The organism is Rufibacter sp. XAAS-G3-1 (genome assembly GCF_013623775.1).
Lineage (GTDB): Bacteria > Bacteroidota > Bacteroidia > Cytophagales > Hymenobacteraceae > Nibribacter.
In genome coordinates this window covers 1-230686 of record NZ_JABFAM010000009.1, presented here as the reverse complement: position 1 = coordinate 230686, position 230686 = coordinate 1, and the positions used below count along the sequence as shown (strand labels likewise).

The 230686-nt window shown below is 51.0% G+C and carries 190 protein-coding genes and 2 pseudogenes (1 of these 192 cut by a window edge); 85 read left to right on the top strand and 107 right to left on the bottom strand.

The features are described from left to right. The 4 genes from HHO50_RS12525 to HHO50_RS21560 form a co-directional block, all read right to left on the bottom strand. On the bottom strand, positions 1-309 hold the 5' end (the start) of the coding sequence (locus HHO50_RS12525; RefSeq protein ID WP_181306393.1) for a malate:quinone oxidoreductase. Its footprint begins 1197 nt before the window's first position; 309 of the gene's 1506 nt are visible here — the first part of the coding sequence; its start codon is at positions 307-309; its stop codon lies beyond the left edge, outside the window. Between the two features lie 127 nt (positions 310-436). Continuing rightward, the gene (locus HHO50_RS12520; protein ID WP_181306392.1) at positions 437-2476 is read right to left on the bottom strand and encodes a T9SS type A sorting domain-containing protein; all 2040 of its coding nucleotides are present in this window, start codon (positions 2474-2476) and stop codon (positions 437-439) included. Positions 2477-3385: 909 nt separating this feature from the next. Next, positions 3386-4876, bottom strand: a complete 1491-nt coding sequence (locus HHO50_RS12515) for a restriction endonuclease subunit R (RefSeq protein ID WP_181306391.1) — start codon at positions 4874-4876, stop codon at positions 3386-3388. 76 nt (positions 4877-4952) lie between these two features. Then, positions 4953-8318, bottom strand: coding sequence for a UvrD-helicase domain-containing protein (locus HHO50_RS21560; protein ID WP_181306390.1), 3366 nt, complete (start codon positions 8316-8318; stop codon positions 4953-4955). A gap of 1084 nt (positions 8319-9402) precedes the next feature. Here HHO50_RS21560 and HHO50_RS12505 point away from each other — a divergent pair. After that, positions 9403-11346 carry a DEAD/DEAH box helicase gene (locus tag HHO50_RS12505; protein WP_181306389.1) on the top strand — a complete coding sequence of 648 codons (1944 nt, stop codon included), beginning with the start codon at positions 9403-9405 and terminating at the stop codon, positions 11344-11346. Between the two features lie 668 nt (positions 11347-12014). Here the strand turns inward: HHO50_RS12505 and HHO50_RS12500 are convergent. Continuing rightward, on the bottom strand, positions 12015-13253 hold the full coding sequence (locus tag HHO50_RS12500) for an NAD(P)/FAD-dependent oxidoreductase (protein ID WP_181306388.1): 1239 nt from the start codon (positions 13251-13253) through the stop codon (positions 12015-12017). Between the two features lie 73 nt (positions 13254-13326). Continuing rightward, positions 13327-14154 (bottom strand): SDR family oxidoreductase, encoded by an 828-nt coding sequence (locus HHO50_RS12495; RefSeq protein ID WP_181306387.1) that lies wholly within the window; start codon positions 14152-14154, stop codon positions 13327-13329. 66 nt (positions 14155-14220) lie between these two features. On the opposite strand from HHO50_RS12495, the gene HHO50_RS12490 reads away from it, so the two are divergent. After that, on the top strand, positions 14221-15714 hold the full coding sequence (locus tag HHO50_RS12490) for an NAD(P)/FAD-dependent oxidoreductase (protein ID WP_181306386.1): 1494 nt from the start codon (positions 14221-14223) through the stop codon (positions 15712-15714). On the opposite strand, the gene HHO50_RS12485 is transcribed toward HHO50_RS12490, so the two are convergent. Beyond that, positions 15703-17679 carry a tetratricopeptide repeat-containing sensor histidine kinase gene (locus tag HHO50_RS12485; protein ID WP_181306385.1) on the bottom strand — a complete coding sequence of 659 codons (1977 nt, stop codon included), beginning with the start codon at positions 17677-17679 and terminating at the stop codon, positions 15703-15705. The two genes, HHO50_RS12490 and HHO50_RS12485, sit on opposite strands and share 12 nt — an antisense overlap. Positions 17680-18268: 589 nt before the next feature. On the opposite strand from HHO50_RS12485, the gene HHO50_RS12480 reads away from it, so the two are divergent. Continuing rightward, a complete protein-coding gene (locus tag HHO50_RS12480) occupies positions 18269-19159 on the top strand; it encodes an SDR family oxidoreductase (protein WP_219921533.1) in 891 nt (296 codons plus the stop codon). Between the two features lie 106 nt (positions 19160-19265). Here the strand turns inward: HHO50_RS12480 and HHO50_RS12475 are convergent, their stop codons facing one another. Both HHO50_RS12475 and HHO50_RS12470 read right to left on the bottom strand, forming a co-directional pair. Continuing rightward, positions 19266-21533 carry a S46 family peptidase gene (locus HHO50_RS12475; RefSeq protein WP_181306384.1) on the bottom strand — a complete coding sequence of 756 codons (2268 nt, stop codon included), beginning with the start codon at positions 21531-21533 and terminating at the stop codon, positions 19266-19268. 1095 nt (positions 21534-22628) lie between these two features. Then, on the bottom strand, positions 22629-23066 hold the full coding sequence (locus tag HHO50_RS12470) for a YkvA family protein (RefSeq protein ID WP_181306383.1): 438 nt from the start codon (positions 23064-23066) through the stop codon (positions 22629-22631). Between the two features lie 315 nt (positions 23067-23381). On the opposite strand from HHO50_RS12470, the gene HHO50_RS12465 reads away from it, so the two are divergent. Next, positions 23382-23906: a DinB family protein gene (locus HHO50_RS12465; RefSeq protein ID WP_255478718.1), complete on the top strand. Its 525-nt coding sequence runs from the start codon at positions 23382-23384 to the stop codon at positions 23904-23906. Between the two features lie 122 nt (positions 23907-24028). Here the strand turns inward: HHO50_RS12465 and HHO50_RS12460 are convergent, their stop codons facing one another. Next, positions 24029-25405 (bottom strand): PhoH family protein, encoded by a 1377-nt coding sequence (locus HHO50_RS12460; protein WP_181306381.1) that lies wholly within the window; start codon positions 25403-25405, stop codon positions 24029-24031. 315 nt (positions 25406-25720) lie between these two features. Here HHO50_RS12460 and HHO50_RS12455 point away from each other — a divergent pair, with 315 nt between their 5' ends. Beyond that, positions 25721-26227, top strand: coding sequence for a toxin-antitoxin system YwqK family antitoxin (locus HHO50_RS12455; protein WP_181306380.1), 507 nt, complete (start codon positions 25721-25723; stop codon positions 26225-26227). Positions 26228-26426: 199 nt separating this feature from the next. Continuing rightward, positions 26427-26912, top strand: coding sequence for a toxin-antitoxin system YwqK family antitoxin (locus HHO50_RS12450; protein WP_181306379.1), 486 nt, complete (start codon positions 26427-26429; stop codon positions 26910-26912). A 293-nt stretch (positions 26913-27205) separates the two neighbouring features. On the opposite strand, the gene HHO50_RS12445 is transcribed toward HHO50_RS12450, so the two are convergent. After that, positions 27206-28492: a citrate synthase gene (locus HHO50_RS12445; protein WP_181306378.1), complete on the bottom strand. Its 1287-nt coding sequence runs from the start codon at positions 28490-28492 to the stop codon at positions 27206-27208. Positions 28493-29038: 546 nt separating this feature from the next. Between HHO50_RS12445 and HHO50_RS12440 the strand changes: the two genes are divergently transcribed. From HHO50_RS12440 to treY, 5 genes are all read left to right on the top strand, one after another. Then, on the top strand, positions 29039-30691 hold the full coding sequence (locus tag HHO50_RS12440; RefSeq protein ID WP_181306377.1) for an NADP-dependent glyceraldehyde-3-phosphate dehydrogenase: 1653 nt from the start codon (positions 29039-29041) through the stop codon (positions 30689-30691). 718 nt (positions 30692-31409) lie between these two features. Further along, entirely contained in the window at positions 31410-33557 is a 2148-nt protein-coding gene (gene glgX, locus HHO50_RS12435) for a glycogen debranching protein GlgX (protein WP_181306376.1), read from the top strand. Next, on the top strand, positions 33550-35388 hold the full coding sequence (treZ, locus tag HHO50_RS12430; protein WP_181306375.1) for a malto-oligosyltrehalose trehalohydrolase: 1839 nt from the start codon (positions 33550-33552) through the stop codon (positions 35386-35388). The genes glgX and treZ overlap by 8 nt, the downstream gene beginning before the upstream one ends. A 174-nt stretch (positions 35389-35562) precedes the next feature. Next, complete coding sequence (locus HHO50_RS12425) at positions 35563-35931, top strand: endonuclease domain-containing protein (protein WP_181306374.1); 369 nt, start codon at positions 35563-35565, stop codon at positions 35929-35931. A gap of 242 nt (positions 35932-36173) precedes the next feature. After that, positions 36174-40406: a malto-oligosyltrehalose synthase gene (gene treY / locus HHO50_RS12420; protein WP_181306373.1), complete on the top strand. Its 4233-nt coding sequence runs from the start codon at positions 36174-36176 to the stop codon at positions 40404-40406. A gap of 73 nt (positions 40407-40479) precedes the next feature. Here the strand turns inward: treY and HHO50_RS12415 are convergent, their stop codons facing one another. From HHO50_RS12415 to HHO50_RS12400, 4 genes are all read right to left on the bottom strand, one after another. After that, the gene (locus HHO50_RS12415; RefSeq protein WP_181306372.1) at positions 40480-41268 is read right to left on the bottom strand and encodes a DUF3307 domain-containing protein; all 789 of its coding nucleotides are present in this window, start codon (positions 41266-41268) and stop codon (positions 40480-40482) included. Then, positions 41265-41981 carry a hypothetical protein gene (locus HHO50_RS12410; RefSeq protein WP_181306371.1) on the bottom strand — a complete coding sequence of 239 codons (717 nt, stop codon included), beginning with the start codon at positions 41979-41981 and terminating at the stop codon, positions 41265-41267. Before HHO50_RS12410 ends, HHO50_RS12415 begins: the two co-directional genes overlap by 4 nt. Positions 41982-42240: 259 nt before the next feature. Next, on the bottom strand, positions 42241-42588 hold the full coding sequence (locus HHO50_RS12405) for a type II toxin-antitoxin system PemK/MazF family toxin (protein WP_181306370.1): 348 nt from the start codon (positions 42586-42588) through the stop codon (positions 42241-42243). After that, entirely contained in the window at positions 42578-42808 is a 231-nt protein-coding gene (locus tag HHO50_RS12400) for a hypothetical protein (RefSeq protein WP_181306369.1), read from the bottom strand. Before HHO50_RS12400 ends, HHO50_RS12405 begins: the two co-directional genes overlap by 11 nt. Before the next feature lie 296 nt (positions 42809-43104). Between HHO50_RS12400 and HHO50_RS12395 the strand changes: the two genes are divergently transcribed. Beyond that, on the top strand, positions 43105-43641 hold the full coding sequence (locus HHO50_RS12395; RefSeq protein WP_181306368.1) for a DUF2911 domain-containing protein: 537 nt from the start codon (positions 43105-43107) through the stop codon (positions 43639-43641). Between the two features lie 238 nt (positions 43642-43879). On the opposite strand, the gene HHO50_RS12390 is transcribed toward HHO50_RS12395, so the two are convergent. Beyond that, on the bottom strand, positions 43880-44107 hold the full coding sequence (locus HHO50_RS12390; RefSeq protein ID WP_181306367.1) for a hypothetical protein: 228 nt from the start codon (positions 44105-44107) through the stop codon (positions 43880-43882). A 176-nt stretch (positions 44108-44283) separates the two neighbouring features. Here HHO50_RS12390 and thpR point away from each other — a divergent pair, with 176 nt between their 5' ends. The 5 genes from thpR to HHO50_RS12360 all read left to right on the top strand — a co-directional run bounded on the left by thpR (position 44284) and on the right by HHO50_RS12360 (position 50786). Then, positions 44284-44868 (top strand): RNA 2',3'-cyclic phosphodiesterase, encoded by a 585-nt coding sequence (gene thpR / locus HHO50_RS12385; RefSeq protein WP_181306366.1) that lies wholly within the window; start codon positions 44284-44286, stop codon positions 44866-44868. A 123-nt stretch (positions 44869-44991) separates the two neighbouring features. Continuing rightward, positions 44992-45594 carry a pseudouridine synthase gene (locus tag HHO50_RS12380; protein WP_219921532.1) on the top strand — a complete coding sequence of 201 codons (603 nt, stop codon included), beginning with the start codon at positions 44992-44994 and terminating at the stop codon, positions 45592-45594. 35 nt (positions 45595-45629) lie between these two features. Further along, entirely contained in the window at positions 45630-46331 is a 702-nt protein-coding gene (locus HHO50_RS12375; protein WP_181306365.1) for a LuxR C-terminal-related transcriptional regulator, read from the top strand. 155 nt (positions 46332-46486) lie between these two features. Beyond that, positions 46487-48394 (top strand): SDR family oxidoreductase, encoded by a 1908-nt coding sequence (locus HHO50_RS21305; RefSeq protein WP_255478717.1) that lies wholly within the window; start codon positions 46487-46489, stop codon positions 48392-48394. A gap of 568 nt (positions 48395-48962) precedes the next feature. After that, positions 48963-50786, top strand: coding sequence for a serine hydrolase (locus HHO50_RS12360; RefSeq protein ID WP_181306364.1), 1824 nt, complete (start codon positions 48963-48965; stop codon positions 50784-50786). Between the two features lie 52 nt (positions 50787-50838). On the opposite strand, the gene HHO50_RS12355 is transcribed toward HHO50_RS12360, so the two are convergent. Then, a complete protein-coding gene (locus tag HHO50_RS12355; RefSeq protein ID WP_181306363.1) occupies positions 50839-51297 on the bottom strand; it encodes a DUF1622 domain-containing protein in 459 nt (152 codons plus the stop codon). Between the two features lie 160 nt (positions 51298-51457). On the opposite strand from HHO50_RS12355, the pseudogene msrA reads away from it, so the two are divergent. Further along, positions 51458-52006, top strand: a pseudogene (gene msrA, locus HHO50_RS12350) (peptide-methionine (S)-S-oxide reductase MsrA); the annotation flags it as partial. Between the two features lie 485 nt (positions 52007-52491). Here msrA and HHO50_RS12345 read toward each other — a convergent pair. Continuing rightward, positions 52492-53367 carry an aldo/keto reductase gene (locus HHO50_RS12345; protein ID WP_181306362.1) on the bottom strand — a complete coding sequence of 292 codons (876 nt, stop codon included), beginning with the start codon at positions 53365-53367 and terminating at the stop codon, positions 52492-52494. A gap of 260 nt (positions 53368-53627) precedes the next feature. Beyond that, positions 53628-54959 (bottom strand): deoxyribodipyrimidine photo-lyase, encoded by a 1332-nt coding sequence (locus HHO50_RS12340; protein ID WP_181306361.1) that lies wholly within the window; start codon positions 54957-54959, stop codon positions 53628-53630. A 688-nt stretch (positions 54960-55647) separates the two neighbouring features. On the opposite strand from HHO50_RS12340, the gene HHO50_RS12335 reads away from it, so the two are divergent. The 3 genes from HHO50_RS12335 to HHO50_RS12325 all read left to right on the top strand — a co-directional run bounded on the left by HHO50_RS12335 (position 55648) and on the right by HHO50_RS12325 (position 61067). Further along, positions 55648-56409: a Mut7-C RNAse domain-containing protein gene (locus tag HHO50_RS12335; protein WP_181306360.1), complete on the top strand. Its 762-nt coding sequence runs from the start codon at positions 55648-55650 to the stop codon at positions 56407-56409. Between the two features lie 317 nt (positions 56410-56726). Continuing rightward, the gene (locus tag HHO50_RS12330) at positions 56727-57677 is read left to right on the top strand and encodes a UTP--glucose-1-phosphate uridylyltransferase (protein WP_181306359.1); all 951 of its coding nucleotides are present in this window, start codon (positions 56727-56729) and stop codon (positions 57675-57677) included. Between the two features lie 60 nt (positions 57678-57737). Next, positions 57738-61067: a UTP--glucose-1-phosphate uridylyltransferase gene (locus tag HHO50_RS12325; RefSeq protein WP_181306358.1), complete on the top strand. Its 3330-nt coding sequence runs from the start codon at positions 57738-57740 to the stop codon at positions 61065-61067. A gap of 249 nt (positions 61068-61316) precedes the next feature. Here the strand turns inward: HHO50_RS12325 and HHO50_RS12320 are convergent, their stop codons facing one another. Further along, positions 61317-61823, bottom strand: a complete 507-nt coding sequence (locus tag HHO50_RS12320; protein WP_181306357.1) for a 2'-5' RNA ligase family protein — start codon at positions 61821-61823, stop codon at positions 61317-61319. Between the two features lie 98 nt (positions 61824-61921). Between HHO50_RS12320 and HHO50_RS12315 the strand changes: the two genes are divergently transcribed. The 4 genes from HHO50_RS12315 (at position 61922) to HHO50_RS12300 (ending at position 65623) form a co-directional block, all read left to right on the top strand. Continuing rightward, a complete protein-coding gene (locus HHO50_RS12315) occupies positions 61922-62584 on the top strand; it encodes a hypothetical protein (RefSeq protein WP_181306356.1) in 663 nt (220 codons plus the stop codon). 250 nt (positions 62585-62834) lie between these two features. Continuing rightward, positions 62835-63728 (top strand): aldo/keto reductase, encoded by an 894-nt coding sequence (locus tag HHO50_RS12310; protein ID WP_181306355.1) that lies wholly within the window; start codon positions 62835-62837, stop codon positions 63726-63728. A gap of 172 nt (positions 63729-63900) precedes the next feature. Further along, positions 63901-64887, top strand: coding sequence for an aldo/keto reductase (locus HHO50_RS12305; protein ID WP_181306354.1), 987 nt, complete (start codon positions 63901-63903; stop codon positions 64885-64887). A gap of 274 nt (positions 64888-65161) precedes the next feature. Continuing rightward, positions 65162-65623 (top strand): DUF4268 domain-containing protein, encoded by a 462-nt coding sequence (locus tag HHO50_RS12300; protein WP_181306353.1) that lies wholly within the window; start codon positions 65162-65164, stop codon positions 65621-65623. Between the two features lie 154 nt (positions 65624-65777). Here the strand turns inward: HHO50_RS12300 and HHO50_RS12295 are convergent, their stop codons facing one another. The 20 genes from HHO50_RS12295 to HHO50_RS12200 all read right to left on the bottom strand — a co-directional run bounded on the left by HHO50_RS12295 (position 65778) and on the right by HHO50_RS12200 (position 84767). Then, positions 65778-66098: a hypothetical protein gene (locus HHO50_RS12295; RefSeq protein WP_181306352.1), complete on the bottom strand. Its 321-nt coding sequence runs from the start codon at positions 66096-66098 to the stop codon at positions 65778-65780. A gap of 154 nt (positions 66099-66252) precedes the next feature. Beyond that, complete coding sequence (gene glp, locus HHO50_RS12290; RefSeq protein WP_181306351.1) at positions 66253-67443, bottom strand: gephyrin-like molybdotransferase Glp; 1191 nt, start codon at positions 67441-67443, stop codon at positions 66253-66255. A 4-nt stretch (positions 67444-67447) separates the two neighbouring features. Then, positions 67448-68215 (bottom strand): sulfite exporter TauE/SafE family protein, encoded by a 768-nt coding sequence (locus tag HHO50_RS12285; protein ID WP_255478715.1) that lies wholly within the window; start codon positions 68213-68215, stop codon positions 67448-67450. Next, positions 68212-69297, bottom strand: coding sequence for a HesA/MoeB/ThiF family protein (moeB, locus tag HHO50_RS12280; protein WP_181306350.1), 1086 nt, complete (start codon positions 69295-69297; stop codon positions 68212-68214). The genes HHO50_RS12285 and moeB overlap by 4 nt, the downstream gene beginning before the upstream one ends. A gap of 32 nt (positions 69298-69329) precedes the next feature. Then, on the bottom strand, positions 69330-69809 hold the full coding sequence (gene moaC / locus HHO50_RS12275; protein ID WP_181306349.1) for a cyclic pyranopterin monophosphate synthase MoaC: 480 nt from the start codon (positions 69807-69809) through the stop codon (positions 69330-69332). 399 nt (positions 69810-70208) lie between these two features. Beyond that, a complete protein-coding gene (moaA, locus tag HHO50_RS12270) occupies positions 70209-71201 on the bottom strand; it encodes a GTP 3',8-cyclase MoaA (protein WP_181306348.1) in 993 nt (330 codons plus the stop codon). Between the two features lie 7 nt (positions 71202-71208). After that, on the bottom strand, positions 71209-71619 hold the full coding sequence (locus tag HHO50_RS12265) for a molybdenum cofactor biosynthesis protein MoaE (RefSeq protein WP_181306347.1): 411 nt from the start codon (positions 71617-71619) through the stop codon (positions 71209-71211). 9 nt (positions 71620-71628) lie between these two features. Next, positions 71629-71868, bottom strand: coding sequence for a molybdopterin converting factor subunit 1 (moaD, locus tag HHO50_RS12260; protein ID WP_181306346.1), 240 nt, complete (start codon positions 71866-71868; stop codon positions 71629-71631). 337 nt (positions 71869-72205) lie between these two features. Continuing rightward, positions 72206-74425: a xanthine dehydrogenase family protein molybdopterin-binding subunit gene (locus HHO50_RS12255; protein WP_181306345.1), complete on the bottom strand. Its 2220-nt coding sequence runs from the start codon at positions 74423-74425 to the stop codon at positions 72206-72208. Next, positions 74422-75414, bottom strand: a complete 993-nt coding sequence (locus HHO50_RS12250; protein ID WP_181306344.1) for a xanthine dehydrogenase family protein subunit M — start codon at positions 75412-75414, stop codon at positions 74422-74424. Before HHO50_RS12250 ends, HHO50_RS12255 begins: the two co-directional genes overlap by 4 nt. Next, complete coding sequence (locus HHO50_RS12245; RefSeq protein ID WP_181306343.1) at positions 75411-75938, bottom strand: (2Fe-2S)-binding protein; 528 nt, start codon at positions 75936-75938, stop codon at positions 75411-75413. The genes HHO50_RS12250 and HHO50_RS12245 overlap by 4 nt, the downstream gene beginning before the upstream one ends. Positions 75939-76578: 640 nt before the next feature. Then, positions 76579-77184 carry an NTP transferase domain-containing protein gene (locus HHO50_RS12240; RefSeq protein WP_181306342.1) on the bottom strand — a complete coding sequence of 202 codons (606 nt, stop codon included), beginning with the start codon at positions 77182-77184 and terminating at the stop codon, positions 76579-76581. A 3-nt stretch (positions 77185-77187) separates the two neighbouring features. After that, a complete protein-coding gene (locus HHO50_RS12235; protein WP_181306341.1) occupies positions 77188-78342 on the bottom strand; it encodes an XdhC/CoxI family protein in 1155 nt (384 codons plus the stop codon). 1086 nt (positions 78343-79428) lie between these two features. Then, positions 79429-80007 (bottom strand): hypothetical protein, encoded by a 579-nt coding sequence (locus tag HHO50_RS12230; protein ID WP_181306340.1) that lies wholly within the window; start codon positions 80005-80007, stop codon positions 79429-79431. Then, complete coding sequence (locus HHO50_RS12225; RefSeq protein WP_181306339.1) at positions 80008-81297, bottom strand: LVIVD repeat-containing protein; 1290 nt, start codon at positions 81295-81297, stop codon at positions 80008-80010. A gap of 341 nt (positions 81298-81638) precedes the next feature. Next, positions 81639-82103, bottom strand: coding sequence for a hypothetical protein (locus HHO50_RS12220; RefSeq protein WP_181306338.1), 465 nt, complete (start codon positions 82101-82103; stop codon positions 81639-81641). Positions 82104-82495: 392 nt separating this feature from the next. After that, complete coding sequence (locus HHO50_RS12215) at positions 82496-82720, bottom strand: hypothetical protein (protein ID WP_181306337.1); 225 nt, start codon at positions 82718-82720, stop codon at positions 82496-82498. A gap of 322 nt (positions 82721-83042) precedes the next feature. Then, entirely contained in the window at positions 83043-83489 is a 447-nt protein-coding gene (locus HHO50_RS12210) for a hypothetical protein (RefSeq protein ID WP_181306336.1), read from the bottom strand. A gap of 401 nt (positions 83490-83890) precedes the next feature. Then, a complete protein-coding gene (locus HHO50_RS12205; protein ID WP_181306446.1) occupies positions 83891-84082 on the bottom strand; it encodes a cold-shock protein in 192 nt (63 codons plus the stop codon). Positions 84083-84239: 157 nt separating this feature from the next. Beyond that, complete coding sequence (locus HHO50_RS12200; RefSeq protein WP_181306335.1) at positions 84240-84767, bottom strand: hypothetical protein; 528 nt, start codon at positions 84765-84767, stop codon at positions 84240-84242. Positions 84768-85573: 806 nt separating this feature from the next. On the opposite strand from HHO50_RS12200, the gene HHO50_RS12195 reads away from it, so the two are divergent. The 16 genes from HHO50_RS12195 to pncA all read left to right on the top strand — a co-directional run bounded on the left by HHO50_RS12195 (position 85574) and on the right by pncA (position 101709). Continuing rightward, the gene (locus HHO50_RS12195; RefSeq protein ID WP_181306334.1) at positions 85574-86164 is read left to right on the top strand and encodes a TetR/AcrR family transcriptional regulator; all 591 of its coding nucleotides are present in this window, start codon (positions 85574-85576) and stop codon (positions 86162-86164) included. After that, positions 86161-87237 carry a 1,2-phenylacetyl-CoA epoxidase subunit PaaE gene (gene paaE / locus HHO50_RS12190; protein ID WP_181306333.1) on the top strand — a complete coding sequence of 359 codons (1077 nt, stop codon included), beginning with the start codon at positions 86161-86163 and terminating at the stop codon, positions 87235-87237. Before HHO50_RS12195 ends, paaE begins: the two co-directional genes overlap by 4 nt. Positions 87238-87421: 184 nt before the next feature. Continuing rightward, positions 87422-88378, top strand: coding sequence for a 1,2-phenylacetyl-CoA epoxidase subunit PaaA (gene paaA, locus HHO50_RS12185; RefSeq protein WP_181306332.1), 957 nt, complete (start codon positions 87422-87424; stop codon positions 88376-88378). A gap of 42 nt (positions 88379-88420) precedes the next feature. Beyond that, a complete protein-coding gene (paaB, locus tag HHO50_RS12180) occupies positions 88421-88711 on the top strand; it encodes a 1,2-phenylacetyl-CoA epoxidase subunit PaaB (RefSeq protein ID WP_181306331.1) in 291 nt (96 codons plus the stop codon). A 3-nt stretch (positions 88712-88714) separates the two neighbouring features. Beyond that, positions 88715-89518: a 1,2-phenylacetyl-CoA epoxidase subunit PaaC gene (gene paaC, locus HHO50_RS12175; protein WP_181306330.1), complete on the top strand. Its 804-nt coding sequence runs from the start codon at positions 88715-88717 to the stop codon at positions 89516-89518. Between the two features lie 243 nt (positions 89519-89761). Then, complete coding sequence (gene paaD, locus HHO50_RS12170) at positions 89762-90268, top strand: 1,2-phenylacetyl-CoA epoxidase subunit PaaD (RefSeq protein WP_219921530.1); 507 nt, start codon at positions 89762-89764, stop codon at positions 90266-90268. A 4-nt stretch (positions 90269-90272) separates the two neighbouring features. Beyond that, positions 90273-91058, top strand: coding sequence for an enoyl-CoA hydratase-related protein (locus tag HHO50_RS12165; RefSeq protein ID WP_181306329.1), 786 nt, complete (start codon positions 90273-90275; stop codon positions 91056-91058). After that, positions 91055-92218 (top strand): 3-hydroxyacyl-CoA dehydrogenase NAD-binding domain-containing protein, encoded by a 1164-nt coding sequence (locus HHO50_RS12160; RefSeq protein ID WP_181306328.1) that lies wholly within the window; start codon positions 91055-91057, stop codon positions 92216-92218. The genes HHO50_RS12165 and HHO50_RS12160 overlap by 4 nt, the downstream gene beginning before the upstream one ends. Before the next feature lie 218 nt (positions 92219-92436). After that, complete coding sequence (pcaF, locus tag HHO50_RS12155) at positions 92437-93642, top strand: 3-oxoadipyl-CoA thiolase (protein ID WP_181306327.1); 1206 nt, start codon at positions 92437-92439, stop codon at positions 93640-93642. Next, positions 93639-94235, top strand: coding sequence for a transferase hexapeptide repeat family protein (locus HHO50_RS12150; RefSeq protein WP_181306326.1), 597 nt, complete (start codon positions 93639-93641; stop codon positions 94233-94235). Before pcaF ends, HHO50_RS12150 begins: the two co-directional genes overlap by 4 nt. Positions 94236-94376: 141 nt before the next feature. Beyond that, positions 94377-96428, top strand: a complete 2052-nt coding sequence (gene paaZ, locus HHO50_RS12145) for a phenylacetic acid degradation bifunctional protein PaaZ (protein ID WP_181306325.1) — start codon at positions 94377-94379, stop codon at positions 96426-96428. 385 nt (positions 96429-96813) lie between these two features. Continuing rightward, positions 96814-97578 (top strand): enoyl-CoA hydratase/isomerase family protein, encoded by a 765-nt coding sequence (locus HHO50_RS12140; protein ID WP_181306324.1) that lies wholly within the window; start codon positions 96814-96816, stop codon positions 97576-97578. Between the two features lie 342 nt (positions 97579-97920). After that, positions 97921-99012, top strand: a complete 1092-nt coding sequence (gene proB / locus HHO50_RS12135; RefSeq protein ID WP_181306323.1) for a glutamate 5-kinase — start codon at positions 97921-97923, stop codon at positions 99010-99012. Positions 99013-99105: 93 nt separating this feature from the next. Next, positions 99106-100353, top strand: coding sequence for a glutamate-5-semialdehyde dehydrogenase (locus HHO50_RS12130; RefSeq protein ID WP_181306322.1), 1248 nt, complete (start codon positions 99106-99108; stop codon positions 100351-100353). A 98-nt stretch (positions 100354-100451) separates the two neighbouring features. Continuing rightward, on the top strand, positions 100452-101072 hold the full coding sequence (locus HHO50_RS12125) for a peptidoglycan recognition family protein (protein WP_255478714.1): 621 nt from the start codon (positions 100452-100454) through the stop codon (positions 101070-101072). A gap of 25 nt (positions 101073-101097) precedes the next feature. After that, the gene (gene pncA, locus HHO50_RS12120; RefSeq protein ID WP_181306321.1) at positions 101098-101709 is read left to right on the top strand and encodes a bifunctional nicotinamidase/pyrazinamidase; all 612 of its coding nucleotides are present in this window, start codon (positions 101098-101100) and stop codon (positions 101707-101709) included. Positions 101710-101764: 55 nt separating this feature from the next. On the opposite strand, the gene HHO50_RS12115 is transcribed toward pncA, so the two are convergent. Further along, positions 101765-103246 (bottom strand): nicotinate phosphoribosyltransferase, encoded by a 1482-nt coding sequence (locus HHO50_RS12115; RefSeq protein ID WP_181306320.1) that lies wholly within the window; start codon positions 103244-103246, stop codon positions 101765-101767. 536 nt (positions 103247-103782) lie between these two features. Here HHO50_RS12115 and HHO50_RS12110 point away from each other — a divergent pair. After that, positions 103783-104109 (top strand): hypothetical protein, encoded by a 327-nt coding sequence (locus HHO50_RS12110; RefSeq protein WP_181306319.1) that lies wholly within the window; start codon positions 103783-103785, stop codon positions 104107-104109. A gap of 212 nt (positions 104110-104321) precedes the next feature. Here the strand turns inward: HHO50_RS12110 and HHO50_RS12105 are convergent, their stop codons facing one another. Beyond that, positions 104322-105137 carry a carbonic anhydrase gene (locus HHO50_RS12105; RefSeq protein WP_255478713.1) on the bottom strand — a complete coding sequence of 272 codons (816 nt, stop codon included), beginning with the start codon at positions 105135-105137 and terminating at the stop codon, positions 104322-104324. Positions 105138-105443: 306 nt separating this feature from the next. Here HHO50_RS12105 and HHO50_RS12100 point away from each other — a divergent pair, with 306 nt between their 5' ends. From HHO50_RS12100 to HHO50_RS12085, 4 genes are all read left to right on the top strand, one after another. Further along, positions 105444-105806, top strand: a complete 363-nt coding sequence (locus tag HHO50_RS12100) for a cupin domain-containing protein (protein ID WP_181306318.1) — start codon at positions 105444-105446, stop codon at positions 105804-105806. A gap of 26 nt (positions 105807-105832) precedes the next feature. Continuing rightward, the gene (locus tag HHO50_RS12095; protein WP_181306317.1) at positions 105833-106738 is read left to right on the top strand and encodes a LysR substrate-binding domain-containing protein; all 906 of its coding nucleotides are present in this window, start codon (positions 105833-105835) and stop codon (positions 106736-106738) included. 68 nt (positions 106739-106806) lie between these two features. After that, positions 106807-108009, top strand: coding sequence for a threonine synthase (locus HHO50_RS12090; protein ID WP_181306316.1), 1203 nt, complete (start codon positions 106807-106809; stop codon positions 108007-108009). A 552-nt stretch (positions 108010-108561) separates the two neighbouring features. After that, on the top strand, positions 108562-109761 hold the full coding sequence (locus HHO50_RS12085; RefSeq protein ID WP_181306315.1) for a dipeptidase: 1200 nt from the start codon (positions 108562-108564) through the stop codon (positions 109759-109761). Positions 109762-109832: 71 nt separating this feature from the next. Here HHO50_RS12085 and HHO50_RS12080 read toward each other — a convergent pair whose 3' ends face one another. The 4 genes from HHO50_RS12080 to HHO50_RS12065 form a co-directional block, all read right to left on the bottom strand. Further along, positions 109833-110654, bottom strand: a complete 822-nt coding sequence (locus HHO50_RS12080) for an aminotransferase class IV (protein WP_181306314.1) — start codon at positions 110652-110654, stop codon at positions 109833-109835. Between the two features lie 35 nt (positions 110655-110689). Next, a complete protein-coding gene (locus tag HHO50_RS12075) occupies positions 110690-111550 on the bottom strand; it encodes a hypothetical protein (protein ID WP_181306313.1) in 861 nt (286 codons plus the stop codon). A gap of 19 nt (positions 111551-111569) precedes the next feature. Continuing rightward, complete coding sequence (gene dprA / locus HHO50_RS12070; RefSeq protein WP_181306312.1) at positions 111570-112691, bottom strand: DNA-processing protein DprA; 1122 nt, start codon at positions 112689-112691, stop codon at positions 111570-111572. A 110-nt stretch (positions 112692-112801) separates the two neighbouring features. After that, entirely contained in the window at positions 112802-113140 is a 339-nt protein-coding gene (locus tag HHO50_RS12065; protein WP_181306311.1) for a MerR family transcriptional regulator, read from the bottom strand. A 230-nt stretch (positions 113141-113370) separates the two neighbouring features. On the opposite strand from HHO50_RS12065, the gene alaS reads away from it, so the two are divergent. The 3 genes from alaS to HHO50_RS12050 all read left to right on the top strand — a co-directional run bounded on the left by alaS (position 113371) and on the right by HHO50_RS12050 (position 118943). Beyond that, a complete protein-coding gene (gene alaS, locus HHO50_RS12060; RefSeq protein ID WP_181306310.1) occupies positions 113371-116082 on the top strand; it encodes an alanine--tRNA ligase in 2712 nt (903 codons plus the stop codon). Positions 116083-116342: 260 nt separating this feature from the next. Continuing rightward, positions 116343-117800 (top strand): Asp-tRNA(Asn)/Glu-tRNA(Gln) amidotransferase subunit GatB, encoded by a 1458-nt coding sequence (gene gatB / locus HHO50_RS12055; protein WP_181306309.1) that lies wholly within the window; start codon positions 116343-116345, stop codon positions 117798-117800. Positions 117801-117818: 18 nt separating this feature from the next. Next, complete coding sequence (locus HHO50_RS12050; RefSeq protein ID WP_181306308.1) at positions 117819-118943, top strand: TlpA disulfide reductase family protein; 1125 nt, start codon at positions 117819-117821, stop codon at positions 118941-118943. Between the two features lie 71 nt (positions 118944-119014). Here the strand turns inward: HHO50_RS12050 and HHO50_RS12045 are convergent, their stop codons facing one another. From HHO50_RS12045 to HHO50_RS12035, 3 genes are all read right to left on the bottom strand, one after another. Next, positions 119015-119653 carry a hypothetical protein gene (locus HHO50_RS12045; RefSeq protein ID WP_181306307.1) on the bottom strand — a complete coding sequence of 213 codons (639 nt, stop codon included), beginning with the start codon at positions 119651-119653 and terminating at the stop codon, positions 119015-119017. A gap of 30 nt (positions 119654-119683) precedes the next feature. Further along, entirely contained in the window at positions 119684-120205 is a 522-nt protein-coding gene (locus HHO50_RS12040; protein ID WP_181306306.1) for an acyl-CoA thioesterase, read from the bottom strand. Between the two features lie 134 nt (positions 120206-120339). Beyond that, on the bottom strand, positions 120340-120990 hold the full coding sequence (locus tag HHO50_RS12035) for a protein-L-isoaspartate(D-aspartate) O-methyltransferase (RefSeq protein ID WP_181306305.1): 651 nt from the start codon (positions 120988-120990) through the stop codon (positions 120340-120342). Positions 120991-121174: 184 nt separating this feature from the next. Here HHO50_RS12035 and HHO50_RS12030 point away from each other — a divergent pair, with 184 nt between their 5' ends. Together HHO50_RS12030 and HHO50_RS12025 are read left to right on the top strand one after the other, a co-directional pair. After that, the gene (locus tag HHO50_RS12030) at positions 121175-122575 is read left to right on the top strand and encodes a sugar transferase (protein WP_255478712.1); all 1401 of its coding nucleotides are present in this window, start codon (positions 121175-121177) and stop codon (positions 122573-122575) included. A 144-nt stretch (positions 122576-122719) separates the two neighbouring features. Further along, positions 122720-123307 carry a riboflavin synthase gene (locus tag HHO50_RS12025; protein WP_181306303.1) on the top strand — a complete coding sequence of 196 codons (588 nt, stop codon included), beginning with the start codon at positions 122720-122722 and terminating at the stop codon, positions 123305-123307. 233 nt (positions 123308-123540) lie between these two features. On the opposite strand, the gene HHO50_RS12020 is transcribed toward HHO50_RS12025, so the two are convergent. Further along, positions 123541-124113: a phosphatase PAP2 family protein gene (locus HHO50_RS12020; RefSeq protein WP_181306302.1), complete on the bottom strand. Its 573-nt coding sequence runs from the start codon at positions 124111-124113 to the stop codon at positions 123541-123543. 2 nt (positions 124114-124115) lie between these two features. Further along, positions 124116-125012, bottom strand: coding sequence for an oxygen-dependent coproporphyrinogen oxidase (gene hemF, locus HHO50_RS12015; protein WP_181306301.1), 897 nt, complete (start codon positions 125010-125012; stop codon positions 124116-124118). A gap of 129 nt (positions 125013-125141) precedes the next feature. Between hemF and HHO50_RS12010 the strand changes: the two genes are divergently transcribed. Further along, entirely contained in the window at positions 125142-127223 is a 2082-nt protein-coding gene (locus HHO50_RS12010; protein WP_181306300.1) for a thiamine pyrophosphate-dependent enzyme, read from the top strand. 177 nt (positions 127224-127400) lie between these two features. Here HHO50_RS12010 and HHO50_RS12005 read toward each other — a convergent pair whose 3' ends face one another. Further along, complete coding sequence (locus HHO50_RS12005; RefSeq protein ID WP_181306299.1) at positions 127401-129851, bottom strand: BamA/TamA family outer membrane protein; 2451 nt, start codon at positions 129849-129851, stop codon at positions 127401-127403. 13 nt (positions 129852-129864) lie between these two features. Here HHO50_RS12005 and HHO50_RS12000 point away from each other — a divergent pair, with 13 nt between their 5' ends. After that, positions 129865-130611 carry an RNA methyltransferase gene (locus HHO50_RS12000; RefSeq protein WP_181306298.1) on the top strand — a complete coding sequence of 249 codons (747 nt, stop codon included), beginning with the start codon at positions 129865-129867 and terminating at the stop codon, positions 130609-130611. A 481-nt stretch (positions 130612-131092) separates the two neighbouring features. Here HHO50_RS12000 and HHO50_RS11995 read toward each other — a convergent pair whose 3' ends face one another. The 3 genes from HHO50_RS11995 to HHO50_RS11985 are packed head-to-tail and all read right to left on the bottom strand — an operon-like array spanning position 131093 to position 133667. After that, the gene (locus tag HHO50_RS11995; protein WP_181306297.1) at positions 131093-132235 is read right to left on the bottom strand and encodes an outer membrane beta-barrel protein; all 1143 of its coding nucleotides are present in this window, start codon (positions 132233-132235) and stop codon (positions 131093-131095) included. Positions 132236-132247: 12 nt separating this feature from the next. Continuing rightward, entirely contained in the window at positions 132248-133114 is an 867-nt protein-coding gene (locus HHO50_RS11990; RefSeq protein WP_181306296.1) for a hypothetical protein, read from the bottom strand. Between the two features lie 13 nt (positions 133115-133127). Beyond that, positions 133128-133667 (bottom strand): sigma-70 family RNA polymerase sigma factor, encoded by a 540-nt coding sequence (locus HHO50_RS11985; protein WP_181306295.1) that lies wholly within the window; start codon positions 133665-133667, stop codon positions 133128-133130. Between the two features lie 392 nt (positions 133668-134059). Here HHO50_RS11985 and HHO50_RS11980 point away from each other — a divergent pair, with 392 nt between their 5' ends. After that, positions 134060-134440 (top strand): rhodanese-like domain-containing protein, encoded by a 381-nt coding sequence (locus HHO50_RS11980; RefSeq protein WP_181306294.1) that lies wholly within the window; start codon positions 134060-134062, stop codon positions 134438-134440. A 453-nt stretch (positions 134441-134893) separates the two neighbouring features. Here the strand turns inward: HHO50_RS11980 and HHO50_RS11975 are convergent, their stop codons facing one another. Next, positions 134894-135385 carry a hypothetical protein gene (locus tag HHO50_RS11975; protein ID WP_181306293.1) on the bottom strand — a complete coding sequence of 164 codons (492 nt, stop codon included), beginning with the start codon at positions 135383-135385 and terminating at the stop codon, positions 134894-134896. 128 nt (positions 135386-135513) lie between these two features. On the opposite strand from HHO50_RS11975, the gene HHO50_RS11970 reads away from it, so the two are divergent. Together HHO50_RS11970 and HHO50_RS11965 are read left to right on the top strand one after the other, a co-directional pair. Continuing rightward, on the top strand, positions 135514-135771 hold the full coding sequence (locus HHO50_RS11970) for a hypothetical protein (RefSeq protein WP_181306292.1): 258 nt from the start codon (positions 135514-135516) through the stop codon (positions 135769-135771). Continuing rightward, entirely contained in the window at positions 135717-135890 is a 174-nt protein-coding gene (locus tag HHO50_RS11965; RefSeq protein ID WP_181306291.1) for a hypothetical protein, read from the top strand. Before HHO50_RS11970 ends, HHO50_RS11965 begins: the two co-directional genes overlap by 55 nt. Positions 135891-135983: 93 nt before the next feature. On the opposite strand, the gene HHO50_RS11960 is transcribed toward HHO50_RS11965, so the two are convergent. After that, on the bottom strand, positions 135984-136466 hold the full coding sequence (locus HHO50_RS11960; protein WP_181306290.1) for a hypothetical protein: 483 nt from the start codon (positions 136464-136466) through the stop codon (positions 135984-135986). A 363-nt stretch (positions 136467-136829) separates the two neighbouring features. Here HHO50_RS11960 and ispG point away from each other — a divergent pair, with 363 nt between their 5' ends. The 3 genes from ispG to HHO50_RS11945 all read left to right on the top strand — a co-directional run bounded on the left by ispG (position 136830) and on the right by HHO50_RS11945 (position 139533). Beyond that, entirely contained in the window at positions 136830-138839 is a 2010-nt protein-coding gene (gene ispG, locus HHO50_RS11955) for a (E)-4-hydroxy-3-methylbut-2-enyl-diphosphate synthase (RefSeq protein ID WP_255478711.1), read from the top strand. A gap of 98 nt (positions 138840-138937) precedes the next feature. Beyond that, positions 138938-139108 carry a DUF6728 family protein gene (locus tag HHO50_RS11950; RefSeq protein ID WP_181306289.1) on the top strand — a complete coding sequence of 57 codons (171 nt, stop codon included), beginning with the start codon at positions 138938-138940 and terminating at the stop codon, positions 139106-139108. Between the two features lie 71 nt (positions 139109-139179). Then, positions 139180-139533: an MmcQ/YjbR family DNA-binding protein gene (locus HHO50_RS11945; RefSeq protein ID WP_181306288.1), complete on the top strand. Its 354-nt coding sequence runs from the start codon at positions 139180-139182 to the stop codon at positions 139531-139533. A 199-nt stretch (positions 139534-139732) separates the two neighbouring features. Here the strand turns inward: HHO50_RS11945 and HHO50_RS11940 are convergent, their stop codons facing one another. The 4 genes from HHO50_RS11940 to HHO50_RS11925 all read right to left on the bottom strand — a co-directional run bounded on the left by HHO50_RS11940 (position 139733) and on the right by HHO50_RS11925 (position 144926). Further along, complete coding sequence (locus HHO50_RS11940; RefSeq protein ID WP_181306287.1) at positions 139733-140029, bottom strand: hypothetical protein; 297 nt, start codon at positions 140027-140029, stop codon at positions 139733-139735. Positions 140030-140437: 408 nt separating this feature from the next. Further along, positions 140438-143209: a leucine--tRNA ligase gene (leuS, locus tag HHO50_RS11935; protein WP_181306286.1), complete on the bottom strand. Its 2772-nt coding sequence runs from the start codon at positions 143207-143209 to the stop codon at positions 140438-140440. A gap of 365 nt (positions 143210-143574) precedes the next feature. Continuing rightward, the gene (locus HHO50_RS11930) at positions 143575-144300 is read right to left on the bottom strand and encodes a spheroidene monooxygenase (protein ID WP_181306285.1); all 726 of its coding nucleotides are present in this window, start codon (positions 144298-144300) and stop codon (positions 143575-143577) included. A 122-nt stretch (positions 144301-144422) separates the two neighbouring features. Continuing rightward, positions 144423-144926 carry a pyridoxamine 5'-phosphate oxidase family protein gene (locus HHO50_RS11925; protein ID WP_181306284.1) on the bottom strand — a complete coding sequence of 168 codons (504 nt, stop codon included), beginning with the start codon at positions 144924-144926 and terminating at the stop codon, positions 144423-144425. Positions 144927-145046: 120 nt separating this feature from the next. On the opposite strand from HHO50_RS11925, the gene HHO50_RS11920 reads away from it, so the two are divergent. Next, positions 145047-145637, top strand: coding sequence for an ACP phosphodiesterase (locus HHO50_RS11920; protein WP_181306283.1), 591 nt, complete (start codon positions 145047-145049; stop codon positions 145635-145637). A gap of 302 nt (positions 145638-145939) precedes the next feature. On the opposite strand, the gene HHO50_RS11915 is transcribed toward HHO50_RS11920, so the two are convergent. The 5 genes from HHO50_RS11915 to HHO50_RS11895 form a co-directional block, all read right to left on the bottom strand. Next, a complete protein-coding gene (locus HHO50_RS11915) occupies positions 145940-146452 on the bottom strand; it encodes a peptidylprolyl isomerase (RefSeq protein WP_181306282.1) in 513 nt (170 codons plus the stop codon). A 170-nt stretch (positions 146453-146622) separates the two neighbouring features. After that, the gene (locus tag HHO50_RS11910) at positions 146623-148587 is read right to left on the bottom strand and encodes an AAA domain-containing protein (protein ID WP_181306281.1); all 1965 of its coding nucleotides are present in this window, start codon (positions 148585-148587) and stop codon (positions 146623-146625) included. 108 nt (positions 148588-148695) lie between these two features. Then, complete coding sequence (locus HHO50_RS11905; protein WP_181306280.1) at positions 148696-149061, bottom strand: hypothetical protein; 366 nt, start codon at positions 149059-149061, stop codon at positions 148696-148698. Next, positions 149058-149870 (bottom strand): hypothetical protein, encoded by an 813-nt coding sequence (locus HHO50_RS11900; RefSeq protein WP_181306279.1) that lies wholly within the window; start codon positions 149868-149870, stop codon positions 149058-149060. Before HHO50_RS11900 ends, HHO50_RS11905 begins: the two co-directional genes overlap by 4 nt. A gap of 582 nt (positions 149871-150452) precedes the next feature. Then, positions 150453-152246: a DUF885 family protein gene (locus tag HHO50_RS11895; RefSeq protein ID WP_181306278.1), complete on the bottom strand. Its 1794-nt coding sequence runs from the start codon at positions 152244-152246 to the stop codon at positions 150453-150455. Between the two features lie 289 nt (positions 152247-152535). Here HHO50_RS11895 and HHO50_RS11890 point away from each other — a divergent pair, with 289 nt between their 5' ends. Beyond that, on the top strand, positions 152536-153330 hold the full coding sequence (locus HHO50_RS11890; protein ID WP_181306277.1) for a thymidylate synthase: 795 nt from the start codon (positions 152536-152538) through the stop codon (positions 153328-153330). Between the two features lie 95 nt (positions 153331-153425). Here the strand turns inward: HHO50_RS11890 and HHO50_RS11885 are convergent, their stop codons facing one another. Then, entirely contained in the window at positions 153426-154319 is an 894-nt protein-coding gene (locus HHO50_RS11885; protein WP_181306276.1) for a hypothetical protein, read from the bottom strand. A 530-nt stretch (positions 154320-154849) separates the two neighbouring features. On the opposite strand from HHO50_RS11885, the gene HHO50_RS11880 reads away from it, so the two are divergent. From HHO50_RS11880 to HHO50_RS11860, 5 genes and pseudogenes are all read left to right on the top strand, one after another. Further along, positions 154850-155095 (top strand): AbrB/MazE/SpoVT family DNA-binding domain-containing protein, encoded by a 246-nt coding sequence (locus tag HHO50_RS11880; protein ID WP_181306275.1) that lies wholly within the window; start codon positions 154850-154852, stop codon positions 155093-155095. After that, positions 155086-155409, top strand: a complete 324-nt coding sequence (locus HHO50_RS11875) for a type II toxin-antitoxin system PemK/MazF family toxin (protein WP_181306274.1) — start codon at positions 155086-155088, stop codon at positions 155407-155409. The genes HHO50_RS11880 and HHO50_RS11875 overlap by 10 nt, the downstream gene beginning before the upstream one ends. A 79-nt stretch (positions 155410-155488) precedes the next feature. Continuing rightward, a complete protein-coding gene (locus HHO50_RS11870) occupies positions 155489-156667 on the top strand; it encodes a nitrate/nitrite transporter (RefSeq protein WP_219921529.1) in 1179 nt (392 codons plus the stop codon). 718 nt (positions 156668-157385) lie between these two features. Then, positions 157386-157721, top strand: a pseudogene (locus HHO50_RS11865) (ABC transporter permease); the annotation flags it as partial. A 230-nt stretch (positions 157722-157951) separates the two neighbouring features. After that, a complete protein-coding gene (locus HHO50_RS11860; protein ID WP_181306273.1) occupies positions 157952-158206 on the top strand; it encodes a hypothetical protein in 255 nt (84 codons plus the stop codon). A gap of 94 nt (positions 158207-158300) precedes the next feature. Here the strand turns inward: HHO50_RS11860 and HHO50_RS11855 are convergent, their stop codons facing one another. Further along, entirely contained in the window at positions 158301-158654 is a 354-nt protein-coding gene (locus HHO50_RS11855) for a hypothetical protein (protein WP_181306272.1), read from the bottom strand. Between the two features lie 975 nt (positions 158655-159629). Between HHO50_RS11855 and HHO50_RS11850 the strand changes: the two genes are divergently transcribed. Beyond that, positions 159630-162101 (top strand): outer membrane beta-barrel family protein, encoded by a 2472-nt coding sequence (locus HHO50_RS11850; protein WP_181306271.1) that lies wholly within the window; start codon positions 159630-159632, stop codon positions 162099-162101. A 690-nt stretch (positions 162102-162791) separates the two neighbouring features. Here HHO50_RS11850 and HHO50_RS11845 read toward each other — a convergent pair. The 4 genes from HHO50_RS11845 to HHO50_RS11830 all read right to left on the bottom strand — a co-directional run bounded on the left by HHO50_RS11845 (position 162792) and on the right by HHO50_RS11830 (position 168965). Beyond that, positions 162792-163532: a hypothetical protein gene (locus HHO50_RS11845; protein WP_181306270.1), complete on the bottom strand. Its 741-nt coding sequence runs from the start codon at positions 163530-163532 to the stop codon at positions 162792-162794. A 189-nt stretch (positions 163533-163721) separates the two neighbouring features. Then, complete coding sequence (locus tag HHO50_RS11840; RefSeq protein WP_181306269.1) at positions 163722-164906, bottom strand: SDR family oxidoreductase; 1185 nt, start codon at positions 164904-164906, stop codon at positions 163722-163724. 414 nt (positions 164907-165320) lie between these two features. Further along, entirely contained in the window at positions 165321-165704 is a 384-nt protein-coding gene (locus HHO50_RS11835) for a hypothetical protein (protein ID WP_181306268.1), read from the bottom strand. Between the two features lie 420 nt (positions 165705-166124). After that, positions 166125-168965: a PAS domain S-box protein gene (locus tag HHO50_RS11830; RefSeq protein ID WP_181306267.1), complete on the bottom strand. Its 2841-nt coding sequence runs from the start codon at positions 168963-168965 to the stop codon at positions 166125-166127. 462 nt (positions 168966-169427) lie between these two features. Between HHO50_RS11830 and HHO50_RS11825 the strand changes: the two genes are divergently transcribed. Beyond that, on the top strand, positions 169428-170144 hold the full coding sequence (locus HHO50_RS11825) for a pseudouridine synthase (protein ID WP_181306266.1): 717 nt from the start codon (positions 169428-169430) through the stop codon (positions 170142-170144). A gap of 206 nt (positions 170145-170350) precedes the next feature. Here the strand turns inward: HHO50_RS11825 and HHO50_RS11820 are convergent, their stop codons facing one another. Beyond that, a complete protein-coding gene (locus HHO50_RS11820; protein WP_181306265.1) occupies positions 170351-171175 on the bottom strand; it encodes a membrane or secreted protein in 825 nt (274 codons plus the stop codon). Between the two features lie 355 nt (positions 171176-171530). On the opposite strand from HHO50_RS11820, the gene HHO50_RS11815 reads away from it, so the two are divergent. Then, positions 171531-172520, top strand: a complete 990-nt coding sequence (locus tag HHO50_RS11815) for a 2-hydroxyacid dehydrogenase (RefSeq protein ID WP_181306264.1) — start codon at positions 171531-171533, stop codon at positions 172518-172520. 208 nt (positions 172521-172728) lie between these two features. Here the strand turns inward: HHO50_RS11815 and HHO50_RS11810 are convergent, their stop codons facing one another. From HHO50_RS11810 to HHO50_RS21050, 3 genes are all read right to left on the bottom strand, one after another. Beyond that, positions 172729-172920 (bottom strand): cold-shock protein, encoded by a 192-nt coding sequence (locus tag HHO50_RS11810; protein WP_181306263.1) that lies wholly within the window; start codon positions 172918-172920, stop codon positions 172729-172731. A gap of 195 nt (positions 172921-173115) precedes the next feature. Further along, a complete protein-coding gene (locus HHO50_RS11805; RefSeq protein WP_181306262.1) occupies positions 173116-174228 on the bottom strand; it encodes a glycoside hydrolase family 43 protein in 1113 nt (370 codons plus the stop codon). Between the two features lie 541 nt (positions 174229-174769). After that, complete coding sequence (locus tag HHO50_RS21050) at positions 174770-177010, bottom strand: DnaJ domain-containing protein (RefSeq protein WP_219921527.1); 2241 nt, start codon at positions 177008-177010, stop codon at positions 174770-174772. Between the two features lie 678 nt (positions 177011-177688). On the opposite strand from HHO50_RS21050, the gene HHO50_RS11795 reads away from it, so the two are divergent. Continuing rightward, the gene (locus HHO50_RS11795; protein ID WP_181306261.1) at positions 177689-178798 is read left to right on the top strand and encodes a PAS domain-containing sensor histidine kinase; all 1110 of its coding nucleotides are present in this window, start codon (positions 177689-177691) and stop codon (positions 178796-178798) included. 154 nt (positions 178799-178952) lie between these two features. Here the strand turns inward: HHO50_RS11795 and HHO50_RS11790 are convergent, their stop codons facing one another. Together HHO50_RS11790 and HHO50_RS11785 are read right to left on the bottom strand one after the other, a co-directional pair. Further along, positions 178953-179198 (bottom strand): hypothetical protein, encoded by a 246-nt coding sequence (locus tag HHO50_RS11790; RefSeq protein ID WP_181306260.1) that lies wholly within the window; start codon positions 179196-179198, stop codon positions 178953-178955. Positions 179199-179579: 381 nt separating this feature from the next. Further along, positions 179580-179816, bottom strand: coding sequence for a hypothetical protein (locus tag HHO50_RS11785; protein ID WP_181306259.1), 237 nt, complete (start codon positions 179814-179816; stop codon positions 179580-179582). A 403-nt stretch (positions 179817-180219) separates the two neighbouring features. On the opposite strand from HHO50_RS11785, the gene HHO50_RS11780 reads away from it, so the two are divergent. The 7 genes from HHO50_RS11780 (at position 180220) to HHO50_RS11750 (ending at position 188655) form a co-directional block, all read left to right on the top strand. After that, positions 180220-181242, top strand: coding sequence for a zinc-binding dehydrogenase (locus HHO50_RS11780; protein ID WP_181306258.1), 1023 nt, complete (start codon positions 180220-180222; stop codon positions 181240-181242). 223 nt (positions 181243-181465) lie between these two features. Then, positions 181466-182617, top strand: a complete 1152-nt coding sequence (locus HHO50_RS11775; protein WP_181306257.1) for a glycosyltransferase family 2 protein — start codon at positions 181466-181468, stop codon at positions 182615-182617. Between the two features lie 445 nt (positions 182618-183062). Then, positions 183063-183320: a hypothetical protein gene (locus HHO50_RS11770; protein ID WP_181306256.1), complete on the top strand. Its 258-nt coding sequence runs from the start codon at positions 183063-183065 to the stop codon at positions 183318-183320. 70 nt (positions 183321-183390) lie between these two features. Continuing rightward, complete coding sequence (gene gyrA / locus HHO50_RS11765) at positions 183391-186030, top strand: DNA gyrase subunit A (protein ID WP_181306255.1); 2640 nt, start codon at positions 183391-183393, stop codon at positions 186028-186030. A gap of 62 nt (positions 186031-186092) precedes the next feature. Beyond that, positions 186093-187244: a tetratricopeptide repeat protein gene (locus HHO50_RS11760; RefSeq protein WP_181306254.1), complete on the top strand. Its 1152-nt coding sequence runs from the start codon at positions 186093-186095 to the stop codon at positions 187242-187244. Between the two features lie 371 nt (positions 187245-187615). Next, a complete protein-coding gene (locus tag HHO50_RS11755; protein WP_181306253.1) occupies positions 187616-188017 on the top strand; it encodes a methylglyoxal synthase in 402 nt (133 codons plus the stop codon). 77 nt (positions 188018-188094) lie between these two features. Beyond that, positions 188095-188655: a DUF4136 domain-containing protein gene (locus tag HHO50_RS11750; RefSeq protein WP_181306252.1), complete on the top strand. Its 561-nt coding sequence runs from the start codon at positions 188095-188097 to the stop codon at positions 188653-188655. A gap of 143 nt (positions 188656-188798) precedes the next feature. On the opposite strand, the gene HHO50_RS11745 is transcribed toward HHO50_RS11750, so the two are convergent. Then, complete coding sequence (locus tag HHO50_RS11745) at positions 188799-189179, bottom strand: hypothetical protein (RefSeq protein ID WP_181306251.1); 381 nt, start codon at positions 189177-189179, stop codon at positions 188799-188801. A 437-nt stretch (positions 189180-189616) separates the two neighbouring features. On the opposite strand from HHO50_RS11745, the gene HHO50_RS11740 reads away from it, so the two are divergent. Further along, positions 189617-190141: a hypothetical protein gene (locus HHO50_RS11740; RefSeq protein ID WP_181306250.1), complete on the top strand. Its 525-nt coding sequence runs from the start codon at positions 189617-189619 to the stop codon at positions 190139-190141. A 109-nt stretch (positions 190142-190250) separates the two neighbouring features. Here the strand turns inward: HHO50_RS11740 and HHO50_RS11735 are convergent, their stop codons facing one another. The 3 genes from HHO50_RS11735 to HHO50_RS11725 form a co-directional block, all read right to left on the bottom strand. Next, positions 190251-191702 carry an L-lactate permease gene (locus HHO50_RS11735; RefSeq protein ID WP_181306249.1) on the bottom strand — a complete coding sequence of 484 codons (1452 nt, stop codon included), beginning with the start codon at positions 191700-191702 and terminating at the stop codon, positions 190251-190253. A gap of 123 nt (positions 191703-191825) precedes the next feature. After that, positions 191826-192692: a universal stress protein gene (locus HHO50_RS11730; protein WP_181306248.1), complete on the bottom strand. Its 867-nt coding sequence runs from the start codon at positions 192690-192692 to the stop codon at positions 191826-191828. Positions 192693-192965: 273 nt separating this feature from the next. Next, positions 192966-193166: a hypothetical protein gene (locus HHO50_RS11725; RefSeq protein WP_181306454.1), complete on the bottom strand. Its 201-nt coding sequence runs from the start codon at positions 193164-193166 to the stop codon at positions 192966-192968. Positions 193167-193318: 152 nt separating this feature from the next. Between HHO50_RS11725 and HHO50_RS11720 the strand changes: the two genes are divergently transcribed. Then, positions 193319-194362: a nucleoid-associated protein gene (locus tag HHO50_RS11720; RefSeq protein WP_181306247.1), complete on the top strand. Its 1044-nt coding sequence runs from the start codon at positions 193319-193321 to the stop codon at positions 194360-194362. 247 nt (positions 194363-194609) lie between these two features. Further along, positions 194610-195542 (top strand): D-2-hydroxyacid dehydrogenase, encoded by a 933-nt coding sequence (locus HHO50_RS11715; protein ID WP_181306246.1) that lies wholly within the window; start codon positions 194610-194612, stop codon positions 195540-195542. 826 nt (positions 195543-196368) lie between these two features. Here HHO50_RS11715 and HHO50_RS11710 read toward each other — a convergent pair. Together HHO50_RS11710 and HHO50_RS11705 are read right to left on the bottom strand one after the other, a co-directional pair. Next, entirely contained in the window at positions 196369-196761 is a 393-nt protein-coding gene (locus HHO50_RS11710; protein WP_181306245.1) for a phage holin family protein, read from the bottom strand. Between the two features lie 77 nt (positions 196762-196838). Next, on the bottom strand, positions 196839-197540 hold the full coding sequence (locus tag HHO50_RS11705) for an N-formylglutamate amidohydrolase (RefSeq protein WP_181306244.1): 702 nt from the start codon (positions 197538-197540) through the stop codon (positions 196839-196841). A gap of 811 nt (positions 197541-198351) precedes the next feature. On the opposite strand from HHO50_RS11705, the gene HHO50_RS11700 reads away from it, so the two are divergent. Then, positions 198352-199071 carry a LytTR family DNA-binding domain-containing protein gene (locus HHO50_RS11700; protein WP_181306243.1) on the top strand — a complete coding sequence of 240 codons (720 nt, stop codon included), beginning with the start codon at positions 198352-198354 and terminating at the stop codon, positions 199069-199071. Positions 199072-199194: 123 nt separating this feature from the next. Here HHO50_RS11700 and hisIE read toward each other — a convergent pair whose 3' ends face one another. The 8 genes from hisIE to hisG all read right to left on the bottom strand — a co-directional run bounded on the left by hisIE (position 199195) and on the right by hisG (position 207140). Next, positions 199195-199845, bottom strand: coding sequence for a bifunctional phosphoribosyl-AMP cyclohydrolase/phosphoribosyl-ATP diphosphatase HisIE (hisIE, locus tag HHO50_RS11695; RefSeq protein WP_181306242.1), 651 nt, complete (start codon positions 199843-199845; stop codon positions 199195-199197). Between the two features lie 95 nt (positions 199846-199940). Continuing rightward, entirely contained in the window at positions 199941-200693 is a 753-nt protein-coding gene (gene hisF, locus HHO50_RS11690; RefSeq protein ID WP_181306241.1) for an imidazole glycerol phosphate synthase subunit HisF, read from the bottom strand. A gap of 446 nt (positions 200694-201139) precedes the next feature. Continuing rightward, the gene (gene hisA, locus HHO50_RS11685) at positions 201140-201859 is read right to left on the bottom strand and encodes a 1-(5-phosphoribosyl)-5-[(5-phosphoribosylamino)methylideneamino]imidazole-4-carboxamide isomerase (RefSeq protein ID WP_181306240.1); all 720 of its coding nucleotides are present in this window, start codon (positions 201857-201859) and stop codon (positions 201140-201142) included. Positions 201860-201864: 5 nt separating this feature from the next. After that, on the bottom strand, positions 201865-202446 hold the full coding sequence (gene hisH / locus HHO50_RS11680; protein WP_181306239.1) for an imidazole glycerol phosphate synthase subunit HisH: 582 nt from the start codon (positions 202444-202446) through the stop codon (positions 201865-201867). Beyond that, a complete protein-coding gene (gene hisB / locus HHO50_RS11675) occupies positions 202446-203540 on the bottom strand; it encodes a bifunctional histidinol-phosphatase/imidazoleglycerol-phosphate dehydratase HisB (protein WP_181306238.1) in 1095 nt (364 codons plus the stop codon). The genes hisH and hisB overlap by 1 nt, the downstream gene beginning before the upstream one ends. 128 nt (positions 203541-203668) lie before the next feature. Continuing rightward, positions 203669-204736 (bottom strand): histidinol-phosphate transaminase, encoded by a 1068-nt coding sequence (hisC, locus tag HHO50_RS11670; protein WP_181306237.1) that lies wholly within the window; start codon positions 204734-204736, stop codon positions 203669-203671. A 270-nt stretch (positions 204737-205006) separates the two neighbouring features. Further along, entirely contained in the window at positions 205007-206287 is a 1281-nt protein-coding gene (gene hisD, locus HHO50_RS11665) for a histidinol dehydrogenase (protein ID WP_181306236.1), read from the bottom strand. 1 nt (position 206288) lies between these two features. Next, positions 206289-207140 carry an ATP phosphoribosyltransferase gene (hisG, locus tag HHO50_RS11660; RefSeq protein WP_181306235.1) on the bottom strand — a complete coding sequence of 284 codons (852 nt, stop codon included), beginning with the start codon at positions 207138-207140 and terminating at the stop codon, positions 206289-206291. A gap of 429 nt (positions 207141-207569) precedes the next feature. On the opposite strand from hisG, the gene HHO50_RS11655 reads away from it, so the two are divergent. After that, the gene (locus HHO50_RS11655; RefSeq protein ID WP_181306234.1) at positions 207570-208442 is read left to right on the top strand and encodes a DUF2911 domain-containing protein; all 873 of its coding nucleotides are present in this window, start codon (positions 207570-207572) and stop codon (positions 208440-208442) included. A 308-nt stretch (positions 208443-208750) separates the two neighbouring features. On the opposite strand, the gene HHO50_RS11650 is transcribed toward HHO50_RS11655, so the two are convergent. The 4 genes from HHO50_RS11650 to mnmA all read right to left on the bottom strand — a co-directional run bounded on the left by HHO50_RS11650 (position 208751) and on the right by mnmA (position 214276). Continuing rightward, positions 208751-211213 carry a TonB-dependent receptor gene (locus tag HHO50_RS11650; protein ID WP_181306233.1) on the bottom strand — a complete coding sequence of 821 codons (2463 nt, stop codon included), beginning with the start codon at positions 211211-211213 and terminating at the stop codon, positions 208751-208753. Position 211214: 1 nt separating this feature from the next. Beyond that, a complete protein-coding gene (gene rpe / locus HHO50_RS11645) occupies positions 211215-211871 on the bottom strand; it encodes a ribulose-phosphate 3-epimerase (RefSeq protein ID WP_181306232.1) in 657 nt (218 codons plus the stop codon). A 561-nt stretch (positions 211872-212432) separates the two neighbouring features. Then, a complete protein-coding gene (locus HHO50_RS11640) occupies positions 212433-213152 on the bottom strand; it encodes a hypothetical protein (protein WP_181306231.1) in 720 nt (239 codons plus the stop codon). Positions 213153-213169: 17 nt separating this feature from the next. After that, positions 213170-214276: a tRNA 2-thiouridine(34) synthase MnmA gene (mnmA, locus tag HHO50_RS11635; protein WP_181306230.1), complete on the bottom strand. Its 1107-nt coding sequence runs from the start codon at positions 214274-214276 to the stop codon at positions 213170-213172. Positions 214277-214561: 285 nt separating this feature from the next. On the opposite strand from mnmA, the gene HHO50_RS11630 reads away from it, so the two are divergent. Further along, on the top strand, positions 214562-215182 hold the full coding sequence (locus HHO50_RS11630) for a hypothetical protein (protein ID WP_181306229.1): 621 nt from the start codon (positions 214562-214564) through the stop codon (positions 215180-215182). Positions 215183-215507: 325 nt separating this feature from the next. On the opposite strand, the gene trmB is transcribed toward HHO50_RS11630, so the two are convergent. The 9 genes from trmB to holA all read right to left on the bottom strand — a co-directional run bounded on the left by trmB (position 215508) and on the right by holA (position 226613). Continuing rightward, complete coding sequence (gene trmB, locus HHO50_RS11625) at positions 215508-216161, bottom strand: tRNA (guanosine(46)-N7)-methyltransferase TrmB (protein ID WP_181306228.1); 654 nt, start codon at positions 216159-216161, stop codon at positions 215508-215510. Between the two features lie 3 nt (positions 216162-216164). Next, positions 216165-217457 (bottom strand): folylpolyglutamate synthase/dihydrofolate synthase family protein, encoded by a 1293-nt coding sequence (locus tag HHO50_RS11620; protein WP_370457582.1) that lies wholly within the window; start codon positions 217455-217457, stop codon positions 216165-216167. A gap of 11 nt (positions 217458-217468) precedes the next feature. Further along, the gene (locus tag HHO50_RS11615; protein ID WP_181306227.1) at positions 217469-218317 is read right to left on the bottom strand and encodes an energy transducer TonB; all 849 of its coding nucleotides are present in this window, start codon (positions 218315-218317) and stop codon (positions 217469-217471) included. A 4-nt stretch (positions 218318-218321) separates the two neighbouring features. After that, positions 218322-218723, bottom strand: a complete 402-nt coding sequence (locus HHO50_RS11610) for a biopolymer transporter ExbD (protein WP_181306226.1) — start codon at positions 218721-218723, stop codon at positions 218322-218324. Next, positions 218723-219430, bottom strand: a complete 708-nt coding sequence (locus HHO50_RS11605; RefSeq protein ID WP_181306225.1) for a MotA/TolQ/ExbB proton channel family protein — start codon at positions 219428-219430, stop codon at positions 218723-218725. Before HHO50_RS11605 ends, HHO50_RS11610 begins: the two co-directional genes overlap by 1 nt. Before the next feature lies 1 nt (position 219431). Next, positions 219432-220628, bottom strand: coding sequence for an SPOR domain-containing protein (locus HHO50_RS11600; RefSeq protein ID WP_181306224.1), 1197 nt, complete (start codon positions 220626-220628; stop codon positions 219432-219434). 6 nt (positions 220629-220634) lie between these two features. Next, positions 220635-222305 carry a hypothetical protein gene (locus tag HHO50_RS11595; protein ID WP_181306223.1) on the bottom strand — a complete coding sequence of 557 codons (1671 nt, stop codon included), beginning with the start codon at positions 222303-222305 and terminating at the stop codon, positions 220635-220637. Positions 222306-222309: 4 nt separating this feature from the next. After that, positions 222310-225339 (bottom strand): tetratricopeptide repeat protein, encoded by a 3030-nt coding sequence (locus HHO50_RS11590; protein WP_181306222.1) that lies wholly within the window; start codon positions 225337-225339, stop codon positions 222310-222312. 212 nt (positions 225340-225551) lie between these two features. Continuing rightward, positions 225552-226613: a DNA polymerase III subunit delta gene (gene holA / locus HHO50_RS11585; RefSeq protein WP_181306221.1), complete on the bottom strand. Its 1062-nt coding sequence runs from the start codon at positions 226611-226613 to the stop codon at positions 225552-225554. 556 nt (positions 226614-227169) lie between these two features. Here holA and tyrS point away from each other — a divergent pair. After that, positions 227170-228474 (top strand): tyrosine--tRNA ligase, encoded by a 1305-nt coding sequence (gene tyrS, locus HHO50_RS11580; protein WP_181306220.1) that lies wholly within the window; start codon positions 227170-227172, stop codon positions 228472-228474. Positions 228475-228641: 167 nt separating this feature from the next. Here tyrS and HHO50_RS11575 read toward each other — a convergent pair whose 3' ends face one another. After that, entirely contained in the window at positions 228642-228830 is a 189-nt protein-coding gene (locus HHO50_RS11575; protein ID WP_181306219.1) for a histone H1, read from the bottom strand. 112 nt (positions 228831-228942) lie between these two features. After that, positions 228943-230181: an aminotransferase class I/II-fold pyridoxal phosphate-dependent enzyme gene (locus tag HHO50_RS11570; protein ID WP_181306218.1), complete on the bottom strand. Its 1239-nt coding sequence runs from the start codon at positions 230179-230181 to the stop codon at positions 228943-228945. Between the two features lie 205 nt (positions 230182-230386). On the opposite strand from HHO50_RS11570, the gene HHO50_RS11565 reads away from it, so the two are divergent. Beyond that, entirely contained in the window at positions 230387-230617 is a 231-nt protein-coding gene (locus tag HHO50_RS11565) for a biotin carboxylase N-terminal domain-containing protein (protein WP_370457581.1), read from the top strand. The last annotated feature ends 69 nt before the right edge of the window (positions 230618-230686 follow it).

Here is a 230686-nt window from a genome sequence, read left to right as displayed (position 1 = left end):
GATGCCTTGTTCTACCAGGTGCGCCCAGAATTGGCGTGACTGCTCAAACCACTCGGCAATGACATCTGCTTTGGAGATGTCAATGGAGCCGTTCGGTTTCTCTGGGGTATAGTTTAATTCACAGAAAGCGGAGTGGCCGGTGCCGGCGTTGTTCCAGGCATCAGAACTCTCGGCGGCTACCTCGTCCAGGCGCTCGTATATTTCTATGGTCAGATCTGGTTGCAGTTGCTTCAGCATCACGCCCAAGGTGGCGCTCATGATACCGGCCCCAATCAACACTACATCTGGTTCAGTTACTATCTTGTCCATGGTTTCATCTTAATTACTTCCTAGAGTACGAAGAAACCAACAGAAAGTGTTATCCCCAAATCTACCTGCCTTCCCCTGAAAAAAGAGAGAATTTGCAAATGGCCGGTTTCTAGGCCTGTTTTTTAAACTATCTGTTTTTTACCAGTTTATGTACTTCTACCTGATCTGCCTGGTATACCCGCAGAAAGTAGATACCCGCCGGAACATTTTTGGTGAAAGCGAAAGTAACTGATTGCAAACCAGCCTGGCCGTGGACAGAGGTAGATTGGAGCGTTTTCCCGGTTACGTCTACTAAAGACAAGGTGAGTTCGCCAGCCTGTTTCAACTCTATCTCTGCGGTAAGCACATCTTCTGAAGAGAACGGGTTAGGATACACTGTATTCACGGTAAATCCTTTGACCTCTACAAGCGCTTTCACTTGTACGGCAATCACCTTTGAGTACTCAAATGCCCCGTTGTAATCTACTTGCTTTAAGCGGTAGTACACCGTACCAGCCGAGGGCTGAGCATCTGTGAAAGTGTAGTTCTGCAACATCTGGCTGTTGCCGTTGCCTTGCACCTGACCAATTTTCACGAACTCTTGTCCGTTTGCGCTTCTCTCTACAGCAAAGAAGTCGTTGTCTTTCTCTGAGGCGGTTTGCCAGGTGAGTTTCACGGCAGTTTTAGCGAAAACACCCTCAAAAGAAGTCAGTTCTACCGGAAGCGGATTGGCTAATCCACACTCGATCACGTTCACCTTAAGCTGCGCCGAAGTTGATCCACAGGAGTTGGTAGCTGTAACAGTGATTATTTTCAAACCCAAATTACTTTCATCTTCTACCAAAGCGATTAGAGAGAATTTGCCTGGGCCGACTTCTTCCACTATGAATTCATCTGATTCTAGTACCGAATAAGTAGTGCTAGTTTGCAGAGCCCCAACTGAGAGTTCAAAGGATGAAAAGTTGCAGATTGATTGAGGACTAGATTTAACTACCTTGTTTTGTGATGCCGATGTAACTGATAAGGTTACAGTTGGCCAAATAGCAGGGGCAGAGGCGCTGGCGCATCTTGTTACAGTAGTAGCTACCGTAGCTTGGTTACTGTTAGGTACGTCTAAAATTATACTTCCTTGCTTTAATGAGAAGTCATAGATACAAAGTCTTCCTTCAATTCTAGCCTGATCTGAATTGGTAGAAACGCCATAGATGTGCAATGTGCCGCTTCCGTTTAACAGGGCGTGTGAATTGTTAAGGAAATTTCCCTTCACCAAGATGAAGCCGTTGTTAGTTAATTTAGTGTTGGAATTCTCGTTCTTAAACGTTCTAGAGGAGCTGGTCTGCTCTATGTACGCACAAGGATGGTTGATGACTGCACCACCACCAATGTTATTGAAATCATTGTCACAGTAAAACTTGCCCCAGTTCTCAATAGAAGAGCTATTATTCAAATATACCCTGCCAGCATTAAAGTTACCGTGGTTTTTAACTGGGTTGTTCGGGGTGCCACTCGCAAGGTTCAATCTTCCTGCAATCTCTACATTTCCATAGTTCCAGAATTTTCCATTGTTTATTTTTAAAGCATCATCACTAGTAGAACTTATAGTAAATGAACCATTATTGATGATGGTTGAACCTACATTTATATCTACTGTACTTGTAAAGATGGTGGAAGAGTTGGTGGCAGTTTTTAAAGTTATCTTATTAAGAACAGTGGTAGGCTTTATAGTTAATGTGCCGCTATTTTGGATAGAGCCTTTGGCCAGTTCTTGCATTCCAGAGATGGTAGCTTCCCCGGTATTTACAAAGTAGGCTGAATCTTGATAGTTGTATCCAAAAGTGAAGCTATTGCTCAACATCAAGCTACCATGATTAATCAATTTAGATTTGTTGTTGGGGATGATCAATTTGCCATTCCCCTTCAATGATCCACTTATATTGATTACAAGCTCTCTCACTTCAGCTTGATTCTGACCACCTAGCCAAAATTCAACTTGATTGAAGCTGATCTCATGATTGATTTCAATGTTGTGTCTATTGTTGTTGTAATTAGGAACCACTCTTAAAGACCAAACAGATGCATCGCTGAAGTCGCCACTTTTGACGGTTCTATTCGTAGCCTGAGCCTGGGCACAAACAGATGATACAAGAAAGCAGGCTGCTAAGAAGAAAATTCTGGAAAATTGCATCATAATGAATCTAGTTTATTTATTATAAGTAAAGTTATATACATTACTAGCGACCTTTAATTTTTCGCAAGATTATATAACAATCTATGTACTTTATTTAACAATATAAAGTTATACGTATTTTACTTTATATGACATTTAGAATATATAATTTTTGATTATTTCAGATGAATCCTCAAAAACAAGGGATAAACCCTATTTTTTACAGTATGAATAAGTTTGTTTTATTGAGGCGGGACGTAGGTTTTAGCTGGCTCTGGAAAGGGAAAGGGCCGTTATAGAATAGCCTTCGGTTGGTAGAAGCTTGGAAGGCGGAACAGCTAGCTAGGGTAGACCTATCTATTATGGAGTTCTGTAAACGGCTTCTATACTCGTTTTAATCCTGTTTTCCTAAAAACAGCCCTAAAAAGGCAGTTGCCCCCAACGGCAGGATCTTTTAGAATAGCGGGAACGGAATAGGAGGTGAGCGCCGCCCTTTGCTAAACCTCACCATAAAACGTTTATGTGAGAACAGATGACCGCTATTTCTTAAGAAAGCGGAAGCGAAGCAGATAAGGTTTTGCAGATGATGAGCCCTCAGTTCGTTTATAGCCTGTTTTTATAAAAACGGCTGAGAAACAGGTTGGGGCTTTCTTTTGCCTGACTGGAAATCTAACAAGGAATTTAAATTTGGCTGAACTTAGCTTTAACCCTGTTTGGAATATTATTGCTTGTACAAGCATCTGCTTGTGTCGGCCAGCATTGGTGGGTTTATGAATGTTCTAATTTGGTCTGATTGGGCTATGCCCGATAGCACATTTGAAAAACTGTTTTCGGCCTGTTTTGGAGAAACAAGGCTGAAAACAGTTTTTATCTGAAACAGAGGCTCAGGAATATGTGCGTACACAAGCAGACGCTTCTGCCAGATGGGGCTTAGTTACTTTTCCCTATCAGCTTCTTCACTAGTGCGAAATTATCTGGTTGTTCTAATTCTCGCCAGTATTTCTTTGTGTAACTGGTTCTATCAAAACCTTCATTTTGCTTTAAGTAAATCCATATTGCTTCTTTGTCTGCAATAACTAGAATTTTGGCTGAAAGCCTTTGCCCGTAGGACCATACTTGTTTAAATGTGTCTTCCAGTTCTTTATTATTTTTTATCCAAAACTTTGCTTCTATAAGCATAGATGCTGTTTCATAACCTTTTTCTTTCTTAGTCAGAAAAGCATAGTCTGGAAAGTTGCGTTCTCCTCTTCCCATGCGAACTGATAACTGCCTAACCCAGTCATCTGGCGTGAATCCTAATTGCTGCAATAGAGGTTCAATTAATGACACTTCTACTTCTCTTTCATTTGCAAGTTCTTTATTTATTGTAAATGTGTGACTGTAGAGTTGAGGAAGCCCATCTATAGAACCTCCTTTATCAACAATCATTTGCTGAAGTCGCGAATAATCTTCAGAGGTCAATGGCCAGCCGTTTACGCCTTGAAAGTTTTTCCTCACTAAAGGATGCTTGCTAAAATAAGCATCTCCTTTTAATTCATTCAAGGTAATTGGAGAGACTTTTTCCCCTTGGCCAATGTATATGTTACTGTAATAATGAAAGAAGGGGTCTGCTATTCCGTCTGCTGTAGCTCGCCAGATTGAATGAATATAGCTCCGTGGGGCCAAACAATACATTACTATAATGTCACCCCGTTTGGTATCAATGTTTCCTTGCCAAAATGAGGTGCCATTATTTATGATGCTATCTAAAAAATTAAAATCACCTCCCTTTCCGTTTGCTCCAACCATCCAGACTTGCGTGGGTTGTGGTAAGTCTGTTTCAATGGTTCCAGATTGAGAAATATAATTTGGAGCAAAGTCATACAAGAAAGCACATAATTCGCTAGGAGTTAAATTATTATCATTTCTTAACTCTAAAAATGATTTACATAAAGTCCAATAATATCTCGTTCTTTCATTTCTATATCTCTTTAATGGAACAGGCGGAATTTCTATTCCGAAGGTGTCTGCTATTCTTGTAAGAAGTTGGGATTTGTTTTTAAAGAAGTAAGGAGTATAGTAGTCTGGATAAATACAGTATAGCCAAGTAGATAGGACAGGAATAAAACTAAGAAAGTCAAAGGTGTCAGGAGTTAATTCTTCCTTGGTGCCATCTTCAAAGGTTAAAGTAATTCCTTTTTCAATTATCGTTTCAAAAAGATATTCTGCTTGTTCAAAGGTAAGTTTTTCAGGTAAAATAGGCTTGCTAACAAATTGTATAAGCTCACTAACAAAGTCTGCCATATCTTTTGAACTAAGATGAAATTCACCAATATGTTTTATCAGAATATCGTCTAACAAACCATCTGTGAAAAGCTGAATTGTTTCCTTGCCTTTTGTTGATTCTTTGTAATTATTCCAAATGAATTTATTCAACTCCATATAAATTTTAATTTAAAGTTATTATTAAATTATCTACAATCGGCTCCATTTTTCCCAAAACAAGTCAAAAACGCCTCTACTTCACAACTTCCCCCACATACTCCCATTCCTCCACGCGTTCCTCTTCAAAATAATACACCACGCACGTAATCTTACTGAACACCAACTCCCGGAACAGCGCCGCATACGAGTTCAGGTTCTTGGCGTATTCTGGTTGGGCGGGCGGTAGTTTGTAGTCAATGAGCGTCACGTCGCCGGTTTCCCCGAACACGATGCGGTCTGGTTTGTAGCGGTTGGTGCGCACGTCCAGCACTTCGCGCTCGTTCTCCACGGTCACGGCCCGGCTGAAGTAGCGCTGCATCTGCGGGTGTTGGAGCACGTGCTGCACCATTTGGGTGAGGGTAGGCAGTTCGCGTTGCGAGATGATGCCTTGGTGCACCAGTTGGCGCAGGGCTTTGGGCGTTTCCTCGGCGTAGGTGATGCGCGCCAGGGCGTAATGCAACTTGCGGTTCCAGCGGCGGTGTTCCTGCTGGGTCTCAAAGTCGAAGACGTTGTTGGCGTGCTGCTTCAGCTTCAGGTTCTTGGCCCAGTCCGCGGAGGTGAATTTGTCCAGCACGTACACGTCCTCAGTCACCGGTTTGTGGCTTACCGCCTGTTGGGGCCCTTTGGCCAGTTGGTAGCAGTGGGTGCCTTCCTGCCAGAGTTTTTTACTTTCCAGAAACTTGTGCAGCCAGTAACTCACGTTTTTCTGCGCGCCGCCCTTGGTGAAATTCTGCCCTTTGGCAATGAGGTACAGCCGGTCCACGGGACGGGTGAGGGCCACGTAGAGCATGTTCAGGTTCTCAATAAAAGTCTTTTCCAGCTTCTGGGTGTATTGCTCACTGAGGGCGGTCTGCTCCAGTTTCTTGTTCAGCGTGACCACCGCCGTCCGCAACTTGCTGTCCCCCGCCACCGAGGCAGGCAGCGTGCCCCACAGCAGGGTAGAGGTCTGCGGCTCCAGGCTCCAATCACAGAACGGCACAATCACCACCGGGTAATCCAGGCCCTTCGCCTTGTGGATGCTGGTGATGGTAATCGCGTCGCGGTCTTTGGGCGTGTTGATGCTCAGGTTCTCCTTGTGCAGGTCCCAGTATTCCAGAAAGTTGTTGAGGTTGTTACTGTGTTTAAGCGTGTACTCCAGCACCAGATCCAGAAACCGGAACAGGTACTCGCACTCGTTGTTCTTGTCCAGCAAGTCAAACACCCGTATCAATTTCTCGGTGAGTTCATAGATAGACAGGTTCCCGGCATCGCGGTACGCCAAATCAAAGCCCTTTTCCTGTAAATAGGCAAAAAACGGGTCTACGCTGGGGTTCGTGGCCAAGGCCGCAATCTTGTTGGTGGTCACATTGTCGGGCAACTCCTGGTGCACCACTTTATAGACCAGGTACAAGGCCTGCGAACGCGCCAAACTGTTGCCCGGCTGGTTCAGAATCCTGAAGAAGGAGATGATGAGGTTGATGACCTCGGCGAACTGCAAGGAAAGGGAATCCTGCGAAATGATGTCGTATTTCTTCTGCTTCAGGAAATTTGCCACCAGCTTGCTGTTGCGGTTGGTGCGGCTCAGGACGGCAATATCGCGCGGCGCGTAGCCATCGGCCTGGGCCTGCTGCACCATCTGCAAGACCAGTTGCAGCGTGCTTTCCTGGTAGGAGAGGAGGTCGTCTTCGGCGTAGCCTTCGTAGATTTCCTCCGTGCGCGTGCATGCGTCCAGGTCGTACTTGCGCGGACTGTCCTCGTCCTGCGTAAACAAAATTTGCAGGTGTGCTTTTCCGGTTTCCTTGCCTTCCGGCGATTGCTGCTTGAAGTTTTCGTCATAGATGGCCTGCAGCAACGGAAACTGCGGATTCTCCTCACTGATATACCGGAACAGCTCGTTGTTGAACGTGATAATCTCCGGGGCGCTGCGGTAATTGGTGCTCAGCAGCTGCGGCGAAATAGTCCAGCGCAGGGTGTCATAACGGGGAGCTACGTTCTCCTCAAACCGTGAGTTCTGGTACAGGTGCTGCGTTTGGTTGCGGTGCAGGTGCAGAATCTGCTCCATCTCGCCGCCGCGCCAACCGTAAATGGCCTGCTTGGCATCGCCCACCACCATGTTAAACCCGCCGCCGCTCAACGCGTTCTCCACCAGCGGCAACAGGTTGTTCCACTGCAGCACCGAGGTGTCCTGAAACTCGTCAATCAAGATGTGCTGGTACCGCTCGCCCAGCCGTTCATAGATAAACGGGATGGGTTCCTGCAACACAATCTCCGTGATGCGCTTGTTGAACTCCGAGATGTGGACCAGGTTCTTGTCCAGCTTTATCTCCTGAATGCACCGCTCCAACTCACTCAGTACACTCAGTTTGTACAGGTGCGGCAGCATGGCCGCGATGATGATGTGGTTCTGCGTCTCGCGCTCCTTCAGTTCCTCAATGCCGCGGTAAAGCTGCGCCAGCCGGTCTTTAATCTGGTCCAGGCTTACCTTAGCCCCGGTGCTCGCCTTCGCGCTGGGCCACTTGTCATCATTCACCGTTTTGGTGGCGTTGCTGTTGGAAATGGTGATGTCAAAGGCCGCGTTCCACTTCCGGAAGTAGGAGTAGATGCCGTTCTTGCCGTAAGACATTTCCTCGGGCATAATGTGGTGCGTGTCAATCAAATTGCTTGCTTCCTGCGCCAGCAACTGAATCTGCTTTTCAATCTCCAGTTTCTGGGTGTAGAGCGAACTCCGTATTTTCTTGAAGTCCTGTAAGGTCAGCGTGCCGATGTCCAGCAGATGTTCATAGGTCTGCTCGTTGAGCAGGTGCCGTGCGAACTCCGCCAGTTCCTCGGGCAGGTTGTTCCAGCTTTTGCCTTCGTCGGCTTTCTCCAGGGCGTATTGTTGCAAGGTTTCAGCCAGCAGCTTGTTTTCATCGCGGGTATTTACTTTGTTCAGAAGCAGACTCACGGCGGTGCTCAGCAAGGTCTTCGCGTCCATGTCCACCTCAAAGTTATGGGGTAGCTTCAGCTCCGTCGTAAACGCACTCACCACCCGGTTCACGAAGGAGTCAATGGTGCTCACCGCAAACTCCGAGTAATGGAACAGCAAATGGTCGAACACCCGCGCTGCCCGTCCGCGTAGTTGTGCTTCGGTTAAGTCTGGTTGCTCATACTCGGTCTTTATCTCTTCTATTATGTTCAACAGTAAGTTGTCGCTGTTCTTCTGCTCCTTCTCCGTTTGCTGCGTCTCATTGAACCCGCGCAGCCCCCCCAAAATGCGGTTCTTCATTTCCTGGGCCGCATCATTGGTGAACGTGATGGCTAGGATGTTCTTGTAATAGGAGGGGTCCTCGCTCTGCAACGCCAGCTTCAGGTACTCTTTGGTGAGTTGGTACGTCTTGCCGGAACCGGCCGAGGAGGAGTATATTCTAAAGGTAGAAGGCACTTGGGTGAATTAAGAATTGGGAATTAAGAATTAGGAATTTCGGCAGAGCCGAGGGTAATAAGGCGTTCTGCTGTTTTTGGGCCGTTTTGACGAAAATAGGTAAAAAAGAGGAGAGAGGGGAAGGAAAAGTTCTTCTAAGGAAGAGTGGTTTGGATAGTTGTTTTTTCTGCAGTTGGCCGATGCCTTGGACTAGCGGCCTTTTGTGTGGGTTTATGCGCTGTGTTGTTTCCTTTTGTGCGGTAAGCACTCACTGCCGCGAGGCTGCGGCCGAGATCGCTAACCTTTAGGCGCTCAGGCGGAAGGCGGGAAACGGATAAACGCAGCCAGACCTCACAGGTTTTGAAAACCTGTGAGGTCTTCGTATAGAGATGCAATACCTTGCGTCTTCCATCCTAGCGGGGATTTACTTTTAAAAAACATCTTCCTGCTACTCAAGAAAGAACCACTCGCATTCACTGGCACGAGTCTCTGACTCGTACCTATGGATAATGGGTAGTCTCCAGACTACCCTCGCCGCTAAGCAGCGACAGACGCATTGCCTATCCTTCTATGGCGCGGATTTACTTCCGTGACTTTCGATAATGCATCCATAAGCCACGGAAGTAAATCAGCGCCATAGTAAGTCCAATTAAAATAACAAGAGCTCACCTGCAAGCTTCTGCTCCTTTCCCCAGTTCCAGTCTTCCCCGAGCGCTTACCGCCAAAGATGAAACAATACAGCACTTGCATCCACGCAGTAAGCGGACAAGCCGAGGGAACAGCAAACGGCAGGCACCCACCAATCCCTCCGAAGAAGCCAATTCCAAACAGAGGCCAAAGCGCAGAAATAAACCAATAGGGATATAAATGGAAATAAATCAATTCAGGCTATTTTATAAGGGTAGTTTCTCTTCTATATTAGGAACCCACTATTTTTTTGCGTACCTTTGCAGCACAATACACGCCGAGACTTCGTTGGTCTCAATTTTTGGCAATAAGGCACTTCTCAAGCAAACCTCTGTGCGGATTCCCGCAACGAAATCTTGATAAATGACGAATACCCTAGGGCAGGTGTATTGTCTTTTAATCACACTATCAAAAATTAATGGAAAGAATTAAATTCCAGGAGCTTCCGTTGTCGGAAGAAATCCAGCGCGCTATCGTGGACTTAGGCTACGAAGAGGCTTCTCCTATTCAGACTGCTGCTATTCCGCTCTTATTGGAAGGCCGCGACGTAATCGGACAAGCCCAAACCGGTACCGGCAAGACTGCCGCTTTCGCGATCCCTACTATTGAAGGCATTGACCCCAACAACCGCGAGGTACAGGCGTTGATCCTTTGCCCAACCCGTGAGTTGGCCATTCAGGTATCAGAAGAGATACTGAAACTAGTTAAATACAAAAAAGGCATCAGCGTAGTGCCTATCTATGGTGGTCAGCCCTATGACCGTCAGTTACGCGCCCTCAAGCAAGGGGTACAGATCGTGATCGGGACGCCCGGCCGCGTGATGGACCACATTGAAAGAGGAACCCTTCGCCTGGAAACCACCAAAACCATCATCCTAGATGAGGCCGACGAAATGTTGGACATGGGTTTCAGGGAAGACATTGAGTTTGTGCTGACCAAGATGCCCGAAAACCGCCAGACGGTATTCTTCTCGGCCACCATGAGCAAGCCCATCATGGAGCTCACGCGCAAGTACCAGACCAATCCCGAGATTGTGAAGGTAACGCAGCAGCAGCTCACCGTGACCAACATTGAGCAAATCTACTTTGAAGTACGCAGCGGCGGCAAGATGGAAGTAACCACGCGCCTCATTGACATGTACAATTTCAAAGTGGTGATCATCTTCTGTAACACCAAACGCATGGTAGACGAACTGGTGAGTAACCTACAGGCTCGCGGCTACTTCGCCGATGGCTTGCACGGTGACCTGAACCAGAACCAACGTTCCAACGTGATGGGCAAATTCAAGGCCGGTACCCTGGAAATCTTGGTGGCGACCGACGTTGCCGCCCGTGGTATTGACGTGGACAACGTGGAAGCGGTGATCAACTATGACTTACCGCAAGACGATGAAAGCTACGTGCACCGCATTGGCCGTACGGGCCGGGCCGGTAAATCTGGCAAGGCGTTCTCGTTCGTGGCCGGACGTGACCTGTACAAACTGCGTGACATTGAGCGTTTCACCAAAGCGAAAATCATCCGTCAGAACGTACCTACCTATGAAGATGTAGCCGAAGTACGCACTACCTTGGTTCTTGACCAAGTGAAAGAGGTAATTTCCAAAGGTGGCCTGGCCAAGCATATTCTTAAGATTGAGCGTTTGGTGGACCAGGATTTGACCACCATGGACATTGCGGCCGCGTTGCTTAAAATGGTGATGAAAGACACCAAAGCCAAAGAGAAAAGCGCCGAGGCCGGTGAAGCCAAAGGAGGCCCGAAAGAGGGCTTTGACCGTCTTTTCGTGACTTTAGGTAAAAAAGACCGTTTGCATCCTAAGGATCTGGTGGATATTCTAACCAGTAACTCCAGTATCCCCGGAAACAAAGTAGGTGACATTGACCTGTATGACCGCTTCAGCTTTATTGAAGTGCCAACTGAATATACCGCTGAAATCCTTCAGCAACTTTCCGTAACTGAAATCAACGGCATGACCGTGAAATTCCAGAAAGCCGAGAAGAAAACCATGGATCCAGCCGAAGGCGGCCGTGAACTGCAGGAGTTGGAAGACCGTCCTAGAAAGAAATTCTACGACGGGCCGTTCAACAACAACCGTGGTGGCGGTGATCGTGACAGAGGTGGCGACCGTGGCGGAAATCGCGGCGGTGGTTACGGTGGCGACCGTGACCGTGGTGGCGACAGAGGTGGCTTCGGTGGAAACCGAGGTGGCGGCTACGGCGGCGGCGACAGGGACCGGGGTGGTGATCGCGGAGGCAGAAGCTTCGGTGGTGGCGACCGTGGGGGAAGAAGCTTTGGCGGCGGCGACCGTGACCGGGGCACCAGCGGCGGTGGCGGCTTTCGGGAAAGAAAAAGAAGAGATTTCTAAAATATTTTTCCAGAACCATAACCTTAGCCAAAAGCGCCCCGTATAAATCAGGGACAGAGCTTAAAAGTTAATAAAGGGTTTAGTATCTGTTTTAAAAAAATCGCGGTCCAGAAGAGACCGCGATTTTTTTTGTGCCTACCTCAACCGTTTAGAGGCTGTTTTCCGAAAAGTAGGGCAAAAATGGGGGTGTTTGTACAGCTTCCGTAACCTTCTAAAGGTGTTATCTGATTGCTCTTTCCTGTTTTGTTGGAACCGGAGCATAGAGACACAGTGGCTTTCCAGAGCGCGGATTTTCTTCCGAGACTTTCCTAGATGGTAAATCTGCGCCTTGGAAGGATCAGCAATGCGTTTGTCGCTGCCCCGCAGCGAGGGTAGTCTAGGAGACTACCCATCGAGACTCGCGCCAGCGGGTATAGCAGGCTCACAGGTTTTCAAAACCTATGAGGTCTGGCTTCCCATCCCATACAATCCGTTTCCAGCCTTTCGCTTGAGCGCCTAGAGCTCGACCCGGTGCCGCGGAAGCGGCAGGCCTGAGGGCTAGGCGAGAGATCACAGCGCGAGGGTGGAAGGCGGGGCCTCGCGGCCGTGAGCGCTTACCAGATAAATGAAACATTAAAGCCATTTAATCTGCTAAAATCGGCAAGCCAAGACATCAGCCATAATATACCTTAAGAACCAGCCATCGCCTTCCCCGCCAAATACCCACCCGTCCAGGCCGCCTGAAAGTTAAAACCGCCGGTAATCCCGTCAATGTCCACCACCTCACCCGCAAAAAAAAGCCCCGTCACCAAGCGACTCTCCATGCGTTCCAAGTGCAACTCCTCTAACCGAATACCTCCGCAAGTCACGAATTCCTCTTTAAAGGTCGTTTTCCCTTTCACCTCAAACGGTGTCCGGAGTAAGTGTTCAATGAGTTTGTTCTGGGCCTTTCCGGCTAATTCTGACCATTTCACACTTTCGGGCACCTCAGACAGTTCGCAGAGGCGTTGCCAGAGGCGGCTGGGTAGTTGGAAGAGCGCGTTGGTGAAAACGGTTTTACGGGGAGAGATCTGCCGTTGCTGGAGGATCTGGTGGCGTACCTGTTCTTCGGTTGAATCTGGAACCCAGTTGACCAGCGCCGTTCCGGTATAGGCCAGTCCGTGCATGATTTTGGCCCCCCAGGCCGAGAAGCGCAATACCGCTGGGCCGCTGATTCCCCAGTGCGTGATGAGCAAAGGGCCTTCGGTTTCCAGTTTCTGGCCGGTTAATTTGATTTTCGCCTTCGGTACAGAAACTCCCTGCAGGTCTTTGAAAGGCGAGGAGGGAACATTCAAGGTAAACAGTGACGGAACCGGAGATTCTATGGTATGGCCCAACTGCTGCAGCCATTGGTAACTCTCCGCTTTGGAACTTCCGCCGGTGGCCACCAACACTCTGGAAGCAAGTATTTTCTCCCCAGTACTTACGTGAACCTGAAACCGCTCCTGAGCAGCGGCTTCGGGCTGTACCTGAATTTTATCTACTCCGGTGCTGGTTCTGATTGTGACACCTGCGTTCCGGGCCGCTTGCATCAGACAGTCCACAATGGTTTCTGAGGAGTTGGATTGCGGAAACATCCGGCCATCGGCTTCAGTTTTCAGTTTCACGCCGCGCTTTTCAAACCAGGCAATGGTGGCTTCGGCACTAAAGAGCGGGAGCAGTTTTTTCAGGGCTTTCTGGCCCCTGGGATAATGCTGGGAAAATGCGGTGGTCTGGAAACAGGCATGGGTTACATTGCATCGGCCGCCGCCCGATACCCGCACTTTAGAAAGCAATTTGGAGGTCTTCTCCAGTAAGATCACCCGCAGGGCAGGGTTGGCCTGGGCACAGGTAATAGCCCCGAAGAAGCCGGCCGCGCCTCCTCCAATGATAACTACGGTTTCTTGCATCTGTTTTTCGCTTTCTTTCACAAAAATAGGCAAAAAACGGCAGTCTGTCTTTTAGCACGAACCCATCGGAAAGCTAGAACCCGGGAGAGCCCAGGCATTGCAGCGGATCTGGAAACTGGAAAGTATAGGGTAGTTCCTGTTGGATAAGATCACTGTTGATGCGCTTGTATTTGTCTTCTGCCTGGGGGGCAAAGGACGGGGGGGTAAGCGAAAGTCGCCCGGCGGCGTGGGTGTAGAATTCTCTTCTGGAAGGATGCTCCGGAGCGCAGGCATTGAACGTAAAGCCCCATTTCTCCTGCTGGATGATGGCCGTGAGCAGCCCCACACAATCCGTCAGGTGAATCATGTTAACCGGGGATTCGGGTTGGGGAACCTCGGTCTTGCCCGCCAGAAATCTTCCCGGGTGGCGCGTGCCGCCCATCAGTCCGCCAAACCGCACGAGGGTGGATTTTTTATCTGGTACACGCTGCACCAGAAACTCGCTCCGCAACATGAGCGAAGAAGCGGTGGCCGTGGCAACGGCATCCGTTTCTCTGACTTCGCGGTTCAAATCTGGGTACACCGAGGTGGAAGAGACGAACAGAATGGAGGTTAGTGCTGGCGGAGCAGCTTCCAGTACCCTTTCAAGTAAAGCCTCATAAGCGTTTGTTTCATTGGAAGATCTGGAAGGTGGAATGTTGAAGACCAGTACATCAGCAGCCAGAAAATTCTCCAGGTCTGTTTTGGTGCTGTTTTCCGGAAAAGAGAGCAGAAACGGCTCAATCCCTTTGGCCCTAAGAAGGGCCATTTTGCCGGGAGTAGTGGTAGAGCCTTTTACCCGGAAGCCTAGTTTCACCAGTTCCTGGGCCAGGGGCAACCCCAGCCAGCCGCATCCCATGATACTGATCGTTTTCTGCTTCATTTTGCAAAGAAAGGCCTAAAACGAAAGCACCGCAACAAAACAAAGCCGTTTTGGTTCTTGGAGTACATGGAAACTCAACAGGTACAGGTGGCCGTCATCGGCTCTGGTTTTGGCGGACTTACGGCGGCGGCGTTGTTGGCGAAGGCGGGCTTGCAGGTGGCGGTGCTGGAACAGAACAATTATCCGGGCGGCTGTGCTTCGTCCTACAAACGGAAAGGCTATTGGTTTGAGACCGGTGCCACCACGGTGGTAGGCCTGGATGAGGACATGCCGCTTTGGTATCTGCAGAAACAGCTTGGGGTATCCTTGCCGCTCCTTAAGCTGGAAACTCCTATGCAGGTGCGCCTGGCAGATGGGACGCCCCTTACCCGTTTCCCTACCCTGGAGGAGTGGATTATGGAAGCTGAACGCGTATTCGGGAAGGAGGGACAGCGGCCGTTTTGGGAGGCTTGTTACAAAATCAGCCAGAACGTGTGGCGTACCTCTCTGCGGCAGGTAAGTTTCCCGTTCAGTTCGCTGGCAGATCTGTGGCAGGCGGCAAAGACGGTGCGGTGGGAGCAGTTGGGGTTGGTGCCGCTGGCCTTTGAGACCATGCAGGACATGCTGGCGCGCTATGGGTTGCTGGCGAATGAGCAGTTTGTCTCTTTTGTAGACCAGCAGTTGCTGATTACCGCCCAGAACTACCACCCCCAGGTGAATGCGCTTTTCGGGGCCACGGCCTTGTGTTACACCCTGTACGGCAATTACTACATTGGGGGCGGAGTGCGTCAATTAGCCGAAGCGATTGTGCAGTACCTGGAGCAACAGGGTGGGCAGATGCTGTACCGCCGGGTGGTGAAACAGATTTCTCCTTCTTCTGGTGGGTACCTCCTTGCCACAGACAAAGGGCAGGTAAAAGCGGAATTTGTGGTGTGTGGCGTGCCGCTGAACAATGTCTCTGCGCTCTTTCAAAGTGAAAAGGTGCAGGAGAAACTCAGGAGGTATTTGCTTTCGGCGGAAGAGGTCAACGGGGCCGTCACGTGGGGAATCGTTTTCGAGCGTAGCTCCAGAACCCCCAACGTGTTGCACCACCAGTTGCACGTGCCGGGCGGTGTTCCGTTTCTAAACAGCCAGAGCATCTTTGTAAGTTTAAGCCACCCCGAAGACCTGCAACGGGCCCCAGAGGGAATTGTTGTAGCCTCAGTGAGTACGCATGTGCCCAACCCGAACGCGAACTGGGTGCACCAGAAGAAAGAGCTGGAGCGGTGGGTGGTTCTTTTTTTGGTTGAGCGGGGCTTCTTTGACCAGAGCCAGGTACGGTTTGTGCAGGCCGCCACGCCCGGTGCCTGGATTGAGTGGACGGGGCGGGAGTGGGGCCAGGTGGGAGGCTACCCGCAGTACAGGCGCATCAAGCCGTGGCAAATGAAAGATGCCCGCCTAGACGGAAAGAAAGCCTACGTCTGCGGAGATACCGTGTATCCGGGCCAGGGAATACCCGGGGTGTGCCTGAGCGGGATTATTGCCGCCCATAAACTGTTACGGGACAATTTTGGGAAAACGGCCAACAAACTACACCAATGATTCCTGCTCTGAGGCAGCAGGGGAGAGGGCTTCTTCCGGGGCAAATAACTGGCAAGCAGGCACCGTGAAATGGAAGTGGGAGCCAACTCCTTCTTCGCTTTCCACCCAGATCTCGCCGCCGTTTCGCTCTATGAACTCTTTGCAGAGCATCAGCCCCAGGCCATTACCCTTCTCGTTGGCGGTGCCTTTCTCTTTGAAGTGATTCGGGCCGAAGAGTTTCAGTTGGTTTTCGGGGCTGATTCCTACGCCACAGTCTTTCACCGTGATCACCAACTGGTCTTCGTCTGACCCGTGGGCCATCACTTCCACCACGGCCCCTTCGTGGCAAAACTTGATAGAGTTAGAAAGTAGGTTTCTGAACACCAGCTTCAGGGTTTCTTCGTCTACCAGAGCCCAATGTTCCTCTGAAACGCTGTTCTGCAGGGAAATTCCTTTCTTTTGGGCCTGCGGTAAAAGCAGACGAATGTTCTGTTCCACCAAATCACGCAATTGATAGGGCTCCGGTTCCAGCCTCACCCCCTTCATCTGGATTTTAGCCCACACCAGCAGGTTGTCCAGCAGACCCAGGGTGTTTTGCTGTTGGGTTTCCAGCTCTTTCACAAACCGGTCTAGTTTCTCCTGCGGCAGTTTTCCCATAGAGATCAACTGCAACAAAGACTGCAGGGAGATGAGCGGGCTCCTTAAATCATGGGCAATAATGGAGAAGAGAAGGTTTTTCTGGTGGTTCAGTTTTTCCAGTTCTTCTTTCTGCTTGTTGATGTTCTGGTTTTTCTCCAGAATCATCTGGTTGAATTCAGATAGCTGTTGGTTCACAGATTTGGCTCTTCTGCGGCCTTTAAAGAAAATGTACGCCAAAACAAGTGCCACCAAAAGCAGAATACCGGTGGTGTACTGGATAAGCTCTCTCTGCAGCAACTTTTCTTTCTGAAGTTCGTGTACCATCCGCAGGCGGTTATTTTCGGCTTCCTTTTTCTCCAGTTCATACTTGGCGTGCATTTCGGCCTGGGCTTCGCTTTGCTCTCTGTTCTGGAGACTGTCTTTGTAAGCAGCGTGCAGGGTGAGGTACCGGTGGGCCTGGTGGAAGTTCCCCTGGGCCAGGTAGATCTCGTTCAAAAGCCAGGCTGCTTCCTTCACCCCGTCTGGGGAGGGTACCTGCTGGGAAATCTGGAGGCTTTTCTGGGCAAAGTTGACCGCCTTGGAATACGCTTGGGCCTGGAGGTAGATTTGGGCCAGCGAACGGTAGATGTAGATTTTGTTTATCTCATTGCGGATTTCTTCACTAAGAGCGAGGGAGTTATGCAGGTGAGTCAGCGCTTTGTCTTTCTCTCCCAGTTTAGAATAGATGTTACCCAGGTTCAGGTCACTTAAGGCTTGGTCAAATTGGTCACCCCCTTGCTTGATTATCTCCTGTACCTGCAAGTAATAGGTTAAGGCCATCTCGGGCTTTTGCATCAGCTCATAGGTAGCCCCAAGATTATTAAGGGTAGTACTGATGGTGTTCTCCCGGTTCATCTTCTGCCCAATGGTTAACGCCTTCTGGAAGAAATCCAGGGATGTGTCAAAGTTCTCCTGCCCGCGGTGAATATTTCCCAACGCATTGTAACTGGAAGCCATCCCAACTGAATCATGCAGTTCTTCCCTTATTTTTAACGCTTTATAGGTATAAGCTGAGGCTTGCACCAGGTTGTCCAGCCAGTAATGGCCAATGCTGATGTTGCTGAAGGCTGAGGCCAGTTGTTTCCGGTCATTGATCTGCAAGGCCAGTTCGGCCGCTTTCTGGCCGTATAATACCGATTGCTTAGGATCTACCTCACGGTAATACTCACTAATGAGGTTGAAGAGTTCTACCTTTTTCTGAGGAGATGAGGCGCGTTTGAGCTCCTGCATGAGTACCACGGGAGTGCGGCCCAGAAGTGGGAAGGCGGCCAAACTGAACCAGAAGAAAAGAAAGTACAATTTTTTCATACACGCACAGAGGGGCACTTTAACACAACCACGTTTGCCGCAGACAGTTTACTTGAACGGTAGCACTTTTAAAATACCTACAAATAGGTAATTCAAATAAGCCCTTAGGATGGAACAAAGCTCCCTGCCTACTTGCATTTATCTGTACCTAAAGGTATTATTTTTCAGGGTAATTCGTAGAGTGTGTTCAAACTTTGTCTTTCGTGCTGCAAACGGCCATGGGAGAACTGCCTGCGCGCTTTCATCGCCTTCGCAGTGCTGCTACGAGGCTCTGAAACCGCTTTCGCAAGACCTTACTCTTGCCAGTTGAGCTTACGAGCCCCAAATTTAAACATAAAACCTGTTTAGAGTTTTTCATTAATCGCCCTTTAAAGCAATTCCTCTGGTGCAATTGTCTGATTATGCCACCATTTTTGGCCTGTTTTTATGAAAACAGCCCAAAAACAAGCGGTTTATCTGTATACTGCCGCAAGCATCTGCTTGTAACCCGTTTCTAGGTTACTTTTATGAAAACAGGCATACAACTCTAAACAGCTTCATGCTCTAAAATAGCACAGAACTATTAACTTACACCCTCAGATATAAAACTATGGCTACCTACACAGAACCAATGTTGCGCGACGGAGCGCTGAACGGCAAAACCATTGTCATTACCGGGGGTGGTACGGGCCTGGGCAAATCCATGGGCCTCTACTTTCTCAAACTGGGGGCCAACCTGGTCATCACCAGCCGCAAAATGGAAGTGCTGGAGAAAGCTGCCCAGGAAATGGCCGAGCAAACGGGCGGACAGGTGCTCCCCGTGGCCTGCGATGTCCGCAAGCCGCTGGAGGTGGAAGCCATGCTCCGGGCCACGCTGGAAAGATTTGGGGCCGTGCACGGATTGTTGAACAACGCCGCCGGAAATTTCATCAGTCCCACCGAACGGTTGTCGCCCAAAGCCTTTGATGTGATTGTGGATATTGTCTTGAAAGGCAGCTACAACTGTACGCTTACCTTAGGCAAACATTGGATTGATCTGCAACAGCCCGGCACCATCCTCAACATTGTCACTACCTACGCCTGGACGGGTTCGGGCTACGTGGTACCCTCTGCTACCGCCAAAGCGGGAGTATTGGCTATGACCCGTTCGCTGGCCGCCGAATGGGCCAAATACGGCATCCGTTCCAACGCCATCGCCCCGGGGCCTTTTCCCACCGAAGGGGCCTGGAGCCGTTTGTTCCCAGAGGCACTGGCCCAAAAACTTGATCCTTTGAACCGAATTCCGGTAAAACGTTACGGCGAGCACCAGGAATTAGCCAATCTGGCGGCCTATCTCATGTCAGATTACTCAGCGTACGTGAACGGCGAAGTGGTGACCATAGACGGCGGCGAATGGCTGTACGGCGGCGGCGAGTTCAATTACCTGGATCAGGTGCCGCACGAGATGTGGGATACCATTGAGCAGATGGTGCGCGGCAAAAAGACCGACGGAAAGGAATAAAGCCTCCATCTCTGGCAGGCGTTTCCATTTTCAACCGCAAGAGCATAAAAAAAAAGCCCGGAGCGTTTCCGGGCTTTTTTGGTAAAAGGAGGGTAAAAACAAGCGCTTAATCTGCTTTGACCTGCTGCTTTTTGTTTCGCTTCAATTTTAGCGCAGGCTTGGCTTTGGAGTTTGCCGGAGCCGCATCTTGAGGGCCGTTGTTCACCAGCGTCATTTCTTTCACCAGATGGCCTGCCCCGGCGAATTTGTCTACAATGAACAGGAAGTAGCGGGCGTCCATGCTAATGTTACGTACCCGGTCTGGGTCATACATGATGTCAGACATGGTGCCTTCCCAGTTGCGGTCAAAGTTGGTGCCTATCAATTCGCCGCGGGCATTGATGACCGGTGAACCGGAGTTACCGCCGGTGGTGTGGTTGGAGGCGATGAAGCCTACGGGCATCTGTCCGTTCATTCCGTACGGGCCATAGTCCTTCTTCTGGTACAACTCTTTCAACTTGGCAGGAACCTTATAGTCAGGAATGGTAGGGTCTTCCTTCTCCATGATTCCTTCCAGGGTGGTGTAATAATCGTACGTCACGCCGTCGGCGGGTTTGTAGGAGTCTACCTGTCCGTAAGAAACCCGTAGCGTGAGGTTCGCGTCTGGGTAGAACTTTCGGTCTTTCTGCATTTCGCGCAAGCCTTGCAGGTACGTGCGGTTTAACAGCGTGTTCTGGTCATTGAGGGCGGTGTACGTAGGCAGAACCTTGCTGCGGTAAACGGTAGAGAACCCATGCATCAACTGAACCGCTGGGTCAGCCATTAACTTAGTGAGAAGCTGGGCGGGGGCAAGTTGCAGCAGGCTTTTCACCTTTTCCGCAGAGGACAGGTTTGAGTTGGCGTACACCTCATCGGCGTACGCCGTCCAGTTGCCCTTGTGCTGTTTGGAAACGGTCTGCAACACCGCCGGGTGGAACTGCGGGGCTAGGTCGTTGGCGTAGAGTTGCAACAGGGCACTGAATACTTTTTTATCGGTGGCCAGGTGGTAGTTCTTGAAGAAACCCGCCGCCGAGGTACGTAACCGGTCTACCTGCTGCTGGATTTCAGGAGAAGCGGCGGTGGCTGTACCCGCCTGTTGGATTGTGGCCGCCAGGTTTAAGTAGTTTTGGGCGTAGTTTAGCAATTCTACGCCTAAAACAGCTTCGTTGAAATAGTCACGCGCCAGGGTAATGCCCTTCGCCAAGGTGGCGTAATTCTGTTCAAACTGCGGCAAAACCTGGCTGTAGGTGGCTTTGCGGCCGGTCTCCTGCGCTACCCAGTTGGCGAACTGCCGCTCTAAGGCCTGTTTTTTGGCAATGGCATCCAGTTTTTTGAGGCCGCGCATTTCGCCAATCCACTTTTTATGGGCGTTGCTCACGCTGGCGTATTTGGCGGCATACTGGATGCGCACCTTCGGGTCAGCTTTCATGTCCTGATCCAAAATGCCTAGTTTCACCGTGCGGATTTTCACCTTGGCCGGGTCAGAGATTTCGGCAATTTCGCGCACGGCCTGGGAGGGCAGGTACTCGGTGGTTCTGCCCGGAAACCCGAAAACCATGGTGAAATCGCCCTGCTGGATACCGGCCAATGAAATGGGCAGGTGGTGCTTGGGCACGTACGGTTTGTTGTTGGGCGAGTAGGCGGCCGGTTTGTTGTCTGGCCCGGCATAGATGCGGAACAGGGAGAAATCGCCGGTGTGGCGCGGCCACATCCAGTTATCGGTGTCGCCGCCAAACTTGCCGATGCTTTCAGGCGGAGCGCCCACCAAACGGATGTCTCTAAACGTTTCGGTCACGTACATGTAGTACTCGTTCCCGTAGAAGAACGGCCGGATGATGGCGTCATAATGCGTGCCTGCCGTGGTCTGCGCCTGTACCTTTTTGATGTTGGCCTGTACCCGTTGCTCGCGTTCGGCCTCGGGCAAGCCTGCTGGCACATCGCCCAGAATCTGCTTGGTCACGTCTTCCATGCGCACTATGAACGTGGCGGTAAGCCCCGGATTTGGCTTCTCCTGATCGCGGGTCATGGCCCAGAAACCGTTGGTGAGTAGGTCGTCTTCTACCGAGCTGTGCGACTGGATCTGGCCGTAGCCGCAGTGGTGGTTGGTGAGCAGTAGGCCCTGGTTGGAGATGATCTCGCCGGTACACCCGCCGCCGAACTGCACAATGGCGTCTTTCAGGCTTGATTTGTTGATGCTGTAAATGTCTTCGGCGGAGAGGCGCATGCCTTTTTTCTGCATATCGGCTTCGTTTAGTTGCTTAAGCAACATAGGAAGCCACATCCCCTCATCGGCAGAGGCAGAAAATGAACTGATGGCCATCAACACCCAAAGACAGAGTTGTTTGCGGTTAAACATACGTTAGTCTAGGTTTGTGATCTCCAAAAATACAAAAACGAAGGGAGTAGCGGGTAACACATGGCAAGATTTAGTATTTAGGGGCGGCGGGTGGAGCAGGAGGGATTTCTCTAATGCCGCTATTGGTTCTATTTTAGCCTCTGCCTGGAAGTGGCTTCTTTGGAGCAGTTAACAGGTGTATGCCTTGCGGTTGACTTGGGTTTAGCCGATTATTCCTGTATTAGCCGGTGCACGTCTTTTGCTGATCCCATGGCTACTCTGTTCGTTTCGTGGGTGCAAGTGCTGTATTGTTCCATCTTTGGCGGTAAGCGCGCACGGCCGCGAGGCCCCGTCTTCCCCTCTCGCACTGCCCTTTCGGCCTGGGAGGTCTGTCTCCCTTAGCTGATGTTCATTCAGGGCCAAAAGCGAGGCGCGCTCGGGGAAGACTGGAACTGGGGAAAGTAGATAAAGTAGTAGCAGGCAGTTAGTATACCCAATCCCGCTCTTCCGGAGTTCCACTCCGGAAGCAACCTGCCGGGGAGTTCTACTCCCCTTCTTTTGCCCGTGGTTCCCGGCGGAGTGGAACTCCCGAACAGCAAGATAAGTAAAGGTGGTAGCGGTTATGCCAACTTGTGTTTACGTCCTTCTATTTGTTTTCTGGCGCAAGCGGACGCACGCATGGCTGATCTTTTGCATGCTTAAGGATTTGATCTGATGGGGCACTTTTCACTTTTACTCTTTGAAACGCTGTTTTCAGTGTATTTTTAAGAAAGGAGGCTGGAAACAGGTTTTTCTAAAACAAAGGTTCAGGAATGTGCGCGTACACAAGCGGATGCTTGCGCCGAAACCAATGGAAGAAGGTAAATATTAGCAGTTATTGGTTGTAATGCCTGTATTTCCCTGCAAAGGCTAATTTCCCTCCTCAGAGGGGCAGGGTGGGTTCTGGCGCTCCCATTCCCTTCCAAGTGACATACATCATTCCAAAGGTGGTCTAAAGTTAGCACACCGGCTTTGCCGAAGGCTCAAACGCAAATGTCCCGTTTTGAGGCTGTTTTTAAGGAAACAACCCCAAAACGGGACAAGAATTTGGCTGTGCAGTTCGCGGGAGACCGTAACTTACGAGTGCCCCACGGCTACGGTGCCTTCTTCCCAAACCTGGAATCTCTGTAGTTCGTCCTGAAACGCAGAGATAAACCACGCCATCAAACTAAGGTCATCGGCAAAGCCGATGATGGGAATAAAGTCAGGGACTAAGTCTATGGGCGTGACCATGTACAGCAGTACGGCTACTCCCAGCAGCATAGATTTGGTGTCTACATTGCGGTAGGTGCCCTTGTAATAGGCCTTCACCAGCCTGATGAGGCGGAACATGATGTCTCTAATCTGGGCAAACCCACTTTCTGAACTGTTGGCGTCTTTCAGTTTATCATAGGCGGTGGTGAGCAGCAAGCCCACCTTGACCGGCTTTTTCATAATCCCCGATGCTCTGGAGATCAGGAAATTGAAGAATACGTTTTTAGAAATCTGTAATCCTTTGTCTGCTAGTGAGCTCATATCGGTATGAAGTTACGTCGGTCAGTTTTGCCACTTATACGCACTCAATCTCCCGCCGGATACCAAACCCCTGTTTTTCGCCTGTTTTCCGCAAAACAGCCCTAAAACGCATCAGCAAAACTTCCTCTCCGCGGGAGAAGGGCTAGGGGGCCGCTAGAAAAGATAAAAAGAGTGAGAATATGGGTTGAAATCTACTACCATAAAACAGCGATGCCAGGGTAATTCAATAAACACCTACGGCCACTGAGCCAACCAAAGAGTTGTAATTTAGCCCAGGTCTTACGAACTTGATTTTCTACTTCAGAAACAATGCTTATGATCTCAAAACCACAACCCGGCGAATACAACGACTATTACCATAAGTACATTGAGAGCCTACCCGCGCAGGCAGACATTCTGGATTTCCTGCAAAAGCAACGGCAAGACGTGGTGCAGCTATTGGGCCGGGTAAGTGAGCCGGAGGCCGACTTCGCCTATGAGCCCGGTAAATGGTCTATCAAAGAACTGTTAGGCCACATGAACGATACCGAGCGGATTATGTCTTACCGGGCCCTCTGCATTGCCCGCGGGGAGCAGAGCGCCTTGCCCGGCTTTGACGAAAATGTATACGTCACCAACGCCTATTTTAAGGAGCGAACCCTTAGCGGGCTTTTAGCCGAACACCAGATTGTGAGAGAAGCCACCCTCGCGCTCTTTGACACGTTACCAGCCCCCGCCATCTCCCGAATAGGGAATGCCAACGGCAGTCCTGTCTCTGTGGCGGCACTTGCCTTCATCATTGCCGGTCATGAACGCCATCACCTGAATATTCTCAAAGAGCGGTATCTGGTGAAGCTTTAAAGCGTTGTTGGTTGCTGGTTGCTCATTGTTATTGATTTAAGCAGTTTTGCAGAAATTGGCCTTGATAGGCGATCTTTTTACTAAATTCTATAAACAACCAGCAACCAGCAACCAGCAACGCTTTAAAGCAACTGATTGGCTAGGTTTGCCAGTTCAGAGCGTTCGCCGCGCTGCAAGGTCACGTGGGCGTAGAGCGGGTGGTTTTTCACTTTGTCAATGAGGTAGGAGAGGCCGTTGCTTTGGCTGTCCAGGTACGGGGTGTCTATCTGGTAAATGTCGCCGGTGAAGATGATCTTGGTGTTTTCGCCGGCGCGCGAGATAATGGTTTTGATCTCGTGCGGGGTTAGGTTCTGGGCTTCGTCCACAATGAAGATGATGTTAGACAAACTCCGCCCGCGGATGTAGGCCAGCGGCGTAATCACCAGGCGGTCGTCCTCCACCATTTCCTTGATGCGGTTGCTTTCTTTGCTGTGTTCGGGGAACTGGTTCTGGATGAATTTAAGGTTGTCCCAGAGCGGTTCCATGTACGGTCCAATCTTGGAGTTCACATCACCGGGCAAGAACCCAAGGTCGCGGTTGCTGAGCGGAATGATGGGCCGGGCCAGGTAAATCTGCCGATACGTTTCCCGCTGCTCCAAAGCTCCCGCCAGCGCTAGCAACGTTTTTCCCGTTCCGGCCACGCCCTGGATAGAGACCAGTTTGATGTCTGGGTGCAGGATGGCGTGCAACGCAAAAGTCTGTTCGGCGTTGCGGGGTTTGATGCCCACCGCGTGCAGCTTGTCTACGCGCTCCAGGAGCCGATCTTGGGGGTTATAATACGCTAAGGCAGAAGACTTGGCGCTGCGCAGGATAAAGTAATGGTTGTCTAAGGGCGGGTTAGGCATGGCTTCTTCCACGGGACATTCGCCCTGCTCGTACAGCTTGGAGATGACGGAATGCGGAATATCCTCCACCAGATCATTTCCGCGGTAGAGGTTGGTCACGTTCTGGATTTTGCCGGTCTCGTAATCCTCCGCCGACAAGTTGAGGGCCCGGGCCTTCAGCCGAAGGTTGATGTCTTTGGTCACCAGCGTGACCCGGCAATCCGGCATTTCGTGCTGCAGAGACAGGGTGGCGTTCAGGATTTTGTGGTCGGCTTTGTCTTCGTTGAAAATCTTTTCGGCGTCAATGGGCGAACTGGTTCCCATCAACACCTTGAACCGCCCTTTGTTGGTGCCCTCCAACGGAATCCAGGTCTGGAGCATGTGCTCGGCCGAGAGGTTGTCTATGAACCGGATGAACTCCCGCGCCTCAAAGTTCTTGATGTCATTCCCTTTCTTGAAGTTGTCCAGCTCTTCCAGCACCGTAATAGGTATGGCGACATCATGCTCCCCGAAATGCTCCACGGCGCTGTGGTCGTAGAGAATGACGGAGGTGTCCAGGACAAAGGCTTTTTTCAGTTTAGGCGCCTCAGCTTTCGGCTTGGCGGCTCGTTTTGGGGTAGTGGTCGATTTCTGCACGCGAAGGAGATTGAGAGTGGAAAAAAGCTAGGCAAAGAAGCAGATCATTGATACCTAAGATGGGGATTATTTCGTTTCAAAATAGAAAACAGCCCTATTAAATTTCTGATACTTAAAATCAATTGAGTTAAAATGACTTAACATGTATTACAGGGCATTCCAGGCATTCTTGAGGCACGCGCCGAAAAGGGGTAGTGTTTTACCAAGACTGTACTGCTGAAATAAGAAGACTCTAGGGTGCTTATTCCATCTGTTTTCCGCTTGAACGCTCAACCGTACTTCCTTTTCTTCAGCTTATTTTACCTCAATACTTCTATGGAAAAGACTCAAAAACTCCCTCTTCTCCACATAAAAGTCGGGCTAACGCTAAGTCTGACCCTGGGGCTATTCTTTACCAGCGAAGCCGCCTCTGCCTGGCCCTGGAGCTGGAACCGCTATGACAAAGCACAACTGAAAAACGGCCGTTGGCGCACCTTCCATGACTATGAAGAAAAGGTGGTGCATTACAAAGGAAAGTACCGGCACGGGAAAGAAGTGGGCCTCTGGAAAACCTATACCCCAGACGCAAAACTTTATTTCACTGAACGCATACAGCGGCGGAAAAGGAGCTATAAAACCGTTTATTACCACCCCAACGGCAAAGTCTCCCACAAAGGCATGGCCTACCTGCGGGATGCCGAAAACGGCGGCGTCCATTTCTATTGGGACGGCGATTGGGAATATTTCGACCAGAATGGCCAGCCTTTGGGAATCAAGACGTTTGTGAAAGGCAATCCCACCACAGATCTGCCGGTCTTGAGCAGCATCAGAAAATCAAAGTAGCAGAAAGCCGAGAGCAAGTGTGCAGTCCTTTTTCTCATTAGGAGAAGGATTTGGGTAGCCACGAGGCTTTGCTTGACCTCTGATACACCTCACCACCAAGATCCTTTTCTTTTTTGAAGATTATTGCTGACTTTGTGCTACCTGTACTAAAAGCGTACGGGCAACCAAAACAATCCATCTCATTTAAGAATAGCGGCTTATGCCGAACCTCAAGAAAGCAATACTGAACAGTGCGTTATGTCTGTGTCTTTTGGTGCCGTTCAACAGCCAGGCCATTGTCTGGCCCTGGAAGTGGAACCAGGTGAACAAAGAAGGGAATAGACAGGGGAAATGGCGGGCTCATTATGACCACAAACCTGATCAACTCATGTACACCGGTAGGTTTAAGAATGGAAAGGAGCGAGGAACCTGGAAAACCTATTCTGACCTGGGAAAACTGGAAAGGCTGGAGAAGTACGAGCCCCTACACAAACGCATCAAAACCACTTTTTACCACGCTAACGGCAAAGTTTCGCATGAAGGGCTGGCCTACCTCTTTGAGGATAACAAGCTCTTGATGTACAAGTGGCACGGCGATTGGCAATACTATGACTCCACCGGTACCTGGCGCGGCTGGAAGTCCTTCCACCGGGGCAAAGCTTTATCTGCTGAGCCGATTCCCACCAAAAAGAAAGAGTCTGAATAAAACTAAACACGGAGGCCGCAGCTTAGAAAGCTGATACTTTATGCAAAAAGCGGTGATCTCAGCCCCTCTGCAAGGGAGAGAAAAACCCCACTGATGCATTTTGCGGCTGTTTTGCAGAAAACAGCCGCAAAACGCGGAAACCTGTGAGGTCTCCAGAGCGACTCACCAGGCTCGCCGTAAATCACGAGCAGGAGGGCGCAAGGTCAGTTAGAAAGCTGATAGTTCCGCCACCTAAAAAGAGAAGGTCAGGCAAATTTGCCTGACCTTCTCTTTTTAGGTGGTTGTCTTAAGGACTAGCGCTCAGAGATAGAGGTGTAGTCGCGCTCTGTGGCACCGGTGTATACCTGGCGCGGACGACCGATGGGCTCTTTCGCTTCGCGCATTTCTTTCCACTGGGCAATCCAGCCGGGCAAACGGCCCAGGGCGAACATCACCGTGAACATCTCGGTGGGGATACCAATGGCGCGGTAGATGATACCAGAGTAGAAGTCTACGTTAGGGTACAGTTTGCGCTCCACAAAGTAAGGATCAGTCAAGGCCGCTTGCTCCAGTTCCATGGCAATGTTCAGGATGGGGTCATTGATGCCCAGGGCGGTCAGTACCTCATCGGCGGTTTTCTTGATGATGGTGGCGCGCGGGTCAAAGTTCTTGTACACGCGGTGCCCGAAGCCCATCAGACGGAACGGATCGTTCTTGTCTTTCGCTTTCTCAATGTATTTCTTGGAGTCCCCGCCATCGGCTTTGATGGCTTCCAGCATCTCAATCACCGCCTGGTTTGCGCCGCCGTGCAATGGGCCCCAAAGGGCGCTGATACCGGCAGAAACCGAGGAATATAAACTGGCGTGGGCAGAACCTACCAGACGCACGGTAGAAGTAGAGCAGTTCTGCTCATGGTCGGCGTGCAGGATCAACAGTTTGTTCAGGGCGTCTACCACCACCGGGTTGATTTCGTACTCCTCTGTAGGGTACGCGAACATCATGTGCAGGAAGTTAGAGCAGTAGTCTAGTTTGTTTTTGGGGTAGTTCACCGGGTGACCCACTGAATTCTTGTAAGACCAGGCCGCAATGGTAGAGAGTTTCGCCATCAACCTGATGATGGAAAGGTCTACCTCTTCTTTGGTCTGGTTTGATTTCAGCGATTCTGGGTAGAAGGCGGTAAGCGAGCTTACCAAAGCAGAAAGAATGCCCATGGGGTGCGCCGCAGACGGGAAACCGTCCAGGATCTTCCGCATGTCTTCGTTCACCAGCGTATGTATTTTGATCTGATTTGCGAAATGATCCAGTTCTTCCTGGGAAGGCAGTTTGCCGTAGATCAGCAAATAGGCCACCTCAATGAAAGAAGATTTCTCGGCCAGCTGTTCTATCGGGTAGCCTCTGTAGCGAAGTATTCCTTGCTCACCGTCCAAAAACGTGATGGCACTTTCCGTGGCCCCCGTGTTTTTGTAACCCGAGTCAAGGGTAATGTAACCAGTTTGCGCGCGTAAAGCATTAATATCAATGGCTTTCTCGTTTTCAGTACCCGTCACAATGGGTAGTTGGTACGATTTGCCCTCAAGAGTTAGTTCAGCAAAATCAGACATATTACTTCTTTAAGTTTGTTTAGTTAGGTTGTTGCGCCTCGCGGCGAAGTTAGCCAAAAGCACCATAAAATGAAAAGCGTTATGCATTACGTGCTTTTACGCCCACCTGCTTTGTTGCACAGGAATTGTCCGTTTTGTTGCACAGTCCATTTCTAGGTCTTTAGTAAATGCAATCAATAAAGCAAGAGAAAGGGCATGAGCAGTTATATCACTTCATATAATAGTACTTTGGTGAACAGAAATTAACGGCTTCAAGATAGAGACACCGTCGGTTTTCCGCCAATAAAATTTGCTATTTTTTTAACGCATTTCCCCTAAGTAAGAACTGAAAGCCTTGCGTAAAGTTCTTGCTAATTTTCTAAAACAAACAATCGTTTGACCTTTTACTGTTGAAGAAATCCCCTTTTACCTAACAACCATTAGCAAATGTTTAATACCAAAGATTTATCAATAAAAATTTAGTAAACATTCTGAAATTATTTTGTTAATATTTCATTTATGCCTAAGATTGAAGTCTGACACAGATGTTAACCCTTTTTTTGTTATATGGAAGTAAAAGAGAATGTAGCCCAGGTGACTGTGGAAGCTTTGAAAGCGATCTTCGTCTCTGAAGGAGAAGTTCCGGCGGAATACTCGCTGCCCGGCGAACTCCACCAGAAGGAGTACTTGTCAAACGGATTCATGAAGGAGTGGGCGGGAGCCTCCCACCAGGTGTACTCGCCGGTGGCCCTCCAGGCGGCCGATGGTACGTACGCCCGCAAACTCATTGGCACCTATCCGGTGTGTACTGAGAAAGAAGCGTTGGAAGCGTTGGACGCCGCGGTAAACGCCTACGACAACGGCCGCGGTGCCTGGCCCACCATGGGCGTGGACGGGCGCATCAAGTGCGTGGAGCATTTCACCCAGCGCATGATTGCCCAGAAAGACACCGTGGTGAAACTCATCATGTGGGAGATAGGCAAGTCCTTCGCTGACTCGGTGAAGGAGTTTGACCGCACCGTGGAGTACATTTACGCCACTATTGACGCTTTAAAGAACCTAGACCGTCAGTCTTCCCGCTTTGAGATAGAGCAGGGCATCATTGCGCAGGTGCGCCGTTCGCCGTTGGGCGTGGTGCTGTGCATGGGCCCCTTCAACTACCCGCTCAACGAAACCTTCACCACGCTCATCCCGGCGCTCATCATGGGCAACACCATCCTCTTCAAACCACCCAAGCACGGAACGTTATTGTTTTACCCATTATTGGAAGCGTTCCGGGACAGTTTCCCCGAAGGTGTGGTGAACACCATTTACGGCCGGGGCCACGCCATTGTGCCCGCGCTCATGCAGAGTGGCCAGGTGAACGTGCTCACGCTCATTGGTTCCAGCAAAGTGGCCGACGAGCTGAAAAAGCTGCACCCCAAGGTGAACCGTTTACGGGCTATTTTAGGATTAGACGCCAAAAACGCCGCCATCGTGACCCAAAACGCCGACATCAAATTGTCAGTGGACGAGACGGTGTTGGGCGCTTTGTCTTTCAATGGGCAGCGTTGTACCGCCCTCAAGATCATCTTCGTGCACCGCAGCAAGGTAGATGAGTTCCTGGAGCGCCTCACCGAAGCCGTTGGCAAACTCAAGTACGGTATGCCGTGGGAGAAAGGCGTGGCGTTGACCCCGCTTCCAGAGCCGCACAAGCCTGCTTATCTGAAGGACTGCATTGATGATGCCCTGGCCCATGGAGCCAGTGTGGTGAATCCGGGGGGTGGCACGGCCTTTGAGTCTTTTGTGTACCCGGCTATTCTGTACCCAGTGAACGAGAAGATGAAGCTGTACCGCGAGGAGCAGTTCGGGCCCATCATTCCGGTGGTAGCCTACGATGACCTGGAGGAGCCGGTTCAGTACATCATTGAGTCCACCCACGGCCAGCAGGTAAGCGTCTTCAGCCAAGACGCCGCGGAGGTCGCTTCCCTCATTGACCCCCTCGTGAACCAGGTAAGCCGCGTGAACATCAACTGCCAGTGCCAGCGCGGTCCGGACGCTTTCCCTTTCACCGGCCGCAAAGACAGCGCCGAGGGCACGCTCTCCGTGGTAGACGCCCTCCGTTCGTTCTCCATCCGGTCTTTGGTAGCCACCAAGTTCAACGAGAACAACAAGCAGTTGCTGAACCAGATCGTGAGTGAAGGGCAGTCCAACTTCCTCAGCACCAAGTTTATCTTTTAGGCCTGTTTTTCTGAAAATAGCCCAAAATCCGCCGCAGGTAAGTTCTGCGGCGGATTTTTACGTCTACGGGTAGTCGGGGTTTCATAAAGGAAACTTGTGATTCCGGCAACTCCATGCAATTTCTAAACACATGGTTCAGGTTGTCCTCCCTCATAACTATGGTGCGTATTTACTTTAGCCTGATTTCATGTTTAAATAGATGTCTAACAAATATCTGTTTCCCCTACAAGAATACCTTGCTGTTTGGGAGTTCTACTCCCGAACTTGTCTGCTGCGGAGTTCCACTCCGCCGGGAAGCGGAGGCTCCTTTTGATTCTGGAGTTGTCGGCTAAAACCCGATCCATTTCACCTACTGGCACTTCTTGTTTTTCCCTACAAGATTAGCCTTGGAGGGGTAAGGGTAGGTTAGGTTCCTCTTTCTCAGACAGCTTACCAAGGTTTCAGCTTACTGTTTTCAGCCTGTTTTCGTGAAAGTAGCCCTAAAACGAGGGGGCACGTTGACCTTTTGGCCGGGGCAAACCAAAACCGCGGCGCAGTTTATACCGGTTTTAAAAGCCGAAAAGGGAGAACGGGGAGCGTACTTATATCTGAACTTATCCATTTTTGAATATTCTTCTCTTCCAGGCATATACCCAAATGCCAGAATTGCGTAGACGGTACGCGAGCAAAAATTTAATCCTACTGCTTGTCCTGCAACTGTACCAGATACAAAACAACTATGAACATAATTACCTATCCAGGGAAGCCCTTCCCTTTGGGAGCCACCTGGGATGGAGAAGGTGTGAACTTCGCCCTGTATGCCCACAATGCCTCTCACGTAGAACTCTGTCTGTTTGACTCCCCGGAGTCTGAGAAAGAAGCCGCCCGGTTTAAAATGGAGGAACGCACCTATGAGGTGTGGCATACCTATGTACCAGACCTGAAACCCGGCCAGCTTTACGGCTACCGCGTGTACGGCGAATATGAACCGGAGGAAGGCCACCGGTTCAACCCCAATAAACTCTTGATTGACCCCTACGCCAAAGCCATTGCCGGCACCATTAACTGGCATGAATCGCTGTTCGGGTATAAGTTTGGGCATGAAGACGAAGACCTGAGTTACAGTGATCTGGACAGTGCGCCCTACCTCCCGAAGTCGGTGGTGATAGACCCCAGCTTTGACTGGGAAGATGATCAGTCGCCCAAGTTGCCTTACCATAAATCCATCATCTATGAGGCGCACATCAAAGGCTTCACCAAACTGCACCCAGACATTCCGGAAGAGATAAGGGGCACCTACGCGGGCATCGGGCACCCCGCCACCATCCAGTACCTGTTGGACTTGGGTATTACCGCCATTGAATTACTGCCGGTGCACCATTTCATTACAGACTGGCACTTGCAGGAAAAAGGCCTCACCAATTACTGGGGCTACAACTCCATCGGGTTCTTCGCGCCAGACGTGCGGTATTCCAGCAGCGGCGTGCTGGGCCAGCAGGTGACTGAGTTTAAGGACATGGTCAAGGCCCTGCACAAAGCGGGCATTGAAGTCATTCTAGACGTGGTGTACAACCATACCGGCGAGGGGAACGAGAAAGGCCCCACCTTGTCGTTCAAGGGAATTGACAATGCTTCGTACTACCGCCTGGTGGAAGAAGACAAGCGCTACTACATGGACTACACCGGCACGGGCAACACGCTCAACGCCAACCTACCCAGCGTGCTCCGCCTCATCATGGACAGCTTGCGCTACTGGATCACGGAGATGCACGTAGACGGTTTCCGCTTTGATTTGGCCTCAGCGCTGGCGCGGGAACTGCACGGCGTTGACAAACTGAGTTCCTTCTTTGACATCATCCACCAAGATCCTATCATCTCCCAGGCGAAATTGATTGCCGAGCCTTGGGATGTAGGCGAGGGCGGTTACCAGGTGGGGAACTTCCCGCCGGGCTGGACGGAGTGGAACGGCATGTATCGCGACTGTATGCGTGACTTCTGGCGCGGCGAGGAAAGTATGCTGGCGGAGTTCGCCAACCGCTTCACCGGTTCCTCAGACCTGTATTATGATGATTACCGTAGGCCTACGGCCAGCATCAACTTCATTACCGCCCATGACGGTTTCACTTTGAATGACTTGGTTTCTTACAACGAGAAGCACAACGAGGCCAATGGCGAAGACAGCAAAGACGGCGATGACCACAACCGTTCCTGGAACTGCGGGGTAGAAGGCCCCACCGATGACCAATGGGTGAACGACCTCCGGAACCGCCAGAAGCGCAACTTCCTCACCACCATGTTCCTGTCCCAGGGAGTGCCCATGCTGGTGGCCGGCGATGAATTAAGCCGCACCCAAAACGGGAACAACAACGCCTACTGCCAAGATAACGAGATTTCCTGGTTGAACTGGGAAGCGGCAGATACTGGTTTGTTGGAGTTTACCAAAAAACTCATCCATTTCCGTAAAAGCCACCCGGTATTCCGCCGCCGCCGCTGGTTCCAGGGAAGATCCATCAAAGGACAAGGGGTGGAAGACATTGCGTGGTTCCTACCCAACGGGGAAGAAATGTCCTATGAACATTGGGAACAAGACCATGCCAAATCTCTGGCCATCTACCTGAACGGGCGCGGCGTGCATTCCCGCGGCCCTAAAGGCGAGGTGGTGTTAGATGATTCTTTCTACGTGATCTTCAATGCCTACCATGACTCTCTGGTGTTTCATGCGCCAAGTGAGAAATACGGCAAAGAATGGACTGTGGCGCTGGACACCTTCCGCAACCTGGTGGAACCCCAGGAGCCTACCAAATACAAAGCAGGCGAGTCATTCCTGGTGGAAGGCCGATCAGTATTAGTGTTGAAGCACCCTATCTTTCATACTCCTAATGAATAAAATAGACGTCACTAAAAGAACCCTGGGCGTCTCCTTCACCAGCAACGGCCTTGCCGAAGTGCTGGTGTGGGCGCCCAAGGCAGAGCGGGTGGAAATTACCCTTAACGAGGGCAACACCATCATTCCCTTACGCAAAGGCGAGTTCGGCTACTGGCACGAAACCACCGACCAGCTCGCGCCCGGCGATACCTACAAATACCGCCTAGACGAAGACCAGGAATACCCAGACCCAGCTTCCATCTCCCAACCCCAGAGCGTGCACGGCCCATCACAGGCCCTGGATTTACAGAAGTTCAACTGGACAGATGATGCCTGGCAGAACGTGCCCCTGGAAGACTACGTGCTCTATGAACTGCACACCGGCACCTTCTCCCAAGACGGCACCTTTGCCGGACTGGAAGAAAAGCTGGACTACCTGAAAGAACTGGGCGTAAACGCCATTGAGATCATGCCTGTGGCGCAGTTCCCCGGAAACCGCAACTGGGGCTATGACGGCGTGTTCCCTTATGCGGTACAGGATTCTTACGGCGGGCCGAAAGCCTTGCAACACCTGGTAAACACCTGCCACCGGAAAGGCTTAGCCGTGGTGCTGGACGTAGTGTACAACCACTTGGGCCCCGAGGGAAATTACCTGGGTGTCTACGGCCATTATTTCACCGACAAATACAACACCCCCTGGGGCCCGGCCCTCAATTTTGATGATGCCTGGTGCGATGGCGTACGCCGCTACTTCACCGAGAACCTCTTGATGTGGTTCCGCGACTTCCACATTGACGCCGTGCGCATGGATGCCGTGCATGCCATCAAAGACTTCAGCCCCAATCACATTCTGCGTGAAATGAAGCAGCACGTGAACGAGTTGATGGAAGCCACCGGCCGCAAACACTACATGATTGTGGAACTTGATCTCAACGACACCCGCTTCATCAATCCGCTGGAAGAGCAAGGGTTCGGGATGGATGCCCAGTGGGTGGACGAGTTTCACCACGCCCTGCGCGTGACCATAACCGGCGAGAATACCGGCTATTACTCAGATTTCAGCGGCATCGCGCACCTGGCCAAAGCCTACGAAGACGCTTATGTCTATGACGGGCAATTCTCGCCGCACCGGAACAAAACCTTCGGCATTAAAGCCGAGAACAACCCCGGCCAGCAGTTCATTGTCTTCACCCAGAACCACGACCAGGTAGGCAACCGCATGCTGGGCGAGCGCCTGGGCGAACTGGTGAGCTTTGAGATGCAGAAACTGGCCGCCGCCGCCGTCATCTTCAGTCCGTTCCTGCCCATGCTCTGGATGGGCGAGGAGTACGCAGAGCCCAACCGCTTCCAGTACTTCGTGAGCCACACCGACCCAGACCTGGCCGAGGCCGTGCGCAAAGGCCGTAAAGAAGAGTTTGCCGCGTTCCACGCCCAAGGCGAAGCCCCAGACCCTATGGCGGAGGAAACCTTCAACAACTCTAAACTGCAATGGGACTTGGTGGCCCAAGGCCAACACCAAGCCATGTTCCGCTACTACCAGACCCTCCTGCGCCTACGCCGTGAGTTATCTGCTTTAAAGCATCTGGATCGCAAAACCCTGGAAGTCTCCTGCGACGAAGCCAAGAAAACCTTGACGCTGCGCCGCTGGCACGGAAACCAGCAAGCAGTTTGCCTCATGAACTTCAACGCCTCTCCGCAAACCATGTCCCTGCCCATCGGCAGCAAGACCTGGAACGTAGTGCTAGACTCCGCTGCCCCAGAATGGAACGGCCCCCAAGCTGCGGAAAGCATCGCTACTGGTGGTTCAGAAGTGACCGTGCAGCCGGAGAGTGTATTGGTGTTCCAGGCGTAGTTTGTGAATGACTACTTGTTTATAAATATAGAATGGTGGATGTTTCTGGCCTGTTTTCTTGTAAACAGGCCAGAAACATCCAAATTAAATCTTCCCCATACATTACCGAAACTCCCCCTTTGAAGGGGGTAAGGGGGATGTTTACACCACCAGATACACGCATTCCTGACAAAGATGCCCAACCGCCTCATCCCATATCGGCAAGACTTAAAACAAAGGGCGAAAGACCTTCGGAACAACTGCACCCTAGCCGAGATTCTCCTCTGGAATGAACTCAAAGGCAAAAGCCTCGGCGTAGAATTTCACCGGCAGGTACCGCTTCTGGACTACATCGTTGACTTCTTCTGCCATGAAATGTTGCTTGCCATTGAAGTAGACGGTGACAGTCATGACCACAAAGTGGAATATGATGCACATCGGCAGAAAGCATTGGAGGCGTATGGAGTAAAGTTCCTGAGGTTTTCAGATAAAGAAGTGAAGCAGCAAATGCCATATGTGGTAGGTGAGATTTACCATTGGATTGAAGAGCATCAGCAAACGTAACCTGCTGGTGTAAACATCCCCCTTGCCCCCTTCAAAGGGGGAGTACCTACTGGAGTAGCAGAAGTTTACTAAAGAAAGCAAATGCTCCTTAGAGAATAGAAAAATATAAAACTGTTTCAAGCCTGTTTCCCGTAAAACGTGCCAAAAACAGCAACTCACAAAACCTTCTTTACGTGAGAGGTACCAGGGGGAAATTCATCTGCACATCTCCCCATTTCCACATCTTCAAATCATAAAAAAATATGCATAACCCTGTCGCGACGTACCGTTTGCAGTTTCACAAGGAGTTTACCTTCGCAGACTTTGAGCGTGTTATTCCATATCTACAGAAATTAGGGGTAAGTACCATCTACGCTTCGCCCATTTTTGAGGCTACTCCCGGCAGTACGCACGGCTATGACGGGGTGAACCCGCACCGCATCAATCCGGAAATCGGAACCGAGGAAGAACTGAAAACCCTGAGCGGGAGCCTGAAGGAGAACGGCATCAACTGGTTGCAGGACATTGTGCCCAACCACATGGCCTACCATCCCAACAACCCCTGGCTCATGGATGTGCTGGAGAAAGGCCCCTTGAGCCAATACTATAAGTTCTTCGACATCGGGTGGACTAGCTTTCTGTACAACGGGCGTGTGATGGTGCCGTTTCTGGGCTCTAAACTGGAAGAAGTGATCCAAAACGGCGAGCTGAAAGTGGCTTTTGACGAGGAGCAACAGCGTTTGGTGTTAAAGTACTATGACAGTGCTTATCCGTTGAACTTGCGGTCGTATGAAACCTTGCTGAAAGGTGCCGGAGCATCTAACCAGGCCTTAGAGCAGTTACTGACTAAGTTGAAGGAAGCACACAATGAGGAAGACCCGAAAGGCTTTTCACTAAAGTGGGACGAATTCCGGCAGCAGCTGACGGCGTTGATGAAGAATGACGTAGTGAAAGCCTCAGTGGAGACCAGTTTGGAGGCGTTCAACAAGGACAAAGACCGCCTGCTGCAACTCACCCAGGAGCAAGTGTACCAACTGTGCCACTGGCAGGAAACCGATTACCAGATCAACTTCCGCCGGTTCTTTACCGTGAATGGGCTCATCTGTCTCAACATCCAGGATCCGGAGGTGTTCACCACCTATCACCAGTACATCAAGCAACTACAGGACGAAGGCGTGTTCCAGGGCCTCCGCATTGACCACGTAGACGGCTTGTATGACCCCACCGGCTACTTACAGCAACTGCGCGAACTAGCCGGTGAAGAAACCTACATCGCCGTGGAGAAAATTCTGGAGCCCGGCGAGCCCATGCCGAAGCAGTGGCCCATTCAGGGGAACACCGGGTATGATTTCCTGGCTTACGTGAACAACCTGTTCACCTACAAACCAGGCGCGGAAGCCTTCAATGCCCTGTATCACCAACTGGTAGGCGAGGGGGCCGCCGTTCACGAACAGATTCACGAGAAGAAAGCCTACATCCTGAGGGAGAACATGGGTGGCGAGCGCGAGAACCTGTACCAGTACTTGCTGGAGCAACGCTTGGTGGACGAGGAGGTGCTGGGCACCGTGGAGCCGGAAACCTTGAAAGCCGCCATCGGCGAGTTCCTGATCCAGTGCCCCGTGTACCGTTATTATGGAAACAAGATGCCGCTGGACGGCGAGGAAGCCGAAGCAGTGCAATTGATTTTCAACCAGATTCGGGAAAGTAAGCCGGAAACGGTTGGGGCGGTGGAATTACTGGAAAGAGCCATTCTGGGCAATGCGCCCGAAGGCGAGGATGATACGTATCTGGAACGTTCGCAGCGGTTCTACCAGCGCTTGATGCAGTTCAGCGGGCCCTTGATGGCCAAAGGGGTGGAAGATACCATCATGTACACCTACAATCGCTTCATCGGGCACAATGAGGTGGGAGATGCGCCGGAGGCCTTCGGCGTAAGTCCGGAGGAATTCCACCAGATCATGCTAGACCGGCAGGCCAATTGGCCGCTGTCGCTCAACGGAACCTCCACCCATGACACCAAGCGCGGCGAAGACGTGCGGGCCCGCCTGAACGTACTCACTGAACTGGCCGAGGACTGGACGGCCGCCGTGCAGGAATGGCGCGAGCTGAACGCCGACCTGAAGCAGAACAACGCCCCCGACGTAAACGACGAATACCTCATCTACCAGACCTTGCTGGGCGCATACCCCATGCCGGGACAGGACGAGGATGACTTTGAGAACCGCATTCAGGAGTACCTGCAGAAAGCCTTGCGCGAAGCCAAAGTCAACTCCAACTGGACTACGCCCAATGAGGAATACGAGGCCGCAACCAAAGCCTTCGCGGTGAAGCTTCTGGACAGGAGCCGTCCGTTTTGGGCCAGTTTTGAGAAATTCAGGGCTAAAACCACTGACTTCGGAATTGTGAACTCGCTAAGCCAGGTGCTCCTGAAATTCACCGCACCGGGTATACCAGATGTATACCAGGGCACCGAGTTGTGGGATTTCAGCCTGGTAGACCCAGACAACCGCCGACCCGTGGACTATGAAAAGCGGCAAGCCTGGCTGGAAGAACTCAACGACTATGACCTGAACAAGCAGGAGGCCTTGTGGGAAAACCTTTGGGAGAACCGTCCTGATGCCCGCATCAAACTCTGGCTCACCCGCACGCTCTTCACCGAACGGAAAAACAACGCCGATCTTTTCGCCAAGGGCGAGTACCTGCCGCTCACCGTGGAGGGAGAACACAAAGACCACGTACTGGCCTTCGTCCGGAAGCACCTGCGCACCTGGTACGTGGTGGCCGTGCCGCTGCATTTGGCCGCCCTGGCGAAAGAGCAAGGCGTGGAAACCATTCAGGACATTGACTGGAAAGACACCAAGGTGATCATTCCGGAAGACGCGCCCAAAGACTGGCAGGACACGTTCCTTAGGAGCACGGGAAATTACGCGCACGAACTCAGCGTAGCCGATCTGTTCGGGATTTTCCCGCTGGCCATGCTCAAGTTGCAGGCCCAGAACGAGCGCGGCGCGGGTATTCTGCTGCACATCACGTCATTGCCCTCTGCCTTCGGGATTGGCGACCTGGGCCCCGAGGCGCGTAAATTCGCCGATTTCCTGCAGGCCAGCCAACAGAAATACTGGCAGTTGCTGCCGCTCAACCCCGTTGAAGCCGGACAAGGATATTCGCCGTACAGCTCCATCTCCAGCCGCGCCGGGAACCCGCTGCTCATCAGTCCGGTACTTTTGGCCAAAGAAGGCTTGCTGCCCGAAGAGGAGTTGCCCCAATACCATTTGCCGCAAACGGGTAATGTAGATTACGTGCAGGCTCAGCGCGTGAAAGACGAACTGCTGGAACGCGCCTGGCAGACGTTCCAGTCCGGCGATTTCCCTACGTTGCAACAGCAGTACGTGGACTACTGTGGTTCTGAGGCAAGCTGGCTCCATGATTTTGCCATGTATGTGTTGCTGAAAGAGCAGCATGACGGCAGTGCCTGGTTCCAGTGGCCCGATGAGTTCAAACAACGCCACCCCGAGGGGCTGGAGCGACTGGTGCGGGAAAACGCCGAGGCGCTGGAGAAAATAAAATGGGTGCAGTTCATCTTCCACAAACAATGGAAGCGCTTGCGCACGTACTGCAACAACCGCGGCATCCAGATGTTCGGCGACATGCCGTTCTACATCAGCTATGACAGCGTGGACGTGTGGAGCAACCGGGACATCTTCGCGGTAGACCTTCTTGGCAACATGACCGGCGTGGCGGGCGTACCCCCCGATGATTTCTCTGAAGACGGACAGCTCTGGGGCATGCCGGTGTTTAAGTGGGACGTGCTCAAAGAGCAGGACTACAGCTGGTGGATTGGCCGTCTGCGCAAGAACATGGAGTTGTATGACCTGGTGCGGCTAGACCACTTCAGGGCCTTCGCCGATTACTGGGAAGTACCCGCCGGGGAAACCACGGCCAAAAAAGGCGAGTGGAAACTAGGCCCCGGGGCCGATTTCTTCACCTTCGTGGAGAAGGAACTGGGCAGCCTGCCGTTCATTGCCGAGGATCTGGGCGAAATCAACGACCTGGTACTAAAACTGCGCGATGATTTCAACCTACCGGGCATGAAGATCCTGCAATTTGCCTGGGGCGATGAGATGCCGCAGAACGCCTACATGCCGCACAACTACGCCCGTAACTTCATTGCCTACACCGGTACCCACGACAACAACACCACGCTGGGTTGGTACCGCAACGAAGGCAAGGAGTTCCACCAGCAGATTGAGCATTACCTGGGCCGCGAGTTAGGCGAGCACGACATCTGGTGGGTGATGGCGCGCCTGGCCTACGCCTCGGTGGCAAAAACCGCCATCCTGCCCATGCAAGATGTACTAGGCATTGACGAGCAAGGCCGCATGAACACGCCCGGCAAAGGCGAAGGCAACTGGGGCTGGCGCTTAGTGCCCGGCCAAGTGTCTAAGCAAACCGAGGAGCAGTTGAAAGACTGGACGAGGATGTATAATAGAGATTAGAAAGAAAAGAGATAGAAAAAGGCCATAGATGAATCTATGGCCTTTTTTAGTTATTAGTAAGTATATACAAGTTTCATTTGTGCTGCAAAGCCACCTTCATCGCTAATGCTAAGAATATTGAAAGGGAGATGCTTAATAACGTTCCAAAAAGAAAATATTCTGATTTCCTTTGGTCTGATTCTTTGAATCTTATTATTGACTTTCCGGCTATCAATAATCCTATGGCTTCATATTGTTCTAGAAGTACAAATGTAATAATCAACATTCTTTCTATTATTCCTATCCATCTTCCAGCTTCCTTTAGCTCATCCCATCGTTCCTCTTCCTGTAATTGGCCTATCAAGTTTTGAGACGGTTGTTGTACTTGGTTTATTGTAGTGGATGTATTTGCTGTAGTTCGGTTATTTTCTATTCCCCATTTTGAGGTACATACTTTGATTAAGATGCTTAAAGGATAAGTTGCTATAAAATATCCTGTTACATATATCATGTATGTGTAATTAGACAAAATTACTTGATGGTTCAAAACTCCTCCTAATATATACAACCAGCTAAGCCCAATTACAATCAGGTGAAATAATTGGTCTAGCAAGAAATTTTGAATTGCCCTGCTTCTGTAAGATTTCCACACGTCAATAAAGAAATGAGAAATAGTTACTATCAGTGCTAGTTTCCAGTTCAGGGTTAGCACCAATGCTGTTAAGCCTGTCACTAGTGTATGGTAATACAAGAATTTTGACTTGTGCTTATTTATGTGCCTATCCTCTACCCAGGAAGATGGCTGCAATGCAAAATCTGAGATACAATGCGCAAGAATTAACTTTAATAGCAGAAGTATATCTATTTGAGTAAAGCCAGTCATTCGTATATTTCCTTTACTTTCTTTTCGAATAGGTTAATTGCTTTTTCTATTTCTTGCCAATGAGCAGTATTTATCCTCTGGCTCACAGATGCTTGTTTTATGTTTATCATTTCTGCTATTTCTATTTGCTTCTTTCCTTCTAATAGTTCATATACAACCTCTGCTTGTTGCAAAGACCAGTTGTTGATAAAGACATCTAAAAATGAGCAGATTACATCAATATAATCATTAAATGGTTTATTTTGAGTAGTAACAACCAATTTTTGCCCTTTACTTTTAAGGTTATCTAATGTCCTTCCTGACAATTGAAACGCTTCTCCGTCTGATGTTTTTATATTTTGACTACTGTAGCCTTTTGCTCCTATTCCTATTGAAATTCTTGCATCAACAACATTTTTTTTATAGGAGAAATGGAGAGTTGATAGATTTCTACCTTTCTTTTCGCTTGGATATGTCTCTTTGGCTTCATTGTATAAATCTTCCTTTATTAAACTCTTTCTCAACAAACACCTTATTTTTATTGCAGTTCTTAAAGCAGTACTTGGTTCGTTGATTACTATTTGGAAACTATCACCACGATAAAGCTCATAGTTTTGTTTACCAACTATTTTTGTTAAGCCTTCATTTAGCCTCTCTTCTAGCCTTGCCCTTTCAATGCTAGTTAATTTAGTTGAGTCTACTATATCACCAGTTAATACTCCTATCCATTCCATTCTCTTTTATGTTATTTTTCTAAATATAGACGTATAGACCTATAAATCTAAATTATAGGTCTATCAACCTATATTCCGACATTATAGGTTGATAGACCTATAATGTTAGTAAAAATCTTATTGAGAAGCAATACTAGGAAGGCGTTAACATGAATTAGGTATAGTAAATACAGCAAGGTAGTTAATATAGCAAGATGTTGTAGATATGTTCTAGGATTAAAACAATCAATAACATCATGAAAGACAGTGTCTTAATTAGCTACACATCCAAATCCAATACAATCTGCACATTCTCCTTCACCTTTTTCCGCAACTCCTCATCCAATTGCCCAATCTTGTGCAGGAGGCGGGAGTTGTCCAGGGCGCGGAGTTGGTCTAGCATGATGTCGCAGGCTTCTTTTACGTGGGCGGTGCCTTTGGGCAGGTGAACGCGCAGGATTTCGGCTTCGGGTTGAACGTTGGTGGTGATGGGGCAGATGATGGTGGAGGGGTGGGATTTGTTCAGTAGGTCGGTTTGGAGAATGACCACGGGGCGCACTTTGCCGGTTTCAGTGCCAATTCTGGGGTTGAGGTCGGCAATCCAGACCTCAAACTGCTTAGGCTTCATCTTCCAACGCCTCAAATTCCTTTAATACCGAAAGCGATTCATCGGCCACCAGTTTTGATTCCTTTGCCAATTGCTTCGCCAAGAGTCGGCGTTTCTGTAGTTTGTTGTAAAACTCCAGCGCCTCATTGATGTAGCGGTTCCGGTTGGTGTGGAGTTTGCCCAGGATGCTTTCAGTTTCCTGAAAAATATTGTCTTCCAGTTTTAGAGATAAGTTCTTCATTTGTTGGCTGTTTTAACAAAGGTATATTCTTGTAGTATATACTAGAACAGGCGCTAACAAGTTTTTATTTCAGTTCACTCAAACTAAACCCTCAAAATGAGGTTAGGTCTACTAAAGAAGGGATTTGTTACGTTCCATAGTAAATAACCCAGAAACGGAAAGCTGCCTGCCCGCAAGAACAAGAATCATCTGACAAGTTCTTGGGTCACCACGGGCGGTTACTCTGTTCTTCCAGAAACCTTTCTTAGAACCTGAAAATCTGTTACATTTATAAGTACAATCAATTAACCAGAACTATGAACACGCCAAAGAAAAACTTCTTGCTGTTAACAGTCCTTTTCCTGTTAACCATGACCGCATCCGTTTTTGCCCAAGATGCCCCTAAACCTAAAGCGAGTCCGGCCGCTACGGCCACCGGGAAAGTGGGTGCCGCCAACATTTCCATTGCCTACAGCAGCCCGTCGGTGAAAGGACGGAAAGTGTGGGGCGAGCTGGTGCCGTACGGCAAGGCGTGGAGAGCGGGCGCGAATGAAGCCACTACCTTCACCACAGACAAAGACATCACCGTGCAAGGCAAACCCTTGAAAGCTGGTAAATACAGCATCTTCATGGTACCCGGCGAGAGCGAGTGGCAAGTGATTTTCAACTCCCAGACCGGCCAATGGGGAACCAACCGCCAGGGTGCCAACTTTGACCCCGCCAACAACGTGTTAACCGTGAACGTGAAGCCGAAGAAAGCTGCTAAAATGAATGAGCGTTTGGCATACAACGTAACACCTAAAGGCTTCTCCTTACTATGGGAGAACCTGGAAGTGCCGGTGGCGCTTAAATAAGACCATTAGAACAGGAACAGTTCTTAGCCCAGAAGAGGCTGTTTTAGGCTTGTTTTATAGAAAGCAAGCCTAAAGCAGCCTCTTTTTAAATCAGAAGGAGCAAACTAGAAAAGAGAAATCCCACTTAGCCTAGCCCGTGGATGGTTTTCATTCCATATTGAGGAAGTAATTCCCTCAAAGCAGAAGCCATAGCATCATCTATGGCTTCTGCTTTGAGGGAACCTTTTCAGGGGAATGCCTATCTGTTCTCAGGCTCATCTGTCCGGCTTTTCAGGTCGTCCTCGTCTTGGCGGGAAAGGAACCCTTCGTGCCCGGTGTTGCCCGAGGAACCCGCGTCATACACCGAGGTAGATGCGCTGTTTCGCAGTTCCTCTGCGTCTGGGGTGTAGGTGGCGTGCGGGTTGGCTTCGCTCTGCTTTCCCGGGGTTGGGTTCGGGTCTTGTTCTGTTTTATCTTTCTCTTCCATGGTCTAGTCTTTAAATGAATAAGTACGTGTCAATCTGCTTACTTACGGATGCCGCCGTGCGTAGTTGAAGAAGAAAAAGAGAAGGCGTACGTCAGAAGAGTATTATCAGCACTTGGCAATGGGACTTCTCTTTGGCGGGTCTGCGTACGTAAACCAAAAACTCAATTCCAATCACTATGAAAGACACCATCCGCTTATTTGTAGCAGCCAGATTGCCGGAAGAGGTGATCGCATACCTGGGGCAGGCGCGGCAGGCGTATGAAGATCCCAGCATCAGGGCCGTGCCAGAGCAGAACCTGCACCTCACGCTGTACTTCCTGGGGAACGTGCCCGCTACTGAGGACACCTACATTCGGCAGACGCTGGCGCAGGTAGCGCAGCGGCACCAACCGTTCACCCTCACCCTGGAACAACTGGAACCCGGCCCCAAGCCCAGATCGCCCCGGCTGGTTTGGGCTCGTTTTCAGAAAAACACCGCTTTTTCGCAACTCAGCCAAGATTTAACGCAGGCCCTGTCGCCCGTACCGCCCAAACAGGAGAAGTTCATTCCGCACGTGACGCTGTGCCGTTTCAGGAAGGAGGGAGCCGTACCGCGTGATCTGCCCATTGTCACGCCCCCACAAGAGGTGCGGTATCCGGTCACGTCCCTCGCCCTGTGGCAGTCGCAGTTAGCCTCGCCGCATCCCATCTATACCGTGGTGGAAGAGTTTCCGCTGGGAGGGGAACGCGCAGTGCCTTCGCAAGAGCAGGAGATTTGGTGACGTCTCTGGGCTCGACGGGAAACACCAGCACTGTTTCGCCACATCAGGTTGTAACTACCTTCTATTCCTGATTTCCGTTTTTGGCCTGTTTTCCGGAAATTAGCGAGTAAATACCCCATTCATTTGAGTTATCCAGAAACCAACCATCGCCATTTTATCCTGCACAAGCCCTTCGGCTACCTCAGCCAGTTTGTGACCGATGCCAAAAAGAAAAAGCTGCTGGGAGGCTTGTATGACTTTCCAAGCGGCACCATGGCCATTGGCCGACTAGACCAGGACAGCGAAGGCTTGCTATTGCTGACCACCGATGGCAAGATGAGCGAGTACGTGCGGGGCCGTAAGGTGGAGAAAGAATACTACGCGCAGGTAGACGGTAGTATCACCCCTAAAGCCCTGGAGCAACTAAGGCAAGGCGGCATTGAGATAGCGCATGAAAAGCAACCGTATTTCACCTTGCCCTGTGCGGCTTCCCGCCTAGACCCCGCGCCTGAGTTCCCGGAACGTTCCCGGCACGTGCGCGATGACCGGCACGGCCCCACCAGTTGGGTGTCCATTACCCTTACCGAAGGCAAGAACCGCCAGGTCAGGAAGATGACGGCAGCGGTGGGGTTTCCTACGCTGCGCCTCATACGGGTAAGAATAGGAGCGATTAGGTTAGGCGAAATGCCACCGGGGCAGGTCATAGAGGTACCGGAATTTGCACTGACGGTCACGCAAAACGTATAAAATCTGAAAGATTTCCGAGGCAAAAGTATTAACGCATGAACCAAACGTTGAAGAAGGACGAAGACCTGAAAAGGCTCCAGGAACAACTCAGAGCCTTACAGGAGAAATACGCTTTTCTGGAGAGAATCATCCATGAGGTTCCGGCCAACATCTACGTGTCTGACCTGCAGGACGGGGTTACCTGGTGCAACAAAACCAACCAGGAAACCTTGGGCTATACCCTGGAAGAAATCAAACAAATGGGCACCATGGAGTACATGCGCCAGATTGTACACCCAGAAGACCTGAACATTCCCCAAGACAGCATCACGCATTACCAGGAGTTTACCGGGGCAGAGTTTGGTGGGGTTTTCCGGGCCCGCCACAGATTCCAGAAGGAGTACCGATGGTTTATTGGTTGGGCCAGGGCCTTCGCGCATGCACAGGACGGGCACGTGAAAGAGATTCTCTGCGTAGATGTGGACATGAGCCCCCGCATGAGCACCGAGAAACAGTTGATTGCCGCCCTTCGGGAAAACCTGAAGCACAAAAACGAACTCCTGGTGAAAAGTCTAAGCAAGCGCGAAACCGAGGTGCTAAGCATGGTCTGTAAAGGGAAAAGCTCCAAAGTGATTGCAGACCAACTCTGCCTGAGCGTGCACACCGTCAACACCCACCGCCGGAACATCCAGTCCCGGTTAGGAACCGCGAATGTGGCAGATTTAGTGGTATTGGCCAAAGAAGCCGGGCTAGGATAAACTACTATCAGCATAAATACTGAAATTCAGGTTTAATCTTGCCAAAAGCACAAAGGTTGCAAACGGAGCTTCCGTAGTGTCGTTAAACTACCTGTGCCCGAGGACGCTTACCCTTCAATTCCCCTCGGGCTTCCTCACTCAAAACAGGTAGTTATATGAAGGTAAAACTTAAACCTCTCTCAGAACAGGTAATTGTGATCACCGGCGCCTCTAGCGGTATTGGCTTAGTCACTGCGCGAATGGCCGCCAAAGAAGGGGCTAAAGTAGTGCTGGCCGCCCGTAACCAGGAGGCCCTGCGTGAGCTAACCAACGAAATTAACACCAGTGGCGGAAGTGCTGAGTTTGTGGTGGCCGATGTAGGGGTGGAAGAGGATGTGAAACGCATTGGCGACGCTGCTATCGCTACCTTTGGCAGGTTTGACACCTGGGTAAACAACGCAGGTATCTCCATCTTCGGGTCTTGCCTGGAGGTTTCCATCCCCGACATGAAACGGATGTTTGACACTAATTTCTGGGGAGTGGTGTATGGCTGCCGTACGGCCGTGGCTCACTTCAGGGAACGGGGCGGGGCAGGAGCCATCGTAAATGTGGGCTCTCTCTTTGGAGACCGGGCTCCTGTGGTACAGGGAACGTATTCTGCCGCCAAGCATGCCCTTCACGGCTTTAATGATGTGCTCCGCATGGAGCTGGAAGCAGCCAAAGAACCTATCTCTGTCTCCCTGGTTAAACCCGGCCGCATAGACACTCCCTACAATGAGCATGCCCGCAGCTACCAGGAAAAACAGCCTTCGCACCGGGGCATGGTCTACCCGCCAGAATCAGTAGCGGAGGCAATCTTATATTGTGCGGCCCACCCCAAACGGGACATGTACGTTGGCTTACAGTCCAAATTCTTTGTGGAGTTAGCAGGAATGGCCCCCCGTCTGGTAGACAAAGTGATGGAAGGGTATGGCTTCTATTCGCAACACGATGAGCGGCCTTCCCGTGACGTGGAAGACAATGCACTTTACCGGGCCGGGTATGGGCTCCATGAACGCGGCACCAACGCTGGCTGGAAACGTCCCAAAAGCTTATATGTGAAAGCGCAGAAGCATCCGCTCTTAACCTCTCTGGCCTTGGCCGGAATAGGCTTGGCGGTGGCCGCTCTCAGTTCAAGAAAGAATAAACCAAAAGGCTCTTCTAAGAATACTACCACCTCAAACCAGCGTAATATGGATTCTAACATGCACCAGAGTGCGGATGACAAGTTCATTCCCATGACTTCCATCTCTACGGGAAATATCCGGCAGGTACGCCCCGATGTGTATTATTACACCAACCAGATTGTCAATTTTGTGATGATAGGCACTGCCGCGCACTGGGTGCTGGTAGATGCGGGCATGCCTAAATCTACCCAGGAGATAGTACAGGTCACAGAAAGTGTTTTCGGGAAAAACGCCAAACCCGCGGCCATCGTTCTCACGCACGGCCACTTTGACCACGTAGGCGGATTGGTGGGTTTGCTGGAAGCCTGGCAAGTGCCCGTGTATGCGCATCTCTATGAGTTTCCCTTCTTAACGGGTAAGCAGGCCTATCCAGAGCCAGACGTGACCGTGGAAGGAGGGATGCTGGCTAAGATCTCGGCCATATACCCCCATGAACCCATCAACATCAGCGGAGCCAACCTCTTGCCTTTGCCCGAAGACGGAACCATACCGGGCTTGCCAGATTGGCACTGGGTGTTTGTGCCCGGCCACTCGCCCGGGCAAGTAGCCCTCTTCCGGGAAACCGACAGAACCCTCCTCTCCGCCGATGCCGTGATCACCGTCAAGCAGGATTCATTCTACAAAGTCCTGATGCAGGTAGAGGAAATACAGGGCCCGCCCCGCTACCTCACCACCGACTGGCAAGCCGCCTGGGAATCGGCGCGGAAACTTGCCGCCCTCCATCCCCAACTGATCGTTCCCGGCCACGGGAAACACATGGAAGGGGAAGCCTTAACCAAAGGGCTGCAAAAGCTGGTAGAAGACTTCGAGACCATCGCCATCCCCAAGCACGGGAAGTTTGTGGACAATAAAGAATAGGATCTCAGTTCAGTTGATGAAGCTGTTTAGAGTTTCAGGCCTGTTCTTATAAAACTAGCCTGAAAACGACGGTACAAGCATCTGCATGCGGCAGTGTACAGCTAAACCTCTTGTTTTTGGCCTGTTTTTATAAAAGTAGCTCCAAACAAGAGTTTAAACGGATGCTTGCCCCAGAGGAATTGTTTTAAATGCCGGTTAATGAAAACTCTAAACAGCTTCGATTTTAAATGAAGAAATAATCGGGATCAGAGAATCAACTTATAAATTTCTTTTGTACAAAATCATCACAGAGAGCAAGTTCTCCCCTTGTGGGGAGAACTTGCTTTAAATGCGGCAGATACACATATGCAGGATAACGGTAAAGGTAGAAGCCATCTATTTACCTATTACTCTTACACAGAGTGACCTTTCATCTCTCCCTCAGCAGGCAACCATATTTTTCTTAACTTGCCTATTTCCAGAAATAAAACAGACTAGGTAGATTTCCTTCCCCACGGGCGGAGAACCGTTCAAGGCATCGGCCTGGGCCAATCCATACCACATGTATTCAAAAGCGTTTAGAAGTTCTATGATCCAGAGTGTTCTGGTGTTGGCAATCATGACCAGTTTCTCCTGCGGCACCATGGCGCAGCGGAACGAGAACAAGAAAAGCCAGACGTGGTTGCAGCAGCACAAAGACGCCATCAGAAATACGGTGTTGCTCAACAACCAGGCAGGGCTGGTGCCCCTGAAGAACCTGGAGCAGAAGATCGCGAGTGTTTCCTTGAACGTGAAGCACGCCGCGCAATTTGACAGCTTGCTGAATAAGTACACCACCGTCACGGCTTTTCCGGCAGCGGCGTATGTCCAGAATAATTCCTTTTCCCAACTGCTCACCGCCCTCTCGGGGTTTCAGGCCGTGATTGTGCAGGTAGAGGCTTCTGCGCTGGGCAATAAAAAGAACTTAGACTTTCTGCTGCAACTGCAAAGCCAAAAGCAATTGGTGGTGGCGGTGTTTGGCAAGGCAGAGCACCTGGTGTACGCTGAATCCCTGACGGCTCCCATTATCTGGTCAGAGAAAGAATCGGCGATGACGGCCAGTTACGCGGCGCAACTTGTTTTTGGTGGGGTGGCGGCCTCGGGGACGTTGCCAAATACCACTTCCACAAAATTCAAGAAGGGAGATGGGGCTAAAACATCGGCCATCCGGCTGAAATACAGCGTTCCGGAGGAAGTAGGCCTCAAAACCTCTGAGTTGCAGCAGTCCATAGACGGTATTGTGGCCCAGGCCATTCGGGAGCAGGCTACGCCGGGGGCGGTGGTGCTGGTGGCCAAAAACGGGAAGGTCATTTTCCAGAAAGCCTACGGGTCGCACACCTATGAAAACACCCAGGCCACCCAAATCTCTGATATTTTCGACCTTGCCTCTATCACCAAGGTGTCGGCCACCACCATGGCCGTGATGAACCTGTACGACCAGCAGAAAATGGCCTTGGATTCAAGCTTCGCCTTTTATGTGCCCTCGGCCAGAAACACGAATAAAGCCGATATCAAAATCAGGGACTTGCTGCTGCACCAGTCGGGCTTGCCGGCCGGGGTGCACTTGCCGCTCCAGAAACAGGATGTGAGTCCCGTCCCTACAAACTACTACACCGTCAAAGCCTCTGACAGCGCTTACCTCCGGAAGGACTATTTCAAGGAGGTCATCTGGCCCCGCATGCTGAACGCCAAAATGGGCGAGCAAGACAAATACGTCTACGCCGATGTGAGTATGTATTACCTGAAGGAAGCCGTGGAACGGCTAGCCCAAACTTCTCTGGATACGTTTGTGGAGAAGAGTTTCTATGCGCCACTGGGCATGCAAACCGCGGGTTTTCTGCCTTTGAACCGTTTTCCCCAGAGCCGCATAGTGCCCACCGAGGTAGATGCTTCTTTCCGGAAAACGCTGCTGAGGGGCTACGTGCATGATGGCGGCGCGGCGCGCATGGGCGGCGTATCTGGCCACGCCGGTCTGTTTTCCACCGCCAATGATCTGGCTATTCTGTACCAGATGATGCTCAACGGCGGCACCTACGGCGGAAAGCAATACATTAAACCCGAGACCGTGCAACTGTTCACCTCCAAACAATCTGCCGTGAGCCGCCGGGGCCTGGGCTTTGACCGCTGGGACCCGGACACCACCCAAAAGTACCCGTCTCAACTAGCCACCCCAGAAACCTACGGCCACACCGGCTACACCGGAACCTGCGTCTGGGTTGATCCTAAGAACGAGTTGGTCTACGTGTTCCTCTCCAACCGGGTACACCCTAAAGTATCAAACAAACTTATATCTCTAAAGATAAGGCAGCGCATTCTGGATGCCATCTACCTGGCTATGGAGAAAGGCGATGATCTTTCGGCCGCTAAAAAATAGTGAGTAGGGCCACCACCAGGGATTGCCCCAACGTAATCTGCAAGGGCTGTGGTTATTCATTGGTCGGTTTTTGGGCGGGATGCACATCTGGTATCATGGTTTTATCATTGGCTGCTTCTTTTTCTGCTTGCCTTTCCTCTTTCATCTCCTGCGCCAGAAAATAGTTGAGGGCGGTTCTGATAACGGCAATGGCCCCCAGTTTACCAATTTGATCCCAGGAAGGGGCAATGGCGGTGGAGAGAATATCGGCGCCTAGTTGGAATTCCAGGGCCAGGGCCAGGTACCGCGCCAAAACCAACCGGATCTTATTGTAGCTTTCCACCTGCGGTGGAATCAAGCCTTTGATGATGTAGAAAAGGGCAATGAGCACCCCTACGCCAATGATCAGGGCACCTATGGTCTCAATGAGGAGCTTGAGCCCCTGCACGCCCTGGATGATGGTTTCCTCTATTCCACCGAAAGGAGATTCCGGAGCCGGGGCGGCAGGTTGGGGCTGTAGAAAGTAGTGCATAGCGCTGGTGGTGTAGAAGCCGTTTTCCCTTTAACGGCATTTTAGGGATTTCCGGTTTGCGTCTGTTTTTTAGAAAACGGGCTAAAAAGCGATTTTGCAACAAAAGTCAGGAGAATGAGTTTACAGTTAAAAGTCCTCTCTTGCCGTACAATAGAACATGATGGAAGACTCTACGCAAAAAGATACACAATACGAACTCGCCACGTTTGCGGGCGGTTGCTTCTGGTGCATGGTGAAGCCGTTCCACAAATACGAGGGGGTGATAAAAGTGGTCTCGGGGTATACGGGCGGACACGTTCCCAATCCTACCTACGAGCAGGTTTGTTCAGAGACCACCGGCCATTATGAGGCGGTACAGGTTACCTTTGACCCAGAGGTGATTTCCTACCCGCAGCTCCTGAACATCTTCTGGGAATCCATTGACCCCACAGATGCGGGAGGCCAGTTCGGTGACCGGGGCTCCTCTTACAGAACGGCCATTTTCTACCACTCAGAGCAACAGAAAGAGCAGGCAGAGCTTTCCAAAAAAGAACTGCAGAACAACGGCCCGTTTGAAACCCCCATTGTGACGCCCGTTCTTCCGGCGGTTCCTTTCTACCAAGCCGAAGAATACCACCAGGATTACTACAAAAAGAACCCGGGACACTATGGCCGGTATTTTGTGGGATCTGGCAGAGCAGGTTTCCTGGAAAGAAACTGGCGGAAAGACGAAGGAGCTTAAAAGCGTTTCACCATAGAAGCATCTTTTCTATTTCTGAGGTATTTTCCAGAAAACAGGCCTAAAACGGTATTGGCTTGCCTTCCGCCGGAGTGCGTAGAACCTCCCCCCATTTCCGTGGAGAGGAGAGTCTCACTGATGCGTTTGGGGGCTGTTTTCCGGAAAGTAGGCTCAAAACGCGGAAACCTGTGAGGTCTTGGAGACCTCACAGGTTTAAGTGCAACTGGCGCGAGACTCCGGTCTCGTGACATGGGAGGAAGCGAGTCCCCAGACTCGCCGGGAACCACCAGCCAGAAACCGGAACAGCAGATGACACCTACAAAGACAGCATTATCCTGTAGTCATCTTGTAAAGATCTAGTGGGCGAACGAGTATGGCTCTACTGGCGTGTTTTTCCAGCCCGCAAGATTACCTGAAAAGCAAGTCACGAAAGTAAATCTGCGCCATAGAAAGAAAAGCCCGGGAGAAACGCAGGCTTAGCTTATGAAAGTGTCAGAGCCAATTTGGTTCAGGGCTTCATAGTCATCCTCAGAGAGGGGGATGGAGGCTGCCTGAAAATTCTCTTCCAGGTGTTTCACCTTGGAGGTACCCGGAATGAGCAGAATGTTGGGCGAACGGTGCAAAAGCCAGCTTAGGGCAATCTGGTGGTTGGAGGCATTGTACTTGGCGCTTATCTGATCCAGGGTTTGCTGGGCTTTCAGGTTTCCGCCGCCCAACGGGTACCACGGAATAAAGGCCATGGCATTGTCTTCACAGTACATGAGCTCGGCCTCCCATTTACGGTTGTCAAAGCTGTACATGTTCTGCACCGACACGATCTCCACAAATTTCTGCGCCTGCTGTATCTGCTCTACGGTGACTTCAGACAAGCCTATGTGTTTGATGAGCCCCTGTTCCTGCACGTCCTGTAAAAACTCCAGGGTTTGTTCAAAGGGAATCTCCGGGTCTACCCGGTGCAGTTGGTATAGATCTATTCTGTCTAGTTTCAGGCGCTGCAAACTGCCTTCCAGGGCTTCTTTGAGGTGGCCTGGCTTGGCGTTGATGGGCCACTGGTTAGGCCCGGTGCGCAGCAGGCCGCCTTTGGTGCCAATGACCAGATCTTTGGGATAAGGGTAAAGCGCTTCGGCGATGAGTTCCTCTGAGACGTGGGGCCCGTAGGAATCGGCGGTGTCAATGAAGTTAATGCCCAGTTCCACGGTTTTCTGCAGTACCCGTAGGCATTCTTCCCGGTCTTTGGGTGGCCCCCAGATGCCATCGCCGGTGATGCGCATGGCGCCGTACCCCATGCGGTTTACCGTTACATCTGCGCCAAGGCTGAAGGTTGGGGTATATGTTTTTGGTGTCTGTGCCATAATGATGTAATTAGTGGATATCTATGGATGTACCCGTTTTCAGAGAAGAAGTTTTCACAATTCTCTTACCTGCCTTGCTTTCCTGCTGATTGATAGGTGTTCTAAGGGAACCGGAAGTGCTTCCGGTGAAAGAACCGGTAAACGCACGTTCTGTTTTATGCCTGTTTTTCAAAAATCAGCCTTAAAGCACTGAGCTGGCGGTGGCAGTAACTGACACAGGTTAACCCTGATTATTCACTTTGAAACCGATTCACTCTTCTTTAAGAAACAGGCTCCGTTCCTCTGGCTTTGTTTAGAGCTTGTTTATAGGCTTTCAGGGCTCTATCGCGGGCAAATGCGTGTTCTACCATGGGAGTAGGGTAGGCGGGAGTGCCGAGTTCGGGAACCCATTTTCTGATGTATTCCTGCTGTTTGTCGAACTTTTTGGCCTGGCTCTCGGGATTGAAGACCCTGAAATAGGGCGCGGCATCACAGCCGGTACCGGCGCACCACTGCCAGTTGCCGTTGTTCGCTGCAAGATCATAATCCAGCAGTTTTTGCGCGAAATACGCTTCGCCCCAACGGTAGTCAACGAGTAAATGCTTTACCAGAAAGCTGGCAGCTACCATTCTAACGCGGTTGTGCATGAAACCGGTGGCGTTGAGTTCCCGCATGCCGGCATCTACCAAGGGGTACCCGGTGGTTCCGGCGCACCATCGCTCAAACTGACCCTCGGGGTGCAGCCACTGCATGTGCTCATATTCCAGGTGGAAAGGCCGGTGCACCACGTGCGGAAAATGGTAGAGGATCATCATGAAGAATTCGCGCCAGATGAGTTCGCCCAGCCAGACGGCATTCAGTTGAAGGGCCTGCCTGGCCAGCATCCGCACACTCACCGTCCCGAACCGCAGGTGCAGGCCCAACCGGGACGTACCCGGCAGAGATGGCAAGTCGCGGGTTTGGTCATAGTTCCGGATGATGGATTCCTGTAGGTCTGGGGAAGGGAAAATTTTGTCAGAACTTCTGCTGAAGCCCATGGTTTCCAGGGCAGGAGTGGGAAAAGGGGCTGTCTGGTGGTAGTGCCGCTGATACCGGTGGGTGGGGTAAGAGGAAAGGTAGAAGTCTGAGAGCGTACTCATCCACTTTCTTTTGTAGGCTCCAAACACGCGGTACGGAGTTCCGTCGTCTTTCACTACCTCGCTTTTCTCAAAGAGAACCTGGTCTTTGTAGGTCTTGAAGGAAATTCCTTTGGAAGTTAAAAAAGTAGCTATCTGCTGGTCACGGGCAATGGCCGCCGGTTCGTAGTCATGGTTGGCATATACCGCTTGCAGGTGGTAATGTTCTGTAAGCTCCATTAGTACTTCCATCGGCCTGCCGTATTTTACCAACAGAGAAGAGCCCCAGGACTGTAATTGGCTGCCTAAAGCGGTGACGGTGTCATGGATAAAGTCTACCCGGCGGTCTTGGCTGCCGGAAAGCTGCCCCAGAATGTCCTGGTCAAAGATAAACAGCGGTATCACCGGATAGCCAGAGGTAAGGGCGTGGTACAGACCGGCATTATCAGAAAGACGTAAATCGCGCCGGAACCAGAAAAGGACAACAGGTACTTGCAAAGGGTTTTATAAAAGAGATAGTAGTAGAGAGGATAACCTCAGAAAAAGAAAAATGTTTTCATGGCTCCAGCTTCTTAATTGCCAGTCTACAGATGGCTTCAATGGCCCATACTCTGGTGGTTTCTTGAAAGTAAAGAATGCGCGTAAATCATGACAAGAAAAGGATGAAGCTGTTTAGAGTTTTATGCATGTTTCATAAAAATAGCCTGAAAACGGCAGTTCAAGCAGCGGCAGGCGCCAGTGTACAGATAAACTTCTTGTTTTTGGCCTGTTTCCATAAAATCAGCCTAAAAATGCATGGCACCTACAGCCGCTTGCAACAGAGGAGTTGCTTTAAAGGCCAGTTGAGAAAAACTCTAAACAGGTTCGATTTTAAATGCTCCCTTCCGCATAGGAAAGCCAACCTTTTACTTTCCTGAAAGTAGTTTATATAGGACGATACGCAAAGCTGCCGGTGGTTCCCGGCGAGTCTGGAGACTCGCTTCATCCTTTGGCGCGAGACTGGCCCCCCGGGCCAGTTGCACTCAAACCTGTGAGGTCTTGGAGAACTCACAGGTATCTGCGTTTTAAGTTCGTTTTCTGTAAAACAGCCTTAAAACGCATCAGCGGGGTTTTCCTGTTCTACGCGGGATGAACTGGGAAATTGGGCTTCTGCGAAAGGTCAGTTTATACTATAAACCGGGAAACTATGGTGAACGTAGCGCAACTTCTTTTTCACGGTTCTTTAAACGACTTTCTACCCAGCGGCGCGCGCCAGCAATGGATGCCCTATTCTTTTATGGGAGCACCGGCGGTGAAAGATGTGATAGAAGCCTGTAACGTGCCGCACCCCGAGGTAGGGAGTATCAGCGTGAATGGGAGGGAAGCTACCTTTTCAGCCCCTTTGCCGCACCAAGGGAAAGTGGAGGTTTTTCCGGTTGTGCCCGAGGGTTCAGGAAGTCCCTTGCCTTCCCTGCAGATTCCTGCTCCCGTTCCTGCGGCTTTTATCCTGGATGCACACCTGGGCAAACTGGCCCGTTACCTGCGGTTACTGGGGTTTGACGCTTTCTATGAAAACGAGTATGATGAGCTTGCCCTTGTGCACCTGGCGGTGAAGGAGCAACGCATTGTGCTGACCAGGGACGTAGGGCTGCTGAAGCACAAACCGGTGCGCTGGGGGTATTGGCTACGGTCTCAGCAGTGGGAGGAGCAACTGCGGGAGGTCATGGTTCGGTTTAACCTGGCCCCGCAACTAGCGCCTTTTACCCGCTGCTTGGTCTGTAACGGAAAGATTCAGGAGGTAGAGAAACAGGACATCCTGCACTTACTCGAGCCCAAGACCAAGCAGTACTTCCACTTGTTTTACCAATGTACCCGTTGCCAACAGGTGTACTGGAAAGGCTCTCACTTTGGCAAGATGCTGAGTTTTGTGGAGCATTTACAGGAAGATAATTTTAAAAGCACCTTTTAATTCCTGCTTACTCCTGCGGTATCTTCTAAATTGCCCTCTGTCAAAGCTGGGCTTTGTTGCCTTGCCTTTTCAGTATACAACGCATTGCTTTTCAGTTTTTTGCTTCTTTTCAGAAAATAGCCATTAAACCAAAGTAGAAGCAACGCAACATCCAAACCTACCGCCTTCCGCCTGAAGAAAGGCTTATCTCCGTTTGCCCTGGAGGCACAATCCGCTTTTTATCTTCTCTCAATGCATGCTTCTGAGGCTTATATTAGCTTATATTAGCACTTGGAATATTCTATTGATTCCCCAAAACACTGCTATCTAACATTTCTATGAAAATAAGAAAAGCTGTCATCACAGCTGCCGCCCGTGGCGAAAGGTTATATCCTGTGGCCGATACCGTACAAAAAGCCATGCTGCCCGTCATTGACATTGACGGACTAACCAAACCAGCCATCCAGATTATTGCCGAAGAGGCCTTTGCCAGCGGTATAGAAGAAATCTGCGTGATTTGCGCCCCCGGCGATGGGCCGCGGTACCAGGAAGCATTCACTTCGCTGCGGAACAACTTACTGGACTCGTTCAAGAACTCTGACTGGGCCCAGGAAGAAGCCGATAAAGTAGACCACCTGCGCACGCGTCTGCAATTCATAGAACAACAAGAACCCTTGGGTTACGGCCACGCCGTGTACAGCGCCCGTGAATTCGTGAAAGAGGAGCCTTTCCTGCTGTTATTGGGTGATCACTTGTACGTGTCTGGTTTGGCTGAACAGCGTTGTGCGGCCCAGTTGATCAGTTTGGCGGTGCAGGAAGGCTGCGCCGTTTCGGCGGTGAACCCCACCGTTGAGCACCAGATTCACCGCTACGGCACCCTTACGGGCAAGCACCAGCCTAACCAAAAAGGCGTGTACCAGATAGACAGAATCATTGAAAAACCCTCATTGAGCACCGCCGAACTGGAACTGCAAACCCCGGGTTTACGGGCGGGCTATTACCTCTGCTTCTTCGGGATGCACGTGCTCACGCCTTCGGTTTTCCCTATGCTGCAAACGCAGATTGAAAGCGGCAGCCAGAACGTGCAGTTGACCACTGCCTTGCAGGAACTGGCCTCTACCGAGAAATACCTGGCCCTGGAAGTAAAAGGAAACCGCTATGACCTGAGTAAAAAGCAAGGGTTGCTGCAGGCGCAGATTGCCCTAGGTTTGGCGGGCAAAGCCCACGATGAAACGCTCACCACCATGGTAGAGCTGCTGGCCGAAGCCAATCAACGTCAAACAAAATAGGGTTTTACAGCAAGTTAGGAGAGCATCCAATACGCACCTAATTGCTTATTCAAGAGGCAGATGAACATCTTTATACAAACCATTACATCTACTGACCCTACTGAGAGGAACCGCTCGTTTTTCCAGATGAGCCGGAGCCTTTCTACCAGAGAGCTTTTCAAGGCACTGCGGGAATTAGATGATTTCAGGAAAACCACCCCTAGTTTATACGACAAAGTACGCGCCATTCTCTTTCTGGCCGCCGGTTACCGTTTCTTCTTAATGGAGTCGGCGGAGACGCCGGCCACCGGCAAGATTCCGTACGCGGGCTTTGAGGATTTGCTGGCCCGCCGATTTGAGCACGCTATCACTACGTTCTTAAAGGAGATAGACACGCACGGCCCCAATGCCGCTTTGTTCAGCGGACTGGCCGAAAGCTACCACCACCTGTCTTTCCAAATATTGGCCAACCAGGTTCGCAAGAGCGTGCGCTCCAGCAAAGGAAACCAGTGGATGTTTAGGGTAGGGCATCAGGAAGAGCATCCTATCAAGATTCACCCAGCTTTGTTGCAGCGGCAGGAAAGCTCACTTTTCTACCCTGTGCTGGAAGAGCAGACCTCGGTGCGCATGGACTTAACCCACAGCGGGTGGTCAGATATCTTCTTTTTGGGCATGGATTATCCCGAGGGTGCCAGGGTGCTGAACATCTCCATCAACCTGGGCGTGTTCGGGCGCGACAAAGACATTCGGCCGCCGTTGCAGTCGTATGTGCGGGTGATACCGGAGCCGGTGCTGCGGGTGACCAGTATTGACTTAAATACTTCCAAAGACATAACCGAGCTGGACGACCTGTTCAACTTCGGGAACGATTACCTGAGTCTGGTGAAAGCCGGGGTGATTGCCTCGGGCTTGATTCCGCCCTCGTTTGAAGGCACCAACCAGTCGTTGCCCGATATTCTGGCCCGCATTGTGGCACCGGGCATGGGGATTGAATTGGTGACCCGCGTGAATGATATTCCGAAGGGTTCGCGCTTTGCCGTTTCCACCAACCTGTTGGGTTCCATCATCAGCTTGTTGATGCGGGCTACCGGCCAGACGAAGAACCTGGTGGGCGGACTCGATGAAAGCGAACGCCGATTAGTCGCTTCTAGAGCCATTCTAGGCGAGTGGATTGGCGGTTCCGGCGGGGGCTGGCAGGACTCTGGGGGTGTTTGGCCGGGCATCAAAGCCATTCAGGGCACGTTTGCCGAGGAAGGCGACCCGGAATTCGGCATTAGCCGCGGGACGTTGTTGCCAAGGCACCGCGTGTTGCAGGGCGAGGAGATTCACCCCGAGATGGCCGACAAACTCATGAACTCGCTGGTGCTCATGCACGGCGGGATGGCTTCCAACGTAGGGCCCATTCTGGAGATGGTAACCGAGAAATACCTGCTCCGGGGAGAGAACGAGTGGGAAGCGCGTCAACAAACCAACCTGGTATTTGACAACATTCTGGCGGCCCTCAGAGAAGGCGACATCCGGAAGTTAGCGGCGAATACTGCCCATAATTTCGAAAAGCCCATCAAAACCATTATTCCGTGGGCATCCACGCATTTCACGGAAGAGATTATCCGCAGGGCGAAAAAAGAGTTCGGGGAGAATTACCTGGGCTTCTTGATGCTGGGCGGCATGTCGGGCGGCGGCATGGGCATGTTTGTGAACCCAGACCAGTACGAAGACTACAAGGGCCGGGTGCTGGAAATTCTACGCGCCACCAAAGCAGAACTTTCTGATTCTTTGCCGTTTGCCATGGAACCGGTGGTATATAACTGGAACATCAACAACAAAGGGTCGTGGTCGTATCTGCACGTAGGCAACGAGGCGATGATGCCGGAGCAATACTATGCCATTCACGTGTCTGACCTGGTGAAGAAAGACCCGCAGAGCATTTCTTATGTGCGAAGGGCTGAGATTGATTTCTTCACCACGCATTGCGGAGAGAACAACGTGGCGTATCCTTTGCTGCGCACCATCGTGAGCAATCTGTTCAAGGTATCTGACCCGTCTAGCCAGGGCGGGCGCAGCAATGAAAACGAGAAAGCCGACCGCATCAAAAAAGAAAACGGCTTTGATTATATCCAGCACGAAGAAATCAGGGAGCAGCTACAGAAAGGCTACATCGGCTTGTCGCGCAACCGTCTGCCTAATGAGACTTCCATTGAAGACGTGCAGCCTACAGATATTGCCAAATTGGAAAGCCTCACCAACGCTACGGCTACGGGTGAAGCGGCCATTAAAGCCGGCAAAGTGGGCGTGTTGAGTTTGGCCGCCGGGGTTGGTAGCCGCTGGACAAAAGGGGCCGGGGTAATCAAAGCTTTGAATCCATTTGTGGAGGTAGAAGGCGTGCACCGCAGTTTCCTGGAAATCCATTTGGCCAAAACCAAAGCGGTCTCTGCTAAATACGGAGCCAAACTGCCGCACATTGTGGCCACCAGTTACCTCACGCATGAGCCCATCAAAAAACAGTTGGAGCTGACCCAGAAGTATGGCTACGAAGGGCCGGTGTATTTGTCTACGGGCCGTTCTATTGGTCAGCGGTATGTGCCTATGGAGCGCGATCTTAGGTTCTTATGGGAAGAAATGCCGCAGGAAACGCTGGACGAAAACAAGCAGAAAGTCCGGGAATCTGGCCGAAGGTCTATGATTGACTGGGCCAAGAGTAAGGGTGAAGGTTCTGACTACGCAGACAACATTGCCTCGCAGCGGTTCTCGCCCTTAGGGCACTGGTACGAAGTATCTAACATGCTCAGGAACGGGGTGTTGGCACAGATTCTGGAGGAGAATCCGCGGCTGGAAACCATCATGCTGCACAACATTGATACGCTGGGCGCTGATATTCATCCAGATGCTTTAGGCCATCACCTGGATTCCGGCAACGTGCTTACGTTTGAAGTGGTGGCGCGTCGCATTGAAGACCGCGGGGGCGGATTGGCCCGCGTGAACGGCAAAGTTCGTCTACTCGAGGGATTGGCCCAGCCCCGCGAGGAAGACGAACTGAACCTAAGCTACTACAACACCATGACCACTTGGATTCAGATAGATCCATTGTTGGCGCTGTTCGGGCTTACTCGGGCAGATCTTCGCGGGGACGAAGCGCGATTAGCCAAGGCGGTAAGAAGTGTGGCGCACCGCATGCCTACGTATGTCACCATCAAAGACGTGAAATACCGTTGGGGACACGGCCAGGAAGACATTTACCCGGTAGCCCAGATTGAAAAACTGTGGAGTGACATGTCGGCATTGCCGGATGTTAAGTGCGGGTACATTGCCGTGCCGCGCCAACGCGGGCAGCAGATGAAAGACCCCGCCCAGCTAGACGCTTGGGTCACCGATGGAAGCAGAGATTACATTGTTGCTTTAGGTCAATTCTAAGCAGCACCAGTGCCAGAGGAAAACAAGGGTCAAAGTGCGTGTTTATAAAGCACGCACTTTGACCCTTCTTTTTTAAAAAAGCCTCTTAATGTCCCTTAAAGGATTGTGTGGGCCATCTATAGTAACCTTGCTTTAAAGCAATTCTAGTTCACCCACAAGTTCCTTTCAGGATGACAAAGGGGAGGTTAGTGCTTCAGTTAATTTCCAATAAGGATTTCACCCATCCTGTTTTGCCGCAGTTATCGAAAATCAGCCTGAAAATGGAAACTCCTGGTAGAACTTCCAGGGGCCGCCTACATATTCCCAGAGCGCGACGCCAGTGCCGGTGATCTCAAACGGCTGGAACGTACTTCGTAAGTCGTTCTCCAGCGCTTTGGCTACCTCGGGCTTTACTTTGTTATGAACCGTGATGTGCGGGCGCAGTTTCTGTTTGTCTTGCGGCGTAAGAAAAGGCTCCCATTGTTGCTGAAGGTATCGGTGCAACTGCTGTACTTCTTCACTTACAAGTCTGAAAGCTACTCCATTACCCAAGCTCATAAGATCTGTTACCTCCAAGGACATTTGCTTTTGGTTTTGGCATACGTCTGCAAGAAGTTCGGTAATCTTTTGTTCAGCCGGAGGGAGATGGTGAAACAGGGTAAGGTGTGCTTTTAGGTAATTACGTTCAGGCGGAAAGTGCTTGTCGCGGAGATTGGAAAAGAACTCAGCCGCTTCGGGGTTCAGCGTGAGCGTTAGGATGAGGGGGTTTGTGGACATAAGTTAATTTTTCTTGGAATACTCTGGAATATTTAAAAATGAGGAATTGAGTCATCCATCCTCCTAACCAAAACCCCCTAAAACTGTTTAGGAAAAGTATGTTGCAAGATCCGGTTCACATCAATACTGCGTTAAGCCATTTTCTAATGGTAGGCAGCGGCCTTTTCTGGACCATCACCTACCTCTTGATTCTACGCCGGGGCTACAAAGACAAGCTCTACGGCATGCCCATGGTGGCGCTGTGCGCCAATGTTTCCTGGGAGTTCATCTTCGCGTTTGTGTACCCGCACCCGCAGCCGCAGTTGTACATAGATTACCTGTGGCTTTTGTTTGACGTAGGCATTCTGGTGCAGTACCTCCAATACGGCCGTCGCGAGTTTCCCCGGCAACTTCCGCCGCAGTCATTCTACGGCACGTTCCTTTTTACTTTGGTGTACTGCGCGCTCGCCATCGCGTTTATGGCGCGGGAGTTTAATGACTACATCGGTATTTACGCCGCCTTTGCGCAGAACCTCATGATGTCGGTGCTGTTTGTCAGGATGTTGCTGAAACGGGAGAGTTCGGCGGGGCAATCCATGTACATTGGCCTGAGTAAACTCATCGGGACGGTCTTCCCGTCGGTTTTGTTTTACCTGTATTTCCCTAACTCGTACCTGCTCCTCTTGCTGTACTGCGGCATCTTCGTGCTGGACGTAACGTACCTGCTGCTGCTGTCTTCCAAGATGAAAGCCGAAGGCCTTCGCCCGTGGCGAAAAGTCTAAACCCAGCTTCCCGCCGCCAAGCAGTAATCCACCAGAAGCCATCGTTTTTGCCCTGTTTTCTGGAATTCAGCCTTAAAACAGAAGCGGGACAGCCCATCATCCGCCCGAATCTTCTTACTTGTCCTTCCGTTTGTAAAGGAATGTGGGCGTTGGTGTTTCGGGGTTACTTTTAGGAAAGCAGGCCTAAAACCAGTTTCCTGTTACCTTTGGTAGCAGAGGCAGTTGTCTCATTCAAGCAGAAGAAGCGCGTATGAACTATAAAGTACTAGGAACCTCAGACTTACAGGTAAGCGAAATCAGTTTTGGGTGCATGTCTTTAACTGGGTCTGAAGAGGAGAACCTCCGTTTGCTGCACCAGGCCCAGGAGGCGGGATTCAACTTCTTTGACACCGCCGACCTGTACGAGAAAGGCCGGAACGAAGAAACGGTGGGCAAAGCGTTCAAGGGAAAACGGGATCAGGTCATCATCGCCACCAAAGTAGGCAACCAGTGGCGGCCAGACGGCAGCGGCTGGGACTGGAACCCCACCAAAGCCTACCTTCTGGAAGCCGTGGAGCAGAGCCTCCGTCGGCTCCAAACCGATTACATTGACTTGTACCAACTGCATGGCGGCACCATAGAAGACCCCATAGACGAAACCATTGAAGCCTTTGAACAACTAAAGCAACAGGGCAAAATCAGGCACTACGGCATTTCGTCCATCCGGCCCAACGTGATACGCGAGTACGTGGAGCGGTCTAACCTGGTGAGCGTCATGATGCAGTACAGCCTGCTGGATCGCCGTCCCGAGGAAGAAATGCTGGATCTCCTGCACCAACACCAGATTGGGGTGCTGGCGCGGGGCAGCCTGGCCCAGGGCCTTTTACTGGGCAAGCTCCCTAAACCGTACCTCAACCACACAGCGGTAGAAGTGACCCAAACCGCCGAAGCACTCAAGGCAATTGCAGGAGAGGAAAACGCCATCCAGGCATCGGTGAGATACGTGTTGCACCATCCGGCAGTAACCTCGGCGGTGCTGGGCATCAGAACCAAGCATCACCTGGCACAAGCCTTAACCGCCGCCAATGCACCCGCGCTTTCACCAGACACCATCCGTTCTTTGCAAAGGCAAATACCGGTAACCGTGTACGAGCAACACCGGTAAGGTAGCCTGTCGCACTTGTTTTGGGGCTGATTTCAGGAAAACAGCCTCAAAAGAGAAAATCTAAAAGATAAACTCAAAACAACTTCTCTGTCTACTGAAAAATGGGAGACGCTATCTTTTCTGGGCCTTTTTAAGTACATACAATACGTCCATTCATTAAACGCTCCAAAACATGAACTATAGAACATTAGGGAAAACCGGATTCAACGTATCAGAGATATCACTGGGCACCTGGCAGGTAGGCGGCCGCTGGGGCGAGCCTTTCCACGAGCAAACCGCCGAAACCATCATAAACTCGGCCATTGACGCAGGCGTGAATTTCATTGACACCGCCGATGTGTACTCCGACGGCCTCAGCGAGGCCGCCGTAGCCAAAGTAGTCAAAAGCCGCAGCGAAGAGGTTTTTGTCGCCACCAAATGCGGACGCCAGATCCAGCCGCATGTCCCTCAGGGGTATTCCCCTGAAAAACTGACTGGCTACGTAGAGCAGAGCCTCCGCAACATGAAGCTGGAAACCATAGACTTGATCCAGTTGCACTGCCCACCCACCGAAGTGTACACCCGCCCCGAGATCTTCGGGGTGTTTGACCGGTTGAAGGAGCAGGGCAAAATCAGGAACCTGGGCGTGAGCGTAGAATTGGTAGACGAGGCCCTCATGGCCATGCGCTACCCCAACGTGACCACCGTGCAGGTTATCTTCAACATGTTCCGGCTAAAGCCGAGTGAGCAGTTGTTCTCTACCGCCAAAGAAAACAACGTGGGCCTCATTGTGCGGGTGCCCCTCGCCAGCGGCTTGCTCACCGGTAAAATGTCGCACCAGACCACGTTCAATCCCGAGGATCACCGCGCGTTCAACCGCAACGGCGAGGCCTTTGACAAAGGCGAAACCTTCTCCGGCGTAGACTTTGACCTGGGCCTGGAGGCCGTGGAAGAACTAAAAAGACTTTTCCCGGGGCAGGAACCGTTAGCGCCCTGGGCACTGCGTTGGGTGCTCATGTTCCCCGAGGTAAGTACGGTGATTCCGGGTGCTTCCCGGCCCGAGCAAGTGAGCGCCAACCTGGCCGCCGCCGCTTTGCCTACGCTAAGCCCAGCGCAAATGGAAGGTGTCCGCAGAATCTACGACCAGTACATCAGACCCACCGTGCATCAGCAGTGGTAGAGCAGAGGCAAGGCTTTTTCAGGTATTTTCCTTTTTTAGGCTAAAAACAGCCCGCTGAAACAAGGTGGTACACCGCAGCGGCAGAAAAGCAAAAGGCGGAAAAAACAAAAAGGGGGCGTCCCCCGATGCCCCCTTTCTAACATAAGTAAAACCTGTGATGAAGCCTGTTTCTAACTCCATCTGTCTGCAAAGTACTGTTTTTAAGTAGTCATAAAAAATACTTAAAAATAGGTATTTATGTACTCCCATTTATTCCACAGAGAAGCGGAAAAACATGTACACCAGAGAACAAGCCTCGCAACTAAGACAAGCCTTTTGGACAACCTTTGGCCAGTACATTGCACCCCATCCTTCGGCGGAAGGGTTGAAAATCAACTGGTCAAACTACAAGACGGGCCTCAAGTACGTGTATTTCAGAATGCGGGCCGAAACCAGGAACGCGTCCATCGGCATTGAGTTAACGCACCCCGACCCCGACCTGCAGGAGCTTTTCTTTGAGCAGTTCCTGGAGCTGAAAACCTATCTGCACGAGACGCTAGGAGAGGAATGGGCGTGGGAATTGCACACCACCAATGAATTCGGCGAAACCGTCAGCCGCATCTACAAAGAGCTTGGCCCCGTCAACGTGTTCAACCGTGAAGACTGGCCCGCGCTCATCTCCTTCTTCAAACCCCGCATTATCGCCCTGGATCAATTCTGGAGCGATGCCCAGTACAGTTTTGAGTCATTGAAATAAAGAGTTGGCAGGAAGTGATTTGTTGGTGTTGAGTTGTGTAAAGGCTTTCAGATGATGGCGCTTCGTTTAAAGCCGCAGGTACCCACCCGCACCTCAGAGGCGAGCGAGTCTTCATTGCTTTAGAAGAACGATCAGTTCCTTAGCAGGGCTTTCTTCACCAAAGGGGCTTTTCCTCGCCGTTCTCCTGGTCTGGCTGGCGGTAAAAGCCAGAGCCGTCGTGCAGGGGAGTGCCTTTTCCTTCTAAGTGATTCTGTAGATCCTGGTGCATTTTAAGCTGATCCAGGTGCAGGAATTCTTTCCATAGAACCTGGTCATTCAGCGTGAGGCTCTCCACAATTTCCTTTAACTGTAAGCTGTTTCCCTGGGCTACCTGGTTCTGCAGGTGCGGGTCTGTCGTTAACTGGTGCTGGATTCTATCCCTGAAATAGCCATTCAGTTCGCGGTGACGCGCGGCATCATACGTTGTATTTTCCATTATTTTCTCCGGTTAGTATTGCCCTCTTTATACGGAAACAGGCCAGTAAGCAGGGGATTCTAGCACTTGTTTTTAGGCTGATTTCTCTAAAACAGGGCTAAAACAAGGTTACGTTGATTTGCCTCTGCCCAGCCCTGCAGCAGAACAGGCCCGGCTAAGAAAGCAAGGTGAGGGGAAAAGCGGTTCCTTCGGCAAACGTGTCCTGCTCCGCCGGAAAACTCAATAGGCCATCTGCGTCCAGAAGACTGGTCAAATCCCCAGATCCGGTGGTGGCGATGGGAGTCGCTTTCAACGTGCCGTTAACGTTTTGCAGCTTCACCGGCACGTGATACGTGAGGGCTGGTTTAAACGTGATCGGCTGAGTTAATTGGGCTTGGGTTTCTACCTGGGGTAGTTTCAGAGAAGCCCTCAGCCAGGGCCGGAAGAAAAGCTGGTAGCAAACGAACGTAGAGACCGGATTTCCCGGCAGGCCGAACACCACCTTCTGCTCTGGCAGCATCCCAAACAGCATGGGCTTGCCCGGTTTTTGGGCTATTTTATGGAAAACAGCCCAAAAACCCAATTCTTCCAACACCTGCGGCAGAAAATCGAACTTCCCTTTAGACACGGCCCCTGACAAAATCAAAACGTCATGGTCGGCAATGATGGAAGCCAGACGTTGCCGCATGATCTCGGGCTCATCCGGTAGGTGAAAAAGGGCTGCCTGAATGTTTTCCTGCCGCAAGGCGGCGGCCAGCATAAACGCGTTGGATCTCCTGATCTGGTGCGGGAGGGGACTTGCGTGTACTTCAACCAGTTCATCGCCGGTGGAGCAGACGGCCACTTTGGGGACTTGGTACACCTTCACTTTTCCTAGACCTACCGAAGCCAAGGTGCCTATGATAGCGGGAGTGATAACAACACCTGAAGTTAGCAACACCTCACCGGCTTTCTTGTCTGAACCTTGCCGATGGATGTTCTGCCCAGATACTACTTGTTCTAGCAGCACGCTGGCTACGTTGTTCTGTAGGTCGCAATCTTCGTACCGCACCACCGCATCTGTGTTTAGGGGGAGCATGGCCCCGGTCATCACTTCCAGGCAGTGCCCGGCTTGGGATAAGGAGGTCTGCGGAGAACCGGCGGCCTGGATCTGTGCAACGGGAAAAGACCGGGTGCCGGATGCGAAATCTTGGGTGTTGATGGCAATTCCGTCCATGGTGACCCGGTCAAAAGGGGGGAAATCCCGATCAGCGATGACTTCCTGCGCCAGCACCCGGCCCACCGATTGGAGCAAATCCACTTCTTCAATGGCCAGTTCTGCTTTGTGTTGCAACACCCGTTGTAAGGCTTCCGCTACTGATATCATGCCGCTAAAGATAACTGATGACCAGCCTCAAGCCGATGCACAAAACGAAAACACCCGTTAAGCCTTTTACTGCCTGGGGCTTGATCTTCTTCAAACTCACCCGCGTGCCCACCTGTCCGCCCAGGAAAACGGCCAGCAGCAAGGGCAGCAACAGCGAAACATCTACCTTGAAATTACCTCCGGCCACTTGCCCCAGTAAACCCGCTACCGAGTTCACCAGAATGAAAAAGGAAGCCAGAGCCGCAATGGTTCGGCCATCGGCCCACCGTAGCAGGTGCAACACCGGCGAAAGCAGAATCCCGCCGCCAATACCCACCAAGCCCGACACCAAACCGGAACTGACACCTAATGAAAAGTTGAAAAAGCGGGAGTGATGCCTATACAGAATACCTTTAGCAACGGGTTGCGTGAAAAACTGCAGGATCAGCAACGCCCCCGAAAACGCCAGCACCGCTCCCAGGCAAATAAAGAAAACCGCCTGGGAAAGGGCGAAGGTAGCTCCCAGAAAGGCGGCGGGAACACTGCAGATGGCCAAGGGTAAAAACTTCTTCGCGTCAAAAATACCTTCTTTGATGAACAGGTAAGTGCTGCCGGTGACCACCACCAAATTGCAAAGCAGGGCCGTAGATTTAATTTCCAGAAAATTGGGCAGAAACAGCGCCAGCAAAGCCAAATAGCTGGAACCGCCGCCAAACCCCACCGACGAATACAGTGTGGCGATAACGAAGAAACTGAGAATAAGTAACAGCAGGTTTACCTCCAGACCCATCATTGCACGACCAGCTTATTGGGTAATTGGCTCAACCAGGCCTCCATGCCGCCCGCTAAACTATAGACTTCGGCGCTGTTTTCCTTCTCTAACAGCATTTCGGCGGCTTTTTGGCTCCGGCTTCCTTTCTGGCAAATGGTAACAATAGGCAGGTGCTGCGGCAATTGGTCTATCTGGTTCCTGAACACCGACAAGGGCGTCAGCAGCGATTTCTGCAGGTGCCCTTTCACATACTCGTCCTGTTCCCGTACATCCAGCAACAGAAGTTTCTTTCCTTCCTTAACCCATTCATACAGTTCCTTGGCCGAAACCTCTGGTACCGTTGAGCAACTGGCCACCGCGTACGAGATTTGCAGGCTGGTGATGTTCTGGTTCTCGGGATTGGCCTTCAGCTTGATCTTGTATTGGCTTTGGTTTAGAAAATCCAGCATAAGCAGGTACCCGGAAAGAGATTTCCCAATTCCCGTTAACACTTTCACCGCTTCCAGCGCTTGTTGGCAGCCAATCAGGCCGGGCACTACGCCCAGCACACCGGCAGTATTGCAGTCCGGGATTTCCTGCGCCGAGGGCGGAGTAGGATAGAGGCATCGGTACGTGGGGCCACCTTGCCAGTTGAACACGCTCACCTGTCCTTCAAACTGGTGCAGGGCCCCGTACACAAATGGCTTACCCAACAGCACGCAGGCATCATTGATGAGGTAACGGGCTTCAAAATTATCGGTGGCATCAATCACCAAGTCATAGTTTGCCAAGATACCCAGTGCATTCTGCGGGGTGAGGTGCGTGTGATAAGGGATAAGCTGAATTTCGGGATTGAGCTGCGCCAGCTTTTGCGCCGCTACCTCCACTTTCAGCTGTCCCACCTCGGCGGTATTGTATAGCACTTGGCGGTGCAGGTTAGTCAGGCTAATCTGGTCGCCGTCTATTATGCCCAGCTTGCCTACGCCCATACCGGCCAGGTATTGCAGCACGGGAACTCCCAGGCCTCCGGCACCCACTACCAACACTTTGGCGTTTTGAAGCTTCTTTTGTGATTCGGCCCCAAAACCCGGCAGTTGCAATTGGCGGCTATAACGGTTTTCCATGGTTCAGTTTTTGGAAAGATTCACCTATTTCTTTAGTGTGCTGCAAGGATGTCTGATTTACCACCCGTCTTTTCTACCAACCGAATGTCTGATAGCACAATGTCATGGGTGAGTGCCTTGCACATATCATAGATGCACAACGCCGCCGCCGATACGCCCGTCAGAGCCTCCATCTCCACGCCCGTTTTGCCTTCGCAGCGCACCAGGCACGTTACCTTTAACGATGCGTTAGGAGCGGCTTCAATGTCAATCTTACAGGTGGACAGCGCCAGGGGGTGGCACAGCGGAATAATGTCTGCCGTTTTCTTGGCGGCCATTACCCCCGCAATAATGGCGGTCTGAAATACGGCCCCTTTTTTGGTTAGGAAGTTCTGACCTGCCAACTGCTCATAAACGGCTTCGGGGAAACGAACAATGCCTTCGGCTACGGCCGTTCTGGTCGTCACCGCTTTAAGTGACACATCTACCATGCTGGGCTGGCCCTGTTCATTAATATGTGAAAGTGAACTCATGCTTCTCTCTATGTAATACCTGTTTATGCGCTGTTTTCAGGATTTTGACTTTGAAACAGGAACTCGCATTCATTGTTATTCCCAGCTGGCGCGAGTCTCTGACTACCCTCGCTGTGCAACAGCGAAACCGGGATTGCAGCTAATCAAAGCTGCTATTCTGTTACCCGCTTTTCACCACCCGCCTTTTGGGCACTCCTCCTAAACTAGGAGGGGAGTTTTTGTCTGCCAGCGCTGTACCGCTCGCTCAAAAGACCTAGTAGCGTCTGGAAGACCTGTGAGCGTCTGTGCAAATAACTTTTCCGTTACGCCAATCAGGAGATTGGCTATCCGGCTAGTGCGTAGAGCGCTGACGCTAACTCTACGCACAGCAATAAACATATGCTTTCGGCAAACCCCAGCTTATCCCCCCAACACCGACATGGATTCATGTTTGGAAGGCGTATAACTCGCTTCAGCGGCGAAACCGTCTTTTTCCCGGTTGCTCACAGCTCCCAAGATTGCCTGTTCAACTTGCTCTGATGAGGCTCCAAGGCGTATCAAGTCGCGGAGGTTGGTAACGGGGGGGCCGTAGAGGCAGGTGCGTAGTTCACCCGTAGCCCCCAGCCTGATGCGGTTACAGGTGCCGCAGAAGGTTCTGCTGAAAGACGGAATAATGCCGAAGGAACCTTTGTAGCCCGGCACTTGGTAATTGACCGAGGTAGAGGTAGGTTCGCTCTGCAGTTTCTCCAGAACGGGGTATTGGTCTTGGATGTGCCGGTAAATCTCGCGGTGGCTCCATTGCGGGAGTTGAAACGTATCACTGCCGTTGAAGGGCATCTCTTCCAGAAACCGGACGGCCAAGGCGTGGTCTTTCGTCAGTTCCACGAAGGGGAGGATGTCCTGGATGTTTTTGTTTTCGGCCACCACGCAGTTCAGTTTGATGTCAAAACCACTATCAATCAGCTGAAAGATGCTGGCGTACACGTCCTCAAACTTGTCGCGGCGGGTGATTTTGAAGAATCGTTCCCGGTCTAAGGAGTCCAGGCTGATGTTGATTTTCCGGATGCCTATTTCCTGGAGGGCTTCAATTTGGGGTTTGGTGAGCGACCCGTTGCTGGTGACGGTGATTTCCTCCAGACCGGGCAGTTTGCTCAACTTCCGCAGAAACGGGATAATTCCGGCCCGCACGAACGGCTCGCCGCCCGTAATCCGGATCTTGTTTACGCCTAAATCGCAGAAAACAGCCGATAAACGGTACAGTTCCTCAAAGGACAGCAGCTCCTGGCGCGCGGCGAAATCCATTCCTTCCTCGGGCATGCAGTAGTAGCACCTGAAATTACACCGGTCAGTGACCGAGAGCCGCAGGTACGTTAATTGCCGGCCGTATTTATCTATCAACTGGGATTTACTCATTTGGGGCTTAGGGGTGGGCATTGACCCACACGCTGTTGTCTTCGTAAAATTCTTTTTTCCAGATGGGCACCGTCTTCTTCAGTTCATCAATGAGAAAACGGCAAGCCGAAAAAGCGGCATCGCGGTGCGCCGAGGCCACCCCGATAATCACCACCGGTTCGCCCACCAGTTTCTCGCCCACGGCGTGCAGCATGACCAGTTTCTCAAGGGGCCACTGTTGTTGGGCGGCTTCGGCAATTTTCTGCATTTCTTTGAGGGCCATGGGCGCGTAGGCTTCAAACACCAGTTTTACCACCTTTTTTCCCTTGGCATGGTCACGCACGGTACCCACAAACAAGTCAATGCCGCCCGCGCCTGGTGCCTGTAAGTACTGGTACGCTTCGTTTAGGTCAACGTCTGTAACAATCTTGATTACCATAGGTTATCTTTACCCTCCGCTTACCGGTGGAATCAGCGCCACTTCCTGGCCAGGGGCGAGGGGATGCGCGTCATCGGCGTATTCACTGTCTACGGCAATGGCCAGAGAGCTTAGTTTTTTAATAGCGGGGTAACGGTCGGCAAGCCAGTTTTTCAGTTGCCCAACCGTCTCCAGCGGCTGTTCTGGTTCTACCGTCAGGGTTGACCCTCCCACAATTTCCCGGGTTATCCCAAACAGGAGTATTTCCATCGTTCTGTTCTTTCGTTTTTATCGGCCTACCACACTGTAGGCCTGCACCATTGAACCCGTTTAGAGTTCTTTATGCACAAGCTTCATAGCAATTTCTCTGCCGCAAGCATCCGCTTGTACTCCGTTTTTAGGCTACTTTTACGAAAACAGGCCAAAAACAAGAGGTTTATTCGGCACTGCCGCAAGCATTCGCTTGCACCCCGTTTCTGGGCTACTTTTATGAAAACAGGCGTAAAACCCTAAACGGCTTCATTGTATAAATCTACTTTTCTTTTAGGCAATGACCAAAGAAGTGTTGCGTTTAAGGGCTGTTTTCGTGAAAACGGCCCCTAAACGTTTATAGTAACTTATCTAACGTAATAGGCAGTTCTCTTATGCGTTTGCCGGTGGCATGGAAGACGGCATTGACAATAGCCGGGGCGATGCTCACAATTCCAATCTCGCCCAAACCCTTCGCACCTATGGGGTTTACAATCTCGTCTTTCTCTTCCACAAAGATTACGTCTGTTTCATGGATATCGGCTGAGACGGGTACGTGGTATTTGTCCAGGTCGTGGTTCATGAAGCGGCCCAGGCGGTGATCCATTACGGTGTGTTCCTGCAAGGCGGCGCCAATTCCCCAGACGGAACCGCCTAATATCTGGCTGCGGCCTGTTTTAGGGTTGATGATGCGGCCTGCGGCTATGGCACTTACCATACGCGTAACTTTCACGGTGCCCAGGTCTTCATCTACCATCACCTCCACAAACGTAGCGGAGTGGGAGTAGCTGGAATAGTTTTTCTGATTCTTGTCCGGCTTCTGGGAGGCTTCCGCTACCAGGGGTTGTCCCTCGTTCTGCTGCACTGCCTCCAGAATGGAAATGGATTGCGCCGGAGCCTGGGTTAAAAACATTCTTCCTTCGGCAAACGAAACATCTTCAGGGTTGGCATCTTTAAACGGAGAGTTCTCCATTTTACGGGCCTGTTCCAGAAGCTGCTCCTGCAATTTTTCGCACACCAGTTTCACGGCGGAGCCTACGGAGGAAACGGTCCAGGAACCACCTTCCAGCGGAGACTTGGGCAGGGTGGAATCTCCCAGTTTGAACGTGACCTCTTCCAGCGGAAGTCCCATGGTTTCGGCGGCAATCTGGGACATGACGGTGTAGGTACCCGTCCCGATGTCGGCGGTGGCGCAGGAGACGGTGAGTTTCCCGTCCGGACTGAAGACGGCTTTGGCGGCGGCTTCCTGTTGTTTGGCTTCCCACGCGCCGTTGGCCATGCCCCAGCCAATCAGCTGGTGGCCTTCTTTCATGGAGCGGGGCTCCATCTTCCGTTTAGACCAGCCAAACCTTTCGGCCCCCTGCCGGTAACATTCCTTCAGTTCCTTGCTGGAGTAGGGCTTGCCTTTGTTCTGGTCGGTGTTGGTGTAGTTTTTGAGGCGGAACTCCAGCGGGTCTATTCCTAGTTGGTAGGCCATCTCGTCAATGGCTACTTCCAGCGCGAATGTTCCGGTAACCCCGCCGGGAGCGCGCATGTCCAGCGGCGTGAACACATCCAGGTCTACCAGTTGATGGCTTACTTTCACGTTTTCGCAGTCGTACAACACACCGGGCCAGATGACCACATCTTCGTTGTAATCTTCAAAACGCGAGGTCTCCGCGATGGCGTCATGCTTCACCGCCTCCAGTTCGCCTTCGGCCGAAGCACCCAGCGCCAGCCGCTGCACGGTGGCGGGCCGGTGCCCGAAGGAGAACATCTGCTGCCGCGTAAGTCCTACTTTCACGGCTCTTTTCAGTTCCCTTGCCGCCAGCACCGCCAGAAACAACTGGTACTGCGGGCGTAAACCCGAGCCAAAAGCACCCCCCACGAAGGGCGAAAGCACCTGCACATCTTCCTGCGGAATCCCGAAGGCGGTGGAGATATATTTCTGGCTGTTCTGTACCCCCTGGATTTTGTCATAGATGGTCATTTTGCCGTCTTCGTGCCAAATGGCAATAGAGGCGTGCATCTCCATGGGGTTGTGGTGGTGGGCCGGGTGCGCGTAGGCTTCCTCTACTTTGAAAGTGGCCTGGGCAAAAGCAGTATCCGCATCGCCGCGCGGGTCTGTGGGAGGAGGAGATTTATACTTCTTCGGGGTATAGGCTCTGGGAAGGTTGGATTCCAGGTCTGTTTCGTGCGGCTGTGCCTCATACTCCACTTTCACCAGCAGGGCCGCATACCGCGCCAGTTCAAAGCTTTCGGCCACCACCAAGGCGACAGGCTGCATGCTGAACAGAATCTGGTTGTTGTAAAATGGCCTGAACGGTGAGCCCGGCGGGGCGTCTTCATCCATGTAATGACTATCCAACCAAGTGTAGCCCGGGCGGTTCTCATGCGTGAACACCTGCACCACTCCGGCTAGCTGCAAAGCCGCGGAGGTGTCAATGCTTTTGATGGTGCCTTTCGCGATGGCGCTGTTCACCACCACGCCATGCAACAGGTTAGGAACATTGAACTCCGCGGCGTACTTCGCCTCGCCGGTTACTTTCGCCCGCCCGTCTACGCGGTTGGCCGGCTTTCCTGTATAGTTCTCTTTCATGCTATCGCCTCCATTTTAGTGGCTTGCTCCAGCGCGCGTACAATGGCGCGGTTGGCCAGTTCAATCTTGAATGTGTTGTCTTTGTAGCCTTTGGCCCCTTGCAGGTACGCTTCTGCCACTTTCCTGAAATTCTCTCTGGTGGCGGGTTGCCCTTGCAGCAAAGCTTCGGCCTCTGGTACGCGCCAGGGTTTGTGCGCCACTCCGCCCAAGGCAATGCGGGCTTCTTTGATGGAATCACCGTCCAAATCAAGCGCCGCCGCGACGGATACTAAAGCAAAGGCATAGGAGGCACGGTCTCTCAGTTTGAGGTACGTGTAATGCTGCGCGAAGCCTTTGGCCGGTAACTCAATGGCCGTGATGATTTCATCTGGCTGAAGGTTGGTGTCTAGGTGCGGGGTATCGCCGGGGAGCCGGTGAAAATCTGCGAACGGAATAGCTCTGTCGCCGTTTTTGCCGGTCACGTGCACCGTAGCTTCCAAGGCTGCCAAGGCCACCGCCATGTCAGACGGGTGCGTGGCAATGCAATGTTCGCTGGTGCCCAGAATGGCCAAATCTCGGTTATAGCCGTTAATGGCCGAACAGCCCGAGCCGGGTTCGCGTTTGTTGCAGGGCGTGTGCGTGTCATAGAAATAATAGCAGCGGGTACGTTGCAGGAGATTACCTCCATCGGTAGCCATGTTGCGCAACTGGGCGGTGGCTCCGGCCAGAATGGCGTGGGAGAGCAGCGGATAGCGGGCTTCCACCAGCGGATGGTAGGCGGTATCTGCGTTCTTGGCTAACGCTCCCAGCCGTAATCCGCCCTGCTCGGTTTCTTCAATGGTGTCCAAGGCAATCTGCGTGATGTCCACCAAATGGCTGGGGCGCATCACGTCAATTTTCATCAAATCCAGCAGATTGGTGCCTCCTGCGATGAATTTGGCTCCGTCAGAAGAGACTTCTTGCACGGCGGTGGCTATATCTGGGGCTTGGGTAAACGTAAATGGTCTCATAGGCCGGTATTCCTTTCCAGCGCTTCCTGCGCCACTTGTACAATGTTCGCGTACGCGCCGCAACGGCAGACATTGCCGCTCATCAGGTCTTTGATGTCGTCCAGCGTCTTGGCCTTTCCTTCGTTTACCAGGCCAATCACCGAGCAGATTTGCCCCGGCGTGCAATACCCGCACTGAAAGGCATCATGGTCAATGAAAGCCTGTTGCACCGGGTGCAACTCGCCATTCTTGGCTAAGCCTTCAATGGTGGTGATTTCTTTGTTTTCCTGCATTACGGCCAGGGTGAGGCAGGAATTGATGCGCTTGCCGTCCAGCAGAATAGTACAGGCCCCGCACTGACCGTGGTCGCAGCCTTTTTTGGTACCCGTTAGCTGGAGGTGTTCCCGCAAGGCATCCAGCACCGATGTCCAGGGGGCGATTTGCAATTGGTGACTGGTGCCGTTCACCCGTAAGGTGACGGTTCTGGTCTCGGGCAACGTGGGCCTTTGGGCCGCGGCGGTGCCGGGAGCGTTTTCTGGGCTCATGGAAATTCCGGTTGAACGGGTGAAACAATCTTTTTAAAGGACAAGTCTGCCTTCTCTGATGAATCCGGTTGACCTGTTATGTGGCTTCCTACACGGGCTACTGGTTCGCCTATCCAACCGCACCTGCAAGTACCTGTGCACTTGCAGTTATGGGGTTTACGGGTTCTCTCTACTTTCTGTTAGACAGAAAAGGGGTACAAATGGATACCTTAGAAACAGCAGAGCCGTTTTTGGCCTGTTTTTCCGAAAAGGCACCAATATCACTTCCATTTTCCTCTGCCGAGAGTGACTGATAATGCCCGAAATATTCTGCATGAGATTGTATTGGTAACGGATGTTCCGCCTTACTGCTGATGGCTCCCGGCGAGTCTGGAGACTCGCTTCATCCTAAGCCACGAGACTGGAGTCTCGCGCCAGCTGGTTTAAACCCATTAGCTGCTAAACCTGTGAGGTCTTGGAGACCTCACAGGTTTTCGTATTTCCAGCTTGTTTTCCGCAGTGCCGCCCGCTCCAAAGACCTTGTAGCGTACGCAGTTCCTACCAGTGTCTATGCGTATGCCGTTTACAGCCCCTTTTTCTTAGACCAGCCGCTAAACGCATCAGCGGGGCTCTGATGTAAAGAGAACTTAAAGCAGAATGTTTAGTCTATGGCGTTAGCCTTCTGTATAAGAAAGGTGTAATCTGAAGGGGTGTCTATGTCTACTACTCCTAATGGGAAGAAAAGGGGTGCGATGTCTACGGGATGTTTGGACAGTATTTTTTTGGCTCCTTCCTGGCCTTTCAACTGTAGAAGTTCAGGGAAAAAGGCTAGGTCAAAGAGGACTGGGGCCCCTAAGGTATCTGCATAGGAGCAGGCGACTATCTTTTTTTTTGTTTCCTCTTTCTTCTGAACCAGCTCGTTCAATAAAGCTGCGGTGACGAAGGGCTGGTCACAGAGCATGAACAGAACTTGGGTAATTTGAGGAGCCACCTTCTGCAGTTCCGCCAGGCCTAACCTGATAGAAGAAGCCATGCCCTCGGCCCAGCCCAGATTTTGGACGACTTGCACCTGTGAAAGCGGTAGGTGTTGGAGGAATTTTTCAGAATTAGCCCCAAGCACTACTATGACGTTTTTTATGCCGGTGTCAAGGGCCGTCTGCACCGCATGTTGCAGCAGCGTTTTTCCTTTGTAGAGAAGCTGTTGCTTTGCCTGACCTAAACGGGAGGAGGAGCCAGCCGCTAATATGATGATGCCTGTAGTAGACATGCTTTACGAATGAATAGGGTGGGGCTGGGTGGGCTGAGGATTGGCGTGGATACTTTCCTTTTTGTCGCGTAAGAAACGGCCGTCTCTTCTAGCAAAAACGGCTTTGATTTCCGCCAGCACAGACAAGGCGATTTCTTCTGCTGTTTCCGCCCCCAAGTCAAGACCGGTGGGGCCATAGACGCTTTTCAACTGGTCACTGGTGATGGTGGGGTCTTCTTCCTGTAATTCCTCTACTAATTTTTCCAGCTTCTTTTTAGGGCCTAGTACGCCAATATAAGGAACCTCCAGCGGAAGCAGGTTCCGGAGGATGGCCAGGTCATAGTTGTAGTTGTGCGTCATCAACAGAAAAGCAGTTTTTCTGTCTACCAGAACCTGTTCCAGCACGTTATCTGGTTTAGACACCAAAACGTGGTGGGCGGTAGGAAAGCGTTGTGCGGTGGCATAATTTGCCCGGCCATCTACCACGGTGGTGTGCCAACCCAGCAGATTGGCCATGTTTACCAGGGGCATCACATCATTTCCGGCACCGCAAATCACCAGGGAAAGGGCAGGGGGAAGAAACTCGATGAAGCCGGTGAGTTCTTGGGCAAAGGAGTAGGTTCTGAAGGAAGAACTGCCTTGTTGGAGGGCTTCCTTGGCATGCTGGGTGATTTGTTCCTTCCCCTCTTCCGGTTCTATGGCTCCTACCTGCAAGCCGTCTTCGGTCAGGAGCAGGCGGGTGCCGGGTTGCGGCCCCCGGCGGTTTTGTAAAGAGAAAAGGGTCACCACCACCGCGCTTCTTCTGTGGGACACCACCTGCTGCAAGAGTGCCATCGGGTTTACCGGGTCTGCCGCCTCAATCGGTTCAATGAGAACATGGATGATGCCATTGCAGCCCAGGCCCACGCCTAATTTAGAGTCGTCATCGTCCATGGTGTCATACTTGACCAGGCTGGGTGCTCTCTGTACCATGGCCATCCGGGCTTTGCGCAAGGCATCGCCCTCCAGGCAACCCCCGCTGATGGCCCCGGTGAGTTGCCCGTCTTCAGACACCAGCATCCGGGCACCGGGTCTTCGGTAAGAGGAACCTTCTACGTGCACCACCGTGGCCAGAGCGGTTTTCAGCCCTTTGCTTTGGTGCCGCTCGTAAGCCGCTACTATTTCCTGTAATTCCTTCATGCGTACTGATGGGGAGAGATAATTTTCTTCTGTAATTGAAACGAAGATAGGTTTTCTACTCCTGAGTGAGTTTATGGTTACTGGATAAAGGGGGCCATGGTTTTCAGAGATGTTCCTTGAAGCAGATTGTCTTTCCTATAGAACCTGTTCAGTGAAGCACTAGGATAGACAACCCCGCCGCCCTTGCTGCGTGTTCTCGCCAACAATCCAGACGCGGGCACCCTCGCCCTTGCTGGGGAGAACACGCAGCAAGGGCAAGGGTGTTTCACCTTGGCTTTACTAAATAAGTTCATATTCAAGAAAGCTTAAATTGTGCTCTAAGTACGGAGACAGCATTACGTTCTCCTATTTGCCCTCCTGGAAGGATCTTGTGGGCGAACTAGAATAGCTTTGATGGAGCGCTATTGCCGTTTGCCACCAAGATCCTCCCAGGAGGAAGACAAGAAAAGTAAGTCAACCTAATTTTGTCCGAATACTTAGATGAAAGTTCGAGGGTGAACATCTATAAAGTGCCCTGATAGTGTTTTTGGGCTGTCCACCTGGGTCACCTTTTCTTCCCGGGCAAGGGCCTCTACCTGTGCCAGCACGTCTAAGGTATGCCCCACGGAATGGTAGGTTAACAGCGGAGAAGCCCCCTGCTTACCCCAGCAATGACATGCTGGTGCAGATCAGGAAATGAAATTTGAGGCGTAGACCACGGGTAGAGATGAACCAAGAAATTAAAACTACTATAATGATCCCTATTTGCAAGCTCTTATTGGTCAACTCAGGTGCAAGCGTTTGTCTGTGACTGTTATGAAAGGAATGTTCTTCTCCTTTAAGCTGATTTTCTGAAAAATAAGCCAGAAACAGGAACACGGCCAGAAGAGACCGAGTATTCTATTCCGCACAGGAAAAACCTTCTATAGCCTCTCTATGGCGCCGAAGTAACTTCCGCGCCATAGAGAGGGATTGGTTCATCTCCTTTCTTAAAGAACTAATTGTTCAATAGAAGCCTGCGTTTCAGGGCTGTTTTTCATAAAACAGCCCTGAAACGCAGGCTTCTAACCGGTTCTTATCTGAGAATAAACTCCGTCATTGGGCCTGCTAAAACATAAAACCTATGCGGGCAGAGAGTCTTTTGAAGGAGTGTTCCTCAGTGATGAAAGAATTTCTGTTCCAGAGGAGGGGTTCTTTGGTGGTGGCGCGTTGTAGTTTGTAACCCAGGCTAAACGCGAAGGCCGTGTTGTTGCCCGATGCCACCCGTAGACCCAGGGCTGGATTGAACATCCAGCCGCCTTTGTTTTCTCTCTGATCAGACTCATCACTCAGGAAAGTGGTGCCGTACCCGGCGTCCAAACTGTAGAAGGGGCTCACGCGGGTATTTAGCAGTGTACCCCGCAGCCCCAGGGCTATAGGAGTCACCAACACCTGGTTGTAAAAGTCCAGCCCAAGGGTAGCGCCCAAACTAAACAGGCGGTGAAACCGGTAACCGTTGAAGACGGTCAAGGTAGGGGAGGTGTCTGCGGTAGAGGGGGCGTTGTCTTTGTTATCCTGGTACAGATAGCCTACTTCAATGCCTCCCTGGTACCTGCCCGGGAAAGTTCCTGCGGCGTTCTTTTCCTGGGCCTGCACCCGGGAAAACACCCACAGGAGCAAGAAGAGGGCGATGAGTGATTTTTTCATTTAAGGTTGGGCTGGTTTCACCGGAATTTTGCTCACTAATGTAATAGCAGACGGATTGCGGTAATCATACTGGTACAAACCATCGTCCCCAATCATGATAAGTGTGTTGCCCAGGGGAATCACGTCATACGCATGCAGGTTCTGGAAGTGCCTGAGAAGATTATCTGTCACCTTCAGCGGATTTTTGACATCAAAGACTTTCAGCCCGAACGCACCTTCGCAGAGGAACAGCAGAGATTGGTCAATTCCCAACCCGTGCGGGTGCTGCATTGGATAGGTTTTCACGAGTTGAGGGTTGCGGGGGTCTCTGATGTTGATGACATCCAGCTGGTTGGTGAACCCGGCGCAGGCATTACCGGAGCGCAACGTTACCCAGGCATAGTCGCCGTCCACCACTACCGGGTCACAGCTGTTCACGTGGGCGTAGGTAGACAAACGTACCGGCTTGGTTGGGTTGCTGTTGTCATAGATATGCATGCCCGTGGTAGAACCTATGAAAAGTTTGTCTTGGTACGGGAAAATTGTCTCAATGCCCCAGCCTAAATGAATGGTATTCCCTTTCTGCGGATGCACCTGGTCTGAAATATCAAACAACTGCAAGGAGTTAGGATTTACGGCGTACAGATGATCTTCGGTAATCGCAAACCTGGCCATGGAGCCACCTTTTCCGCCGGGCGCCGCACTGGCCGACGAGAAAGCATTCATGGGCCGTACGCCGCCGCTTCCATCGGCGAACAAGATACCGCCCTGGGGTTGGCCGTCACAGTCGCCGTGATAAGGTTCGGTCACCTTTTTTTCGTTGTATTTGGCAATGAAGCTTTCTGCCTGGGTACTGCCGAAGGAATTATTGATGTTGAACATGCTTTCCACCCGGTTCAGGAGCTTCACCGACATGGGATTGGAGATGTCCATCACCACCAGGTCAATGTAGTTGTCGGCGTACAGAATGTCACCCTTTACCGCCATGTCTACGTTTCCCGGAATGGCTACAAAACTGAGACGCTGCGGCGTGGCCGGATTGCTGTTGTCAATGATGTGAATCCCTTCCTGCTGCTCGTTCACAAAAAGGTACTGCCCGTGGGAGTAAATCTTGCCGGGTTTCTGGAGTTCCCGGGCCGGTTCTACTTTCACTGAGCTTCTTAGCTCCGTTTTGGTCATGTACACCGGTTCATAGGTGGTATAGGTGATGGTAGACTGACATTCATCTGTGCAGGAACCCAGCAGAACCCCGGACAGCAACACCCATACCAGGAATGCCAGTTGAAAGTGAAGGGTAGATTTTCTTTGCATACAAGTAACGTTAAGTTTTGTCAGATAGAAGAAGCATCCATGAAATAATAAAGCCTGTCAGGTGTAAGAGCCACATTCATTCTGAAAGGTTGCATGCTCATTTTCAAATAGATGAACCGGTGAAAGCTAAAGTAAGAAAACTCGCCCTTGCTGCGTATTTTCACCAGCAAGCGGAAAGACGCCTGCGTTGGTCTTTGGCGGTGAGAACACGAACCATGAAAGGAATGAATTTTCCCTTGATTGTTTTTAGCCTGATTTCGTGAAAACAGCCTTAAATCAGCTTGCTGAAGAAGCCCAGCAATCAAATGATGAGAAGAAGAGGGCAGTATTCAGAAGAAGTATCAGAAATCATCTTCTTCCGTATCATGGGGCTGTATGCCGGGTGGGTTGAAGAGCCCCCAGCGGTCGGTGACGTAGTTCCAGGGGTCGAAACCTTGTACCCAATCCACAAACAGGAGCCGGTATTCTTCCACGGCATCGCGCAGAAGCTGGAAGTAGTGGACTTCCTTAAAGCCGAACATTTCTAAACTGTGGCAATGGGAGAGAAGGTCTTGGGCCGCTTTCCTGATGAGGGTGGCATTTTCCATGCGCAGGTCATAGAGGTCGGCGGCTTCGGCGCCTACTACCTTTACCGTGAGAAAAGAGGCGTCAAGCAGCATGTATTCCTTCAAGGAAGAAAGGATCTCGTTCTCCTCGTCAATCAGGCTAACGATTTCTTTGGTGAGCCTGAAAATTTCCCTTCCTTTTAGATACAGCGGAAGTTGCTCAGGCACAGCGAACCCTTCATTGTCATTAGGCGGAAGCATGGCAAATGGCTTAAAGAGCTTGTTTGAATTTTGGATTCATCAATAAAAATGGCAAGAGTAAGGTTCTGCGGAAGCGGTTTCTAGGCCTTGTAGCAGCGCTACGAAGGCGATGAAACCGCTTCCGCAAGTTCTCTCTCTATGGCCGTTTGCAGCACGTGAGACAAAATTTAAACAAACTCTAACAGTAAAGCTAGCCAAGAAAAAAGAAAGCTTTACCATTTCCTTCGTAATTCTTCAGCCTTTCGTTTCCGGCTCTCTTTCCTTAAATTAAGCCTAAAACAGCCGGTGAACGTGCGCGATTTCCTATCTAAGCAAGCTGGAAAGTCAAAAAAGCCATGTGCATCAGAAAGCAGAGCTACATGCAATGGCCCCTTGTGGCTCTGCAAGCTAGCTTATTTCTGTTGCCGGCACGGTAGAGTAAGTTCTGGGCAGGGGGCATGCATGACGGAGGTAGAGGGCATGGGGTTCCAGGAGCCAGTAACGAAATCAGTGATATAGTCGGCCGTATGGCCCAAACGGCTCAGGCGCATGGCCAGCACCAAATTGGCCACAGATAACTGTTCTGTTGGCCCCGAATACTGATGCGACTTAAGGTGACTACCGTACATATTGCTCATATCATTTAGTAGTGAACTCTAAGGAGAAATTTAACGTGCCATAAGTGTCTCAGGAAAGTACTAGAAACTAAACGAAAATCCAAAGCAAATGGGTGATTTAATCTATCAATAAATTTTCTCGCAAAAATCGTAGGCAATGGTAAATATTTGGCTTTAACACGAAGAAAAATGATCTTTTAGCTAGCAAGAGCCCACCCTCTGTGCAAGGTTCCACCATTCTTATCACCCAAATGCCTTAAAATCATTGTTTTGGAATTTTTACATTTCTGCAAAAAGCCAGATTTTAATCACCCGTACTGGGTTGTAAAAATTCAATTAACACCTACAAATTTTCCAATCTTTTAGTGATCTCTTCCACTACTTCTTCAGACCAGCGTGCTGCTACTTCTTCTATTTCTTGGCCTGGCCAGGCTTGTAAGTAAGCTTTTTCAAGCCAAGGGGTATTTTTGTCTGGGCCAACTTCATAAGTGGAATACGCTAACCGGAACACCAGCTCCTTGCTTAGATCAAAGGTTTGTGCCCCCGCTCTTTGAAAGCCATTGAGTTGTAGCCTTAGCCCCACCTGTTGCACGTTCCCGTTCTCAATGCTGATTTCTTTGTCAGAAGAGGCGTTCGGGTCTTTCGTCCAGGTATCTACCATCTTTTCTAAGTTGAAATCATCAAACAGCGGGAAAACCTCCGTCAGGTTCTGGTAAATGCGTTCGGCCAACTGGGGCAGTACTTTGTTATAAAGGTGAACGATGGCTTCTTTGTCTCTGGTGTGCTGCACTACTTTTGAGTTGATAAGATGATAGATCTGATTGACCTTCCCGCTAAAAGGAGGTAAACTTAATTAGTGGAAATGAAAAGGCATTGACAGATGAATGCAGTACCTGGTCTCCCTTGCTCAACGAAGGCTTTTTTGAGGATAGTATAGGAAGGTGCCCTAATTCAGGCCCTTGAACCTAAACGCTGTTTTAGGGCTTGTTTAGATTTGAGGTTTACAAGCGAAAATGACCAGAAAAACGCTTCCGCAGGTTCTTTTTATGGCCGTTTGTAGCGCAAAGGTGCAATTTAAACATGCTCTAAGACCTGTTTTACAGAAAACAGCGGCGAAACGGCTCGCCCGTGGGCATAAAAAAAAGCCTTGCCAAGGGGCAAGGCTTTTTTCAATGTCTTTATCACTAAAGACTAAGCGAGTCTAACGTTTACTGCGTTTAGCCCTTTTTTGCCTTCTTTGAGTTCAAAGGTAACATCGTCATTTTCTCTGATTTCGTCAACCAGACCAGAAACGTGCACGAAATACTCTTGGTTTGAATTGCTGTCTTTAATGAAACCGAAGCCTTTTTCGGAGTTAAAGAATTTTACTTTACCGTTGTTCATATTGTTTTTAATTATACAGGTACTACCAAGTAAGTAAAAAAAACGTTCAAAAGTATCTTCTAAAGAAAAAATATTTTTTTTCAAGGCTTGCCTGCGCTCCTGAACACCCTTGTTACCCCCTTGGTTCATTTTTGAAATCTACCTTGAACCGGCTTCTTTAGGGAGATTGGCAGGTGCACGCCTTTTGCTGTTGCCATGGCTTGGCTGCTTTTAGTGTGGGTGCAAGTGCTGTGTTGTTCCATCTCTGGCGGTATGCGTTCGGGGAAGACTGGAACTGGGAAAGTAAGTAAGGGCAGCTGCCATGCCCCAAGTTGGTATCCGTATTCGGCACGTTTTCCAGATAAGTGACCGGAAGCAGGGTAGACAGGGCATTCAGGTTGATGGAACCCAGCACATTTTGTACCAGGTGGGTTCCCAGTGTGATGTCTTCGTGCGTGCCGTCTACGCCGCTGTCATTGACCATCACCCCCACAGCTTTGCCATAAACCGGGACACCCTTGTTCTTGGAGATGAAATTAGGGTCTGTGCGCAAGCGTTGCACTCCCGTAATATGGGTACCGTTGCTATTGATATAGGTGAGTTTCTTGTTCAGGTAAACCGATTTTACATAAGGGCTTTTAGAGAGGGCCTCTACTTGGGCGGGAGTCGCCAATACCCTGGCAATGGGGACACTTTTACAAAACATGCCCTTGGGTTAACCCTAATTTTTTCAAAAGCGGCAGGTGGGTTGGGCCAGGTGCTCCGTCTCCCGTGAAAGTAACCACCACTTGTACCGGAGTAGTGGCTCCTTGGAGTGCCTGAACAAGGTGTGAATCAAGGATAGGCTTGCCCAAAAGCCTGATGACCCAGCAGGAAGGCTATCCAGATAACGGTTAGTACTTCTTTCATAGAACCTGTTTAGAGTTTTTCATTAACCGGCATTTAAAGGAATTTCTCTGGGGCAAGTGCCCGCTTTTACCGTCGTTTTTAGGCTGTTTTTATGAAAACAGCCTAAAAACGAGAGGTTTATTTGTACACTGCCGTAAGCGTCCGTTTGTACCCCGTTTTCAGGCTACTTTTATGAAAACAGGCGCAAAACTCTAAACAGCTTCACATAATAAAGCAAAGGTGAAACATAGATGAGGTTTTGGCAAGAGGTAAAAAATTGCACTAAGAGCATGTTTAAATTTTGGGGTTGCTGGCGAAAATGGCCTATACTCTTAAAAAGAAAGGTAAACGCAGGGGTCGCTCATCGCCGTAAAAAGTGTTTCTTTTTTGTTCACCTACAAATGAGATGCGTTGATTGAAAATTGATGTGGTAGTTGAATTTTAGTCACCAGATCTGATGGTGCAGAACTGATTTTTTTAGCCACGTCTAGGAAGATGGGAGTGGTTTGCCATAAAAGCCAAACGAACATTTGACTTTTAGCGTTTATCTCTGTACACTTGCTTTATGATGTGAGGTGTGGACAAACTATGGCAAGTGCTTTTACTCGTGGATGACCCTGGTACATGATCAAAAAAAAGAAAGACCTCCGGCGGGAGAGTATCATTGAGGCCGCGGCCCTACTGTTCAAACAGAAAGGCTTTGGCGGCACGTCCATGCGTGATCTCGCAGATCAGGCCGGCATGGACGCGGCTACCATGTACCATTACATCAGTTCCAAAGACGAGATCCTGAAAACCATTTGCTTTGACATCGCCAACCGCTACGTCAGCCAACTGGAGGAAATAGAAGCCTCCCAGAGTACGTATACCCAGAAACTGAAGGCTTTGGTACGGTTGCTTATCCACCTGATGGTGAACAAGGGAGCCGAGGTCTCGGTGGCCAACAATGACTGGAAATACCTGTCGCCCGAGGCGCTGGAGGAGTTCAAACGCCTGCGCAGCCACTATGAGAAAAGGCTGGCCTCTCTGATAGAGAAAGGGGTGGAAGCGGGCGAGTTGCAGGACGTAAACCAATCGGTGGCGCTTTTCACCCTTTTATCGGCGGTACGCTGGGTAGAACTGTGGTGGAAACCCGGCCGCGGCATCTCCCTGGAAGAACTGGAAAACACCATCCTCACCGTTTTATTCCAGGGCCTGGAGAAAAAAGAAGCATGAGCAGATTCCATAAAGTCAAAATAAAAGAAGTGCAGCGCGAGACACATGACAGCGTCACGGTGACCTTAGACGTGCCCGAAGAACTGAAAGACACCTTCCGCTACACCCAGGGGCAGTACCTCACGTTCCGGCGGCACCATAACGGCGAGGAACTCAGGCGGTCTTACTCCATCTGCTCCAGTCCCTTGGAGAACGTCTGGAAAGTGGCCATCAAGAAAGTGCCCGAAGGCCGATTCTCCTCCTTCGCCAACGAGGCCCTGCAACCCGGCGAAGAACTGGAGGTCATGCCACCCATGGGCAAATTCTACACCCCGCTGCACCCAGACCGGCAGAAAAGCTACGTGCTGGTAGCGGCCGGAAGCGGCATCACGCCCATTCTGTCCATCATCAAAACCGTGTTGCTGGCAGAACCCAAAAGCCAGGTGCTGCTCCTGTACGGGAACCGGGGCCGCAACTCCATCATGTTCAAAGAGGAGATTGAAGGTCTGAAAAACAAGTTTCTGGCCCGTCTGAGCGTCTACCACATCCTAAGCCGCGAACACGGCGACACCGATCTGCTGTTCGGACGCATTGACAAACAGAAAACAGAACTGTTCCTCCAGAAGCTCATTAAAGCCGATGAGGTAGACGAATGCTTTATCTGCGGGCCAGAGGAAATGATTTTCGGGGCGAAGGAAGCCCTGGAAGAAGCAGGTGTTCCCAAAGAGCATATCCATTTCGAGCTTTTCACTTCCGGCGAGGCCGGGCAGAAAGCCGCCGAGCGCCAGGTGCGCCCCGTAGGCGAGGGAGACAAGAAAAGCCAGGTGCAGATACGCCTAGACGGAAATTACCACCATCTGGAGATGTCGTACTACGGCAACACCATTCTGGATGCCGCCGCTGAAACCGGTGCCGATGTGCCTTACTCCTGCAAAGGCGGCGTTTGCAGCACCTGTCGCGCCAAAGTGCTAGAGGGCGAAGTGGAAATGGACGTAAACTATTCGCTGGAGCCCGAGGAGGTTGCCGCCGGTTACATTCTCACCTGCCAGGCCCGGCCTTTGACGGAACGGGTAGTAGTAGATTTTGACCAATAACCTGTAGGTGCAATCCCTTGTGGTTGCCCTTTCATACACCATAACAAAAACGCACAAAGGGCAACCACAAGGGATTGCACCTACATAAACCGTTTTCGGCCTGGTTTCAGAAAAAGAGGCTTAAAACGGAAACTACCGCAAGGCGCGCAAGTAACGTAAGTATCAGTACAACTGTTAAAAGGATATGGAAACGATCATAGATAAATCACTGGAAGAACTGTTTGAGGAGAAGATCGCGAACGAAATCCGTATTGAGCCCAAAGACTGGATGCCGGAGCAGTACCGCAAAACGCTGGTGCGCCAGATCTCACAGCACGCCCATTCTGAGATTGTGGGCATGTTGCCGGAAGGCAACTGGATAACCCGGGCGCCCTCGCTCAAACGCAAAGCCATTCTCCTGTCCAAAGTGCAGGACGAGGCCGGCCACGGTTTGTACCTCTACAGCGCCGCCGAAACGCTGGGCACCTCCCGCGACCAGATGATCGCCGACCTGCACTCGGGCAAAGCCAAATACTCCAGCATCTTCAACTATCCCACCTTGTCCTGGGCCGATATTGGGGCGATTGGCTGGCTGGTAGACGGTGCGGCCATCATGAACCAGGTGCCTTTGATCAGAACCTCGTACGGGCCGTATGCCCGGGCCATGGTGCGGGTGTGCAAAGAGGAAAGCTTCCACCAACGCCAGGGCTTCGAGATCATGATGACCTTGTGCAACGGCGCGCCCGCGCAGAAGAAAATGGCGCAGGAGGCCTTCAACCGCTGGTGGTGGCCCACCCTCATGATGTTCGGGCCGAAGGACTCAGAATCCCCTAACACAGAGCAGTCCATGCGCTGGAAGATCAAGCGTTTCACCAATGATGAACTGCGCCAGCGCTTCGTGGACATGATGGTGCCGCAAGCCGAATTCCTCGGGCTGACCGTGCCCGACAAAGACCTGACCTGGAACGAAGCCAAAAACGGCTATGACTTCGGCGACGTGGACTGGGAGGAGTTCTGGAACGTGGTGAAAGGCAACGGCCCCTGCAACAAAGACCGCCTCAGCACCCGCGTGAAAGCCCACGAAGAAGGAGCCTGGGTGCGCGAAGCCGCCCTGGCCCACGCCCAGAAACGCGCCCAACGCGAAGCCGAGAAACAGGCTTAATTCTTCCTCATTCACTAATTCACTTAATCAAACATTCATTCAATGAATCAGCAGAAAGAATGGCCGCTATGGGAAGTCTTCATCAGAAGCAAACAAGGCCTAGACCATAAACACGTAGGCAGCCTGCACGCCTCTGATGCCGAGATGGCCATCCAGAACGCCCGCGATGTGTACACCCGCCGCATGGAAGGCGTGAGCATCTGGGTGGTGGAATCGAAGCACGTGCACGCATCCAACCCAGACGAGGCCGCCGCTTTCTTTGACCCCGCCACTGACAAAGTGTACCGGCACCCTACCTTCTATGAGGTGCCCGCCGAAATCAAAAACATGTAAGCCATGGATCTACAGCATACACCAACGGCTGCGCTGCAGAACTATTCACCCGAACTTAGGGTGTTGTTATTTGACTACACCCTGCAGTTGGCGGACACCAGCCTTATTCTGGGGCACCGCTTATCTGAGTGGTGTGGCCACGGCCCCATTCTGGAACAGGACTTGGCCATGGCCAACATCGCCCTGGATTTGATTGGAGAGACCCGCAGCCTGTACCAATACGCCGCCGAACTGGAAGGAAAAGGTCGGACAGAAGATGATTTGGCTTACCTGCGCGAGGCGGTGGAATACAAGAACCCGCTGCTGGTGGAACAGCCTAATGGTGATTTTGCAGATACCGTCATGCGGCAGTTTATCTTTGACGGTTTTCACTTCTTTTTGCTAAAAGACCTGCAAAACAGCCCAGACCCAGGGCTGGCGGGCATTGCCGCCAAATCCTTCAAAGAAGCCAGTTACCACCTCAAGTGGAGCTCAGAATGGATCATCCGCCTGGGCGATGGCACCGAGGAAAGCAAACGCCGCATAGAGAAAGCCCTGAGCAACCTCTGGAGGTACTCCGGCGAACTCTTCGCCATGACCCAGACTGAAAAGCAGTTGGCGCAGGCCAGCTTCATCCCCGAGTACAGCGCCTTGCAGCCGCAGTGGGAAGCCCACGTAGCCAAAGTATTTGCTGAAGCCACCTTGGAGGTACCGCAAAACGTGTTCATGCAGAAGGGCGGCAAAACCGGCCTTCATACCGAGCATTTGGGCTACCTCTTAACTGAATTGCAGTACCTGCAACGGGCGTACCCGGGTTTGGAGTGGTAAGAAAAGCCGCCGTTTAGAACCTGATTTTCTAAAAGTAAGTGAAAAACGGAGGCTGAAACACACTCTACCTCTTTGTCCTCCCCAAAGGATCTTGATCGCGAACGGCAATACCGGTTAGTCAAAGCAATTCTGGCTGGCTCACAAGATTCTTCCAAGATGACAAATGGATGGTTTAATTTTTACCGAAAGCAACTATAAAACAAGGCAGAGAAGTCTTGTGTCTTGCTACCTGATACGTGCTACTTGATACTAAATAGAGTGACAACCGAAGAGAACATCTGGCAACTTTTGGAAGAGGTATCTGACCCCGAAATTCCGGTACTGAGCATTCTGGATCTGGGGGTGCTGCGGAATGTGCGGGTGCGGGAAGACGGACATGTGCAGGTGACCATTACGCCCACGTACTCGGGTTGTCCGGCCATGAACACCATTGCCGCCGATATCAAGCTGAAACTTCTGGCCCTGGGGTTCAAAGACGTAAGCGTAAATCTACAGCTCAGCCCCGCCTGGACAACCGATTGGCTTACCCCCGATGGGAAAGTGAAGTTGGAAGCCTACGGCATCGCCCCACCGGTAGAACCGAACGGTGACATCCATGCCCTTTTCGGGCGGGACACCCTGGTGCGTTGTCCGCTTTGCAAATCAGAAAACACCAAATTGATCAGCCAGTTTGGCTCTACTTCCTGTAAGGCGCATTACCAGTGCCTTGACTGCCTGGAGCCGTTTGACTACTTCAAGTGCCTCAAATAAAACTATGACCCAAAGCAACTTCATCACTTATTCTCTGGAGAACGGCGTGGCCACCCTTAGGCTAAACCGCCCCAACGTCTACAACAGCTTCAACCGCGAGATGGCCCTGGCCCTACAGGAGCACCTGCGCGCCTGCGGCGAAAACGAGGAAGTACGGGCCATCCTGCTAACCGGCGAAGGAAAAGCCTTCTGCGCCGGACAGGACTTAGCCGAGGCCACCGGCCCAGCCAGCATGGAAATCTCCCAGATTGTGGTGCAGCAGTACAACCCCATTATCCTGCTGTTGCGGGAGTTGAACAAACCCGTGCTGGCCGCGGTGAACGGAGTGGCCGCCGGAGCCGGAGCCAACCTGGCCTTGGCTTGTGACCTGGTGGTCGCCAAGGAATCGGCTTCGTTTATTCAGGCTTTCAGCAAAATCGGCTTGATTCCAGACAGTGCGGGTACGTTCTTCCTTCCGCGCCTGATTGGTCTGCAGCGGGCTTCGGCGTTGATGATGACCGGCGACAAAGTGAGCGCACCGGACGCTGTACAGATGGGTATGATTTACAAGACGTTTCCCGACGAGGCGTTTGACACCGAAGTAATGGAACTGGCGCAAAAACTAGCCCAGATGCCTACCAAAGGCCTGGCCTACACCAAACAACTGTTGAACGTGACATTCCAGAATACCCTGGCAGAACAGCTGGAACAGGAAGCTGTCTACCAACAGAAAGCCGGACAGACCCATGATTTCAAAGAAGGGGTAGAGGCCTTCCTTCAGAAGCGTAAACCTAATTTCACCGGACAATGATCGTAGGCATCATCGGGAGCGGGGCCATGGGCTCCGGCATTGCGCAGGTCATCGCCACGGCGGGCCATAAAGTCCATCTGCTAGACAAAAACGCACAGGCATTGGAGCGCGCCGCCAAGAGCATCAAAGGCTCCTTGCGCAAGCTATCGGCAAAGGGGAAGCTGTCAGAAAATGATGCGGCTGATATTCAGGATCGGTTAAACTTCACAGAGGCGCACCAAGACTTTGGGGATTGTGATCTAGTGTTGGAGGCAGTGGTAGAAGACCTGGAGGTAAAGCAGAACTTGTTCAGGGAGGTGGAAATGATTGTGCCAGAGCATTGTATACTGGCCAGCAACACTTCTTCTTTATCCATTGCTTCCATTGCTTCGGCTTGCCAGAACCCAGAGCGCTTCATTGGAATCCACTTTTTCAACCCGGCTCCGGTAATGCCGTTGGTAGAGATTATTCCGGCGGTACAAACCCGCGAGGGATTGGCCGAAGAAATAAAGGATATGGTGCAATCCTGGGGCAAATTGCCGGTCATCGCCCAAGACACGCCCGGTTTCATCGTGAACCGCGTAGCCCGTCCGTTCTACGGCGAGGCCATCCGGATCTACGAAGAAGGCATTGCCGACATCGCCACCATTGACTGGGCCATGACAGAACTGGGCGGCTTCAAAATGGGCCCGTTCACCCTCATGGACTTCATTGGGCACGACGTGAATTACCGCGTCACCGAGTCCGTTTTTGCCTCTTTTTTCTATGATCCGCGCTATAAACCCTCGTTCACCCAAAAACGGCTGTTTGAGGCAGGCTACTTCGGCCGGAAATCTGGGAGAGGTTTTTATAATTACCAGGAAGGTGCAGTTCCTCCGGCGCCCACCAGAGACGAGCAACTGGGCCATTACATCTTGAACCGTATTCTAGCCATGCTCATCAATGAGGCGATTGATGCGTTGGCCTTACGCGTGGCCTCCAAAGAAGACCTGGAACTAGCCATGACCAAAGGCGTGAACTACCCCAAAGGGTTACTGGCCTGGGCCGATGAACTAGGTGCGCAACACGTGCTGGCAACTTTAGACGGCCTCTACAAAGAATACCACGAAGACCGTTACCGCGCCAGCCCGCTCCTCCGCAAAATGGTGCGGGAAAATCAGACGTTTTTTCCAGGGTTATAGACTGCGTTTAGTGGCTGTTTTAGTAAAAACAGCCACTAAACGCGGTTTCCTTGAGAAATAGATTAGGGTACTATGGCGCGGAAGTAAGTTCCGTGACTTATGAAGAATCACAAAGGAACGTCACGGAAGTAACTTCCGCGCCATAGTAGGCCATAAATAGTAGCATAGTAAGCTGCATAAAATTGAAGACTTTAAGCCAGCGCTTAGAAAAGACAACCATGAAGCAAGCATATCTAGTAGACGGCATTCGCACACCCATCGGGAATTTTGGCGGGTCTTTGGCCACGGTGCGGCCCGATGATTTAGGGGCGCTCGTGATCCAGGAGTTGCTGAAACGGAATCCCACGGCAGATCCGGCGGCCATTGCCGATGTGATCATGGGCTGCGCAAACCAGGCCGGGGAAGACAACCGCAACGTGGCCCGTATGTCCCTGTTGTTGGCGGGACTGCCGTTCTCGGTTCCCGGCGAAACCATCAACCGTCTTTGCGCCTCTGGCCTGTCTGCTTCGGTGGCGGCGGCACGGGCCATTCAGTGCGGTGACGGTGATTTGTTTGTAGCCGGTGGGCTGGAGAACATGACCAGAGGGCCTTGGGTGATTTCCAAAACCAGCACGCCCTTCGGCCGAGATGCCCAGATGTTCGATTCCAGCTTCGGGTGGCGTTTCGTGAACCCAAAAATCCACGAAGTGTTCGGCACCCATGGCATGGGTGAAACCGCCGAGAACCTGGCCTGCCGGGAAGGCATTACCCGCGAAGATCAGGATGCGTTTGCTCTCTGGTCACAACAGAAAGCCACCAAAGCCCAGGAAGCCGGAAGGTTTGCCGAGGAGATTGTGCCCGTAAGCATTCCGCAGAAGAAAGGCGAGCCCAACGTGTTTGCCCAGGATGAATTCATTAAACCCACCACCACGCTGGAGGTGTTGGCGAAGCTTCGGCCGGCTTTCCATAAAGAAGGAACGGTGACGGCGGGCAACGCCTCGGGCTTGAACGACGGGGCGGCGGCGCTGTTATTCGCCTCTGAGGAAGGCCTGAAGAAATACAACCTCACCCCCAAAGCCCGCTACGTTTCCATGGGCGCGGCTGGGGTAGAACCCCGGTACATGGGCATGGGGCCGGTTCCCGCCACGCAAATGGCCCTGCAAAGAGCCGGTTTGACGTTGAACGACATTGATCTGATTGAAATAAACGAAGCCTTCGCCTCCCAGGTCTTGACCTGCACCCGGGGCTTGGGAATTGACGACCATGACCCCCGCATCAACCCGAATGGCGGCGCTATTGCTTTAGGCCATCCGCTGGGAATGAGCGGGGCCAGAATCCTGAACTCAGCGGCCATAGAACTGCACAGACAAAACAAACGCTATGCCCTAATAACCATGTGCGTGGGCGTTGGGCAAGGGTACGCCGTCATTATTGAACGGGTATGACCTACGAATTCAACGGCTACGTGCCCGTGGTGCATGAAAGCGCCTTTGTGCATCCGCAGGCGACGGTTACGGGTAATGTGCTCATCGGGGAAAACGTGTACGTGGGCCCGGGAGCCGCCATCAGGGGAGATTGGGGCGAGATCATTATTGAAGACAACTGCAACGTGCAGGAAAACTGCACCATCCATATGTTTCCGGGCACCACGGTTTTGTTGAAAGAAATGGCGCACATTGGACACGGCGCCATCATTCACGGGGCCACCATTGGCCGCAACGTGATGGTAGGCATGAACGCCGTCATCATGGATAGAGTGGAGATTGGCGATGAAAGCATTGTGGGCGCCCTGTGTTTTGTGCGGGCCGATGAAAAGATTCCGCCCCGGAGCGTAGTGGTAGGCAATCCACATAAGATTGTGAAACAGGTGAGCGAGGAGATGATCGCCTGGAAAACCGAAGGCACCCAGATCTACATGCAGCTTCCCGCCGATCTCCACGCGACCCTAAAGCCCTGCGAACCCCTCCGGCAAGTCCCGGAAAACCGGACAAGGCAGGAAGGCGGATACCAGATCTGGACTGCACGAAAAGGAGAGTAGACAGCAGGAAGAACTAAAAACACCTTGTCCCGTGAAGATTGGCTGTTTCGTTTTAGACGAGTTTTTCAGAAAACAGGCCTAAAACCAAGGCAAGGAGTTTAAAGCCGAAAACTAACAACCAGCAACTAACCACTAAAAAATATGACCGCAGTATTGCAGAATTACGCCATGGGCCAGTGGACGCCCGGCTCTGGGAAAGAAAGTGAGATGGTGGACGCCGTGACCGGAGACTTGATCTGCATGGCCTATAGCGGCGGGCTTGACTTCAACGCCATGCTGGAATACGCCCGCGCCAAAGGGAACCGAGCCCTTCGGAAGATGACGTTCCAGGAACGCGGCCGCATGCTCAAAGCCCTGGCGCTGCACCTGCAAACCAAAAAAGAAGACTTTTATAAGTTAAGTTACCGCACGGGAGCCACCCGTGCCGATAGCTGGGTAGACATTGAGGGCGGCATTGGCAACCTGTTCGCCTATGCCTCTTTGCGCAAGCAGTTTCCAGACAAACCCTACTTTGTAGAGGATGAACCCATTGGTTTGTCCAAAGGCGGCACCTTCATGGGGCACCACATTCTGGTGCCCAAAGAGGGGGTGGCCGTCCACATCAATGCCTATAATTTTCCGGTGTGGGGCATGCTGGAGAAAATAGCGGTGAACCTGCTGGCGGGCATGCCGGCCATTGTGAAACCCGCTCCCATCACCGCTTTCCTTACCGAAGCCGTGGTGCGGGAAATCATTGCCTCAAACATATTGCCGGAAGGAGCTTTGCAGCTGGTGACCGGTACCGGCGAAGGCATTCTGGATCATGTGACCTACCAGGATGTGGTGACATTCACGGGTTCGGCGCATACGGGTCGGTTACTCAAGGCGCACCCACGGCTTATTCAGGAGGCAGTCCCGTTCACCATGGAGGCCGATTCGCTGAACAGCTCGGTCTTAGGCGAAGACGCGGTGCCCGGAACTCCCGAATTTGATCTGTTCATCAAGGAAATCCGGAAGGAAATCACGTCCAAGGCCGGACAGAAATGCACCGCCATCCGGAGGGCCATTGTACCGGAGAAACTGGTGGAAGATGTGCAGATTGCCTTGGGAAAAGAACTTTCCAAAACGGCCATCGGAGATCCGCAGGCCGAAGGGGTGCGCATGGGTGCACTGGTTGGCCGGGAACAGCTAAAGAAACTTAGGGAGCAGGTAAAAGAACTTGCCCGTCAAACACCCATTGTGTACGGCGACCTGAACCAGGTAAACCTCATTGGGGCCGACCAAGAGAAAGGCGCGTTCATCTCGCCCATTGTGATGCTGAACCCTGAGCCGTTCCGGTACACCAACACCCACGAGGTGGAAGCCTTCGGGCCGGTGGCTACCATTATGCCCTATAGACATTTAGACGAGGCGATTGCGTTAACCAAGCTGGGAAAAGGCTCGCTGGTCGCGTCCATCGCCACGGCAGACCCAACCATTGCCCAGGAGTTTGCCATCGGTGCCGCCACGCACCACGGCCGTATTCTGGTCTTAGACAATGCCTGCGCGAAGGAAAGCACCGGCCACGGTTCCCCCATGCCCATGCTCACCCACGGCGGGCCCGGCAGAGCAGGCGGCGGCGAGGAAATGGGCGGCGTACGCGGTGTAAAACACTTTATGCAGCGAACGGCCATCCAGGGTTCTCCTTCCATGATTACGGCCATTACAGGCGTGTACCAGCAAGGTGCCAGGCAGATAGAAAAAGATGTGCATCCGTTCCGGAAACACTTTGAGGAACTGGAGATCTCTGAAACCTGGGTCACGCACCGCCACACCGTGACCGAGGCCGACATCACCAACTTCGCCAACGTCTCCGGCGACCATTTCTACGCCCACGTAGACGCCACCTCGTTGGAAGGCACCTTGTTCACCGGGCGCGTGGCTCACGGCTATTACATCTTGTCTAAAGCCGCCGGTATGTTTGTAGACCCCAAAAAAGGCCCAGTTCTCTTAAACTACGGACTTGAAAACTGCCGCTTCACCAAACCCGTGTACCCCGGCATGACCATTGGGGTAAAACTGACGGTGAAAGAGAAAGTAGCCCAGGAGAAACGCAGCGAGGAAGACGTAGCCAAAGGCATTGTGAAATGGTTGGTGGACGTGACCGATGAAACAGGTGACACCGTTGCCATCGCCACCATCATGACCATGGTGAAGAAGCTGGAGCAAGCCTAAGTGATTTGAAGATGGGGAGATTTGAAGATGAGGAAATTTGAAGATGTGGAGATGCTTCATTTTCAGTAGTAGGCCCTGTTTTGAGCTTGTTTTCATAAAATCAGCCCTGAAACGGGTTTGCATTTTATTCTGGCGCGAGACTGAAGTCTCGTGCCATAGTAGCGACGGTGACCAAAAATTCCCCTCCTACTTTAGGAGGGGTGCCCTGAGGGCGGGATGGTGAAAAGGCAGTTGCCGGAGCCTCAAGTGTTAATTCTCTTATGCGAAATGTCGCTGCTGAGGCAGCGAGGGTAGTCAGAGACTACCCACCATCCGTAGGCACGAGCCTGGCGACTCGCGCCAGTGAAATCGTTGTAAGTTGTAAGAAGTTAGATTTAAACATAAAATGACAGAAACAGGTCACGTAACGCTTGCCATTGATGAAACCGGTATTGGTACCATTTCGTTTTTCCATCCGTCGCATAATTCCTTGCCGGGCGCCTTATTGAACCAGTTGGCCCAGACTATTCTGCGGGCTGGACAAGACGGACAAGTAAAAGTCATTGTGCTCCAGAGCGAAGGGGAACGGACTTTCTGCGCGGGGGCCAGCTTTGATGAGTTGATTTCCATCCAGAGCAAAGCGCAGGGGCTGGAGTTCTTCTCGGGTTTTGCGAAGGTGATCAACGCGTGCCGAACCTGCGGCAAGATCATAGTGGGAAGAGTACAGGGCAAGGCCATTGGCGGCGGCGTGGGCGTGGCCGCGGCTACGGACTATTGCTTGGCCACCCAACAGGCCTCGGTGAAGTTAAGTGAGATTGCCGTAGGTATTGGGCCGTTTGTGGTGGGGCCAGCGGTGGAACGGAAGATTGGTTTGTCTGCTTTCTCGCAACTGGCCTTGGATGCAACTGAGTTCAGGTCGGCGGCCTGGGCGAAGGAAAAGGGATTGTACGCCGAAGTGTATGAGTCAGTTGCGCAAATGGACGCCGCCGTTCAGGCCTTTGCCTCCAGATTAGCCTCCTATAGTCCAGAGGCCTTGGCTGCCCTTAAACAGGTTTTCTGGGAAGGAACCCAGCATTGGGATAAATTGCTAATTGAGCGCGCCGGAATCAGCGGAACGTTAGTGCTGTCTGATTTTACCCGCAACTTCATTCAAGGGTTTAAGAGCAAGTAGGCTTTTTATGGTTAGCTCTCCAGAAATGACTTCGCTCGCCTCCGGCGAGTGAAGTCATTTCTTTTAATAGCCTTACAGAATTGTACCTTGACAAAAGGTTTCATTGATCCGGCTTCGTTTTTGGCCTATTTTTGAGAAAGTAGGCCTATTTCTATTTCAAGGGATGGTATTGCAAGGTCACTCCTTTATCTGGGGTAGTACCTTTTCTGCGATGAAATACTCAGGCACTCTTTTGATTTACCCTGTGCTCAGATTCAGTTCACACACATTGTTTTCAGAAAAGAATAGGGGAATTGCGCAGAATCCTTTAAAATTACTTTTTCTCAAAGAGGAGAAGTAACCATGCCATTCAGTTATAAAAGGATCATTGTCAAGATTGGCTCCAATGTGCTCACGCAGGAAAACGGAATGCCCGATGAGGCGCGGATGCAGCATTTGGTGGAGCAGATCTCGGGGTTGAAGAAAGAAGGGAAAGAAGTCATTGTGGTGTCCTCGGGGGCGGTGGCAGCGGGGAGAAGCCTTATCCGCATCTCTGAGAAGACCGATGCCGTCAGTTCCCGGCAGTTGCTGGCGTCGGTGGGGCAGGTGAAACTGATTCATACCTACGCGAATCTCTTCAGCCAGCACCAGCTGGTCTGCGCGCAGGTGTTGGTGACCAAAGAAGATTTCCGGGATAGGGGCCATTACCTCAACATGAAAAACTGTTTCCAGGTACTGCTGCAGAACAACGTCATCCCCATTGTCAACGAAAACGACGTGATCTCCGTCACCGAGTTGATGTTCACCGACAACGACGAACTGGCCGGGCTGATCGCCTCCATGCTCAACGCTGATGCGCTCCTGATCCTAAGCAACGTGAACGGCATCTACAACGGCGACCCCAAAGATCCCGCTAGTACCGTCATCAAAGACATTGATGCTTCCACCACCGGTTTTGCCTCTTTTGTCACCACGCAGCGGTCGCAGTTTGGCCGCGGCGGCATGATCACCAAGTGCCACATGGCGCGTAAAGTAGCGCAACTAGGCATTGCGGTGCACATCGCCAACGGCAAAACCGAAAACGTACTGCAAAGGCTGCTGAACGGAGAAATTGAGAACACCCGTTTCCTGCCAGATAAATCAGCTTCGGGCAAGAAAAAGTGGATTGCCCATTCGGGCACGTTCGCCAAGGGGGTGGTGCGCATCAACGCAGGGGCCAAGACTGCCTTGTGCGGCTCACAAGTGGCCAAAAGCCTGCTGCCGGTAGGCGTAGTGCAGATTGAGGGCCATTTCCAGAAAGGCGATATTGTGAAACTGGTAGATGAGCAAAACCACCAGATCGGGTTCGGCATTGCCGAATACGGTTCTGAGAAAGCCCTTGAACGGCTGGGGCAGCAAAAGCAAAAACCGCTGGTGCACTATGATTACCTGTTCCTTTCTCAGGAGCTGGAGTAGCCTTCCCGTTTTAAGCTTTAATTCAGAAAAACACCGGTAAAACGCTTTGCAGTAATGTGCTACCTGCAGGTCTTACCTTCTATACCTTAAACAATGGAGTACGAAGATTTATTCAGAAACACCCAGTTGGCCAGCCAAGCGTTGGGGATACTTGCCCCTGGTCTGGTGAACGCCGTCATACGGGAAGTGGCCGCCGAAACCCTCGCGCAGAAAGACTTTCTTTTGATTGAAAACCAGAAAGACCTGGCCCGTATGTCTCCGGATGATCCCAAGCATGACCGCCTGCTGCTGACCGAAGCCCGCCTCCAAAGCATTGCCCTTGATCTGGAAAATGTAGCGAATCTTACTTCTCCGCTGGGCGAGGTGCTCCTGCAGAAGGAACTTGCCAACGGGCTGCAGATTTCCAAGGTGCGGGTGCCCATGGGCGTGGTGGGCATTATCTATGAAGCCCGGCCCAACGTCACGTTTGACGTGTTTGCCCTTTGTCTGAAAACCGGGAACGCCTGTCTTTTGAAGGGCGGCAGTGATGCCGAGTTCTCTAACCGGGCCATTGTCTCCGTAATCCATCGGGTGTTGGAGAAACATGGGCTAGACCCTCATCTGGCTACTTTGTTGCCCGCCAAACGCGAAGCCACCGAAGCCCTGTTGCAAGCCATTGGCTACGTAGACGTGCTCATTCCCAGAGGCAGTCAGGCCTTGATAGACTATGTGCGGCAAAGCGCCAAAGTACCCGTTATTGAAACCGGGGCCGGCATTGTCCATACCTATTTTGATGCCTCAGGAGATCTGGAGAAAGGCAAGAAGATCATCCACAACGCCAAAACCCGCCGGGTGAGTGTCTGCAACGCGCTGGACTGCCTGCTGGTGCATGAAGACCGGCTGGCCGATTTGACCGCTTTGCTGGCTCCCCTGGCTTATTACGAGGTGGAACTCTACGCAGATCTCTTTGCCTACGCCGCGCTGGGGCAATCGTATCCTCCCCAGTTACTGCACCTGGCCCAGGAAGAGCATTTCGGGACGGAGTTTCTGTCTTTGAAGATGGCCGTAAAGACGGTGCCCAGTTTGTCTGCGGCCCTGGAGCACATTGCCCGTTACAGCTCCAAACACAGCGAAGCCATCATTGCGGAAGACACCCAGGCCCTTGAGACTTTTTTGAACCGGGTAGATGCCGCCGCCGTGTACGCCAACGCCTCCACCGCCTTCACAGACGGCGCGCAGTTCGGGTTAGGGGCCGAAATAGGGATCAGTACCCAAAAGCTTCATGCCCGCGGGCCCATGGGCCTGGAAGAACTCACCAGCTATAAATGGGTAATCAAAGGAGATGGGCAGATCAGAGCCTGAGCACCATGGTTTTAGGTGCGTTTTTCCAAAAACAGCCTCAAAACAGCCCAACGTGCTATCAAAACTACAAACGAACAAACATCAGTGACTCATTGAACATGCGCTATTCTTCCCTTCCCCAATTAATGCTGCTGCTGCTGGTAACGCTTTCGGCGGCTTGCCGATCTTCCAAAGAGGTTTCTTTGCCCAAAGGAATTCCAATTGTGACCCGCGCCCAGTGGGGAGCCGTGGCCCCTCTATTGCCCATGAAAACCCAGGTGCCGCAGAAAATAACCATCCACCACACCGCCACCAATCAAAACCTGAACCGGACGCTAGAAGAAAAACTCAAAGCCCTGCAAAAGTTCTCCGTAGAGCGCAGCACCCTTTCTAGCGGACGCGTCAAAGAACCCTGGGCCGACATTCCGTACCATTTCTACATTGACGTGAAAGGCCAGATTGGCGAAGGGCGGCAACTCCAGTTTGTGGGAGACTCCAACACGCCGTATGATCCGTGGGGGCACGCGCTCATTGTGCTGGAAGGCAATTTCCAGACGGAGAAGGTAACCGAAGCCCAGCGGCAGAGCCTGGAACAGCTTACCCTGGCCCTAGCCAAACGCTGGAAGATCTCTGCCGAGAATATCTCCGGGCACAAGGACAATGCGGCCACCGCATGCCCGGGCGAGGATCTTTACCAGTTATTGCCGCAGCTACGGGAGCTGGTTTCCAGCAAGCGGTAAGGCATTAAAAACAAACACCACCACCATGAAAGCATTACTCTTAATAGATATTCAGAACGATTTTATTCCCGGCGGCGCGTTGGCGGTACCCGAGGGAGAGGCCATCCTGCCCATCGTGAATGCCCTGCAACCCCATTTTGACGTAGTGGTTGCCACCCAGGACTGGCACCCGGCCCACCACAAAAGCTTCGCATCGCAGCATACGGGAAAAGAGGTTTTTGACACCACCCAACTGAACGGACTAGAGCAAGTGCTCTGGCCAGACCACTGCCTGCAGGGTACAGCGGGGGCCGAGTTCTCGCCCCAACTGGAGATGAACAGGGTAGAGGCCATCTTCCGGAAGGGAACAGACCCCCAGATTGATTCCTACAGCGGTTTCTATGACAACGGCCACCTTAAATCCACGGCCTTGGCCGAGTACCTGAAAGGCAAAGACGTAACAGACGTATATCTGGTAGGCCTGGCGGCCGATTTCTGCGTGGCTTTTACCGCCCTGGATGCCTTGCAGGAAGGTTTTAAGACCTATTTTATTGAAGATGCCACCCGCGCCATCAACGCCCAAGGCTTTGAGAAAGCGAAAGCCCAGATCATGGCCAAAGGAGGGCAATTCATTCAAAGTACCCGCCTCTTAAGCTAATGGGCGTTTCCTGCCCGTTTTTGCGAAAACAGGCAGGAAACAGCAGAAGGGTTACTTACGCTTCGTTGCGTTGGGCGCTCTTTCTAAGGTCAATAATCAAGGCCATTTTCTTGTCGTGTAGCTGTTCTTCCAGGCCTACTTTGTACACGTGGGGGTTCAGGAAGCGGCGGTATGTTTCATGCAGGAGGCTGAGTTGCTGCTTGGTACGCTTCTGTATCTCAAGCAAATCTGGAGAGGTGTAGACCGGCTTGCCTTCCCTGAAAATAGGCACCAGGAGGTCTTCATGGGTGCATTCTCTGGGGAAGCTTTTCTGCTGGGTGGGGTCGTTGGGGTGCACCATGGTGGCCAAGGCGTTTATGCCCAGCGGCTCAGAATAAAGCATGTCGCCCACAATGGAGGAGCCTTTGTAGAAGCGGCGCACTTGCAGAATGCCCGGCGTTGAGATTTTGATGAGCTGCTCAGAGAGTTTCAGTTTGTACTCCCATTCCCCATCGGCTTGCCGGAGCGCGGCCAGTTTATAGACGCCGCCCAACGCGGGCTGATCATAGGCCGTCACCAGTTTCGTCCCTATGCCCCACGTGTCTATGCGGGCTCCCTGTAGTTTCAGGCTTTGGATCAGGTGCTCGTCCAGGTCATTGCTGGCCAGAATGGAGACATTAGGGAAACCTGCTTCATCCAGCAGGTGGCGTCCTTCAATGCTCAGGTAAGCCAAGTCACCAGAGTCCAGCCTTATCCCTTTGAGTTCGCTGCCGTTCTCGCGCATTTTCCGGGCTACCTCAATGGCTTTCCTGATGCCTTCTAGCGTGTGGTAGGTGTCCACCAGAAAAACCGAGTCGTGCGGGAAGACATCGGCGTACGCCGAAAAGGCTTCCTGCTCCTGGTCAAACGACATGACCCAACTGTGGGCGTGCGTGCCCTTCACCGGAATGTTGAATAACTGCCCCGCCAGCATGTTAGACGTGGCACCAACCCCACCTATAAAAGCCGCCCGCGCCGCCGAAATGGCCCCATCTGGCCCTTGGGCACGCCGCATCCCAAATTCAAGCACCGCGTCGCCCTGCGCGGCCTCCACCACGCGGGCCGCTTTGGTGGCGATCAGGGTCTGGAAGTTAAGAATCGTCAGCAAAGGCGTTTCCAGGAGCTGGCATTGTAGAATGGGGCCTTTGATGCGGAGCAGCGGCTCGTGCGGGAACACGACGGTGCCTTCGGGGATGGCGTCTACCTCACAGCTGAAACGCAGGTCACGCAGGTGCGCCAGAAACCCTTCTTCAAACAAAGCTTTTCCCTGGCTGCCTTTGAGGCTTCTCAGGTGGGAGAGGTCATCTTGGGTGAACCGGAAGTTCAGCAGAAGATCCAGGGCATCGGCTAGGCCGGCACAGACGGTGTAGCCGCCTTTGAACGGGTTACTCCGGAAATACAGGTGAAAAACCGCTTCCTGCTCCGCCATTCCTTTCTTCCAGTATCCCTGGGCCATGGTCAGTTGGTACATGTCGGTGAGCAGGGCAAGCGAAAGCTGGTAGCGTTGGCTGATATTCATATAGGTCAAGTTTTATTTATCTTAAGAGACTACGGTTAGGGCGCGTTTGCACCGGCCAAAATCTCAAATATTTGGGAGCAAAGCTAAGAGCATGTTTATATTTCATCTTTGCGCTGCAAACGGCCATAAAAAGAACCTGCATGCGCGGTTGCGTTGCCCCGTAGTGCTGCCACGCGGCTCCAAAAAAGCTTCCGCAGAACCTTTCTCTGGTTAGTTGAGCCTGCAAACCTCAAATGTAAACAAGCTCTAAGATCAAAAAGCCAAAGTGCTGCCCCAAGGTTTGTGTACGGGCCGGAAGATAAAAAACGGGAATGATTTGGGCGTGTTTTTCAGAAATCAGGCTTAAAACAGCCGGTTCGGGTTTATAGGAAAAAGCACAGCTACTATCCCGTAAAATTAAAATTTCTTAAAATTAATTGTAAAAAGGCAAGGTAAAATAGGAACATAGTAAAAACACTTTCGTATATTTAGGTAAGCATCTTAGAAAACATAGCATTTTTAGGTGTGAGGCATTTGGGAACCATAAACAGAAACGTATGAAAAAAGACTACTCCTCTACTTTGATTGCCGTTGGTTTCTTCGCGGGTACTTTTGTGCTGGCGTTCAGTTCCAATGACAGTGACACCGCCGCCTTACGGGTTTTGGCTTACCTGGCCATTGGCTGTGTTCTCTCCCTGATCGCCATTTTCTGGCATAAACTGGTTGTCCCAGAAAAGGAGCAGGGTTCTTCGCACCTTGACTCTGTTTTGTATGACGCAGAGAAATTCTCCCAAGAGTACGGCGATGTTTACGTTTTAGCCGATAAAATGAAAAAACAGCGCAAAAACAGAAACATAGACACCACTACCGGCGAACCCGCCTGATTCAAGGTTTACCTGCCCAGCACTTTGAACCCGTTAGTTATGGCGCTAAGCATTCCACAAGCTCTTCACATGAGGGCGGCAACGGGGAACCAGCCGTGTTTATAAAAAAACCGCCCGGAGAACTGCGTTTCCGGGCGGTTTTTTAAAAATTAGGGCAAAAATGGGTTCAGAATTGAAAAGAAAATCCTTTCCTTCCTGGCAAAAGAGGTTTGTCATAACCCTGTAATATCCGTTTTAGCGTAGCGGGTAGGCGGTAAGTTCTGCATGGTTTCTTCCAAAAACACTACTTTGCCGTTGCTTAAATCATACACGGCACCTACAATCAAGATTTCGCCTTTTTCATGCGCCCGGCTCAATACAGATTCTAACTGGCGCAGCTCCTTCACCTGGTTGATCACGTTAAGCCTTACCGCATGCTCTGCCTTGTTTTGGCCCATTTGCTCGGCGGCCAGGGCGGCGGGCTTAATGGAGTTGATCAAGGTGACAATGTGCCCGGGTGGGCTTTCGGGTCTTTTCATGGCCGCGCTTACCGCACCGCAGCCGCTATGGCCAAGTACTACCACCAGCTTGGTGCCCAGGTTAAGGTAGGCGTATTCAATGGTGGCGAACGTAGCCTCGGCCATAACTTGTCCGGCGGTGCGCGCCACAAACAGATCTCCGAAACCCTGGTCAAAGAGAATCTCACTGGACACGCGGGAATCAGAGCAACCCACAATGGTAGCAAACGGGGCCTGTCCCTCTGATAGACTTTTGATCAAAGCCGGGTCTTGGCGCGGGTGAATGCTGTGGCTCATCTCAAAGCGCATGTTGCCGCCTTTCAGCTTCTGGATGCCATAATAGGGGTTTAGGTAGGCAGAGTCGCGGTTAACAATGTGGTTTTGTTCCCGCCATTTCGCAGATTTCATGTTCTGGGACAGGGTGGTAGGCCCAATACTTTTTTGGGCAGCGCTCTTCCTTTGGGCGCAGGCCTGCTGCATGGTTACAAAAAAGAAGGCATAGGCCAAAAAAAGCAGGTTGTTTATACGCATAGCATCTGGGTTAAAGTGTACTGAATGTCTTTTGGCTAACGGTTAACGGAAGACCGGGGTTTTTAAAGGTCTTCGGCGGTAAGAAGAAACGGAGAAGGAGTAATCTTGAAACCGTAGGAAGCCGAAAACCTTAGCTCTTGTTTGAATTTCCCCCTTGGTTCTGGTAAGCGGTTCACAATGGAAATTTCCCTATGGAGCCTATTTTATGGCGTTTGGAGAGAAGTAGAAGTAAGCAACAGCCTGTGAAGAGTAGAGAATCATCTTTTCCTTTTGTACCTTCCCTGCTCAAGATCCAGCATCAGTCACATGGAGAAAGTGAATTTACAAGAGAAACTGACCTTGTTCTCAGACCATTGGAACCCCAGAATTGTGGGCGAGTTGAATGGCCAGCACGTGAAACTGGCTAAGTTCAAAGGCGAGTTCGTGTGGCATCACCATGACCACGAAGACGAGCTTTTTATGGTGGTGCAAGGGCAATTCAGAATGGAGTTCAGAGACAAAACCGTGGAACTGCGCGAAGGTGAATTTCTGATTGTACCCCGGGGAGTAGAGCATCGGCCGGTGGCCCAAGAAGAGGTAAGCGTCCTGTTGTTTGAACCGGCTGGTACCGTCAATACTGGTAACAGGGAAGACAGCAACCGCACGCGCCTGAATTTAGAGCGGTTGTAAGCACCGGGTCACTATCCTATATTCCTGTGATTTCACATAAACACAACGTCTTCTTTGAAGTGGCGCGGCAGCTCAGCTTCACCAAGGCCAGCCAGATCCTGTACATCAGCCAGTCGGCTATCAGCAAGCAGATCAAGGCCTTGGAAGACTATTACAAAACGGGTCTGTTTGAGCGGCACGGCAACACCATCAGCCTCACCCCGGCCGGCCAGTTGTTGTTTCAGAAACTGGAAGCCGTACAGCAGATCCAGAACGACCTGCACCAGGAACTTCCCTTGTTAAGTCAGGATTTTCAACCGCAGATCACGCTGGTGCTGGGGGCCAGTACCACCATTTCGCTGTACATCTTGCCGCCGGTGCTGTCTGCTTACCTCACGCAGTTTCCGCAGGTAGCACTGAGCCTCAGAAACCGGAACAGCGAGAACATTCTCAAAGCGTTGCTTGACCATGACATTGACTTGGGCATTATTGAAGGCATCAATAAAGTAAGCCAGGTCACCTACACGCCTTTCTTAACCGACGAGGTGATTGCCGTCTGCTCCCAGCGCAACCCCCTCAAAAAGCACGAACTGGAAGTAAAGGATTTGTACCAGATTCCGCTGGCCTTGCGGGAGGCCGGCTCTGGCACCTTGGCGGTGTTGGAAGAAGCCTTAGTGCAGAAAGGCATAAAATTGGCCCAATTGCCGGTGCGGGTAAGGCTGGGCGGAACAGAGGCCTTGAAAAACTTCGTGCGGGTAGACACCTGTCTGGCCTTTCTGCCAAGGCAGGCTGTAGTGAAAGAATTGGCCTCCGGCGAGTTGGTGGAAGTGAAGATCAAAGGCCTACAGGTACAAAGAACCTTCAACTTCATCCAACGCAAGGGTACCGAAAACAATGCGCCTTACAAGAACTTCATCCAGTTCATGAAACGCCAGTATTCCAAAACGGAATAGTCTATACCGAAACGCTATTTGATTTGGTCATAGCTGTTCACCTACTTGCCGGGGTAAATCCGTTCCCTATGATCCCTCAAGTAGAAACCAGTCTTAGTACCCTTGCCACGCTTACCTGCTCCAAGTGCGGCCAAAAACACGACTTTGAAATGCAGCAGCGTGTTTCTACCTGTTGCGCCATGCCGCTGCTGGCCCGGTACGATGGTTCTGCCGCGATTTCCAAAAAAGTGCTTAAAAACCGGGAAGGCACCATGTGGCGCTACCAGGAGGTCTTGCCCGTTCTGGATGAGAAATTCAAAGTCTCTTTGGGCGAAGGGTTCACGCCCATACTGGAGCTAAAAAGCCTGGCTCTTGCGTACGGCTTTGAAAACCTGCTTCTAAAAGACGAAGGGCAAAACCCCACCGGCTCGTTCAAAGCCCGGGGCTTGAGCATGGCAATTTCTAAAGCCCTGGAGTTAGGAGCGGAGGGCTGTATTATTCCCACCGCTGGTAACGCCGGCGTTGCCATGGCCGCCTATTGTGCCAAAGCCAACTTACCGGCCGTAGTGGTCATACCCCGCCACACGCCCAAAGCTTTCAAAGAAGAGTGCTACTGGTACGGCGCCCAAATCCATTTGATAGATGGGCTGATCCATGACTGCGCCGCCGAGGTGAGAAGACTGAACCAGGATGGCCATTTACTGGATGTGTCCACGCTTAAAGAACCTTACCGTTTGGAAGGCAAGAAAACCATGGGCTACGAGATTGCCGAGCAACTCAACTGGCAACTGCCAGATGTAATCTTGTACCCCGCAGGCGGCGGCACCGGTCTCATTGGCATCTGGAAGGCTTTCCAGGAAATGATTGCCTTGGGTTGGCTGAAAAAGAACGTCCGCTTACCCCGCATGGTAGCGGTGCAGGCCGAAAACTGCCGTCCGCTGGTAGATACCTATTTAGGGCTGCAGGCAAATTCCCAGCACTACAACGGCTTGCCCACCATCGCCAACGGTTTGGCGGTTCCGCGCCCACTGGGAGAACCATTGATGTTGCAGGTGCTGGAGCAATCCGGTGGTACCGCCATCTCCATCACCGATGAGGAAATGGTGGAAGGCGTACGCGAGATAAGCAAAAAAGAGGGCCTGTTTGTGGCCCCCGAAGGAGCCGCCGTCTGGGTGGCCGCCCGCAAACTGTTAACCCAAGGCTGGCTCAAACCACAGGAACAGGTTCTGCTGCTGAACACCGGTTCTGGCCAGAAGTACATGGAGAACATTGAAGGAAGGCACGGGGTGTAGTCCTGAGTTCTGAGTCCTGAGTTTGAAATTTAAAACAGCATGAACCCGGAAGCTATCTGAAACTACTGAAACAGCCCTCTATGGCGCGGAAGTTACTTCCGCGCCATAGAGGGCAATAAGAGTTTGGAACTCGTCTCTTTTATTCTTGAACCTGTTTAGAGATTTTCATTAACCGGCATTTAAAACAATCCCTATGGGGCAAGCATCCGCTTATGCCGTTGTTTTTAGGCTATTTTTATAAAAACAGGCCAAAAACAAGGGGTTTATCTGTACACTTCCGCAAGCATCCTTTTGTAACCCGTTTCAAGGCTAGTTTTATAAAAACAGGCCTAAAACTCTGAATAGCTTCCTTGTTATTCATTATTGCCATCAGGTCTGCCCCTATATCTATTCACTATCAGAATAACTCCCAGGAGGGGAGAATCGCTAGTGAGAAGAACCTTGATTTAAAACAGAACCCAAGGCTCAAGACTCAGGACTCTTCCCTTTGGGAAAGTCCTGGTTTTTGCTTAAACTGAGTGCTCAATTCAGTTTTTATCTTTTGCTGCACCCATGAAAGTTTCTTCTTCCGTCCTAGCTGTCTCGGCACTCGGGTTTCTTTTTTCCTGCAACAGTTCTTACCAGGCAGTTCATCAGAAAGCCATCTTGGTGGATACCCACAATGATGTCCTGTCACAGGTGGTCATGGAAGGGCACTCTGTGGAAAAGGATTTAACCGGAATAGCCCATACTGATTTACGCCGGATGAAGAAAGGCGGCATGGATGTGCAGGTCTTCGCTGTTTTCTGTGATGAGACGTATGGGCCGGGCCGGGCTTTCAACTTCGCCAACCAGCAGATAGACACGCTGGAAGCCATAGTCCGGCGGAACCCAGATAAGTTGCAGTTGGTCTATTCGCCCGCCCAGATGCGGGAAGCCGTGAAAGCCGGGAAAATCGCTTCCTTGACCGGGGTGGAGGGCGGCCACATGATTGAAGACAAGCTGGACAACATCAACCACCTGTACAATCGGGGCACCCGGTACCTTACCCTCACCTGGAACAACAGCACGTCCTGGGCCTCCTCGGCCGCCGATGAAACCAAGGGAACCGGCTTCCACGGCAAGAAAGGACTGAATGAGTTCGGGAAGCAAGTGGTGCGCCGCATGAATGAGCTGGGCATGATGGTTGATCTGTCACATGTGGGGGAACAGACGTTCTGGGATGTAATGGCAACCACCTCTAAGCCGGTGCTGGTATCGCATAGCTGCGCGGCCGCCCTTTGCCCGCACCCCCGCAACCTCACCGATGAGCAGATCAAAGCCGTAGGCAAAAACGGCGGCGTCATTCACTTAAATTTCTTCTCTGAGTTCCTGGACAGCGCCTACTCCAAACGGATCAGAACCTTCATGGCCAAACATGAAACCGAAATCAAGCAGTTAAGAGACAAAGGGTTAAGCGGGATGGAATTAAGGGCCGCTTTATATAAAAAGTATCCCGAGGAGTCAAAAGCCATAGAACCACCGGTTTCCCTGCTGGTAGATCATATTGACCACGTGGTGAAGGTGGCAGGCATTGACCACGTGGGCCTCGGCTCAGATTACGACGGAATCAGCTCGGCCCCTACGGGTCTGGAAGATGTCAGCACGTATCCTTTAATCACCAAAACACTTTTGGAGCGCGGTTATAAAAAGAAAGAGATTGAAAAGATCCTAGGGGGCAACTTCATCAGGGTTTGGGAAGCGAATATCCCCTCTGTCGTAGCAAAAAAGTAAAAGGTGACGTATCTCTGTTTTAGGCGTGTTTTCAGATAAACAGCCCAGAAACAGGAATCCAGCTTTTTAACTTAAATCTTCAGTTCCTGCCAAATCTGATGGAGGAGAGAGGATTGCGCGCCGGTTCTTTCACCTTCCACCGTTTCTATCATCCGCAAACCTGTCACATTTCCCGCAAACACTACAGATGCGCCTGTAAAATCAGTTCGCGTAAAAAAGCCCTCCTGAACTTGCCAATTCTTTTGCCGGGCCCATTGCAGAAGCTTTCTGCGCATAACCCCGTGCAAACAGCCGGTTTCCAAAGCAGGGGTGAAAAGCGACTGGTCTTTCACCCAGAAGAGGTTGGAATAGGTAAGTTCGGCCAGGTTTCCGGCGGGGTCAAGCAGGATCAAGTCATCCAAACCGCGGGCGGTTTTCTCTTGGCTGGCTAAAACATACACCGGCGAATTGATGCCCTTAAAAGAAGAGAAAACTGAAGGAATGGTACGCACCGTTTGGCAGATACCTACGTGTAGCGGTTCTTCTATAGGAGTTTGGGCCGATTGCACAGTCACCAGCCAATCAGTTTGGTTGGTTTGCGGCGTATAGAGACCTTCGCCCGCCCGCCAGACTTTAAATTTCACCCTCGTTATGGAGCCGCAATGATTTTTTTCGGCTAATTCTTTCACTATTTGCGGAAAACAATCGGTCAGAAGTTCTGGGGGTAATTCTAGTCTTAGCACAGAACCTGCTTCTTCCATCCGCTCCCGGTGTTCTGGCCAGAAACGAAGCATGCCCTTCTCCAGAACAAGCGTTTCAAAGAACCCGTCATTGTACTGGAAAGCCCTGTTAGACAGAGGCAAGCGCAGGTCTTCTTCTGGAAGGATTTGGCCGTTGTAGAGGAGAAGGGGCATGAAAAGTGACAGTTTTATATTCCTAGCTTGGAAAATCAATCAAAGATGGAAGGCTGAATTTTATTTTCCTTATCAAAATACACCTGAAAAATGGCCTGGTATTTCACTGGTTTTCCCATAAAAGTAGCCGGAATCCATTGCTTATACCGGTATAGTGCTTTCATAACGTCATGTTGAAGGGGCGTAGGAATAGTTGGTAGAGGAGGGAAAACAGACCAATAAATATCATAGTACCGTTTTACGGTATGTCTTACATTTTTTACAGATACTACTTTTTCTAAAGCACCAGTCTCGCTGATATGAAGGATAAAATTCTCATAATACCCTTTGCCATAAACTCCATAAGCATTTTCCTTTGAAGGAGACAATAAAGAGTCCAAATTGCCTTTGGGAATTGGTTTTTTCATCTGTGAACTGAAGTACCAGGTAGTTCTGCTGTGAAATACCACGCTATCTAATTCTACATCATTTCCGGTTTCAAGTTTGTGTAAAAGGTCTTTACGAATCGCTTGAAAAGCGGGGAAGTACTCCGTATTAGAACAACTTTCAGAGAATTGTAAACCCGTGGGTGTTTGATGGGCAAAAATGAGAAGGGAAACGTTGGGCCGATGGCTTCTTTTTGAAGCTGGAATATGCTTGAATTCGGGAATAACTTCGGTAGGAAAAGTGAACGTCAGGCTTTTTGGTTGCGTTGGGGTTCGTTTAAAATGATGGTAGACATTTACTTCTATTTTATAGAAAGAGGAATCCTTGTTGAGAGTCATTTTACCGGTAGTGCCGTAGAAAACATAGTCCGCCTGCATAAACTCAATGGCTACCGGAGGCGGATCGCATGATTCGGCTTTGCAGACAATTGAAGTTGCCCAAAGCAATAAGAAGGCAAATGTCCGTTTCATCTTGTGGTAAGTAAAAAGCCTAAAGCAAACCATACAATTTGCCAGGCAATGCTTTGATATGGCCGCTCATCTCCAAAGTAAACAGCACTGAGGATAACTGACCCATTGAAAAGTGCGTGTGCCTGCTTAGAACATCAATATGGGTGGCTCCGGCCTGTTGCAAAATCCTTAGTACCCGTTGCTCCTCTTCCGGAAAGGCAGTCAAATCCAGGGCCGGCACCGCTGTTGGTTTTGGAAGGAAAGTAGGAGCCAGGGCTTTGTCCCAGTTCAGAAGCTCCTCCAGATCCTTGGGTTTGGTGTAGGGAACGGCCTTCAGGCTTTTGATGAGTTGATTGCAGCCCTGCGAAGTCTCAGCGGTAATAGGCCCGGGCACGGCCATCACTTCCCGGTCATAGCTGTGGGCGATGTCAGCGGAGATGAGGGAGCCGCCTTTGCTCGTGGACTCCACCACAATGGTACAGTCGGCCATTCCGGCAATAATTCGGTTTCGGGCCGGAAAACGCGGGGCATCTGGTTTGGTTCCGAAGGGGAATTCAGAAAGTAATCCGCCGTGTTGCAGCATCTTTTCGGCGTCCCGCTGGTGCGCGGTGGGGTACACCGTTTCCACACTGTTGGCCATTACGCCCACGGTTGGCAAGCCCGCTTTCATGGCGGCTTTGTGCGCCAGAATATCAATCCCGAAGGCCAAACCACTCACCACCAACACGTCATGCTGCACCAAGCCCTGCACAATCTGTTCGGTAACCATTCGGCCATACTCCGTGCTTTTACGGGTGCCTACAATGCTGATGACTTTTAGCGCATTAAGATCGGCGTTACCTTTATAATAAAGGAGGAGCGGGGCATCTGGTACATTCCGCAAGCGCTCTGGATACCCCGGATGCGTGAAAGGCAGGAGCTGCACTTCCTCCTTTTCGGCCCGCAGAATCACTTCCTCGGCCTGCCGCAAAGCAGCCGTCTTGCTTTGCAGGATGCTCTTCACCAGTACCTCCCCAATGCGCGGAATCTTGACCAACCGTTCTTTAGACGCGGAGAAAACCGCCTCGGCAGAGCCGAAATACTTCACCAACGTGCGCGCCGTACCGCCTCCCACCTGGGGAATAATGGGCAAAGCCACCTGGTAAAGTAAATCCTGCGACACTGTGTGGTAGTTCTGAGTCTTGAGTTCTGAGTCCTGAGTTGCTTTATACGATATTTATGATTCTGGTTTGACTCAGGACTTTAAACTCAGAACTCAGGACTAGCTTCCCGCTAGGGAAGCTGCGCTTTGATGCTGATTAAGAATTCTTTTATTTTCTCCAGAGACTGCACCATCTCGAATTTTTCACGGGCCTGCACCCCGCGGGTTCTGAGCATTTCACGGGCACCCTGAATGGTGTAGCCGCGTTCCTTTAGCAAGTGGTACACAAAGCGCAGGTTTTCAATGTCTTTTGGCGAAAACAACCGGTTTCCTTTCTTGTTTTTCTTGGGTTTGAGAATGTCAAATTCGGTTTCCCAGAAACGAATGAGGGAGGGGGCTACTTCAAACATAGCCGCCACTTCGCCAATGCTGTAATACTGCTTTTCTATATCTCGTTCTTTGTAAGGCACTTTTTTAGAGTTCTGAGTCTTGAGTTCTGAGTCTTGAGTTCTGAGTCTGGAAGTATCTTGAACCGACTCAGGACTCAAGACGCAGAACTCAGAACTCTTTTTCGCCGCGTTTTGCTAAAAAAGCTTACTTTTGCAGACACCGCAGGACGCACTGAAAAGGCAAAAATTCGCTTTTTCTTTCGCATTTACAAGCCCTTGCGCTTAGTTTCAGAAAGCAATTATTTAGATACATGACCTCCGCCCAGATTCGTCAGAAGTTCCTGGATTTCTTCGCCTCCAAAGGCCACCAGATTGTTCCGTCTTCGCCCATTGTGGTAAAAGACGATCCTACGCTCATGTTCACCAACTCAGGGATGGCGCCTTTCAAGGATTATTTCCTGGGCAACAAACCCGCGCCCTACGCCCGCGTGGCGGACACCCAAAAGTGTCTGCGCGTGTCTGGCAAGCACAATGACTTGGAGGAAGTAGGCTATGACACCTACCACCATACCATGTTTGAGATGCTGGGCAACTGGTCGTTCGGCGATTATTTCAAGCAGGATGCCCTGAAATGGTCATGGGAGTTGCTGACGGAAGTTTACCAACTGCCCAAAGACCGGTTATACGTTTCTGTTTTCCAGGGAGACGGTTCTGAGAACCTGCCCATGGACCAGGAGGCGTTTGACATCTGGAAGACCATGATTCCCGAAGACCGAATATTGATGGGCAACAAGAAAGACAACTTCTGGGAAATGGGCGATACCGGCCCCTGCGGCCCTTGCTCAGAGATTCACGTAGACTTGCGTTCTGATGAAGAAGTGGCTAAAACACCCGGGAAAGACCTTGTGAACAACGACCACCCGCAAGTGGTGGAAATCTGGAACAACGTGTTCATGGAGTTCAACCGTTTAGCCGATGGCTCTCTGGTGAAACTTCCTGCGCAACACGTAGATACGGGCATGGGCTTCGAGCGTTTGTGCATGGCCATACAGAGCAAACAGTCCAACTATGACACCGACGTTTTCCAGCCGCTCATTCAGTTCATCGCGAAAGAGGCAGGCGTAACCTACGGCCAAGACGAGAAAACCGACATCGCCATACGCGTTATCGCTGACCACATCCGGGCTATATCCTTCACCATTGCTGATGGTCAGTTGCCGAGCAACAACAAGGCGGGGTACGTGATTAGACGGATTCTGCGCCGCGCGGTAAGATATGCCTTCACGTACCTGAACTTCAAAAAACCATTCCTGAACACCATCGTGCCGGTTCTGGCTGACCAATTGGCGAATGTGTTCCCTGAGCTGAAAGCACAGCAAGCCTTCGTGCAGCGCGTGATTGAGGAAGAGGAAAACGCGTTTCTGCGAACCTTGGAGAACGGATTGAAGCGCCTGGATGCTTTAGAAGCAAGTCGTGTTAAACAAGCAGATAGCGATAAGTTTGACGATATGCCAGAAGATGGCGTAGCTGATAATAATACCTATGCACTTTGGCATAAACGTCAAGCACGATATAGAACAATTTCAGGTGAAGATGCTTTTGAACTTTATGATACTTTCGGATTTCCTTTAGATTTGATTTCTTTAATAGCTAAGGAAAAGGGGTTTACAGTTGATGAAGAAGGCTTTACAGCCGAAATGGAGCAGCAAAAAAACCGCTCCCGCAACGCCGCACAAACGGAACAGGGCGACTGGGTAGTGCTGCAAGCAGACGTAGAGACCGAATGGGTAGCCTATGACGCAGATGCTGTTGAAGCCAAGGTAGTGCGTTACCGTCAGGTGACCGCCAAAAACAAGAAGGAATTCCACGTAGTGCTGGATCGCACACCGTTCTACGCCGAAAGCGGCGGGCAGGTGGGTGATACGGGCGTGTTGGAATCGGCCTCCGGCAACGTGAAAGTGCTGGACACCAAAAAGGAAAACGACCTCATCCTGCACATCACCGCTGAACTGCCGAAAGACCTGGAGGCTCCGCTTACCGCAAAAGTGGACAGCAAGCGCAGGGCTTTGATCAAAAAAAACCACTCGGCTACGCACTTGCTGCACGCTGCTTTGAAACAGGTGCTGGGCGACCACGTGAACCAGAAAGGCTCTTTGGTGAGCGACAAGCTGCTGCGTTTCGACTTCTCGCACTTCACCAAAGTAACTGAGGAGCAGCTGCGGGAAGTAGAGCAGATTGTGAATGCCCGCATCCGGGAGTCCATCGAGAAAGACGAGCGCCGCAACGTGCCCATTGAAGAGGCGAAACAACTGGGTGCTACCGCTCTGTTTGGGGAGAAGTACGGCGAGTTTGTGCGCGTCATTACCTTTGACCGTAACTATTCCATTGAGCTATGCGGCGGTATTCACGTGCAGAACACCGGCAACATCGGGTTCTTTAAGATTGTGAGTGAAAGCTCCGTCGCCGCCGGCGTTCGTCGGATTGAAGCGGTAACCGCCGATGTGGCGGAGCACTTCGTGGATGAGCAGATCACCCAGTTTGAGGAAGTGAAGCAAGTTTTGGGTGTGCAGAAGGAATTCGGCAAAGCCATTGAGAAATTGCAGGACGAAAACGCCGCCTTGCGCAAGCAACTGGAAGCCTTTGAACTGAAGCAGGTGACCGCCCAGAAAGAAAAGCTGGCCGCGCAGGTACGCCAGGTGAACGGCCTCAACTTCCTGGCTGCCCGCGTAGACGTAAGCTCCGCCGATTACCTCAAGAAACTGGCCTTCGACCTCCGCAGCGTGGTAGACAACCTAGTGCTGGTGCTGGCCGCCGATGTAGACGGAAAACCGCAGTTGGCCGTTATGCTGTCAGATGAAGTGGTGTCCGGCAAAGGCTTGAACGCCGTGCAAATGGTGAAAGAGCTGGCCAAGGAAATCAAAGGCGGCGGTGGCGGACAACCGTTCTACGCAACGGCCGGCGGAAAAGAAGTGGCTGGCTTAGACGCCGCTCTGGCGAAAGCTGAGGCGTTGTTGCAGTTATAAAGACCTCACCCCGGCCCCTCTCCCACGGAGAGGGGAGTTGTGTGTTCCGTTTTTTAGCTGTTTTTCAGAAAAGAAGCTAGAAACAGAACACGGTAGTTACCCTCTAAAAGATTCTTAAACTCCCCTCTCCGTGGAGAGGGGCCGGGGGTGAGGTTATACATTAGCCATTTAGCGGCTGTTTTAAAGAAAATAGACCCAAAACAGAATCGTGGGAAGAAGTACCTGCTACTTGCTACATGATACTTGATACTAAACAAAACATGAACGAAGAAATCCGTTCCCAATACCAGGCCATCATCGGGCTGGAGGTGCACGCGCAGTTGTTGACCGAGAGCAAGGCGTATTCGGCTGATTCCACAGAGTACGGCATGCTGCCGAACACGAACCTGAGCGTCATCACGTTGGGGCACCCCGGCACCTTGCCGCGCGTGAACAAGAAAGTGGTGGAAATGGCCATGAAGATGGGCCTGGCTACCGACTGCCAGATTACGCGCAACAACTTCTACGCCCGTAAAAATTACTTCTACCCAGACCTTCCAAAGGGCTACCAGATCACGCAGGACAAAACGCCCATCTGCACCAAAGGTCACTTGGACATCAAAACCAAAGAAGGAGGCGAGAAACGCATCGGGATTACCCGCATCCACATGGAAGAGGACGCCGGGAAATCCATGCACTTGGCGGGGGAGACCGAAACCTTGGTGGATTTGAACCGCGCCGGAACGCCGTTGATTGAAATTGTGTCGGAGCCGGACATTCGGGATTCGGAGGAGGCGTACGCGTATTTAACCCAGATTAAGAAATTGGTGCAGTACCTGGAAATCTGCGACGGAAACATGGAGGAAGGTTCTCTGCGCTGCGACGCCAACATCTCCGTCATGAAAAAAGGCGCTGACAAGTGGGGCACCAAGGTGGAGGTGAAGAACATGAACTCCTTCCGGAACGTGCAGCGTGCCATTGAGCACGAGATTGAGCGGCAGATTGCCATTCTGGAGAACGGCGGCACCATTGATTCCCAGACCCGGAACTTTGACGCCAATACCGGCACCACCACCGGCATGCGTTCCAAGGAGACCATGAACGACTACCGCTACTTCCCAGAGCCCGACCTTCCGCCGGTGATTATCTCTGACGAATGGCTGAACGCGGTGAAGGAAAGCATGCCCGCGCTGCCGCAGGTCTTGTACAACCGCTTCACGCAGGAATACGGCTTATCTGACTATGACGCGGGCGTTTTGACCGATGATAAAGCCATTGCCTTGTATTTCGATGCGCTTTGCCAGCAGACTAAGAACTACAAAGCCGCCGCCAACTGGATGAGCGGCCCCGTGAAGTCTTACCTGAATGAACTGACGTTATCCATAGAGGCGTTTCCGTTGAAGCCCGAGCAGATTGCCGGATTGATTGAACTGGTGGACAGCAATAAGGTGAGCCACAGCGTAGCGGCCAAGCAGATTTTCCCGTATTTATTGGAAAACCCCTCTAAAACGGCGCAGCAAGTGGCTTCTGAGCAGAACCTGGTGCAGGAATCTGATGCGGGAGCGTTGCAGGGAATCATTGACCAGGTGCTGGCAGCTAATCCGCAGAAAGTGGCGGAGTACAAAGCCGGAAAAGCCTCTTTGCTGGGCATGTTCATGGGGGATCTCATGAAGCAAACCAAAGGCAAGGCAGATCCCAAGTTAGCCAATAAGTTATTGAAAGAGAGTTTAGATAAATAAGCTCATTTCCAGAAAAGCATGAAGAAACAATTGATTCTGGCCGCCGCTTCCATCCTAGTGATGAGCGCCTGCCAAAAGAAAGGAGTAGCCACCGAAGATTCCGATAAAAGCTATCGGATCTCGGGCAAAATAAACAACATGACCACCGGCAAAGTCTTTCTGGACGAGCTGGGCGAACAGGCGTTTGTTCCATTTGACACCGCGCAGATAAACAAAGACGGCACGTTTGTGATGGAAGGCACCGTGGCCGAGCCCGCCATCTACAAACTCGGGTTTGAGAACCAGGAAGGCATCATGCTGGTGGTGGACAACAAATCCATTGAGGTGACCGCCGATTCTGGACAAGTGGCCCAAACCTATACCGTGACAGGTTCTAAAGACTCTGAATTGATTCAGGAGTTGAACAAGATCATGCAGTCTATGCAGCAAAATGCCACTGCCTTGAACCAGCAGTTCCAGGAAGCGTCAACGGCCGGAAATGAGGCTGAGGTGAAAAGATTGCAGGAGCAGTTCATGGCTTTGCAGCAGGAGAACCAAAACCAACTGAAGGCGTTTGTGAAAGCGAATCCATCTTCGGTGGTATCAGTGTATACGGCCGGTAATGTCCTGAACCTGGATGAGCACTACACTTTTGTAGACAGCATGAACACGGCCTTCAAATCGGCTTTGCCGAATTCCAAATACACCAAGTCTTTAGAGGCGCGGCTTTCCAAAATGAGAAGCACCGCCATGGGCAGCGCCGCCCCAGACATCAAACTCCCCTCTCCGGACGGCCCCGAGATTGCGCTTACTTCCTTAAGGGGAAAGTACGTGTTGATTGATTTCTGGGCCAGTTGGTGCGGGCCGTGCCGCAAGGAGAACCCGAACGTGGTGCGCATGTACAACAAGTACAAAGACAAAGGCTTCGAGATCTTCGGGGTGAGTTTAGACCAGGATAGGGCCAAATGGTTGAAAGCCATTGAAGCCGATAAACTGACCTGGCCGCACGTTTCTGACCTGAAAGGCTGGGAGAGTTCTGCCGCCACCCTTTACGGCATCACCGCCATTCCGCAAACGATACTTCTGGACAAAGAAGGCAAGATCATCGCCAAAAACCTGCGGGGCGAAGCGTTGGAAGAAAAGCTGGCTTCGCTGTTAAACTAAGGAAAACAGGCCATAAACAGAAAGGGCTGCCATTGCACAATGGCAGCCCTTTCTGTTTATGGCCTGTTTTCTCAATTCTGCTGCAAAAAGATCTTCTGCAGTACGTCCCAGAGTTTCTTCTTGAGTTCAACGCTTTTCTCAATGTCCTCTAAGGAGTCTACCAGCACAAAGCGGGATTCCTCAAACCTGTACATCCGGTAGAACTCCATGCGGGAGAGATTCGCCACCGGCAAACCCTGCCCGAACAGGATGATGTGTTTTGCTTTGTTACTGGCGGCTATCTGCTTCACGTCGTGCACCAGGCCTGGTGACATATTCCCGAATTTAACCTGATTGGTGGTTAAGCCCACCGCGGCCATGACTTTCTGCAGGAATGTGTGTTGCGGCAATTGGCTGAAAACCGCCTCCGGCACCTCAAACAGTAAATGCGTGCCGTGTACTGCTTCTCCCAGCCACCGTATTTCTTCGGCAGGAAGCTGTGGCGCAGGAATAGGAGCTGGCGCAGGGCTCGCTTCGTCCTTGGCGCTAACCGGATCTGGTGCCGGAGCCGCAGTCTCTGTTTTTTCTACCTGCGGAATAGCAGGAGCAACTTTAGCGGCACCCGAAAATGAAACGGTCTCTCCATTTGCCTGTTCTTCAGAAATGACGTAAAGCGTGTCTTGCCCATACAGTTGCTGGAGAAATAAAAGATCAGAGGCGGAAGAAGTCATACGGGAATGTACAAAAATTCTGGCTGATGATTATCCTACAATTTCAAAAAGAGCCTTCAGTTCATTGGCATCATCGGGTTTCATGCGGCCCGCCAGAATAAGGCGTAATTGGCGTCGGCGGAGGGCGCCGGCAAATTGCTCTTGCTCCTCCTCAGATTCAGGAACGGCCTCTGGCACCGCTACGGCTTTCCCGTTCTCGTCCAGCGCGACAAAGGTGAAATACGCCTCATTGGACTTCACCTTGGTACCGGACGGAATATCCTCGGCCCAGACGGTGATGTGCACCTCCATGGAGGTACTGAAGGCACGTGTTACCTGTGCCTCCAAAGTAATCACATTCCCTAACTTGATGCTTTCCCTGAACGACACGTTGTCTACCGACGCCGTGACCACAATGCGGTTGGAGTGTTTCTGGCCGGCTATGGCCGAAACAATGTCCATCCAATGCATCATTCGGCCTCCCATCAAGTTGTTGAGGGTATTGGTGTCATTGGGCAGAACCAGTTCGGTCATTCGCACATAGGAATCTTTGACAGATTTTTGCTTTCGCATAAAGTAAAAATGAAATGGAGGGCGCAAATATACGCTGTCTTATCCAAAGGGGAGGTACTTTTTTCTGAGCCTTGGCTTGGTTCCTGCTTCCTGTTTACAGCTTGTTTTTCCAAAAAGAAGCCCAAAACAGGAGTCTATTTCCAGCCTTGTTTTCCTAAAAGGGGCACAAACTTGAAGTTGCCAAACTCTTCTTTGGTGTACTCTTCTTCGCCCAGCCGGGTAATGCGCAGCATTTTCTGGTGCGCGGTATCTCCCACGGGAATAACTAACTTCCCGCCTATGGTGAGTTGCCGTAACAGCGTTTTGGGGATAATGGGAGCGCCCGCGGTAACTAAGATTTTGTCAAAGGGCGCGTGTGGGGGCAAGCCCTCAGAGCCATCGCCCAGAAACGTCTTGGGTGCCAGCCCCATGGTCTGGAACTGCCGGTTTGCTTTGTGATACAGCACTTCATTGTATTCAATGGTGTACACGTGGGGCGTGAGTTGCAACAGAATGCTGCATTGGTACCCAGAGCCGGTGCCTATCTCCAGCACTTTGTCCTGGGGCTGTACTTCCAGCAGTTCTGTCTGGTACGCTACGGTGTAGGGCTGCGAGATGGTTTGTCCTTCGCCAATAGGAAACGCTTTGTCTTGGTAGGCTTGCTCCAGAAACGCCTTTTCAAAGAAGAAATGCCTGGGAATCTGTTCCAAGGCCTGTAAAACCCGTCTGTCCTTGATTCCTTTCTCCTGTACAATACGCACCAGGCTTTTGCGCATGCCTTTGTGTTTGTAACTGTCTATGAGCATAAATGTATCAGGTAATGAGCTTGTATACGTTTAGAGGGCATATCTGAAGGAAATACGTCGCGAAATTAGCAAATAGGTAAGCAATGCCGTCAAATATAATTTTTAAGCCTGATTTAGATTTTGCGCGTAGCTTTGTGGTTGAAGGGCGCTTTTCCTGCTGCCTTTTCGTTGATCATTCATGCAGTTGAGCCGTACGCAACACATCTATAAAGTTATTATCGGGGATTTCCTGGCCGCTTTTCTGGCGTGGTCTATCTTCAATTTATCAAATAACTATTCATTTGTTGACTTATCGGAGTCCGTTGACGCCGCCTTCTTAAGCCGGGCCTTCATCATCGCCTCTTTGTGGGTGATCCTGTACAGCCTGTTAGGGTGCTACCGCAATGTGTTCCGTTTATCAAGGCTGAAGGAAGTGATTTTTCTGGCGGGGTTGTCCTTTGGGGGCGCGGTAGCCATTTACCTGGCTATTCTATGGGAAGACCCCGATTTCCACCAGTTTGAGGTGTACTCCAAACCCATTGGCGTTTACTTTCTGCTGCATTTCTTCTTTTCTGTGTTGCTTAAGCTGTTTGTCTTAGGCCACCTGAAACAAATGGTGTACAGCGGCCAGGTGTACTTTAACACGGTGGTAGTGGGCTCCAGCAGCAACGCCCGCGAGGTGTATGATGAACTGGAGAGCAATAACCGCCATCTGGGCTTTAGAATTCTGGGCTTTGTGCAGAGCGAGCCGTCCCAACCGCATTCTTTTCAGGAGCAGATTCCGTCGCTGGGTTCCTTCCATACCTTGCCTACTGTGATAGAGAAATCTGCGGTGGAAGAGGTGATCATAGCCATTGAGCCATCTGAACACCGCCTCATAGAGCAGATTCTGAGTTCGTTGCAAGGGGTGAACGTCAGGATCAGTATCCTGCCAGATGTCTACCAGATCTTGCTGGGCTCCGTGAAAGTGTCGCATTTGTTTGGCACCCCCTTGATTGAGGTAAAACGCGATTTGATGCCCGTGTGGCAACTACTCCTGAAAAGGGTGATTGACATAGGCGTGGCCATTCTGGTGCTGGTGCTACTTTCGCCGGTGTATGCCTTGCTCGCTGTTTTGGTGAAACTCACCTCGCCCGGGCCTGTCTTTTTCCGGCAGGAACGCATTGGTTTGCACGGAAACCCCTTCCATATCCTCAAGTTCCGGAGCATGTACCTGGATGCCGAAAAAATGGGCCCGGCCCTTTCCTCAGATGATGACCCCCGGGTAACCAAACTCGGGCGGTTCATGCGGAAAGTGCGGCTAGATGAACTCCCTCAGTTTTACAATGTCTTGATTGGCGAAATGAGTTTAGTAGGCCCCCGCCCCGAACGGCAGCATTTTATAGAGTTAATCACCGCGCACGCTCCCCATTACAAGCACCTGCACCGCGTAAGGCCCGGCATCACCTCCCTGGGCCAAGTAAAATTCGGCTACGCCCAAAACGTGCACGAAATGGTGCGCCGCCTGAAGTATGACATTCTCTACATAGAAAACATGTCCCTCCTCATGGATTTCAGGGTCATGCTCTACACCATCAAAATCATCGTTCAAGGAAGGGGGAAATGATTTGGAGATGAGGAGATGTGAAAATGAGGAGATGTGAAGATTCAACAATTACTCAATCTAATTTCCTCATCTTCACATCTCCAAATCTCCAAATTTCCTCATTTTCACATCTCCAAATTTCCTCATCTTCAAATCAAAGAAACCATGTTCACAGGAATTATAGAAGCGCAGGCCACGGTGGTAGCCATTAGGGATGAGCAGGCAAACCGGCATTTTACGTTCACGTGCCCGTTTACCCATGAACTGAAGATAGACCAGAGTGTGGCGCATAATGGCGTGTGCCTTACGGTGGTGGGCCTAGAAGGCAATACCTACACGGTGACCGCCATCGCGGAGACGCTTTCCAGAACCAACTTGGGCCAGTTAAGGCAGGGCGATAACGTGAACCTGGAGCGGTGCCTGCTGGCCAACAGCCGGTATGACGGGCACATTGTGCAGGGGCACGTTGACCAGATTGGCATTTGTGAAGAAGTGAAAGACCAGCAAGGCAGTTGGCTGTTCCGGTTTGCCTATAAACCGCAGGCGGCCGGGAATGTGACCGTAGAGAAAGGCTCTATCTGCATCAACGGCATCAGCCTGACGGTGGTAGAATCTGGGGCCGATTTCTTTTCGGTGGCCATTATTCCGTACACCTATGAGTTCACCAACCTGCACGCCGTGAAGCCCGGAGACCAGGTGAACCTGGAATTTGACATCATCGGGAAGTACGTGGCGCGCCTGCTGCAAAAATAATCCCCTGTTTTAGAGCTTGTTTAAATTTGAGGTTTGCTGGCGAAAATGACCAGAGAAAGGTTCTGCGGAAGCGTTTTTGGAGCAGCGTAGCAGCGCTACGGTGCGAGAAAAAGGTGAACGCAGGTTCTTTTTATGGTCGTTTGTAGCGCAAAGATGAAATTTAAACATGCTCTTAGGCCTGTTTTCCAAAAAGCAGGCCTAAAACAGGGGATTATTTTTGCAGGGAGTTTTCATTACCCGCGCCAAAAGACGAAGCGTTCTGAGGCTTTTCTGTAAAAATACATGCTTAACAGGGCCGCGCCCACGCCTATGAGTGCGCCGCCCGTAATGTCTCCGGGGTAATGTACGCCCAGGTAGACGCGGCTGTAGGAAATGGCTATTGCCCAAACGAGTAATAAAATTTTGAAAAGCCACTGTTTTCTGGGCAGCAACAGAATCACAAAAATGGCGACGGCAAAGGCATTAGCCGCGTGCGACGATACAAACCCGTATTGGCCGCCGCAGCCGTCAATGGCGTTCACAGAGGCGTTGATCAATTGGTCATGGCAAGGCCGTAAACGGGCCACGGTGGGCTTTAGAATACCAGAGGAGATAAAATCGGCTAAGCCCACGCTCGCGCCCAAAGACAGCACCATGAGCCAGCCTTTCCGCTGGTAGAAGTAGATAAACAGCCCCACCAGTACTCCGTAGAAAGGAAACCACACGTATTTGTTGGAGATCAGCACCATCACCACGTCCCAGAAGGGGGAGCGGTGGCGGTGCAGTTCCAGGAAAAGGGCTTGGTCTAAGGCTATGATTTCATCCATGTTTAGGCGAGGTTAATCCAGTCAATGTCTTTCCTGAAGCATGCCAGGGCCTCGGCTTCGGGGGTGCCGTCTTCCGGTGAATGGCTGTAGTGCCAACTGGCCAAGGGCGGAAGGCTCATCAGAATAGACTCGGTGCGGCCATTGGTTTCCAGCCCGAATTTGGTGCCCCGGTCATTTACCAGATTGAATTCCACGTAGCGCCCGCGCCGGATGAGCTGCCATTCTTTTTCCTGGGGGCTGAACGCCAGGTTTCTGTTCTGGTTTACAATGGCGGTATACGTAGGCGCAAACGTGTCTGCCACGCCCTGCACAAACGCGAACCGCTCTTCCAGAGAAATCTCCTGGGTGGGCGAAAGCCGGTCAAAGAAGATGCCGCCCACGCCGCGGGTTTCCTCGCGGTGCGGAATATAGAAATACTCATCGGCCCACTTCTTGAACTCTGGGTAATAGGTTGGGTGAAAGCGGTCGCAGGTGCTTTTGAGTTGCTGGTGGAAGAAACGTACCTGCGCTTTGTTCACGTAAATAGGGGTGAGGTCAATGCCGCCGCCAAACCAGGCCTCGCCGTTCCCGGCCTCAAAATAGCGCACGTTCATGTGCGTGATGGGCACGTGCGGGTTGCTGGGATGGATCACGACCGAAACGCCGGTGGCAAAGAAATGCGGGTCGGGCAATAACAGGGCGGCAGCGGCTTTCTCGGGCAGAATACCTTCTACCGCCGAGAAATTAACGCCTCCTTTTTCAAAAACGGCTCCGTTCTGGATCACGCGGGCCGCGCCGCCGCCGCCGCCGGGGCGCTCCCAGGCATCTTCCCGGAAACGGGCCACGCCGTCACAGGCTTCCAGATCCTGGCAGAGGCGTTCCTGGAATGACTTAAACCATTTTTGTATCGTATCTCTCATGGTATTTGCGTTTATCTGTTTTGGCGCCGTTTTGGCAAAAATAGGCGATAAATGGGAGAGGCCCACCATTTCCTGATTTTGCTTTCTACGGGATAAGCCGTACATTAGAAAACGAACAAATGTTAGCTTATGAACCAGACTTCTGTTGAAGCCGTTCCCCAAGTAGCCTTGGATCTTCTTCTAAAAGCTTACCGGCTGATGCTCACCGCCAAAGCCATGGCCGACACCTACGAAGAAAACAAAGCCATTTGCAGCAAATACGTCCATAGCACCTCGCGCGGCCATGAAGCCATTCAGTTGGCCACCGCTTTTCACCTAACGGAGAAAGATTTCCTGTCTGTTTACTACCGCGATGAGTCCATCTTGCTGGGCCTTGGGCTGTCTCCTTACGAGCTTATGCTTCAGTTGATGGCCAAGCGGGACGACCCTTTCAGCGGCGGCAGAACCTACTACGGCCACCCCTCGCTCCGGCGGGAAGGCTTTCCCGTGATCCCGCACCAAAGTTCCGCCACCGGCATGCAGGCCATTCCGGCCACCGGCATGGCGCACGCCCTTTCTTACCTGGAATCACAAGACCTGATGGATTCGGCCAAAGGCCGGGTAGTGGTTTGCTCGTTAGGCGATGGTTCGGTGACCGAAGGCGAAGTGGCCGAAGCGTTCCAGATGGCCGTCCTGAAAAAACTGCCCATTATTTACCTGGTGCAGGACAATGACTGGGGAATCTCTGCGAAAGGAACCGAGATGCGCGCCATGAATGCCTACGAGTACGCCGCCGGGTTCAAAGGTCTGGAACGACTCCAGTTGGACGGCGCTGATTTCATAGAATCTTACCTCGGCATGGCCGAAGCCTTCCGGATTGCCCGCCAGGAGCGCCGGCCGGTGCTGGTACACGCCAAATGCCCCTTGCTGGGCCACCATACCTCTGGCGTAAGGAGAGAATGGTACCGCGGCGACAATCTTACCGAACATAACCTGCTAGACCCACTGCCCAAACTAGGCACGTACCTGCTGGAGCAAGGCCTCACGGCCGATGAACTGATTTCCATTGCCCAGGAAGTAAAGCAGGAAGTTCAGGCGCACTATGAAAAAGCATTGGCCGCTCCTAATCCAGACCCAAACACGTTCCATCTCCATGAATTTGCCCCCACGCCTATAACTGAAGAGAAAGGCAACCGATCCCCAGAAAACGCGGAGAAAACCACCATGGTAGACGCCGCCCTGCATGCCGTAGATGACATTCTGAAACAATACCCCGAGGCGCTCTTTTATGGCCAGGATGTTGGCGGAGAGTTGGGTGGGGTGTTCCGGGAGGCGGCTTTGCTGGCAAAAAAGTACGGCGATGCCCGCGTGTTCAATACGCCCATCCAGGAAGCGTACATTGTGGGTTCAACGGTGGGCATGTCGGCGGTGGGAGCCAAGGCCATTGTGGAGATCCAGTTCGCGGATTATATCTGGCCCGGCATTAACCAGTTGGTAGAGGAACTCTCCAAAAGCTGTTACCTGAGCATGGGCAAGTTTCCGGTACAGGCGTTGATCAGGGTGCCTATTGGGGCGTACGGCGGCGGCGGGCCTTATCACTCCGGCAGCATTGAATCTACCTTACTGAACATACGGGGCATCAAAGTGGTGTACCCCAGCAACGCCGCCGACATGAAAGGCCTCATGAAAGCCGCCTTCCTGGATCCCAACCCGGTTGTCATGCTGGAGCACAAAGGCCTGTACTGGTCTAAAGTCCCCGGCACCGAGGACGCCAAAACCGTAGAGCCCGATGCGGATTATATCCTGCCCCTCGGGAAAGCCAACGTGGTGCAGTACGCCAGGGATGAACAGATACGCCAGGGAAACAGCCTCACGGTAATCACCTACGGCATGGGCGTTTACTGGGCCAAAACCGCCAGCAAACAGATGGATGGTTCCGTAGAGATTGTAGACCTCCGCACCTTGAATCCGCTGGACTTTGAAACCGTGCAAGCCTCCGTGGAACGGCACGGGAAAGTGCTGGTCTTGACCGAAGAACCGCTCCTGAATTCCTTTGCCGAGTCACTGGCGGGCCGCCTCAGTAAAACCTGCTTCCAACACTTAGATGCCCCGGTTTTTACTCTAGGTGCCGAGAACCTGCCCGCCGTGCCGTTGAATGTGGAACTGGAGAAAATGATGCTACCTAATGCTGAAAAGGTTCTGGCTACTTTACAGGAGTTGCTGGCGTATTAAGACCGTTCTTCTCATTTTAGCTTAAACCTGTGAGGTCTTGAAGACCTCACAGGTTTTTTGTTTTAGGCCTGTTTTCGGCAAAACAGCCTTAAAACGCTTCATCGGGACTCCCCTCTCCGTGGGAGAGGGGCTGGGGGTGAGGTCTTCTGTTTACGGCCTGCTTTTTCTAAAACAGCCTTAAAACGGATAGCCTATGCCCAGGTTAAAGGTAGTCTGCTTATTGTTCCCGAAAATTCTATCTGATCTGAATTGGCCTATGACTAACCGGTTGCCCTGTTGTACAGAAGGGTCATAGACCTTGGTGGCAATATCGAACCGGAGGATGGCGAAGGTAAAGTCCAGCCGTACCCCGAAACCGGTGCCTACCGCCAGTTCTCGGTAGAAACGGTTAAATTCAAACTGGGCACCCGGTTGGCTGATGTAGAGTTCGGGGTTGGGGTTGGTGTTGCGTTCCTTGAAAAGCCAGATGTTACCGGCATCCACGAATAAAGCTCCGTTTACATTAGTCCCGCCAAAACGGAACATCCTGAACCGGAACTCTGAGTTGAGCTCCAGCAAGATCTCGCCGGTTTGCTCAAACAGGTAATCGGTTTCACCCGTCTCTCTGTTGATGAGCGCACTGGAACCAGGCCCTAACCGGCGGGGCAGCCAGGCCCGCACGCTGGAGGAACCACCGGCAAAAAAGTATTTGTCATACGGCAGCGCCCTAGATTCGCCCAGGGGTTTGGCCACGCCGCCGTTGGCCCGGTACACAAAGGTCATGTTGTTTCCCAGGGCATGGTAGCGGCGGTAATCAACGTTCAGTTTGGCAAAGCGGTAGGTGTTCAGATCCCTAAACTGTTGGGCCACATAATTCCAGAGCAAACCGCCGGTCTCCACAAAAATGCGCACCAGTTTGGCGTCATTGGATTGGTTGTAGTTGGCGGTGTTGTAAAGGCTGGTGAAGTTGATGGAAGAGACAAAGGCGTCTCTGAAACTCTCGTTCAGCGGGTTCCCCGATTGCTGCAGCGTGTCCAGGTACTGCTGAAAAGTAGGGGCAATCCTGGGGGTACTGATCACGTTGATGTCCAGCGGCGAAAAGCTGAATTGGTGGATGTTCAGGCGCTGCCAGATATAGTCAAAAGAAAAGTCGAGGTTGGTTCTGGTGTATTCGTTTCGGTCTACGTAGGTGTAGCCGGTACTGAACCGGGTGCGGGGATTAAACCTGACCAGCAAATCATTGGTTCTGAACGGAACCAGAATCTGCGGGAACGTAACGCCCATGTCGGCCCCTACTTCTGTCCTGCGCCCCACGGTCGCCACGTTGCGCTGCAACTGCCCCTCAATGCCGGCCCGCACGCCAATGTCAAAGATTTCGGCCCCGCCGAAGATATTCCTGATCCGGAACCGCATACTGGCGTAGGGGCCTGGCACCCTTTCGGTGAAAGTACCGCCAATCTCGGTGGTTTCCTGAAAGCGGGGCAGCAGTGCGGTGTTGATCTCGGCATCCAGTAAGCCCCGGTTGGGCGCGGTGGCAAGGGAGTCTACTTTGGTGTAGCTGATGGTGGTGTACTTGAAAACATCCAGGTTACTGATAATGCGCTGGTTGTTGAGGGTTCTGGTGGCAGAATACGTCTGACCGGGGCGCACAATCACCTTCCGGAGCAGAATGCGCGGTTTAATGCGGTGTTCGTAGGCCAGAAAATTGATGTTGTTTAACTCTACCGTGTCTCTGGAGCGGCCAAAGCGGTTAAGCCCCGCATCTGAGGTGAAATTGACCTGGTTGATGGTGTATATTTTATGCTGGGTAGAATCTGTGGGGTTGGCGATGAGCGTACTCAGCCGCACGGTATACGCTTCATAACTGGTATCTGCCTCAACCGTGATAAACTGCTGCCGAAAATCAAAGAAGCCGTTGTTCTTTAAAAGCTGTTCTATGCGCGAACGCTCCTGGGTGAGCAGCGCCTCGTCAAAGTTCTGGTTTACGTTGACCAGGCTGGCTTCCTGGTTTTCATGGAGCATGCGCAGAATGGTGGTGTCTGGCACCTGGTAGGTGTGCTGCGAGATGATGTACGGTTTGTCTTCCGCTACCTGAAGCGTCACAAACACCTTCTTTTTTTTGACCTGGGTACTGGAAGAGACTTTGTTCCTGAAAAACCCTTTGGAGCTGAGATAGATGCCTACCTGTTCCTGGGTTTGCACCAGTTTCAGGGAATCAAAAATAGCGGGAGGCTCCCCAACCGTGCGCATGAGCCAGTTGCCGTTCTCTTTCTTGTTCTGGAGCTTGGTGAGTTTATTTTCCTTTTTCTCAATCAACTGGTCTATCTGCACAGAGTCATTGCCGGCTTTCTGGATGCGGCGGGCATACTCCTGCGTTTCCTCGTCAATATTGGCCTGTATGCGTTCTGGGTTATAGAAGCTTTTGCCTAAGTAATAAAGGTTCAGGTAGATAGGAACCCCTAGTACCCGACGGTTGGGTTTCTGCTGGTACAGCTCTGAAACGGCCGATTTATCGGCTTGCTCTACTCCCTCCAGTTGTATGCGCCAGAGCAAGCGCTCGTTTTCGGCAAGATGGCGGGTGGGTGAACAGCCCATAGAAAAGCCCAGCATTGTGAATACCGCGCCGAATACGTAACATCGTAGCTTCAAACGTAGAAAGGTTATGATCTCAAAGGGGCTTTTGAAGTACATTAGGTCGCTGCAAATAAAGAAATATAGGTTGCTTCACCAAGCGTTCACGGTGGAAGGTGAAAAGAGTGTGACTGAACTGCTGCAATCAGACTTTGAACTGGAAACGGTTTTCGCCACCCAAAAATTTTTACTCAAGCATACCCATCTGCTAAAGAAAGGTTATGACGTGGTAGAAGTAGGAGAGGCCGAGCTGGAAAAGGCCGGTTCCATGGAAAGCAACAATGCCGCCCTGGCTATTGCCAAGATGCGCCCCGTTCCTGCTTTCAACTGGCAAGATAACTCTTTTGTGTTGGCTTTGGATGAAGTCCGCGACCCCGGGAACCTGGGCACCATCATTAGAATTGCCGATTGGTACGGGCTCACCGCCCTTGTGCTCTCAGGCAACAGCGCCGATTTCTACAACCAGAAAGTGATTGCCGCCACCATGGGCTCCTTTACCCGCATCACACCGCACTACGTTGATTTAGCCCTGTTTTTAGAAAACCGGCCGAAAAACGTGCCGGTCTATGGGGCGGCGCTGGAAGGCGAGAACGTACACCGGCTGCAACTGCACCCGCAAGGAGTTTTGGTAATGGGCAATGAGTCACACGGCATCCGCGCCGAGATCATGCACCAGGTCACCCAGCCGCTGCACATTCCCGGCCGGGGCGGGGCCGAATCGCTGAACGTAGGCACGGCCACCGCCATTCTGCTAGACAACTTCTTCCGGAATATCTAAGCGTTTTGTTAGTAAAGATAGGTACTATCATCACCTCTTCTGCTCCTTTCCCCAGTTCCAGTATTCCCCGAGCGCGCCTCGCTTTTGGCCCTATTTTAGCAAAACTACGAGCGAATATCTTCTCCGGCCGAAAGGGCAGTGCGAGAGGGGAAGACTGAGCCCCGCGGCCGTGAGCGCTTACCGGAACAGATGAAACAATGCTGCACCTGCACCCACGCAAAAAGTAGCCAAGCCAAGGGAACAGCATATACCGTGCACCTGTTGACCTTCCCAAAGAAGCCAATTTCAGGCAGAGCCCAGAACCAATAAGAGTATCAGATTAAAACTGCTTCATAAACGAAGACTCAAGCAGATGCAGCACCAGAGGGGGCAGAAATAAATTGTGCCCTTCTTTTGAGCCCCTTTTTACCAAAACAGCCTTAAAACAGAAAGAGGAGCCATTAAAGCTCCTCTTTCTGTTTATTGAAATTTATCTAACACCTTAGAATTTCATGATTCTTAAACCCGCTGCGATGGCGTTGGCCTGAGGGCCTTTGTTTTCTTCAAACAGCTCGTTCAAGTTATACTTCACGAAGAACTCCAGGCTTCTGATTCCTACAAAGCCAGACAGACCGTATTGGAAATCGTTCAGGAAGAAATCATCTTTGGATTTGTTCTTGAAGTTCTCGCCGTCCTGGGAGTATTTCTCTTTGGAATGGCTGCTGAGCATGTAGCCAACAAAGCCGCCGCCGCCAATTTTGAAGTTCGTTTTGCCTTTTCTGTTTTTAAAATCGAAGCCAAGTTCCAGGGGCACGTTGATAGAGGTGGTCGCCAGTTTGCTTTTCTCGAAGTTGATGGAGCTAGGACTGAGGAATTCAGCTCTTTCGCCGGTGTTCCGGATGGTGATGTTGTCATCAAACATGTAGTTGTGGAAGTCTACGGTAAAACCGGTGATCAGGCGCGCCGGGCTGTTCTCGCCGCCTAAGCGGTACTGCCACTTGCTGTTCAGGCTCACATAGCGGGAGGCCAAAGGTCTTAGTTTAATGTCTTGCACCATGCTACCGGCCATTTCTTCGGTGTTCAGCCAGTTGGCAACGCCCAGGTCAACCTGAAAGTCATAGGCGGTTTTAGGGTTCCGGTTTTTGTAGCGTTTCTCGTCTCTTTCCTTCACCTTGGTAGAGTCATCATCGCCCACGCTCACTTTCACCTTGGTGGAATTGTTCTCCTCGTCATGGTCAATGTCAATGCCTACTTTGTCGGTGATCCGGATTCTGTTTTTCTCTTTGATGATCACTTCGGTACCGTTTTGCCCACCCTGGGTGATGGTGATGTTCACGTCTTCAGAAGTATTGGCTTTGGATTTGTCAATGGTCACCACCACCTCCTCGCCGTTTTTACCGGCAGCCTCAATCTGGTCGGCGTATTTCTCCACCAGCAGCAGGATGGAATCCACGCTCTGGTTTTTTAGATTTTTCATGTCTTTCACATCTTTTACCACAATCAACAGGCGGGCTTCATTTTTGAGCTTCAAAATGAGCGTATCCTGCATGGCCGCCGTGGAAGGGCTAAAGGAACTGGCGTGGGAAGGCATGGCGATTGCGGCAGCCATCATGATGGCCGAAAGCAGGGCGTACAAACGTTTCATAGTAATTGGATTTTAGAGTTCTATGGTCTTTGAGATTTTCTTGTTGCCTATTCTGGTTTCCAAGGCGTACGTGTGTTTGGTGTAACCTAATTCTGAAAGATTCACTTTCTCACCGTCTTTGAGGTTTTTCACTTGTTTCAGGAGGCCTTTCAGAACGCGTCCCGATCCAGTTGATTCCTCTTCCTGAGGTGTGTCCGTTTCTTTAGTAGATGCCTGGGCGAGGGAAGGGGTTGCCTGGGCGTTGTTTAATTTTACAATTATTTCTAAAGCGGGAGCCTCCGTGGTGTTTTTAGCAGTTTCCTGCGTTTTTACCGGGTGCGCTACAGCCATCAATTTAGGCTCCTGGGTTACGGCAGAAGAGTTAGTCTCCTCCTGTTTCACCACCGCAACCCGTTTAGAGACTTCGCTTGATTTTCCTGGCGCCGGAGCAGCTTGTGTTTGGGTTTTGGCTGAAGCCAAAGCCTGTTGCTGCTCTTTCTCCTGAGAAGCTGCCGCAGGGAAGTTGTACACTGTTTCACTTTCTGTTTCAGCCGGAGCGGAAGCTTGGGGAGGTGCCTCAGTTACAACTGGTGCCTTTTTAGCTTCCTGCACAGTGGCTACGGCACCTGAAGATTGCAGCGGGTCTATGTCACGGTTTACCCAAAGACCAACGCCCAGCAGCATGGTCACCGCAGCAGCGGCCGAGTAATACCACATTCTTACGGTACCACGTTCTTCTTTCTGTTCGGCCGCGGCCGGAACCAGGAACGGATTGGGGGTTTCCTGCTGCGCGGCCTGTTGCATGCGGGCTTGCATGCGCTCCCAAACATCATTGCTGGGGGCTACCGGTTTGTCCTTCAGCTTATCTCTAAATAATTTATCTAAATCTTCTGCGCTCATCGTCTTGGTCTGTTTAGAGGGCGATTACTACTCCTTGCTGGGCCAGCATGCGTTGCAGCATGGCCCGGGCTTTACTTAACTGCGATTTGGAAGTACCTTCACTGATGTGGAGCATGTCGGCAATCTCTTTGTGCGAGTAGCCTTCAATGGCGTACAGGTTGAAGACGGCCCGGTAACCGGCCGGTAGGTCTTGTAGCAACTCCAGCATTTCCTCGGCACTCATGTCACTGTCGGCCGTGGCGTCTTCTGAGGCCAGGTGGATATGCTCTTTGTCGATGGCCAGGTGCATGGGCTCCTGCTTGCGCAGTTGCTGCAGCGCCTCGTTCACCATGATCCGGCGAACCCAGCCTTCAAAGCTTCCTTTCTGCTCAAATTTGTCTACGTGCTGGTACACTTTCATGAACCCGTTGATCAAGACTTCCTCGGCATCCATCTCATTCTTGAGGTACCGCATACAAACCCCCATCATGGGGCCGGCGTAGCGGTCGTACAAGATTCGCTGGGCTTTGGCATCGCCTTTCTGCAGTGCTAGTACCAGTTCTGACTCATTCACGGGTGGTAGTTGTTTAAGCGATAATTTTTGCCTGTTTGTAATGATAGATGCACCGCCTCCAGATTCGGTTGCCTGAGGTTCAAAAATATTTCAAGTAAATATAATCCTTTGGGAATATGATCTAGAAGCTGTTTAGAGTTTTCAGGCTGTTTTCATAAAAACAGCCTGAAAACGAAGGTACAAGCATCTGCTTGCGGCAGTGTACAGATAAACCCTTTGTTTTTGGCCTGTTTTTATAAAAGTAGCCTAATAAGCAGATACTTGCCCCCCCTTTGTCATCTTTCCAAGATGACAAAGGGGGGGCTTGCTTCTCTAGATGCGATATTCTCCTGAACCCTTCAAACGTCAAATCAGTTGTTGCTTAGAAAGGACATTCCAGCCATCTTTGATCTATGAAAAAGTTACTCTTTGCTTTCGTCTTGTTTTGCGCGCAGCCTCTTTGGGCGCAGGAAAACCCTACCGCTGTAGTGGCTCCTTCTCAATATCAGGAACTAAGTAAAAAAGAGAAGGGAGTTCTGGTGGATGTGCGCACGCCAGAGGAATTCCAGAGCGGACATTTGAAGAATGCGAAGAACTCAGATTTTAGAGGTGGCCAGTTCAGCAAAGAATTTACTGGGTGGAATCCAAAGAAAACCTACTATCTCTACTGCGCCTCTGGTAACCGCAGCGGACAAGCCCTGAAGCAGATGAAAGAGGCAGGTTTCACCAATGTCTACAACATTGGCGCTTACAAAGACCTGAAAGCAGCCGGACTAAAAACCTCTGAAAAGTAGTATTACTATCCTAATTGGTCTCTTTTTGCGCATTAGCACCTGCCTTCCCTCTGGCTTCTTATAAGAGATTCCCCCTCCTGGGCTAATCTGTAGGGAAAAGTTCATTGCAGGCAGGTTCGGGAGTTCCACTCCGCCGGGAACCACAGGCAAAAGAAGGGGGAGTAGAACTCCCCGGCAGGTTGCTTCCAGAGTGGAACTCCCGAAGAGCGGTATTGGGAGTGGAACTCCGGAAGAGTGGTTTTAATTACTGGAATCGTTAGAAAATAAGTAGCCGCTCATCTTCCCGGTAAAATCCCCCCCTTGGAGGGGTAGGGGTGGGTTGCGGTGCATAGCTTTTCCAACAATTTATAAATCAGGAGATAAGTAGCAGGGCAAATGAAGCTATCTATTTTGGCCTTCTTTCAGGATGCCCATAGAATAGTAACTAATCCCGTACCTGTACACGTCAACTCCTTAGATAAAGAGCGGGGAATCACCGGTCGGTTTGTCGCGGGTAGGGGTGAGATTCTGCCCTAGTTTTCTGAGGCGGGCTTTGAGGTCTTCCGGCGTGGGCACCTGCTGCCGCCATTCCTGTTCCTGCCACCATGCTTGCATCTGGGGGTTTTTACGGGCCATTTCAAACACTCTTTTCAGAACGAAGGGCAAAACCAGGGTGGCAATGTTGGTGGCCAGGGCTCCTCTAATGCCTAAGTGCAGCATGAGCCTGAGCAGCAGCATGTCTTGCAGCTTGTCAAAAAGCAATTGAGGGCCTTTCTCCTGTACGTGCCCCTTCAGCACAGACAATACTTGTTTCGCATTGCCGTTCTCTAGTTCCTTCTGTAGCCATTGTTCCACCGTTTGGCGGGTAATCTGAATAGCCTGCGGAATCTGGCTGAAAGTTAAACCAGCTTTGCGCAACACCTGGGTCGCCAGAACATGGCTCTTTTGTAAAAATGGGACGGGCATGGGAAAGGGGCTAGGGTTTGTTTGTGCTACGGCGAACGGAAGGGATAGTTTAGGGTCTCTTTCTTAACTCCTTCAAAGATAGCACGTATCTGGAGAACAGACTTTACAGGCTTTAGAACGCAGCACCCATGGACTTCGATATTCCTGAATTCAAAAAACGGTTAGAAAGGGAGCGAATCACCGGCAACGCACCTGCTGAGGTCATTCAACAGGAAATTCGGCAAGCCGAAGAGGTGAAAGCAGGGATTTCAGAGGAGAATGACCATGCCAGCGAGTTTGTCTCAGAGGCTATCAACAGAATTGACACCTATACATTTTCCAGCTCCATGAAATGGCGCAAGAGTACAATCCGGCAGATTTTGATCTGGATCAGCAGACCTATTTAGATGACGAGCGCATCCATCACCGCATTGCCAACCGAATAGACCGCCTAAAGGAAAGAGGCGAGGCCAACGCCTCTACCGAAGATCCTTTACTAAGGGAAGGGGAAACAGAGCTGCAATAATGTAAAAAGCGAGCCGTTTCGTTTTCAGCCTAAAAAACGGAAGGGCGTTTTGGGCTCATTTTCCCAAAAACAGGCGATAAACAGAAAGGAGCCTTAGGCAAAGGCTCCGTTTTCTGAGGCTTGGTTTCCCGAAAGGGATTTACCAACCGTCCTGATTTTTGATTTGATGTCTTCTTTACTGGGCAGGTGCTTGCGAAGATCAAGGTTTTCCCACCACATCCTGAACATGGGGTTCTTCTGCATCAACTCTACCAATACTTTCAGAACAAAGGGCAGAATGGCGGTCGCGGTTTTGGACGCGTCTGCGTAGTTCATTTGCAGACGCATGATGTATTTGGCCACCACCATGTCTTTTAGTTCGTCAAACAAAAGCTGTGAGTCCTTCTCAAGGCTTTCGCCTTTCACCATCTGGAAAACCAGGGGCAGATTGCCCTGTTCCATTTCCTGGTGCAGCCAGGTTTCGGCAGTTTCCCGGGTAATCTGGATCGTGTTGGGGATGTGAATGTTGTCCATGCCTGCCTTCCGGAGCAAAGCAGTTACCTGTCGTTGACTTTGGGATAAAAACAGTTGAGACATAGTAGGAGTAAGTTTAGGTTATTATTGTACGCCTAACAGAAGCCCTTGTTTCCCCGGTAGGGAGAATTTAGGACTACCAGCAGCCTTCAAGCGTGCACAAAAAATTTATTCCCGTTCTGCTGTGCGTCTTGCGTTTTGGTTTACCAATTGATTTAGAGTTTATTATGTTAAATTACCTATTTAAAAGGTAATTTATAATTTTTTTTAAATTCTTTCCAAAATAACCCCGGTTTATGCCTGAAAAGAGTTCTTGAGGTTGGCAAGAGAAAAGCAGAAGCCTCAGGAGCCGCACAGCTCAAAAAAACGTCGTACTTTTACAAAAGCTGTGCTGAACAATCTGGTTTGGCGATTGGTTAAAGAAGTATGGACGCATCATTTCCCATGAACACAGAATCTCCTTCCTTAGGCGGTATTTATTGCCCCAGCCTCACCGATTATACCCGCCGCAAATCACGCGAAGTGCGCATTGGAGACCTCGCCCTGGGCGGAGATAACCCCATTAGGGTACAGTCCATGACCACGGTAGACACCATGGACACCCTGGGCTCGGTAAAGCAGGTGATCAGGATGGTGGAGGCCGGCTGCGAGTACGTGCGTATCACGGCCCCCAGCGTGAAAGAAGCCGAAAACCTGGGCCTCATCAAAAAAGAACTCCGTGCCCGCGGCTATACCGTGCCCTTGATCGCCGACATCCACTTCACCCCCAACGCCGCCGAGTCGGCCGCCCGCCTGGTAGAGAAAGTGCGCGTGAACCCCGGCAACTACGCCGATAAAAAGAAATTCCAGACCATAGAATATACAGATGTTACTTACCAAGCCGAACTTGACCGAATCAGGGAACGCTTTACGCCGCTCGTGAACATCTGCAAAGAGTACGGCACCGCCATGCGCATAGGTACGAACCACGGCTCCCTGTCTGACCGCATTCTGAGCCGTTACGGAGATACCCCGCTGGGGATGGTGGAAAGTGCCCTGGAGTTCCTGCGCATTTGCGAAGACCTGCATTATTATGACGTGGTGCTTTCCATGAAAGCGAGCAACACCCAGGTAATGGTGCAGGCCTACCGCTTGCTGGTGCAGAAGTTGGAACAGGAAGGTTTGCAGCCGTACCCGTTGCATTTAGGCGTGACCGAAGCCGGGGAAGGGGAGGACGGTCGCGTGAAATCAGCAGTAGGGATTGGGACTTTGCTGGAAGATGGCTTGGGTGATACCGTACGCGTTTCGCTCACCGAAGCCCCGGAATTTGAAGCGCCGGTGGCGAAAATGCTGATTGACCGCTACGCCACCCGCGCCGGGCACACGCCCATCAAACCCATTTGTACGTTGCCCTACAATCCGTTCCAGTACCATCGCCGCGAAACCCGCGAGGTGCTGAACCTGGGCGGCCACAACGTACCGCGCGTAGTAGCAGACCTGAGTAGGCTGGAGGAAATCACCTATGAAGACCTTCGGCCGGTAGGCCACATTTATTCTGCGGCCTTAGACAAATTCCACATGTCTGACCAAGGCACCGATTACGTGTACACCGGCAGTACGCCCATTTCCTTTATGTTGCCCAACGGCCTGAAGGAGATTGTGGACTACACCGCCTGGTTGGAAGCCGAACAGCGCGAGGAGCGTTATCCTTTGTACACCGCTGTTCAGTTTGAGACCGCCAGCAATTGGCATCCGCAGCTCAACTTTGTGCAGGTGTCTTTAGGCCAGTTAACCAATGATTTCATAGAAACGCTGCATAATCGGCCGGACGTGGTTTTGATTCTGGAAACGGAGAACGAACACGCCATGCCCGAGCAGCGCAAAGCCTTTATCCGGCTCATGAACCAGCAACAGCCGGTACCAGTCATCATCAAGCGTTCTTACGAAGACCTCACCGATGAGCAGGTGCAACTGTACGCCGCGACCGATGTGGGCGGCTTGCTCATTGACGGCTTCGGCGATGGCGTCTTGCTCAGCACCCAGGACGTAAGTTACCGCAGCAAAGAAGATTGGCTGTTCACGTTGGAAGGCCTGAACAAACTGGCCTTCGGGATTCTGCAGGCGGCCCGTACCCGCATGAGCAAAACCGAGTACATCAGTTGCCCCAGCTGCGGCCGTACCTTGTTTGACCTCCAGGAAACCACCGCCATGATCCGTAAACGCACCGATCACCTGAAAGGCGTGAAGATTGGCATCATGGGCTGCATTGTAAACGGCCCCGGTGAGATGGCCGATGCCGATTACGGGTACGTAGGCGTAGGCAAAGGCAAAATCGCGCTGTACCGCGGCCAGCAGGTCATCAAGAAGTCGGTGCCGGAAGAACGCGCGGTAGATGAATTGATTGAACTGATACGGGAAGACGGAAACTGGAATGAGCCGGTAGGAGTAGAGGTTTAAGAAATATATTGCATTATAGGTAAATCATTCCTTTCTTAAGGTTGTTCTACTTATATAGTTATATAGAAACGTATACAAATCTCAAGATTTAGCCATATATGAAAGGACTATTTGATTTCTCTGAAGTGGCCACCTACTTCTTCCGTAAGAAAGACCCCAACCGCAAAACCAACTTCAACCTGCGCACCATGCACACCATCAACAAGGTGTCTATGCTCATGTTCCTGTGCGGGTTGATTTACCTTGTCATTAAATTGATGACCCGCTAAGGGCTAGTAATTTCTAATTTTTAGAACCACTTGTTCCCCGAGCAAGTGGTTTTTTGTTTATCTTCCCTGCCATGAACATAGAAGAATTCAGAGAATATTGCCTTAGTAAACCCCACGTAGAGGAAACCTTGCCTTTTGACCAAGATACCTTGGTATTTAAAGTGGCTGGCAAGATGTTCGCTTTGTGCAGCCTATCTGATTACGCCGGAGGAGTGGCTTTAAAATGCGACCCGGAACGGGCGGTGGAACTGAGAGAGCAGTACCCGGCTATTCAGCCCGGCTACCACATGAGCAAAAAACATTGGAACACCGTCTACCCAGAGGCTTTTCTCCCCATGGGTTTATTGCCTGAGTTAATTGACCATTCTTATGATCTGGTGGTGCAAGGGTTGCCTAAGAAGTTGAGGCTGGAGCTGAGTTTGTGATTGTTGATGAGAGAAAGTGCTTTGCTTCCATTTGATTGCTTGTCGCGCCAATGTTCTCATTAACTAATCTTTATACCCTACTTCTGTCAACCTCAAACAGATTACAGGTTGTTGATGATAACACCAACAACGGCGAAAGGGAAGAGTCAACGCATTGAAGCGATAATATGGGTGGGAAGTGAGTCCATCAAATTGTTAATCAGGAAGCCCGTTTCTGAATTTGGCCTGTTTTGGCAAAACCAAGTCGTTTCCGGCTCATTAATCCGGTTAAGATGAGTCCAAGGCCCAAGGTGCTTAACCCGGCGGTGAACCCAGCTTCATAATTGTAGTGCCACTCCACTTGCCAGTCTTTCTTTGCTTCCAGGTCTTCGTACAGCGTCCGGCTTATTTCCTCACCAGTTGTGGTATGAAAATATCTGTTCTTGTTAAAGAAATAACCTGCGCCCACTGCTACTAGTAAAGCTATGCCGAGGATGATATTATACCGTTTCACCATAGGTTGAAGATAGGGAATTTTAGCAAACCAATTGTTAAGTTGGCCGCAATTTGGTGAGACCCAGAATGATTTCACTCGCTCGCGTCCCGCGAGCGAGTATTCTGATTTAGTTTGCCACTACTTTTCAAAAACTACCAGAGATTCAATACTCTTCATTACCAAAGTAAGTATGCAGACAAAATTAGTTGTCCTACTCTTTTGTCTTCCTCTTGGAAGGATCTTGGTGGCGAACGGCAATAGCGCTCCATCAAAGCTATTCTAGTTCGCCCACAAGATCCTTTCAGGAGGACAAATAGGTTAGAGTAATGCTGTCTCGGTACTTAAAAGCAAAAGCCTGCTCTTTTCAGAGACAGGCTTTTGCAAGAAGAACCGTTTTGGGACTTATTTCAGAAAAACAGCCCCAAAACGTTACATCACCACGTTCACGATTTTACCGGGCACCACTATCACTTTCTTCACCGGTTTGCCCTCCAATAGTTTCTGCACCTGCTCAGAAGCGAGTACTTCCTTCTCCACGTCTTCTTTGGACGTTTTCAGGTCGAAGGTGAGTTTGGTTTTCACCTTGCCATTGATGGAAATAGGGTAGTCAAAGGTGCTCTCGGTGAGAAATTCCTCTTTCCAGGCAGGGTAGGCGGCATACGTGATGCTTTCGGTATGGCTCAGTCGGCTCCAAAGCTCCTCCGTAATGTGCGGCGCGTAAGGGGCAAGCACGATGGTCAAGGGCTCCAGAATGGCGCGTTTCTTCGTTTTCAAGGCCGTCAGCTCGTTCACGCAGATCATGAACTGGCTCACGCTGGTTCCGAAGGAGAAACGCTCAATGTCTTCCTCCACTTTCTTAATGGTCTTGTGCAGCGACTTCAGCTCGGCCGGAGTGGATTGTTCCTCAATAACAGCAAAGTTGCCTTGCTCATCAAAGAACAGTTTCCAGAAGCGGCGCAGGAACTTGTACACGCCGTCCATGCCGTTGGTGTTCCAAGGCTTGAACTGCTCCAATGGCCCCAGGAACATTTCATACATACGCAGGGTATCGGCACCATATCTTTCAACTAAGTCATCGGGGTTCACCACGTTGTGCTTCGACTTAGACATTTTCTCAATTTCTACACCCACCACGTATTTACCCTCTTCCAAGATGAACTCTGCATCAGCGAAATCAGGACGCCAGGTTTTGAATTTGTCTAAGTCCAATACATCATTCTCCACGATGTTCACGTCCACGTGCAGCGCTGTTACTTCGTGCTCGTTTTTGAGACCGTGTGACACGAACGTGTTGGTGTCCTTGATGCGGTACACAAAGTTAGACCGACCCTGAATCATCCCCTGGTTGATGAGCTTTTTGAACGGCTCTTCCTGGTTCACCAGCCCGAGGTCAAACAGGAACTTGTTCCAGAAGCGGGAGTAAAGGAGGTGACCCGTAGCGTGCTCTGAGCCACCAATGTATAAGTCCACGTTCTGCCAATAGGCAATGGCTTCTTTGCTGGCGAAAGCGCCCTCATTCTTCGGGTCCATGTAGCGGTACCAGTACCAACTGGAACCGGCCCAACCGGGCATGGTACTCAACTCGTATTCGTATTCGCCGCGGTATTTCCAGTCTTGCGCCCGGCCCAGCGGTGGCTCGCCCGTTTCAGTGGGCAAGTAGGCATCTACCTCGGGCAACACCAACGGCAAGTCACTTTCTTCCAGCAACGCCGGAATATCATCTTTGTAATACACCGGCACGGGTTCACCCCAATACCTTTGACGGCCGAACACGGCATCGCGCATTCTGTAGTTGATGCGGGCTTTGCCTACGCCCAGTTCCTCGGCACGTTGTATACCGGCTTTAATGGCGTCTTTCACTTCCAGTCCGTTCAGGAAACCGGAGTTGATGATTTTCCCTTCCTTGGCGGCGAAGGCTTCCTTGGAAAGGTCGCCTCCGGCTACCACTTCCGGAATGGGCAGGTTGAATTTCTTCGCGAAGGCGTAGTCACGGGTATCATGGCCGGGAACGGCCATGACCGCACCGGTTCCGTAGCCTGCCAGCACGTAATCAGCAATCCAAACCGGGATCTTCTCCCCGGAAATAGGATTGATGGCGTAGGCACCCGTGAAAGTTCCGGTAACGGTTTTCACGTCAGACATGCGGTCGCGCTCTGAGCGGTTCTTGGCCCAGGTCACGTATTCTTCCACCTGGGTGCGCTGCTCGGGCGTGGTGAGTTCTGCTACGTACTCATGCTCCGGTGCTAAAACCACGAAACTAACGCCGAAGATGGTGTCAATGCGGGTGGTGAACACGGTGATGTGCTTATGCTCGTGGCCGTCCAGTTGGAAGCGCAGTTCGGCCCCAATAGATTTCCCAATCCAGTTACGTTGCATCTCTTTCACCGGCTCGGGCCAGTCAATGGTGTCCAAACCTTGCAGCAGACGCTCGGCGTAGGCCGTGATGCGCATCATCCACTGCTTCATGAGTTTGCGCTCCACCGGGTAACCGCCCCGTTCCGATACACCGTCTTTTACCTCGTCATTCGCCAATACGGTTCCCAATTGCGGGCACCAGTTCACCACGGCCTCAGACAAAAACGTGAGGCGGTATTTCAGCAACAGATCCTGCTGCTCTTTCTCAGATAATCTGGCCCAGGCATCGGCGGTTACGTGCGGCGTGTCTTCGTCACAGGCAGCGTTTACGTGGGTGTTGCCTCGCATTTTGAACTCTGCTACTAAGGTTTCTATTGGCTCAGCTTTGTCAGTGGCGTAGTTGTACCAGCTGTTGAACAGCTGCATGAAAATCCACTGCGTCCATTTGTAGTAATCTGGGTCAGAGGTACGCACTTCACGGTCCCAGTCAAAGGAGAAACCCAGGTTGTTCAGCTGCTCAATGTAGCGGGCAATGTTCTGCTTGGTGGTCACGGCCGGGTGCTGCCCGGTCTGGATGGCGTACTGCTCAGCGGGTAAGCCGAACGAGTCAAACCCCATGGGGTGCAGCACGTTAAACCCTTTCAGGCGCTTGTACCGGCTCACAATGTCAGAGGCGATGTAGCCCAGCGGGTGCCCTACGTGCAGCCCCGCGCCCGACGGATACGGGAACATGTCCAGGGAATAGAACTTGGGTTTGCTCGTGTCTATTTCGGTCTTGAAGGTTTTGTTTTCGCTCCAGAAGCGCTGCCACTTCTGCTCAATGGATCGGTAGTCGTACTCTGACATGGGTATAGGTTCAGGTATTGGGTACAAGTTCAAAAGTCCTAAGTAGGCCTATGGCAAAAGTAAGGATTTTCTTTAGCAGTTGGCATAGACACTCGTAGGAGCTACGCACCCTATAAGGTCTTTTGAGCCAGCGATAACGCTGAGGCTAAAGAATTAGCACGTGTTTTTTGTCTCTTTTTCTGAAAACAGGTTAAAAATGCTAAGGATAGTTCCTTTTCCTTGAGAGAAGGGTAGAGTTAGACGATTTTTATCAAGGGCAGTATAGTACAGTTGGAATAGAAGGGAAAACCAGGTATTAACTTGAAAATGCCTTACTCAAAGACCTCGTAGTGCGCGCAGCTCCTACGAGTGTCTATGCCTACGGCCTATAGCAACCCCGCCAGTGGATCAACGCCGTTCCAGGTACCCTCACTGGAAAGAGGCGTAAAACGGGCGAACATTTCCTCAGAATACCAACCCTGCGAACGGGTGCGTTTGATGACTTCGCGGTGCGCGGCTTGGCGGTAGGCGTAGGCTTTCATGCTGGCTTCGTCGCGCCAGAGGCTGAACGTGGCTTGTCTGACCAAAGGAGCTTCGCCCAAGCCAATGGAGCCTAGCAAGCCCTCAGCGTTGTCCAAGCTTTCGCTGGCTTTGGGTACATTTATCCAGAAATCGATGGCTTTCGTCAGCCGGATAGAGGCGCGGGTAAGCACCGCAATGGGGGCACCGGCTGGAGCTGGGTGCGTTTCCTGGGTGAATGGATTCTGGCCGCTCCACAAGCCATGCGCCTGCAAGGGCTGCAAGGTTAGCGTGTACTGCTCAAACGTATGTTGTCGGTATTCTTCTAGGAGGGGATGGCCTTCAAAAAAATCCTGGGCGGCGGAAGGGCTGTCCCAAGTAGCCATTAAGCCATAACGGTAAAAGTTGGGTTTCAGGCTAAACCCTCGGCCTTGGCCGCTGCCCAACAGTTTGAAAAACCGGAGACCCTTTACCTGCTGCAAGGGTCGCACCGAGGTTCCCATCTGGGCCAGTCCCCACCGCCAATGACCGGGTTTTACGCCAAACAGGGTGAGGGTGGTGCGCGCAGGAGAAGAAGGAGCGGAAGGTGCCAAGCCGAAGTTAGGGTAGAGGGTTTTAGACCAGTTTTCTTAAAAGTAGCCCAAAAACGGAAGTAGAGCAAACTCCCGCCCCGGCATAAAAAAAGGGAGCCGAAACTCCCTTTCTAATCTCTAACCTATAAGTTAATCTTTTTGTTTTCGCCCGGACGGGCAGGTTCTCCGGTGATGGCGGCTTTCACCACGCCGTACAAGTGCACGACCGCGCTGCTGGGCGAATCCCAGTACTCGGCCTGGTCAACGGTTACTTTCAGGATACCGATGTTGGGATCTTCTTTTCCTTCGGGGAACCAGGATTTCATGAACGGGTTCCAGAGGTCGTCAATCTGCTGCTGGTCGCGGTAGACCTGCGCCGTACCAGACACCGACACGTACAGTTGGTCGCCGGGTTTGGCGTAGCTCAGGTTCACGTGGCTGTCGTTCTTGATTTCGTCGGTTTTGCCGGAGTTGTAGCCCGTAAAGAAGTAAATGGCGCCGCTTTCGTCCACTTTCAGGTGGCGCATGGGCCGCGACCGGATGGTGCCGTCGGGCTCCACGGTGCTCAGCATGGCGGTATTGATTTCCTCAATTTTCTCTATCAAGGCTTTGACGTCGCCTCGGTTTTGGTTTTGTGCGTTTTCCATAGGTAGATTAGGTGATGTGTCACTCGGTAAGAATACGGTTAGGCGTGGCGTAGGGTTCCTTTCGCTGCCGGTTCATACCTTCCTAACCAGAATACGTACCTTTGGTTTAAACCCGAACCTTTGAATTACCTCGCCCATTTATTTCTGTCTGGTGACGATGACGACCTGCGCCTGGGTAATTTCATTGCCGATGGCGTGCGCGGCGCGCAGATTCTCAATTTCCCGCCGCGCGTGCAGCAGGGCATCAGACTGCACCGCCTCATTGACGCCTACACCGATTCGCACCCGATTGTCGCCCAGTCCAAAGCGCGGTTACGGCCCCAATTCCGGAAATACGCCGGCGTGGTCGCCGATGTCTTCTATGACCATTTCCTGGCGTCTACCTTTCACTCGTACAGTTCGCTTCCTTTACCAGAATTTGCTGCTGCCGCGTACGCTCATATTCAGCAAAAGCCGGAACTCTTGCCTGAGCGGGTGCAGCATTTTCTACCCTACATGGTGAGCCAGAACTGGCTCGTATCCTACGCCCAGATCTCCGGCATCTCCCGCGCCTTAACCGGTCTCAGCCGCCGCACCCCGTTTGAATCAGGAATGGAGAACGCGGGCGAAGAGCTGGAACGCCATTACCCTTTTTACCTGCACGAGTTCGAGCAGTTCTTTCCCGAGTTGCAGGCGTATGTAGCGGAACAGATTGCGTTAATTAAGATGTAAGGGCAATCCCTTGTGGTTGCCCTAATGCGGTTGGTAACGTAAAGGGCAACCACAAGGGATTGCCCTTACAAATGCTGTTTAGAGCCTGATTACCTTAAAACGATTCTAAAACACCACTATGGCGCGGAAGTTACTTCCGTGACTTTCTTAACGCATTCTCTAAAGTCACGGAAGTAACTTCCGCGCCATAGCCGCCATAATTGAAATGCTGTTTTACCCCTGATTCCTGTAAAACAGCCCTAAAACAGAAAAGCCAATCCTACAAAGGACTGGCTTTCTGAATTTGAAATTCTTAATAAATTCTAGTGGTGATGTCCGCCGGCGCCGTGTACGTGGCCGTGGGAGATTTCTTCCTGGGTGGCTTCGCGTACGTCAATGACGGTGCCTTCAAAGTGCATGTCCATGCCGGCCAGGGGGTGGTTGAAGTCCATGAGCACGTGGTCTGCCTCTACGCTCACAATGCGGCCTTGCATGTGGTTGCCTTCGTTGTCTGACATGGGAATGTAGTTGCCTACCTGTACCATTTCGTCGTCAATTTTGCCTTCTACCTCAAACACGTTTTTAGGCACGGGTACCACGGCAGATTCGTCTAGATCGCCGTAACCGTCTTCAGAGGCCACGGTAAATTTAAAGGAGTCACCGGCCGCTTTTCCTTCCAGTTCCTGCTCAAATTTCTCGGGCAGGCCACTCACACCAAACAAAAAGACCATCGGGTTTTCTGCGTCGGCGGTCTCTACCAGGGTGTCTTCGCCAGCTTCGTCGGTCACGCGTAGCTCGTAGGTGAGCGACACCACTTTGTTCTCTTCTATTTTCATTTGGTGATAGGTTAATGAATGATCAAGTGTAAAAATATACATTCTACGGAAAGATTGCTGCCTTTTGCCGCTTTTCACCACGCGGAAGGCCTACACTTCATTTCCGTTTAGAGGCTGTTTCTGTAAAATCGCCTCTAAAAACCTCCTACGAAGCAGACGCGCCAAAGGATTTATTCCGTTTCTGGTGAGAGCAGTTCCCAGGCGCTGCGGTACGCACCAATGTTCTCAGCGTAAGTTAAAAACTGCTGGTAGAAAGCGTGTTGCCCCAGAGTGGCGCTGTCGCCCACAATCACCATTTTCTTCTTGGCGCGGGTCATGGCCACGTTCATGCGGCGCATGTCGGCTAAGAATCCAATCTCGCCCTCAGGGTTGCTGCGCACCATGCTGATGTAGATAATGTCGCGTTCCTGCCCCTGGAAAGAATCTACCGTACCCACCGATAACAGCCGTCTGGCCTGTAAAGCCGCCAACTTAGGCTGATGCTCTACCTGGTCATTGAGGTAATTGATCTGCGCGCGGTACGGCGAAATGATGCCAATGCGCAGCGGCTTCTCAGGGAGCGGTTCGTCTTTGGGAATGGGTTCATACGGCGTGAGCAGGTTCAGCAAATGCTTGATGAGCACATCGGCCTCCTCTGGGTTGGCGGTACTGCTGCCTTCGCCAATGGTCTGGTCGTTGAACCCGCACCCGGCCGTGTCAATGAACTCCACTACTAGACCGGGTTCAAAAACCGGATGCACGTCGGGCAAGGTGGCGGTGCGCACGCTTTCGTGGGCCTGCAACTCGCCGCGGTAAAACTGCCCGTTGGAGAAGCCCATAATGTCCTGGTGCATGCGGTACTGGGTGGTCAGCATCACGGCCGTTTCGGGTTGGCGCTCCACGCACTTCTCAAACAAGGTTCGGGCCAAGCCGCCGCGTTCGGCCACAATGGATTTCACGGTAGGCGGTAACTGGTGGTGGTCACCGGCCAGTACCACGCGGTTGGCGCGGGTGATGGGAATCCAGCAGGCGGGTTCCAGGGCTTGCGCGGCCTCGTCAATAAATACGGTGTCATACTGCAAATGCCGGATGGCGCGGTTCGCCGAGCCCACCAAGGTACAGGTAATGACCTCCACATGGTCCAGCAAATCCTCGGTGATATAATCTTCTATGTCATCGGCCTGGGACAGAATACGCTTGCTTTCTTCTTTCATGATTTGGCGTTGCTGCCGCTCTTCATGCCCGAAGTTCCGCTTGTACTGCCCCGCCATGGCTTTGTATTCCTGTGCCGTTTTCCGGAGCTTTTTCAGTTGCTTGTAGTCGCGGTGGTGCATGATCTGGGAATCCAGGGTGTGCTCCAAAAGCACCTCAGACACCCTAGACGGATTCCCGATTCTGATGACGTTCACGCCGTGTTCAGCCAGTTTCTCGGTGAGTAAATCTACGGCGGTATTGCTGGGAGCGGTGACTAGCAGTTTGCGTTCGCCGACCTGCAAGGTGTGCAGAATGGCCTGTACCAAGGTGGTGGTTTTGCCGGTGCCCGGAGGCCCGTGGATAATGGCGACATCTTTGGCCTGCACCATGTTCTTGACCGCCGCATTCTGCGAATCATTGAGCGAGGCAATAGGCGTGAAGTTCTTCTCGCGGTGGAAGATGGCGGGCTCGGCACCCAAGATGATGTCGCGGAGTTGGGCCAAGCGGGTTTTCTGGGCCTCCATCACTTTCATGAGCGCGAACTCCATCTCGCGGTAGCTCACCTCGTCAAAGGTCAGCTCAACGCCCAGGCGCGAACCACCTTCAATCCAGTCAGGGAGGTCTTCTTTGGAGGTGGCCAGGCGCAGTTTGTTGCGCTTCACTTCCAGCACCACGCCGTTGAGGGTACCGCCTTCGCCGTTGGTGAACAAAGCCGCCGAGGAACCCGCCTGGAACATGTGCAGTTGGTCACGGCCCGAGATGCGCTCCAGCTCCACCACTACCTTGTTCCCGAACCCGACTTCCTGTTTGATAACGTTCACCGGGTACCAGCAGATGCCCAAACGCTTGCGCTCCGTGATGCTGGTTTGGGCGTTTTTGAGTTGATATTGCTTGCGGTCTTCTTCCTGCTCCAGCTTGAGCAGGGCCCGCACATCTAGTAATTCGTTCAGAACTTTATCCATGTACTTGGGGGATACAAAACACAAGACTAAATCAGTACTGTATCAATCCTTTTGTCTTCGTCTTGTATTTTGTGTCCTTTATCTTGTGTCTTACGTCTTGTGTCTGATTTAGGCAAAAAAGGAATGGCGGCAATCCTGGCATTGGTACACGGTGGTGCCCGCGTAGATCACCTTCTTCCACCAGGCTAAATTCCGTTCGGGCCAGACGTATACGGAGCCGCACCTGGGGCAGGTTTGGGGCTCTTCGCTGATTCTGGCCTGTTTTTGGGAAAACTCCTCCAAAACGGGCTGGGCCGTTTCAAGGTCTTTCGTCTGAAGTTGCAACTGGTAATACAACCCATCGCCGAAGGGCAGGCTGGGCGGCCCGCAGGTTTTGACCAGTGCCACCACGCCCACCTGGGTGAGGGCATGGTAAAGACCGATGGCCTCGGTATAGGTCAGGTATTTGGCGGCAGGCACCAGGCGTTCACTCATGCCTTGGCGTGTTTCTCTTCCCGGATGGTAGTCAGTTGGTTTCTGAGCCTGAAAATGTACCCCACCAGCACAAAGCACAGCATGGCGAAAAACGCGGCAATGGCATCATGCTCAAATTTGGCGTCTTTGGAGGCTTGCAGTTGCTCTTCCAGGTCTTTTACCTTCCGGTCTTTGTTTCTGAGCAGGTTCTGGGCATTGGAGAGCGAAGATTTAAGGTCATAGATATTGTCGGTGATCACCCGTTTGTCGCCCTGTACCTGACTGGTTAGTTTCTTGGTTTCCGCCTCCAGTTCAGCGGCGCGCTTCGCCAGGCTTCGGCGGGTTTCCAGGTTGGCCTGCTCTACCGCCTGAATGATCTGCTCATCTTTCTGCAAAACCTCTTTCAAGGCTTCCACCACGGCCAGCAGATCTTCTTTGGAGGCTTTGCCCCAGAAATTGCTGCCCTGCGTTTTGAGGTAGTCATACTTGAGCACCAACTGTTCCCGCTCCGTGATGAGCATATCTACCTTGGTCAGCCGTTGGGTTACGGCAGAAGGCTTCTGGCGGCTAGTGTCTGCCTGCGCCTTGGCCGTTGCCGGATTTGGTTTGACCGCCGGAGTCTGGGTGGTTTTGGCAGCCGAGGCAGCCGTACTTTGCGGCTTCTGGCTTTTTATAATCGCATTGACTTTAGAGCCTAGTTTAGGGTCTTGCTGCTTGGCAGAGGACGCCGAAGCACTGCTGGTCGGCGGCGTTGCCAACGTTTGGGCCGAAATAGACTCAGCCGTAAACAGCGAACTTAAAGCGAACAGGGCAGAGTATGCAATCTTCATAAAATATAATAGGCTACTGTAAGTACGTGTTCTTGAGATTTTTAGGCCTTCTTACGCGTGGTGTTTCAGGTTTGGGTTGGCAAAAATACGCTAAAAACAACAGATGCCTTCAAATATCCTTCCGCATCTTGTTTTCTGGTGTATTTATGTTAGCCTGTTTTGGGGATGTTTTGCAAAAAATAGGCCTAAAACAGACTTTCCAGGAAAAAGTGCACGCCTATAAACATAGCAAATTTTTCTGATTTAAAGGATTTTACCTTTGGAGGTTACAGTGTTGACCACCCCGCCCTTCGGGCACCCCTCCAAAATTAGGAGGGGAGTTGTGGTTCTCACCGTTGTAGCGATCGCTCAGAAGACCTCGTAGTGTCCGAAGGTCTTACGCGCGTCTGTGCCAATGGCGATGGAATGCGTGTGACCGGCGGGTGTAAACATCCCCTTCACCCCCTTCAAAGGGGGAGTATCTGCTGGAGAAAAGGGGGTGATTTAAAAGTTGAGCGTTAGTTCTATCACAATCAAGAAAGCCCGCAGCAACTATGCCGCGGGCTTTCTTTGTACAAAAATCTTCTCAATCAAACCGAAGCTTTACTGCGGTTTCTGCTGCTTCGCCCAGTCGTCCATTTTCTGCTCAATGATACTCAAAGGCATGTTCCCGTCCTTTAGCAGTTCATCATGGAAGGAGGCGAGTTTGAACTGGTCGCCTAGGTCTTTCTGGTATTTCTCGCGGAGTTCCTTGATTTTAAGCTGGCCGGTTTTGTAGGAGAGGGCCTGTCCGGGGATGGCCATGTAGCGCTCAATCTCGGCGATGGCACCTTCTTCGGAGATGGGCTGGTTGTCCAGCATGTACTGGATGGCTTCTTCGCGGGTCATGCCTTTGGTGTGCATGCCCACGTCTACCACCAGGCGCACGGCACGGTGCATTTCATCGCCCAGGGCACCCATGTACTGGTAGGGATCAGTGTAGAGGCCCAGTTCTTTGCCCAGGGATTCGGTGTAGAGCGCCCAGCCTTCGCCGTAGGCCCCGTACCAGCTGAAGCGGCGGAACTTAGGCAGGTGCTCGTTTTCCTGCTGCAGCGAGATTTGGTAGTGGTGGCCTGGAATGGCTTCGTGCAGGAACAGCGACTCCATGCCCGAGGTGGTGGCGAACTCCTCGGCGTTTAGGATGGGCACGTAGAAGATACCGGGGCGGGTGCCGTCTGGCGAGCCTTGGTTGTACTCGGCAGAGGCGGAGGCGGCCCGGAAGGCTTCGGTTTGTCTTATCTCAAAAGGTGTTTTAGGCGTGCGCCCGAACATCTTAGAAAGGTTAGGCTCAATCTTGGCCTGGATGCTGCGGAAGGCGTTCAGGACTTCCTCGGGCGTTTTGAACGGGGTGAACTTGGGGTTGCTGCGCAGGTAGGTGAAGAATGCGGCCATGTCTCCTTTGAAGCCCACCTGGTCTTTCACCTTCACCATTTCGGCATTGATGCGCTTCACTTCCTGCTGACCGGTTTTGTAGATGTCACCGGCAGATTTATCGGTGGTAGTCCAGTACTTGACGTAGTATTTGTAGAGGTCTCCGCCCCCCGGAATTTCACTGATGCCGGTATTGGTGCGGGCTTTGGGCAGGTATTCCTGTTGCAGGAACGTGGCTAGTTTCTGATACGTGGGTACCAGTTGGGTTGTAATGGCCTGTTGGTACGCTTGGGTCAGGCGCTGGCGGTCAGCGGCGGGAACCTCGGCAGGGAAGTTCTGGATGGGGCCGTAAAACAGGCTTTTGGTGGGGTCGGTGACGACCATGCTCTGCATCTGCGGAATCATTTTGGTCACCAGTGTTTTGGGCAACACCACCCCGGCGGCCATGCCTTGGCGGAAGTTGGCGATGGCGCTGTCGGCCCAGACGGTGAAGCCCTGCACGCGGCCCAGCCAGTTCTCGTAGTCTTTGGTGGTCTTGAACGGCTGGTTTCCGGTGCCCGAACCCAGTTGCCCCATGGTGAGCGGCAAGCCCCAGAACTGCTGAAAGGGCATCATCCAGGTATTCAGCTTGAGGCCCTCCAGCCGGGTTTGCATCTCGTACTGAAAGATGTCATAGCTGGTTTGGTCGTTCGCATTCAGGCTGGCGCGGTCAAACTGGTGCAGCTGATCCAGGTGCTGCTGGTAGAACGTCTGGAGGCTGTCGCGGAAAGATTTGGTGTTGTCATTGGGCAACAGGTGGTTGTAGCGGTTGTCGCCTTGGGCGGTGGCCTCCAGGGGGAAGAACCGGGCGTTCTGATCCCAGTATTTCTCAAACAAGGTGGCCAGTTGGGGATTGTCGGCGACGTTGGCGGCCGTGGCGGTCTCTGATTTCTTCTGGCAAGACAGGAGCGCGCCCGCCAGAAGCGTTATCAGCAAAAATGTTCTCATAGGTAAGGTTCTTTGGTTTGGTGCCTCCATATAGACAGGAAATGGGAGGTGCCGTAGCTCCTTCTCCAACGGCAGGAGCAAAAAGATGGATGCGCGTATAAGTACTTCTTTTTAAGGCTATTTTCCTGAAAGTAGCTGAAAACTACGTAATTTCAGAAGCGGCTACTACACCAACATGGGTCTACCGTTCTTTTTTGTGGGAAAGTAGTTTCTATCTTCGGCTAACCGAATGTCCACTTTTTCCTATCTTGAAGCACCCATTCCTAATTCTCAATTCCTACTTAAACATATGCAGGCTTACCTAGATTTGATGCGCCACATTCTGGACAACGGCGTGAAGAAAGAAGACCGTACCGGCACCGGTACGCTTAGTGTGTTCGGCCACCAGATGCGGTTTAACCTGCAGGAAGGTTTCCCGTTGGTGACCACCAAGAAGGTGCACCTCAAGTCGATCATCTATGAACTGCTGTGGTTTTTGCGCGGCGAAACCAACGTGCGCTGGCTGCAGGAGCGGGGCGTAAGCATCTGGAACGAGTGGGCCGATGCAAACGGCGACCTGGGGCCGGTGTACGGGTCGCAGTGGCGTTCCTGGCCCACGCCCGACGGCGGCCACATTGACCAGATCACCCAGGTCATTGACCAGATCAAACGCAACCCCGACTCGCGCCGCCTGATTGTGAGTGCCTGGAATGTGGCCGAGGTGAACAACATGAAACTGCCGCCCTGCCATGCGTTCTTCCAGTTCTACGTAGCCGACGGCAAACTAAGCTGCCAGCTCTACCAACGTAGTGCGGATGTCTTTTTGGGTGTGCCCTTCAACATTGCGTCCTACGCGCTGCTCACCATGATGGTGGCCCAAGTCTGCGACCTGGAACCCGGCGAATTCATCTGGACGGGCGGCGACACGCACCTCTACACGAACCACCTGGAGCAAACCGAGCTTCAGCTTTCCCGCGAGCCGCGCCCACTGCCCAAGATGAAACTGAACCCTGAGGTGAAAGATATTTTCGGGTTTTCTTTTGAGGATTTCACGCTGGAAGAGTATCAGCCGTGGCCGGGGATTAAGGCGCCGGTGGCGGTGTAATGGCTAACAAAACCAGCAAAACAACATGCAGCATGTTGTTTTGCTGGTTTTGTTATTAAGCGATAAAGGAATTATCAATTATAATTTTCTAATTTTTACGAATAATCATTAATGATAAAAAATTTATTTAAAGAAAATACTCCTTCGACTTCATTAGACTTACTCCTAAAAATTGCAACTCCTTCGCTAACTTCCAGCTTGCAGTTTGAAAAACTTCTTCCGCTGCCACTAATGATAAGAGTGTCGTAATCCTCGTCTTTGTTTTTTCTTATAGGGTATACTGTAAAGTTTTGAATTCCTTCCGAATCGTTTTTCTTCATGTTATTTGAATTTTTGAATAAGTCAGGACAATTTTGCTTAGAAAGATATGTGTTTATATGGCTCTTTAGTGTTAAATATGGGTAATACTGCAATTCTGGGACATTTTTCAGCCATAGTTTCTTTCCTCTTGCTAAAATGATTTTGGCATTTCTTTCGATTGCCTTTCTTACTAAATAGAAATTATAATCTTGTGAACTAAGCTTTTTTGTTGATTTAAAATTAACTGAACTATAAGGATTAAATTGAATAACGGAAATCTTCTTTAAGACTTCATCCTCCGAATTATAGTAGTCATTTAAATCCTTCAATCTATCACGCCAATATTTTTCACCTAAACCATATTCGTTTCCAAATTTTAAACTTGGGTCTAAACAAAAGAATGGGAAATCACTGTTATGCGCAAAAACCTTTAAATATTTTTCTCTAACTATTGGATGGTTTCGTTCTATTTCCACCCATTCATCTACGAATTTTGGGTTCGCTAGTAAAATTACAATTTCACTATTTTTTACATCTCCAATAAAGGGCACTGGCATCACATCCACTCTCAATTTATAGGTTGTATTTATATTATTAAGGTTATAAGCTTCGACCACTTCTTTATCTTGAGGCAAAACATAGGGTGGAAGATGTGGTAAATTCTGCCACGGGTTCTCAATTTCTTTCATAAATTATTTTTTTACATCATAACAAATTTTTAGGGTAAAAGCAAAAGATAAAAAACCTGAAAATTTGGTAAGCCATTAACATTAGGGGTTTGCCTAAAAAAGTGGAAGACTGTTCAAGAATTCTTGGAGCCTCCCACTCAGATAATTGAACCTGTTTAGAGTTTTTCATGAACCGGCATTTAAAGCAATTCCTCTGGGGCAAGCGTCAGCCAATGCCATCGTTTTTAGGCTACTTTTATGAAAACAGGCCAAAAACAAGAGGCCGTTATTGGCATACTGCCGCAAGCATCCGCTTGTACCGCCGTTTTCAGGGTGTTTTCAGGAAAACAGGCGCAAAACTCTAAACAGCTTCATTAACTAAAACTATCATTACAAAAATAAGACATGCCAGAACTTTCACTTGCCAGATTGAAGAACTTTGAAATACTACCTGTTTAGTACCGACAGCCACATACAATTGATGTTCATCAAACTATATCTTGATGCCAAACGTTTATGTAATAACTTTGTAACTACATAACAGAAGCACCATGGAAGTATCCATCATTCAAATAGGGAATTCAAAAGGGCTCCGGTTGGCGAAGTCTATTTTGGAGAGGTACAACATCAAAGACAAAGTGGAGCTTATTCTGGAAGAAGGGCAGATTGTGCTGAAACCGGTGGAGGCACCACGGAAAGGGTGGGGCCAGGCCTTCCAGAAAATGCACGAGAAGGGAGAAGACCAACTCTTGCTAGATGATGTGTTCGGGGAAGAAAGCTTCGAGGAATGGACATAAACCAATATGAGATCGTGTTGGTGAACCTAGACCCTACCATGGGCAGCGAAATCCAGAAAACAAGGCCCTGCGTAGTGGTGTCGCCCGATGAATTGAACCACCACCTGAGAACCGTCGTGGTGGCGCCCATGACCACCAAAAGCCGCCTTTATCCTACCCGCGTGCAGGTGAAACACAACAAACAGACGGGGTGGGTAGTCATTGACCAAATCAGAACCATTGATAAAGTCAGGATCATAAAAGTGCTGGAAAAACTGAATGCAACGGAGATAGCTGCTTGCAAAGCGGTGATCAAAGAAACCTTCGTAGATTGAAGTACAAGTACGGCTACTCAGTTCAGCCTCAGAGTAGCCTATATCTATTATTTCGCTTTCGAGACAATCATCTAATCTTTTGAAGAGCAGCCAAAGCATCCCCAAACACATTCTCCCCACCATCGTCCTGGCGCAATTTGCCTGCACCTCGCTGTGGTTTGCGGGCAATGCGGTGCTGCCTGAGTTGATTCCGCAGTTTCAGTTGGAGGCCAGTTCGCTCAGCCATTTGACCTCGGCGGTGCAGTTGGGCTTTATTCTGGGTACGTTGGTGTTTGCCGTGTTCACCATTGCAGACCGGTTCTCGCCGTCTACCGTGTTTCTGGTGTGCGCGGTGGTGGGTGCGGGATTTAACGTGAGTTTGCTGGGGGCCGAGGGGCTTTCCACGTTGCTGCTGTCCCGGTTTCTTACGGGTTTTTGCCTGGCCGGTATTTACCCGGTGGGCATGAAAATAGCCGCAGATTACCACCAGAAAGGATTGGGCAAGGCGCTGGGGTTCTTAGTGGGTGCCTTGGTGTTGGGCACGGCGTTTCCGCACCTGCTCAAAAGCCTCACCCAGGGGCTGCCATGGCGGTATGTCATTTGGGCCACCTCGGGCTTGGCCGTGCTGGGCGGACTGGGTTTGTTTCTGCTGGTGCCAGATGGCCCGTTCAGGAGCCGAAGCAGCCAGCCAGATTTCACGGCCTTTTTCCATATTTTCAAGCAAAAAGACTTCAGGGCGGCCGCGTTCGGGTACTTCGGGCACATGTGGGAACTGTATACGTTCTGGGCTTTTGTACCCGTTATCCTGGCCTTGTACGCCGAGGAGCATCCAGAAACCCCGCTCAACAATCCTTTGCTGTCTTTTACCATCATTGCGATAGGGGCCGTGGCGTGCGTGGCGGGCGGTTATCTTTCCGGCCGTATCGGGAGCGGCAGAACTGCGTTCGGAGCTTTGGCCATTTCTATGGGGTGCTGTCTGCTTTCGCCGTGGCTCCTGCAGTTGAACTTGTCTCTCTTTCTAAGCTTGCTGTTGGTGTGGGGCTTGGCCGTGGTCATGGACTCGCCGCAATTCTCCACGTTGGTGGCGCAGAACGCCCCCGCCCAGGCCAAAGGAACCGCGCTCACCATTGTCAATTCCCTCGGCTTTGCCATTACCATTGTTAGCATCCAGTTCCTGCGCAGCTTGCAGGGGAAGGTGGCACCTACCTACTGGTTTCTGTTTCTGGCCCTCGGGCCGCTGTTTGGGTTGCTGGCTATGTGGCGGTTACTGAGAGATTGAAGGATTGAGAGAATGGGAAGAAGGTGGTTTTAGGGCTGATTTTGTGAAAAGAGGTTGAAAACGAATCGTTATTGCTAATTGCCTGTAAAAAGTGGCGTTAAGAGGAATTTACTTTTGCAGATAAGTACAGACAGGTCGCGACCTGTCCTATGCGCTGGCCATTACCAAATCCTTTACCATGAAAAAAGAAAGGGAATATCTCCTCCAAACGTTATGACCAGGAATGCGTGAGGACAGGTCGCGACCTGTCCGTACTTATCTGCAGTGCAAGTTCTCCTTTGTAAACACCCCTCTTTATGAGCTTCGCTCACTGCCTCATCGCTCGTTTGGGCAATCCTCCAGGGGGAATTTCCTTGATTAGGCGGCAATATGTCTTTTGAATTTACCAGTTCCAGAATGCGTTGCTGGTGTTGGGTTTCTTTTTCCTTGTTGATGGTCAGGAACGTGCTGTTGATCTGGTTGAATCCTTTCCGGAGCGACTGCAGTTGCGAAGGTAAGGACGATAGGTGAGCAGTAACAGAACAATCCGGAGAATGAGTTTTCCTTCAAAGTTCTTAAAGCTCATATTTGCCCAAGAACGTCCCCAGGGGGTAAGTATGCTGATGGTGGATCTCAATTACCTGAACACCCTTGATGTAAAGGTATTGGCCGGGCGGCCTTTCTCTAAAGAGTATGAGACCGATGCTGACTCACGGGCATCGCCATCTTTGTCTGAAGTCTGGGACTGTTTGGGTTGGCGGCCTACGCGGCCGAGCGCCGGAAAAAAGAAATCGGTATCCGGAAAATCCTGGGCGCGGAGACTTCTTCCATTGTAACCTTACTGTCCAGAGACTTCCTCAAACTGGTTCTTTTTGCCGCCCTAATTGCGATGCCACTTGCCTGGTACGCCATGCGGAAGTGGCTGGAAGATTTTGCTTACCGCATTGATATTCCGTACTGGTTTTTTGCGGCCGCGGTGCTCCTGGCCGGTTTGGCCGCCTTCCTGACGGTGAGCTTCCAAGCGCTTAAAGCAGCCACGCTCAACCCAGTAAACAACCTGCGGATGGATGGATAGGAGGGCATTCTCTTACCTATATGTCATCTTGGAAAGATCCTGTGAGTGAGCAGTAGTAGCGTTTATTAAAAGCCTTTCCAGTACGCCCACAAGATCCTTTCAGGGTGACCATAGGGGAGTGTCCAGCTTGAATTATAATCCTCCTTGTCCGGCATCCGTACATGCAGGGGAGGAGGGGGCAGGTCTCCTCCAGGATTCATTTTGAAACCACTTGTTTAAAACGGAAGAATATGGCCAAAGAGAGCAGAATTTTGAAAGCAATGTATGCGGTAGTGCAAGACCAGGAAAATAAAATAAATTGGCCCATTGATGCCGCGGCAATCTCTGAGAAGACGCCGGGGCTTTCCCTGGGTGAGATTGAGCAGGAAATGAGAGACCTTAGTGTCAAGAAACTGGTGGAGTTAGACCAGTCCCCAGAGATGTCTTTGTTCTGCCGTTTGACCCCGGAAGGCTTACAGCGGGCCGTAGTAGCAGCGAAACAGTAATCCCTGAAAAGTAGATAAGGGTACTTCTTCTTCTCCGTTTTGGGTTTGTTTTTGAAAGAAACAGCCCAAAACGGGAATTTAAGACGAGATAGGACTATAAGCTATGAAATTTCTCCAGCGGAAGGGGTAGTTCTTCGCCGGTCATCACAAAAAAGAAGTTCTGAAGCTGGTGTACGTATTCAACGGGGGCGCTGGTGGCAATGTAGCCGCCGTTGAACACAATCTCTTTGTACTCGGGGTCAAGCGCCCATTGGCTCAGTTCGGGAAACGTGAACTCATGCTCCAGTTCATTATACGTAGCGCCAGCCAGCCATTCCACCGTGAGGGGCATGGGTGTAAAAGCCGCCCCTCCGCCACTCAGGATAGAAATTAATTTGGGCACGTCAAGAACCACCGGTTTCCCCGCTTCCAAAACAATATTGCCCAGCCGTAATTCATTCGCAAACATTTCGCAATATAAGATTAATACCGCCCCATATAAAATTTACCTGGTACCCCTATTAAATGATTTCTGCGCCATAGCTGAAGATGGCGCAGAGTAGAACCCACCCCTCACAAGCTAATCTTGTAGGGAAAAAGGAAATCCTTTCCTTGGCTTGTCCCCTGACAAGCCAAGCTGCCAAGCTGCCAAGCTGTTCGGGAGTTCTACTCCCGAACCTGCCTGCTGCGGAGTTCTACTCCGCCGGGAACCACGGGCCAAAGAAGGGGAATCAAAGAGGGGGAATGGAACTCCCGGCAGGCAGCTTGCTTCCGGAGTGGAACTCCGAAAGAGCGGTCTGATTCTTGGTGATTCTCAAGAAATAAGTTGTCGCCCATTTTTCCCTGCAAGATGAGCCCAGGAGGAGAAGATGCCTTTGCAGGGGAATACAGGTAATGCAACAAGTAACACTCCAACAGACAGGGGAGCCCCGCCGATGCGTTTTGGGGCTGTTTTGCGGAAAACGGACCCAAAACACGGAAACCTGTGAGGTCTCTAAGACCTCACAGGTTTAGAGTAAACTGGCGCGAGACTCCAGTCTCGTGACATGGGATGAAGCAAGTCTCCAGACTCGCCGGGAACCATACTTTGTTGTGCGTAGAGTTAGCGTCAGCGCTCTACGCACTTTCGGACAGCCAATCTCCTGATTGGCGAGCTATCGCACCAGACGTTCGCAGGTCTAAAGACGCTAAGAGGTCTTTGGAGCAGGCGGCATCGCGGAAGCAGCTAATTATCAGCTTTAAATCATAAAAGTAGTTTTTGCCTCATTTTTAGGAAAACAGGTCAAAAACGCTAAAAAGAGTGCTTCTCCTATTTCCAGAAAGTGGTGTTTTTGATCTTACTTCGGCGCATCGTGCAACGGTTTCCTTTTTCTTGTGTCTTTTTAAGTGTAGTGTATCACCAGAATCCAACCTAACAACACACGCTTCTAACCACGTCCCTACTATGAAAAAAAGAGCCCTCTTTTGGCTGGGCCTGCTATGCCTTTGCCTTTCCTTCCCGAAAGTGAGTTGGGGACAAACCGTGGCTCCGGCAGTAAATGCACCTAAACCTACCGGCATCATCTCCGGAACCCTAACCGACTCGCTCACCGGAAAACCCTTTGAATACGCCACCGTGGCCTTGCTGCTGAAGGGAACCAATGCGTCGGCCGGAGGCACCCTCACCAATGCCCAGGGCCACTACTCTTTCCAGAATGTGCCTTACGGGGAGTATGTCTTATCCTTCCGTTTCCTTGGGTATCAAACCAAAACCAGCCCGGTCATCACGCTGTCTGAGGGTTCGCCGGAGGTGCGGGTGGGGCTTGTAAAACTGGCGCAAGCTACCACCAACCTGAAGGAAGTGACGGTGACCGGTTTACGGCCGCTTATCACGCAGGAAGCCGATAAACTGGTGGTCAGTATTGAGGGAACGGCCCTGGCGGCGGGCAGAACCGCCTTTGATGTGCTCACCAAAGCACCGGGCGTTTTCGTGGATCAGGACGGCAACATTCAACTCAACGGCCGGGGTGGCGTAACCGTGATGCTGGATGGCAAACTGACGTACCTTTCGGCCAATGACTTGCGCAATCTCTTGCAGAGCATGGCCGCCGAGAACATCAAGAACATTGAAATTATCACCAATCCATCGGCTAAGTATGACGCCGAAGGAGCCTCGGGAATCCTGAACATCAACCTGAAGAAGAATGATTTGCGGGGAGTGAACGGAAGTGTGTTTGTCACCTCTACCTACAACTTCAAGCAACTGGCGGCTACCGTGGGCGGCAACATGAATTACAAAGCAGGCAAGTGGAATTCCTTTCTGAGCCTGGAATACCAGCGCCGGGCGTATAACCGCGATGGCACCTTTACCCGCGTGTTTTACACCGATGAAGAAACCACGTATTTCAACCAGGAGGCCTACGGAAAAAGCAGGAACCTGGGCCCGCCGGTGGTTCGTATGGGAACCGACTATGCCATTAATGACAAACACAGCATTGGCGGCATGGTCAACTTCAACCGAAACACCAGATGGGAAGACTTCAATACGGCTACGTTTATCGGAAACAACCCCAATCAGCCCGAAGAATACATTACCGCCAATAATTATGTGACCAACACCTTTACCAATGTCACTTCCAACCTGCACTACGTGGCAAAACTGGATACCGTGGGCTCCAGCTTTTCGGCCGACCTTGATTTTGTGAAGATCTCCAACTTGGGGTATTCCAATTTCTACAACTACTTTGGGCAGGTGCACGCCGAGCAGCCCACCAAGCAGGATTTCCTGTATGCCAACTCAGACAACGGGTTTGACATCTACTCGGGCAAAGTGGATTACACTAGAAAGCTGCGCAAGCTGGGAAAACTGGAATTAGGGGCGAAAGCCAGCCGGGTAGTGTCTGACAACGACTCCAAGTTTTACTTTAACAATGCCGGCCTGGTGCTAGACCCCAACCGCACCAACCACTTTTTGTACAGCGAGAATATTTTTGCCGCCTACGTGAACTGGAACCATAAACTAGGGGAGCGCTACACGGTGCAGATAGGATTACGGGCCGAAAAAACCCAGTCTAAAGGAGAGCAACTGACCACGGGCCAGGTCACCGACCGCGATTACCTGAACCTGTTCCCCAGCGTGTTTGTGCAGCAGAAGGTAAACGAGAATTACCAGGTTAGTTACAGCTATAGCCGCCGCATCCAGCGCCCCAATTACGGTAACCTCAATCCGTTCGTGATATACCGAGACCCCTACACTTACTGGACTGGAAATCCGTACCTACGCCCACAATACACCCATGCCATCGGTATTACGCAAACGTTCAGGAAGGACTACAACCTGGTGTTCAACTACCAGCAACTACAAGATGTAATGGCTGAATTGCCTATTCTGGACGTAGAGAATGCCACCACTATCTACACCATCGGCAACGTAGATGATGCCAAGAACTTCAGTTTGGCCGCCATTGCCCCCGTTAAAATCATGAAGAAATGGGATACCAACAACACGGTTACGGTGTCCTACAATGAGGTCAGGATGATGGTAGGCAATGTACAAGAGGTGAATAAAAACGTGTTGTATGTACTGCAGACAAACCATAATATTCTGCTGCCCTATGGTGTTCAGTTGGAGCTCAACGGGGTGGCCCGAAGCGCCGGTGTCTCTGGGTTGTACAGGATTCATCCTATGTGGTGGGTGCATGCCGGGCTCAGAAAGAGCTTTCTGGACAAGAAACTAGACCTTAGTGTGAACGTGAATGATATCTTCAGAACCTACCGCATCAGGTTTGATGCCCGCCTGGGCCGCCACATCAATGATTTTGACCAGTACTTCTACAACCGCAGTGCGGGTGTCACCTTGCGCTACAACTTTAGCCGAGGCCAGAAATTTGACCCCAAACGCAGAACCAACAGCCTGGATGAACTGAACCGTACCTAAGAGAAACAGTACAGAAGCTGTTTAAGGCTACACTCGCTCGCCTCTGGCGAGTGTGAGTTACCCCGGCGTCCCGCCGCTTTAAATAGTTCCTTTCTGCACTTTGGCCAATGTCTGGAACTGGCTTCTTTAGGGAGATTGGTGGGGGCACGCCTTATGTTGTTGCCTTGGATTGTCTGCTCTTGCTTGAATATTAGCAGGTGCACGGAATATGCTGTTCCCTTGGCTTGGCTGCTTTTCTCGTGGGTGCAGGTGCTGTGTTGTTTCATCTCTAGCGGTATGCGCTCACGGCCGCGAGGCCCCGCCTTCCCCTCTCGCACTGCCCTTTCGGCCTGTACTGCTTATCTCTTTTAGTTTTGCTTATCTATGGCCAAAAGCGAGGCGCGCTCGGGGAAGACTGGAACTGGGGAAAGTAGCAGAAGCGGTGATGATGGAACCCGTAGAGACCAGGCATGCCTTATCTCTTACAAGTATTCCCATCTCCAGCAAAAACCACCCCTACCCCTCCTCAGAGGGGTAGGGGTGGTTTTTAGCGTTCCACCATCTCCTTCTAAGGTGCACCAATCATTCAAACTCTGTCTCTGTACTTACACCAGAAAGCGGCCAGAGGCCCAGGTAGCCCACACTCGCGGGACGCGAGCGGGTGTTCTGTTTTAGTTTATCATCAATCTTTCTGTACTACCCAAAATTCACCTATTCCGGCTCTTCCATATCATCCATTTCTTCTGGTTCAAATTCGTCTTCTTCCTCTGGTTCTTCGTTCAGGTTTTCGGGGAGCAGTTGCGTGATGAGGGGTTGGTGAATGGGTTCGTACAGCAATTCGCCGCGCTGCAAAAACCGGTTCGTGTTCATCATGACCTCGTAGATGGGGGTGTGCACGTGTTTTGGGATTTTGAAGAGGCGCTCGTCGCGTTTGTGAAAGGGCGTGGCAGTTTTAGAGTCATACAGGTAGGGGAGCAGGGTTTTGGAACAGCTCAACGCGATGCGGTGAATCTCATGCCGCTCAAAATACTCCTGTAACCGGCCGTTGATGTTCTCGAAGAACTCCGCTGTTTCGCCCAGCCGCACCCGGGAACCCGCCCGGGACTTGCCTTTGGTTTTCAGGTACTTGATCTGGCTTTTGCCCTGTTTTTTGCGCACCATGTACGACCGGAATACCTTGTGGTTCAGGTTTACGCCATCCTCAAAATACCCCATGGCGCAGTTGCCCGCCTGAATGAGCAGAATGACATACTGAACCAATTGAGCCTGGGGTAAAGAAAGGTTTTGAAGGGGAGGAGTTGTGAGCGGAAGCCGGAAAGACACCTGTTCGTTTTCCTGTTCGTCCAGCAAGATGAGGCGGTGTTTCTCATAGTCATAGTGCGTTGGTAACCCCAAGTCCAGAATCTGCTGGAGAAGCTGTTCGGCGGTGGCACGCGAGATCATACGGTTCATACAAGCAGAGAACGGAGGGAATGGGGAGTAAGGTTGTCCAAAGATACGCAAAGCGTTAAAGCAAAAGAGGCAGCGTTCCGGCTGCCTCTTTTGCTTTAACGGGTACTACAAGCTACAAAGGGATTGCCAGGAGATCAGGTTATAGCGGGAATGACCAACGCTTAAAGTTTCCCTTCTGAAGCGCACGCCTTATTTGTTCTTGTTTTGCTTGCGTCTTCTGTTTTCCTCGTGCATGCGCTGGCGCACGCCATCGTCCACGCCTCTGCCCGTCTGCATGGGCTCAAAGGCGGCACCAGACGTGTTTGGCCCCGGAGCGGCGTTCCGCATCTGCGATTTATGGATGACATTGCCCGAAAGCCACTCCGTGAAACGGGGGAAATACCGGTGCGACACCCAGGCTCCCTTCGCTTTCCAGCCCACCGGTTTTTCGTGCCTTCCGCGCAGCGATGCCCGTATGGTGGCGTTTACCACTTTGCTGGGCGGGTCCATGATGGCCATGCGGGCGGTTTTGCCGGTGTAATTGGCGGCATGGCCCCAAAACGGCGTGTCAACCGCCCAAGGCTCTACCGTAACTACCCGTATGTTTTTCTTCAGCCCGCTGAGTCTGAGTTCCTGGTTGATGGCTTGCCCCAGGTTGAGGATTCCGCCTTTGGTGGCGGCATAAGAGGCATGGTACGCCAGCGGATTCACACTTTCTATGGAACCCATGTTGATGAGCGTGCCGTAGCCCTGCGCCTTAAATTGCCGAATAGCGGCGTGGCTTCCGTAAATGAATCCTTTTAGGTTGATGTCCACAATGCGGCCCTGGTCTTCAATGGGAATCTCCCAGAAACGCCCAATCGCGCCCACACCCGCCATGTTTATCCAGACGTCAATTTTGCCGTATTGCTGCAAGGTAGCCTGGGTTAACCGCTGCACATCCTCGGGTTTGCTGATGTCCATGGGCACCACCAAGGCCGTACCGCCCGCCGCCCTGATCTTGGTAGCTATTTCCTCCAGCAGTTCGCCCCGGCGGGCCGCCAACACCACGTTGGCTTTGTAAGCGCCCAATTGTTCGGCCACGCCGCGCCCGAATCCGCTGGAAGCGCCCACAATCACAAAGGTTTTGCCCGCTACTTTCTTCTGACCGCTGGAACCCAACTCAGACGTAGCGCAGCCGCCCAGCCAGAAGGCACACAGCACCACCAGGAAGCTATAAAGTTTATGAATCGCCCAAGCTTTCCTTGGCCGTTTGCCCGAAGTGATGGGGGCAAGGGAACGAACGGGCAGCGTTGTTTTTACCGGCTTGGCAGTCTCTTTCACCTGCGGCGTTTCGGGCCTGTTTTTGAAAAACTGAGGCAAATCTAAAGCAGTAAATTGTGGTAGAATTCTCATTTGCATAGGGTAGTAAAATTGGGTGGCAAGGCCACGCGGGCCTCCCGATATATTCTTTCCATTCACGAAAAAAAGCATAAGAAGTTTTACTAACTGATGTTACGCCAACCTGTTGGTGGTGCCCGGCGAGTCTGCAGACTCGCTTCATCCTTTGTCACCAGACTGGAGTCTCGCGCCAGTTGGTCTTAAACCTGTGAGGTCTTGGAGACCTCACAGGTTTCCGGGTTTTAGGCCTATTTTCTGTAAAACTGCTCCAAAACGCATCAGCAGAGGGTGAAATCCATGCTTTGTGCGGAAGTTCAGCTACATGTTCTGTGCCGTTTAGATCCAGACACACCGCTTCAAGGTCTTATCTACAGAGCGTTTCAGGGCTATTTTCCAGAAAACAGGCTTGAAACAGATTCCCCCACAGACCTACAGGGCATCTGGTTTGCTTTCTTTCCGCTCGTTTGCTTTATAGTCGGTGAGCAGGTAGTTGGCCAGGGCTACCGCGAAGAAGGAGAAGAAGAAGCGGCGGGCGTTGCGTTGTTTCAATGCACCGGTAAGCCAGGGCAATACTACCAGGGCGGGTACAAACGGGGTCTCCAGTTGGCCGTGCACCCGCAAAGGAATAAACGGTTTCAGCCCCAGCGGATGATCAGTGAAGGTATTGATGAGGCCCTGGGTACCGGCGAAGGCGTAGCACAGGGTTCTGGCCGAACCTTTCAGATGAAACAAGGTAGGGGCGAGGGCCTGCAGCGTGACAAAGCCGTAATCAATGGCTCCGTGGGTGGTGGGCCCTATTGGTTTCGTGTTCATGGAATGTTGCGTTTAGTGACTTTCTCAAAAACGGAACCGAAAACCAAGGGTTGTTTCTGCTGACTAAGAGCATGTTTAAATTTCATCTTTGCGCTACAAACGACCATAAAAAGAACCTGCGTTCACCTTTTTCTCGCACCGTAGCGCTGCTACGCTGCTCCAAAAACGCTTCCGCAGAACCTTTCTCTGGTTAGTTGAGCCAGCAAACCTCAAATGTAAACAAGCTCTAAAAAAACGCCGCCGTTTACCGCCTGTTTTCCCTAAAAGAAGCTAAAAACGGGCGGGGCTTGCTTTTCCTTTTAAGGCTGTTTTCTGGGAAATAGAGCTAAAACAGAAAGTCATATCACCACGTTGTGGGTAGAGGCCTGGCCGGCAGAAGAAGGTGCTTTTAAGGTATGAAGCGGCCTCAACCTCACTTTGTTATCCTGTGATAGTCGCTGACAGGGCCACCAGTTTTCCCTCCAGTTCTTCGGCCGCCAAGGCGCAGACGGTTTCTATTTTGGAGAACAAAGTGTACAGCATGGCCATGGTTTCTTCGCTGGTTCCTTGCCCGTCTTCAGTGGAAAGTTGGTTCGCCGCCAAGGCCTGGATGGCTTTCGCGATGTCCTCAAATTCTGGGTTGATGCCCATGGTGGCGAAGGTGGGGATGATGGAGTGGGTTGCATGCTTCAGGGTGCCCCAGTCTTTTTCGGCCATGGCCTTTTTCATGGTCTGCACCAAAGCCGGGATTTCCTGCAGGTAGAGGCGGATCATCTCGGCCATGCGGGTGTCGTTTTTGGTGATTCTTTTAAGGTAATCGAAGTTTACGCAGGTCAAGGGCTTGGTTTGCAGGTCTTCTATTTTCTGCACCGCGGCTTTTTTGTCATACCCCGCATCCTTCAAAAACCTGATGATTTTGCTGTAGAGCAGTTTGTCGTCAATGGGTTTGGAGATATAGTCGTTCATGCCCACGGCCTTGCATTTCTCCACGTCTACGGTGGTCACGTCGGCGGTGAGGGCAATGATGGGCACCTGCAACTTCAGTTCATTCCGGATGTAGGAGGTGGCCTCAAACCCGTTCATCTCGGGCATCTGCAAGTCCATCAAGATAATGTCATACGAGGTGTCCTTCAGCATTTCCAGGGCGATTTTTCCGTTGTCGGCTACGTCCATGGCAAAGCCGAAGTCCTCCAGCAGGGTTTTCATCAGGAGTTGGTTCAAGGCGATGTCTTCCACCACCAGAATCTTCACGTCTTTGAAACCGGTTTCCAACTCAATGTCCAAACCCAGGTCTGAATCTACTTTCTCCAGCGTTTTGTTGAAGCTGAGGATAAAACTGAAAGTGGAGCCTTCGCCCAACTTGCTTTTCACGGAGATGGTGCCGCCCTGGGGCTCCACCAGATTTTTGACAATGGCCAGGCCCAACCCGGTGCCCCCGTACAGACGGGAGGTGCCGCTGGTGGCCTGTTGGAAATCATCAAAGATGGAGCCTAGCTTGGCGGCCGCAATCCCGATGCCGGTATCGGTGACGGAGAACTCCAGAATCACTTTCTCCGCGTCCTGCACCAGCATGCGTACGCCTACGGTGATTTTCCCTTCAGTGGTGAATTTGACGGCGTTACTCACCAGGTTGAGAATAATCTGGTGCAGCCGCACTGGGTCACCCACCAGTACTTCCGGAATCTTGGGATCATATTCCATGACCAATTCCAGGTTGCGTTCCTGGATTTTGGTTTCAAACAGATGCACCATGGCAAAAATGGAGGCCGAGAGCTTGAAAGGAATCTGCTCAAACGTCATCTTGCCCGCGTCTACCTTCGCCAAATCCAGGATGTCATTGATGAGCACGATGAGGGCATCGCCGCTGAGTTTGATGGCGGTGAGGTACTCGCGCTGCTTTTCGGTGATTTCCGTTTTCAAGACCACCTTCGTAAACCCGATGATGGCGTTCATGGGCGTGCGGATCTCGTGGCTCATGTTGCTCAGGAACTGCTGTTTCGCCTTCACGGCGTCTTCGGCAATCTGGGTGGCGCTTTCGGCTTTGGCCTGGGCTTCCTCGGCCAGCTCGGTGGCGAGTTCGGCGGCTATCTTGGCTTCGTTCAGTTCGGTGGCAATCCGTTTCTGGTCGGTTACGTCGCGGGCCACAATCACCACGCCCAACACTTCGCCCTGGTCGTTCTTGTACACCGACCCGTTGAAGAGCACATCGGTCAGTTTGCCGTCTTTGTGCCGCAGGGTGAGCGGCGAATCTGCCACGGCTCCTTTGGCGAACACTTCCTGGTACACCTCGCGCGCCATCTGGGGCTCCGTGAAATAGGTAAAGAAATCAGAATCGAGCAGCTGCTCCCGAGACATGCCCGTAATTTTCACGGTGGCCTGGTTCATGTCGGTGATTTTCCCTTCGGGACTGATGGTGACCAACGGGTCGCGGCTGGCTTCAATGAGCCCGCGGGCATAATTGGCGATCCGGAGTTCGGCGGCCCGTTTCACTTTCTCATCGTTCTGGAAAGCGAGTTCTTTGTTCGCGATCACCAGTTCGGCGGCGCGTTTCTCCTTCTCGTCATTCTGGAAAGCCAGTTCAATGTTGGCAATGCTCAGTTCCTGCGCGCGTTTTTCCTTTTCGTTGTTCTGGAACGCTAATTCTTTGTTGGCGACACTCAGTTCCTGGGCTCTTTTCTCTTTTTCGTCGTTTTGGAAAGCCAATTCCTGGTTGGCGACACTTAACTCCTGGGCCCGCTTTTCTTTTTCATCGTTCTGGAACGCCAATTCCTCATTGGCGACACTCAACTCCTGGGCCCGCTTTTCCTTCTCGTGGTTTTGGAACGCCAGCTCTTCATTGGCGATGCTCAGTTCATTGGCGCGCTTTTCTTTCTCGTGGTGCTGGAAGGCGAGTTCTTTGTTGGCGAGACCTAATTCTGTCGCCCACTTTTTCTCGGCTATTTCGCGGGCCACTATGACAGCGCCCAAAGAGGTGCCGAGGTCGTCTTTATAGACATAGCCATCAAACAGCACGTCTGTGTGGGTGCCGTTGGTATGGAGGAGGGTAAACGGGACGTTGGTCACCGATTCATGCGCCAGTACCTCCTCAAATACTTCCCGCACCAGATCCGGCTCGGTGAAATAGACGAAGAAGTCTGACCCCGTCAAGGTTTCGCGGTCTACACCCGTAAATTTCACCGCCGCCTCATTGGTATCTATGATGTTGCCCTGCAGGTTCACGGTCACCAGCAAATCATGGCTGGCTTCAATCAATCTCCGGTATCTTTTTTCGCTTTCCTTCATGGGTGTTGCTGTTCCTAAGCATTATTCACTTTCAGGAATAATGCTTGTTTCTGTGAAGCCGGTAAACAGTGTAAAGTAAACGTAGCCCTTATATCGCTTCTTAATGCCAGGGGCAGATGATATAGCAGGGTTTTAGGGGCTGATTTATAGCGCACCTTACAGGCAACCTTGTAAGATACTGTTTTTTACGTCATCAAAAAAATTCAATTTCAGCGACAGGATTGTCCTTGGAGCGGTTGGTTTATACCTCTGGCAGGAATGCGCAGAGAAACAGCTTACGCACAAAGACAGGAAGAACAAGGTCATCTTTACACTGCAAACCTCAAATTTAAACAGGCTCATAGGCCTTTTATACGAAGACGTAAGTGGTTGCCTTAACAGATAGCAGACTTCTCGGCCGCATCTGGTACCTTTGTGGTCTGTTCAAACTGCTCTTCCCATCAACCACCATCTCCTTTCCAAATGAAATCCCTCACTTCTTCCCTGCAGTATTTTGTGGTTCAGAAAGGGAGGATGTCAAACAAAGAAGCGGTACAGGCTATTCTGGCGGGCAGGGTGCTGGTGAACGGAAAGAGGGGGCGGTTACACCAGGTGCTTCGGCCCGAAGATGAGGTGCGGGTAGATGAACTGGTGCTGAAAACACCGCGTCCGTTTACGTATCTGGCTTACTACAAACCGCGTGGCGTTGAGTCTACGCTCAATCCCCAGATTGAGAACAACCTGGCGCAGGCCATAAAGGTTGGGCAGCGGGTTTTCCCGGTGGGGCGGCTGGACAAAGAATCTGAGGGGTTGATGTTGCTCACCGATGACGGCCACCTTTACAACCGCATCAGCCACGCCGGGAACCACCAGGAAAAAGAATACGCGGTGACCGTAGACAAGCCCCTCACCCCGGAAGCACTCACGCAATGGGCGACCGGCGTGGTGATCATGGGCCAAAAGACCCGGCCCGCCCAGGTACAGCAGATAGGAGAGCAGGCGTTTACCATCATCTTAACCCAGGGCCGCAACCGCCAGATCAGGCGTATGTGTTATAAACTGGGGTATGAAGTAGAACAGCTTGTTCGTACCCGTATGGTGAACATTGGCCTGGGAGATCTCGCCCCCGGCAAATGGCGTTCTATTCCCCAACCAGCCCTACAAGAGTTGTTCCAAACGCTTGACCGTTCCCCTTGCTAAGACCATGATTTGATGTTTTGTGCACTTAAAGGGAGAACGGAACTGTTCTTAAGGAAGGATAAGGCATTTTTCTCCATACATGCTCTTCCGGTTCTTTCGGGTTGATGAATCCTGAAAAGTGCCATCCGCAAAAGTTTTCCTACCATGTACACTGCCTTGAAAAGGCGCCGTTGGTGTCACGAAAGTTCACGTGAAGCGATAGAAGCTTATTGATTAATAGACCGGCGCGTCCAGATTTCGTTTACTTTTCCGCCGGTGCTGCTGAGGCCGGTGTGGTGCCAGTTACCGTCTTTTACCTCATAGTTGAAGGTGAGTTGCATGCCTACCCGGTTGTTGTCACGGGAGAAGAACTCAATGTGCTCGGTGTATTTACCGTTCTGGGCCGTGTACGTGCCACCACCGGTGCCGGAGAAAGCGGCGGTTTCTGAGTTGAAGGCAATCCACTGAAAACGGTCGCCCGATAGGATTTTGATGGTTTTGCGGGGGCCGGGCACCATCTGGTTCATCTGTCCATTCTGCCCTTCGCGGCCGCTGATGCGCCAGGCACCGGCCAACGGAGAAGCCGGGTTTTTCTCTGGGACTTTCTCCCAGGTTTGCGGCGCATTGTTCACACCGCTGACGGTCTGGAGTTGCCATTTGCCGTTCTTCCGGATCAAGGTGCCCGTCACCGCAGAACCTACCCTGGTGCTGTCAAAGGTGTTGAATTCGTACTTGGCCGTGAGTTTCCCGTTGGTGAGGGTATAGGTACCGCCATACGTACCCATAAACCTTTTCCCCGCCTTGTCAAAGTGCGCGACCGAGAAAAAGCCATCGGCTAAGGTCTGGACAACGGAGGCTTGGCCTTCCTGCCGGGCTTTACTCACCAGTTGCCAGGCCCCTTCCAGTTCTGCCGCTTTAGGGTTGGCTTGAACAGACGTTAGCTGGTGGTTTTGGGTGATAGTTGTTTCTGGGGAGAAAATGGAAAAACTGCCCCAAAACAAGAGGCCAATCCCCAGCAGTGCCTTGAAAGAGAAGATGGATAGTGTTGCCATAAGAGAGAGAAAGTCTAACCATATTTAATGCATTAAGATACGGAAAATGGAATATTGAAGCCATTATTGGCCTGTTTTCCAGAAAAAACACCCAAACCAGAGACAGGCTAAGCCGCCGAGGAACTATCCAAAGTACGGACAGGTCGCGACCTGTCCTCCCACGCATTCCTGATCCCCACTCGCGCCGCCATTCCTTGCCTATGAACACCAATACTACACAACCTCACCCAAAGAATAAAGGAAGAAGCACCGTATTACTCATTAAACATTATCCTACCAGAAAGCAAAAGTCATTTTTCTCATTTGGCTTCAATTTCTATCTTGCCACCTGTAGCAGAACTTGAACCTGAGAACTATGAAAATCACCTTCTTCAACAGCAAAGTCTATGACAAGCAGTTCTTCACGGAAGCCAACCAGGCGCACGGACAAGAACTGGAGTTTCTGGAGGTTCCCCTCAACGAAAGCACCTGCGTGCTGGCCAAAGGAGCCACGGCGGTGTGCGTGTTTGTCAATGACACCGTAAGTGCCCCCGTGTTGCGCCAACTGGCCGAGGCCGGGGTGCAATTGATAGCTTTACGGTGCGCGGGGTACAACAACGTGGATTTGCCCGTGGCGGCACAACTGGGGCTAAAGGTGGTGCGGGTGCCTGCCTACTCGCCTTATGCGGTGGCGGAACATACGCTGGCTTTGATTTTAACCCTTAACCGCAACACCCACCGGGCTTACAACCGGGTGCGGGAAGGTAATTTCGCCCTGAACGGCTTGATGGGCTTCGACCTGCGCGGCAAAACGGTGGGGCTGATTGGCCTAGGGAACATCGGGCTGATTACCGCCCGTATTCTCAAAGGATTCGGGTGCCGGGTGCTGGGCTATGATGTGCAGGACTGCGCCGAGGCCGCCGAGATAGGAGTGGAGTTCACGTCGTTAGATGATTTGTACGCCCAGTCAGACATTGTATCATTGCACTGTCCGCTTACGCCCCAGACCCACCACCTGATCAATGCCGCTTCCATTGCCCAAATGAAAGACGGCGTCATGCTGATTAACACTAGCCGGGGCGGCCTCATTGACACCCAGGCGGTGATCACGGCCCTTAAATCAGAAAAGATCAAGTACCTGGGCATTGACGTGTACGAAGAGGAGGGAAACCTTTTCTTTGAAGACCTGTCGGGCAAAGTCATTCAGGACGATGTGTTCATGCGGCTTCTGTCCTTCAACAACGTGTTAATCACCGGTCACCAAGCTTTCTTCACTGCCGAAGCCCTGCACAGCATCGCCCAGATCACCCTCCAGAACATCACAGACTTTGAGCAGAAGAAGCCTTTGGTAAATGAGGTGAGGTGAGGGAGTCCTGAGTCCTAAGTTCTGAGTCTTGAGTTAAGGTGGGAATAGGTGTACGTGGTGAGGAACCTGTTATATGTTTTCTCAACAGAGCTTGTGCCGGCAGTTGAATGATTTGATTGTATGTTTTGAGGGAGTTTTTACAAAAAAGCACAAAAAAAGCCCCTCCGTTTGGAGGGGCTTTTAAATAATTTGTCTTTATAGCGAAAGACTAAGCCAGTTTTACGTTGGTGGCGTTTAGTCCTTTTCTTCCTTCTTGAAGATCATAAACTACCTCGTCATTTTCTCTGATTTCGTCAACTAAACCAGATACGTGCACGAAGTACTCCTGATTTGAATTTGTGTCTTTGATGAAGCCGAAGCCTTTGTCATCATTGAAGAATTTTACTGTTCCTTGATTCATAATAGTGATTAATATACCTTAATGACACTCCTATACGGGCAATCGTTCATTATGGCTGTAAGATAAACCAAATACTTTCAGAAACCGGGTTTAAAGCCAGCCACGGCCTATTATCAGTGAAATAATTTTTTCGGGCGCAACCGAAACAGGCAAGAAGGCGGCCTTTTGCCTGCGGTCTCAGGAAGAAACATTCGGCTACTTTTTGCTTAACGGCATGGGTTTAGGGGTGGTGCTGGGGCCTTCCACTACCAGGCGTCCGTCCTTCCGGATGCTCATGCGGTCAATGAACACTACCCGCTCTTCACCCGAGGCTTTGGTGCGGCCGTGGTACACGCAGAACATCTGCTTTCCGTCAGGCGAGTACGCAATGCTGTTGTGGCCTGTGCCGGTGACCTCGCCCCCTTGGTCGGTGTTTTTCTGTAATACCGGGTTGTTGTCGGCTTTCTTGTAGGGGCCCAGCGGGTGTTTGGCGGTAGCGTACCCCACCGCGTAGTTCTTACCCCCGAAGTAATTGGCCGAATACATCATGTAGTAGGTGTCACCGTGTTTGAAGGTGTAAGAGCCCTCCGTCCAGCGGCGGTTCACTTCTTTGGAGGTCACAGAGCGGCTTTCCCACTCGGCCTGGGCATCGTTCATTGTAAGGGGTGGCCTGAGCAAAAGCACCGGTTCGCCAATCACCCCGCTGAAGTCGGGTTTGAGTTCAACGCCGTACACCCAGCTTTCCTCAATCTCTTGGAACAAGCCAGATTTCTTTGCCCAGTCGGCCACCTCGCTTTGTACGGGGTGCTTGTAGGCGCAGCGCGAATAGTAGAGGTACATCTTGCCGTTGGGGTCAAAGTACACATTGGCGTCAATGATGGGGTACCCGGGGTCAAAGATGGGCTTGTCGCTGAGGTGTTTGAAAGGGCCGGTAGGTTTATCGGCCACGGCCACGCCAATTCTAAAATTCTCTTCCTCGTTGTTGGGGTTCACGCGCCAGTCGGCAGAGTAGAAGAGGTAGTACTTGTCTTTCACTTTGTACACCTCGGGTGCCCAGAAATTCTTCACGTCCCAGGAGCCGTTGGTATTGCCCCTGAACACCTGTCCCTCGCTTTTCCAGTTTACCAGGTCTTTTGACGAATACGTGCCGAAACCGTCTTTGGCCCCGCCACCGGTGCCGTACATGTAATACAGCTTACTGGGCGCGTCATACAACACGTACGGGTCTCCGAACTCCACCGGCAGCGGATTCTTGTACATGCCGGTTTTCACCGTTGGGGCGGGTGCTTTGGTCGGCACTTGTGCCGCAAGTTCTGGACTGGTGAACATAAGACCTAACGAGATCGCGATCAAACTCTTTCTTAAATACATAGGCAGTGGGAACATTGGATCTTCTTGACTCTTAAAGATAAGCAAAAGAAAGCAGGCCAGGAACACCCCTAAACCTCAGGAAAGATAAGAAAGCCGTTCAGATTTTATCATTTTGCTTTTGGCGTAAGCGTACATTGCAAATCAGAAATGCCTGCGGACGCTTGCACCAGGGAGAATCAGGAAAGCTTCTTTCATCAACGCCTCAACGCTGACGTTACGTAACCAGAACGCAGCCCCGCAGATGCGTTTAGGGGCTGTTTTTCAGAAAACAGCCCCTAAACGCAGAAGCCTGTGAGGTCTCCAAGACCTCACAGGCTTAGAAGAAACTGGCGCGAGACTCCCGTCTGGTGCCAAAGGATGAAGCGAGTCTCCAGACTCGCCGGGAACCACCAGCAGAATGGCGTAGGCAAACGGCAATAGCGTTTATTGACCGCTTTCCCGGTACGCCCACCAGATCCTTTCAGGAGGACAAAAACGATAGCTTCATTTGCCCTGCTACTTAAAAGAAACTCTTGATTTTAGACATGACCATGGTTTTCTCCTTCACCAGGAAATTGGCTTTCGCCAGTTGGCGGCCGGTCTCGTCATAGATCTCTACTTTGTGGTCACCGGCCACAAAGGTGGTGTCGCGGTCGCTTCCCCAGCCAGACAGGTACAGGTACTCTTCCTGCGGACTGTAGTGGAGGGTGGCCGCAAAGGAGTAGCCGCTGGGGGAGGACTTCGGGTTGAAATACAGTTGGCCGTTTGGTTTCATGTACTTCACCAGCACGTTCAGTTGGCCGGGTTTATCAGCGAGTACCGCAATTTTAAGGCGGCTGAAGATGTATTTGATAGCGGCGCGGTCAAACGAGGTGCCGTACACATTCGGCGTAGCCGAGTTGAAAAAGTCCATGTGTTCCACCAGAAACGGCTGAAGGCGCGCTACGTGGGCGTATTGGCTTTTTACCGTTACCAGCTCTTTCTGTAGTTCGTGGACGTTCAGCTGCTGGGCGGCTTTCTCTTTTTCCAGTTCCTGTAGTTTGCTCTGGGCCGTGCGCTTTTGGGTTGTCTCTAGTTCGAGTTCGCGGGTTTTACGCTGCACTTCCTGCTGCGAGGCGGCCGCCGTTTTCTTTTGTTCTTCCAGTTGCTGTTGCAGCGCCTGTTTCTGGGCATGGCTGGTTTCCAGCGCCTGGGCTTTGGCCCGAAGCTCGGTTTGGTCTTTGGCCGCCTGCTGCTCTAATTGCTGGAGCGTGGCGTGCAGTTTTGTTTCTTCCTGCGTGAGAACCTTGAGTTTGTCTTGCAAAGCCTGCAACTGGAGAGAAGCCTGGGCCCGTTCGTTTTCCTTGGTTTCCAGAAGAGTCTGGAGACGGGCGGTTTCCTGCTCAGAACGGGCGGACTTTGCCTGGAGCTCTTTTACGTTTAAGGCTAGTTGGGCCAGTTCGCTTTCCTTGGTTTTTAACAAGGCCGTATAGCGGGAGGCTTCCTGCTCCAGGTGCTGGATTCTGGCCTGTAGGGTTTGCTTGGCTTTTGTTTCTGCGTGCAGCTCCTTGGTTTTCTGCTCCAGAAGCTGCTGCTGCCGGGCTGCTTCGGATATTGAATCCTGAATTTTGGTGAGCAGTTCCTGCTTTTGCTCTTTTTGCTGTTGCAGGGCTTCGGTTTCCTGCTGCAAGGCATTGGTCTTGTCCTGCAATGCCTGCTTGAATTGCGCGAGGGAGAGTTCCAGGTCGTGTACCTGGTTCTGGAGCGCCTGTTTTTGGGTGTTGGCTTCCTGCAGTTGGCTTTGCTGCTGCCGGTTTTTCTCTGCTTTAGAGGCAGAGGCCACCGGAGGCTGTTGTTGGCGTTGCTCCAACTCCTGCAATTGCCCTTGCAGGGTTTTCCGTTGCTGCAAGGCTAGTTCCAGTTCTTTGGTCTTGCCCTGTAGTTCACTTTTGATGTGCCCGGCTTGGGATTCCAGTTCCGCGATGCGGGCTTTCTGCCGATCAGCTTCCTGCGTTAAGGTTTGTTGCTGCTTTTTCTGGTGCTGCTGCTGGTTTACCGCTAGCATCAACTCCTGCACCCGTTTCTCCAGCGTCTGTTTGAGCTGCGCCTCTTGCTTCTGTTCCTTTGTCTTGCCGGTTAATTTCTGGTTTGCTTCCCGCAGCTCCTGCTCCAGGACGTTAATCCTTTGGGCTGCCTGCTGCAACTCGGGTTTCAGCAGATGCGCTTTTTGGGAGGATTTCTGCAATTCCAGCTCCAGGGCCTGGATTCTTCGCTGTAGTTCCTGCTGCTGAATGCTGTCGGTTGCCTTTTCGGCTGTATGCTGGTTTTTCCGAAGCGAAGCGGTTTCCTGCTCCAGTTCCTTTATTTTTTTCTCAAGGGTACTTCTTTCGTTTTTGACCTCAAACAGGGCTTTCACAAAGTGCTCCAGCTCCTGGTTCAAGGATTGCTTTTCTTCCAGGAGAGCGTTCATTTGCTCGGTCTGGTCGCGCAGCTTCAGTTCTAGCCGCGCCACCTGGTACTCCATGTTCCTGATGTTGCTGGGGATGACGGGCGCGCTGGCCACCGCGGGCCTGAACCGCCGGCTGTCATAGCTCCGCTTTTTCTCCAGGTCAGATAAAACTTCGTACGCCTCTTTTACTTCTTTGAAATATTCCTCGAAAAACGGTTCGCCCTGGTTTAAATCTGGGTGTATTTTTTTTGATAGTTTGCGGTAAGCGTCTTTGATTTCCGGTTGAGAAGCTGTTTCCTTTATTCCAAGAAGTTGATAGTAATTCTTATTCATGCTAAATTTTACCTGTTGCAGCAGTATAGCTTAGTTTTCACCCCCATGTCCCGTTAAAGTCAGGGGCCGAAGCTGCGCTTTTATTGGATTTATCTATACAAACCACCAATATAGCTATATTTATACTCGTTCAGACTATCTTTTCATTATATCTGGTTATTATTACTTTTCAGGACATCAGCACCTCTGGGCATCCTCTTCATTACAGCAAAATTCCAGCTGAACTCAGCCGGTCCTTAAAGCTTCGCGTTTTTTGTATTATTTCTAAAAAGAAGCCTAAATACCAGTTAAGATGGCAGGAGCGAGCCCCACCTCTCTTTATGTAGAGCTGATCGTTTTGGGCCTGTTTTGCAGAAAACAGGCCCAAAACGAAGAAACCTGTGAGGTCTCCAAGACCTCACAGGTTTAAAACCAACTGGCGTGAGACCCCAGTCTCGTGCCACGGGATGAAGCAAGTCTCCAGAATCGCCGGGAGCCACCGGCCAGAGGGCGGAACGTCCAGTAACCATATCTATAAGAAGTTCATGTTGGAGTAAGCCTGTTTTGCCTCTCTGGTTTAGAGTTGGCTCCTGTTCGTAAGGGCAGAAGAACAACGGGTCTTTATCTTCGCAAGCTTTTCTGCATAGATTTTGGTAAATTGGCCCAAATATGAGTTCAGGTAACCCCACTCCCTACGCTATGCCTTCCCAGAATGCCATGCCCGACTTGTACCTTGCGCTAATTGAACAAACCGGCCAAGCTTTTTTTGCCTATGACCTAGGCTCAGCTACGTGTACGTATAGGAGCCCGGCATTTAAGACGTCCTTAAAGATACCGGCAGAAAAGATGCAGCCTGCGGCCTTGCTGGCCCTGGTGCACCCAGAAGACCAGCCATTTGTACAGGAACGGCTCACGGGCTTGCTGGCCAAGGGTACTGTTTCTATCCTTGAGTTCCGGATCCAGTTTCCTGGTGAGCAGGAGCAATGGCTGTGCCTGACACCGGCTCTTCTGGATACACCCGAGGGAAAACTTTTGATAGGCCATGTCACGGAGGTTTCGGCCCAACGGCAGTACAACGACCATCTCAAGAAATTCTCCAACAAAAAGAATTCCGTCCTGAACATTCTTGCCCATGATCTGGCGGGCCCCTTAGGAATGATCCAGAACCTCTCTGAGCTACTCACCGACCAGCTGAAGGCAACAGATGACCCGGAGACCCTGGAAATCCTGCACCTGATTGAACGGATAAGCAAACAAGGGACTGATATGTTACGGGAGTTCATGGCCCAGGAATTCCTGGAATCATCCCATACCGAAGTGATTAGCAGACGGGTGAATCTGGTGGAGAAGATGGGGGAGGCCCTCAATGTGTACCAGATTATTGGGCACGAATTGTTGCCGAAGGAAGTGACGTTCCTTCCCAGCAGCGAAGAGATCTACGTGGAGTTGGACGACCTCAAATTCATGCAGGTCATCACCAACCTCATCTCCAACGCCCTCAAATTCACGCCCGACGGGGGAATTATCACGGTAACCCTGGAAGAGGAAGACACCAGTATTTTAATCAAAGTAGCCGACAACGGCGTAGGAATCCCACAGAAGTACCATGACACCCTCTTTGATAAGTTCACGAACGCCAGAAGACCAGGGTTGAAAGGGGAAAGATCAGTAGGGCTGGGGATGTCCGTTGTGAAAACCATTGTGGAGTGGCACCACGGAAAAATCTGGTTTGAAAGTGAAGAGGAAAAAGGCACCACCTTCTACATTCGGTTACCCAAGAATAGACCAACTACAGACGAAGCAAAGTAATCTCTTTACTTCCTGACGGCTTGGGGTTTGAGCATAGGAACCTCCCCCCAACCCCTCTCCCGCGGAGAGGGGAGCCCCGCTGATCCGTTTAGAGGCTATTTTGCGGAAAGCGGGCCGGAAACGGCATTGGTGCAGACACTCTTCAAACATGCTCTCAAATAGATTGCCTGCGCGCACGTGCCACACCAGATTTGGTCAGGTAGAGAAGGGGAGGTTCATTGATGTGGCTTATGGCTAATAAGCCCTCTTCTGCCAATTCGTTGGAAAGAGACAGCACGTGACCCAACGGAAGATTAACCTCTTTTGCAATTTCATGCGAAGCCGTGGGGTGGTCATGTGGCTCTGGATGCCTCCTGACTTTCATAAATAAAGCAGAGAGGATTGAATCCTTTTTTTCCATGGTCACTCTTAAAAATAAAAGGTCTTTCCCTGTCCCATAAAGTTAAACACAGAGGCACTTGGGTGTAGATGGCATGTTCTTGCTTTTGAGAGCATGTTTAAATTTTGGATTCGTAAGCGCAAACGGCAAGCGTAAGGTTCTGCGGAAGTGGTTTTTGAGCCTCGTAGCAGCGCTACGAAGGCAAAGAAAGCGCAAACGCAGGTTCTTGCTATGGCCGTTTGCAGCACGAAAGACAAATTTTTAACCTGCTCTGAGGCGTTTATGTGAAAATAGGCATCTAACGTGTTTCAAAAGAAATATACTGCAAGGGTAGAAACCTGCCTTTGAGCCAGAGGCCCTTCGTTGGATTTTAGTGGTGCGGAGCGTTTGCAGCCTGAAGCTTTACCGGGTAACATCAGATGCCTGGCACGCCAGGATGTAATAGGAATCAACATCATCTTCCCGTAGGGAGAAGGCGACTGTGTTAAAATCGTCTCCTCCTCTGTCTTCCAGAGGAAAATAATAGGTTATAGTTATCCCAAACAGGTTAAAGGCCTGTGAGGTGAGTTTAGGGGTGTAGTGATCCAGAATAATTTCTAGTACTTCCTTTGAAACCTGTTCCTTCGCAAATCTTTCCATGCACATTGTACTACAAAAGGCGTGCTAATTTTTTAAGCGCGGCAAGATTGTATTTTATAAAGTATAAAGCAAAGAAAAGTGAACGTAACAGGATAAATTTCTGTTTGAAGAAGCTATATTAAATTTACCCTATATAGCTCTTTGCCAAGTGGTTCCTCAAAGTAAGCCCGAGCTTAATAAAGCTACAAAGGGAGTAGAGGAAATGTAGTATTTGGCACCTGTGTGGAGTTTTTTCTAAAAGCCTATTTCAACGCATAAAAACGATTTGCATGCCAGAGTAAGGAATGGACTCAACTACTCATTACAACAAGTAAAGCCCACCCACCATAGCAAGAACCTATCTTGTGCATCCACGTTGGTCTACAGATAGAGTAGAACCCTCAAATCAAAAATAACCACGTCTATGGTTGAACGCCTGGTCTATAGGATGCCGAAGGCTGGCTCCATCAAAAATCTGAGCCTCCTCAAAGAAACCCTGGAGAAGCCCGCAGCCATGGAAGTGTGCGTGCAGGTAAAGTCCATCGGGCTGAACTTTGCCGATATCTTTGCCATGCAGGGGCTGTACAGTGCCACGCCCGAGGGTTCTTTTATCCCCGGCCTGGAATTCTCTGGGGTGATTATAGCGGTGGGGGAAGAGGTGACCGCATGGAACGTGGGCGACAAAGTAATGGGCGTTACCAGGTTTGGCGGCTATGTCTCGCACCTCAACTTGCATCATAGATATGTGATCTCACTTCCGCCAACCTGGAGTTTTGAAGAAGGGGCGGGGTTTCTGGTGCAGGGACTAACGGCCTATTACGCCCTTACCCAGCTAGGCAATCTGCAGCAGGGCATGACCGTGCTGATTCATAGCGCGGCAGGCGGGGTTGGTATTCTGGCCAACCGCATCTGTAAAAAGTTTGGGGCCTTTACTATTGGGAGCGTAGGGCAACAGAACAAAGTGAAATTTCTGCTGGAGGAAGAAAGGTACGATGACGTTATTCTTAGAGACAATGATTTTCCGGCGAAACTGGAAAAAGCCCTCCAGAACCGCCCTCTCCAATTGATTCTGGAGTGCGTGGGCGGTAAGATCCTGGAGCAGGGCTGGCAAGCATTGGCGCCCATGGGCAGAATGGTGGTGTACGGCAATGCCAGTTTCTCTAGTCACGGTTCCAAACCCAACTACCCAAAACTCATCTGGAAATTCCTCCGGCGGCCCAGAATTGACCCTTTGCGCCTACCCACCGAAAACAAATCTTTGATGGGGTTCAACCTGATCTATCTCTATGAACAGACCGACCTGATGCTGGGCTTACTGAGCCAACTGCAGGCCTTGGACTTAAAGCCCCAGCACATTGGGCACGTCTACAAACTTGAGGAAATGCACACCGCCATCCGCCTGTTCCAACAAGGCAAAACGGTAGGCAAGGTGGTGGTGGTGGTGTAAAGGCTCCTGTTTCTAGACTGTCTTTTTCTGGAGAAACGGTGTAGGGTTTTCAATGCAAATCGCCAAGCGGCTGCACAGGCGCAGGCGTTCGCTGGAGGTTCTGTTTTCAGGCTCTCTTCTGAAAAACAGCCCGAAAACAGAAACTTCCGCCCCTAAGGGCGCAAACAGACGCATGTGCCAGTAACAAATTCACTCTCACTACAGAGCTTTAAGCCATACCTACATGAACGGCATTTTACTGACAGGTTATTCGGTCATCATTACCCTTGCCTGGGTCTGCGGAAGTATTTACCTACTCGTCAATGGCCGGAAGGTGAACTATCTAAAGGCGCTCTCGCCCCAGCCTCTTTTCCCTGAACCGCAGGTCGCCATCATTATCGCCGTGAAAGACGAGGAAGCTGATTTGGAACAAGCCCTCTCCAGCATCTGCCAACTTGATTACAGGAACGCCAGCATCATCGTCATCAATGATCGTTCTACAGACCGTACGCCGGAAATACTGCAGAAGATGGCGCGGGAAAACCCCGGCCTTACCGTCATCACCATCAAAGAACTTCCCGAAGGCTGGTTAGGGAAAAACCATGCCTTGTACCAGGGGTATCTTGCTTCTTCAGAAGAATGGATGCTTTTCACCGACGCCGATGTCATCTTCCGCCGGCAGGCCTTAAAGAAAGCCATGCAGTATGTGGCGGCGAACCGGTTAGATCATTTGGCAGTGCTGCCGGAGATCACCTCCCGCTCCCGGCTGTTCCAAAGCATGATGAACACGTTCGCCATTATGCTGGAGATGCGGCAACGTCCCTGGGCTGTCAGCAATCCTTCGTCAAAGGCGTCTATTGGCATTGGGGCCTTCAACCTGGTGAAACGCCGCGCCTATGAAAAAGCCGGAACCCACACCGCCATCTCCCTCCGGCCCGATGATGACCTGAAGTTGGGAGAGCGCCTAAAAGCCGCGGGACTGCGGCAGGACGTGTTGTACGGCGAAAAGGAAGTATCGCTGGAATGGTATACCAGCCTGCGCGAATTTGTGAATGGGCTCATGAAAAACACGTTCTCCATCTCCAACTATCACCTGCCCACCGCTTTAGGGATGGCACTGGCCACCTTGCTGGTCTTTGTGCTACCGTTGCCTTTGCTGCTGCTATCTGGTAAATCGGGCTGGGCTCTGGCCTTGGTTATGCTCACCTCCCAAATCTTGCTGATGCTTTTCAAAAGCGGGGTACATGGGAAATGGTGGCATGCCCTCATGGTTCCGCTGGCCGGCTCCCTCATGGTCTACATTCTCCTGAAATCGGCTTTCAAAACCGTAAGGCAGGGCGGTATCTATTGGCGCGACAGCTTCTACCCATTAGCAGAACTGAAGAAGCAGCGGTAACGCTGATGCGTTTTAGGGCTGTTTTGCGGAAAACGGGCCCAAAACGCGGAAACCTGTGAGGTCTTGGAAACCTCACAGGTTCAGAACCAACTGGCGCGAGACTCCCGTCTCGTGACAAAGGATGAAGCGAGTCTTCAGCCTCGCCGGGAACCAAGGGCAGGCGTGCAGAACGTCAGTTTAGGGTATCCTTTCTAAAGGAAAATAGAAGTAAGAGAGATCCCTCCTGAAGGGAAGAATGCGGTACGTTTCCTGAAAAGGCCTTGGTTTTAAGCCTTCTTTTCAGAAAACACCGCCAAAACAGACTTCCGGTTGCGCTGCACCCGCTGCCTTTTCCATGGGCGGTTACAAGAGATCTATCACTTCTTCCTGAATCAGGAATGCTCTTTATGCCTTATTGCCTCCCCATCTTCTTTTGTAATGAATAAAAAAGCCACATTTTTACGCCATGATACATCAGATAAAAAGAGGTGCCTTTTCCGGACTAATGCTTTTGTCATTCGGGTTCATGTTCTCCTGCCGGCCTACGTGCCCCATTAATTCGTGCCAGACCCGCATGGTGCACCGGCATGGCGAGGGCGAGTACCGGGGCATGCCCTGGTATAAAAAACAGAATCCCAGAATTGGCGAGAAACTCCAGAAGCCTTCTAAAGAAATGCAGCAGCAGATGGAGGGGAAGAGTAGCCGTAAGAAAAGCAAAAATTAGCAAATCACTATCTTTTTTCGTAAATTGCAGGCTTACAAATAGTACAAATTTTAAGCTCTCTTGAAGTAAAATGGCAGAAAACGAGCGGATAATTCCCATCAACATAGAAGACGAAATGCGCGGGGCGTACATTGACTATTCAATGTCCGTTATCATTTCCCGGGCCCTTCCGGATGTGCGGGATGGCCTTAAACCAGTGCACCGCCGCGTGTTGTATGGGATGTCTGAATTAGGGGTTTCCTATAACAAAGCATACAAGAAATCGGCCAGGATAGTAGGAGAGGTGCTGGGGAAATACCACCCGCACGGCGACTCCTCGGTGTATGACACCATGGTGCGCATGGCCCAGCCTTGGTCTCTGCGCTACCCACTGGTAGACGGGCAGGGGAACTTCGGTTCCATTGACGGCGACTCACCGGCCGCCATGCGTTACACCGAGGCCCGCCTGAAGCGAATCGCCGATGAATTGCTGGCCGACCTGGAGAAGAACACCGTTGATTTCGTTCCCAACTTTGACGATTCCCTCAAAGAGCCCAGCGTTTTCCCGGCTAAATTCCCGAACCTGCTGGTAAACGGAACCTCTGGTATTGCGGTAGGCATGGCCACCAACATGGCGCCCCACAACCTCACCGAGGTAGTGAACGGCACCATCGCCTATATTGAAGACCCAGAGATTTCCATCGCAGACCTGATGAAGTACATCACCGCCCCGGATTTCCCGACGGGCGGCATCATCTTTGGGTATGACGGGGTGAAGAATGCCATGGAAACCGGACGGGGCCGCGTGATTGTACGGGCCAGGGCGGTGATTGAAACCAACAAGAACGGCAAAGACCAGATCATCGTCACCGAGATTCCTTACATGGTGAACAAAGCCGCCATGATTGAGAAAACGGCGGCGCTTATCAATGACAAAAAGATTGAAGGCATCTCTGACCTGCGCGATGAGTCTGACCGCGAAGGTCTGCGCATTGTGTATGATCTAAAACGCGATGCCGTCGCCAACGTGGTACTGAACAACCTGTTCAAATACACGCAGCTGCAGTCTTCCTTCGGGGTGAACAACGTAGCGTTGGTGGCTGGTCGGCCGATGACATTGAACCTGAAAGACCTGATCAAGCACTTTGTGGAGCACCGCCATGAAGTGGTGATCCGCAGAACGCAGTACGAACTGGAAGAAGCCCGCAAACGCGCCCACATTCTGGAAGGCTTGCTCATCGCCTTGGATAACTTAGACGAAGTCATCAACCTCATCAGGGCTTCCAGAGACCCGGAGGTTGCCCGTGCCGGTTTGATTGAGCGTTTCCAGCTTTCCGATATTCAGGCCCGCGCCATCCTGGAGATGCGTCTGCAGCGGTTGACCGGTCTGGAGCGTGACAAGATTGAGAAAGAATACAACGAGCTGAAGCAGCTGATTGATTATTATATCAGCGTGTTAGCCGATGAGGGCTTACGCATGGACATCATCAAGCAGGAACTGGTGGACATCCGGGAGCGCTACGGAGACGAACGCCGCACCGCCATTGAAATGGTATCCAGCGACATCTCGCTGGAAGACATGATCCCGGATGAGAACATGGTGATCACCATTTCGCACGAAGGCTACGTGAAAAGAACACCGCTTACCGAGTACCGCAGCCAAAGCAGGGGCGGGGTTGGTTCCAGAGGAGCCGCCACGTCTAAGCAAGATGACTTCACCGAACACTTGTTTATTGCCAGCACCCACAATTATCTACTGATCTTCACAGAGTCTGGTAAAGTTTTCTGGCTCAAGGTGTACGAAGTGCCCGAAGGCGGAAAAACCACCAAAGGCCGCGCCATCCAGAACCTGATCAATATTGAGAAGGAAGATAAAGTGCGGGCGGTGATCAACGTAAGTGGCCTGAAGAACCCAGACTATGTGCTGAACAACTATCTGGTGTTCTGTACGGAGCAGGGTACCATTAAGAAAACGCCGCTGGAGGCCTATTCCAGACCAAGACAAGCCGGTATCCAGGCCATCACCATCAATGAAGGAGACCGTTTATTGGACGTGCAACTGACCAACGGGGCCAACGACATCATCATCGCGTTGCGTTCCGGAAGAGCCGTTCGCTTCCCTGAGGAAAAAGTACGCACCATGGGCCGTACCGCGGCCGGGGTACGCGGCATTACGCTGGCCGGCGAAGATGACAAAGTAGTTGGTATGGTTTGTGTTCATAACCCAGATACCAATTTGCTGGTAGTTTCTGAAAAGGGCTTCGGAAAGCGTTCTTCGCTGGAAGAGTACCGGATCACGAACCGCGGCGGTAAAGGGGTGAAAACCTTGAACGTTACGGAGAAAACCGGACACTTGGTAGCCATTATGGGCGTGATTGACAGTGATGACATCATGATCATTAACCGGTCAGGTATCTCCATCAGGTTACGGGTGGCAGATTTAAGAATCATCGGTCGGGTATCGCAGGGTGTGAGGCTGATCAGACTGAACGAAGGCGATGAGATTTCATCGGTAGCCAAGATTGAGGTAGAAGACAAGGCAGAAGTGGTGCTGAGTGAGTCTGATCTGCCTGCTCCTGAAGTGCCGCTGGACGAAGCTTTGAATCCGGAGGACATGATTGATCCAATCACTGAAGATGATCTGGAGGAAGAGGAAGAACTGGACGATGATGTGATTGATCCAGGCACTTCCTCAGATCTTTTAGACCCTGATACTATCAGTGAGAACTAAGAGCATAAAATTTTAGTTATTAAATTGCACAAACAACCAATAAACCAAACTTAAAGAGAGCAATGAAAAAGTTTTTTTTAACAGCAGCAGCGGTAGTGTCCATGCAGATGGCTTTTGCGCAAACGTCTGCCGTTACTTCTGCTATCATGTACCAGCAGAAAGGAACCTTAGATAAGGCCAAAGAAGAGATTGACAAAGCCGTTGTGCACGAGAAAACTGCTAATAACGCCAAAGCCTGGTATTACAAAGGTGTCATTTACCAAGACATTGCGGGTCACCCGGTATATGGAAAGTTATTGGATCCGGCAGTGGCTTCTAAACAAGCGTATGAAGCGTTTTCAAAAGTTCCGGCCCTGGAAGTGAAGAAACAAGAATTCACCGAAGAGGCTAACAAGCGCAAAGAGATCTTGGTGGGTAACATGTATGCCTATGCCCTCAATGCCGGGGTAGAGCACTACAACAACAAGAAATTTGACGATGCCAAGAAGGCGTATATGGAGGCGATTACTTACAAGCCCGAAGATACCACGGCTTATATCTACGCCGCGTACGCCGCAGCCGGTGCCGAAGACTTTGCCGGAGCAAAGCAACTGTACACGCAGTTAGTAGACAAAAACCTTGCTTCTCCAGCGGTATTTGGCCAGCTGTTGTACATTGCCACCAATGTTGACAAAAACGAAAAAGAGGCCTTAGCCGTCTTAGAGAAAGCCCGCGCCAAATACCCCAACGACAAAAACTTCATGCTACAGGAACTAGACCTGTTCCTGAAATCTGGCCGTGAAAAAGAAAGCATGGACAAACTGGACGCCGCTATCAAAGCAGACCCAAACAATGCTAACCTGCACACGGTACGTGGTAACATTCTGGAAAGGTTGAAAAAACCGGAAGAGGCCTTGGCTTCTTACCAGAAAGCCGCCCAAATTGATCCTAACAACTTTGATGCACAATTCAACCTTGGGGTGTATTACTTCAACAAAGGCGCGAACCTGAACAACAAGGCCAACAAAATGAGCTTGGCTGAGTATCAGAAAAGCGGTAAAGCCGTACAAGCCGAAGCCAAAAAGTACTTCGTTCAGGCTTTGCCTTACTTTGAAAACGCTTTGAAAGCACAGCCGAAAGACCGTACCACCGTGCAATCACTGCTTAAGGTATACACCGCCCTAGATAAAACAGCTGAAGCCAAACGCATGGATACGTTGTTGCAATCTCTATAATCAGATCAAACACCATAAAAAAAGGGGCTCTGTCTGAGCCCCTTTTTTTATGGTGTTTTCTGTAAGGAAACCGGGTACACTATAATGCGCCTTAGAAGGAGAGGGCGGAGCCCGAAAACTACCCCTCGCCTTTGCAGGGAAACGGGGACAAACGACATAGTAAGTACGCGGACAAAATTAATTTAACATACTCTATGGCCCTCCTGGAAGGATCTTGGTCGCGAACGGCTATAAGTGCTCCATCAAAGCTATTCTAGTTCACCCACAAGACCCTTCCAGGAGAGCCATAGAGTATAACTAAATTATGTCTTTGTACTTACACCTATAAATCGCCATATTAAGTACTTTTACCAAAAAGTAAATCACTCGCTATGCCAGCCCAAAAAGGAATTGCACTGATCGCCCATGATGGAAAAAAAGCAGAAATGGTAGGTTTTGTAAAAGACCATGCCTCGCTTTTTCAAAACACCAAACTGGTAGCTACCGGAACCACCGGACAATATGTTGAACAGACAGGCCTGAAAGTAAAGAAGCTGCTCTCTGGGCCAAAAGGAGGTGATGCCCAAATTGCCAGCCTTGTTGCCGAAGGGAAGCTACACGCCGTGATTTTCTTTAGAGATCCATTGGGCAAGCACCCGCATGAACCAGACGTGCAAATGCTGATGCGCCTGTGTGACCTCCACAATGTTCCGCTCGCCACCAATCCGTCAACCGCTAGGCTAATGGTAAAGGGGTTGGAAGTAGAGATGACCAACTCAAAAAATCCTAAATAGCTTTGTCTTTGAGTTTTAATAAACTAAAAATCCATGAATCAAGTACAGTACAAAGAGGTACTAATTGATGAAGAGAGATGAAGAAATACGTTGGGTATCCATTTGGAGCAATACTTATCCTTTTTTTGAACGCCTGTAGCCCCATAAGAATCGTAAACACCCAAGCAGCGCCAGATTTCAGCCTTGCCGATTACCAGACCTTCGGTTTTGCGGAGGACAATGCCGCTGCAGACACGTCACAGATCAGAATACCGCCTGAGCACATCGCCTCATTGCAGAGAGAAGTCACCAAACAGCTTCAGCAAAGGGGGGTAACCTACTCAGCCTCTAACCCCGACTTATTGGTGAACCTGGGCATTGTAGTCATGGAAAAAGCCCAAACGCGCCAGACAGATTTCAGAACCGATGCTCCTTACTACACCGGCCAGAGAAGATATACTTGGCGAAGTAGGGAAGTAGAAGTAGGAAGATACCAAGAAGGCACCCTTTCGGTTCACTTGGTGAACCGGGCGCAGAACAACTTAGTCTGGAGTTCTGAGGCAGAGGCGGTAGTGCCCAACAAAAGTGCAAAAGTACAGGAAAGAATAGCAGAGGGGGTTGAGAAACTATTCAGTTCTTTGCCAACTACCAATAACTAACCCACAGGGGAACAGAATTCTTCCCTGGAAATCCCTCTTAAACCAAAGAGCCTCTTACTAACATAAGAGGCTCTTTGGTTTGTATAGAGAGTGTTTTTAACCCGAATTTCAGAAATAAGGCTTAAAACGACTTTGCAAATTGGTTAGGACGGGCTTAAGCTTTCAATGAACTCATCCAGCATGTCTTTGCTATAACCAATTCGTCTGGCGTATTCCAAGCACAGGTTGTACTCTGCTTTATCAAGTCTGCCGTCTTGCAAGACCATCATGACCAGCGTTTGCAGCTCCATGGTTTTCTGGAGTCCTTCTTCAGGAATAATAAAGGAAAGCACAGACAGGTTGTCCGCAATGGGAGAGGTGTCTTCCTCCGTCAGGTTCAATTTCCGCCCAATCTCCACCAGGAAATCGCTTTCCTGCTGATCTAAATAATTGTCTGCAATAGCTACTAAAATCAGGTTCTGGAAGAAAGCCAGTTTTTTCTGCTTTGTATTCAGTAGTTCATCAAAGGAGGTCTGTGTTGCCATAGGTTACTTGAATTAGTAAGGTCACTTCATGACTACCGATAAAACGAAGGTAAAGTTGTCCCGATGGGCTATAGAATGGGTGAATGATACGGGATGCGCCTTAAATCTCCTGTGAAGAGACATGCTCTGACTAGACCCGGTTTAGAGTTTACTCATTTTTTAACTGGACGCGTACGTCTGCCTGGGTCTTCGTTTTCAGGCTAATTTCAGTAAAACAGCCTGAAAACGAAGACTCGGGTTGGCGTGCTCTGTGAGCTGAAAAAGGACGTTTTGAGCTTGTTTTGCGGAAAACGGGCCTAAAACGCGGTAACCTGTGAGGTCTCCAAGACCTCACAGGTTTAAAACCAACTAGCGCGAGACTCCAGTCTGGTGACAAACGATGAAGCGAGTCTCCAGACTCGGCGGGAACCACCGATTACCAAAACCTGACGCTTACTGTGGCCAAACGCTTCTATCTGTCCCAATTCGGGTATTCAGACGTGATCGTCGAAGGCGGCTATATCTTCGGGCAGGTTCCGTTCCCGTTGTTGTCCATTCACCGGGCCAACCAGAGTTACTCGTACCAGATACAAGCGTACAACCTCATGAATTTCCTGGAGTTTGTAAGTGACCAGTACGCCAGTATCAACATTGACCATTGTTTCAACGGGTTCACCTTTAACAAACTGCCTTTGATCAAGCATACCAAACTGCGCGAGTATGCGACGGTGAAAGTGCTGTACGGCAAGGTTCGGGACGAGAATGCTCCTCAATTAAATCGTGAGCTGTTGGCTTTCCCCGCGTATGCGACGGGCCTGCCCACCACGCATTCCCTGGACAGAAAACCGTACGTGGAAGCCAGCGTGGGAATGGGGAACCTCTTCAAGTTCTTCCGGGTAGACGTGGTGAAACGCCTGACTTACCTGGAGAACCCCGGAGTGTCTGAGCTAGGCATTAGAGGGAGGTTTAAGTTTGACTTTTAAGCGCGTAAAACAGGAGAAATACACGTCTAATAGCACCAACGGTTTAGGCCCCTAGAGTTTGTTTCCTTTAGAATGAAATGGAGGGCGTTCTAACATACGCTTACTGATTTTAAATGATAGATGTAGCCAACCAGCCTAACAAACCAAATAACAAACCGCCACAGAGGGTGGGGGCCAGATTATGGGCTAACACATCTTTGTGGTTTTGTAGGTTGGCAACCGAGGCGGCGGCAATTATGTTAAATAAACAAACTGCATTTCCTAGGGAAGCTCCGGTAAGCTGAAATGATAGGATAAGGGTTGTAGGAATTTGAAGTGACAACCCCGTGGCCAACTGAGATGGGCCAAAGACAACATTAGAAATAGTAGTACTGCCAGTTATGAAAGTTCCAATAATTCCTATAAATGGAGAAAAAACAGGATAGATGCTTCCCATTTTGGCCAGCATGCCCGAAATACAATTTACCATGGACGGCTGGCTAACACCCGAATTTATCATTAGCTGAGCAACGGCTATGGAAGGGAAAAGAACCAAAAACACCGCTAAGGTTTTGGCAGTGGTTTGCTTTAGATACCAAGATTTACTTCTGGTAAAGAATACGACAGCCAAACCAACCAAAAGAAAGGGAATCAGAGGCGATTGCATCGGTTTCAAAGAAGCATCAATATCTGAATTAAACATATTATTAAATGTTATGTCCCAACCAATCCAGCGGTGCAATGGATTAAATAACTTAGGCAGCAGCAACAAAACAGCCAGCAGGGCATAAGGTAACCAGCAGCGCAAATTCAATCTTTTTCTATAGCCTTTCAAATAGATAACTGATAGTCCCAACATGACCAGGGCGGCCAGTACGGTAGCCATTTCGGGTATCAGCCAAGCCAAGAAACAAAATGGAACGGCAAAAAAAGAGAACAACAGGTAAACTTGTTTTTTATGCTGGAGCGGTATCTTGTAATGATCAAACTGCCGGAAAACAAAAAAGAATAAGCCATACATTGCCAATACCGAAGCTACTGCCGAAAATAGCGCAATTGTTTTTACTGCGCTGTCTGAAAGGTGAAGCGGTAATTGCAAGCCGGTCAGCAAGGGGGTTCCTATCGCGCCAAACATAGAAAATACTCCATCAAACAATAATACCACCGACACCGATAAGACTGCGTTAAACCCCATGGCCATAAGGAGCAACGGCACAATGGCCCCCGGCGTACCAAAACCGGCTACTCCCTCAAAAAAAGCAGTAAGCCCAATGGCCAGCAGAAAAAATTTAATTTCTTTAGAAGGGTGGAGGTTATCCAGTGAATGGGTGATCTGGTTTATCAAGCCGGTTTTCTCCATGATAGTATACAGGAAGGTCGCTCCAAAGACTATCATTAGAATATTTAGGGTAGTAACCAACGAAACAGCCAACGTACCTAAATAATGGTAAACGGACGCCCCCCAATAAAAAAATAAGATTGTAGTTACCAGCAGTCCTGCCAAAACAGCTTCTTTTACCCCGCGTATTAACGAAACAATTATCAAAACGGCTATTGGCAGAACCGCTAGTACGTAGACCATATATCTAAAAATAATTTTAGAGGCAGAAATTATTTTTCATTTTTTAGCCTAAAACATATAAGGCATTCCCATTAATGCGCCTTAAGATGAAATATAGAGTATGATGAAAATACTAAATAGGCATTATTTCAAATTGTTCCCTTTTAATAACTCTTGATAAGGTTTTTCTGGTAAAGCGAGCAAAGGCAGCATAGTATAATAAATCAACTGCTTACTAGTACTGCTATGAAACAATTTTTCAGAGAAGCTCCGCTCCTTAATAGAAACAGCCAGCAGATCCATGCTATTATCCTCAATAAACTTATTAAGTCCCGCCACCACATCCTCCTCTTTAATTTGAGAAATGCTATAGCTATTTCCGGAAAAGCGGGTAGTGATATCCCTAATGATTTGCTCATCAACTACAATGTCAAGTTCATTGTCAGTATGAATATTTATGATAGATACCTCAGAACCAAATGGTTTGGCAAGGCTAAATAACTGTTGCAGGAAAATGGTTTCCTCGCTTTCAAAATCACAAGCGTAGGCTATTCTTTTGATACCAGAATAGTTGGCGCTTGATGGAATAGCAAGAACCGGGCAGACAGCTATTTTAATGAATTCAAAGGTATTTGTGCCAATAAGTTTATCAAATAAATTTGTAGCGCCTTTTGTACCCATTACAACCAAATCTACCTTTTTGTCTTGTACTACTTGGTTCAGGCCTGCTTGGAAAGGGCCGTTTTCATATTGGCAGATAGTTTCTATTGTACATGTAACCTTACGTTCCAATTGCAACCTGCTTGAAATTTTCTGTAACTCTAAGTTAAAGTCTATTTCTGTTTCTTCACTGAGGCAAACAATATTTCCGCTTCGTACCGGGAGCACAATTAAGCGCACGATATGCACAATAATTAATTTCCCATTAACCTCGCTTGCTAAGGCAGCGGCGTAGTCAAGCGCGTGGGTGGCGTTCTTAGAAAAATCGGTGGGTACAAGAAACGTTTTCATAGGGATGGCTTTGGCGTAAACATTGCAATTAGGCATCAAATCTGTTCAGGAGAAAAAACAGCTTTTATACCTTGATTTCTACAGGAAGGAGCAGGACAGATCAAGTTATCTATTTCGTTGTCCTGGAAGGATCTGGTGGGCGAGCTGGACAAGCGGTATAAAACATCTCTGTCATGAAAATAATAGGCACTTGCTTGTTGTGTGAATTGACATAAACAATACTTAACATAATATAAATTATAAGACTATTCTATAGGTGACTATACTACGTTCTTATAGCTTATTATATGTTAAGTAGGTTTCATGGTAAGTAGCTTTCATGAATATAGCCACTTTTTCCAAATCAGGCGCAAAGTCGGTGACCAACCCGGCATTGAACGTGTTGTCTTTGGCGCGCAGGCCGTGGTAGCTCAGGCGCAGGTACTCATCTGCCAAAGCGTTGAGGTTGATTTCCCAACTCAGGAGTGTACGCAAGCACGCGTGTTTTGAGGGTCTTTTCCGGAAAACAGCCTTAAACAGAAGTTCCGGTTGCTTCTTTATTTCGCTTAGATAACCCCACGGGTAGCGGAGATTCCGTATTTTTGGCGTTTTGTAGATTCTCAGGACGCACCTACTAGCACACATCCATGAAATTTGACACCGCCTCTCTTACGCACCTCTCCATCCACCACGTGGGCAACAAAGGTCTGGAGCAGAAATTAACCTTGTCAGAAAACCCTTTCGACTTTGGGGATAGCCTCACAGAGAAGCTGGAAAAGTTCTTCCTGGGGAAGTTTGCCCAGGCCCATGAGCGGTTCAGATTCAGCCATCCGTCATCGCTGCAGTTCAATGAGGTGTACAGCTACGCCGAGAACATCTTCGCCGACAAAGAGGCTTTTCATGAGAATTCCCGGAACATAGCGCGCCATCTGTTTGAAAACACCACGCACCCTAAAATCAAGCCCGGCGAGCTGTACATCTGCCATTTCATCAACTGCGAGATGGAAGAGCGCGTGGTAGAAGCCGTGGGTATCTTTAAAACCGAGGTAAAGAACGGCTATTTTGACGTGAGCCGTAAGAACCGTGATTTCTCCATAGCCTATCTGGAGGGCATTGACAGCAACAAATTTGACAAAGGCTGCCTCATCTTCAACACCAAGCCTGAAGAGGGTTTCATGGTGGCCATTATGGACAACCAGAACCGCGGCGAGGAAGCCCAATACTGGCGCGAGAATTTTCTGGGGCTCACCCAGCTCAGCAATGAGTTTCACCAGACCAACCACCTGCTCAACCTTACCAAAGAATTCATCTCTGAGCGCATGGCAGAGGAATTTGAGGTAGAGAAAACCGACCAGATTGTGTTACTGAACCGCTCTGTTGAGTACTTCAACAAGCACGAGACGTATGACAAGGAAGAGTTTGAGGCAGAGGTGTTCGGGCAGCAGCCAGAATTGATTGAATCTTTCCGGAACTATGACACCGAGTACCGGCAGAACTATGACATTGAACTGGAAGACAGTTTTGACATCTCGCCGCAGGCCGTGAAAAAACAGGCGCGGGTTTTTAAGAGCGTCCTGAAGTTAGACAAGAACTTTCACGTATACATCCACGGAAACAAAGACATGATTGAGAAAGGCGTAGACGAAGACGGACGTAAATACTACAAACTCTATTTTGAAGACGAGGAATAAGCCTGTTTTACGCCTGTTTTCGTAAAAGAAGGCCTTAAACGCAGATCGCTCTAGGTACGGCTGGTGCCTTATGGCGGGTGCTTATTTTGAATCATATGCTTTACGCTACTGTCTTCCTTTCAGGAGGACAGTAGCGTAAAAGACAATTCTGCCTCGGTACTTGGCTTTGCTTCTATTAAACATAATTACAGAATGGGGCTTCAGATGAAGTGCCTTTCTTTTTCATTTCAGCTTTACCCCCATTAAAATGAATCTGTATATTTACTCAGAACTTGCCCCCCCAAAGCAACACTATTTAGAGGCAAAACTTCCGGCCAACGTCACAGCGTATTTCCATAGCAACGCCACCGAAGAGGAAAGCAAAACCGCCTTTGCCCAGGCAGAGGTCATTTTCGGCAACCCTCCCTCCCACTGGTTTTCTTCTATTCACCCTCCTTTGAAATTCTGGCAGTTAGATTCGGCGGGCTTTGATCAATACAAGCAGCTTGAGGTAAAAGCCATGGTTTCCAACATGGGGGATTTCTTCGCCGATGCCTGTGCCGAAACCATGGTGGGTGGCATTCTGGCCTTTTACCGCGGCATTCCTACCTTGTTGAAACTACAGCAGGAGAAAAGCTGGCAAGCGAAAAAGGTGCGTTTCACCCTGGAGCTACTGGGCCAGAAATCAGCGATTGTCCTAGGGGCCGGTACCATTGGCAAAGCGGTCAAAAGAATGCTGGAAGCCTTTGGGACGCGGGTAAAAATGACGGCCCGCCAGAACCCGGCCGCCGAGATTCATTCCCGAGAGGCGCTTTTCCAGCACTTGCCCCAGACAGACATCATCATCAATACCCTTCCAGGCAACCTGGATAAATATGTCTCGGAGGATTTCCTGCTGAAAATGAAAAAAGGCAGCGTTTACGCCAACGTAGGCCGCGGCAACACCACAGATGAAAAAGCCTTGATAGCGGCTTTACAGTCTGGGCATTTGGCCGGAGCCGTGCTGGACGTCACCCAGCAGGAACCATTGCCCCAGGAAAGTCCGCTTTGGCGCATGGACAATGTCATTCTTACCCAGCATACGGGCGGTGGTCAGGCGCAGGAAACGGAAGGGAAAATTGATCGCTTTCTGTCAAATCTCCACCTTTTTCTGGCAGGGCAAGCGGTGGTGGATCAAGTAGATCTTTCGCAGGGGTATTGAAGTTTCTTCTCATAATACCCTTGGTTCCTTTCGGCGCTTTAGCCTCTGCCTGGAATTGGCTTCTATTGAGTAGATTGGGTGGGTGCAAGCCTTAAGCTGTTCCCTTGGCTTTTCGTTTTTGCGTGGGTATTGGTGGGTGCATGCAGTTTGCTGTTCCCTTGGCTTGATCGCTTTTTGCGTGGGTGCAGGTGCTGTATTGTTTCATCTTGGCGGTATGCGCTCACGGCCGCGGGGCCACGTCTTCCCCTCGCGCACTGCCCTTTCGGCCCGGCAGGTCTGTTCCTCTTAGTAGCTGTCTATCCAGGGCCAGAAGCGAGGCGCGCTCGGGGAAGACTGGAACTGGGAAAGGAGCAAAACCCTTTTTCTATGGCGCGGATTTACTTCCGTGACTTAAGATTACCGAATGGCAAGTCACGGAAGTAAATCCGCGCCATAGAAGGGGCCGTAACGGTTATTGGATGCATTGCCTGTTATTGGACAGCAAAGGCATATTTCCCTCTCCTTGGCTAATCTTGTAGGGAAAAATGAGCGGCTAATGATGTTCTGAGAATTCCAAAGAACAGACCGCTCTTTCGGAGTTCCACTTTGGAAGCAAGCTGCCGGGGAGTTCCAGTCCCCTTCTTTTGCAACACCTGCCCGTGGTTCGCGGCGGAGTAGAACTCCCGAACAGCTAGAAGTATTTCCCTCCTCGGAGTGGCAGGGGTAGGTTCTGGTGCTTCAATCTCTCCTTCTATGGCCCACCAATCATGTAACAGTGGTACTGAAATGCAAAAAGGCTGGATACCTTTCGGTGTCCAGCCTTTTTGCATTTCAGCTTATGAAACGTTTAGGCAGTCATTTCAATATGGAAGTTCTGGGAAGAAGACATCATTTCCTGTTCGTCATCATTGGATTGGTTGATGAACGTGCTTGCCAAAGACAAGGCCAGAGCAATCACCAAGGCCGGCCAGAACCCTTTGATCTCGAACCCGCGCACGAGTTTGTCGGCTATTTTGATGACAATCGCAGATACTATCAACTTCACCAGGAACTCCAGTAAGAAGAACGTGACCAGGTTAAGGAGGAAGGTAAGTATCCATCCAATTAATACGTTGAGAATACCCACCAAAATGGCTACCCAAAGGGCCGTCCAAAAGCTTCTGATGGTCACTTGCGGCATAATATACGCCAACAGCAGGAGTATCCCCGCACTTACAAGAAGATCAATAATGAGACTCATTTTTTCATAGTTTTAGTAGAACATCTTCCCCAGCCTCTCTGGAGTATGCTTCATATACTATACTTTGTCAAGTTTTGTTAAATTGCCTTGTTAAATGAGTTAGTCAGATGCTCTTGCAGGGCACTCCACTCCTCGGGCACGCCCTCGGGAAACTTCTGATTTACTTCCAGTTCCACGCCCGCATACTGTGCTTTGGGGAAACTTCTGCGCAGCTGGGTGAGAAAACCGTCTGAGGTTCCTTTGGTTGGGTAATTGTACCTTATCTTGATGGCAGGTTGCACCAACTGCAATTGCTGACGCCAGCGGGCGGCGAAAAACTGTTCCCGTTCCCGCTTGGGGTCATACAGCAAACCTAGATCTGCCTTGCGTACTTTCCCGTTCAACTCTGGCGCGAAACTGTGAACAGACAAGTGCAGCACCTGAAAGCCTTGCCCCACCCACTCTGTCACCTGTTTCAGTATCTTTTCACGGTACGGGTAATAATGTTCTAATAACACCTGCTCTGCCTGGGCAGTAGATAATGGTTGCATGAACTCAGAAAATAACTTAGGGTGCAGTAAGGATCTATTCAATTCCACCACCAACCTACTGGTGGTACTCACGAGAGAGAAATCTGCTATTTGAGAAAACCGGTTGAACAAGTCCAAGGCGCCAATGTCATACCCCCGGTGGGAGGAAAGTATTCGCCGGGCTTGCTTGAAGGCAGTGGCATATTCCGGTGGAATCTTATTTCCGCCATGTTCACAGGTAACTAACACCTTCAAGCGTTCGTCTTTCACGGCACAAACAGGTTACACTCAGACAAACAGGTTGTCAGTTTTCTGTATACGTCTTTTAGTTAGGAGAAGGAAAGCCGCTGCCTTAAATATTTTAAACTGGTTTGAAGATTTCAGTGGCCGTAAAACATTGGCTTTCTGAGGGCAGCAGCTTAGATTTAGACGGAGGCATGCGCCTCAACCTTGCCTTTCCTGAATTGGATTGATCCCGTATGGATACCCCCTACTTCTATGCACCAAATTGGATTTTATACCTTGAGGAGCCGGACGTTTGCACTACGCAGCCTGTTACAAGGCTATCACGTTCGTACATGGAAGCCTCCGCTTCCCTTACAAACTTGTTCACGTTCAGAGCCGTTTAGACGTTGGATTCGTAAGCGAAAACGGCAAGCGTAAGGTTCTGCCGAAGCTTGTGTCTGAGCCTCATAGCAGCGCTCCGAAGGCGATGAAAGCGCAGACGCAGGTTCTCTCTGGCTGTTTGCCGCACGAAAGACAAAGTTGAAACAGGCTCGCCTGGTAAAATCACTCAACTACCGTTGCGTGGTAAGCAAGATGGTCGTCATTTACAGTTCCTGGTGTTTGGTTTCATTACCCGTATTTCTACTAGCATTTTAAATTTACAGAATAAGTATTAGTAGCTATTCTGGTACTATGCTCCTGAAATGTTGCAAATTACCACTACATAACTATTTCAAGTTTTGTCTTTGAGTTCTTCTTTCCTACTTTTAAATTATTGGGAAGAGCGGTGTCACTTGCAGGCTATTCCCATTAGCGTAAAAATAGTGTTCGTGCATTTATTCTCAACCAGAAAGATTTGAAAAAGGATACCCCCTACCGTACCGTTATCATTGATGATGATGAGTTGAGCCGAATGATTCTGGAGCGTCACATCCACATCACGCCCAGCCTGGAATTGGTGCAAGCCTTCGGCTCCAGCGTTGAGGGACTGGCCTGGCTGCTGAGAAATGATGGCGTAGATATTCTTTTCCTGGACGTGGAAATGCCAGAGATGACCGGTATGGAATTGCTGAAGACCCTGCCCCAGAAACCGCAGACCGTGCTCATAACCTCCCATAAAGATTTTGCCTTACAGGCGTTTGAGCTTCAGGTAACCGATTACCTTTTAAAGCCCGTTGACTTTACCCGCTTTACGCAAGCCGTGCTCAACGTCACCAAAAAGCTGGAAACCCAAACCACTCCCGCACCTGCCGCCACTATTGTTCCAGATGAACTGTTCGTGAAAGTGGACAACAAGATCATTAAGTTGGATCTACAGAACGTATCTTTCATAGAGGCCCGCGGCGATTATGTGGTCATCAACACAGATACCAAAAAGCACATCGTGTACACCACCATGAGCGCCATTGATCAGAAACTGCCGCAAGACTTGTTTCTACGCGTTCACCGGTCTTTCATCATCAACCTAAAGAAAATAGAATTAATTGAAAACGATTCCATTCTGATGCAGGATAAATACATTCCCATTGGAGGCTCTTACCAATCAAAATTCTACAGCCGCATCAACAAGCTTTAATTTAAACAAGCTCTTATAACAAACGGCCGTTTTCAGGCTCTTTTCCGAAAAAGAGCCTGAAAACGGCCGGTGCATTTTGGGCAAGCATGGTAGACGTTACTTCCCTCAATAGAGGGAATGGAACTACTCCCTGGGCTTATGCCTACTCTCCAGCACCTGCACAACTTCCGCCAGAGAAAGCCCAGATGCCTCCAGGAGCACCAGTAAGTGGAAAATCAAGTCAGCCGCCTCACCTTTCATGGTATCGGTTTTGCCGGCTACGGCGTCAATGACCACCTCCACCGCTTCTTCCCCCACTTTCTGGGCCATTTTATTCAGGCCTTTGTCGAAGAGGAAATTGGTGTAAGAGCCTTCCATGGGGTTTTGCCGACGGTCTTTGATGGTCTGCTCCAGCTGCGCGATGAATTGCAGGGCTTGTTCTGTGGGCGTGAAGTTCTGGAAACTACTTAGGTGATACGAAGCGCTGTCGCCTTCGGTGTCAAAGCAGGTTTCGGTGTTGCGGTGACAGGCCGGGCCGGTGGGGTTCACCAAGAATAAAAGCGTGTCTTGGTCGCAATCCAGTTCTGTTTTTACCACCTTCAAGGTATTGCCCGAGGTTTCGCCTTTTGTCCAGAGCCGGTTTTTAGAGCGCGAGAAAAAGGTAACCAAGCCCGTTTGCTGGGTCTGCTCAAACGCCTCCTGGTTCATGTACCCCAGCATCAAAACCTTTCCGGTAATGGCATTCTGGATGATGGCGGGCACCAGCCCCTCTCCTTTGTTGAAATCTATGGTCATGTCTATTATTCTGAGACACAAGATGTAAGATGTAAGACATAAGATAACCTAATTTATCTAAAAAGTCTTGCGCCTTTCATCTTGTGTCTTGTGTCTCACTTACGGATGTCTATCTTATTTTCGGCTAAGAACCGTTTCAATTCTGGAATGGCCACTTCCTGAAAGTGGAAGATACTGGCCGCCAACGCCGCATCTGCCCCGGCCTCGAAGACATCCAGAAAATGCTGCTGGTTGCCCGCGCCGCCCGATGCAATTACCGGCACAATCACCTGGCGGGAAATGTCACCAGTAATATCCAGCGCGAAGCCGCCCTTGGTACCGTCGTTGCTCATGGACGTGAGCAGGATTTCGCCCGCGCCGCGCTCTACCACTTCTTTGGCCCAATCCATCGCCCCCAATCCGGTATCTACCGTACCCGCTTTGCTGAACACTTTCCAGCCCCCCGGCGTGTGCTTAGTATCAATGGCCACCGTCACGCACTGGCTCCCGAACCGGCTCGCCAATTCCGTAATCAGCTCGGGCCGGTGAATGGCCGAGGAATTCACCGAAACCTTATCGGCCCCGTTCTGCAACAACACCTCCACGTCTTCCACGGCACTGATGCCGCCGCCCACGGTGAACGGAATGTCAATGTAACGGGCTATCTCGCGCACCAGTTCGCGCAGGGTTTTGCGTTTCTCATTGGTAGCGGTGATGTCCAGAAACACCAATTCATCGGCTCCCTGTTTGGCGTACAAGGCCGCCAGTTCCACCGGGTCGCCCGCATCCCGTATATCCTCAAACCGCACGCCCTTCACGGTACGGCCGTTCTTGATATCCAGGCAAGGTATAATTCGTTTTGTGAGCATATAATGTACCTCACCCTAAATCCCTCTCCCGCGGAGAGGGACTTTTCAGGCTTTTCTAATTAGTTCTTTTATGCGTTTTTGGGCTGTTTTCACAAAAGTAGCTCAAAAACTCCTTTTACTTGTTTCCTGCTGTGGCGCGGATTTACTTCCGAGACTTCCTTAAGCACGTTTTAAGCTTATTTCCTAAAAGCAACCTAAAAACGCGTTCTTCTTGTTTCAACCTTCCCCTCCCAAGTCACGAGTCTCCAGACTCGTGACTTGGGAGGGGTGGAGTCTTCAGACTCCTGGTTTCTTCTGATTCGGTTCGTGGTTCCCGGCGAGTCTGGAGACTCGCTTCATCATTAGTCACGAGACTTCAGTCTCGCGCCAGTGACCGCTATTAGAATTCAATAAGCAATCTTCACATTCCCAAATCTTCACATTTCCAAATCCACCAATCTTCACATCTACATCACCTCCCTGGCCAGTTCTTCCAGCGAGATGGTGCCTTCATAGATGGCTTTGCCGATGATGGCTCCGTGGAGGCCCGCTTCGCGGAGTTGGCGGACTTCGGCAATAGTGGTGACCCCGCCGCTGGCGATGAACTGCAACGTGGGAAACTGCGCCAACAAACGTTGGTACACTTCAATGGAAGAACCTTGCAGTTTGCCGTCTTTGCTGACATCGGTGCAGATGAACGTTTTGCCGCCCTTTTCTGAAAAAGAGGCCAGAAACGACTCCAGCGTTACTTCGCTCTGCTCCGCCCAGGCATTAATGGCAATACGGTTGTCCTTGAAATCGGCGCCTACAATGATGCGGTCGGCGCCGTACTCCTGCAGCCAGGCTTCTACGGTTTGGGGTTCGCGTACCGCGATGCTGCCGGCGGTGATTTGCTGCGCCCCGGCGTCAAACGCCTGCCGAACGGCGTCGGAACTTTGCAGGCCTCCGCCGTAGTCAATGTAAAGGTTGGTCTGGCGGGCGATGCGCTCCAGCACCGGCAGGTTCACAGGCTGTTTGGCGCGGGCACCGTCTAAATCCACCAGGTGCAATCGGCGCAGCCCCAGGCCTTCAAACTGTTTGGCAACTTCAACGGGGTCTGAGTGGTACGTGGTCTGCTGCGCGAAATCGCCCTCGGTGAGGCGCACGCATTGGCCGCCGATAAGGTCAATAGCCGGAATAATGTCCATATGGCTTACAGGTTTAAGAAGTTCTGGAGAATGTGCGCTCCCGCGGGGCCGCTTTTCTCGGTATGAAACTGTACCGCGTAGAAGTTTTTGTACTGCAAAGCGGCACTGAACGGTTCTGGGTAAGAGCTTTGGGCAATGGTGTGTTCGGTCACGGGCGCATAAAAGCTGTGCACGAAGTAAGCGAACTCATCCTCCTTGATACCAGCGAATAAATTACTTTTTAGGTGGTGCAGATTGTTCCAGCCCATGTGGGGCACTTTGATGGCGGCCTCAAACTTCTTTACCTTGACCGGAATAATGCCCAGCATCTGGGTATCGCCTTCCTCTGAGTGCTCGCACAGCAATTGCATGCCCAGGCATACGCCCAGAAAAGGCTGCGTAAGCGTAGGCAACAGCTGGTCTAGGTTGTTGACTTTCAACGCGCGCATGGCCGAGGATGCTTCGCCCACGCCGGGGAAAATCACCTTATCGGCAGACTCTATTTCTTCGGCATTTGCCGTCACGGTGGCCTGAGCGCCCAATCGTTCTAAGGCAAATAAGACGCTCTGCACGTTTCCGGCTTTATAATCTACGATGACGATTTTCATTACAGAATGCCTTTGGTACTGGGAATTTCCATCTTGTTCACGTCGCGCACCAACGCCATTTTGATGGCTTTGGCGACGGCCTTGAAAATAGCCTCGATTTTGTGGTGCTCGTTCTCGCCCTCAGCCTTTATGTTGAGGTTTGACTTAGACGTGTCTGAGAATGATTTGAAGAAGTGCATGAACATCTCGGTAGGCATGTCGCCAATTTTCTCGCGGCTGAACTTCGCGTCCCAGACCAACCAAGGTCTTCCGGAAAAGTCGATGGCGGCGTGTACCAACGCATCATCCATGGGTAACAGGAAGCCGTACCGGCTGATACCCCGCTTGTCACCGATGGCTTGCGCGAAGGCTTCACCCAAGGCTAAAGCGGTGTCTTCAATGGTATGGTGCTCGTCAATGTGCAGGTCGCCTTTCACCTGAATGCGCATGTCTACGCCGGAGTGGCGAGCCAATTGATCCAGCATGTGGTCAAAGAATCCTAAGCCGGTCTGCATGTCTGACTTGCCTTCGCCGTCCAGGTTTATCTCTACCCTGATTTGGGTTTCGTTCGTGTTCCGCTGAATGGTGGCTTTGCGGGCGGGCAAGCGCAGAAAGTGGTAAATCTCGTCCCAATCGGTATGGGTGAAGGTGGCGGCTTCGTGGGCTTCCTTCTGTAGCAAGATGCTCTTCGCGCCCAGGTTTTTGGCCAGTTGCACATCGGTAAGGCGGTCGCCAATCACGTAGGAATTGGCCAGGTCGTACTCACCGGTGAGGTACTGGCCCAACATGCCCAGACGCGGTTTACGGTTGGGGCTGTTCTGGTGCTCAAAGCTGCCGTCAATAAACACTTCGGCAAACTGGATGCCCTCTCCTTCCAGAATCTCCATCATCTTGTCCTGGTAGGGCCAGAACGTGTCTTCAGGGTAAGAACTGGTGCCTAAGCCGTCCTGGTTGGTGACCATCACAAACTCATAATCCAGCTCCGTAAAGATTCGGTAAAGGTTCCGGATGACCTTTGGGTAGAACGAGAACTTCTCAAAGCTGTCTACCTGATAATCGGTAGGTGGTTCCAGCAGAATGGTGCCGTCACGGTCTATGAATAAAACTTTTTTCATTTGTTTGTAGCATGTATCGCGCAGCCAGTAGCACGACAGTAGGTTAGTTTCTCTTTGGTTAAATATCCGCTTGCGGATTGATATTCCTATTTTCAGGCAGATTTTCAAAATTCAGCCCTAAAAAGCACTTAGGCCAAGTTTTCGTGTGCGGCATATGCCTGCAAAGACTCCAATAAATGGTCATTCTCTGTCGGTGTCCCGATGGTGATGCGCAGGCAATTGGCACAGCCGGGTTGGGTAGAACGGTTGCGAACCACTACGCCCCGCTCCAACAGATAGCCATACAGTTCATTGGCGTTGGGCACCTGCACCAGCACAAAGTTAGCATCTGACGGATACACTTTCTCAAGGAGCGGAAGGGTGGCAAAAGCCTCCACTAACCGGGTGCGCTCAGCGATGATAACTTGCAGCATGTCGGTGAGCTGGGCGGTTTTATCTAAGGCGGCACTTACCAGTTCCTGCGTGACGGCGTTGATGTTGTACGGAGGTTTAATCTTGTTTAGGAAGCTGATGATTTCTGGGGAGGCGAATGCCATGCCCAGCCGCAAACCGGCCATTCCCCAGGCTTTGGAAAGCGTCTGCAACACCACCAGATTTGGGAATTCCTCTAAGCGGGTGCTCCAGCTGGGCGTATCGGTAAAGTCAATGTACGCTTCATCCACCACCACCAATCCGTTGAAAGATGTAATCAGCTTTTCTACCGTGGCGGGTTCCAGAATGTTGCCGGTGGGGTTGTTGGGCGAGCACAGGAATAAGATTTTGGTTCGGTCTGTCTGTTTTTCGGCTATTTTCTCGAAAACAGGCTGGAAACGCTCATCTAACGGTACGCGCTGGAGGCCTATGTTGTGGATGTTGGCGCTTACCTCATACATGCCGTAGGTGGGCGGTAACAGCAACACCTCGTCGCGGCCCGGTTCGCAGACCAGGCGCACCAGTAGGTCAATGGCTTCATCAGAGCCGTTGCCAATGAAGATTTGCTCAGGCTTAACCCCTTTGAGAACCGCCAGCTTTTCTTTGATGGTTTTCTGATACGGGTCTGGGTAACGGTTATAGTTCTCCCCCCCGGCCAGACTGCCCAGGTTATTTTCGTTCGCGTCCAGGTACACGCTGGCCTCGCCCTCAAACTCATCACGCGCCGAGGAATACGGCTTCAGTGACTTCAGGTGCGGACGAATGAAATTATCTATTGAAAACATTTTTTCAGATTTGAAGATTTGGAGATGAGGAGATTTGAAGATGGTTCCTCCTCCAATTCTTTATTTGTTTTTTCAAATTTTGACTTCTATCCCAAAATAGCTGACTTCTCCTCCCTTTTGTCCTCCTGAAAGGATCTTGTGGGCGTACTAGAAAATCTGTAATTCAAACGTTACTGCCGTATGCCACCAAGATCTTTCCAGGATGACAAAGTATTTGATTATTATTCATGATGGGAAGACCTGTTTCCAAATCTTCACATCTTCAAATTCTCAAATTTTAGCAAGCCTAACCGTCACGGCATTCTTGTGCGCGTGTAATCCTTCGGCTTCCGCCATGATTTCTACGGCCGCGCCGATGCGTTCCAGGCCTTCGCGGGTGAGCTGTTGGAACGTGATTTTCTTCACGAAGCTGTCCAGCGAAACACCGCTGTAATTGCGGGCGTAGCCGTTGGTGGGCAAGGTGTGGTTGGTGCCTGAGGCATAGTCGCCTACCGATTCTGGGCTGAAGTGGCCCATGAACACGGAACCCGCCTGGGTTACCTGTTCGGCTAAGGCTTCAGGGGCCGCTACGGAGAGAATCAAGTGCTCTGGCGCGTACAGGTTTGAGAAGGCCAATGCCTCGTCCAGCGTGTCTAGCACCACGCCAATGCTGTTGTTCAGGGCCTGTTCTGCCACCGTTTGGCGGGGCAGTTGAGTTACTTGTTCGGCCACGGCCGCCTGCACGTTTTGGAGCTGTTTTTCAGAATTCGTGACGAAAACAACCTGGGAATCCGGGCCGTGTTCGGCTTGGGAAAGTAAATCGGCGGCAATAAAACCGGCCTCGGCAGAATCATCGGCAATGACCAATACTTCAGACGGCCCGGCGGGCATGTCAATGGCTACTCCCAATTGGGTGACCATTTGTTTGGCCGCTGTCACGTACTGGTTTCCCGGCCCGAAGATTTTATCAACGGCAGGCACCGTTTCCGTGCCGAAGGCTAAGGCAGCAATGGCCTGTGCGCCCCCGGCCTTCAAGATGCGTTTGATGCCCAGACGGTGAGCCGTGTACAGAATGGTGGCGTTAATAGAACCATCGGCACTGGGCGGAGTAGCCAGTACAATTTCCTGGCAACCGGCAATCTGGGCCGGAATTCCCAGCATGAGCAAGGTAGAGAACAGCGGCGCTGACCCTCCCGGAATGTATAAGCCCACTTTCTGGATTCCCACCGATTTCCGCCAGCAAATGACGCCAGCCATGGTTTCTACCTGTTGTACCGGTTCGCGTTGCGCTTCATGGAAACGCTTTATATTGCTGTAAGCTACTTCAATAGCATCCTTTAACTCATCAGCTACTTGCGGCAGGGCGGCCGTCACTTCTTCCTCGGTCACCCACACGTTTTGCAGCGTTGCTTTGTCAAATTTTGCCGCTAACTCTAGCAAGGCCGCGTCTCCTTTCTGCTGCACCAGGTCAAAGGTCTGCTGCACGCCTGCCCGTAGTTGATCCAGTTTCTGAACGGGACGTTGGGTGAGGGCCGCCCATTCGGTGGGGGAAGGATATAGATACGTTTTCATCTTACCCAATCATCTTTTCAATAGGAACCACCAGAATACCTTCGGCCCCGGCTTCTTTCAGTTTCTGGATGATGTCCCAGAAATCGTCTTCGTTCACCACCGAGTGCAACGAGCTCCACCCTTCTTCGGCCAACGGTATGATGGTAGGAGACTTAATGCCCGGGAGCAGGTTCTTGATTTCGGGGATGGCCGAGTTGGGCGCGTTCAGCACTACGTACTTAGACTTTTGGGCTTTCTGCACGGCCTCCATTCTAAACAGCAGCTGCTGAAGCAGGCGGCTTTTCTCCTGGTTTAGGCTTTGGTTTGCGATTAGAACCGCCTCAGATTTGAAGACGGTCTCAACTTCTCTAAGTCCGTTGCTGATGAGCGTGGAACCGGATGAAACAATGTCACACACCGCATCGGCTAAGCCAATGCTGGGCGCAATCTCCACCGAACCGCTGATGGTATGGATATCGGCTTCTACTCCTTTGGAAGTCAGGAATTCCTGCAACAGGTTGGGGTAAGACGTAGCAATGCTTTTGCCGGACAGCGTGGTGACATCCTTATACTCGTCGCCTTTGGAGACCGCCAAAGACAAGCGGCATTTACTGAAGCCCAGATTTTTTACGGTTAAGTCTTGCAGGCCTTCCTCCACCAGCACGTTCTGGCCCACAATCCCGATATCGGCCACGCCATCGGCTACGTAGCCGGGAATGTCATCGTCGCGCAGGAAAAGAATCTCCAGGGGAAAATTGGTGGCTTCCGTCTTGAGTTTGGAAGTGGTACTGATAAAGGAAATGCCGCACTCGCGGATAAGTTTCAAAGAGTCCTCAGAAAGGCGCCCGGATTTCTGAATGGCTAACCGGATCATAGTTTTTGTGGTGCTTTAGATAGCATGAATGAAAACAAAGATAGTTCCTGCTCGCGTATTCTCTTAGAAAAGCGGCAGGTTAAATGGAGCCCAGCCCCAGAATGGACGATATGGTGTAGTTATTCCTCCTAAGAGGAATGATGGAAATGAGCACAATGCACCCCGTGCGCCGCGGTTGCGGTGGCAGAAAGGGAAATATTTTTGTAGGTGCTGCTCATAATGTAGGCCAAAGGTAGTACGTTCTCTTTTATATCAAACAGGAAACAGGGGCTTTTTGATTTGTTTTCTTCAATTTTAAGGGTAAAATTTGTATTTTACAACAGAAACAACGAATAAGACAATTTAGGTGGCATGGTATTTTCTATGTCTAGCATTAACATAACAGATTTTCTTCTCTAAGTCCTTCAGAGCTTGTTTGATTAATAAGGTATGCATAAAGTAGTTTTTTCTTTTCTCCTGGTACTCCTCTCCTTCTCTGGTTTTACGCAGAGCCTCCTAAAACTCCCCCAAGCCAGCCCCCGGGCCATTCTGACCTATACGGTGGGCGTCACCGACATCACCCTCAACTACGGGGCCCCGGGCGTTAAGAACAGAGCCGTTTACGGAAAACTGGTTCCTTACGGACAGGTTTGGAGAGCCGGGGCAAACGAAGCCACTACCATTTCCTTCAGCACTGATGTCCGGATTTCACAGGAGAACATTCCAGCCGGTACTTATACCTTATATGTGCTGCCCGTTGATTCTACCAACTGGACTTTTATCCTGAGCAAGCAAAAAGGCCTTTGGGGCACCGATGGCTATGATCCCAAGCAAGATCAAATCAGATTGCCTTTCAGTCCTCAGCCTTCCTCTTTCCATGAGACGTTGCAATACACTATACAGGATATTACCGCCAACGGCGGAAGACTGACCTTGAACTGGGCAAATAAACAGTTGGTGGTGCCCATTAGGGTAGAGTCGCATAAGCAGACCATGAACCTGATCAAAGAATCTTTGCAGAAGTCTACCCCCACTGACTGGATGGTGTATGCGCAGGCGGTGAACTACCTCATTCTGCAGAACTCAGACCATGAGCAAGCCCTCCAGTGGGTGAATCAATCCATCACCATTGAAGAGAACTTCTACAATACCTGGCTGAAGGCAAAACTATTGGCCCAGAAAAATGAATACGCCGAGGCCCTGGAGTTAAACAAGAAAGCGCAAAAGTTGGGCAAGAAGACCATGGAATCCTACCAGACGTACGCCCAGGAAATTGAAGACGCCGCCGTGCTCTGGAAAGAGAAACGCTTTACCGTTAATTAGCTAGTTTTCGTAAAACAGGTTAAAAACAGCGAGGCCGCCCTACCCGGAGCGGCCTCGCTGTTTTTCGTATCGGCCTACAAGTTTAATTAAGTAATTGGACAGAAATAACTATACCTTCTTCTCTCCTTGTCATCCTGGAAGGATCTTGGTGGCGAACGGCAACGGCGTTTATTAAGAGCTATTCTAGTTCGCCCACAAGACCCTTGCAGGAAAACAAAATGGATATTTTAATATGTCCTGCTACTTAAGTCTATTTTCAGCCTGTTTTAAGAAAACCAGGCCCAAAACGGGTCTTTGCGATTCCTAGCCTAAAACTTTGCAATACACCGCAGGTTCACTAACCGGCCGGTGAGGTAATTGGGAACGGCGTAGGTAATGCTGTTGAAGTCCTGGACGTAGTTGTAGGAAATGACATTGTAGGCCGAGATGAGGTTCAGGATTTCCAGGCTTAGCCAAAGGCTTCTCAAACCCGCCCCCTGGCTGGCTTCGGTTTTTTGGAGCGTGATCAGTTTAGAGAAGCCAATGTCTACGCGCTTGTAGTTAGGCCCGGGAAAAGAACTTCTGAGGTTAATATTGCCGGGCGGACTAAACGGCAACCCCGTGCTGAAGACCATGTTCAGGTACATCCGCAAGGTGGGGTTATTGGGCAAATGATCCTGAAAGAATACCCCGAAGTTCATCAGCTGATCGGTTGGCCTCCGGATATACCCGCGCGCTTCTTTGGAAAGGACTTTCCCGGTCTGCGGATCTCTGAGGATGGTAGAATCACCCACCAGGTTCTCGCGTGTTCTCAGAAAACCAACGCTAAACCAAGACTCCTCGCCTTTGATAAATTCCCCGTTCACCCGCAGATCCAAACCCATGGCATAGGCCGTCGCTTGTACATTGGGCAGATACCGCACCCGCATGTTGTCCTGGTCGTAAGGAATCACCGAGGGCAGGTACTTATAATAGGCTTCGGCGGAAAGCTTGAAAGGCCTTCCCCACTTTTTGAAGCGGTACTCCGTTCCGGTGATGAAATGCCAAGACTTTTGATTTTCCAGATGGGTGACTAAGTTTCCCTGGGCATTACGCAGTTCGCGGTAGAGTGGCGCCTGCACGTACAAACCACTGGCTACCTTAAACGACCAATCTGGCAGACGCGGAAACTGCATGGCATACTGAATTCTGGGACTCACCGAAAGCTCCTTGTTCACCGACCAGTAATGAAACCGAAGCCCATAGGTCAACGTCTTCAGGCTGTCTACCGCCCATTGGTGCTGCGCGAAGCCCTGGTACCGCCAAGAGGCAAGTTCCTGCTGGTTTTGCAAGGTATTCAGGTCAAAAACATAGTCGGCAGAATCCTGAAAGGAGTATTCGTTTAGCACATCCCTGATGCTCTCCCGGCTGCTTTTCACGCCGGCACTAAACTGGCTTGTATTAGTGGGAGTCCAGGTGCTTCTGAATTCCAGGGTTTGCAGGGCCGCCTTCAGGCGGTTGCGGGAATATTCATAGCGGGTGCCCACGCCCCGTTCTCCCGCGCAACGGTTAAAAGGCGAAACGCCGGGCATGGGCATGACATCACAGAAACGGTAACCTGCTTCTAAGTCTCTGAATTCGCGCTCCTGGCTGTACAAACCCGAGTAAATCAGTTCGGTACGAATGTCACTGTTAACATCATGCTGTACCCGTAAACCTCCTTGGTAGGTGGTGTAGCGCATCTGTTCCTGCCCGTCATAGCCCACCAACAAACGTACTATTTGAAACTGGTTCCCGAAGGTAGTTTCCCGGGTTTCCGGTCGCACCTGGTAGTTGTTCTGGGCAATGTTCCCCAAGAAACTGAGTTGGGTTTTAGGTTCCAAACCGGTGGCGCGGTGTGCTGGGGACGACAAATCATAGGTAAGATACGTCTGCACATCAGAGAACTTGGGTCTATAATCTCCTTCCACCTCCAAACTGTTCAGAACATAAGCCGCATTCTTATGCCGGGCGCCCAGCAGGTACGTAAACCTTCCTTGGGCCGCCGTACCTTCGGTGTGCACCGAGCCGCCGGTTAAACTGCCCGAGACGGTGGCGGCAAATTTCACTGGTTTGCGGTACTGGATGTCTAACACCGAGGAAAGCTTGTCGCCGTACTTGGGTTGCCAGCCGCCGGAGGAAAAGGTGACGTCCTCCACCAGATCTGGGTTCACAAAGCTGAGTCCTTCCTGCTGCCCGCTGATGCTCAGGAACGGCCGGTACACCTCAATTCCGTTTACGTACACCAGGTTCTCGTCGTAATTTCCGCCCCGCACCGAATAACTGCTGGAGAGTTCATTATTGCTGGTTACGCCCGGGAGTGTCAAAAGTATTTTGTTGAACTCCTGGAACGGAGCGGGTAACGTTTGCGTGAGGCGTGGATCCAGCCGGGTAATACTCACCTGATCACGGGTGTCATAATGGCTCTTTCCTTCAATTTTCACCTCGGTAAGCTGGCTGTTTTCTTCTTGCAGTTCTACGGTGACAAACCGGATTTCCTGTGGCAGCAGTTCTATTTCCTGTTGGCTGGTCTTGAAGCCTATATAGCTTACTACTAACGTGTAGCGGGTAGTGGGTTCAAGCCTTACGGTAAACCGGCCGCGGGCATCTGAGGAGGTGGAGATACTTTTGTCTTGTACTGAGATGGTTGCCCCCACCAAGGGGTTTTGCCGGGCATCCTGCACTACTCCCTGCAAATACGCCTGCTGGGCGAAGGTTGGGAAACTCAGCAACAGAAAGAATAGCCCTAGCCACCAACCCGCACGCTTGGTCATATTAGAGAATAATTTGTTTAAGGGCCAAAATGGTTTCAGGCGGATTTGCTGATTGGAAGACGAAAGATCCGGCTACCAGAACATCCGCGCCCGCGGCTAATAACAAGGGGGCGTTTTCCTGGTTCACCCCGCCGTCAATCTCAATCAAGCAGGTTGCTTCTTTGGCGGTGATCAACGCTTTCAACTCCTTAATCTTTTGGTACGTGTGTTGGATGAACTTCTGCCCGCCGAAGCCAGGGTTTACAGACATCAAGCAAACCACGTCTATGTCCTGAATGATATCTGAAAGCAGGGAAACCGGCGTGTGCGGGTTCATGGCTACTCCTGCTTTGGCCCCGGTGGCTTTTATTTGCTGAAGCGTGCGGTGCAGGTGCGGACAAGCCTCATAATGTACCGAGATCACATCTGCCCCGGCGGCCCTGAATTGCTCAATATATAACTCAGGGTGCTCAATCATTAAATGGACATCCAGCGGTTTAAGGGCTGTTTTCTGAATAGCGTTCAGAACCGGAAATCCGAAGGAGATGTTAGGCACGAAACGGCCGTCCATCACATCCACGTGAATCCAGTCGGCGGTGCTTTGGTTGAGCATTTCAACAGCATGGTCAAGCTGCCCGAAGTTAGCGGCCAGCACGGAAGGAGCAATCAGATGGGACATTTTACAAAGAGTAGTTGGCTATACAAAGCAACGCTTTCTAGGGGCAAAAAGCAATGACCGCGGGTTTTCAGCAGCAGACGTTTATAAGAAATTATGGGTTTACGGCTCGTTTTCTGAAAAGAAGGGCATAAACGAAAACTGTTCATCGCCCGCTATGCGGGTACCAACCACAGTCATGATGAGTTAGCCCAGATCATTCAATGAGAACCAGAATACTCGCTCGCCTCTCGGACTCGTGTGGGATACATGCGGCCTCTGGCCGATTCTTGGCCTATATAAAGCGGCGGGACGCCGGAGGTACCGCACACCCGCGGGACGCGAGCGCGTGAAATCTCCAAAAAGAAACCTCGCCATGAAGATCATAACGAGGTTTCTTGTAAAGGAACATTTAGAGCTTGTTTGAGTTCCATCTTTGCGCTGCAAACAATCCTAAAAAGAACCTGCGTTCGCGGTTGCGTCACCCCGTAGTGCTGCTACGCTGCTCAAAAAACGCTTCCGCAGAACCTTTCTCTGGCCGTTTTCGCCAGCAAACCTGAAATTCAAACAAGCTCTTAGCAGAGGCTAGTCTATCTTGCCTGAACTCTCCAGTACTTCAATCTTGTCTGAACCAGTTAAGATGTACCCCTCACCGTAAGGACAGGATTCACCCGTAGAGTCATCGCAGAAATACCGATACTTGTACGTCCGGTTGACCGGGCCTATTCCTGAGGCCAACACCTCAAACTTCTGCTCATATTCAATCTGCGTATCGGTCTCGGCTTGCAGCACCGTTAAGGTTTTGTCATAGGTTTTTCCGGCCTCTGAGAAGACACTGCCTAACTGGGCGTAGGTGTAATACGCGTTCTGCTCAGGGTCTCCCCCGTTGGTAAACGCATTGGAAACAAAGGAGTAGCCATTCTTCACCGGGAAAACCATTTGCACCACGGTCTGGTTGTTTTCCTGCACCCGGAGATCAGAAGAACTCAGGGAGATCAGTTTCACACCGTTGATGACCCAGCCTGCATTTGCAGATGCCCGGCGGCTGAGTTCCACGCGGTACCACTCTTTGCCGGTCTGGTCTTCTATGATGGCGTCAATGCGCTCTCTGGACTGGTACGTAGTAGACTCTTCTAATTTGTTTCTGGAATACTCGTTCTCTGTGACGTTATAGATCCAGTAATTGCCCACGGCCAAAGGATAATATTGGTACCCCAGGCTATCAGGGTCTCTCGTGATTTCATCATCCCCGCAGGAAGATAGCAGACTGGCCCATACGACCACAAAGAGCAGGATTCTTTTCATAAATACCTTTGAACTACTTAGTCTACAAGAAAGCTGGTCTCAATCCAGCCGCCGCCAATCACGTCGTTTCCTTCGTAGAAAACGGCGGCCTGACCCGGCGCAATGGCATTGACGCCCGCATGGAACTTCACCAGCATTTTGTCCCCCACCTGCTCAATGGTGGCGGCGGTGCCGGAATCATTGTACCGTACCTTGGTGACGGTTTCGGTAGGAAGCCCCAGCAGGTTCTCGTATTTCACCATGCTCAGTTTGCCCACGTTCATGCCGTTTTTGGCAAGTTGCTCGTAATTCCCCAATATTACTCGGTTCGTATCTTTCTCTATTCTGGTTACAAACGCGGGGTAGCCCAAGGCCACGCCCAAGCCCTTCCGCTGCCCGATGGTGTAAAACGGATAGCCTTCGTGCTTGCCCACTACGGTTCCGTCTTCCAGCACAAACTCGCCGCCGGCCACTTCGGTTTGCAGTGTGGGAACTCTCCTTTTCAGGAAGCCGCGGTAGTCATTGTCTGGGATAAAGCAGATTTCGTAGCTCTCGGCTTTCTTCACCAGCGCATCAAACCCGCGATCCGTGGCCATCTGGCGGATTTCAGTTTTATGCAGTTGCCCCAGCGGAAAAATAGTGCGGCTCAGGCTTTCCTGTGAAATCCCCCACAGCGCATAGGACTGGTCTTTGTGGTGGTCTTTGCCTTTGGAAATCACAAAGCGGCCGTTCTCCTCACGGATATTGGCGTAATGCCCGGTGGCAATAAAATCACAGCCCAATTTATCGGCACGGCGCAGCAAGGCGTCCCATTTAATGTGGGTGTTGCAAAGCACGCACGGGTTTGGGGTGCGACCGGCAATGTACTCGTCCGTAAAGTGGTTTATCACGTAATCGCCGAACTCTTCGCGGATGTCAATAATATAGTGCGGGAAACCCAACTGCACCGCAATGTCGCGGGCGTCATTGATGGAATCCAAGCTACAGCAGCCGGTTTCCTTTTTGCTTCCGCCGGCACTGGCGTAGTCCCACGTTTTCATGGTCATGCCCACTACTTCGTATCCCTGCTCGTGGAGCAATACCGCTGCCACCGAGGAATCTATGCCGCCACTCATGGCGACCAATACTCTTCCTTTTGAACTCATTTTTTTCTAAGATGAAACGGGATTCACAGTCCCGCCGAAAAACAATGCCGCAAAGATAGCGAATTTAACGCGCTTTACCGTTTATTGAAGCTCAGGCACTTTCTGGTGGTCTTTCTGCCAACCCAATCCGTAGAAAATAAGTTTAGCAGAAGAAAGTCTGCGTTTGAAAGCTATATTCTGTAAATAAATGAGGTCTATGTAGGCTACAAAAGGGAAACCGATTACTTTTGAACCGTGAAACCGTCTGTTTTTGGGCTGTTTTACTTAAAATAAGCTTAAAACCGCATGGCACTTAATACGATTGTTCTCGTTAACCAGATTTCTAACCTAAGTGATGCCCGTTACTGCGCCGGCATGGGCGTGGAAATGCTTGGGTTTTCCCTACTGCCCAACCAATCTCAGTACATTACCCCAGAGGCATTCAAGGAAATATCGGGTTGGGTTTCGGGCGTCAAACTGGTGGGTGAAGTGACCGATATTCCGGCACAGGAACTGGAAGAGCTTCTGCTGGACTATAAAGTGGACATGCTCCAGTTGAACAGCCTCTACTTTATTGAGGAACTGGATGATCTGCCCTTGCCTATTATCCTGCGCGTGCTCATTGACAAAGACACGGTGGAGGAAAACCTCATCAGTACCCTGGAAACGTACCACCAGCACGTAGAATACTTCCTGATTGACTCAGAAGATTTCACTTCTATAGACGAAACCAACCTCCGTTTGCTCCGCGATATGTCTAAAAAGTACTCTATTCTACTGGGCTTCGGGCTCACGAAAGAAAACACCCGCCAAGCTTTAGACAAAATCCACCCCGCAGGCATTGCTCTCAAAGGCGGTCAGGAAATCCGCCCCGGCTTCAAGAACTTCGATGAGCTGGAAGAGATCTTTGAACAACTGGAAGATTGATGTAATGTGCTGATTTGATAAGGTGCTAAGCCGGTATTCGGTTTGGCTTCTACCCAATCACATAAAGTAAGTACGCTGACAAAATAAGTTTGACTGCTTTCTTGTTGTCCTCCTGCAAGGATCTTGGTTGCAAACGGCAGTCGCGCTCCATCAAAGCTATTCTAGTTTGCCCACAAGATCCTTTCAGGAAAACAAATAGTATAAGGTAATTCTTTCTCCGTACTTATCTTCCAGAACTGCTGATATACCTCCTGGCGCAAGCATCTGCTTGTGTCCGTACGATTGGTTCGGCTTTACTAAACAGGTTCATTGTCAAAATAGCACATTACACCGTTAACTGTAAGTACTTGATGGGTACCCCCAGATCAAGATACTTTTTCTCGAACGTTGTGTATATGCCCATGGTGTGTTTCTGGAGGTCTGATTCATACAGATCTTTTGTATACAGCAGATTAGACGAACTACGTTCTTGTAGCACTTCCAGGGAGTAATCAAACAAAAGTTCGCTATCCGTTTTAAGATGCAGCTTGCCGCCAGGTTTGAGGATGCGTTCGTACATCTTCAGGAAACGAGGCGACGTTAGCCGGCGTTTGATGTCTCGTTTGCGGGGTTGCGGGTCGGGGAAGGTGATCCAGATTTCGTCTACCTCCTTCTCACCAAAGTGCTGATCAAGGTTCTCCAGGAAAATGCGAAGAAAGCCCACGTTGTACAAACCAGCCTCTTCGGCGAGGGAACTCCCCTTCCAGATACGGTTTCCTTTGATGTCAATCCCGATGTAATTCTTATTGGGGTACATCTGCGCCATACCCACGGTATATTCGCCTTTGCCGCACCCCACTTCCAGAATCAAGGGCTGCTCCTTCAGAAAGAAGTCGCGGTTCCAGTGCCCCTTCAGTTTCTCAAAATTATCTTTACCTGGTTCCACCACGTTTGCCCGGGTGGCGTTTACTGCAAATTTCTCTAGTTTTCCTCTGCCCATTAATTATAGTTCGGGTATTTCCGCCACCACAAAGGTACTACCCCCAATGAAAATTACCTCATCTTCCTGGGCAAAGGCTTTGGCGGCTAAGAGGGCGTCCTCCACGGTGGGGTACGCGGCCCCTTTCAGTCCGGCATATTGCGCCTCTTCCCATAGTTTCTGCACCGGTAGTGCCCTGGGAATCTGGGCTTCGCAGAAATAGTACCGGTAACTGACTGGCAGCAGGCGCAGCACACTTTGGATGTCTTTGTCATTTACCGCCCCAAAAACGAAATGTACCCGCTTTGGCTGAAGAGCCAAGAGTTGCTTTACCACTTCACGCAACCCGTCAATGTTGTGCCCAGTGTCACAGATGGTTAAGGGATTTTGCCCTAAAATCTGCCAGCGACCCTTTAAACCAGTGAAAGCTTGCACGTTCCTTAACCCTTCCCTTAGGTGTTCTTCTGTCAGGTGAAAGCTTTTTTCGTTCAGTTCTTCTACGGTAGCTAGTACTCCAGGCAAGTTATGGCGCTGGTAGCTGCCAAGCAGTGAAAGTTCCAGTTGAGCTAAGTACAGGCTATCTCCTTTGTAAACAGCGTATAAAGAAGACAATCCTTGGGTTTCCAGAAACTCAATTCTATACGTTTGATCTGCAAAAATGAGGGGGCTTTCCGTTTCTAGGCTCTTTTCTTCAAAGATGGCCGAAACCGTGGGTTGGGTAGTACTGATGACGGCCGGTACCCCGGGTTTGATGATACCGGCTTTTTCTGCGGCAATCTCCTGTACCGTATTCCCCAGCAATGCCTGGTGATCTAAGCCGATGTTGGTGATGAGGGAGACCAGCGGCGTAATGATGTTGGTAGAGTCAAGGCGGCCACCCAGGCCTACTTCAATGATGGCAATGTCTACCTGTTCCTCTACAAAATAGTCAAAGGCCAGGGCAACGGTCATCTCAAAGAAGGAAGGTTTCACCTCCTCAAACAGGGCTTGGTGTTGCTGGGTAAACGAAGCTACTTTCTCGCGGGAAATCATCTCTCCGTTCACCCTGATGCGCTCGGTGAACTCCTTCAGGTGCGGCGAGGTGTAAAGACCCGTTTTGTATCCGGCGGCTTGTAGTACGGCGGCCAACATGGAAGAGGAACTGCCTTTGCCATTGGTGCCGCCCACGTGCACGGTCTTGAATTTGTGTTGTGGGTTATCCAAGGCTGCGGTAAGCGCCAGAATGTTGTCCAGGCTTTTCTTAAAAGCAGCGTTGCCGATGCGGTGAAACATCGGCAACTGCTGGTATAGGTAGTCTAAGGCTTGTTCGTACGTCACGAAGGTCGTCTTTAATTGGCTCTTATGATAAAGGTGATGGTTCCGGTGGCACCGGCGCTGGAAGCGGCATTGTTGGTACGGCTGAAGGAGGTTTTTCTTACTTCGTTCTTGTACCAGTTGACTACCTGGGGGCTTACGTTGCTCTCCACTACTTCCAGGTTTACCAGTTCGCCGTTCGCATCTATCTTAATCCGGAAAACGACTCTGCCGCTTTCATTATCATACGGATCGGGTTTAGGGGCGATGTCATACCGCCATCCGGGCATGTTCAGGGAACCGCCGCCGCTGCCGCCTTTCCCGTTCGACTTACCCGGGTAAATACCAGCCGGGTTTCCCTTGTCTCCTACGGTTCCTTCGTCTCCGTTGTTGTTTCCGGTAGGTCGGTTGCTGGTTCCGGCGGTTCCGTTACCCGCGCCTGTTTTCGCTTTGCCCGTCATCAAGGCACGGTTGTCTACTTTCTTAACTACTTCCTTGGGCTGTTCTTCCACTTTGGGCTTGGGCTCTTCTTTGACCGAAACCGGAGATTCCATGGTTGTAGTGACCACTTTGTCTGCTTTCACCACTTCTACGGGTTGGGGCTGTGGTTGTGGAGTTGGGGTTACTTTGGGTGCGGTAGCAGCCGGTTGGCTGTCCTCGGTGTTGGGAGAAGGATTTGGCTCGGCTCGGCTATGCACCTCCCCGCTCCCGGTCTCCGTCGTCCCAAAGGACATTTCAATTCCCCCTAATTGATCTAGCTCCGGGTCTGGCGCTTTCCAGGCCAGAAAGTAGAAAAGGAAAAGCAACAGCAGCACGTGTACCGCTAGGCTCACGCCCATGGCAATGCGTTTGTTTTTTTCTTCTTCCTGTGTTAAGGCAATCATGTTGTTATTCTGTTGCAATGGTGGCAATAGATACCTTCGCCTTTAAGTCATTGGCAATACTGCCCACTTTCACTAGATACTCTACTGGAACGCTTTTGTCTACATTGAGGACTACCACTCCCATGCCTTCTTCGGCGCCGCCCAAGGCTTGCGCTAAAAGCGGTTGCAGTCCCTCAAGGTTGGTTTGTCTATCGTTTACGTAATATTTGAGGTCTGCGGTAACCGTCACGCTCACCTTTTGCATGACAATGCTGCCTTTGGTGCTGGACGGTAAGTTTACCGGCAAGGCAGTGGGGGTGACAAAGTTGGAGGTCAGCATGAAGAAGATCAACAACAGAAAGATAATATCTGTCATGGACGACATGCTGAACTCGGCACTGATCCTATTTTTGGAACGTAAATTCATTAGGCTTGCGGCTCCTGTAATAAATCAATGAACTCAATGGAACTGTGCTCCATGTCGTGCACAATGCTGTCAATCTCAGAAACCAGGTAGTTATAGCCCACATACGCCGGTAAACCAATAATCAGGCCAGCGGCCGTGGTCACCATTGCTTCATAGATACCCCCAGAGAGCAATTTGGGGCTGATGGAGCCTTCTGCCTGGGCAATGGCAATAAACGCGCCAATCATACCCGTCACCGTTCCCAAGAACCCAAGCATTGGAGCCGCTCCGGCCACGGTAGCCAAACCTGACAGGTTTTTCTCCAGGCGGGCGATTTCTATTTTACCTACGTTTTCAATGGAGGCCTCAATGCTCTTCAAAGGCTGCCCGATGCGGGAAATGCCTTTCTCCAACATGCGGGAAATAGGTGAATTGGTTTGGGCGCAGAGCATGCGCGCACCCTGCACGTCACCGGCAATCACCAGGGACTTGAGCCTGCCCAGGAAGTCTGAAGGGTTTTTAGAAGCTTTCTTGATGGTGAGAAAACGCTCCACAAAAATGTAGATGGCCACCAGGGACAAGGCTGCCAAAGGGATCATGGCCCACCCACCGGCCAGGGTGAGGTCTAAAAGGGAAACAGTTTCTGTGGTGGGTTCTGCGGCAGCTGCTGCATTAGCCAGTGTGTCTACGGGTGCTGATGTGGTAATCTGGAGCAGAAAAGCGTTCATGTTAATAGTTATATACCCAAAGTTCATTGCTGATTTTAGAGCGCAACGCCGGTAGAGCTGCGAAGGCCTCGGCCTCAGAGGCAAAGTCTGCTACTGAAACGCGTTGCCGCTTGGTGTCATAGATGGAGGTAATAATCTTCGCTTGGAACCCTTTCTTCTGAAGACGTTTCTGGTTCATGGTCGCGTAGCCATTTGAATTGTCAAACACGCCCATAATAATGTAGAAACGGCCTGTCTTGCGTTTAATTGTAGCGGTTTTGTCAGCTGTTGCTTTCTCAATGGCTTTAGCAGCAACTGGTTTCTCTACCGCATCTACAGCCGGTTCAGCCACTGCTATTTTAACTTCATCTTCTACTTTAACTGGTGCTTCCTGGTTTTTTGTCTCCACTCCCGCCGTTTCGGGGCCGGTTTTTGGAAAAGAGGCCAAAAGCGAGTCTTCAATGGCTAGTTCTGCTTCAATGGAGGGCTCTACTGGTAAAGCAGATCTGTATTGTTCCGTTAACTGAGCTTGCTCAAACGCATCTACCTCAGGTGCTTGCGTGGTTTCCTGGCTAGCAGAAGCGGGGTTTTCTGAACCGGTTAACAGAGTCACCGGGTTCAAGGAGCTCAAGGCTACGTCGCTTTGCAGCGAAAGCAGGTAAATGGCGGATACCGACAAACAGCCAATCACCAGACTGGCGCCCACCCGGTACAGTTTACGGAAACGGCTTCCGGCTTTTTTACCTTCTGTGACTTGGGCAGCCTGATCCTGGTATTTGCCTCTCAGGATTAAGGTCTCTTTGCCGGCAATCGGTTTCGCCACCAACTCTGGTAACCCAAAGGCCTGCTCCAGGAAGTTGTCGTTCTCCAGGTTCTCAAATACCAGCTTGTGCTCTGCATTGTAGCGGAACACGCCCACGTCCTGCAGTTCAAAGCGGTGCTGCGTTCTGAGTTGGTCTTTCAATTCTAACACAAACTCTGCTACTGCCAATTGCGCCTGTGGCATGGGCCATTTCTGCTTTTGGGCCAGCGTGGAGATCAGGAGTCCATCGTTCACCTTCAGTTGCTCATTGAAGGCAACCCGTTTAGAAGGCGGAGAAAACATGTGTTTCACCGGATGGATTTTGGCAGGTACGTAATGCGTGATCAAGCCCCCAAAGTTGGGGATGATGACGCAGTCATACGTATACAGCAGTGATTTTATGTGGCTTTGAACCATACTTACTTAGAATGAATAGGTAACCCCACCAATAAAGGAAATTCCTTGGGTAGGATAATTCACGAAACGTTGGTATTTGCTGCCCAACAGGTTATTGCCCATCAGAAACGCAGAAAATCTTGGTGAAAAGCGGTAATCGCCTTTCAGATTAAGATCTACCACAGTATCTGTTTCGCGCAACACGGTAGTACCATCTGTACGGGTTATTTCCCCGAACGAACTGCTAATATAGTAAAGTTCACTGTTCAAGAGAATCTTGTCAGAAAGATTATATGAGGCAAAGGCGGTTGCCACCATGCTGGGCCGGTGGAAAGCCTCACGCAGCGAGGCTGTTGTGTATTTGTTGCTTTCGGCCTTTAACCCCAGCCTTAAATCTTCTGACTGGTTAAATGTCAATTGCCCGAAAAACTGGAACACCTTGGTGACCCCGTTATCATACACGAGGTCAAACTTAGAAGAATCTGCTACCGAGTTGTTGTAGAAATACAGGTTGCGGTAATTCTGGAGGGCTACCCGGCCCGTGAACTGCACATACTTGCTGATGCTTCCATTCACGCCGCCGTAGACTTCCAGGCCTTTGTTGACATCGGCAATTTGCAGGTTCTGGTTTAGCCAGGGGTTTTCCTTGCTTAAGGAATACAAGGTGGTGCGCTGCAAATCACCACCTGCCCCTACAAATACGGACAGTTTATCCTGAATGACCTGGTAGTTAGCTTCCAATGCTGGGTAGATGTTGAATTTACGGGCATCATTGATGGTGTCGCCGGTGTACGCGATGGTAGCCCCCAAGAGCAGCCCTAGTTTGTCCATCTGCAACGCGTAGGCCGGACGAACCTTGAATAAGCCACGGCCATAAGATTCCGCGTCATTCAGGTTAGTGTACGCCAGGTCTAGGTTTACCACCACCTTAGACACATCGCTGAGCGCGTAATTGGTTTCCACACTGCCGAAGAGATGGGTTTCCTTGGCGTTGTAGTTGTCATTGGTGTAGTTCAGGCCCACTTTGCCATCATAATGGAACGGGTTCTTGGCATCTGAGAGATTATTCAAGTGTCCCTCTACCGCAAAGCGGTTATATACCTGTTTGATAGCGTCTTCGTCAAATTCGACAACATTGTGACGGCCGTAGAAATAGGTCTGGTCACGGTCATACTTTACCCGCCCGCCTATGGTAATAGGGCCATAGTACAAGTCGCCGTTTGCCTGCACATAGCTGTTGGCCGAGCCGGAATGCTCCACCGGGCCATGGGCCGAGGAGATATGCCCCACCTGGGCCCCAAAAGATGACTTATCGCTGCGTTTGTTATGGAAGTAGCCTTTGGCGTACACCGTACCATAATTCCCGATACCGGCTTTCACATAGTTGCCATACAGCTTGGAGAGTTCCTCCTGCTGAATGGTCAACACTTTCATGGGTAGGTTAATGTAATGCTCGGGCAAGCGGTACTCATTGAAGCGGTACGTCACCTTACGGTCTGCCAAGGTGGGTGGCTGAATCAAGAATTTCTGGAAATTGCGGTTCGCCTCTGGTAACTCAAGGGTGCGGTTCTTCTCCACTACAATCTCGGTGCTTTCCAGTTTGTTGCCTTCGCCCCAACCTGTCTGGGCCTGGGCAGCCGGTAGTAAGCCTAACAGAAAAAGAGCAGAGACACCTGCCCATTTAGTCGTATATCTCATGTTCTTATTCTTTAGGAGTGCTGGTAGACGGAGTAACACTGTTTTCCAATTCCGCCAACTTGGCTCTCGCTTCCGTTTTGATTTCCTCCAAAGGAGAATTCTCGATGATGGAGTTTAAGGTGGCTTTGGCCTGGAAGGCTTCGTTTTGGGCTACATACACATCGGCAATGAGCAGGAACGTTTTACCTAACCATTGGTCATAGTCGCCAAATGCCTTGCTGAATTCAAACCCATGGTCTAAGGCTTCTTTGTATTTCTGCTGCTTGAAATAGATTTCACTTAAGAGGTAATGCGCTTCGGCCCCGTTCTCATCGGTGGCGGAGGTGGCGGCGGTAGCGAACTCCTTCTGGGCTTGGTCTAAGCGGCCTAAGGCATAACTGGCTTTCCCTCTGAAGAGCAAGGCGGAGTTATAGGCCCCTAAAGTCGCGTTGCCCCGGGCGATCAGGTCGTCGGCAATGAGAATGGTGTTGTTGAAGTCATTGGTGAAGTAGAAACTCTTCATCAGACCCATCAGGGCATTGGCCTGTTCCTTCTTGTTCACGGCCAAATCACGCAGGCGGGAGTAGAAATTGGCCGCTTCGGTATAGTTGCCGTTCTCAAACTCCATATCGGCCACGCGCTGCACGGCTTTGCTCAGGTACTCTGATTTCCCTTCAATGGCGACTTCTTTGAGGCTGCGCAGGGCATTGGCTTTGTCCCCATTCCGGAAATAGGAATCCCCTAAAAAGTAACGGGCATTCGCTACTGAGGCGCTCGCCGGATAAGTTTTCAGGAAGCCTTCAAACTTTGGAATGGCCTGGGCATATTTCTCATTGAAGTAAAGTGATTTAGCTGCTTCAAATTCAACGCTTTCCAGCGCATCACTTTCTGGGTTAGCCGCCTTGAATTTGTCTAAGTAGGTATCCAATTGCTCCGTTTGGTTGGAAGCTCCCAAGGCTTCCTGTAAACTGTACAGCGCATTGTTGGCAATCTCATGGGTTGGATACTGGTCAATCACCCGCTTGAAATCGGCAATGGCTTCATTCTGGCGGCGCAGGTTCATGTAAGCAACCCCACGTTTCTGCAAAGCATTTGGCACCAACGTGCTGGAAGGGTAACTGTCTACCAACTGGGTGAACGAAGCTATGGCCGGGGCGTAGTTGGAGTTCTCGAAATCAATGATGCCTTTCTGGTACACGGCATCATCGGCGTAGCGCGATTTGGGGTACGACTTCAGCAACGTCTGCAAACTCTGGATGGCCTGCTCTCTTCTGCCGGTCAGGTTGTACACCACGCCTTTCTGGAACTGGACGTAGTCAGCGTCTGGCGTGCGGGCGGCCAGTGCCTGGTCATAGTAATTCAAAGCCGAGGTGTAATCCTTGGTCACGTAGTAGCAATCCGCCAGACGGATCATGGCATCTGCGTAGTTGGGGTTTCCGGCTTTGATGGTGTTGTCGTTCAGGTACGCCTTGAAATGTACCAGGGCTTTGTCGTACTGTTTCTCGTTGTAGTAGGCGTACCCAATGCCGTAGCGGGATTTCACGTAAAACTCGGTGCGGCCAGAATTCACGGTTTGGAACACGGCACCGTAACTACTGATGGCTTGCGGCCAGCGCTGCCCAATAGAATAGGCTTCGCCCTTCAGGAAATTACTACCGGCTTCAATTTCTTTGTTGTAAGGAAAGCCCAGCGATTTATCCAGCATGGCCACGGCTTGCTGAAACAATTGGTCATTGTACAGTTTTACGGCCTGATAATAGGTTACCCGTTGGTAGGTCTCGTTGATGCGGTGGCTGCGCTTGGGTAGTTTTTCTATGTGTTGGATGGCTTCCTGGTAGTTGCTGGAGTTCAGGTACGCCTCGCTGAGGATGTCGTCTACTTCACCACTAAACCTAGAGTCTGGATAGTCTTTGGAGAACGAGGCCAGGGAATTGATCACTTCAGAGAAATTGCCTAGTTCATAGTTGAGCTGCGCGTATTTCACGGTCGCTCCCTCCTTCACGTTCTTGTCAATGTTCAACTTGCGGGCCTGGTCAAAAGCGCCCAGCGCAAACTGCTTGTTGTTGTCTTTGAGGTAGCTTAAGCCTAAGTGGTAAGAGGCGTTCTGGCCCAGGGAATCTGAGTGGAAAGCCACTGCCTTCAGGTTCTGGACGGCGCTCTTGAAATCATTGTTTTTGTAATCGGCAATACCCATTTTGTACTGCACGGTTTTGTCCAGCGTCTTTTTGCCTTGGGCGTAGCTTTTGAAGTACCTGGAGGCATTCACAAAGTCATTGCGCTGGAAATACGCGTCCCCTACCAGCACCTCAATTTCCTTGGGATTCTGCACCGGTGGGCTCATCTGCAACGACTTTTCGCCGTAGCTGATCACCTCCGGGAAGTTCTTTTCCTTGTAGAGCACCTCGGTGAGCATGTACGGCACCACCGTGCGGTAATTCTCGTCTTTTTCAGCTACCTGAAGATCCAGTTTGGCTCCTATGTAATCGCCCTCGCGGTACGCCAGGTAACCGGCGTAATAGCTGGAGGCGTAGGTGTACTGGTGGGTGCCCCGCTTGTTGCGGTCAAACAACTCCTTGGCCTTGGTGAAGTTCTTCTTGGTGAAATACGAATAGCCCAATTTAAACTCAGACTCCTTTAGTTGGGCATCGTCCAGCCGGTCAGCCGGGGCTCTTTCCAGGTATTCAATGGCTTTGTCGTAGTTCTTGTTGTCAAAGAGCGTGGAACCTAAGGCAAAGAAAGCGGTGGCTGCCTTGGGGTGCGTGGGATACCGGGAGGCAAACTGCAAGACCAACTGTTCCGCATCGGGGTGAAACAGGTGCAGCCCACTGATGGCGTAGTAATACTGGGCATCGGCGGTTTTCAGCGGATCATTGATGAGCCGGATGTACTCAGCGAAGGCTTGCTGGGCTGCCCCGAACTTCTCGCGGTCATACAACTCCAGCCCTTCCTGGAAAAAGCGCTCTTCTGAACGGAAAGTCAGGGGATGCTGCGCATGGGCAACCTGAGCTCCTCCCAGCAAGGCGGTAGCCAAGGCTAACTTGTGAGGTAGTTTCATAGTGAAATAAACTTAAGGCCGCCGCCCAGAGAAAAACAGTTCTGTCCTGCTTTGCCACGATGGCCTGTCCTTCAAAATTAGAAAAAATGCAACGAAAGTGACGAGCTTATTTTACCAAACTGTCTCTTCCTGCGAACGAATACCTAGTAGTTTTCGCATGTAGAACTACTATATAAATTCCTGTTTTAGGGCTGAATTTCTGAAAACAGCCTCTAAACGGCTTTCTGCAAAACGGGCACCTGGTGCAGCATCTTAAACACCAGTTCCTTTAGAATAGCCGCGTCTGACATGGCCCCACCTTCAATGCCCTTGCTCTGCAAATCTGCCTGATGGATAAAGCCGATGATCTGCAACACGCGCCAATACGGGTAAGCTCTGAGCGCCTGCAAGTACTCCTTTGCCAGGAATCCGCGGTTCCCCAGCTCTTTGGCTACCGTTTGCTCGGTAATCTGCGGGAGCAGGTGCAGCGTCATCAATTTAGAGAAAAAGGAAAACAGCAGCACCAGGTTGGGGATAAGCGGATTGTCTTTGGGGTTTGATTCAAAATAGTTGAGGATGCGGTTGGCCTTGAGGATGTCTTGCCGTACCAGCGCGTTCTGCAGTTCGAAAATGTTATATTCCTTACTGATGCCGATGTTGTCCTGCACCATGCGTTCATCAATGGTCTGGCCCGGCTTCAGGTTGATGGCTAGTTTCTCAATTTCATTGGCTAAACGGGACAGGTCTGACCCAATGAACTCGGCCAGCATCATGACCGCCTGCGGGGTAGCCAACAGGTTTTTGGTTTTGATGAACTGGGTAATCCAGGCGGGCACCTGGTTGTCATAGAGCTTTTTGGTAGTAAGAAACACCGCCTTCTTGCCCAGCAGTTTCCCCAACCGCTTTCGCCCGTCCACGGATTTATGCTTGTGGCAGAACACCAGAATGGTGGAAGGCAGCGGATTGTTCAGATAAGCATCCAATTGCTTGGCGGCGGGGTCTTTCTCCGGGTCGGCCTCCAGGTTGGGCAGGTTCTGCGCCTCTTTCACAATCACCACCTGCCGGTCAGACATCATGGGGTACCGTTTGGCTTGCAGCAGCACGGTAGGCACATCGGTGTCTTTGCCGTACATGACCACCTGGTTGAAGCCTTTCTCCATCTCATTCAAGGCGTGCTGCTCAATGTAATCTGAGAGGAGGTCAATGTAGTAGGGCTCATCGCCCTGCAAAAAATACACGGGCGCGAATTCACGGTTCTTGAGTTGCTTCAGGATATCTTCTGCGGTAAGCGCCATGGAAGTAAGTTGATGGGATTGAACGGAACTCCAAAGGTACTTAATTTTAGTTGTCAGTTGTTAGTTGTCAGTTGTTAGTGGTTCTTCTTTAAGTGTTCGGAAACTTTTGTTTTCGGTCTAATTTTCAGAAATCAGTGCTAAAACAGAAAACAGGCTTTAGAATGATAGAGGCCTCAATTCCGCTTCCTCGTTTTTGGCCTGTTTTGCGGAAAACGGGCCAGAAACGACATCGGCGCAGACACTCATAGGAGCTGCGCACACTACGAGGTCTTGAGAGCAGCCGACATTGCGGAAGCAGGCAGGTAGAAACTAACTGGCGCGAGACTCCAGTCTCGTGACAAGGAATGAAGCGAGTCTCCAGACTCGCCGGGAACCAGCGGCAAGATGGTCTAAAGTCAGATGCTACCATAAACCCTTGCTTTTCTGTGAATGTATGACCAACTGCACCTTCCACTGACAGCTGACAACCAAAACTGTCAACTGAAAACTAACAACTGTCAACTAAAAACTGACAACTAAAATTCGGTAACTTTGGCGCAGGTAAAATTGACGTCACATGAATCTAATTGAAGAACTGCGTTGGCGCGGCATGTTGCAGGACACCATGCCCGGCACCGAAGAACAACTGAACGCAGGCATGACCACGGGCTACATCGGCTTTGACCCAACCGCCTCCTCCCTGCACATAGGCAACCTGGCCACCATTATGCTGTTGGTGCATTTACAGCGGGCGGGCCACAAGCCCATCGCGTTGGTGGGCGGGGCCACGGGTATGATTGGCGACCCCTCGGGCAAATCCGCGGAGCGGAACCTGTTGTCTGAAGAGGTGCTGCGCGATAACCAGAATGGCATCAGAAAGCAGCTGGAAAAATTCCTTAAATTTGAGGGCGTGGAGAACGCCGCCGAAATCGTGAACAACTATGACTGGTTCAAGGAGTTCTCTTTCCTGGATTTTCTGCGCAACGTGGGCAAGCACCTCACGGTGAACTACATGATGAAGAAGGAATCTGTGCAGAAGCGGATTACGGCCCAGGAAGGCGAAAACGGTGCCGAGGGACTTTCCTTCACCGAGTTCTCTTACCAGCTACTGCAAGGCTACGACTATTACCACCTGTACAAACATAAGAACGTGCGGCTGCAGATGGGCGGCTCTGACCAGTGGGGCAACATCACCTCGGGCACCGAGCTCATCCGGCGCATGGAAGGCGGCAAAGCGTTCGCGCTCACCACTCCCCTGGTGACCAAAGCCGACGGCAGCAAGTTCGGGAAGTCTGAGAGCGGCAACGTGTGGCTAGACCCCACCATGACCTCACCCTACAAGTTCTACCAGTTCTGGCTCAACGTAGCCGATGAAGAAGCGGAGAAACTGGTAAAACGTTTCACTTTGTTAGCCCAGTCAGAGATTGAAGCCCTGGTAGCCGAACACCAGCAAGCGCCGCACCTGCGCGTGCTGCAGAAAGCCCTGGCGAAAGAAGTCACCACCACCGTGCACTCCGCCGAGGAGTATGAAAGCGCCGTGGAAGCATCCCAAATCCTGTTCGGGAAGGGTGATCTGGAAACGCTGCGCAACTTACCGGAAGATACCTTGCTGGCCGTGTTTGAGGGCGTGCCCCAGATTGAGGTGTCCAGGGAAAATTTAACCGCAGAAACCCAGTCGGTCGATTTTCTCTCTGAACTCACCCAAAACCAGATTTTCGAGTCTAAAGGGGAAGCGAAAAAAATGATTCAGAACGGCGGGGTGAGCATCAACCGGCAGAAAGTGGGCAAACCAGACCAGGTGCTGTCCCAAGACTTTCTGCAAGGAAAATACCTGGTGGTGCAGAAAGGAAAGAAGAATTACTACCTGGTAAAAGCCGTGTAGAACTGCTTTTACCCCGCTTAACCTCAACTTAAGAAGCCTCCTGTTTCTGGTCTGTTTATGAGAAAACAGCCCAGAAACAGGAAGCTTTTCAATGATTAAATACCGCATAAAAAAAGGTGGGCTTTTACACCCACCTTTTTTTTAATATCTTATCTCTGAGCAACTTACTATTTACCAGCTTCTTCGCTGTTCTTCATGTCCTGAACTTCCTTACGGATGTCTTGGGCCATGTTTTTCAGATCTTGCATACCTTTTCTTACACGGGTACCGGCAGCTGAATTCTTCTTGTCATAGAATTTCTCAAAGTCGCCTTCCAGAGAAAGAACCAGATCCTTAAGTTTGGAGAAATTGTTCATTAGAGCTTGTTTAAATGGTTTAACATGTTGTTTAATGGCTCTAATATAGGAATTTTAAAATAAGGTGCAAAAAATATAAGCGTTTGTATTATTTTATTAACGATGCTCCTTTCTAGGCTGTCACCGATGATTTAGTATAAAGTCCTTTATCCAGCTTAGTGGAGATGGCCTCAAAGGCGGCAATGGTTTCTGCCACATCTTCCAGCGTATGCAAGGCAGTTGGGATAAGACGCAGCATAATCACGTCTTTGGGTACCACCGGATACACTACAATGGAACAGAAAATATTGTAATTCTCGCGCAAGTCAAGCGTAAGGGCCGTAGCATCAGATAATTGGCCGTTCAGCAACACGGGGGTTACCGGAGAGTTGGTGGTTCCAATGTTAAAGCCTTTCTCCCGCAGGCCAGACTGCAACGCATTCACCACTACCCAGAGGTTTTCCTTAAGCTCAGGTTTGGAGCGCAGCAACTCCAGGCGCTTAAGGGCTCCCACCACCAAGGTCATGGGCAGGGACTTGGCAAAGGTCTGCGAACGCATGTTGTAGCGCAGGTATTCCACCACTTGCTCATCGCTGGCCACAAAGGCCCCAATGCTGGCCATAGACTTGGCAAAAGTAGAGAAGTAGATATCAATGCCATCCTGTACGCCTAAATGCTCGCCGGTACCGGCCCCGGTTTTACCCATCGTCCCAAACCCGTGGGCGTCATCCACGAACAGACGGAAGTTGAACTTCTCTTTTAAGGCCACCACTTCCTGCAGTTTGCCCAGGTTGCCGCTCATGCCAAAAACGCCTTCGGTGATCACCAGAATGGCCCCGCCGGTTTCATTTGTCAGGCGCGTGGCCCGTTGCAGTTGTTTCTCCAGGCTTTCCATGTCATTGTGCTGGTACACAAACCGCTTGCCCTGGTGCAGGCGTACGCCGTCAATGATACAGGCGTGCGACTCAGCGTCATACACAATCACATCATGGCGGTCTACCAGCGCATCAATGATGGAGACTACCCCTTGGTATCCAAAGTTCAGCAGAAAGGAATCTTCCTTCTGCACAAATTCAGCTAATTCTTTCTCTAATTGTTCGTGGTTATTGGAGTTACCAGACATGATACGGGCCCCCATCGGCAAAGCCATGCCAAACTCAGCGGCAGCATCGGCATCGGCTTTACGTACTTCGGGATGGTTGGCCAGTCCCAGATAGTTGTTCAGGCTCCAGGTTAAAACCTGTTTTCCCCTAAAGGTCATGCGCGGGGCAATCTCCCCCTCTAATTTTGGGAAAGCAAAATAACCATGGGCGTAATGGGCTTGGCTACCAAGTGGGCCGCGGTTGGCCAGTAACTTTTCAAATAAATCCACTTTAGATAATGTTAAGGCGGTTAATGATGTGAAGGACGTGAATACTACCTTCTTTAATCAAAATTCTGATCTTAATAGATTAGGCAAATTTACATTGATTGTGATCAAATACAAAGTCGCTGCCAGATTGGTGAGGTAAAAACGTCTTTTAACTTTGGCGGGAATAAACTTTCTTTGGAAAAAGAACCGAACTTTAGCTGCCCCTATGAAAAAAATCGAAAAGCTGCTGGTAGCCAACCGCGGAGAAATAGCCTTGCGCGTGATGCGTTCTGCCCGTGAAATGGGTATCAAAACCGTGGCTATCTATTCCGAAGCAGACCGCCAGGCCCTGCACGTGCGCTACGCCGACGAAGCCGTGTGCGTGGGCCCGCCCGCTTCCAGCGCATCCTACCTGCGGGGTGATGTGATTCTGGAAGTCTGCCAACCTTTAGATTAGCGCAGTTTCATTTTTCCAATAGTTCTACTTCTTATTTGTCAGGTATAGGATTAACTTACTGTACTTGAA

Bases quoted from the DNA above. Each gene is read 5' to 3' on its own strand.
- HHO50_RS12520 (WP_181306392.1), bottom strand. From the start codon at position 2,476: ATGATGCAATTTTCCAGAATTTTCTTCTTAGCAGCCTGCTTTCTTGTA.
- HHO50_RS12515 (WP_181306391.1), bottom strand. From the start codon at position 4,876: ATGGAGTTGAATAAATTCATTTGGAATAATTACAAAGAATCAACAAAA.
- HHO50_RS12505 (WP_181306389.1), top strand. From the start codon at position 9,403: ATGGAAAGAATTAAATTCCAGGAGCTTCCGTTGTCGGAAGAAATCCAG.
- HHO50_RS12500 (WP_181306388.1), bottom strand. From the start codon at position 13,253: ATGCAAGAAACCGTAGTTATCATTGGAGGAGGCGCGGCCGGCTTCTTC.
- HHO50_RS12495 (WP_181306387.1), bottom strand. From the start codon at position 14,154: ATGAAGCAGAAAACGATCAGTATCATGGGATGCGGCTGGCTGGGGTTG.
- HHO50_RS12490 (WP_181306386.1), top strand. From the start codon at position 14,221: ATGGAAACTCAACAGGTACAGGTGGCCGTCATCGGCTCTGGTTTTGGC.
- HHO50_RS12485 (WP_181306385.1), bottom strand. From the start codon at position 17,679: ATGAAAAAATTGTACTTTCTTTTCTTCTGGTTCAGTTTGGCCGCCTTC.
- HHO50_RS12480 (WP_219921533.1), top strand. From the start codon at position 18,269: ATGGCTACCTACACAGAACCAATGTTGCGCGACGGAGCGCTGAACGGC.
- HHO50_RS12475 (WP_181306384.1), bottom strand. From the start codon at position 21,533: ATGTTTAACCGCAAACAACTCTGTCTTTGGGTGTTGATGGCCATCAGT.
- HHO50_RS12470 (WP_181306383.1), bottom strand. From the start codon at position 23,066: ATGAGCTCACTAGCAGACAAAGGATTACAGATTTCTAAAAACGTATTC.
- HHO50_RS12465 (WP_255478718.1), top strand. From the start codon at position 23,382: ATGATCTCAAAACCACAACCCGGCGAATACAACGACTATTACCATAAG.
- HHO50_RS12455 (WP_181306380.1), top strand. From the start codon at position 25,721: ATGGAAAAGACTCAAAAACTCCCTCTTCTCCACATAAAAGTCGGGCTA.
- HHO50_RS12450 (WP_181306379.1), top strand. From the start codon at position 26,427: ATGCCGAACCTCAAGAAAGCAATACTGAACAGTGCGTTATGTCTGTGT.
- HHO50_RS12445 (WP_181306378.1), bottom strand. From the start codon at position 28,492: ATGTCTGATTTTGCTGAACTAACTCTTGAGGGCAAATCGTACCAACTA.
- HHO50_RS12440 (WP_181306377.1), top strand. From the start codon at position 29,039: ATGGAAGTAAAAGAGAATGTAGCCCAGGTGACTGTGGAAGCTTTGAAA.
- glgX (WP_181306376.1), top strand. From the start codon at position 31,410: ATGAACATAATTACCTATCCAGGGAAGCCCTTCCCTTTGGGAGCCACC.
- treZ (WP_181306375.1), top strand. From the start codon at position 33,550: ATGAATAAAATAGACGTCACTAAAAGAACCCTGGGCGTCTCCTTCACC.
- HHO50_RS12425 (WP_181306374.1), top strand. From the start codon at position 35,563: ATGCCCAACCGCCTCATCCCATATCGGCAAGACTTAAAACAAAGGGCG.
- treY (WP_181306373.1), top strand. From the start codon at position 36,174: ATGCATAACCCTGTCGCGACGTACCGTTTGCAGTTTCACAAGGAGTTT.
- HHO50_RS12415 (WP_181306372.1), bottom strand. From the start codon at position 41,268: ATGACTGGCTTTACTCAAATAGATATACTTCTGCTATTAAAGTTAATT.
- HHO50_RS12410 (WP_181306371.1), bottom strand. From the start codon at position 41,981: ATGGAATGGATAGGAGTATTAACTGGTGATATAGTAGACTCAACTAAA.
- HHO50_RS12405 (WP_181306370.1), bottom strand. From the start codon at position 42,588: ATGAAGCCTAAGCAGTTTGAGGTCTGGATTGCCGACCTCAACCCCAGA.
- HHO50_RS12400 (WP_181306369.1), bottom strand. From the start codon at position 42,808: ATGAAGAACTTATCTCTAAAACTGGAAGACAATATTTTTCAGGAAACT.
- HHO50_RS12395 (WP_181306368.1), top strand. From the start codon at position 43,105: ATGAACACGCCAAAGAAAAACTTCTTGCTGTTAACAGTCCTTTTCCTG.
- HHO50_RS12390 (WP_181306367.1), bottom strand. From the start codon at position 44,107: ATGGAAGAGAAAGATAAAACAGAACAAGACCCGAACCCAACCCCGGGA.
- thpR (WP_181306366.1), top strand. From the start codon at position 44,284: ATGAAAGACACCATCCGCTTATTTGTAGCAGCCAGATTGCCGGAAGAG.
- HHO50_RS12375 (WP_181306365.1), top strand. From the start codon at position 45,630: ATGAACCAAACGTTGAAGAAGGACGAAGACCTGAAAAGGCTCCAGGAA.
- HHO50_RS21305 (WP_255478717.1), top strand. From the start codon at position 46,487: ATGAAGGTAAAACTTAAACCTCTCTCAGAACAGGTAATTGTGATCACC.
- HHO50_RS12360 (WP_181306364.1), top strand. From the start codon at position 48,963: ATGATCCAGAGTGTTCTGGTGTTGGCAATCATGACCAGTTTCTCCTGC.
- HHO50_RS12355 (WP_181306363.1), bottom strand. From the start codon at position 51,297: ATGCACTACTTTCTACAGCCCCAACCTGCCGCCCCGGCTCCGGAATCT.
- HHO50_RS12345 (WP_181306362.1), bottom strand. From the start codon at position 53,367: ATGGCACAGACACCAAAAACATATACCCCAACCTTCAGCCTTGGCGCA.
- HHO50_RS12335 (WP_181306360.1), top strand. From the start codon at position 55,648: ATGGTGAACGTAGCGCAACTTCTTTTTCACGGTTCTTTAAACGACTTT.
- HHO50_RS12330 (WP_181306359.1), top strand. From the start codon at position 56,727: ATGAAAATAAGAAAAGCTGTCATCACAGCTGCCGCCCGTGGCGAAAGG.
- HHO50_RS12325 (WP_181306358.1), top strand. From the start codon at position 57,738: ATGAACATCTTTATACAAACCATTACATCTACTGACCCTACTGAGAGG.
- HHO50_RS12320 (WP_181306357.1), bottom strand. From the start codon at position 61,823: ATGTCCACAAACCCCCTCATCCTAACGCTCACGCTGAACCCCGAAGCG.
- HHO50_RS12315 (WP_181306356.1), top strand. From the start codon at position 61,922: ATGTTGCAAGATCCGGTTCACATCAATACTGCGTTAAGCCATTTTCTA.
- HHO50_RS12310 (WP_181306355.1), top strand. From the start codon at position 62,835: ATGAACTATAAAGTACTAGGAACCTCAGACTTACAGGTAAGCGAAATC.
- HHO50_RS12305 (WP_181306354.1), top strand. From the start codon at position 63,901: ATGAACTATAGAACATTAGGGAAAACCGGATTCAACGTATCAGAGATA.
- HHO50_RS12300 (WP_181306353.1), top strand. From the start codon at position 65,162: ATGTACACCAGAGAACAAGCCTCGCAACTAAGACAAGCCTTTTGGACA.
- HHO50_RS12295 (WP_181306352.1), bottom strand. From the start codon at position 66,098: ATGGAAAATACAACGTATGATGCCGCGCGTCACCGCGAACTGAATGGC.
- glp (WP_181306351.1), bottom strand. From the start codon at position 67,443: ATGATATCAGTAGCGGAAGCCTTACAACGGGTGTTGCAACACAAAGCA.
- HHO50_RS12285 (WP_255478715.1), bottom strand. From the start codon at position 68,215: ATGATGGGTCTGGAGGTAAACCTGCTGTTACTTATTCTCAGTTTCTTC.
- moeB (WP_181306350.1), bottom strand. From the start codon at position 69,297: ATGGAAAACCGTTATAGCCGCCAATTGCAACTGCCGGGTTTTGGGGCC.
- moaC (WP_181306349.1), bottom strand. From the start codon at position 69,809: ATGAGTTCACTTTCACATATTAATGAACAGGGCCAGCCCAGCATGGTA.
- moaA (WP_181306348.1), bottom strand. From the start codon at position 71,201: ATGAGTAAATCCCAGTTGATAGATAAATACGGCCGGCAATTAACGTAC.
- HHO50_RS12265 (WP_181306347.1), bottom strand. From the start codon at position 71,619: ATGGTAATCAAGATTGTTACAGACGTTGACCTAAACGAAGCGTACCAG.
- moaD (WP_181306346.1), bottom strand. From the start codon at position 71,868: ATGGAAATACTCCTGTTTGGGATAACCCGGGAAATTGTGGGAGGGTCA.
- HHO50_RS12255 (WP_181306345.1), bottom strand. From the start codon at position 74,425: ATGAAAGAGAACTATACAGGAAAGCCGGCCAACCGCGTAGACGGGCGG.
- HHO50_RS12250 (WP_181306344.1), bottom strand. From the start codon at position 75,414: ATGAGACCATTTACGTTTACCCAAGCCCCAGATATAGCCACCGCCGTG.
- HHO50_RS12245 (WP_181306343.1), bottom strand. From the start codon at position 75,938: ATGAGCCCAGAAAACGCTCCCGGCACCGCCGCGGCCCAAAGGCCCACG.
- HHO50_RS12240 (WP_181306342.1), bottom strand. From the start codon at position 77,184: ATGTCTACTACAGGCATCATCATATTAGCGGCTGGCTCCTCCTCCCGT.
- HHO50_RS12235 (WP_181306341.1), bottom strand. From the start codon at position 78,342: ATGAAGGAATTACAGGAAATAGTAGCGGCTTACGAGCGGCACCAAAGC.
- HHO50_RS12230 (WP_181306340.1), bottom strand. From the start codon at position 80,007: ATGAAAAAATCACTCATCGCCCTCTTCTTGCTCCTGTGGGTGTTTTCC.
- HHO50_RS12225 (WP_181306339.1), bottom strand. From the start codon at position 81,297: ATGCAAAGAAAATCTACCCTTCACTTTCAACTGGCATTCCTGGTATGG.
- HHO50_RS12220 (WP_181306338.1), bottom strand. From the start codon at position 82,103: ATGCTTCCGCCTAATGACAATGAAGGGTTCGCTGTGCCTGAGCAACTT.
- HHO50_RS12215 (WP_181306337.1), bottom strand. From the start codon at position 82,720: ATGAGCAATATGTACGGTAGTCACCTTAAGTCGCATCAGTATTCGGGG.
- HHO50_RS12205 (WP_181306446.1), bottom strand. From the start codon at position 84,082: ATGAACAACGGTAAAGTAAAATTCTTTAACTCCGAAAAAGGCTTCGGT.
- HHO50_RS12200 (WP_181306335.1), bottom strand. From the start codon at position 84,767: ATGTTTTGTAAAAGTGTCCCCATTGCCAGGGTATTGGCGACTCCCGCC.
- HHO50_RS12195 (WP_181306334.1), top strand. From the start codon at position 85,574: ATGATCAAAAAAAAGAAAGACCTCCGGCGGGAGAGTATCATTGAGGCC.
- paaE (WP_181306333.1), top strand. From the start codon at position 86,161: ATGAGCAGATTCCATAAAGTCAAAATAAAAGAAGTGCAGCGCGAGACA.
- paaA (WP_181306332.1), top strand. From the start codon at position 87,422: ATGGAAACGATCATAGATAAATCACTGGAAGAACTGTTTGAGGAGAAG.
- paaB (WP_181306331.1), top strand. From the start codon at position 88,421: ATGAATCAGCAGAAAGAATGGCCGCTATGGGAAGTCTTCATCAGAAGC.
- paaC (WP_181306330.1), top strand. From the start codon at position 88,715: ATGGATCTACAGCATACACCAACGGCTGCGCTGCAGAACTATTCACCC.
- HHO50_RS12165 (WP_181306329.1), top strand. From the start codon at position 90,273: ATGACCCAAAGCAACTTCATCACTTATTCTCTGGAGAACGGCGTGGCC.
- HHO50_RS12160 (WP_181306328.1), top strand. From the start codon at position 91,055: ATGATCGTAGGCATCATCGGGAGCGGGGCCATGGGCTCCGGCATTGCG.
- pcaF (WP_181306327.1), top strand. From the start codon at position 92,437: ATGAAGCAAGCATATCTAGTAGACGGCATTCGCACACCCATCGGGAAT.
- HHO50_RS12150 (WP_181306326.1), top strand. From the start codon at position 93,639: ATGACCTACGAATTCAACGGCTACGTGCCCGTGGTGCATGAAAGCGCC.
- paaZ (WP_181306325.1), top strand. From the start codon at position 94,377: ATGACCGCAGTATTGCAGAATTACGCCATGGGCCAGTGGACGCCCGGC.
- HHO50_RS12140 (WP_181306324.1), top strand. From the start codon at position 96,814: ATGACAGAAACAGGTCACGTAACGCTTGCCATTGATGAAACCGGTATT.
- proB (WP_181306323.1), top strand. From the start codon at position 97,921: ATGCCATTCAGTTATAAAAGGATCATTGTCAAGATTGGCTCCAATGTG.
- HHO50_RS12130 (WP_181306322.1), top strand. From the start codon at position 99,106: ATGGAGTACGAAGATTTATTCAGAAACACCCAGTTGGCCAGCCAAGCG.
- HHO50_RS12125 (WP_255478714.1), top strand. From the start codon at position 100,452: ATGCGCTATTCTTCCCTTCCCCAATTAATGCTGCTGCTGCTGGTAACG.
- pncA (WP_181306321.1), top strand. From the start codon at position 101,098: ATGAAAGCATTACTCTTAATAGATATTCAGAACGATTTTATTCCCGGC.
- HHO50_RS12115 (WP_181306320.1), bottom strand. From the start codon at position 103,246: ATGAATATCAGCCAACGCTACCAGCTTTCGCTTGCCCTGCTCACCGAC.
- HHO50_RS12110 (WP_181306319.1), top strand. From the start codon at position 103,783: ATGAAAAAAGACTACTCCTCTACTTTGATTGCCGTTGGTTTCTTCGCG.
- HHO50_RS12105 (WP_255478713.1), bottom strand. From the start codon at position 105,137: ATGCGTATAAACAACCTGCTTTTTTTGGCCTATGCCTTCTTTTTTGTA.
- HHO50_RS12100 (WP_181306318.1), top strand. From the start codon at position 105,444: ATGGAGAAAGTGAATTTACAAGAGAAACTGACCTTGTTCTCAGACCAT.
- HHO50_RS12090 (WP_181306316.1), top strand. From the start codon at position 106,807: ATGATCCCTCAAGTAGAAACCAGTCTTAGTACCCTTGCCACGCTTACC.
- HHO50_RS12085 (WP_181306315.1), top strand. From the start codon at position 108,562: ATGAAAGTTTCTTCTTCCGTCCTAGCTGTCTCGGCACTCGGGTTTCTT.
- HHO50_RS12080 (WP_181306314.1), bottom strand. From the start codon at position 110,654: ATGCCCCTTCTCCTCTACAACGGCCAAATCCTTCCAGAAGAAGACCTG.
- HHO50_RS12075 (WP_181306313.1), bottom strand. From the start codon at position 111,550: ATGAAACGGACATTTGCCTTCTTATTGCTTTGGGCAACTTCAATTGTC.
- alaS (WP_181306310.1), top strand. From the start codon at position 113,371: ATGACCTCCGCCCAGATTCGTCAGAAGTTCCTGGATTTCTTCGCCTCC.
- gatB (WP_181306309.1), top strand. From the start codon at position 116,343: ATGAACGAAGAAATCCGTTCCCAATACCAGGCCATCATCGGGCTGGAG.
- HHO50_RS12050 (WP_181306308.1), top strand. From the start codon at position 117,819: ATGAAGAAACAATTGATTCTGGCCGCCGCTTCCATCCTAGTGATGAGC.
- HHO50_RS12045 (WP_181306307.1), bottom strand. From the start codon at position 119,653: ATGACTTCTTCCGCCTCTGATCTTTTATTTCTCCAGCAACTGTATGGG.
- HHO50_RS12040 (WP_181306306.1), bottom strand. From the start codon at position 120,205: ATGCGAAAGCAAAAATCTGTCAAAGATTCCTATGTGCGAATGACCGAA.
- HHO50_RS12035 (WP_181306305.1), bottom strand. From the start codon at position 120,990: ATGCTCATAGACAGTTACAAACACAAAGGCATGCGCAAAAGCCTGGTG.
- HHO50_RS12025 (WP_181306303.1), top strand. From the start codon at position 122,720: ATGTTCACAGGAATTATAGAAGCGCAGGCCACGGTGGTAGCCATTAGG.
- HHO50_RS12020 (WP_181306302.1), bottom strand. From the start codon at position 124,113: ATGGATGAAATCATAGCCTTAGACCAAGCCCTTTTCCTGGAACTGCAC.
- hemF (WP_181306301.1), bottom strand. From the start codon at position 125,012: ATGAGAGATACGATACAAAAATGGTTTAAGTCATTCCAGGAACGCCTC.
- HHO50_RS12010 (WP_181306300.1), top strand. From the start codon at position 125,142: ATGAACCAGACTTCTGTTGAAGCCGTTCCCCAAGTAGCCTTGGATCTT.
- HHO50_RS12000 (WP_181306298.1), top strand. From the start codon at position 129,865: ATGATCTCAAAGGGGCTTTTGAAGTACATTAGGTCGCTGCAAATAAAG.
- HHO50_RS11995 (WP_181306297.1), bottom strand. From the start codon at position 132,235: ATGAAACGTTTGTACGCCCTGCTTTCGGCCATCATGATGGCTGCCGCA.
- HHO50_RS11990 (WP_181306296.1), bottom strand. From the start codon at position 133,114: ATGAGCGCAGAAGATTTAGATAAATTATTTAGAGATAAGCTGAAGGAC.
- HHO50_RS11980 (WP_181306294.1), top strand. From the start codon at position 134,060: ATGAAAAAGTTACTCTTTGCTTTCGTCTTGTTTTGCGCGCAGCCTCTT.
- HHO50_RS11975 (WP_181306293.1), bottom strand. From the start codon at position 135,385: ATGCCCGTCCCATTTTTACAAAAGAGCCATGTTCTGGCGACCCAGGTG.
- HHO50_RS11970 (WP_181306292.1), top strand. From the start codon at position 135,514: ATGGACTTCGATATTCCTGAATTCAAAAAACGGTTAGAAAGGGAGCGA.
- HHO50_RS11965 (WP_181306291.1), top strand. From the start codon at position 135,717: ATGGCGCAAGAGTACAATCCGGCAGATTTTGATCTGGATCAGCAGACC.
- HHO50_RS11960 (WP_181306290.1), bottom strand. From the start codon at position 136,466: ATGTCTCAACTGTTTTTATCCCAAAGTCAACGACAGGTAACTGCTTTG.
- ispG (WP_255478711.1), top strand. From the start codon at position 136,830: ATGGACGCATCATTTCCCATGAACACAGAATCTCCTTCCTTAGGCGGT.
- HHO50_RS11950 (WP_181306289.1), top strand. From the start codon at position 138,938: ATGAAAGGACTATTTGATTTCTCTGAAGTGGCCACCTACTTCTTCCGT.
- HHO50_RS11945 (WP_181306288.1), top strand. From the start codon at position 139,180: ATGAACATAGAAGAATTCAGAGAATATTGCCTTAGTAAACCCCACGTA.
- HHO50_RS11940 (WP_181306287.1), bottom strand. From the start codon at position 140,029: ATGGTGAAACGGTATAATATCATCCTCGGCATAGCTTTACTAGTAGCA.
- leuS (WP_181306286.1), bottom strand. From the start codon at position 143,209: ATGTCAGAGTACGACTACCGATCCATTGAGCAGAAGTGGCAGCGCTTC.
- HHO50_RS11925 (WP_181306284.1), bottom strand. From the start codon at position 144,926: ATGGAAAACGCACAAAACCAAAACCGAGGCGACGTCAAAGCCTTGATA.
- HHO50_RS11915 (WP_181306282.1), bottom strand. From the start codon at position 146,452: ATGAAAATAGAAGAGAACAAAGTGGTGTCGCTCACCTACGAGCTACGC.
- HHO50_RS11910 (WP_181306281.1), bottom strand. From the start codon at position 148,587: ATGGATAAAGTTCTGAACGAATTACTAGATGTGCGGGCCCTGCTCAAG.
- HHO50_RS11905 (WP_181306280.1), bottom strand. From the start codon at position 149,061: ATGAGTGAACGCCTGGTGCCTGCCGCCAAATACCTGACCTATACCGAG.
- HHO50_RS11900 (WP_181306279.1), bottom strand. From the start codon at position 149,870: ATGAAGATTGCATACTCTGCCCTGTTCGCTTTAAGTTCGCTGTTTACG.
- HHO50_RS11895 (WP_181306278.1), bottom strand. From the start codon at position 152,246: ATGAGAACATTTTTGCTGATAACGCTTCTGGCGGGCGCGCTCCTGTCT.
- HHO50_RS11890 (WP_181306277.1), top strand. From the start codon at position 152,536: ATGCAGGCTTACCTAGATTTGATGCGCCACATTCTGGACAACGGCGTG.
- HHO50_RS11885 (WP_181306276.1), bottom strand. From the start codon at position 154,319: ATGAAAGAAATTGAGAACCCGTGGCAGAATTTACCACATCTTCCACCC.
- HHO50_RS11880 (WP_181306275.1), top strand. From the start codon at position 154,850: ATGGAAGTATCCATCATTCAAATAGGGAATTCAAAAGGGCTCCGGTTG.
- HHO50_RS11875 (WP_181306274.1), top strand. From the start codon at position 155,086: ATGGACATAAACCAATATGAGATCGTGTTGGTGAACCTAGACCCTACC.
- HHO50_RS11860 (WP_181306273.1), top strand. From the start codon at position 157,952: ATGGCCAAAGAGAGCAGAATTTTGAAAGCAATGTATGCGGTAGTGCAA.
- HHO50_RS11855 (WP_181306272.1), bottom strand. From the start codon at position 158,654: ATGTTTGCGAATGAATTACGGCTGGGCAATATTGTTTTGGAAGCGGGG.
- HHO50_RS11850 (WP_181306271.1), top strand. From the start codon at position 159,630: ATGAAAAAAAGAGCCCTCTTTTGGCTGGGCCTGCTATGCCTTTGCCTT.
- HHO50_RS11845 (WP_181306270.1), bottom strand. From the start codon at position 163,532: ATGAACCGTATGATCTCGCGTGCCACCGCCGAACAGCTTCTCCAGCAG.
- HHO50_RS11840 (WP_181306269.1), bottom strand. From the start codon at position 164,906: ATGAGAATTCTACCACAATTTACTGCTTTAGATTTGCCTCAGTTTTTC.
- HHO50_RS11835 (WP_181306268.1), bottom strand. From the start codon at position 165,704: ATGAACACGAAACCAATAGGGCCCACCACCCACGGAGCCATTGATTAC.
- HHO50_RS11830 (WP_181306267.1), bottom strand. From the start codon at position 168,965: ATGAAGGAAAGCGAAAAAAGATACCGGAGATTGATTGAAGCCAGCCAT.
- HHO50_RS11825 (WP_181306266.1), top strand. From the start codon at position 169,428: ATGAAATCCCTCACTTCTTCCCTGCAGTATTTTGTGGTTCAGAAAGGG.
- HHO50_RS11820 (WP_181306265.1), bottom strand. From the start codon at position 171,175: ATGGCAACACTATCCATCTTCTCTTTCAAGGCACTGCTGGGGATTGGC.
- HHO50_RS11815 (WP_181306264.1), top strand. From the start codon at position 171,531: ATGAAAATCACCTTCTTCAACAGCAAAGTCTATGACAAGCAGTTCTTC.
- HHO50_RS11810 (WP_181306263.1), bottom strand. From the start codon at position 172,920: ATGAATCAAGGAACAGTAAAATTCTTCAATGATGACAAAGGCTTCGGC.
- HHO50_RS11805 (WP_181306262.1), bottom strand. From the start codon at position 174,228: ATGTTCACCAGTCCAGAACTTGCGGCACAAGTGCCGACCAAAGCACCC.
- HHO50_RS21050 (WP_219921527.1), bottom strand. From the start codon at position 177,010: ATGAATAAGAATTACTATCAACTTCTTGGAATAAAGGAAACAGCTTCT.
- HHO50_RS11795 (WP_181306261.1), top strand. From the start codon at position 177,689: ATGCCTTCCCAGAATGCCATGCCCGACTTGTACCTTGCGCTAATTGAA.
- HHO50_RS11790 (WP_181306260.1), bottom strand. From the start codon at position 179,198: ATGGAAAAAAAGGATTCAATCCTCTCTGCTTTATTTATGAAAGTCAGG.
- HHO50_RS11785 (WP_181306259.1), bottom strand. From the start codon at position 179,816: ATGGAAAGATTTGCGAAGGAACAGGTTTCAAAGGAAGTACTAGAAATT.
- HHO50_RS11780 (WP_181306258.1), top strand. From the start codon at position 180,220: ATGGTTGAACGCCTGGTCTATAGGATGCCGAAGGCTGGCTCCATCAAA.
- HHO50_RS11775 (WP_181306257.1), top strand. From the start codon at position 181,466: ATGAACGGCATTTTACTGACAGGTTATTCGGTCATCATTACCCTTGCC.
- HHO50_RS11770 (WP_181306256.1), top strand. From the start codon at position 183,063: ATGATACATCAGATAAAAAGAGGTGCCTTTTCCGGACTAATGCTTTTG.
- gyrA (WP_181306255.1), top strand. From the start codon at position 183,391: ATGGCAGAAAACGAGCGGATAATTCCCATCAACATAGAAGACGAAATG.
- HHO50_RS11760 (WP_181306254.1), top strand. From the start codon at position 186,093: ATGAAAAAGTTTTTTTTAACAGCAGCAGCGGTAGTGTCCATGCAGATG.
- HHO50_RS11755 (WP_181306253.1), top strand. From the start codon at position 187,616: ATGCCAGCCCAAAAAGGAATTGCACTGATCGCCCATGATGGAAAAAAA.
- HHO50_RS11750 (WP_181306252.1), top strand. From the start codon at position 188,095: ATGAAGAAATACGTTGGGTATCCATTTGGAGCAATACTTATCCTTTTT.
- HHO50_RS11745 (WP_181306251.1), bottom strand. From the start codon at position 189,179: ATGGCAACACAGACCTCCTTTGATGAACTACTGAATACAAAGCAGAAA.
- HHO50_RS11735 (WP_181306249.1), bottom strand. From the start codon at position 191,702: ATGGTCTACGTACTAGCGGTTCTGCCAATAGCCGTTTTGATAATTGTT.
- HHO50_RS11730 (WP_181306248.1), bottom strand. From the start codon at position 192,692: ATGAAAACGTTTCTTGTACCCACCGATTTTTCTAAGAACGCCACCCAC.
- HHO50_RS11720 (WP_181306247.1), top strand. From the start codon at position 193,319: ATGAAATTTGACACCGCCTCTCTTACGCACCTCTCCATCCACCACGTG.
- HHO50_RS11715 (WP_181306246.1), top strand. From the start codon at position 194,610: ATGAATCTGTATATTTACTCAGAACTTGCCCCCCCAAAGCAACACTAT.
- HHO50_RS11710 (WP_181306245.1), bottom strand. From the start codon at position 196,761: ATGAGTCTCATTATTGATCTTCTTGTAAGTGCGGGGATACTCCTGCTG.
- hisIE (WP_181306242.1), bottom strand. From the start codon at position 199,845: ATGACCATAGATTTCAACAAAGGAGAGGGGCTGGTGCCCGCCATCATC.
- hisF (WP_181306241.1), bottom strand. From the start codon at position 200,693: ATGCTCACAAAACGAATTATACCTTGCCTGGATATCAAGAACGGCCGT.
- hisA (WP_181306240.1), bottom strand. From the start codon at position 201,859: ATGGACATTATTCCGGCTATTGACCTTATCGGCGGCCAATGCGTGCGC.
- hisH (WP_181306239.1), bottom strand. From the start codon at position 202,446: ATGAAAATCGTCATCGTAGATTATAAAGCCGGAAACGTGCAGAGCGTC.
- hisB (WP_181306238.1), bottom strand. From the start codon at position 203,540: ATGAAAAAAGTTTTATTCATAGACCGTGACGGCACCATTCTGCTGGAA.
- hisC (WP_181306237.1), bottom strand. From the start codon at position 204,736: ATGTTTTCAATAGATAATTTCATTCGTCCGCACCTGAAGTCACTGAAG.
- hisD (WP_181306236.1), bottom strand. From the start codon at position 206,287: ATGAAAACGTATCTATATCCTTCCCCCACCGAATGGGCGGCCCTCACC.
- hisG (WP_181306235.1), bottom strand. From the start codon at position 207,140: ATGATCCGGTTAGCCATTCAGAAATCCGGGCGCCTTTCTGAGGACTCT.
- HHO50_RS11655 (WP_181306234.1), top strand. From the start codon at position 207,570: ATGCATAAAGTAGTTTTTTCTTTTCTCCTGGTACTCCTCTCCTTCTCT.
- HHO50_RS11650 (WP_181306233.1), bottom strand. From the start codon at position 211,213: ATGACCAAGCGTGCGGGTTGGTGGCTAGGGCTATTCTTTCTGTTGCTG.
- rpe (WP_181306232.1), bottom strand. From the start codon at position 211,871: ATGTCCCATCTGATTGCTCCTTCCGTGCTGGCCGCTAACTTCGGGCAG.
- HHO50_RS11640 (WP_181306231.1), bottom strand. From the start codon at position 213,152: ATGAAAAGAATCCTGCTCTTTGTGGTCGTATGGGCCAGTCTGCTATCT.
- mnmA (WP_181306230.1), bottom strand. From the start codon at position 214,276: ATGAGTTCAAAAGGAAGAGTATTGGTCGCCATGAGTGGCGGCATAGAT.
- HHO50_RS11630 (WP_181306229.1), top strand. From the start codon at position 214,562: ATGGCACTTAATACGATTGTTCTCGTTAACCAGATTTCTAACCTAAGT.
- trmB (WP_181306228.1), bottom strand. From the start codon at position 216,161: ATGGGCAGAGGAAAACTAGAGAAATTTGCAGTAAACGCCACCCGGGCA.
- HHO50_RS11615 (WP_181306227.1), bottom strand. From the start codon at position 218,317: ATGATTGCCTTAACACAGGAAGAAGAAAAAAACAAACGCATTGCCATG.
- HHO50_RS11610 (WP_181306226.1), bottom strand. From the start codon at position 218,723: ATGAATTTACGTTCCAAAAATAGGATCAGTGCCGAGTTCAGCATGTCG.
- HHO50_RS11605 (WP_181306225.1), bottom strand. From the start codon at position 219,430: ATGAACGCTTTTCTGCTCCAGATTACCACATCAGCACCCGTAGACACA.
- HHO50_RS11600 (WP_181306224.1), bottom strand. From the start codon at position 220,628: ATGGTTCAAAGCCACATAAAATCACTGCTGTATACGTATGACTGCGTC.
- HHO50_RS11595 (WP_181306223.1), bottom strand. From the start codon at position 222,305: ATGAGATATACGACTAAATGGGCAGGTGTCTCTGCTCTTTTTCTGTTA.
- HHO50_RS11590 (WP_181306222.1), bottom strand. From the start codon at position 225,339: ATGAAACTACCTCACAAGTTAGCCTTGGCTACCGCCTTGCTGGGAGGA.
- holA (WP_181306221.1), bottom strand. From the start codon at position 226,613: ATGGCGCTTACCGCAGAAGATATCCTGAAGCAACTCAAGAACCGTGAA.
- tyrS (WP_181306220.1), top strand. From the start codon at position 227,170: ATGAATCTAATTGAAGAACTGCGTTGGCGCGGCATGTTGCAGGACACC.
- HHO50_RS11575 (WP_181306219.1), bottom strand. From the start codon at position 228,830: ATGAACAATTTCTCCAAACTTAAGGATCTGGTTCTTTCTCTGGAAGGC.
- HHO50_RS11565 (WP_370457581.1), top strand. From the start codon at position 230,387: ATGAAAAAAATCGAAAAGCTGCTGGTAGCCAACCGCGGAGAAATAGCC.